221 protein-coding genes, 6 tRNA genes and 1 riboswitch (2 of these 228 running past the window's edge) are annotated in these 224399 nt (G+C 68.3%); of the genes, 76 read left to right on the plus strand and 151 right to left on the minus strand.

The features are described 5' to 3' along the window. Positions 1-116, plus strand: the end of a protein-coding gene (locus AC1ECW_RS00255) for an ATPase with chaperone activity (RefSeq protein WP_409703538.1). The gene continues 220 nt to the left of window position 1, outside the view; the window shows 116 of its 336 coding nt (coding positions 221-336); its start codon lies beyond the left edge, outside the window; its stop codon occupies positions 114-116. A 175-nt stretch (positions 117-291) separates the two neighbouring features. Here the strand turns inward: AC1ECW_RS00255 and AC1ECW_RS00260 are convergent, their stop codons facing one another. The 3 genes from AC1ECW_RS00260 to glmS form a co-directional block, all read right to left on the minus strand. Then, complete coding sequence (locus tag AC1ECW_RS00260) at positions 292-600, minus strand: c-type cytochrome (protein WP_481200902.1); 309 nt, start codon at positions 598-600, stop codon at positions 292-294. Positions 601-680: 80 nt separating this feature from the next. Next, positions 681-1955: a PQQ-dependent sugar dehydrogenase gene (locus AC1ECW_RS00265; protein WP_481200903.1), complete on the minus strand. Its 1275-nt coding sequence runs from the start codon at positions 1953-1955 to the stop codon at positions 681-683. Between the two features lie 217 nt (positions 1956-2172). Continuing rightward, positions 2173-4053 (minus strand): glutamine--fructose-6-phosphate transaminase (isomerizing), encoded by a 1881-nt coding sequence (glmS, locus tag AC1ECW_RS00270; RefSeq protein WP_481200904.1) that lies wholly within the window; start codon positions 4051-4053, stop codon positions 2173-2175. A 137-nt stretch (positions 4054-4190) separates the two neighbouring features. On the opposite strand from glmS, the gene AC1ECW_RS00275 reads away from it, so the two are divergent. The 6 genes from AC1ECW_RS00275 to AC1ECW_RS00300 all read left to right on the plus strand — a co-directional run bounded on the left by AC1ECW_RS00275 (position 4191) and on the right by AC1ECW_RS00300 (position 9382). After that, a complete protein-coding gene (locus AC1ECW_RS00275) occupies positions 4191-4685 on the plus strand; it encodes an Lrp/AsnC family transcriptional regulator (protein WP_481200905.1) in 495 nt (164 codons plus the stop codon). A gap of 89 nt (positions 4686-4774) precedes the next feature. Continuing rightward, positions 4775-6058 (plus strand): hypothetical protein, encoded by a 1284-nt coding sequence (locus AC1ECW_RS00280; RefSeq protein ID WP_481200906.1) that lies wholly within the window; start codon positions 4775-4777, stop codon positions 6056-6058. Continuing rightward, positions 6042-7193, plus strand: a complete 1152-nt coding sequence (locus AC1ECW_RS00285; RefSeq protein WP_481200907.1) for a hypothetical protein — start codon at positions 6042-6044, stop codon at positions 7191-7193. The genes AC1ECW_RS00280 and AC1ECW_RS00285 overlap by 17 nt, the downstream gene beginning before the upstream one ends. Beyond that, complete coding sequence (locus AC1ECW_RS00290) at positions 7177-8115, plus strand: metal ABC transporter substrate-binding protein (protein ID WP_481200908.1); 939 nt, start codon at positions 7177-7179, stop codon at positions 8113-8115. Before AC1ECW_RS00285 ends, AC1ECW_RS00290 begins: the two co-directional genes overlap by 17 nt. Continuing rightward, on the plus strand, positions 8112-8882 hold the full coding sequence (locus AC1ECW_RS00295; protein WP_409703558.1) for a metal ABC transporter permease: 771 nt from the start codon (positions 8112-8114) through the stop codon (positions 8880-8882). Before AC1ECW_RS00290 ends, AC1ECW_RS00295 begins: the two co-directional genes overlap by 4 nt. Further along, positions 8879-9382: a transcriptional repressor gene (locus AC1ECW_RS00300; protein WP_481200909.1), complete on the plus strand. Its 504-nt coding sequence runs from the start codon at positions 8879-8881 to the stop codon at positions 9380-9382. Before AC1ECW_RS00295 ends, AC1ECW_RS00300 begins: the two co-directional genes overlap by 4 nt. Here AC1ECW_RS00300 and AC1ECW_RS00305 read toward each other — a convergent pair. After that, entirely contained in the window at positions 9358-9576 is a 219-nt protein-coding gene (locus AC1ECW_RS00305; protein WP_409703564.1) for a cysteine-rich CWC family protein, read from the minus strand. The genes AC1ECW_RS00300 and AC1ECW_RS00305 overlap by 25 nt on opposite strands. Continuing rightward, entirely contained in the window at positions 9573-10952 is a 1380-nt protein-coding gene (gene glmU / locus AC1ECW_RS00310; RefSeq protein ID WP_481200910.1) for a bifunctional UDP-N-acetylglucosamine diphosphorylase/glucosamine-1-phosphate N-acetyltransferase GlmU, read from the minus strand. The genes AC1ECW_RS00305 and glmU overlap by 4 nt, the downstream gene beginning before the upstream one ends. Between glmU and AC1ECW_RS00315 the strand changes: the two genes are divergently transcribed. After that, on the plus strand, positions 10951-11889 hold the full coding sequence (locus tag AC1ECW_RS00315; protein WP_481200911.1) for a DUF6279 family lipoprotein: 939 nt from the start codon (positions 10951-10953) through the stop codon (positions 11887-11889). The two genes, glmU and AC1ECW_RS00315, sit on opposite strands and share 2 nt — an antisense overlap. Here AC1ECW_RS00315 and AC1ECW_RS00320 read toward each other — a convergent pair. After that, positions 11856-12890, minus strand: a complete 1035-nt coding sequence (locus tag AC1ECW_RS00320) for an AraC family transcriptional regulator (RefSeq protein WP_481200912.1) — start codon at positions 12888-12890, stop codon at positions 11856-11858. The genes AC1ECW_RS00315 and AC1ECW_RS00320 overlap by 34 nt on opposite strands. A 119-nt stretch (positions 12891-13009) precedes the next feature. Continuing rightward, positions 13010-13906, minus strand: coding sequence for a Crp/Fnr family transcriptional regulator (locus tag AC1ECW_RS00325; RefSeq protein ID WP_409703578.1), 897 nt, complete (start codon positions 13904-13906; stop codon positions 13010-13012). Between the two features lie 213 nt (positions 13907-14119). Here AC1ECW_RS00325 and AC1ECW_RS00330 point away from each other — a divergent pair, with 213 nt between their 5' ends. Next, a complete protein-coding gene (locus tag AC1ECW_RS00330) occupies positions 14120-15280 on the plus strand; it encodes a sensor domain-containing diguanylate cyclase (RefSeq protein ID WP_481200913.1) in 1161 nt (386 codons plus the stop codon). Positions 15281-15351: 71 nt separating this feature from the next. Here AC1ECW_RS00330 and AC1ECW_RS00335 read toward each other — a convergent pair. From AC1ECW_RS00335 to rpsL, 39 genes are all read right to left on the minus strand, one after another. Then, positions 15352-15428 (minus strand) — tRNA-Met (locus tag AC1ECW_RS00335). 48 nt (positions 15429-15476) lie between these two features. Beyond that, a complete protein-coding gene (dsbD, locus tag AC1ECW_RS00340) occupies positions 15477-17375 on the minus strand; it encodes a protein-disulfide reductase DsbD (RefSeq protein ID WP_481201206.1) in 1899 nt (632 codons plus the stop codon). A gap of 5 nt (positions 17376-17380) precedes the next feature. After that, positions 17381-17725 (minus strand): divalent-cation tolerance protein CutA, encoded by a 345-nt coding sequence (cutA, locus tag AC1ECW_RS00345; RefSeq protein ID WP_409703586.1) that lies wholly within the window; start codon positions 17723-17725, stop codon positions 17381-17383. A gap of 10 nt (positions 17726-17735) precedes the next feature. Then, positions 17736-18521 (minus strand): ABC transporter permease, encoded by a 786-nt coding sequence (locus AC1ECW_RS00350; RefSeq protein WP_481200914.1) that lies wholly within the window; start codon positions 18519-18521, stop codon positions 17736-17738. 22 nt (positions 18522-18543) lie between these two features. Then, positions 18544-19476, minus strand: coding sequence for an ATP-binding cassette domain-containing protein (locus AC1ECW_RS00355; RefSeq protein ID WP_481200915.1), 933 nt, complete (start codon positions 19474-19476; stop codon positions 18544-18546). Positions 19477-19618: 142 nt separating this feature from the next. Continuing rightward, a complete protein-coding gene (gene rplQ, locus AC1ECW_RS00360) occupies positions 19619-20020 on the minus strand; it encodes a 50S ribosomal protein L17 (protein WP_481200916.1) in 402 nt (133 codons plus the stop codon). A gap of 67 nt (positions 20021-20087) precedes the next feature. Continuing rightward, entirely contained in the window at positions 20088-21074 is a 987-nt protein-coding gene (locus AC1ECW_RS00365) for a DNA-directed RNA polymerase subunit alpha (protein WP_481200917.1), read from the minus strand. 133 nt (positions 21075-21207) lie between these two features. Continuing rightward, entirely contained in the window at positions 21208-21831 is a 624-nt protein-coding gene (rpsD, locus tag AC1ECW_RS00370; protein ID WP_409703601.1) for a 30S ribosomal protein S4, read from the minus strand. A gap of 162 nt (positions 21832-21993) precedes the next feature. Beyond that, entirely contained in the window at positions 21994-22398 is a 405-nt protein-coding gene (gene rpsK, locus AC1ECW_RS00375; RefSeq protein WP_409703604.1) for a 30S ribosomal protein S11, read from the minus strand. 34 nt (positions 22399-22432) lie between these two features. Beyond that, positions 22433-22798: a 30S ribosomal protein S13 gene (rpsM, locus tag AC1ECW_RS00380; RefSeq protein ID WP_409703607.1), complete on the minus strand. Its 366-nt coding sequence runs from the start codon at positions 22796-22798 to the stop codon at positions 22433-22435. 43 nt (positions 22799-22841) lie between these two features. Continuing rightward, entirely contained in the window at positions 22842-22955 is a 114-nt protein-coding gene (gene rpmJ / locus AC1ECW_RS00385; RefSeq protein WP_047196694.1) for a 50S ribosomal protein L36, read from the minus strand. Between the two features lie 26 nt (positions 22956-22981). Further along, positions 22982-23200, minus strand: a complete 219-nt coding sequence (gene infA / locus AC1ECW_RS00390; protein ID WP_003264140.1) for a translation initiation factor IF-1 — start codon at positions 23198-23200, stop codon at positions 22982-22984. 31 nt (positions 23201-23231) lie between these two features. Then, positions 23232-24542 (minus strand): preprotein translocase subunit SecY, encoded by a 1311-nt coding sequence (gene secY, locus AC1ECW_RS00395; protein ID WP_481200918.1) that lies wholly within the window; start codon positions 24540-24542, stop codon positions 23232-23234. 44 nt (positions 24543-24586) lie between these two features. After that, entirely contained in the window at positions 24587-25021 is a 435-nt protein-coding gene (gene rplO, locus AC1ECW_RS00400) for a 50S ribosomal protein L15 (protein WP_481200919.1), read from the minus strand. An 8-nt stretch (positions 25022-25029) separates the two neighbouring features. After that, positions 25030-25221: a 50S ribosomal protein L30 gene (rpmD, locus tag AC1ECW_RS00405; protein WP_019561683.1), complete on the minus strand. Its 192-nt coding sequence runs from the start codon at positions 25219-25221 to the stop codon at positions 25030-25032. Between the two features lie 16 nt (positions 25222-25237). Further along, entirely contained in the window at positions 25238-25756 is a 519-nt protein-coding gene (gene rpsE, locus AC1ECW_RS00410) for a 30S ribosomal protein S5 (RefSeq protein ID WP_409703623.1), read from the minus strand. A 24-nt stretch (positions 25757-25780) separates the two neighbouring features. Next, complete coding sequence (gene rplR, locus AC1ECW_RS00415; RefSeq protein ID WP_409703625.1) at positions 25781-26146, minus strand: 50S ribosomal protein L18; 366 nt, start codon at positions 26144-26146, stop codon at positions 25781-25783. Positions 26147-26157: 11 nt separating this feature from the next. Further along, positions 26158-26691, minus strand: a complete 534-nt coding sequence (gene rplF / locus AC1ECW_RS00420) for a 50S ribosomal protein L6 (protein WP_409703627.1) — start codon at positions 26689-26691, stop codon at positions 26158-26160. A 17-nt stretch (positions 26692-26708) separates the two neighbouring features. After that, positions 26709-27104 carry a 30S ribosomal protein S8 gene (gene rpsH, locus AC1ECW_RS00425; protein WP_409703630.1) on the minus strand — a complete coding sequence of 132 codons (396 nt, stop codon included), beginning with the start codon at positions 27102-27104 and terminating at the stop codon, positions 26709-26711. A 24-nt stretch (positions 27105-27128) separates the two neighbouring features. Continuing rightward, positions 27129-27434 (minus strand): 30S ribosomal protein S14, encoded by a 306-nt coding sequence (rpsN, locus tag AC1ECW_RS00430; RefSeq protein ID WP_409703633.1) that lies wholly within the window; start codon positions 27432-27434, stop codon positions 27129-27131. Between the two features lie 8 nt (positions 27435-27442). Continuing rightward, positions 27443-27982 carry a 50S ribosomal protein L5 gene (rplE, locus tag AC1ECW_RS00435; RefSeq protein ID WP_409703636.1) on the minus strand — a complete coding sequence of 180 codons (540 nt, stop codon included), beginning with the start codon at positions 27980-27982 and terminating at the stop codon, positions 27443-27445. Positions 27983-27992: 10 nt separating this feature from the next. Then, the gene (rplX, locus tag AC1ECW_RS00440) at positions 27993-28310 is read right to left on the minus strand and encodes a 50S ribosomal protein L24 (protein WP_409703639.1); all 318 of its coding nucleotides are present in this window, start codon (positions 28308-28310) and stop codon (positions 27993-27995) included. A gap of 21 nt (positions 28311-28331) precedes the next feature. After that, a complete protein-coding gene (rplN, locus tag AC1ECW_RS00445) occupies positions 28332-28700 on the minus strand; it encodes a 50S ribosomal protein L14 (protein WP_047196705.1) in 369 nt (122 codons plus the stop codon). 348 nt (positions 28701-29048) lie between these two features. Then, positions 29049-29564: a peroxiredoxin gene (locus AC1ECW_RS00450; RefSeq protein ID WP_409708641.1), complete on the minus strand. Its 516-nt coding sequence runs from the start codon at positions 29562-29564 to the stop codon at positions 29049-29051. Positions 29565-29708: 144 nt separating this feature from the next. Beyond that, a complete protein-coding gene (gene rpsQ / locus AC1ECW_RS00455) occupies positions 29709-29984 on the minus strand; it encodes a 30S ribosomal protein S17 (RefSeq protein ID WP_409708644.1) in 276 nt (91 codons plus the stop codon). Then, positions 29981-30184, minus strand: a complete 204-nt coding sequence (gene rpmC, locus AC1ECW_RS00460) for a 50S ribosomal protein L29 (RefSeq protein WP_019561672.1) — start codon at positions 30182-30184, stop codon at positions 29981-29983. The genes rpsQ and rpmC overlap by 4 nt, the downstream gene beginning before the upstream one ends. A 20-nt stretch (positions 30185-30204) precedes the next feature. Further along, positions 30205-30621, minus strand: coding sequence for a 50S ribosomal protein L16 (gene rplP, locus AC1ECW_RS00465; protein WP_409708648.1), 417 nt, complete (start codon positions 30619-30621; stop codon positions 30205-30207). A gap of 3 nt (positions 30622-30624) precedes the next feature. Continuing rightward, the gene (gene rpsC, locus AC1ECW_RS00470; RefSeq protein ID WP_409708651.1) at positions 30625-31503 is read right to left on the minus strand and encodes a 30S ribosomal protein S3; all 879 of its coding nucleotides are present in this window, start codon (positions 31501-31503) and stop codon (positions 30625-30627) included. Positions 31504-31520: 17 nt separating this feature from the next. Further along, positions 31521-31850 (minus strand): 50S ribosomal protein L22, encoded by a 330-nt coding sequence (gene rplV / locus AC1ECW_RS00475; protein WP_409708654.1) that lies wholly within the window; start codon positions 31848-31850, stop codon positions 31521-31523. 9 nt (positions 31851-31859) lie between these two features. Then, positions 31860-32135 carry a 30S ribosomal protein S19 gene (rpsS, locus tag AC1ECW_RS00480; RefSeq protein WP_409708657.1) on the minus strand — a complete coding sequence of 92 codons (276 nt, stop codon included), beginning with the start codon at positions 32133-32135 and terminating at the stop codon, positions 31860-31862. A gap of 9 nt (positions 32136-32144) precedes the next feature. Continuing rightward, positions 32145-32969, minus strand: coding sequence for a 50S ribosomal protein L2 (gene rplB / locus AC1ECW_RS00485; RefSeq protein ID WP_409708660.1), 825 nt, complete (start codon positions 32967-32969; stop codon positions 32145-32147). Beyond that, a complete protein-coding gene (gene rplW / locus AC1ECW_RS00490; RefSeq protein ID WP_409708663.1) occupies positions 32970-33284 on the minus strand; it encodes a 50S ribosomal protein L23 in 315 nt (104 codons plus the stop codon). After that, positions 33281-33901 carry a 50S ribosomal protein L4 gene (rplD, locus tag AC1ECW_RS00495; RefSeq protein ID WP_409708666.1) on the minus strand — a complete coding sequence of 207 codons (621 nt, stop codon included), beginning with the start codon at positions 33899-33901 and terminating at the stop codon, positions 33281-33283. The genes rplW and rplD overlap by 4 nt, the downstream gene beginning before the upstream one ends. Then, on the minus strand, positions 33901-34575 hold the full coding sequence (gene rplC / locus AC1ECW_RS00500; RefSeq protein ID WP_409708669.1) for a 50S ribosomal protein L3: 675 nt from the start codon (positions 34573-34575) through the stop codon (positions 33901-33903). The genes rplD and rplC overlap by 1 nt, the downstream gene beginning before the upstream one ends. Before the next feature lie 177 nt (positions 34576-34752). Further along, on the minus strand, positions 34753-35064 hold the full coding sequence (gene rpsJ, locus AC1ECW_RS00505) for a 30S ribosomal protein S10 (protein WP_019561663.1): 312 nt from the start codon (positions 35062-35064) through the stop codon (positions 34753-34755). Between the two features lie 161 nt (positions 35065-35225). Then, the gene (gene tuf / locus AC1ECW_RS00510; RefSeq protein ID WP_481200920.1) at positions 35226-36416 is read right to left on the minus strand and encodes an elongation factor Tu; all 1191 of its coding nucleotides are present in this window, start codon (positions 36414-36416) and stop codon (positions 35226-35228) included. 112 nt (positions 36417-36528) lie between these two features. Further along, positions 36529-38631 (minus strand): elongation factor G, encoded by a 2103-nt coding sequence (fusA, locus tag AC1ECW_RS00515; RefSeq protein WP_409708230.1) that lies wholly within the window; start codon positions 38629-38631, stop codon positions 36529-36531. 78 nt (positions 38632-38709) lie between these two features. Beyond that, the gene (gene rpsG, locus AC1ECW_RS00520) at positions 38710-39180 is read right to left on the minus strand and encodes a 30S ribosomal protein S7 (RefSeq protein ID WP_409708233.1); all 471 of its coding nucleotides are present in this window, start codon (positions 39178-39180) and stop codon (positions 38710-38712) included. A gap of 146 nt (positions 39181-39326) precedes the next feature. Then, positions 39327-39704 carry a 30S ribosomal protein S12 gene (gene rpsL, locus AC1ECW_RS00525; RefSeq protein ID WP_104359040.1) on the minus strand — a complete coding sequence of 126 codons (378 nt, stop codon included), beginning with the start codon at positions 39702-39704 and terminating at the stop codon, positions 39327-39329. A 285-nt stretch (positions 39705-39989) separates the two neighbouring features. On the opposite strand from rpsL, the gene AC1ECW_RS00530 reads away from it, so the two are divergent. Continuing rightward, a complete protein-coding gene (locus AC1ECW_RS00530; protein WP_409708236.1) occupies positions 39990-40463 on the plus strand; it encodes a putative toxin-antitoxin system toxin component, PIN family in 474 nt (157 codons plus the stop codon). On the opposite strand, the gene AC1ECW_RS00535 is transcribed toward AC1ECW_RS00530, so the two are convergent. The 19 genes from AC1ECW_RS00535 to trpE all read right to left on the minus strand — a co-directional run bounded on the left by AC1ECW_RS00535 (position 40439) and on the right by trpE (position 59643). Continuing rightward, positions 40439-40822 (minus strand): methylglyoxal synthase, encoded by a 384-nt coding sequence (locus tag AC1ECW_RS00535; protein WP_409708239.1) that lies wholly within the window; start codon positions 40820-40822, stop codon positions 40439-40441. The two genes, AC1ECW_RS00530 and AC1ECW_RS00535, sit on opposite strands and share 25 nt — an antisense overlap. 117 nt (positions 40823-40939) lie before the next feature. Then, positions 40940-45166: a DNA-directed RNA polymerase subunit beta' gene (rpoC, locus tag AC1ECW_RS00540; RefSeq protein WP_481200921.1), complete on the minus strand. Its 4227-nt coding sequence runs from the start codon at positions 45164-45166 to the stop codon at positions 40940-40942. Between the two features lie 20 nt (positions 45167-45186). Beyond that, positions 45187-49308 (minus strand): DNA-directed RNA polymerase subunit beta, encoded by a 4122-nt coding sequence (gene rpoB / locus AC1ECW_RS00545; RefSeq protein ID WP_409702392.1) that lies wholly within the window; start codon positions 49306-49308, stop codon positions 45187-45189. 300 nt (positions 49309-49608) lie between these two features. Further along, the gene (gene rplL, locus AC1ECW_RS00550; RefSeq protein ID WP_409702393.1) at positions 49609-49986 is read right to left on the minus strand and encodes a 50S ribosomal protein L7/L12; all 378 of its coding nucleotides are present in this window, start codon (positions 49984-49986) and stop codon (positions 49609-49611) included. 41 nt (positions 49987-50027) lie between these two features. Beyond that, complete coding sequence (rplJ, locus tag AC1ECW_RS00555) at positions 50028-50528, minus strand: 50S ribosomal protein L10 (RefSeq protein WP_409702395.1); 501 nt, start codon at positions 50526-50528, stop codon at positions 50028-50030. 282 nt (positions 50529-50810) lie between these two features. Next, positions 50811-51518, minus strand: coding sequence for a 50S ribosomal protein L1 (gene rplA / locus AC1ECW_RS00560; RefSeq protein WP_409702397.1), 708 nt, complete (start codon positions 51516-51518; stop codon positions 50811-50813). Positions 51519-51520: 2 nt separating this feature from the next. After that, complete coding sequence (gene rplK, locus AC1ECW_RS00565; RefSeq protein WP_409702399.1) at positions 51521-51952, minus strand: 50S ribosomal protein L11; 432 nt, start codon at positions 51950-51952, stop codon at positions 51521-51523. A gap of 162 nt (positions 51953-52114) precedes the next feature. Continuing rightward, complete coding sequence (gene nusG / locus AC1ECW_RS00570) at positions 52115-52672, minus strand: transcription termination/antitermination protein NusG (RefSeq protein ID WP_481200922.1); 558 nt, start codon at positions 52670-52672, stop codon at positions 52115-52117. 10 nt (positions 52673-52682) lie between these two features. Then, the gene (gene secE / locus AC1ECW_RS00575) at positions 52683-53066 is read right to left on the minus strand and encodes a preprotein translocase subunit SecE (RefSeq protein WP_409702403.1); all 384 of its coding nucleotides are present in this window, start codon (positions 53064-53066) and stop codon (positions 52683-52685) included. A 154-nt stretch (positions 53067-53220) separates the two neighbouring features. Further along, positions 53221-53296 (minus strand) — tRNA-Trp (locus tag AC1ECW_RS00580). Between the two features lie 13 nt (positions 53297-53309). After that, positions 53310-54500, minus strand: a complete 1191-nt coding sequence (gene tuf, locus AC1ECW_RS00585; protein ID WP_409702405.1) for an elongation factor Tu — start codon at positions 54498-54500, stop codon at positions 53310-53312. Between the two features lie 48 nt (positions 54501-54548). After that, positions 54549-54623, minus strand: a tRNA-Thr gene (locus AC1ECW_RS00590). 57 nt (positions 54624-54680) lie between these two features. After that, positions 54681-54754: transfer RNA gene (locus AC1ECW_RS00595), tRNA-Gly, on the minus strand. 78 nt (positions 54755-54832) lie between these two features. Beyond that, positions 54833-54918: transfer RNA gene (locus AC1ECW_RS00600), tRNA-Tyr, on the minus strand. Between the two features lie 66 nt (positions 54919-54984). Beyond that, positions 54985-55674, minus strand: a complete 690-nt coding sequence (locus tag AC1ECW_RS00605) for a uracil-DNA glycosylase (RefSeq protein ID WP_409702466.1) — start codon at positions 55672-55674, stop codon at positions 54985-54987. A 47-nt stretch (positions 55675-55721) separates the two neighbouring features. Then, positions 55722-56510 carry an indole-3-glycerol phosphate synthase TrpC gene (gene trpC / locus AC1ECW_RS00610; protein ID WP_481200923.1) on the minus strand — a complete coding sequence of 263 codons (789 nt, stop codon included), beginning with the start codon at positions 56508-56510 and terminating at the stop codon, positions 55722-55724. Between the two features lies 1 nt (position 56511). After that, positions 56512-57549 carry an anthranilate phosphoribosyltransferase gene (trpD, locus tag AC1ECW_RS00615; protein WP_409702409.1) on the minus strand — a complete coding sequence of 346 codons (1038 nt, stop codon included), beginning with the start codon at positions 57547-57549 and terminating at the stop codon, positions 56512-56514. Positions 57550-57559: 10 nt separating this feature from the next. After that, on the minus strand, positions 57560-58141 hold the full coding sequence (locus AC1ECW_RS00620; RefSeq protein WP_409702411.1) for an anthranilate synthase component II: 582 nt from the start codon (positions 58139-58141) through the stop codon (positions 57560-57562). Positions 58142-58158: 17 nt separating this feature from the next. After that, a complete protein-coding gene (trpE, locus tag AC1ECW_RS00625; protein WP_409702413.1) occupies positions 58159-59643 on the minus strand; it encodes an anthranilate synthase component I in 1485 nt (494 codons plus the stop codon). Between the two features lie 393 nt (positions 59644-60036). Between trpE and AC1ECW_RS00630 the strand changes: the two genes are divergently transcribed. Further along, entirely contained in the window at positions 60037-60741 is a 705-nt protein-coding gene (locus AC1ECW_RS00630; RefSeq protein WP_409702415.1) for a chalcone isomerase family protein, read from the plus strand. On the opposite strand, the gene gph is transcribed toward AC1ECW_RS00630, so the two are convergent. Beyond that, a complete protein-coding gene (gph, locus tag AC1ECW_RS00635; protein WP_409702416.1) occupies positions 60738-61421 on the minus strand; it encodes a phosphoglycolate phosphatase in 684 nt (227 codons plus the stop codon). The genes AC1ECW_RS00630 and gph overlap by 4 nt on opposite strands. A gap of 89 nt (positions 61422-61510) precedes the next feature. On the opposite strand from gph, the gene AC1ECW_RS00640 reads away from it, so the two are divergent. Then, positions 61511-62491, plus strand: a complete 981-nt coding sequence (locus AC1ECW_RS00640; protein WP_409702418.1) for a hypothetical protein — start codon at positions 61511-61513, stop codon at positions 62489-62491. Here the strand turns inward: AC1ECW_RS00640 and rpe are convergent. Then, positions 62446-63123 carry a ribulose-phosphate 3-epimerase gene (gene rpe / locus AC1ECW_RS00645; protein ID WP_409702420.1) on the minus strand — a complete coding sequence of 226 codons (678 nt, stop codon included), beginning with the start codon at positions 63121-63123 and terminating at the stop codon, positions 62446-62448. The genes AC1ECW_RS00640 and rpe overlap by 46 nt on opposite strands. A gap of 76 nt (positions 63124-63199) precedes the next feature. Here rpe and apaG point away from each other — a divergent pair, with 76 nt between their 5' ends. Next, a complete protein-coding gene (apaG, locus tag AC1ECW_RS00650; protein ID WP_409702422.1) occupies positions 63200-63577 on the plus strand; it encodes a Co2+/Mg2+ efflux protein ApaG in 378 nt (125 codons plus the stop codon). An 8-nt stretch (positions 63578-63585) separates the two neighbouring features. Next, positions 63586-65670: a site-specific recombinase gene (locus AC1ECW_RS00655; protein ID WP_409702424.1), complete on the plus strand. Its 2085-nt coding sequence runs from the start codon at positions 63586-63588 to the stop codon at positions 65668-65670. A gap of 9 nt (positions 65671-65679) precedes the next feature. Here AC1ECW_RS00655 and AC1ECW_RS00660 read toward each other — a convergent pair whose 3' ends face one another. Further along, entirely contained in the window at positions 65680-65805 is a 126-nt protein-coding gene (locus tag AC1ECW_RS00660) for a hypothetical protein (RefSeq protein ID WP_409702426.1), read from the minus strand. A gap of 124 nt (positions 65806-65929) precedes the next feature. Here AC1ECW_RS00660 and mltA point away from each other — a divergent pair, with 124 nt between their 5' ends. The 3 genes from mltA (at position 65930) to AC1ECW_RS00675 (ending at position 68778) form a co-directional block, all read left to right on the plus strand. Further along, complete coding sequence (mltA, locus tag AC1ECW_RS00665; protein ID WP_409702428.1) at positions 65930-67027, plus strand: murein transglycosylase A; 1098 nt, start codon at positions 65930-65932, stop codon at positions 67025-67027. A 139-nt stretch (positions 67028-67166) separates the two neighbouring features. Then, the gene (locus AC1ECW_RS00670) at positions 67167-67745 is read left to right on the plus strand and encodes a hypothetical protein (RefSeq protein WP_409702430.1); all 579 of its coding nucleotides are present in this window, start codon (positions 67167-67169) and stop codon (positions 67743-67745) included. A 22-nt stretch (positions 67746-67767) separates the two neighbouring features. Beyond that, positions 67768-68778, plus strand: coding sequence for a DUF6515 family protein (locus AC1ECW_RS00675; RefSeq protein ID WP_409702432.1), 1011 nt, complete (start codon positions 67768-67770; stop codon positions 68776-68778). Between the two features lie 16 nt (positions 68779-68794). Here the strand turns inward: AC1ECW_RS00675 and AC1ECW_RS00680 are convergent, their stop codons facing one another. Continuing rightward, positions 68795-69355, minus strand: coding sequence for an Lrp/AsnC family transcriptional regulator (locus tag AC1ECW_RS00680; protein ID WP_409702434.1), 561 nt, complete (start codon positions 69353-69355; stop codon positions 68795-68797). Positions 69356-69536: 181 nt separating this feature from the next. Between AC1ECW_RS00680 and AC1ECW_RS00685 the strand changes: the two genes are divergently transcribed. The 3 genes from AC1ECW_RS00685 (at position 69537) to AC1ECW_RS00695 (ending at position 74967) form a co-directional block, all read left to right on the plus strand. Beyond that, positions 69537-73118, plus strand: coding sequence for an indolepyruvate ferredoxin oxidoreductase family protein (locus AC1ECW_RS00685; RefSeq protein WP_409702436.1), 3582 nt, complete (start codon positions 69537-69539; stop codon positions 73116-73118). A 165-nt stretch (positions 73119-73283) separates the two neighbouring features. Continuing rightward, complete coding sequence (locus AC1ECW_RS00690) at positions 73284-74012, plus strand: DUF4397 domain-containing protein (RefSeq protein ID WP_409702438.1); 729 nt, start codon at positions 73284-73286, stop codon at positions 74010-74012. A 70-nt stretch (positions 74013-74082) separates the two neighbouring features. Then, entirely contained in the window at positions 74083-74967 is an 885-nt protein-coding gene (locus tag AC1ECW_RS00695; RefSeq protein ID WP_409702440.1) for an NUDIX hydrolase, read from the plus strand. Positions 74968-74987: 20 nt separating this feature from the next. Here the strand turns inward: AC1ECW_RS00695 and AC1ECW_RS00700 are convergent, their stop codons facing one another. After that, on the minus strand, positions 74988-76103 hold the full coding sequence (locus AC1ECW_RS00700) for a phospholipase A (RefSeq protein WP_481200924.1): 1116 nt from the start codon (positions 76101-76103) through the stop codon (positions 74988-74990). A gap of 175 nt (positions 76104-76278) precedes the next feature. Between AC1ECW_RS00700 and AC1ECW_RS00705 the strand changes: the two genes are divergently transcribed. From AC1ECW_RS00705 to AC1ECW_RS00715, 3 genes are read left to right on the plus strand one after another with little or no spacing between them, the layout of a single operon-like run. After that, positions 76279-76830 (plus strand): cytochrome b, encoded by a 552-nt coding sequence (locus tag AC1ECW_RS00705; RefSeq protein ID WP_481200925.1) that lies wholly within the window; start codon positions 76279-76281, stop codon positions 76828-76830. Positions 76831-76852: 22 nt separating this feature from the next. Beyond that, on the plus strand, positions 76853-77419 hold the full coding sequence (locus AC1ECW_RS00710) for a YceI family protein (protein ID WP_481200926.1): 567 nt from the start codon (positions 76853-76855) through the stop codon (positions 77417-77419). Between the two features lie 48 nt (positions 77420-77467). Beyond that, the gene (locus tag AC1ECW_RS00715; protein WP_409702448.1) at positions 77468-78043 is read left to right on the plus strand and encodes a YceI family protein; all 576 of its coding nucleotides are present in this window, start codon (positions 77468-77470) and stop codon (positions 78041-78043) included. Between the two features lie 67 nt (positions 78044-78110). On the opposite strand, the gene AC1ECW_RS00720 is transcribed toward AC1ECW_RS00715, so the two are convergent. Further along, on the minus strand, positions 78111-78320 hold the full coding sequence (locus AC1ECW_RS00720) for a hypothetical protein (RefSeq protein WP_409702450.1): 210 nt from the start codon (positions 78318-78320) through the stop codon (positions 78111-78113). 122 nt (positions 78321-78442) lie between these two features. Here AC1ECW_RS00720 and AC1ECW_RS00725 point away from each other — a divergent pair, with 122 nt between their 5' ends. From AC1ECW_RS00725 to AC1ECW_RS00740, 4 genes are read left to right on the plus strand one after another with little or no spacing between them, the layout of a single operon-like run. Beyond that, on the plus strand, positions 78443-79351 hold the full coding sequence (locus AC1ECW_RS00725) for a LysR family transcriptional regulator (RefSeq protein WP_481200927.1): 909 nt from the start codon (positions 78443-78445) through the stop codon (positions 79349-79351). A 38-nt stretch (positions 79352-79389) separates the two neighbouring features. Beyond that, on the plus strand, positions 79390-80172 hold the full coding sequence (gene modA / locus AC1ECW_RS00730; protein WP_481200928.1) for a molybdate ABC transporter substrate-binding protein: 783 nt from the start codon (positions 79390-79392) through the stop codon (positions 80170-80172). Further along, positions 80172-80837: a molybdate ABC transporter permease subunit gene (modB, locus tag AC1ECW_RS00735; RefSeq protein WP_481201207.1), complete on the plus strand. Its 666-nt coding sequence runs from the start codon at positions 80172-80174 to the stop codon at positions 80835-80837. Before modA (AC1ECW_RS00730) ends, modB (AC1ECW_RS00735) begins: the two co-directional genes overlap by 1 nt. Then, positions 80834-81955 (plus strand): ABC transporter ATP-binding protein, encoded by a 1122-nt coding sequence (locus AC1ECW_RS00740; protein WP_481200929.1) that lies wholly within the window; start codon positions 80834-80836, stop codon positions 81953-81955. The genes modB (AC1ECW_RS00735) and AC1ECW_RS00740 overlap by 4 nt, the downstream gene beginning before the upstream one ends. Here AC1ECW_RS00740 and AC1ECW_RS00745 read toward each other — a convergent pair. Together AC1ECW_RS00745 and AC1ECW_RS00750 are read right to left on the minus strand one after the other, a co-directional pair. Next, a complete protein-coding gene (locus AC1ECW_RS00745) occupies positions 81849-82586 on the minus strand; it encodes a phosphatase PAP2 family protein (protein WP_481201208.1) in 738 nt (245 codons plus the stop codon). The two genes, AC1ECW_RS00740 and AC1ECW_RS00745, sit on opposite strands and share 107 nt — an antisense overlap. Beyond that, positions 82583-84181, minus strand: a complete 1599-nt coding sequence (locus tag AC1ECW_RS00750) for a phosphoethanolamine transferase (RefSeq protein ID WP_409702462.1) — start codon at positions 84179-84181, stop codon at positions 82583-82585. The genes AC1ECW_RS00745 and AC1ECW_RS00750 overlap by 4 nt, the downstream gene beginning before the upstream one ends. A gap of 179 nt (positions 84182-84360) precedes the next feature. On the opposite strand from AC1ECW_RS00750, the gene AC1ECW_RS00755 reads away from it, so the two are divergent. From AC1ECW_RS00755 to AC1ECW_RS00790, 8 genes are all read left to right on the plus strand, one after another. After that, positions 84361-85017 carry a response regulator transcription factor gene (locus AC1ECW_RS00755; protein WP_481200930.1) on the plus strand — a complete coding sequence of 219 codons (657 nt, stop codon included), beginning with the start codon at positions 84361-84363 and terminating at the stop codon, positions 85015-85017. A 16-nt stretch (positions 85018-85033) separates the two neighbouring features. Then, positions 85034-86350, plus strand: coding sequence for a sensor histidine kinase (locus AC1ECW_RS00760; protein ID WP_409703792.1), 1317 nt, complete (start codon positions 85034-85036; stop codon positions 86348-86350). 22 nt (positions 86351-86372) lie between these two features. Further along, entirely contained in the window at positions 86373-87398 is a 1026-nt protein-coding gene (locus AC1ECW_RS00765) for an ExeA family protein (RefSeq protein ID WP_409703789.1), read from the plus strand. Positions 87399-87416: 18 nt separating this feature from the next. Beyond that, positions 87417-88181: a general secretion pathway protein GspB gene (locus AC1ECW_RS00770; RefSeq protein ID WP_409703786.1), complete on the plus strand. Its 765-nt coding sequence runs from the start codon at positions 87417-87419 to the stop codon at positions 88179-88181. Positions 88182-88198: 17 nt separating this feature from the next. Beyond that, entirely contained in the window at positions 88199-88675 is a 477-nt protein-coding gene (locus tag AC1ECW_RS00775) for a CreA family protein (protein ID WP_409703783.1), read from the plus strand. A 143-nt stretch (positions 88676-88818) separates the two neighbouring features. Beyond that, a complete protein-coding gene (locus tag AC1ECW_RS00780; RefSeq protein ID WP_409703780.1) occupies positions 88819-89148 on the plus strand; it encodes a LysM peptidoglycan-binding domain-containing protein in 330 nt (109 codons plus the stop codon). Between the two features lie 5 nt (positions 89149-89153). After that, positions 89154-89759 carry a hypothetical protein gene (locus AC1ECW_RS00785; RefSeq protein WP_409703777.1) on the plus strand — a complete coding sequence of 202 codons (606 nt, stop codon included), beginning with the start codon at positions 89154-89156 and terminating at the stop codon, positions 89757-89759. Continuing rightward, positions 89756-90160, plus strand: a complete 405-nt coding sequence (locus tag AC1ECW_RS00790; protein WP_409703774.1) for a hypothetical protein — start codon at positions 89756-89758, stop codon at positions 90158-90160. Before AC1ECW_RS00785 ends, AC1ECW_RS00790 begins: the two co-directional genes overlap by 4 nt. Before the next feature lie 107 nt (positions 90161-90267). On the opposite strand, the gene AC1ECW_RS00795 is transcribed toward AC1ECW_RS00790, so the two are convergent. Next, the gene (locus tag AC1ECW_RS00795) at positions 90268-90762 is read right to left on the minus strand and encodes a pilin (RefSeq protein ID WP_409703771.1); all 495 of its coding nucleotides are present in this window, start codon (positions 90760-90762) and stop codon (positions 90268-90270) included. An 87-nt stretch (positions 90763-90849) separates the two neighbouring features. Between AC1ECW_RS00795 and AC1ECW_RS00800 the strand changes: the two genes are divergently transcribed. Further along, positions 90850-91014: a hypothetical protein gene (locus AC1ECW_RS00800; RefSeq protein WP_409703768.1), complete on the plus strand. Its 165-nt coding sequence runs from the start codon at positions 90850-90852 to the stop codon at positions 91012-91014. Between the two features lie 16 nt (positions 91015-91030). On the opposite strand, the gene AC1ECW_RS00805 is transcribed toward AC1ECW_RS00800, so the two are convergent. Next, positions 91031-92095 carry a substrate-binding domain-containing protein gene (locus AC1ECW_RS00805; protein WP_409703765.1) on the minus strand — a complete coding sequence of 355 codons (1065 nt, stop codon included), beginning with the start codon at positions 92093-92095 and terminating at the stop codon, positions 91031-91033. A gap of 96 nt (positions 92096-92191) precedes the next feature. On the opposite strand from AC1ECW_RS00805, the gene AC1ECW_RS00810 reads away from it, so the two are divergent. From AC1ECW_RS00810 to AC1ECW_RS00825, 4 genes are all read left to right on the plus strand, one after another. Further along, positions 92192-93901 (plus strand): NADH-ubiquinone oxidoreductase-F iron-sulfur binding region domain-containing protein, encoded by a 1710-nt coding sequence (locus AC1ECW_RS00810; protein WP_481200931.1) that lies wholly within the window; start codon positions 92192-92194, stop codon positions 93899-93901. Next, complete coding sequence (fdhF, locus tag AC1ECW_RS00815) at positions 93898-96663, plus strand: formate dehydrogenase subunit alpha (RefSeq protein ID WP_481200932.1); 2766 nt, start codon at positions 93898-93900, stop codon at positions 96661-96663. The genes AC1ECW_RS00810 and fdhF overlap by 4 nt, the downstream gene beginning before the upstream one ends. A 212-nt stretch (positions 96664-96875) precedes the next feature. Next, on the plus strand, positions 96876-98582 hold the full coding sequence (locus tag AC1ECW_RS00820) for a DUF1800 domain-containing protein (RefSeq protein ID WP_481200933.1): 1707 nt from the start codon (positions 96876-96878) through the stop codon (positions 98580-98582). 8 nt (positions 98583-98590) lie between these two features. Then, complete coding sequence (locus AC1ECW_RS00825; RefSeq protein WP_481200934.1) at positions 98591-100027, plus strand: DUF1501 domain-containing protein; 1437 nt, start codon at positions 98591-98593, stop codon at positions 100025-100027. Positions 100028-100251: 224 nt separating this feature from the next. On the opposite strand, the gene AC1ECW_RS00830 is transcribed toward AC1ECW_RS00825, so the two are convergent. From AC1ECW_RS00830 to AC1ECW_RS00840, 3 genes are all read right to left on the minus strand, one after another. Continuing rightward, complete coding sequence (locus AC1ECW_RS00830) at positions 100252-100950, minus strand: lysoplasmalogenase (RefSeq protein WP_481200935.1); 699 nt, start codon at positions 100948-100950, stop codon at positions 100252-100254. 29 nt (positions 100951-100979) lie between these two features. Further along, positions 100980-101105 carry a hypothetical protein gene (locus AC1ECW_RS00835; protein ID WP_481200936.1) on the minus strand — a complete coding sequence of 42 codons (126 nt, stop codon included), beginning with the start codon at positions 101103-101105 and terminating at the stop codon, positions 100980-100982. 226 nt (positions 101106-101331) lie between these two features. Then, positions 101332-103383 (minus strand): ATP-dependent helicase, encoded by a 2052-nt coding sequence (locus AC1ECW_RS00840; protein WP_481200937.1) that lies wholly within the window; start codon positions 103381-103383, stop codon positions 101332-101334. A 79-nt stretch (positions 103384-103462) separates the two neighbouring features. On the opposite strand from AC1ECW_RS00840, the gene AC1ECW_RS00845 reads away from it, so the two are divergent. The 16 genes from AC1ECW_RS00845 (at position 103463) to AC1ECW_RS00920 (ending at position 124562) form a co-directional block, all read left to right on the plus strand. Continuing rightward, positions 103463-104425, plus strand: a complete 963-nt coding sequence (locus AC1ECW_RS00845) for an AEC family transporter (protein ID WP_481200938.1) — start codon at positions 103463-103465, stop codon at positions 104423-104425. A 246-nt stretch (positions 104426-104671) separates the two neighbouring features. Beyond that, on the plus strand, positions 104672-106810 hold the full coding sequence (katG, locus tag AC1ECW_RS00850) for a catalase/peroxidase HPI (protein ID WP_481200939.1): 2139 nt from the start codon (positions 104672-104674) through the stop codon (positions 106808-106810). Between the two features lie 289 nt (positions 106811-107099). Further along, positions 107100-108809, plus strand: a complete 1710-nt coding sequence (gene leuA / locus AC1ECW_RS00855; RefSeq protein WP_481200940.1) for a 2-isopropylmalate synthase — start codon at positions 107100-107102, stop codon at positions 108807-108809. A gap of 139 nt (positions 108810-108948) precedes the next feature. Next, complete coding sequence (locus AC1ECW_RS00860) at positions 108949-110691, plus strand: methyl-accepting chemotaxis protein (RefSeq protein ID WP_481200941.1); 1743 nt, start codon at positions 108949-108951, stop codon at positions 110689-110691. A gap of 108 nt (positions 110692-110799) precedes the next feature. Beyond that, complete coding sequence (locus tag AC1ECW_RS00865) at positions 110800-111261, plus strand: MarR family winged helix-turn-helix transcriptional regulator (RefSeq protein WP_481200942.1); 462 nt, start codon at positions 110800-110802, stop codon at positions 111259-111261. Positions 111262-111362: 101 nt separating this feature from the next. Beyond that, positions 111363-112409, plus strand: coding sequence for an aromatic ring-hydroxylating dioxygenase subunit alpha (locus tag AC1ECW_RS00870; RefSeq protein ID WP_481200943.1), 1047 nt, complete (start codon positions 111363-111365; stop codon positions 112407-112409). A gap of 7 nt (positions 112410-112416) precedes the next feature. Continuing rightward, a complete protein-coding gene (locus AC1ECW_RS00875; RefSeq protein ID WP_481200944.1) occupies positions 112417-113388 on the plus strand; it encodes a PDR/VanB family oxidoreductase in 972 nt (323 codons plus the stop codon). Positions 113389-113653: 265 nt separating this feature from the next. Next, positions 113654-115009 (plus strand): hypothetical protein, encoded by a 1356-nt coding sequence (locus AC1ECW_RS00880; protein WP_481200945.1) that lies wholly within the window; start codon positions 113654-113656, stop codon positions 115007-115009. Then, positions 115006-117162 carry a TonB-dependent receptor plug domain-containing protein gene (locus AC1ECW_RS00885; protein WP_481200946.1) on the plus strand — a complete coding sequence of 719 codons (2157 nt, stop codon included), beginning with the start codon at positions 115006-115008 and terminating at the stop codon, positions 117160-117162. Before AC1ECW_RS00880 ends, AC1ECW_RS00885 begins: the two co-directional genes overlap by 4 nt. A 20-nt stretch (positions 117163-117182) precedes the next feature. Next, the gene (locus tag AC1ECW_RS00890) at positions 117183-117983 is read left to right on the plus strand and encodes a PepSY domain-containing protein (protein WP_409704774.1); all 801 of its coding nucleotides are present in this window, start codon (positions 117183-117185) and stop codon (positions 117981-117983) included. Positions 117984-117993: 10 nt separating this feature from the next. After that, entirely contained in the window at positions 117994-119169 is a 1176-nt protein-coding gene (locus tag AC1ECW_RS00895) for a 2Fe-2S iron-sulfur cluster-binding protein (RefSeq protein WP_409704772.1), read from the plus strand. A gap of 51 nt (positions 119170-119220) precedes the next feature. Then, entirely contained in the window at positions 119221-120966 is a 1746-nt protein-coding gene (locus AC1ECW_RS00900) for a PAS domain-containing protein (RefSeq protein WP_481200947.1), read from the plus strand. A 333-nt stretch (positions 120967-121299) separates the two neighbouring features. After that, entirely contained in the window at positions 121300-122778 is a 1479-nt protein-coding gene (locus tag AC1ECW_RS00905; RefSeq protein ID WP_481200948.1) for a SulP family inorganic anion transporter, read from the plus strand. Positions 122779-122792: 14 nt separating this feature from the next. Continuing rightward, positions 122793-123656: a universal stress protein gene (locus AC1ECW_RS00910; protein ID WP_481200949.1), complete on the plus strand. Its 864-nt coding sequence runs from the start codon at positions 122793-122795 to the stop codon at positions 123654-123656. A 57-nt stretch (positions 123657-123713) separates the two neighbouring features. Continuing rightward, positions 123714-123779: riboswitch (Fluoride riboswitch) on the plus strand. A gap of 67 nt (positions 123780-123846) precedes the next feature. After that, the gene (crcB, locus tag AC1ECW_RS00915; RefSeq protein WP_481200950.1) at positions 123847-124230 is read left to right on the plus strand and encodes a fluoride efflux transporter CrcB; all 384 of its coding nucleotides are present in this window, start codon (positions 123847-123849) and stop codon (positions 124228-124230) included. A gap of 14 nt (positions 124231-124244) precedes the next feature. Beyond that, positions 124245-124562, plus strand: a complete 318-nt coding sequence (locus tag AC1ECW_RS00920) for a DUF190 domain-containing protein (RefSeq protein ID WP_481200951.1) — start codon at positions 124245-124247, stop codon at positions 124560-124562. Between the two features lie 8 nt (positions 124563-124570). Here the strand turns inward: AC1ECW_RS00920 and AC1ECW_RS00925 are convergent, their stop codons facing one another. The 11 genes from AC1ECW_RS00925 to AC1ECW_RS00975 all read right to left on the minus strand — a co-directional run bounded on the left by AC1ECW_RS00925 (position 124571) and on the right by AC1ECW_RS00975 (position 134354). Next, positions 124571-124993 (minus strand): EamA family transporter, encoded by a 423-nt coding sequence (locus tag AC1ECW_RS00925; protein WP_114649188.1) that lies wholly within the window; start codon positions 124991-124993, stop codon positions 124571-124573. A gap of 8 nt (positions 124994-125001) precedes the next feature. Then, positions 125002-125958 (minus strand): arsenic resistance protein, encoded by a 957-nt coding sequence (locus AC1ECW_RS00930; RefSeq protein ID WP_481200952.1) that lies wholly within the window; start codon positions 125956-125958, stop codon positions 125002-125004. A gap of 22 nt (positions 125959-125980) precedes the next feature. Further along, positions 125981-127048, minus strand: coding sequence for a molybdenum ABC transporter ATP-binding protein (gene modC / locus AC1ECW_RS00935; protein ID WP_481200953.1), 1068 nt, complete (start codon positions 127046-127048; stop codon positions 125981-125983). 1 nt (position 127049) lies between these two features. Then, complete coding sequence (modB, locus tag AC1ECW_RS00940; protein ID WP_481200954.1) at positions 127050-127727, minus strand: molybdate ABC transporter permease subunit; 678 nt, start codon at positions 127725-127727, stop codon at positions 127050-127052. 12 nt (positions 127728-127739) lie between these two features. After that, positions 127740-128543 carry a sulfite exporter TauE/SafE family protein gene (locus tag AC1ECW_RS00945; RefSeq protein ID WP_481200955.1) on the minus strand — a complete coding sequence of 268 codons (804 nt, stop codon included), beginning with the start codon at positions 128541-128543 and terminating at the stop codon, positions 127740-127742. Between the two features lie 9 nt (positions 128544-128552). Next, positions 128553-129323: a molybdate ABC transporter substrate-binding protein gene (modA, locus tag AC1ECW_RS00950; RefSeq protein WP_481200956.1), complete on the minus strand. Its 771-nt coding sequence runs from the start codon at positions 129321-129323 to the stop codon at positions 128553-128555. Positions 129324-129467: 144 nt separating this feature from the next. Further along, positions 129468-129830: a winged helix-turn-helix domain-containing protein gene (locus AC1ECW_RS00955; RefSeq protein ID WP_481200957.1), complete on the minus strand. Its 363-nt coding sequence runs from the start codon at positions 129828-129830 to the stop codon at positions 129468-129470. Between the two features lie 14 nt (positions 129831-129844). Next, positions 129845-130459 carry a recombinase family protein gene (locus tag AC1ECW_RS00960; protein ID WP_481200958.1) on the minus strand — a complete coding sequence of 205 codons (615 nt, stop codon included), beginning with the start codon at positions 130457-130459 and terminating at the stop codon, positions 129845-129847. 60 nt (positions 130460-130519) lie between these two features. Further along, complete coding sequence (locus tag AC1ECW_RS00965; protein WP_481200959.1) at positions 130520-131731, minus strand: TniQ family protein; 1212 nt, start codon at positions 131729-131731, stop codon at positions 130520-130522. Further along, positions 131728-132636 (minus strand): TniB family NTP-binding protein, encoded by a 909-nt coding sequence (locus AC1ECW_RS00970; RefSeq protein WP_481200960.1) that lies wholly within the window; start codon positions 132634-132636, stop codon positions 131728-131730. Before AC1ECW_RS00970 ends, AC1ECW_RS00965 begins: the two co-directional genes overlap by 4 nt. 2 nt (positions 132637-132638) lie before the next feature. Continuing rightward, a complete protein-coding gene (locus tag AC1ECW_RS00975; RefSeq protein WP_481200961.1) occupies positions 132639-134354 on the minus strand; it encodes a Mu transposase C-terminal domain-containing protein in 1716 nt (571 codons plus the stop codon). Positions 134355-134434: 80 nt separating this feature from the next. On the opposite strand from AC1ECW_RS00975, the gene AC1ECW_RS00980 reads away from it, so the two are divergent. Next, positions 134435-135163, plus strand: a complete 729-nt coding sequence (locus AC1ECW_RS00980; RefSeq protein ID WP_481200962.1) for a diguanylate cyclase domain-containing protein — start codon at positions 134435-134437, stop codon at positions 135161-135163. A gap of 1 nt (position 135164) precedes the next feature. On the opposite strand, the gene AC1ECW_RS00985 is transcribed toward AC1ECW_RS00980, so the two are convergent. The 5 genes from AC1ECW_RS00985 to hemE all read right to left on the minus strand — a co-directional run bounded on the left by AC1ECW_RS00985 (position 135165) and on the right by hemE (position 143618). Beyond that, entirely contained in the window at positions 135165-136574 is a 1410-nt protein-coding gene (locus AC1ECW_RS00985; protein ID WP_481200963.1) for an efflux transporter outer membrane subunit, read from the minus strand. Position 136575: 1 nt separating this feature from the next. After that, positions 136576-138573 (minus strand): MacB family efflux pump subunit, encoded by a 1998-nt coding sequence (locus tag AC1ECW_RS00990; RefSeq protein ID WP_481200964.1) that lies wholly within the window; start codon positions 138571-138573, stop codon positions 136576-136578. Then, complete coding sequence (locus tag AC1ECW_RS00995) at positions 138570-139985, minus strand: efflux RND transporter periplasmic adaptor subunit (RefSeq protein WP_481200965.1); 1416 nt, start codon at positions 139983-139985, stop codon at positions 138570-138572. The genes AC1ECW_RS00990 and AC1ECW_RS00995 overlap by 4 nt, the downstream gene beginning before the upstream one ends. A gap of 157 nt (positions 139986-140142) precedes the next feature. After that, positions 140143-142176: a primosomal protein N' gene (locus AC1ECW_RS01000; RefSeq protein ID WP_481200966.1), complete on the minus strand. Its 2034-nt coding sequence runs from the start codon at positions 142174-142176 to the stop codon at positions 140143-140145. A gap of 350 nt (positions 142177-142526) precedes the next feature. Further along, positions 142527-143618, minus strand: coding sequence for a uroporphyrinogen decarboxylase (hemE, locus tag AC1ECW_RS01005; protein ID WP_481200967.1), 1092 nt, complete (start codon positions 143616-143618; stop codon positions 142527-142529). 91 nt (positions 143619-143709) lie between these two features. Between hemE and AC1ECW_RS01010 the strand changes: the two genes are divergently transcribed. Genes AC1ECW_RS01010 through AC1ECW_RS01020 form a run of 3 tightly spaced genes read left to right on the plus strand, consistent with a single transcriptional unit; the run spans position 143710 to position 145749 of the window. Next, the gene (locus AC1ECW_RS01010) at positions 143710-144324 is read left to right on the plus strand and encodes a LemA family protein (RefSeq protein ID WP_481200968.1); all 615 of its coding nucleotides are present in this window, start codon (positions 143710-143712) and stop codon (positions 144322-144324) included. A gap of 5 nt (positions 144325-144329) precedes the next feature. Then, a complete protein-coding gene (locus AC1ECW_RS01015) occupies positions 144330-145235 on the plus strand; it encodes a TPM domain-containing protein (RefSeq protein WP_481200969.1) in 906 nt (301 codons plus the stop codon). Position 145236: 1 nt separating this feature from the next. Next, entirely contained in the window at positions 145237-145749 is a 513-nt protein-coding gene (locus AC1ECW_RS01020) for a TPM domain-containing protein (RefSeq protein WP_481200970.1), read from the plus strand. A gap of 52 nt (positions 145750-145801) precedes the next feature. Here AC1ECW_RS01020 and AC1ECW_RS01025 read toward each other — a convergent pair whose 3' ends face one another. The 20 genes from AC1ECW_RS01025 to AC1ECW_RS01120 all read right to left on the minus strand — a co-directional run bounded on the left by AC1ECW_RS01025 (position 145802) and on the right by AC1ECW_RS01120 (position 164208). Continuing rightward, positions 145802-146218: a F0F1 ATP synthase subunit epsilon gene (locus AC1ECW_RS01025; protein ID WP_019562008.1), complete on the minus strand. Its 417-nt coding sequence runs from the start codon at positions 146216-146218 to the stop codon at positions 145802-145804. 128 nt (positions 146219-146346) lie between these two features. Continuing rightward, entirely contained in the window at positions 146347-147747 is a 1401-nt protein-coding gene (gene atpD / locus AC1ECW_RS01030) for a F0F1 ATP synthase subunit beta (RefSeq protein ID WP_409710344.1), read from the minus strand. Positions 147748-147797: 50 nt separating this feature from the next. Further along, entirely contained in the window at positions 147798-148667 is an 870-nt protein-coding gene (atpG, locus tag AC1ECW_RS01035) for a F0F1 ATP synthase subunit gamma (RefSeq protein ID WP_481200971.1), read from the minus strand. 23 nt (positions 148668-148690) lie between these two features. After that, positions 148691-150244, minus strand: coding sequence for a F0F1 ATP synthase subunit alpha (gene atpA, locus AC1ECW_RS01040; RefSeq protein WP_409708677.1), 1554 nt, complete (start codon positions 150242-150244; stop codon positions 148691-148693). An 87-nt stretch (positions 150245-150331) separates the two neighbouring features. Continuing rightward, on the minus strand, positions 150332-150865 hold the full coding sequence (locus AC1ECW_RS01045; protein WP_409708680.1) for a F0F1 ATP synthase subunit delta: 534 nt from the start codon (positions 150863-150865) through the stop codon (positions 150332-150334). Positions 150866-150867: 2 nt separating this feature from the next. Beyond that, positions 150868-151338 carry a F0F1 ATP synthase subunit B gene (locus tag AC1ECW_RS01050; protein ID WP_409708683.1) on the minus strand — a complete coding sequence of 157 codons (471 nt, stop codon included), beginning with the start codon at positions 151336-151338 and terminating at the stop codon, positions 150868-150870. 70 nt (positions 151339-151408) lie between these two features. Next, entirely contained in the window at positions 151409-151657 is a 249-nt protein-coding gene (gene atpE, locus AC1ECW_RS01055) for a F0F1 ATP synthase subunit C (protein WP_481200972.1), read from the minus strand. Positions 151658-151743: 86 nt separating this feature from the next. After that, on the minus strand, positions 151744-152607 hold the full coding sequence (gene atpB / locus AC1ECW_RS01060) for a F0F1 ATP synthase subunit A (protein WP_481200973.1): 864 nt from the start codon (positions 152605-152607) through the stop codon (positions 151744-151746). A 12-nt stretch (positions 152608-152619) separates the two neighbouring features. After that, on the minus strand, positions 152620-153171 hold the full coding sequence (locus tag AC1ECW_RS01065; protein WP_409708692.1) for an ATP synthase subunit I: 552 nt from the start codon (positions 153169-153171) through the stop codon (positions 152620-152622). A 162-nt stretch (positions 153172-153333) separates the two neighbouring features. Further along, positions 153334-154245, minus strand: a complete 912-nt coding sequence (locus tag AC1ECW_RS01070; protein WP_409708698.1) for an SMP-30/gluconolactonase/LRE family protein — start codon at positions 154243-154245, stop codon at positions 153334-153336. 2 nt (positions 154246-154247) lie between these two features. Then, positions 154248-155114: an aldose 1-epimerase gene (locus AC1ECW_RS01075; protein ID WP_481200974.1), complete on the minus strand. Its 867-nt coding sequence runs from the start codon at positions 155112-155114 to the stop codon at positions 154248-154250. 67 nt (positions 155115-155181) lie between these two features. Continuing rightward, positions 155182-155988, minus strand: a complete 807-nt coding sequence (locus tag AC1ECW_RS01080; protein WP_409708905.1) for an HpcH/HpaI aldolase family protein — start codon at positions 155986-155988, stop codon at positions 155182-155184. Between the two features lie 25 nt (positions 155989-156013). Beyond that, entirely contained in the window at positions 156014-156523 is a 510-nt protein-coding gene (locus AC1ECW_RS01085) for a GNAT family N-acetyltransferase (RefSeq protein ID WP_409708902.1), read from the minus strand. A gap of 96 nt (positions 156524-156619) precedes the next feature. Further along, the gene (locus AC1ECW_RS01090) at positions 156620-157552 is read right to left on the minus strand and encodes a bile acid:sodium symporter (RefSeq protein ID WP_409708899.1); all 933 of its coding nucleotides are present in this window, start codon (positions 157550-157552) and stop codon (positions 156620-156622) included. Positions 157553-157557: 5 nt separating this feature from the next. Next, positions 157558-159312, minus strand: a complete 1755-nt coding sequence (locus tag AC1ECW_RS01095; RefSeq protein WP_409708896.1) for an AMP-binding protein — start codon at positions 159310-159312, stop codon at positions 157558-157560. Positions 159313-159429: 117 nt separating this feature from the next. After that, the gene (locus AC1ECW_RS01100; RefSeq protein WP_409708893.1) at positions 159430-160566 is read right to left on the minus strand and encodes an acyltransferase family protein; all 1137 of its coding nucleotides are present in this window, start codon (positions 160564-160566) and stop codon (positions 159430-159432) included. A gap of 95 nt (positions 160567-160661) precedes the next feature. Next, the gene (locus tag AC1ECW_RS01105; protein ID WP_409708889.1) at positions 160662-161393 is read right to left on the minus strand and encodes an alanyl-tRNA editing protein; all 732 of its coding nucleotides are present in this window, start codon (positions 161391-161393) and stop codon (positions 160662-160664) included. A 111-nt stretch (positions 161394-161504) separates the two neighbouring features. Continuing rightward, positions 161505-162341: a PhzF family phenazine biosynthesis protein gene (locus AC1ECW_RS01110; RefSeq protein ID WP_409703853.1), complete on the minus strand. Its 837-nt coding sequence runs from the start codon at positions 162339-162341 to the stop codon at positions 161505-161507. Between the two features lie 10 nt (positions 162342-162351). Then, entirely contained in the window at positions 162352-163557 is a 1206-nt protein-coding gene (locus AC1ECW_RS01115; RefSeq protein WP_409703851.1) for an aminotransferase-like domain-containing protein, read from the minus strand. A gap of 36 nt (positions 163558-163593) precedes the next feature. Continuing rightward, positions 163594-164208, minus strand: coding sequence for a LysE family translocator (locus tag AC1ECW_RS01120; RefSeq protein ID WP_409703849.1), 615 nt, complete (start codon positions 164206-164208; stop codon positions 163594-163596). A 108-nt stretch (positions 164209-164316) separates the two neighbouring features. On the opposite strand from AC1ECW_RS01120, the gene AC1ECW_RS01125 reads away from it, so the two are divergent. Together AC1ECW_RS01125 and AC1ECW_RS01130 are read left to right on the plus strand one after the other, a co-directional pair. Continuing rightward, on the plus strand, positions 164317-165744 hold the full coding sequence (locus AC1ECW_RS01125; RefSeq protein ID WP_409703847.1) for an aminotransferase-like domain-containing protein: 1428 nt from the start codon (positions 164317-164319) through the stop codon (positions 165742-165744). Between the two features lie 163 nt (positions 165745-165907). Continuing rightward, on the plus strand, positions 165908-166672 hold the full coding sequence (locus AC1ECW_RS01130; protein WP_409703845.1) for a hypothetical protein: 765 nt from the start codon (positions 165908-165910) through the stop codon (positions 166670-166672). A gap of 4 nt (positions 166673-166676) precedes the next feature. Here the strand turns inward: AC1ECW_RS01130 and AC1ECW_RS01135 are convergent, their stop codons facing one another. Beyond that, the gene (locus AC1ECW_RS01135; protein WP_409703843.1) at positions 166677-168557 is read right to left on the minus strand and encodes an ATP-binding cassette domain-containing protein; all 1881 of its coding nucleotides are present in this window, start codon (positions 168555-168557) and stop codon (positions 166677-166679) included. A gap of 118 nt (positions 168558-168675) precedes the next feature. On the opposite strand from AC1ECW_RS01135, the gene AC1ECW_RS01140 reads away from it, so the two are divergent. Then, a complete protein-coding gene (locus AC1ECW_RS01140) occupies positions 168676-169800 on the plus strand; it encodes a S1C family serine protease (RefSeq protein ID WP_409703841.1) in 1125 nt (374 codons plus the stop codon). Here the strand turns inward: AC1ECW_RS01140 and gshB are convergent. The 7 genes from gshB to AC1ECW_RS01175 all read right to left on the minus strand — a co-directional run bounded on the left by gshB (position 169797) and on the right by AC1ECW_RS01175 (position 177938). Next, the gene (gene gshB, locus AC1ECW_RS01145) at positions 169797-170750 is read right to left on the minus strand and encodes a glutathione synthase (RefSeq protein ID WP_481200975.1); all 954 of its coding nucleotides are present in this window, start codon (positions 170748-170750) and stop codon (positions 169797-169799) included. The genes AC1ECW_RS01140 and gshB overlap by 4 nt on opposite strands. 8 nt (positions 170751-170758) lie before the next feature. Continuing rightward, positions 170759-171943 carry a benzoate/H(+) symporter BenE family transporter gene (locus AC1ECW_RS01150; protein WP_481200976.1) on the minus strand — a complete coding sequence of 395 codons (1185 nt, stop codon included), beginning with the start codon at positions 171941-171943 and terminating at the stop codon, positions 170759-170761. A gap of 58 nt (positions 171944-172001) precedes the next feature. Continuing rightward, complete coding sequence (locus tag AC1ECW_RS01155; protein WP_481200977.1) at positions 172002-173885, minus strand: potassium transporter Kup; 1884 nt, start codon at positions 173883-173885, stop codon at positions 172002-172004. 107 nt (positions 173886-173992) lie between these two features. Further along, a complete protein-coding gene (gshA, locus tag AC1ECW_RS01160; protein ID WP_481200978.1) occupies positions 173993-175288 on the minus strand; it encodes a glutamate--cysteine ligase in 1296 nt (431 codons plus the stop codon). A gap of 154 nt (positions 175289-175442) precedes the next feature. Beyond that, on the minus strand, positions 175443-176843 hold the full coding sequence (locus tag AC1ECW_RS01165; RefSeq protein ID WP_481200979.1) for an ammonium transporter: 1401 nt from the start codon (positions 176841-176843) through the stop codon (positions 175443-175445). A 25-nt stretch (positions 176844-176868) separates the two neighbouring features. After that, positions 176869-177207 carry a P-II family nitrogen regulator gene (locus tag AC1ECW_RS01170; protein ID WP_104302146.1) on the minus strand — a complete coding sequence of 113 codons (339 nt, stop codon included), beginning with the start codon at positions 177205-177207 and terminating at the stop codon, positions 176869-176871. A 59-nt stretch (positions 177208-177266) separates the two neighbouring features. Beyond that, positions 177267-177938 carry a TorF family putative porin gene (locus AC1ECW_RS01175; protein ID WP_409703824.1) on the minus strand — a complete coding sequence of 224 codons (672 nt, stop codon included), beginning with the start codon at positions 177936-177938 and terminating at the stop codon, positions 177267-177269. A gap of 287 nt (positions 177939-178225) precedes the next feature. On the opposite strand from AC1ECW_RS01175, the gene AC1ECW_RS01180 reads away from it, so the two are divergent. Then, complete coding sequence (locus AC1ECW_RS01180; RefSeq protein ID WP_481200980.1) at positions 178226-179752, plus strand: YifB family Mg chelatase-like AAA ATPase; 1527 nt, start codon at positions 178226-178228, stop codon at positions 179750-179752. A gap of 19 nt (positions 179753-179771) precedes the next feature. Here the strand turns inward: AC1ECW_RS01180 and AC1ECW_RS01185 are convergent, their stop codons facing one another. The 5 genes from AC1ECW_RS01185 to AC1ECW_RS01205 form a co-directional block, all read right to left on the minus strand. Beyond that, the gene (locus tag AC1ECW_RS01185) at positions 179772-180152 is read right to left on the minus strand and encodes an MJ0042-type zinc finger domain-containing protein (protein ID WP_409703818.1); all 381 of its coding nucleotides are present in this window, start codon (positions 180150-180152) and stop codon (positions 179772-179774) included. Positions 180153-180274: 122 nt separating this feature from the next. After that, positions 180275-181495: a multifunctional CCA addition/repair protein gene (locus tag AC1ECW_RS01190; RefSeq protein ID WP_409703815.1), complete on the minus strand. Its 1221-nt coding sequence runs from the start codon at positions 181493-181495 to the stop codon at positions 180275-180277. 25 nt (positions 181496-181520) lie between these two features. Beyond that, positions 181521-182210, minus strand: a complete 690-nt coding sequence (locus AC1ECW_RS01195; protein WP_481200981.1) for a glutathione S-transferase family protein — start codon at positions 182208-182210, stop codon at positions 181521-181523. Between the two features lie 92 nt (positions 182211-182302). After that, on the minus strand, positions 182303-183262 hold the full coding sequence (locus tag AC1ECW_RS01200) for a complex I NDUFA9 subunit family protein (RefSeq protein WP_409703855.1): 960 nt from the start codon (positions 183260-183262) through the stop codon (positions 182303-182305). 23 nt (positions 183263-183285) lie between these two features. Next, the gene (locus tag AC1ECW_RS01205; RefSeq protein ID WP_481200982.1) at positions 183286-185310 is read right to left on the minus strand and encodes a lytic transglycosylase domain-containing protein; all 2025 of its coding nucleotides are present in this window, start codon (positions 185308-185310) and stop codon (positions 183286-183288) included. Positions 185311-185317: 7 nt separating this feature from the next. Here AC1ECW_RS01205 and AC1ECW_RS01210 point away from each other — a divergent pair, with 7 nt between their 5' ends. Further along, positions 185318-185896, plus strand: a complete 579-nt coding sequence (locus AC1ECW_RS01210; RefSeq protein WP_481200983.1) for a 5-formyltetrahydrofolate cyclo-ligase — start codon at positions 185318-185320, stop codon at positions 185894-185896. 20 nt (positions 185897-185916) lie between these two features. Here the strand turns inward: AC1ECW_RS01210 and AC1ECW_RS01215 are convergent, their stop codons facing one another. After that, positions 185917-186909: a LysR family transcriptional regulator gene (locus tag AC1ECW_RS01215; RefSeq protein WP_481200984.1), complete on the minus strand. Its 993-nt coding sequence runs from the start codon at positions 186907-186909 to the stop codon at positions 185917-185919. A 97-nt stretch (positions 186910-187006) separates the two neighbouring features. On the opposite strand from AC1ECW_RS01215, the gene AC1ECW_RS01220 reads away from it, so the two are divergent. Next, the gene (locus tag AC1ECW_RS01220; protein ID WP_409662835.1) at positions 187007-187453 is read left to right on the plus strand and encodes a DUF2917 domain-containing protein; all 447 of its coding nucleotides are present in this window, start codon (positions 187007-187009) and stop codon (positions 187451-187453) included. Here the strand turns inward: AC1ECW_RS01220 and AC1ECW_RS01225 are convergent, their stop codons facing one another. The 4 genes from AC1ECW_RS01225 to def all read right to left on the minus strand — a co-directional run bounded on the left by AC1ECW_RS01225 (position 187454) and on the right by def (position 190279). After that, positions 187454-187783 carry a hypothetical protein gene (locus AC1ECW_RS01225; protein ID WP_481200985.1) on the minus strand — a complete coding sequence of 110 codons (330 nt, stop codon included), beginning with the start codon at positions 187781-187783 and terminating at the stop codon, positions 187454-187456. It abuts the gene before it with no gap. A 94-nt stretch (positions 187784-187877) separates the two neighbouring features. Continuing rightward, positions 187878-188723 carry a zinc metalloprotease HtpX gene (htpX, locus tag AC1ECW_RS01230; RefSeq protein ID WP_409662830.1) on the minus strand — a complete coding sequence of 282 codons (846 nt, stop codon included), beginning with the start codon at positions 188721-188723 and terminating at the stop codon, positions 187878-187880. 77 nt (positions 188724-188800) lie between these two features. Next, entirely contained in the window at positions 188801-189760 is a 960-nt protein-coding gene (fmt, locus tag AC1ECW_RS01235) for a methionyl-tRNA formyltransferase (protein WP_481200986.1), read from the minus strand. 9 nt (positions 189761-189769) lie between these two features. Continuing rightward, positions 189770-190279 (minus strand): peptide deformylase, encoded by a 510-nt coding sequence (gene def, locus AC1ECW_RS01240; RefSeq protein WP_409662824.1) that lies wholly within the window; start codon positions 190277-190279, stop codon positions 189770-189772. A gap of 251 nt (positions 190280-190530) precedes the next feature. Between def and AC1ECW_RS01245 the strand changes: the two genes are divergently transcribed. The 3 genes from AC1ECW_RS01245 (at position 190531) to AC1ECW_RS01255 (ending at position 193491) form a co-directional block, all read left to right on the plus strand. Next, positions 190531-191703 carry a LysM peptidoglycan-binding domain-containing protein gene (locus AC1ECW_RS01245; protein ID WP_481200987.1) on the plus strand — a complete coding sequence of 391 codons (1173 nt, stop codon included), beginning with the start codon at positions 190531-190533 and terminating at the stop codon, positions 191701-191703. A gap of 89 nt (positions 191704-191792) precedes the next feature. Continuing rightward, complete coding sequence (dprA, locus tag AC1ECW_RS01250; RefSeq protein ID WP_481200988.1) at positions 191793-192911, plus strand: DNA-processing protein DprA; 1119 nt, start codon at positions 191793-191795, stop codon at positions 192909-192911. Positions 192912-193038: 127 nt separating this feature from the next. After that, complete coding sequence (locus AC1ECW_RS01255; protein ID WP_409662815.1) at positions 193039-193491, plus strand: Smg family protein; 453 nt, start codon at positions 193039-193041, stop codon at positions 193489-193491. 138 nt (positions 193492-193629) lie between these two features. Here the strand turns inward: AC1ECW_RS01255 and AC1ECW_RS01260 are convergent, their stop codons facing one another. From AC1ECW_RS01260 to AC1ECW_RS01340, 17 genes are all read right to left on the minus strand, one after another. Further along, positions 193630-195933 (minus strand): DUF1631 family protein, encoded by a 2304-nt coding sequence (locus tag AC1ECW_RS01260; RefSeq protein ID WP_409662812.1) that lies wholly within the window; start codon positions 195931-195933, stop codon positions 193630-193632. 45 nt (positions 195934-195978) lie between these two features. Then, positions 195979-197010, minus strand: coding sequence for a protein translocase subunit SecF (gene secF / locus AC1ECW_RS01265; protein ID WP_409662809.1), 1032 nt, complete (start codon positions 197008-197010; stop codon positions 195979-195981). Between the two features lie 28 nt (positions 197011-197038). Then, a complete protein-coding gene (secD, locus tag AC1ECW_RS01270; RefSeq protein ID WP_481200989.1) occupies positions 197039-198913 on the minus strand; it encodes a protein translocase subunit SecD in 1875 nt (624 codons plus the stop codon). A 137-nt stretch (positions 198914-199050) separates the two neighbouring features. Continuing rightward, positions 199051-199377: a preprotein translocase subunit YajC gene (gene yajC / locus AC1ECW_RS01275; protein WP_409708568.1), complete on the minus strand. Its 327-nt coding sequence runs from the start codon at positions 199375-199377 to the stop codon at positions 199051-199053. Between the two features lie 509 nt (positions 199378-199886). Further along, positions 199887-199962, minus strand: a tRNA-Phe gene (locus AC1ECW_RS01280). A gap of 48 nt (positions 199963-200010) precedes the next feature. Then, entirely contained in the window at positions 200011-200712 is a 702-nt protein-coding gene (locus AC1ECW_RS01285) for a response regulator (RefSeq protein WP_481200990.1), read from the minus strand. An 8-nt stretch (positions 200713-200720) separates the two neighbouring features. Beyond that, entirely contained in the window at positions 200721-203015 is a 2295-nt protein-coding gene (locus AC1ECW_RS01290; RefSeq protein WP_481200991.1) for a sensor histidine kinase, read from the minus strand. A gap of 22 nt (positions 203016-203037) precedes the next feature. Then, positions 203038-203670: a DUF4390 domain-containing protein gene (locus AC1ECW_RS01295; protein ID WP_481200992.1), complete on the minus strand. Its 633-nt coding sequence runs from the start codon at positions 203668-203670 to the stop codon at positions 203038-203040. Positions 203671-203688: 18 nt separating this feature from the next. Next, on the minus strand, positions 203689-204981 hold the full coding sequence (rsmB, locus tag AC1ECW_RS01300) for a 16S rRNA (cytosine(967)-C(5))-methyltransferase RsmB (RefSeq protein ID WP_409709059.1): 1293 nt from the start codon (positions 204979-204981) through the stop codon (positions 203689-203691). A 78-nt stretch (positions 204982-205059) separates the two neighbouring features. Further along, positions 205060-206334, minus strand: a complete 1275-nt coding sequence (locus AC1ECW_RS01305; RefSeq protein ID WP_409709062.1) for an FCSD flavin-binding domain-containing protein — start codon at positions 206332-206334, stop codon at positions 205060-205062. An 11-nt stretch (positions 206335-206345) separates the two neighbouring features. Next, the gene (locus AC1ECW_RS01310; RefSeq protein ID WP_481200993.1) at positions 206346-206660 is read right to left on the minus strand and encodes a c-type cytochrome; all 315 of its coding nucleotides are present in this window, start codon (positions 206658-206660) and stop codon (positions 206346-206348) included. A 27-nt stretch (positions 206661-206687) separates the two neighbouring features. After that, positions 206688-208631, minus strand: a complete 1944-nt coding sequence (locus tag AC1ECW_RS01315; protein ID WP_481200994.1) for a M48 family metalloprotease — start codon at positions 208629-208631, stop codon at positions 206688-206690. Between the two features lie 26 nt (positions 208632-208657). After that, positions 208658-209251 carry a LemA family protein gene (locus AC1ECW_RS01320; RefSeq protein ID WP_409708623.1) on the minus strand — a complete coding sequence of 198 codons (594 nt, stop codon included), beginning with the start codon at positions 209249-209251 and terminating at the stop codon, positions 208658-208660. An 86-nt stretch (positions 209252-209337) separates the two neighbouring features. Continuing rightward, positions 209338-210060: a 7-cyano-7-deazaguanine synthase QueC gene (queC, locus tag AC1ECW_RS01325; RefSeq protein WP_409708626.1), complete on the minus strand. Its 723-nt coding sequence runs from the start codon at positions 210058-210060 to the stop codon at positions 209338-209340. Then, positions 210053-211333, minus strand: coding sequence for a glutamate-5-semialdehyde dehydrogenase (locus AC1ECW_RS01330; protein WP_409708629.1), 1281 nt, complete (start codon positions 211331-211333; stop codon positions 210053-210055). Before AC1ECW_RS01330 ends, queC begins: the two co-directional genes overlap by 8 nt. A gap of 39 nt (positions 211334-211372) precedes the next feature. Next, the gene (locus AC1ECW_RS01335; RefSeq protein ID WP_409708632.1) at positions 211373-212344 is read right to left on the minus strand and encodes an AEC family transporter; all 972 of its coding nucleotides are present in this window, start codon (positions 212342-212344) and stop codon (positions 211373-211375) included. Beyond that, positions 212341-214935, minus strand: coding sequence for a DNA topoisomerase III (locus AC1ECW_RS01340; RefSeq protein WP_409708635.1), 2595 nt, complete (start codon positions 214933-214935; stop codon positions 212341-212343). Before AC1ECW_RS01340 ends, AC1ECW_RS01335 begins: the two co-directional genes overlap by 4 nt. 139 nt (positions 214936-215074) lie before the next feature. On the opposite strand from AC1ECW_RS01340, the gene AC1ECW_RS01345 reads away from it, so the two are divergent. Genes AC1ECW_RS01345 through AC1ECW_RS01355 form a run of 3 tightly spaced genes read left to right on the plus strand, consistent with a single transcriptional unit; the run spans position 215075 to position 217097 of the window. Next, positions 215075-215581 carry an SET domain-containing protein gene (locus AC1ECW_RS01345; protein WP_481200995.1) on the plus strand — a complete coding sequence of 169 codons (507 nt, stop codon included), beginning with the start codon at positions 215075-215077 and terminating at the stop codon, positions 215579-215581. Then, on the plus strand, positions 215527-216363 hold the full coding sequence (locus tag AC1ECW_RS01350; protein ID WP_409705267.1) for a biotin--[acetyl-CoA-carboxylase] ligase: 837 nt from the start codon (positions 215527-215529) through the stop codon (positions 216361-216363). The genes AC1ECW_RS01345 and AC1ECW_RS01350 overlap by 55 nt, the downstream gene beginning before the upstream one ends. Further along, a complete protein-coding gene (locus AC1ECW_RS01355; RefSeq protein ID WP_409705269.1) occupies positions 216357-217097 on the plus strand; it encodes a hypothetical protein in 741 nt (246 codons plus the stop codon). Before AC1ECW_RS01350 ends, AC1ECW_RS01355 begins: the two co-directional genes overlap by 7 nt. A gap of 55 nt (positions 217098-217152) precedes the next feature. Here AC1ECW_RS01355 and gap read toward each other — a convergent pair whose 3' ends face one another. After that, the gene (gene gap, locus AC1ECW_RS01360) at positions 217153-218154 is read right to left on the minus strand and encodes a type I glyceraldehyde-3-phosphate dehydrogenase (RefSeq protein ID WP_409705272.1); all 1002 of its coding nucleotides are present in this window, start codon (positions 218152-218154) and stop codon (positions 217153-217155) included. Between the two features lie 78 nt (positions 218155-218232). Beyond that, a complete protein-coding gene (tkt, locus tag AC1ECW_RS01365) occupies positions 218233-220278 on the minus strand; it encodes a transketolase (RefSeq protein WP_409705275.1) in 2046 nt (681 codons plus the stop codon). A 160-nt stretch (positions 220279-220438) separates the two neighbouring features. Between tkt and murU the strand changes: the two genes are divergently transcribed. From murU to AC1ECW_RS01385, 4 genes are all read left to right on the plus strand, one after another. Further along, positions 220439-221176: an N-acetylmuramate alpha-1-phosphate uridylyltransferase MurU gene (gene murU / locus AC1ECW_RS01370; RefSeq protein ID WP_409705278.1), complete on the plus strand. Its 738-nt coding sequence runs from the start codon at positions 220439-220441 to the stop codon at positions 221174-221176. Next, complete coding sequence (locus tag AC1ECW_RS01375) at positions 221173-221874, plus strand: hypothetical protein (protein WP_409705281.1); 702 nt, start codon at positions 221173-221175, stop codon at positions 221872-221874. Before murU ends, AC1ECW_RS01375 begins: the two co-directional genes overlap by 4 nt. A gap of 70 nt (positions 221875-221944) precedes the next feature. Then, a complete protein-coding gene (locus tag AC1ECW_RS01380; RefSeq protein WP_409705284.1) occupies positions 221945-223366 on the plus strand; it encodes an aminopeptidase P N-terminal domain-containing protein in 1422 nt (473 codons plus the stop codon). Then, a protein-coding gene (locus AC1ECW_RS01385; RefSeq protein WP_481200996.1) for a sensor domain-containing diguanylate cyclase crosses the window boundary here: on the plus strand, positions 223363-224399 show its 5' portion. Its footprint extends 430 nt past the window's final position; the window shows 1037 of its 1467 coding nt (coding positions 1-1037); the start codon lies at positions 223363-223365; its stop codon lies off the right edge, out of view. Before AC1ECW_RS01380 ends, AC1ECW_RS01385 begins: the two co-directional genes overlap by 4 nt.

Genomic DNA, 224399 nt, shown 5'->3' on the forward strand with positions numbered 1-224399 from the left:
CAGGGCCGCTGGACCTCACGCCGGACGAGACGCAATGGGTGCTGCACCGGTTGGCAGAGTTGCTGGGATGGGCGGGGGTGGGCCCGCCCACCGGTCCATCCGCCGCAAAACAATAAAAGCGCCCGGCCCCGCCCGTGCGCACCAGCGCCTCCCGGCGGCCTCCCACCGTCTGGTGCGAGAAGGTCCACGAGCGAGCCCATCCCTCAGGCCACGGGCCCACGCGGTCATGGTGGCTCACCACGGCCGAGCCGTCGGCGCTGCGGCCCGGCCGCGAACGGCGGGCCGCTCGGCTCACTGGATTCCAAGAATCCAGCGCGCCAGCGTCTTTGCTTCTTCGGCCGACACCTGGGGTTGCGCCGGCATCGGCACCTGACCCCAGACACCCACGCCGCCTTCGCGGATCTTGGCCGCCAGCCGCTCCTCGGCCCCTTGGTCGCCGGCATACTTGGCCGCGATGCTCTTGAACGATGGACCCAGGGAACTGCGGTCCACCCGGTGACAGGCCATGCAGTTCTTGGTCTTGTACAACTCGTCGTCGGCCCACGCCGCACCACTGATCAGCCACAAGCCCAGCAGCCAAGGGACGGGTACGCGCTTCATCGGTTGACTCACAGAAAACTCGTGGGGGACGCTGCGCGCCCGCCGCGAATGCAGCACACCACGGTCACTGGCCAGCGCCCTCAGTTGGGCGTCAGACGGGAGATCGTGCCCTCGTCGGTTGCCACATACAGGTTGCCGTCCGGGCCCTGCACCAGCGAACGGAAGCGTGCGGCCGGCATCGGCAGGTTCACCGTGGTGCGCGTGGCCGACAGCCCGTTGGGCGCGATGTCGAGCACGTCGATCCGGTTGCCCACCGGCGTTCCGTGGATGCCGATGCCGCCGAAGCCGACGAGCATCCGGCCGTTCCACGCTTTCCACTGCGCTCCGCTCACGAAGGTCGCACCGAACATGCCCTGCGACAAACCGTCATTGTTCCAGGCCGGCCTCATCGCATTGGGGTAGGTCCTGGTATCGGTCATCGGCATGAAGGCGGCCCGCTGCTTCGGGTCCATCGGGCCCATCTGGTTGGGGCTGTAGCCGCAGTAGTCGTCCGGGCAGGGGCCACGGCCCGCCATGTTCGGGCGCGGATCCCAGCCGGCATTGCCCCCGGGCACCAGGGCCGTCACCTCGTCGCTGTGCCAGGGGCCGTTCTCGGCCGTGAACGGCTGGTGGGTGCCGGGACGGAAGGTGATGCCTTGCGGATTGCGATGGCCGTAGGTGTAGATCCGCGGGTCGAAGCCTGCCGGCGCGCCATTGCCCGGCGCGGCCTTGCCATCGCGGTCGATGCGCAGAACCTTGCCGCCCAGCAGGGTCGGGCTCTGCGGCACTTGCCCGTTGTGCGTGTCGCCCGTGGTCACGTAGAGGTAACCGTCACCGGGGCTGAAGCGGATGCGCCCGCCGTTGTGCGCGCCCGGGCCGCCGAAGGGGTGGTTGCTGGCCCGCGGCTTGTACGGGATGTCGGTGACGATGTCCGTGCGGTCGGACACGGCAGTCAGCGCATCGTTGACCCGCAGCCGGATCACGCGGTTGGTGCCGGGTGGGGTCAGGCTCGAGGACGCGTAGACATAGACGAAGCGGTTGCTGGCGAAGTTCGGATCGACGGCCACCCCGGCCATGCCCGCCTGGCCTTCGCAAAACAGGTCATTGGCGATGGACGCGTAGCCCTTGGCATCCTTCATCCCCAAGAGCTTCACCACGGTGCCGTTGGTGTGTCGCACCGAGAGTCCTTGGCACTTCTCGGTGAAGAACATGGTGCCGTCCGGAAGGAAAGCCATGTCCCAGGGGCTGTCGAGTTTGGTCAGCACGACCGTGTGCGAAAGCGAGGGCACGGCAGGCTGCATGCCCGTCGTGACACCGGTGGGTGTGGCGCAAGCGGCCAGGGCGCAAGCCAGCGCCCCCATCATGGGTCGATACATCGCGGGTCTCCTCGTCGTTGTCGCCAGGGCGCTTCACACGAGCGCCACGGACTCAATCTAGGCCGCAGCCCGACGCCGTTCAAGGCTGCCGTGCGATCCGCGGTATGACGATGTGCGGCGGTGCAGCATCGACGCCGCCCCCCTCCTCCCCGCCGCGCCCACGGCCGCGCTGCGGCTGCGGGCTGCGGGCCCATCGGCAAGAAGCCGCGTGTGCGGCTCACTCCACCGTCACACTCTTCGCGAGGTTCCTCGGCTTGTCCACATCCGTTCCTCGCGCGCAGGCCGTGTGATAGGCCAGCAACTGCAGCGGCACCACGTGCAAGATGGGGGAGAGCTTGCCGTAGTGTTCGGGCATGCGGATGACATGCACGCCGGGTTCGCTTTCGATGCGGGTGTCGGCATCAGCGAAGACGTAGAGCTCGCCGCCGCGCGCGCGCACTTCCTGCATGTTGCTCTTGAGCTTTTCCAGCAGGGTGTCATTGGGGGCCACGGTCACCACGGGCATCTGGTCGGTCACCAGCGCCAGCGGGCCATGCTTGAGCTCACCGGCCGGGTAGGCCTCGGCGTGGATGTAGCTGATCTCCTTGAGCTTCAAAGCACCTTCCAGTGCAATGGGGTAGTGCAGGCCGCGGCCCAGGAACAATGCATGGTCCTTGCGGGCAAAGTCCTCGGCCCAGGCGATCACCTGGGGCTCCAGCGCCAGCACGGCCTGCAGGGCCACGGGCAGGTGGCGCAGGGCCTTCAGGTGGGCCGCCTCTTCTTCGTCGGTGAGGCGGTCACGCACCTGGGCCAGCGCCAGCGTCAGCAGGAACAGGCCCACGAGCTGCGTCGTAAAGGCCTTGGTCGAGGCCACACCGATCTCCACACCCGCACGCGTGATGTAGGCCAGCTTGCACTCGCGCACCATCGCACTGGTGGCCACGTTGCACACCGTGAGCGTGTGGGGCATGCCCAGGCTGCGCGCATGCTTGAGCGCGGCCAGCGTGTCGGCGGTTTCACCGGACTGCGTGATCGTGACGACCAGCGTCCTGGGGTGCGGCACGCTGTCGCGATAGCGGTATTCGCTGGCGATCTCCACGCTGGTGGGAATCTTGGCGATCGATTCGAGCCAGTACTTGGCGGTGCAGCCCGCGTAGTAGCTGGTGCCGCAAGCCAGGATGAGCACCTGTTCAACCTCCTTGAACACCGAGTAGGCCCCGTCACCAAAGAGTTCGGGCGTGATGGCCTGCACGGCGTCGAGCGTGTCGGCGATGGCGCGCGGCTGCTCGAAGATTTCCTTTTGCATGTAGTGCCGGTAGGGGCCCAGCTCGGCCGCACCGGTGTGGGCCAGCACGGTGCGCACCGGCCGCTCGACACGCTCGTAACGGTCGTGCGGCGCATGGGCGGTGCGCGACTCGATCCAGTAGCGGCCGAGTTGCAGGTCCACCACGTCACCTTCTTCCAGGTAGACGATCTGGTCGGTCACGCCCGCCAGGGCCATCGCGTCGGAGGCGAGGAAGTTCTCGCCCGCATCGGCCGCGCCCACGCCCAGCACCAGCGGCGAGCCCTCGCGGGCGCCCACCACGCGGTGGGGTTCGTCGCGGCAGAACACGGCAATGGCGTAAGCGCCGCGCAGGCGCAGCGTGGCGCGCTTGACGGCATCGAAAAGATCGCCATCGTAGAGATGGTCCACCAGGTGGGCGATGACTTCGGTGTCGGTCTGGCTGGCAAAGGTGTAGCCCTTGCCCTGCAGCTCGGCGCGCAGTTCGTCGTGGTTCTCGATGATGCCGTTGTGCACGAGGGCGATGCGTGCGGGGCGTGCGGTGTAGGCATCGGCCCCGGTGCCGTGCGAGAAGTGCGGGTGAGCGTTGTGCACCGCCGGCGCGCCGTGCGTGGCCCAGCGGGTGTGGGCGATGCCGGTGTAGCCGGCCACGCTGTCTTGCGCCACCTGGGCTTCCAGTTCGGCCACGCGCGAGGTGCTGCGCGCGCGGCGCGGGCCGCCGTCCTGGTGCACGGCCACGCCGCAGGAGTCATAGCCGCGGTACTCCAGGCGCTTCAGGCCTTCGATCAGAACGGGGACGATATTGCGCTGGCTGGTGGCGCCGACGATGCCGCACATGAACAAGCTCCGTGAGGGAAACGATGCCGGGATGCTAGGCAAGGCAGCATGAAATGTTCTTGCGAAATCATGGCCAATCGATAGGAATCCACCACGAAACAACCAGTATGGAATAATCATTCATAACGTATCTGATAATGAATTATTCTTCCGACACCGCCTTGCCCCTGGATGGCATCGACCTGCGGCTGCTGGAGCAGTTGCAGCGCGATGCCTCCTTGAGCAACCAGGCCCTGGCCGAACGCTGCCATGTGTCGCCGGCCACCTGCCTGCGCCGGGTGCGGCGGCTGGTGGAGGCCGGCGTGATCGAGCGCCGTGTGGCCTTGCTGTCGCCGCAGCGGCTGGGCGCCGGGCTCACGGCCATCGTCGAGATCACGCTCGACCAGCAAGCCGCCGAACGCCTGGCGGCCTTCGAAGCCCGCGCGGTGGCCGAGCCGCGGGTCCAGCAGTGCTACCGGACCAGCAGCGGCCCCGACTTCGTGCTCGTGGTGCAGGTGCCCGACATGCAGGCCTACCACGCCCTCGTGCAGCGGCTCTTCACCACCGACGCCAATGTCCGGAATGTGAAAACCTACTTCTCTGTGAAGCGCGCAAAGTTCGAACCCGCGCTGAGCCTACCATCCTCCTCCTGAACCCGGGCAACGCCTTGGGTCATTGGCGGCCCTTGACTGCAATGTTATAACGTTGCAGTTGTTCATCTTCCGGGCGAGGAGGCCCTGCCATGACCCCATCCCCTTTCCTGCGGGGCCGCCGGCGACTGCTGGCGGCAGCCCTGTCGACCACCTTGCTGTTGGCGGCCTGCGGAGGCGGCGGCAGCAGCGACGAGCATGACGACCACTACCACATCGACACCCTGGGCCGGCTGGTGATCGCCGACGGCAGCACGACCGTGCGCGTGCTCGACCTCGACGGCGGCACCGTGGTGCAGAACTTCACGCTCGACCATGCGCCCTCGGCGCTGTACGCCAGCCCCGGTTTGCGCTATGCCCTGGCCGTGCAGCGCACGCAGGACCAGGTGCAGGTGATCGACGGCGGCATCTATCAGGAAGACCACGGCGACCACCTGCACGACTACAAGCGCAACCCGGCATTGGTGGACTGGCGCCTCGGTGGCGTGCGGCCCACCCACTACGAGGTGCACGAGGGCCTGGGCGCCTTCTTCATGGACGGCCTGGACGCCAGCGGTGCGCCGGCCCAGGCCGTGGTGCTCACCGATACCCGCATTGCCGCTCGTCAGGTGCTGGCCTCGTTGACCCTGGCGCGCGCGATGCACGGCACGGCCGAGCCGCGCGGCAGCTTCCTGCTCACCACCTATCGCGAAGCGGACAGCGGCAGCACCCTGCCCACCCAGGTGGAGCTCTACCAGCGCAATGGCAGCGGCTACACCTTCTTGCAGCGTTTCGACCCCCTCTGCCCGGGCCTGCACGGCAGCTACTCCAACGCAGGCCACAGCGCCTTCGGCTGCACCGACGGTGTGCTCGTCGTCACCCAGGACGGCAGCAGCTTCAACGCCCGCAAACTGCCCAACCCTGACGACATGCCAGTGGGCGCGCGCATCGGCACGATCACCGGCCATCCCGAGCGCGGCAGCTTCATCGGCATCGCCTCGCCCGGCCACTTCTTCGAGATCGACCCGGTCGCCGGCACGATCACCCGCATCCCCTGGGCCGAGGGCCGCACCCGCCGCGCGCACGCCATCGACGCCGAGGGCCGCCACCTGCTGATCCTGGACGACCAGGGCACGCTGCACGTGCTCGACGGCGACGCCGGCTGGGCCGTGCGCGCCAGGCTGCCTGCCATCGCCAACATGCCCACGGCGGCGCCCTTCCCCACCATCGCGGTGAACCGCGCCGCCGAACGCGCCTACCTGAGCGACCCCGCCGGCTCGCGCATCGTGGTCGTGAACCTCGAGACCGCGACCCTGGCCGAGCCCATCGCCCTGAACTTCAACCCCACGCTGCTCACCTGGGTGGGCATCGAACGACATGATGACCCTGCGCATTGACCGCCTGCTGCCCCTGGCCCTCGGGGCCGGCCTGATCGCCACCCCCGCCTGGGCCCAGACCCCGCCCGAGGCCCCCAAGGCCCCCACACCGTCACTGATCGAGGTCGGTCTGGTGCTCGATGGCGGCTTCAGCTCGCGCGAAGGCGCCCTGGCCCAGCGCGAACGCGGTTTGGCCCTCGGCCACAACGAGCTGAGCCTCTCGGGCGCCGTGGACAACCTCTTCCAGGCCCGTGCCACCGCCGTGCTGCACAGTCACGAGGGCGAGACCGAGCTGGAACTCGAGGAAGCCTTCGTCGAGACCACCACGCTGCCGGCCGGCCTGCAGGTGCGCGCCGGGCGCTTCCTGGCCGGTCTGGGCTACCTGAACGAGCAGCACCTGCACGCCGACGACTTCGTCGAGCGGCCCTTGCTGTATCGCGCCTTCCTGGGCAGCCACTACTTCGACGACGGCCTGCGCCTGAGCTGGACGGCCCCCACACGCCTGTACTGGCGTTCCACCGTCGAGGTGCTGAGCGGGCGCCAGCTCGTGCCGCAATCGCGCAACGATCCACGTGCCGGGGCCTTGACCGCCAGCACCAAGATCGGCGGCGACTGGGATGCCTCGAACAGCTGGCAGCTCGGTCTGTCCTACCTGCACAACCGGCGCCAGGCCGTGGTGGAAGAGGAAGACTCCGATCACGGCCATGAGCACGACCATGCCCACGGCAGCCGCTTCGGCGGACGCCATCTCGTCATCGCCGACGCGGTGTGGAAATGGGCCCCGGGCGGCAACAACCGCCAGCGGCAATTGCGGGTGTCGGCCGAATATGCGCGCGTGAGCGACCTCAACGAGTTCGCCCGCTCGAGCGACGTGCACGAGGCCGGCTATCTCTCGGTGGTGTACCGGTTTGCCCCGCAGTGGGAAGCCGGCGTGCGCGTGGACGAGCTGCGCGTGCGCGAGCCGCATGGCGACCATTTCCACAGCGGCCGCCTGCGCGAGGCCAGTGCCATGCTGGCCTGGAAGCCCACGCACTTCTCGGCCCTGCGCCTGCAGCTCACCGGCCAGCGCGACCGCGGCGGCTTCGACGACGCCGGCCACCGCGTGCAGCTTCAATACGTGATGAGCCTGGGAGCCCACGGTGCGCACGGTTTCTGAACACTGGCGCCGCTGGGTGGCGGTGCTGTGCTGTGCGCTGGCCGCCCCGGCCGCTCAGGCACTGGAGGTCTTCACCTGCGAGCCGGAATGGGCGGCGCTCGTGAAGGTGCTGGCCCCGCAGGCGCGCGTGACCAGCGCCACGCATGCGCTGCAGGACCCGCATCACATCGAGGCCCGGCCCGCGCTCATCGGTGCACTGCGCCGGGCCGACCTCGCGGTGTGCACCGGCGCCTCGCTCGAAGCCGGCTGGCTGCCCATGCTGCAACAGCGCGCGGGCAACGCACGCGTGTTCAACGGGCGCGAGGGCATGTTCTTCGCGGCCGACCACGTGACGCTGATGCACGACCACGGCCACACCCACCTGGACCGCCGCCTGGGCGACGTGCATGCCGAAGGCAACCCGCATTTCCACCTCGACCCCCGCAAGCTCAGGCAGGTCGCCCAGGCCCTGGCCGAGCGCCTCGCCCGCATCGACCCCGCCGGCGCTGCGCTCGTGCGCGAGCGCCACGCGGCGTGGCTGCGCGACTGGGACCGACGCATCGCCGGGTGGGAGAAAAAGGCCGAGCCGCTGATGGGCCACACCCTGGTGGCCCAGCACACCACCTTCGCCTACCTGTGGGAATGGCTGGGCCTCACGCAAGTGGCCGACCTGGAGCCCCGGCCCGGCCTGCCGCCCACGCTGGCGCACCTGCAGCGCGTGCTCAAGGACGTGGCCGAGGACCCGCCGCGTTTCATCGTGCAGGCCAGCCACCAGGACCCTCAAGCCGGCCAGTGGCTGGCCGGGCGCACCGGCTTGCCGCTCAAGGTGCTGCCGGCCACCGTCACCGAGCAGGGGCGCGCCCGCACGCTGGAAGGCCTGTTCGACGAGTTGATCGACCACTTGCTGGCCGCGCTGCAGGCCTCGGAGCCCCAGCGTCGATGAACGAGCTGTCCGTGCTGGGCTGGCCGCTGGCCGCCGGTGTGCTGGTCCTGCTCAGCCATGTGCCGCTGGGCCTGCAGGTGCTGCGTCGCGGCATCGTCTTCATCGACCTGGCCGTGGCCCAGGTGGCGGCCCTGGGCGTGCTGATCGCCGACAGCCTCACCGGCGGGGACTGCACCGTGTCAGCCCTGGCCGGTGTGCTGGCCGCACTGGCCGGGGCCGCGCTGGTGGCCGCCCTCAGCCGGACCTGGCCCGAGCGGCGCGAGGCCCTGATCGGCCTGGTCTATGTGGCCGCAGCCGTCGCCGCGCTGCTGTGGGTCAGCGCCGACCCCCATGGCGGACAAAAGCTCGCTGCCGTGCTCGCCGGCGACGTGCTGTGGGTGCTGCCGGAGCAGTTGGCCGTGCTGGCCGCAGCCACCGCCGTGTTCCTGGTGCTGCACCGCGTGGGAGGCGCCACACTGTGGGACGGCCCGGCCTTCTACCCGGCCTTTGCCGTGCTCGTCAGCTTGTCGGTGCCCCTGCTGGGGCTCTACCTCGTGTTCGCCACGCTCATCGTGCCCGCCCTGGCCGTGGCCGCCCGCCTGGGCCGGGCCTGGGCCGGCGTGCTGCTCGGGGCCCTGGCCCAGGCCGCCGGCTTGCTGGCCTCGCTGACCTGGGACCTGCCCAGCGGCCCTTGCGTCGTGCTGGCACTGATGGCCGCCGGGCTGCTGGTGGCCCTGACCGGGCTGTGGCGCCCGCCTCGCAGAGCCGGCGCTACACTGGATGCGTGAGCCCCACGAACGCCTCTCCCCCACGCCCGAGCCCGGCCGAGGTGGCGCGCAGGCTGGACCGCGCCCAGGCCCTGTGCGCCGCACGCGGGGCCCAGCTCACCGCACTGCGCCGCGAGGTGCTGGAGCTGCTGCTGTTGCGCCAGGGCAGTGCCAAGGCCTATGACCTGCACGACGACATGCGCGAGCGCCATGGCCGGGTGGCACCCACCACGGTCTACCGCGCGCTCGAATTCCTGATGGAGCAGCAACTCGTCCACCGTGTCGATGCGCTCAACTGCTTCGTCGTGTGCAACCTCGATCACAGCCCGCACACCCACCCTCACGACCACACGATGATGCTCGTGTGCTCGCGCTGCGGCCAAGTCACCGAGATGCACGACGATCCGGCCACCGAGGCCATTCGCCGTGCCCTGCAGGACGACGCCCCGGGCTTCCACGCCACGGGCATCGAGATCAAGGGCGTGTGCGGGGCCTGTCAGTCACCCCCCGCATCGTCCTGAGACCCGGCGCAGCGGCGGCAGATGCAGGCCCGGCCCCGCATCGGCGCCGGCACGCGCGCCAGCGTCTCGCGCCGCAAGCTCACCGTGGTGCACCAGCAGGGCCGGGAGGCATCGCCCTGCGGGGCCATCGCGCAGCCGTTGGGCCCGTCACACAAAGGACAGCGGGCGGTGTCGATCGGCGGCGTCGTGCTCACGTCTTCTTCCGCGGGCGTTGCCAGCCCGGGATCGTCACCTGCTTGGCACGCGCCACGGTGAGCTGCCCGGCCGGCGCGTCCTTCGACAGCGTGCTGCCCCCGCCGATGGTGGCCCCTGCGCCCAAGGTGATGGGCGCCACCAGCACGCAGTTCGAGCCCACATGCACGTCATCGCCGATCACCGTGCGGTGCTTGTTCGCCCCGTCGTAGTTGGCCGTGATGCTGCCCGCGCCGTAGTTCACGCGCTCGCCCACGGTCGCGTCGCCCAGGTAGGCCAGGTGGTTGGCCTTGGCACCGCGCGCCAGCGTCGAGTTCTTCACTTCCACGAAGTTGCCGATGTGCACCTCGGGGCCCAGGTCGGCGCCCGGGCGCAGGCGGGCGAAGGGTCCGACCAGCGCGCCCTCGCCCACCTTCACGCCCAGGGTGTCGCCGTCGATATGGGTGTAGGCATGGATCACCGCACCGTCAGCGATCTCCGCATTACGGATGACGCAGTTCGGCCCGATGCGCACATGATCGCCCAGCACCACGCGACCTTCGAACACGCAGTTGATGTCGATCTCCACGTCGCGCCCGCAGGCCAGCGTGCCGCGCAGGTCGAAGCGCGCCGGGTCGGCCAGGCGCACCCCCTCGGCCATCAGGCGCTCGGCCTGGCGGCGCTGCAGGCGGCGCTCCAGCTCGGCCAGTTGCGCCGGGCTGTTCACCCCCAGCACCTCGATCTCGTCGGCCGGGTGGGCCGCCACCACCTCCACCCCCTCGGCCACCGCCAGGGCCACCACGTCGGTCAGGTAGTACTCGCCCTGGGCGTTGTCGTTCTTCAACCGCGCCAGCCAGCGTTTCAGATGGGCGGTGGGCGCGGCCATCATGCCGGTGTAGACCTCGCGGATCTCGCGCTGCTCGGGGCTGGCATCCTTGTGCTCGATGATGGCGCGCACGCCGGCCCCCTCACGCACGATGCGGCCATAGCCCGTCGGGTCGGCCAGGTGCACGGTCAGCAGGGCCAGGCGCCGGCCGTCGCAGGCGGCCACCAAGGCGCGGGCGGTCTCGGGATCGATCAGCGGCACGTCGCCGTTGAGGATCAGCGTGGTCCCCTCACCGGCCAGCTCGGGCACGGCCTGCAGCACCGCATGGCCCGTGCCCAGTTGCGGCTGCTGCAGCACGAAGCGCAACTGCGGCGTCGCCGGCGCCATGGCCGCACGCACCTGGTCGGCTCCATGCCCCACGACGGCAATCAGGCGATCGGCCTGCAGACGTGCAGCCGCGTCGATCACATGCTGCAATAGGGCTCGCCCGGCCAGCCGGTGCAGGACCTTGGGCAGCGAGGATTTCATGCGGGTGCCCTGGCCCGCGGCCATGATGACGACGTTCAGTGCCATGGAAATGTTCGCTCGTATCCAGTCGATGGGCCGCATTATCGGCTGCCGGTCCGCCGCGCTGGCCGTCACGCTGGCGGTGATGCTGAGCGGTTGCAGCCTGCTGCGCGTAGGCTACGAGCAGGCCCCCAGCCTGGTGTACTGGCGGCTCGACCGCCTGGCCGGCTTCACGCCGGCACAGGCCCCCAGGGTGCGTGACGCGATCGCACAGTGGTTCGCCTGGCACCGACGCGAGGAACTGCCCCGCTATGCCGAGGCCCTCGCCCGGCTCCAACAGGAACTGCTGCGGGACACCACCCCGCCGCAGACCTGCCGCTGGCTGGACGAGCTGTCGGCCTGGCGCGATACCGCCTGGGATCGGGCGCTTCCACTGCTGGCGCCGCTGGCCCGCGACCTCGACGCCGCTCAGCTCGCGCGCCTGGCACGGCAGTGGCAACGCGACGACGAAGCCCTGCGCCGCGAGATGCTGCCCGAGGACCCGGCCGAGCGCCTGCAGGCCCAGGTGCAGCGAACCGTGCAGCGTGCCCAGCGCCTGTACGGCCGGCTCGATGCCGACCAGCGCACCTGGCTCGCCCAGGCCCTGGCCGAGGCCCGGCTCGATCCGCAAGCCTGGTTCGCCGAACGCCAGCGCCGTCAGGCCGACCTGCTGAACACCCTGGCACGCCTGCGTGAGCGCGAGGCCGGCCTGCTCCAGACGCAAGCCGCGCTGCAGGCGGTGTACCGCCGCGCCGTGGGCGTCCCGTCGTCTGGCCCCGCCGGGGAGGCCGCCGTCTGCGAGCTGCTGGCCGGCCTGCACAACCGCACCACCGCGGCGCAGCGACACACCGCCGCGCAGCGCCTGCGCGGCTGGGAGGCGGACCTGCGGGCCCTGGCCGCCGACAGCCCCGCCCCCGGGGAACACCAGGCTCAGTCCCGGGCCGAACCGCCCCTGCCACGGTAGGCGCCCGGCGTCTGCCCCGTCCACAGCCGGAAGGCCCGGTGGAAGGAGGCCGCGCTGTCAAAGCCCAGTTCGATCCCGATCGCGGCGATGGGCTCGCGCGTGCGCGTGAGCTTGAGCACCGCCAGATCGCGTCGCAACTCGTCCTTGATGCGCTGGAAGCTCGTGCCTTCGTCGGCCAGCCGCCGGTGCAGCGTGCGCAGGGACAAATTCAGCGCACGCGCCGTCGCCTGCGCCGTCATCCCCTGCGGCAGATGCGTGGACAAGTGAGCGCGCACCTGCTGGGCCAGGCGCTCATGGCGGAATTCGGCAAACATCCAGCCCTCGGGCGCACGGCGCAGGAACTCCGGCAGTTCCTGGGCACTGCGCCGCAGCGGCCACTCCAGCCAGGCCGCATCCAGGTACAGAGCCGACACCGGCTGACCGAACCGCACCGGCCCGGGGTAGAGGTTCTGGTACTCCTCAGCGAACGCCGGCGCCTCGAAGGCGAAGTCCACCCGCTCCAGCGGCAGCTTGCGTCCCACCAGCCAGGAGCACACGCCATGCACGAGCTTGAGCATCAGATCGTCGGCAATCGCCGCCGGAGGCCGGGCGCCCTCATGGCGCTGCAGCGCGATGCGGCACCACCCCTGCACCACGCCCACCTCCAGCCGGAAGTCATCCTGCAGCATGCGCAGGAACAGCGTCCAACGGTGCAGGGCCACCTGCAGATTGCGGGCGTCCAACAAACTCAGGCAGGTGAACTTCAGCGCACCGGGCCGCAGGGGTCGCGAGTAGAAGTGCAGCATCTCGTCGTCCAGACGACGCACCAGGGCGCGGTAGAGCGCGGCGAACTGCGCCTCCGTCACGCGAGCACCCGTGTGCTGCATCAGCACCGGGGACACACCGGCCTCGACCAGCGCCGCCTGCACATCGGCCTGACTGGCGCCGCTGGCCTCGAAGAGGGCCCGCACATAGCCCATCGACAAGGTGGGCGTCATCATCGAGGGGGCACGGACAGACAAGGCTCAAGGCTCCCGGCGCGGCATCCGGCAACGGCCGCGCGAGCCCGAACCCTAGCATGCTTCGACCCGTCAGCGCACCCGGCCGCGCCGGCCGTCCCCTGACCGCCCACCCGGGCGGCTCAGCCGGGCCGCGACCAGGCCCGGGCCAAGTCCTGCAGCCCGTCGACCGCCGCGGCCGCGGACCGCGACGTGCGCGGCGTGCCGCGCCGCCCCAACTGCATCCACCACTGCGCATCGGCATCGGCCAGTTCCTGGAGCCGGGAAGCGTCCAACATCGACAGGCGCGCCTCGCCCAGCCGCACCAGGCCCAAAGCCTGGAGCTGACGCAGGGCCGCATTGACGCGCTGGCGACTGCCGCCCACCATCGCCGCCAGATCGCTTTGCGAGATGCGCAGCTCGATGCGGACCTCCTCGGCACACTGGCGTCCGAAATGACGCCCGAGCCGCAACACCTGCCGCGCCAGGCGTTGCGCCAAAGGCAGCGTGTGCAGTTCCTCGAAGCGGCGGAACATGTGCCGCAGGCGCTGGCAGTTCAGCATCATCAGCGCATCGCGCAGCTCGGGGTGGTCGGCGGTGAGCCGACGCAAATCCGTCTGCGAGACCCTCAGCACCGTGGACGGCACCTGGGCCACGACATCGAGGTCGTTGGGCTTGCCATCGATCAGCGCGATGTCGCCGAACCACTGTCCGGGCCCCACCAGGTCGAGCGTGAAGGGCCGCCCGTCGCGCAGCACGGTGCCCAGGCGCACGGCGCCACGGAGCACGCCGATCCAGTCGGTCGCCGCACTGCCGCGCCGGGCCAGGACGGCGCCCGAGGCCACGCGATGCACCCGCGCACGGGCCAGCACCGCACAGCGCAGCGCTTCCGACAGCGTGCCAAACCAGGCCCCGGCCTGCAGGCTGACCAGCTCGTCCATGCCCAGGTCGGTGGCGGCCACACCGCCGCGCCAGACGGGGGAAGACAGGCCCGACGACATGCGCAAAGCGGCGGGAAGGGAGCTCAGGAGGGCGGACATGGGCACTTCCAGGACATCAGGCCACACCGCGGCGCCCGCAGAGGGCACACACCGCGGCCTCGGATCGGGCTCAATGTACGAAGCGCCGTGAAATACGTCATTCGCGATTCGGGCCGAATTCTTGCCTTCTTGTGCCAGGCCCCTGAACATGGGACTCGCTGGTGCCGAAATTTATGCACAGCCGGTCAACAACGACGAACCTCCCGATGACCGATGGAGACAATCGCCCCGCTGTTCATCTCGACGGGCCTCACCCAGGCCCTCTACGCCATGGGATGGATGATGGTGGCGGCCTTGATCCGCGAGCACCGCCACACCGCCTGGCACTTCGTGGGCTTCTGCGGCTTTCATGCGGCGGCCCTGCTGCTGATGGCCGGCCGCGGTGGCCCGCTGTCTGCCTGGTGGAGCGTCACCGCCTCCAATCTGTGCGTGATCGCGTCCTATCTCATGGTCTGGCGCGGGGTCACGGCCTTCTTCGGACTCGAAGAACAGACCCGCGAGCGCCGGTGGGTGGGGGCGCTGGCGATGCTGGCCTCGCTGGCGGTCGGCCCGGCCCCGGACCAAGCATCGGCACGCGTGGTGGTGGTCGCCAGCGTGATCGTGTGGGTGATCGTGCGCGCCGTGATGGCGGTGCACCGACCCATGGCACAGGAATTCGGCGCACGCCTGTCCTGGCTGATCAACGGCACCGCCTCGCTGATGGCCCTGCTGCTGAGCCTGCGCATCGCCGAGGTCCTGCTGCAACCCCGCCTGCCCTCCGACATCGTCTCCACCACGGCGGCCAATCCCGGCTTCGCCTACGCGGCGCAGATCATCTCGGCCTTCATCAACTTCGCCTATGGCGGCATGCTGATGGCGCGCGTGATGCGCCGCCTCGACGCGCTGTCACGCACCGATGTGCTGACCGGCCTGCTCAACCGGCGCGCGATGGGTGAGGTGCTGCACGACGAATGGCTCAGGTTCACACGCCACCGCACCCCGCTGTCCGTGGGCCTGCTCGACATCGACCACTTCAAGGCCGTCAACGACACCCATGGCCACGACGTGGGCGACCAGGTGCTGCGTCATGTGGCCACCACCTTGCAGGCCCAGGTCCGCCCCATCGACCGGCTTTCGCGCCACGGCGGTGAGGAATTCCTGCTGCTGATGCCCTCGACCGACGCCGCCGGCGCCCGACAGGCCTGCGAACGCCTGTGCCGCGTGATCGCCACCACCCCGGCCCCCACCACGGCCGGCCCCTTGCCGGTCACGGCGAGCATCGGAGTGGCCAGCGCCGCCCCATCCGACGGCCGCATCGACGATGTCCTGGTGCGCGCCGACCAGGCGCTCTACGAGAGCAAGCGCCACGGCCGCAACCGGGTGACGCTGGTGTGATGGACTGTGCAGCACCAACGCAAAACGCCAGCGCGATCGGCTGGCGTTTTTGCTGGCGTATTGGATTTGTTTGGTTGCGGGGGCAGGATTTGAACCTGCGACCTTTGGGTTATGAGCCCAACGAGCTACCAGACTGCTCCACCCCGCGTCAGAAGCTGACATTCTAGCACGATCTCTTGTTGCGCTGCAAGACGAGTCAGGGCCGCAGTCCGGCGGCCGCCAGGCTGTGCAGAAAGCGCTCGGCCGACTGGAAGCCGATCACGCGCACGCCCTCGACCTCGCGCCCCTGGGCGTCGAAGAAGACGATGCCCGGGGGGCCGAACAGGCGGAAACGCCGCAGCAAGGCCCGGTCCTGCGGGCTGTTGCGCGTCACGTCGGCCTGCAGCAACAGAGCCCCGGACAGCGCCGCCTGCACACGCGGGTCGCTGAAGGTGAAGGTCTCCATCTCCTTGCACGACACGCACCAGTCCGCATAGAAGTCCAGCATCACGGGCCGCCCAGCAGCCGCCACCACCCGTTCCAGCTCCTCCACGCTGGCCACACGCTGGAACCGCACACCGGCGGCAGAGGGCGTCTCACCGCGGGCCGCCAAGTGACGCAGGGGCTGCCAGGGGTCGCTGCCCCCCGAGGCCGCGCCGACCAGTTGCAGCACCCCCAGCACGGCCAGCACCACACCCACGCCCTTGAAAAACCGGGCCCAGCCGCGAGCGCCCGCATGCAGGCTGTCGAACACACGCAGGTAGACGGCCGACACCAGCAGCAGGCCGCCCCACAGCAGCATGCTCACTGCCCCGGGCAGCACCGACTGCAGCATCCACAGCGCCACGGCCAGCAACAGCACACCGAAGAAATGCTTGACCTGCTCCATCCAGGCCCCCGACCGCGGCAGCCAATGGCCCGCCGAGGCGCCCAGCAGCAACAGCGGCACGCTCATGCCCGCGGCCAGCGAGAACAGCGCTGCACCCCCCAGGCCCATGTCGCGTGTCTGGCTGATGTAGACCAGCGCCCCGGCCAGCGGCGCGGCCACGCAGGGGCTCACGATCAAGGCGGACAGGCCGCCCATCACGAACACCCCCCACAGCCGCCCACCGCGCGTGCGCTCGCTGGCCGAGACCAGGCGCTCACGCCAAGCCCTGGGCAATTGCAACTCATAAAAGCCGAACATCGACAGCGCCAGGGCCCCGAGCAACGCGGCAAACAGCGTGAGCACCCAGGGCTGCTGCAGCATCCCAGCCAGACCTTCGCCAGCCCATCCCGCCGCCAGGCCCAGGGCGGTGTAGACCAGGGCCATCCCGAGCGAATAGCTGGCCGCCAGCGCCAGAGCGCGACCACGGGTCACCGTCTGCGCCTGCGCGTCGGCCTGCCCGACGATCAACGACGACAGGATGGGCAGCATCGGCAGCACGCACGGGGTCAGCGACAGCAGCACCCCCGCGGCAAAGAACACCGCCACCACCGGCAGCCAGCGACCCGAGGCCAGCACGGCCTCGATGCGCGAGGCGTCCACCGGCGAGGGCGTGTTCACCAGCGCCTCGCTGCGTGCCCCCTCCGCCACGGCCTGGGCTTGCGCCGTCGTCCCCCACAGCGCCGACAGCCCCTGCGAGAGCGCGCCCGCAGCGCCGCCCACGCTGCGGTCATCGATGCGCAGCAGCCGCACACGGTCCTGCGCCGCGCCAAAGGCCCGCAGGCTCACCTCGTGCTCGTGCTCCATCGGGGGATAGCACAGTCCCAGGTCGGCACACCCCTGGCTGCGCACCACCAGCCGAAAGCCCTCCGGCGGCGCGGCCTGCACCGGCAGATGGATCCGCAGTTCGCCGCGATGGCTCTCGACGTCCTTCTCGAAGGTGGTGTCGTACTTGATCTGCCCTGGCGGGATCCGTGGCGGGCCCAGGGTGGCCGAGGGCGCGGTGAAGGCGAACTGCTCCCGGTACATGTAATAGCCGTCCGCGATCTCGAAACGCAGCTCCAGCGTGCGCTCATCGAGCACGCGGGCGCTGTGGCGGAAGGCCTGCTCCGGCTCGAGGAAGTCCTGGCCGGCCCCCGCGCCGAGCACCCAGCCCAGCCCGAGGAGCACGGCCCCCAACCATCGGATCATGGGCCTCACCGATCGCTCTCCTTCACGTTGTCGAACACCCAGGCCAGGTAGGGCGCATGTCCATCCGCCACCTCCAGCGCGAGCAGCTCCGGCACCTCATAGGGGTGCAATTGCGGCAACCGCTCCTTCAGGCGGGGCCAGGCAGCCCGGGTGGTCTTGATCAGCATCACGCACTCCCCGGCCTCCTCCACCCGGCCCTGCCAACGGTAGATGGACTGCGCCGCGCCCAGCAGGTTCACACAGGCCACCAGCGACTCCTCCACGAGCTGGCGGGCCAGACGGCGGGCCGTGGCCTCATCGGGGGCGGTGCTCAGTGCGACGAGCACCTCGTGCACAGCGGGGTCGTTCATGATCGGGCCCTCAACGGAAAAAACGCCGGCGCGTCAAGGCCAGCGCCACATAGTAGCCCCCGGCGGCATACAGGCCCAGCACGGCCAGCGCGCGTCCCCAGTCGGCCGGCCACTGGCCCACCACCAGCGGCCGCACGAGCTCCACCGCCGCCGTCAGCGGCAGCGCCATCGCCACCGCCTGCAGCGCCTGCGGCAGTTGCTCCAGCGGGAAATAGATGCCCGACAAGAAGGTCATCGGCGTGAGCACCAGGGTGAAGTAGTACGTGAAGAAGTCGTAGTTGCGTGCCAGCGCGTTGAACACCAGGGCGACCGAAGCGAAGGTGATGCCCACCAGGAACAGCAACGGCACGGCCAGCAGCAGGGTCGGTTCTCGGCTGATGTCCAGCACGATCAGCACCCCGGCGATCGCCACCGCGCAGAACAGCGCCTTGAGCGCCGCCCACAGCATTTCGGCGAAGACGATGTCGTCCAGTGCCACCGGTGCATTCATGATGCCGTCCCAGGTCTTTTGCACATGCATGCGGGAGAAGGCCGAGTACAGCGCCTCGAAGGAGGCGGCGTACATCGTGCTCATGCAGATGCTGCCCGAGGCGAGGAAGACAATGTAGGGCAGCCCCTGCACCTCGCCCACCAGGGCGCCCAGGCCGTAGCCGAAGGCCACCAGCACGATCAACGGCTCGGCGATGTTGCCCAGCAAGCTGGGCACAGCCAGCTTGCGCCACACCAGCAAGTTGCGCTGTACCACCGGCCACACACGGCGGCTCAGGCGGGGAAGCGCGTAGAAGGATTCGGGCATGGAATGGGCTCAGTGCTATGACTCAGGCATCGTCGCGGATCTGCCGCCCGGTGAGCTTGAGAAACAGATCCTCCAGGTTGGCCGGGCGGTGCAGATACCGCACCCCGCCGTGCGCGGCCAGGCGCTCCAGCACCGGCTGCGGGCGGTCGAGGTACAGAAAGGTGGTCTCGCCGCTGCGCTCCACCCGCTCGCACCAAGCCTGCAGGCTGCGCGCGGCGTCCCGGGCGCCATGGCCATAGACCTCGATCACATCGGACTCCAGGTGCTCGGCGATCAGTCCCCGCGGGGTGCCTTCGGCGATCTTGCGCCCGTGGTCCAGCACGATGAGCCGGTCGCACAGGCGCTCAGCCTCGTCCATGAAGTGGGTCGTCAGCAGGATGGACTTGCCCTGCTGCAGCAGCTCCTTGAGCCGCTCCCACATCAGGTGGCGCGCCTGCGGGTCCAAGCCCGTCGTCGGCTCGTCCAGCAACAGCAGGTCCGGGTCGTTCACCAAGGCCCGTGCCAGGCTCAGGCGCCGGCGCATACCGCCCGAGAGCTCGGCCGGCTTGGCCCGGGCCTTGGACTGCAGGGCCGCAAACTCCAGCAGTCTCGGCACACGTTGCGCCACCACCGCGCGAGGCACCCCGAAGTAGCGGGCGTACACGACCAGATTCTCGGTACAGGAGAAGTCCGGATCCAGGCTGTCGAACTGGCTGACCACGCCCAGGCGCTGCTTGATCTCGCGCAGCCGCTCAGGCATCTCCATCCCGAAGGCGGTGATGCGTCCGGACTGCGGCGCCGTCAGGCCCAGGCACAACCGGATCGTCGTCGTCTTGCCGGCCCCGTTCGGTCCGATCACGCCCAGGCACTCCCCGGCGCGGATCTCGAAACTGAGGTCATCGACGACCGTGTGGCCGTTGTAGCGCTTGACCAGGTGCTCGACGGCAAAAAGCACGGACGGGGACGGGGCGGACATAGACGTGTCAGTGTGCCAAAGAGCCGGATCCCTCGCCCGCCGGCGGCCATTGCCGCCGCCCACCGGACGCCCCAAAAACAAGGGCCGGCACAAGGCCGGCCCAGGGGTGTCGCGAGCGCCGGCCTCGGCCAGCGCGGCGGGCTTACTCGGCCGCCTCGGCCTTGGCCGGTTCGGTCTCGGTCGGCTCCGGGCGATCCACCAGCTCGACGAAGGCCATCGGGGCGTTGTCACCCACACGGAAGCCCATCTTCAGGATGCGGGTGTAGCCGCCCGGGCGGGTCTTGTAGCGCTCGCCCAGCACATTGAAGAGCTTGACCACATTGTCGCGGTTGCGCAGGCGGGCAAACGCCAGGCGCTTGTTCGCCACCGTAGGCTCTTTGCCCAGGGTGATCAGCGGCTCGACGATGCGGCGCAGTTCCTTGGCCTTGGGCACGGTGGTCTTGATGGCCTCGTGCTCGATCAGCGAGTTGGCCATGTTGCGCAACATCGCAAGGCGGTGCTCGGAGGTGCGGTTGAGTTTGCGAAGTCCGTGACGATGACGCATGGTGCTTTCCTTTCCTTATCAAACTCCTGGCCGTATCAGGTACCAGGAGGTGCACTTGCAAGAGTGATCAGCGCTTGTCCAAGCCCGAAGGCGGCCAGTTCTCGAGACGAACGCCCAGCGTGAGGCCGCGCGAGGCCAGCACTTCCTTGATCTCGTTGAGCGACTTGCGGCCCAGGTTCGGCGTCTTGAGCAGCTCGGTTTCCGTGCGCTGGATCAGGTCGCCGATGTAGTAAATGTTCTCGGCCTTCAGGCAGTTGGCCGAACGCACGGTCAGCTCGAGCTCGTCCACCGGACGCAGCAGGATCGGGTCGAAGCTCTGGCTGCGCGGCATGGCCGGCTCGAAGCCCGGCAGATCGCTACCCTCCAGCTGGGCGAAGACGGCCAACTGCTCGACCAGGATCTTGGCCGAGGCGCGGATGGCCTCCTCCGGCGCGATCGCGCCGTTGGTCTCGATCTCCATCACCAGCTTGTCCAGGTCGGTGCGCTGCTCCACACGAGCGCTCTCGACCGTATAGCTCACGCGCTTGACCGGCGAGAACGAGGCATCGAGCACGATGCGTCCGATGGCCTTGGTGGGCTCGTCGCCGAAGCGGCGCAGCGTGCCGGGCACATAGCCGCGGCCCTTCTCCACCTTGATCTGCATGTCGAGCTTGCCCCCCTGGGCCAGGTGGGCGATCACGTGGTCGGGGTTGATGATCTCGACGTCATGCGGCGTCTGGATGTCGCCGGCCGTGACCGGGCCCTCGCCTTCCTTGCGCAGCACCAGCGTGACCTCGTCACGGTTGTGCAGACGGAACACCACACCCTTGAGGTTGAGCATGATGTGCACGACGTCTTCCTGCACCCCGTCGATGGTCGAGTACTCGTGCAGCACGCCGGCGATCGTGACTTCGGTCGGCGCGTAACCCACCATCGACGACAGCAGCACACGGCGCAGGGCGTTGCCCAGCGTGTGGCCGTAGCCGCGCTCGAAGGGCTCCAGGGTCACCTTGGCACGGTGACCGCCCAGCGGCTCGACATTGATGGCCTTGGGTTTCAGCAGATTGGTTTGCATGAGGTCTTCCTGTCAATACCCTCGGCTCGTTACACCGATAAGGCTGATGGACCGCCTGGCGCCAAGCACCAGGTCCTTGAAAACGCGCATGGCGCCTCGTGCCGCACCGGGCCGCGCGAGGTCGCCTTTGGCATCAACGCGAGTACAGTTCAACGATCAGCGACTCGTTGATCTCGGCACCGAATTCGTCGCGGTCCGGCGTCTTCTTGAACACGCCTTCGAGCTTGCTGCCATCCACCTGCACCCAGCCCGGCAGGCCCACCTGCTCGGCCAGCTTGAAGGCATCTTGCACGCGCAGCTGCTTCTTGGCCTTCTCGGCCACAGCCACCACGTCGCCAGGCTTGACCAGGTAGGACGGGATGTTCACGCACCGGCCATTGACCGTGATGCCCTTGTGCGACACCAACTGACGGGCTTCCGCACGCGTCGAGCCGAAGCCCATGCGGTAGACGACATTGTCCAGGCGCGACTCCAGCAGTTGCAGCAGGTTCGAGCCGGTGTTGCCCTTGCGGCGCTCGGCCTCGGCGAAATAGCGGCGGAACTGACGCTCCAGCACCCCGTACATGCGCTTGACCTTCTGCTTCTCGCGCAACTGCAGGCCGTAGTCGGAGGTGCGGGAGCCCGAGGTGCGGCCATGCTGACCAGGCTTGCTGTCGAACTTGGCCTTGTCCCCGATGGCGCGGCGGGCGCTCTTCAGGTACAGGTCGGTGCCTTCACGGCGGGAGAGTTTGGCCTTGGGGCCGAGATAACGTGCCACTTGAGTGCTTCCTCAAAAATCTGACGCGGCTCCTTGCGGGGCTGCGCGAGTCCGGGGCGGGGTTCGATGCTCTGTCGAGCGCGTCCGGACGGTGGGCTTCAACGAAACCGCCGGCCAAGGTGTCTTCCAACACCGGCCGGCGAACCAAAGCTAGATATTCTATTAGATGCGACGACGCTTCTGCGGGCGGCAGCCGTTGTGCGGGATCGGCGTCACATCGGAGATCGACGTGATGCGAATGCCCAGCGCTGCCAGCGCACGCACCGACGATTCACGCCCGGGGCCGGGGCCCTTGATCTCAACGTCCAGGTTTTTGATGCCCTGTTCCTGCGCAGCGCGTCCGGCCATCTCGGCGGCCACTTGGGCAGCAAACGGGGTGGACTTGCGCGAGCCCTTGAAACCTTGGCCACCACTGGAGGCCCAGGACAGCGCATTGCCCTGACGATCCGTGATCGTGATGATGGTGTTGTTGAACGAGGCGTGGACGTGCGCGATGCCGTCCGCAATGTTCTTGCGGACCTTCTTGCTCACGCGGCGGGCGGCGGTGTTCGCAGGTGACTTGGCCATGAATACCTTCTTTCAATCAGCGTGATGCGGCAGCTTACTTCTTCAGCGCCACGCCCGACTTACGCGGCCCCTTGCGGGTGCGGGCGTTCGTGCGGGTGCGCTGGCCCCGCAGCGGCAGGCCGCGACGATGGCGGAAACCGCGGTAGCAACCCAGATCCATCAGGCGCTTGATGTTGATCGACATCTCGCGGCGCAGGTCGCCCTCGATGGTCAGCTTGCCCACTTCCTCCCGGATCTTCTCCAGGTCGGCATCGGTCAGATCCTTGATCTTCTTGTCATACGGGATCGCGCAGGCGTCGCAGATCTTCTGCGCCGTCGAGCGGCCGATGCCGTAGATCGAGGTCAGGCCGATCTCGGTGTGCTTGTGGGGCGGGATGTTGATACCAGCAATACGTGCCATGTGCGTCCTCTAACTCGCGTTCATCCGGGGGCGGCGGTGCCGCTCAGCCCTGGCGCTGCTTGTGGCGCGGGTCGGTGCAAATCACGCGAACCACGCCATTGCGGCGGATGATCTTGCAATTGCGGCAGATCTTTTTGACGGATGCCGAAACTTTCATGGTCTTCTCCTTGACCTTTTAGTTGCTCACTTCGCTCGAAACACGATGCGAGCGCGACTCAAATCGTAGGGCGTCAGCTCGACGGTCACCTTGTCGCCCGGCAGGATGCGGATGTAGTGCATGCGCATCTTGCCCGAGATGTGACCGAGCACCACGTGCCCGTTCTCCAACTTCACGCGAAACGTGGCATTGGGCAAGTTCTCCAGCACCTCGCCCTGCATCTGGATGACGTCGTCTTTCGCCATGCGTTTTCGTTCGTTTCGCTCGCAGCCTGTCTCAACTGGCCTTGAAATTCGCCTTCTTCAGCAGCGACTCGTACTGCTGAGACATCACATAGGACTGCACCTGAGCCCAGAAATCCATCGTCACGACCACAATGATCAGCAACGAAGTGCCGCCGAAGTAGAACGGCACGTTGTACTTCAGGATCAGGAACTCCGGCAGCAGACACACCGCGGTGATATACAGAGCCCCCACCAGCGTCAGGCGCGACAGGATCTTGTCGATGTAGCGTGCGGTCTGATCGCCCGGACGGATCCCCGGAATGAATGCGCCACTCTTCTTCAGGTTGTCTGCCGTCTCGCGGCTGTTGAACACCAAGGCCGTGTAGAAGAAGCAGAAGAAGATGATCGCCGCCGCATACAGCATCACGTAGACCGGCTGGCCCGGGTGCAGCGCATCGGCAATGTTCTTCAGCCAACGCAGGCTGTCGCCCGTGCTGAACCAGCTCACGACAGTGGCCGGCAGCAGGATGATCGACGAGGCGAAGATCGGCGGGATCACGCCGGCCATGTTCAGCTTCAGGGGCAGGTGCGAGGACTGACCGCCGTAGACCTTGTTGCCGACCTGGCGCTTGGCGTAGTTCACCAGGATCTTGCGTTGGCCGCGCTCGACGAACACCACGAAGTAGGTCACCAGACCCACGACCACGATGATGGCCAGCGAGACGATGATGCTCATCGCGCCGGTGCGCACTAGCTCGAACAGGCCGCCAATCGCGCTCGGCAGGCCGGCCACGATGCCCGCGAAGATCAGGATCGAGATGCCGTTGCCCAGGCCACGCTCGGTGATCTGCTCGCCCAGCCACATCAGGAACATAGTCCCCGCCGTCAGGCTGATCATGGCTGTCATGCGAAAGCCGAAGCCGGGGTTGAGCACCAGGCCCGGAGAGCTTTCCAGTGCGATCGCGATCGACACCGACTGAAAGATCGCCAGACCCAGCGTGCCGTAACGCGTGTACTGCGTGATCTTGCGCCGGCCGGCTTCGCCTTCCTTCTTCAGTTGCTCGAGCGTGGGCACGACGTAGGTCATCAACTGCATGATGATCGACGCCGAGATGTAAGGCATGATGCCCAGCGCGAACACGGTGAAGCGCGACAGCGCGCCGCCCGAGAACATGTTGAACAGGCTCAGGATGCCGCCTTGCTGGCTGCGGAAAAGCTCCTGCAGCTGGTTGGGGTCGATGCCCGGCACCGGGATGTGCGCCCCGATGCGGTAGACGACCAGCGCCATCACCAGAAAGAACAGTCGGCGACGCAGATCGCCGAACTTCCCGGTCTTGGCCAACTGACTTGCGTTGCTTGCCACGGCTAAGGTGTCCTCGTGAGCCTCGTCTTGCTGCCTGCTGGGGCTTACTCGGCGACGGAGCCGCCGGCCGCCTCGATCGCCTTCTTGGCACCGGCGGTCGCCGCCACGCCCTTGAGCACGATCTTGCGGGTAAGTTCGCCCGCGGCGATCACCTTGGCGTTGCGCACCAGTTCACCGACCAGGCCGGCCTGCTTCAACGTGAGCAGATCGATCTCGGCCGACTCCAGGCGCTGCAGGTCTCCCAGACGCACCTCAGCATTGAACTTCAGGCTTTGCGACTTGAAGCCGCGCTTGGGCAGACGACGCTGCAGCGGCATCTGACCGCCCTCGAAGCCCACCTTGTGGAAGCCACCGGCACGCGACTTCTGGCCCTTGTGACCGCGACCGGCCGTCTTGCCCAGGCCGGAACCGATACCACGGCCCACGCGGCGCTTGGCGTGCTTAGAGCCCGCTGCCGGCTTGATGGTGTTGAGTTGCATGATCGTCCTCAGCCTGCCTGAACCACCTGCACCAGGTAGCTCACCTTGTTGATCATCCCGCGCACGGCGGGGGTGTCTTCCAGCACCGATTCGCTGTTGAGCTTGCGCAGGCCCAGGCCGCGCACGGTGGCGCGGTGATCGGCGCGCGTGCCGATCACGCTGCGAACCAGCTTGACTTTCAGGGTCTTCTTCTCAGCCATGATGTACTCCAGCGGCTCAGTTGAAGAGCTCTTCAACCGACTTGCCGCGCTTGGCCGCGATCTCCGCCGGCGTGGTGCAATTCTTCAGCGCGGCCAGCGTGGCACGCACCATGTTGTAGGGGTTGGTGGACCCGTGGCTCTTGGCCACGATGTCGGTCACACCCATCACCTCGAAGATCGCGCGCATCGGGCCGCCGGCGATGATGCCGTCACCGGGCTTGGCCGGCGCCATCAGCACCTTGGCCGCACCATGCTGGCCGGTCACGTTGTGGTGCAGCGTGCCGTTCTTCAGGCTGACCTTGAACATATTGCGGCGAGCCTGCTCCATGGCCTTTTGCACAGCCACCGGCACCTCGCGGGCCTTGCCTTTGCCCATACCGATGCGGCCGTCGCCGTCACCCACGACGGTCAGGGCCGCAAAGCCGAGGATGCGGCCACCCTTGACCACCTTGGTGACGCGGTTGACCGCGATCATCTTCTCGCGCAGACCGTCGTCGCGACCTTCGTCCGCCACTTTCGGTTGAAACTTTGCCATTTCGGATTCCTTGAGGTCGTGCGCTTAGAACTTCAGACCGCCTTCGCGGGCGGCCTCGGCCAGGGCCTTGACCCGGCCGTGGTAGGCAAAGCCGGAACGGTCGAACGCGACCTTCTCGATGCCGGCCGCCTTGGCCTTTTCGGCAATGCGCTTGCCCACGATCTGGGCTGCCGCCACGTTGCCGCCCTTGCCCGGGCCACCAAGCTGCTCGCGCACGGCCTTCTCGGCGGTGGAGGCGGTGACCAGAACCCGGGAGCCGTCCTCGGAGATGACGCTCGCGTAGATGTGCAGGTTGGAACGGAACACAGTCAGGCGCGCCACACGCTGTTCGGCAATGCGCAGGCGCGTCTGACGGGAGCGACGCAGGCGCTGTTCTTTCTTGTTCAACATCTGGCGGCTCCTTACTTCTTCTTGGTCTCTTTGATGACGACCTTCTCATCCGCATAGCGGATGCCCTTGCCCTTGTAGGGCTCGGGCGGACGGAAGGCCCGCACCTCGGCAGCGATCTGGCCCACCACCTGGCGGTCAGCGCCCTTGATCACGATCTCCGTCTGCGAGGGGGTCTCGACCTTGATGCCGGCCGGCATGTCTTTGACCACCGGATGCGAGAACCCGATTTGCAGGTTGAGCTTCTGGCCCTGGGCCTGCGCACGATAACCCACGCCCACCAGGGTCAGCTTGCGCTCGAAGCCCTTGCTGACGCCTTGCACCATGTTGGCCACCAGGGCGCGCATGGTGCCGGACATGGCATTGGCCTCGGCAGAGTCATTCACAGGAGCAAACAAGAGCTTGCCACCTTCGTTCTTGACCGTGACCAGCTTGTTCGCCGGGCGCGACAACGTGCCCAGCGAGCCCTTGACGCTGATCTGGTCGGCAGTGATCGACACATCCACACCCTGGGGGATGGCGATCGGCATTTTTCCAACGCGGGACATTTGCGACCTCTCCTCGATCAGGCGACGTAGCAGAGCACTTCGCCGCCGATGCCGGCCTGGCGTGCCTTGCGGTCGGTCATCACTCCCTTGGGCGTGGTGACGATGGCCACGCCCAAACCGTTCATGACCTGGGGAATGCTGTGACGACCCTTGTAGATGCGCAGGCCGGGACGGCTCACGCGCTCCAGGCGCTCGATCACCGGACGGCCGGCGTAGTACTTGAGCGCGATCTCGAGCTCGGGCTTGGAGGCCTCGCCACGCACGGCGAAGTCGTCGATGTAGCCTTCATCCTTCAGGACCTGCGCGATCGCCACCTTCAGCTTCGACGAGGGCATGCGAACGCTGGCCTTCTCGACGATCTGGGCATTGCGGATGCGGGTCAGCATGTCGGCGATAGGATCACTCATGCTCATGGGTTCTTCTCCTGATCGTGCCGATTACCAGCTGGCCTTGATGACGCCCGGAATCTCGCCCCGGAACGCCAGGTCACGGATCTTGCTGCGACCCAGACCGAACAGACGGAAGGTGCCGCGAGGACGGCCCGTCAGGCCGCAGCGTGCACGCTGGCGGGTGGGATTGGCATTGCGAGGCAGCTTCTGCAGCTCCAGACGGGCGAGGTAGCGCTCTTCGTCACTCTTCTTGGCATCGTTGGCGATGGCCTTGAGCTCGGCGTACTTCTTCGCGTACTTGGCGGCCAGCTTGCTGCGCTTGGCTTCGCGCTGAATCATGGAAACCTTGGCCATGAGCCACCTCAGTTCTTGAACGGGAAACGGAACTCGGACAGCAGCGCCTTGCACTCCTCGTCCGACTTGGCCGTCGTGGTGATGCTGATGTTGAGGCCACGCAGGGCGTCAACCTTGTCGTACTCGATCTCGGGGAAGATGATCTGTTCCTTGACGCCGACGTTGTAGTTGCCGCGGCCATCGAAGGAACGACCCGAGATGCCCCGGAAGTCGCGCACACGAGGCAGCGCGATCGTCACGAAGCGGTCGAGGAATTCGTACATGCGCACGCCACGCAGGGTGACCATGCAGCCGATGGGCACCCCCTCGCGGATCTTGAAACCGGCAATGGCCTTGCGCGACTTGGTGATCACGGGCTTCTGGCCGGCGATCTTGGCCAGGTCGCCCACGGCGTGCTCCATGACCTTCTTGTCCGACACCGCCTCGCTCACGCCCATGTTCAGCGTGATCTTGGTGATGCGCGGCACCTCCATGACCGACTTGTAGCCGAACTTCTTGACGAGGTTCGGGACGACTTTCTCGCGGTAGTACTGTTGCAGACGAGCCATCTCGAACCCCTTACGCCTTGATCTCTTCGCCGCTGGACTTGTAGACGCGCACCTTCTTGCCGTCCGCCAGCAACTTGAACCCGACGCGGTCGGCCTTGCCCGTGGCGGCGTTGTAGATCGCCACGTTGGACTGGTGGATGGGCATGGTCTTGTCGACGATGCCGCCGGTCGTACCCTTCATCGGGTTGGGGCGCACGTGCTTCTTGACCACGTTCACCCCCTCGACGGTGATGTACTGTTCATCCACGCGCGCCGTCACCGTCCCGCGCTTGCCTTTGTCGCGCCCGGTCAACACGATGACCTGGTCGCCCTTACGAATCTTGTTCATGGCCTGTCCTCGGCTTGAAGCTCAAAGCACCTCGGGGGCGAGCGACACGATCTTCATGAAGCGCTCGGTCCGCAGCTCGCGAGTCACCGGGCCGAAGATGCGGGTGCCGATCGGCTCCAGCTTGTTGTTCAGGAGCACCGCGGCATTGCCGTCGAACTTGATCAGCGAGCCGTCCTGACGGCGCACACCCTTGGCGGTGCGCACCACCACCGCGCTGTAGACCTCGCCCTTTTTGACGCGGCCGCGCGGCGCAGCTTCCTTGATGCTGACCTTGATGATGTCGCCAATCCCGGCATAACGGCGCTTGGACCCGCCCAGCACCTTGATGCACATGACGGACTTGGCGCCAGTGTTGTCGGCGACGTCGAGTCGCGATTGCATTTGAATCATGAAAGTCCCCAACTTCTCCCGCCGAATCTCCCGTGCCCATCACGGAAAGGCAAAGCGGTCAGTCTTGGGCCCGTCGAATACCCACCCCAGGGCAGGCACCCGCTTGGGCGAAGCCGGCGCGCTCTGGCTCTGGCCTCACACCCCACCCGTTCGGAAAGCGAACCAGGCAGAGAGCACATGCAAAACCAGCCGATTTCCGGCGAAGCTGCGCATTATCGCGTGAGATTATCTCGGCGTCAACTATGTCAAGGCACCAGCCCTCCGGTTGCGCCCGGGAGGGTGGCCGCCGGGGGCCGACCGACAGCGCCGCGGAGCGCGCCGCACCGGCCCCAACACAGCCGTCGGGCCTCAACCGCGCAGGGCTTGGGCCTGCTTGAGCAGGGTCGCCGCGTCGCTGACCTCGAACTTGCCGGGCGCTTCGATGTTCAGCGCCTTGACCACACCATCGACGACCAGCATGGAGTAGCGCTGGGACCGCAGCCCCATGCCTCGGGCGGTCAGATCCAGCGTCAGCCCGGTGGCCCGGGCGAACTGCGCGCTACCGTCGGCCATCATGCGCACCTTCCCGGCCGTCTTCTGCTCGCGCGCCCAGGCCCCCATCACGAAGGCATCGTTGACCGAAATGCACCAGATCTCGTCGACCCCGGCCGCCTTGAAGGCATCGGCCAGCTCGACGTAGCCGGGCACGTGCTTGGCCGAGCAGGTCGGGGTGAAGGCCCCAGGCAGACCGAAGATCGCCACCGTCTTGCCAGCCGTGGCCTCATGGATGTCGAAGCTGTTCGGGCCGATCGAGCAGCCCTGACCCTCGACCTCGATGAATTCCTGCAGGGTGCCGGCTGGCAGCTTGTCGCCGACTTTGAGCATCGTCGTCTCCTGTATTGCGTTGGATGATGAAACCGGCCGAACGTGAAAACGGCCGGCCGCCAGTATGAGGCGAACCGGCCGTTGCCGGAGGCTAGCGCCCCGGAAACCCGAGCCGCCAGCGGGCCGATCAGCAGGCCCAGGAGATCAGACCTCGCGGGCCTTCTCGATCAGGCGTGTCACCACCCAAGACTTGGTCTTGGAGATGGGGCGGCCCTCGGCGATCTCCACCAGGTCCCCCATCTTGTACTCGCCCTTCTCGTCATGGGCGTGGTACTTGCGGGAACGGGCCACGATCTTGCCGTACAGCTCGTGCTTGGTGCGACGCTCAACCAGGACGGTGACCGTCTTGGCGCGCTTGTCGCTCACCACGCGCCCGATCAGGGTGCGGGTGTTCTTCTCAGCGGCTTGAGCTTGCGTCATTTCGCGGCTCCTTCCCTTTTCTTCTGCGCCAGGATGGTCTTGACGCGGGCGATGTCACGGCGGGTCTTGCCCAGCGCAGCCGTGTTGCTCAGCTGCTGGGTGCCCTTTTGCATGCGCAGGCCGAAGTGGGCCTTGAGCAGGTCTGCCAGTTCCTTCTCCAGGCCGGCGACGTCCTTGCTGCGCAGTTCAGATGCTTTCATGTCGATACTCCGAATGCGGTTCAGGCGCCGATCTGGCGGCTCACGAAGATGGTCTTCAGCGGCAGCTTGGCCGAGGCGAGCTGAAAGGCTTCACGGGCAAGTTGCTCGGGCACGCCGTTGATCTCGTACAGCACCTTGCCCGGCTGGATCTCGGCCACCCAGTACTCGGGGTTGCCCTTGCCGTTGCCCATGCGCACTTCGGCGGGCTTCTGGGAGATCGGCTTGTCCGGGAAGATGCGGATCCAGATGCGCCCGCCACGTTTGACGTGACGGGAAATTGCACGACGGGCCGCCTCGATCTGGCGGGCCGTGATGCGGCCGCGCTCGGTGGCCTTCAGGCCGAAATCACCGAACGCCACGGTCGCGCCGCGCGTGGCCACGCCGGTATTGCGGCCCTTCTGCTCCTTGCGGTATTTGCGACGAGCGGGTTGCAGCATGTCTTATTCTCCTTTGGCCTCGCCACCCGGCGAAGCCGCTTTGCGCACGCGCTTGACGGCCGTCTTGGGCGCGTCGGCGGCCTCGGCAGGCTTGTCACTGCCATCGGCCGGCGCTTCGTTGCGGCCGGCACCGGCACGCACACCACCCCGCGGGGGACGGCGGTCGCCGGCGGGGCGGTCGCTACGTGGGCCGCGGCGGCCACGGCGGTCGTCTTCGGGACGCTCCTCGGTCTTGGCAGCAGGCTGTTCGCCGCGGCCGAGACGTTCGCCCTTGTAGACCCACACCTTGACGCCGATGACGCCGTAGGTGGTCTTGGCTTCGGAGAAGCCGTAGTCGATGTCGGCACGCAGGGTGTGCAGGGGCACACGGCCTTCGCGGTACCACTCGGTGCGGGCAATCTCGATGCCGTTCAGACGACCGGCGGACATGATCTTGATGCCCTGGGCGCCCAGACGCATGGCGTTTTGCATCGCGCGCTTCATCGCGCGACGGAACATGATGCGCTTTTCGAGCTGCTGGGTGATCGAGTCGGCGATGAGCTGGGCATCGATCTCGGGCTTGCGCACCTCCTCGATGTTCACCGCCACGGGCACGCCCAGGCGCTTGGCCAGCTCGGCCTTCAGATTCTCGATGTCCTCGCCCTTCTTGCCGATCACCACGCCCGGACGGGCCGAGAAGATGGTGATGCGGGCGTTCTTGGCGGGGCGCTCGATCAGGATGCGCGACACGGCGGCGTTCTTCAGCCGCTCCTTCAGGTACTCGCGCACCTGCAGGTCATCGGCGAGCATCTGGCCGAAGTTGCGGTTCGACGCATACCAGCGCGACGCCCAGGCACGCGTGACGGGCAGCCGGAAACCGGTCGGATGGATTTTCTGTCCCATGGTTCTCTTTCTGCCCCTTAGTTGCCGACGGTCACGAAGATGTGGCAAGTGGGCTTGCTGATGCGGTTGCCGCGGCCCTTGGCGCGCGCGGTGAAGCGCTTCAGCGTGGTGCCCTGCTCCACGTGGATCGTCTTGACTTTCAGTTCGTCGATGTCGGCACCATCGTTGTGCTCGGCGTTCGCAATCGCGGACTCGAGCGCCTTCTTGATGATGCCGGCGGCCTTCTTGGGCGTGAACGTCAGGATGTCGAGGGCCTGGCCGACCTTCTTGCCGCGGATCATGTCGGCCACCAGCCGGCCCTTGTCAACCGACAGGCGCACACCGCGAACGATTGCTCTGGTTTCCATCGCCGCTCCTTACTTCTTCGCTTTCTTGTCCGCGGGGTGACCCTTGAACGTGCGGGTCAACGCGAACTCGCCGAGCTTGTGACCGACCATCTGGTCGGTCACGTACACCGGCACGTGTTGCTTGCCGTTGTGCACCGCGATCGTCAGACCGATGAACTCAGGCAGGATCGTCGAGCGACGCGACCAGGTTTTGATCGGCTTCTTGTCCTTGGTCTCGACGGCCTTCTCGACCTTGACCATCAGGTGGTGGTCGACGAACGGGCCTTTCTTGAGTGAACGAGCCATAGCGTCCTCTTATTTCTTGCGGCGCGAGACGATCATCGTCTGGGTGCGCTTGTTGCGACGGGTGCGGTAGCCCTTGGTCAAGGTGTTCCACGGCGACACGGGCGCCCGGGCCTCGCCGGTGCGACCCTCACCACCACCGTGCGGGTGGTCGATCGGGTTCATCGCGACACCGCGCACGGTCGGGCGGATACCCTTCCAGCGGATCGCGCCGGCCTTGCCGTACTGGCGCAGGCTGTGTTCTTCGTTGCTCACCTCGCCGATCGTGGCGCGGCACTCGATGTGGATCTTGCGGACCTCACCCGAACGCAGGCGGACCTGCGCGTAGGTGCCCTCACGGGCCATCAGCACGGCCGAGGTACCGGCCGAGCGGGCGATCTGGGCGCCCTTGCCCGGCAGCATCTCGATGCAGTGGATGGTCGAACCCACCGGAATGTTGCGGATGGGCAGCGCATTGCCGGCCTTGATCGGAGCCTCCGAGCCGCTTTGCACCGTGGCCCCCACCTCCAGGCCGCGCGGCGCGATGATGTAGCGACGCTCTCCGTCGGCATAGCACAGCAGCGCGATGTGCGCGGTGCGGTTCGGGTCGTACTCGATGCGCTCGACCTTCGCGGGGATGCCGTCCTTGTTGCGACGGAAATCGATCACGCGATAGTGGTGCTTGTGACCACCGCCTTTGTGACGGGTGGTGATGTGGCCGTTGTTGTTGCGGCCGGCTTTCTGCTTCTGGGGCTCGAGCAGCGACTTCTCGGGGGCGCCCTTGTGCAGGTGCTTGTGCACCACCTTCACCATGGCACGGCGGCCAGGCGACGTGGGCTTGAGTTTGATGACGGCCATTTACGCAGCCTCCCCGGAGAAGTTGAGCTCCTGGCCTTCCTTCAGCGACACATAGGCCTTCTTGACGTGATCACGCCGACCCATGGACCGACCGAAGCGCTTGACCTTGCCCTTCTGGTTCACCACCTGCACGCCTTCGACCTCGACCTTGAACAGCAGCTCGACAGCCGCTTTGATCTCAGGCTTGGTGGCGTCCCGCAGGACCTTGAACATCACCTGGTTGTGCTTCTCGGCCACCGACGTGGCCTTCTCGGACACGATGGGCGAGACCAGCACCTGCATCAGGCGGCCTTCGTTGAATTTCGGGGCGCTCATGCCAGCATCTCCTTGAGCTGATCGATCGCGGCCTTGGTCACGAGCACCTTCTTGTAGTGCACCAGCGACAGCGGATCGGCGTAGCGCGGCTCGACGACGAGCACGTTGGCCAGGTTGCGCGAGGCCAGGTACAGGTTCTCGTCGATCTCATCGGCGATCACCAGCACGGACTCCAGACCCATGGCCTTGAACTTGGCGGCCAGCAGCTTGGTCTTGGGGGCCTCGACCTTGAGGGAGTCGACCACGGCCAGACGACCCTCACGGGCGAGCTGCGAGAAGATGGCGGCCATGCCGGCGCGGTACATCTTCTTGTTGACCTTGTGGGTGAAGTTCTCGTTGGGGCTGTTCGGGAAGATCCGACCGCCGCCGCGCCACAGCGGCGACGAGGTCATGCCGGCGCGCGCGCGCCCGGTGCCTTTTTGGCGCCAGGGCTTCTTCGTGGAGTGCTTGACGGTGGCACGATCCTTCTGGGCGCGGGTACCCTGGCGGGCATTGGCCTGGTAGGCCACGACCACCTGGTGCACCAGGGCTTCGTTGTACTCGCGACCGAAGACGGTGTCAGGCGCGTCGATCTTGGCCGACGACTGGCCCTGTTCGTTCAGGAGCTCGAGCTGCATCAGTTGGCCCCTTCCTTCTTGGCCTTGGCCTTGACAGCCGGGCGCACGACCACGTGACCCCCCTTGGCGCCGGGCACGGCACCCTTGACCAGCAGCAGCTGGCGGGCTTCGTCGACGCGCACGATGTCCAGGTTCTGGGTGGTGACGGTCACATCGCCCATGTGGCCGGACATCTTCTTGCCGGGAAACACGCGGCCCGGATCCTGGGCCATCGAGATCGAGCCCGGGACATTGTGCGAGCGGCTGTTACCGTGGGAAGCGCGCTGCGAACCGAAGTTGTGACGCTTGATGGTGCCAGCAAAACCCTTGCCGATGGACGTGCCCTGCACGTCGACGGCCTGGCCCGCAGAGAACATCGTCACGGGCAAGGTGGCGCCGGGCTTGTACTCGGCAGCCACCTCGGCGGAGACACGGAACTCCTTGAGGATTTCGCCCGCCTCAACGCCAGCCTTGGCAAAATGGCCGGCCTCGGGCTTGGTCACGCGGGAAGCCTTGCGGGTGCCGAACGCCACCTGGATGGCGCTGTAGCCGTCGGTCTCCACGGTTTTGACCTGAGCCACTCGGTTGTTCGACACGTCGAGCACCGTCACCGGCACGGCATCGCCGTCGCCCGTGAAGATGCGCATCATGCCCACCTTGCGGCCCAGCAATCCGAGACGATTGCTAAGACTCATTGTTTTCTCCAATGCCCGACAGCGATTGGCCGGGCTGACTCGATGCGCGAAGTCCGGACGACACCGGCCCCGCAACCACAAACCACAAAGGCCCACGAAAGTGGGCAGCCTTGCGGAAAAGCTATTGATTGTAGCAGACGCGGCCTGCCCTGCAAGCCAGTCCGCGCCTTGTGCTGCTTACTGCAGCTTGATCTCGACGTCCACGCCGGCCGGCAAGTCCAGCTTCATCAGAGCATCGACGGTTTTGTCGGTGGGATCGACGATGTCCATCAGGCGCTGGTGCGTGCGGATCTCGAACTGGTCGCGCGAGGTCTTGTTGACGTGCGGCGAGCGCAGGATGTCGAAACGCTGCATACGGGTCGGCAGGGGCACAGGACCCTTGACGATCGCGCCGGTGCGCTTGGCGGTGTCCACGATCTCGAGCGCCGACTGGTCGATCAGCTTGTAGTCGAACGCCTTGAGGCGGATACGGATCTTTTGCTTTTGCATGGTGACTCCTAAAGAGCAGTGTTGCAGCCCCCCAGGACTGCAACGAAGAGGCGGTTGAGCGAGGGAGCCGTCTTGGCGCCGGGCTGTCCCCAGCCAGAACGGGCAGCCCCCTCGGGGCGGGTGTCAAGCGCGTCGTGCACAAGACACCCGGGGGCACCATGTCATTCGATGATCTTGGCCACGACGCCGGCGCCGACGGTGCGGCCGCCTTCGCGGATGGCAAAGCGCAGACCCTCTTCCATGGCGATCGGTGCGATCAGCTTGACCGTGATCGACACGTTGTCGCCCGGCATCACCATCTCCTTGTCCTTGGGCAGCTCAATGGCGCCCGTCACATCGGTGGTGCGGAAGTAAAACTGCGGACGGTAGTTGTTGAAGAACGGCGTGTGGCGCCCGCCCTCTTCCTTGCTCAGCACGTACACCTCGGCCGTGAAGTGCGTGTGCGGCGTGATCGAGCCCGGCTTGGCCAGCACCTGGCCGCGCTCGACTTCCTCCCGCTTGGTGCCGCGCAGCAAAATCCCCACGTTGTCGCCCGCCTGGCCCTGGTCGAGCAGCTTGCGGAACATCTCCACGCCCGTGCAGGTCGTCTTGGCCGTCGGACGGATGCCCACGATCTCGATTTCGTCACCCACCTTGATGACGCCGCGCTCCACACGACCGGTCACCACCGTGCCCCGCCCAGAGATCGAGAACACGTCTTCCACCGGCATCAGGAACGTGCCGTCCACCGCACGCTCGGGCGTGGGAATGTAGGTGTCCAGCGCCTCGGCCAGCTTCATGATGGCCTGCTCGCCCAGCTCGCCCTTGTCGCCTTCGAGCGCCAGCTTGGCCGAACCCTTCACGCTGGGCGTGTCGTCCCCAGGAAACTCGTACTTGGACAGCAGCTCGCGAACCTCCATCTCGACGAGCTCCAGCAGCTCGGCGTCGTCGACCATGTCGCACTTGTTCAGGAACACGATGATGTACGGCACCCCCACCTGACGGGCCAGCAAAATGTGCTCGCGCGTCTGCGGCATCGGGCCGTCAGCGGCCGACACCACCAAAATCGCACCGTCCATCTGCGCCGCACCCGTGATCATGTTCTTCACGTAGTCCGCATGCCCCGGGCAGTCCACGTGCGCATAGTGACGGTTGGCCGTCTCGTACTCCACGTGCGCCGTGTTGATCGTGATCCCGCGCGCCTTCTCCTCCGGCGCCGCATCAATCTGATCGTACGCCTTGGCCTCGCCGCCATACTTCGACGCCAGAATCGTCGTGATCGCCGCCGTCAGCGTCGTCTTGCCATGGTCCACGTGACCAATCGTCCCCACGTTCACGTGCGGCTTGGTCCGCTCAAACTTGCCTTTTGCCATGTCGGTCTCCAGGGAAAGAACAGGGCCCGTGTCGGTTTAAGGTCTCCGGCGCTGGCCTGCCACGGGCAGCAGGCCAACCCTGTCGTGCAGGGCGCCGAAGACCGTCTCGGGTTTACTTCGCGCGGGCGCTGATGATCGCGTCGGCCACGTTCTTCGGAGCCTCGGCGTAGTGCTTGAACTCCATCGTGTAGGTCGCGCGGCCCTGCGACATCGAGCGCAGCGTGGTCGAGTAGCCGAACATCTCGGACAGCGGCACCTCGGCCTTGATCACCTTGCCGCCGCCAGGCATGTCGTCCATGCCCTGCACCATGCCGCGGCGAGACGATAGATCGCCCATCACGTTGCCGGCATACTCCTCGGGCGTCTCCACCTCCACGGCCATCATCGGCTCGAGGATCACCGGGTTGGCCCTGCGGCAGGCCTCCTTGAAGCCGATCGAGGCGGCCATCTTGAAGGCGTTTTCGCTCGAGTCCACCTCGTGGTAGGAACCGAAGGTCAGGGTGACCTTGACGTCCACCACGGGGTAGCCGGCCAGCACACCGGTGGTGAGAGATTCTTCCACCCCCTTCTGCACCGCCGGGATGTACTCGCGCGGCACCACACCGCCCTTGATGGCATCGATGAACTCGAAACCCTTGCCCGGCTCGTTGGGCTCGACCGTGAAGACGACGTGGCCATACTGGCCCTTGCCACCCGACTGGCGCACGAACTTGCCTTCGACGTCGGAGACCGACTTGCGGATCGTTTCGCGGTAAGCCACCTGCGGCTTGCCAACGTTGGCCTCCACGCCGAACTCGCGCTTCATGCGGTCGACGATGATCTCCAGGTGCAGCTCGCCCATGCCCGCGATGATGGTCTGCCCGGACTCTTCGTCGGTCGAGACGCGGAAGGACGGATCCTCGGAGGCCAGGCGCTGCAACGCAATGCCCATCTTCTCCTGGTCGGCCTTGGACTTGGGCTCGACGGCCTGACGGATCACCGGCTCGGGGAAGACCATCTTCTCGAGCGTGATGATGGAATCGGGGTCGCACAGGGTCTCGCCCGTGGTCACTTCCTTCAGGCCCACGCAGGCGGCAATGTCACCGGCCAGGATCTCCTTGATCTCCTCGCGCTGGTTGGCATGCATCTGCAGGATCCGGCCGATGCGCTCCTTCTTGCCCTTGACGGGGTTGTAAACGGTGTCACCCGACTTGAGCACGCCCGAGTACACGCGCACGAAGGTGAGCTGGCCGACGTAGGGGTCCGTCATCAGCTTGAACGCGAGCGCGGCGAACTTCTCGTTGTCGTCGGCCTTGCGCGTGACTTCACGGTCGTTCTCGTCGGTGCCGGCCACCGGAGGAATGTCCACCGGGGAGGGCAGGAATTCGATCACCGCATCGAGCATGCGCTGCACGCCCTTGTTCTTGAAGGCGGTGCCGCACAGCATGGGCTGGATCTCGGTGGCGATGGTGCGCTGGCGCAGGCCCTGCTTGATCTCGGCCTCGGTCAGCTCGCCGGTCTCGAGGTACTTGTTCATCAGTTCCTCGCTGGCCTCGGCCGCCGCCTCGATCATGTTCTCGCGCCACTTCTGGCAGGTTTCCACCAGGTCGGCCGGGATGTCCTCGTAAGTGAACTTCATGCCCTGGGACGCCTCGTCCCAGATGATGGCTTTCATCTTGAACAGATCCACGACACCCTTGAAATTCTCCTCGGCGCCGATGGGCACGACGATGGGCACGGGATTGGCCTTCAGGCGCGTCTTCATCTGGTCATAGACCTTGAAGAAGTTCGCGCCGGTGCGGTCCATCTTGTTGACGAACGCGAGACGGGGCACCTTGTATTTGTTGGCCTGACGCCAGACGGTTTCCGACTGCGGCTGCACGCCGCCCACGGCGCAGTACACCATGCAGGCGCCATCGAGCACGCGCATGGAACGCTCCACTTCAATGGTGAAGTCCACGTGGCCCGGGGTGTCGATGATGTTGAAGCGGTGCTCGGGGAACGACAGATCCATACCACGCCAGAAGCACGTCGTGGCCGCGGAGGTGATGGTGATGCCCCGCTCCTGCTCCTGCTCCATCCAGTCCATGGTGGCGGCGCCATCGTGCACCTCGCCGATCTTGTGGTTCACACCCGTGTAATACAGGATGCGCTCGGTCGTGGTGGTCTTGCCGGCGTCGATGTGCGCTGAGATACCGATGTTCCGGTAGCGCTCGATCGGGGTCTTGCGGGACATGATGTCACTCCAAATACAAAGGCCGCCCCGCGTGTCTCGTGGACAGCCGGGGCAGCCGCTGGGCGGATTGGCGGTTTCTTAAAAACGGAAGTGCGAGAAGGCCTTGTTGGCTTCGGCCATGCGGTGGACCTCGTCGCGCTTCTTCATGGCGCCGCCACGGCCTTCGGCCGCCTCGAGCAGCTCGTTGGCCAGACGCTGGGCCATGGACTTTTCGCTGCGCTTGCGGGCCGATTCCTTCAGCCAGCGCATGGCCAGGGCCATCCGGCGCACGGGGCGAACTTCCACGGGAACCTGGTAGTTCGCACCGCCCACACGGCGGGACTTCACTTCGACCATGGGCTTGACGTTGTTCAGCGCGGTCAGGAACACCTCCAGCGGATCCTTGCCGGACTTCTTCTCGACCTGCTCGAGGGCGCCGTAGATGATGCGCTCGGCCACGGCCTTCTTGCCCGACTCCATGATGACGTTCATGAACTTGGACAGATCGACGTTGCCGAACTTCGGATCGGGCAGGATCTCGCGCTTGGGGACTTCGCGACGACGAGGCATGATGACTTCCTTTTCTGCTTCAGTTGGCGCAGGGCTCACCCCGCACCTCGGACACCCACTCCGGGCGCCCACTTACTCGGCAAACCGCAGCTTGCCGCAACACGTCCGGCCCGACCTGACGGCCCGGCCATGACAACTGACGGGAATCAGGCTTTCTTGGGACGCTTGGCGCCGTACTTCGAACGCGCCTGCTTGCGGTCCTTGACGCCCTGCAGGTCCAGCGAGCCGCGCACGATGTGATAGCGCACGCCCGGCAGATCCTTCACGCGGCCGCCACGCACGAGCACCACGCTGTGCTCCTGCAGGTTGTGGCCTTCGCCACCGATGTAGGAGATGACCTCGAAGCCGTTCGTCAGACGCACCTTGGCGACCTTGCGCAGCGCGGAGTTCGGCTTCTTCGGGGTGGTGGTGTACACACGGGTGCACACGCCGCGTCGCTGCGGGCAGTTTTCCATCGCAGGCGACTTGGACTTCGTGACCTCGGCCTTGCGGCCATGGCGCACGAGCTGGTTGATGGTGGGCATGGTAACTTGTTCCCGTTTGAAGTTACGTTTCGGACGGATTCCGACAGGAACGCCGAACCCCCTGAACAAGCATGGCCGGTCGTCGCCCCCTTGCTGCCGCCCCGCGCACCCACCCCGGAAAGCCTCCAGAGGCGAAGGGCTGCAGCGCAAAAGGGTTCCGCCAAAGCCGCCCAGCAAAGAGCGCAGCAGAATCTGCCGAAAAGCCCGCTATTGTAGGGGCAAGCGCGCAGACTGTGCAAGCCGGGGCGCGCCAGCCTTTGGGGTGAGCGGGTATGCTGCCGTCCCATGTCCGATCTGTGTGCGCTGCCGCCCCCAGTTTCGCCTTTGCGCATCGTGCTCGACACCAATGTGGTGCTCGACTGGCTGGTGTTCGACGACCCGCTCGCCCGTGGCTGGAGCCAGGCCATCGTGACCGGCATGGTGGAGTGGGTGGTCACTGACAGTATTTACGCGGAGTGGCAGCGCGTGCTCGAGTACGACGCGGTGCGTCGCCGCAGTCCGGGACCGTCCGCGCTGGAGGCCTGGCATCGACATGCCCGGCGCTGCCACGAACCGCCGCGCTGTGTGCTGCGATGCGCCGATCCGGACGACCAGGTCTTCATCGACCTGGCGGTGGCCGAGGGGGCGCGCTGGCTGCTCACCAAGGACCGCGCCTTGCTGGCCCTGGCCCGGCCGGCGGCCCGCTTGGCGGTGCAAGTGGGCCCGCCGGCGGCCTGGAGCATGGGCGCGGGGCTTCAGCCGGCCTGGGCCGCGAGCTGACGCAGCATCAGGCGTGCGCTGGCCAGGTTGGTGGCGCAGGGCACGTCGTGCACGTCGCAGGCGCGCACCAGGGCGTTGATGTCGGGTTCGTGGGGCTGGGGGGTCATCGGGTCGCGCAGGAAGATGACGGCATCGACCTCCTCGACCGCCAGCCGGGCGCCGATCTGCAAGTCGCCGCCCAGCGGACCGCTGAGCAGGCACTCCACCTTGAGGCCCACCTGGGCCTGCAGCCGCGAGCCGGTGGTGCCGGTGGCGATCAGGTGGCAGCGGCCCAGGAAGTCGCGGAACTCCTGGGCCAGGTGGATCATGTCGTTCTTTTTGCCGTCGTGGGCGATGAGGGCGAGGCAGGGCGGTCGCATGGCGGTCTCCTTGGGGCGATGATAGTCAGCCGGGGTGACGACGCGGGTACATGCAGCGGGCCCATGAAAAAAGGCGGCCGAAGCCGCCTGGGTAAGGGGAAGACCCCGGCAACGGGGTCACTCCTCGTGGGAACCGTCCTCGCTGGCCGCATCGACCTGCGCCAGTTGCAGGGCGGCCATTTCCTGGGCTTCCTGCATGGCGATGGCGCGGCGCTCCTGCTCGTCCATCTCTTCCTTGGCCTTGCGGGCCTGATGGAAGGCCAGGCCGGTGCCGGCCGGGATCAGGCGGCCGACGATGACGTTCTCCTTCAGGCCGCGCAGCTCGTCGCGCTTGCCCATGATGGCCGCCTCGGTGAGCACGCGGGTGGTTTCCTGGAAGGACGCCGCCGAGATGAACGAGTCGGTCGACAGCGAAGCCTTGGTAATGCCCAGCAGCACATCGCTGTACGTGGCAGGCATCTTGCCCTCGGCCAGCAGCCTGTCGTTGGTGTCGAGCAGTTCGGAGCGCTCGACCTGTTCACCGGCGATGTAGTGGCTGTCGCCCGGGTTGACGATTTGCACGCGCCGCAGCATCTGGCGAACGATCACCTCGATGTGCTTGTCGTTGATCTTCACACCCTGCAGGCGGTAGACGTCCTGCACTTCGTCGACGATGTAGCGGGCCAGCTCCTCGATGCCCAGCAGGCGCAGGATGTCCTGCGGGTCGGCCGCACCGTCGACGATGAGTTCGCCGCGGTTGACCACCTGGCCTTCGTGCACGAGGATGTTCTTCTCCTTCGGCACGAGTTCTTCCCAGACCTTGCCGTCCGGGTCGGTGATCTGCAGGCGCACCTTGCCCTTGGTCTCCTTGCCGAAGGACACCGTGCCGGTGACTTCGGCCAGCGTGCCCTTGTCCTTGGGCGAGCGGGCTTCGAAGAGCTCGGCCACGCGCGGCAGACCGCCGGTGATGTCGCGGGTCTTCTGACCCTCGACAGGGATGCGCGCCAGCACCTCGCCGGGGGCGAGTTCCTGGCCGTCGCGCACCTGGATCAGGGCGCCCACCGGGAAGCCGATGGTCACGGAGTGGTCGGTGCCGGGGATCTTGACCTCGTTGCCCGCTGCATCGACCAGCTTGACCTGCGGACGCACGACCTTGGTGGCGCCGCGGCGCTTCGGGTCGATCACGACGAGCGTGGACAGGCCCGTGACCTCGTCGACCTGCTTGGCCACGGTCACGCCTTCTTCGACGTTCTCGAACTTCGCACGACCGGCGAACTCAGTGATGATCGGGCGGGTCAGCGGATCCCAGTTGGCCAGCACGGTGCCGGCCTTGATGGTCTGATCGGCCTTCACGTGCAGGGTGGCACCGTAGGGCACCTTGTGGCGCTCGCGCTCGCGGCCATGCGGGTCGGAGATGACGATCTCGCCGGAGCGGGCGATCACGACCAGCTCACCCTTGCCGTTGGTCACATAGCGCATCGTCGCGTTGAAGCCGACGATGCCGTCGGACTTGGCCTCGACGCTGGAGGCCACAGCCGCCCGGGTGGCCGCACCGCCGATGTGGAAGGTCCGCATCGTGAGCTGCGTGCCGGGCTCGCCGATCGACTGCGCGGCGATCACGCCCACGGCCTCGCCGACGTTGACCAAGCCGCCACGGCCAAGATCGCGGCCATAGCACTTGGCGCACAGGCCGAAGCGCGTGTTGCAGGTCAGCGGAGTACGCACCTTGACCTCGTCGACGCCGGCCGCCTCGAGCACGTCCATCGCATCTTCGTCGAGCATCTCGCCGGCCTTGACCAGGACCTCCTGGGTCTCGGGATGCACCACGTCGTGGGCCGGAATGCGGCCCAGGATGCGGTCGCGCAGCGATTCGATCACCTCGCCACCCTCGACCAGGGCGCGCATCGCGATGCCGTTGGTGGTGCCGCAATCGTCTTCGGTCACGACCAGGTCCTGCGTCACGTCGACCAGGCGGCGCGTCAGGTAGCCCGAGTTCGCGGTCTTCAGCGCCGTGTCGGCCAGGCCCTTGCGGGCGCCGTGCGTGGAGTTGAAGTACTGCAGCACGTTCAGACCTTCACGGAAGTTGGCCGTGATGGGCGTTTCGATGATGGAGCCGTCGGGCTTGGCCATCAGGCCGCGCATGCCGGCCAGCTGGCGGATCTGCGCCGCCGAGCCGCGGGCGCCGGAGTCGGCCATCATGTAGATGGAGTTGAACGACTCCTGTTCCACGGTGTTGCCGTGGCGGTCGACGACCTTCTCCTTGGAAAGCTGGGCCATCATGACCTTGCCCACCTCGTCGCCGGTCTTGCCCCAGATGTCCACGACCTTGTTGTAGCGCTCGCCGGCGGTCACCAGGCCCGAGACGTACTGCTGCTCGATCTCCTTGACCTCCTTCTCGGCGCGCTCGATCAGGGCATGCTTTTCCTTGGGGACCAGCATGTCGTCGATGGCGATCGAGATGCCCGCGCGCGTGGCCAGGCGGAAGCCCGACTGCAGCAGCTTGTCGGCAAAGACCACCGTCTCCTTCAGGCCGCAGCGGCGGAAGGAGGCGTTGATCAGCTTGGAGATCTCCTTCTTCTTCAGAGCCTTGTTGATGTTGGCGAACGGCAGGCCCTTGGGCAGGATCTCCGACAGCAGCGCGCGGCCGACCGTCGTCTCGACCAGCTTGGTCTCGGGCACGAGCGCGCCGGTGGTGGCGTCCTTGACGTAATCGGTCAGGCGCACGCTGATGCGGGCGGTCAGTTCGACCACACCGTTGTCCAGCGCGCGCTGGACCTCGGCCACGTCGCTGAACACCATGCCTTCGCCCTTGCCGTTGATGCGCTCACGGGTGGCGTAGTACAGGCCCAGCACCACGTCCTGCGAGGGCACGATGGAGGGCTCGCCACTGGCAGGAAAGAGCACGTTGTTGGAGGCCAGCATCAGCACGCGGGCCTCCATCTGCGCCTCGATGGACAGCGGCACATGCACGGCCATCTGGTCGCCGTCGAAGTCGGCGTTGAAGGCAGCACACACCAGCGGGTGGAGCTGGATCGCCTTGCCCTCGATCAGCACCGGCTCGAAGGCCTGGATACCCAGGCGGTGCAGCGTCGGGGCGCGGTTGAGCAGGACGGGGTGTTCCTTGATCACCTCTTCCAAGATGTCCCACACCACCGGCGTGCCGGCTTCGACTTCCTTCTTGGCGGCCTTGATCGTGGTGGCGATGCCCATCGCCTCCAGCTTGGAGAAGATGAAGGGCTTGAACAGTTCCAGAGCCATCAGCTTGGGCAGGCCGCACTGGTGCAGCTTGAGCGTCGGGCCCACGGTGATGACCGAACGGCCGGAGTAGTCGACGCGCTTGCCCAGCAGGTTCTGGCGGAAGCGCCCCCCCTTGCCCTTGATCATGTCGGCCAGCGACTTCAGTGCACGCTTGTTCGCGCCGGTCATCGCCTTGCCGCGGCGGCCGTTGTCCAGCAACGAATCCACGGCCTCTTGCAGCATGCGCTTTTCGTTGCGCACGATGATCTCGGGCGCCTTGAGCTCGAGCAGCCGCGCCAGGCGGTTGTTGCGGTTGATGACGCGACGGTACAGATCGTTGAGGTCGGAGGTCGCAAAGCGGCCGCCGTCCAGCGGGACCAGAGGGCGCAGATCCGGCGGCAGCACCGGCAGCACATCCATGATCATCCACTGCGGCTTGATGCCCGACTTCTTGAACGCCTCGAGCACCTTCAAGCGCTTGGAGTTCTTCTTGATCTTGAGCTCGGAGCCCGTCATGTCGTTGCGGATCTTCTCGATCTCGACATCCAGGTCCATGTCCTCGAGCAGCTTCTTGATGCCCTCGGCGCCCATCATCGCGACGAACTCGTCGCCGTACTCCTTGCGTTTGGCGTCATAGTCGTCCTCGGACATGATGCTGTACTTCTTCAGCGGAGTCATGCCGGGGTCGACGACCACGTAGGCCTCGAAGTACAGCACACGCTCGATGTCGCGCAGCGTCATGTCCAGCACCAGGCCCAGACGCGACGGCAGGCTCTTGAGGAACCAGATGTGCGCACAGGGCGCGGCCAGGTCGATGTGGCCCATGCGCTCGCGGCGCACCTTGGTCTGGGTCACCTCAACGCCGCACTTCTCGCAGATCACGCCGCGGTGCTTCAGGCGCTTGTACTTTCCGCACAGGCACTCGTAGTCCTTGATCGGGCCGAAGATCTTCGCGCAGAACAGGCCGTCACGCTCGGGCTTGAAGGTGCGGTAGTTGATGGTCTCGGGCTTCTTCACCTCGCCGAAGGACCACGAACGGATCTTCTCGGGCGAGGCCAGCCCGATGCGGATCGCGTCGAAGTGTTCGTCGGGCGTGAACTGCTTGAACAGGTCCAGCAAACCTTTCATGAGGTTCTCCTATTCCTTCTTTAGTTGCGCTCGAGCTCGATGTCGATACCCAGCGAACGAATTTCCTTGACGAGCACGTTGAAGGACTCGGGCATGCCGGCGTCGATCGCGTGTTCACCCTTGACGATGTTCTCGTAGACCTTGGTGCGGCCGTTCACGTCGTCGGACTTGACGGTCAGCATCTCCTGCAGCACGTAGGACGCGCCATAGGCCTCCAGCGCCCAGACTTCCATCTCGCCAAAGCGCTGGCCGCCGAACTGCGCCTTGCCGCCCAGCGGCTGCTGGGTGACCAGGCTGTACGGGCCGGTCGAGCGGGCGTGCATCTTGTCGTCCACCAGGTGGTGCAGCTTGAGCACGTGCATGTAGCCCACGGTGACCGGACGCTCGAAGGCATCGCCCGTGCGGCCGTCGTAGAGCGTGGCCTGGGTGCGCGTGGACGTCAGCCCCTTCTTGGCCGCGATGTCGTCCGGGTAGGCGAGCTGCAGCATCGCGCGGATCTCCTCCTCGGTCGCGCCGTCGAAAACCGGCGTCGCGAAGGGCACGCCCTGCGACAGGTTGTGCGCCATCTCGAGGATCTCGTCGTCGCTGAGTTGGCTGAGATCCTCGGTGCGGCCACCGGACTTGTTGTAGAGCTCGTCGAGGAACTTGCGCAGTTCGGCCACGCGGGCTTCGCGTTGCAACATGTCGCCGATACGCTGACCGATGCCTTTGGCGGCCCAGCCCAGGTGCACTTCCAGCACCTGCCCCACGTTCATGCGCGAAGGCACGCCCAGAGGGTTGAGCACGATGTCGGCGGGCGTGCCGTCGGCCATGTAGGGCATGTCCTCGACCGGCACGATCTTGGAGACCACCCCCTTGTTGCCGTGGCGGCCGGCCATCTTGTCGCCGGGCTGCAGGCGGCGCTTGACGGCCAGGTACACCTTCACCATCTTGAGCACACCCGCGGGCAACTCGTCGCCCTGCGTGAGTTTCTTGCGCTTCTCTTCGAAGGCCAGGTCGAAGCTGTGGCGGGTCTGTTCGAGCGAGTTCTTGATCGACTCGAGCTGGTTGGCCACGTCTTCGTCGGCCGGCCGGATGTCGAACCAGTGGTACTTCTCGACCTCGGCGAGATAGTCCTTGGTGATCGTCGTGCCCTTGGCCAGCTTCTTCGGACCGCCGTTGGCAGTTTTGCCCACCAGCAGCTTCTCGATCCGGTCGAAGGCGTCGGCCTCGACGATGCGCAACTGGTCGTTGAGGTCCAGGCGGAAGCGCTTGAGTTCGTCGTCGATGATCTGCTGGGCACGCTTGTCACGCTGGATGCCTTCGCGGGTGAAGACCTGCACGTCGATGACGGTGCCAGCCGTGCCCTGATCCACGCGCAGCGAGGTGTCCTTCACGTCGGAGGCCTTCTCGCCGAAGATGGCACGCAGCAGCTTTTCCTCCGGCGTCAGCGTGGTTTCGCCCTTGGGGGTGACCTTGCCGACCAGCACGTCGCCGGCCTGCACCTCGGCGCCGATGTAGACGATGCCAGATTCGTCCAGGCGCGAGAGCTGGTGCTCGGACAGGTTCGGGATGTCGCGGGTGATCTCCTCCGGGCCCAGCTTGGTGTCGCGGGCCATCACCACCAGTTCCTCGATGTGGATCGAGGTGTAGCGGTCGTCGGCGACGACACGCTCGCTGATGAGGATGGAGTCCTCGAAGTTGTAGCCGTTCCAGGGCATGAAGGCCACCAGCATGTTCTGGCCCAGGGCCAGTTCGCCGATGTCGGTGGAGGCGCCATCGGCAATGATGTCGCCAGCTTGCACCTGATCCCCGCGCCGCACGATGGGGCGCTGGTGGATGTTGGTGTTCTGGTTGGAGCGCTGGTACTTGATGAGGTTGTAGATGTCCACGCCGACTTCGCCGACCACCGTCTCCTCGTCGTTGACGCGGATCACGATGCGGTTGGTATCGACATAGTCCACCACGCCGCCACGGCGGGCGGCCACGACGGTGCCCGAGTCCTTGGCGGCCACACGCTCGACACCCGTGCCCACGAAGGCCTTCTCGGGACGCAGCACCGGCACGGCTTGGCGCTGCATGTTCGCACCCATCAGCGCCCGGTTCGCGTCATCGTGCTCCAGGAAGGGCACGAGCGAGGCCGCCACGGACACGATCTGGGTCGGCGCCACGTCCATGTACTGAATACGCTCAGGCGAGGTCAGCACCGACTCGCCGTGCTCGCGCGCGGACACCAGCTCGTCGATGAGGCGGCCGTCCTTGTCCAGCGTCGCGTTGGCCTGGGCGATGACGTACTTGCCTTCCTGGATGGCCGACAGGTACTCGATCTCGTTGGTGACCTTGCCATCGACCACCCGGCGATACGGCGTCTCGAGGAAGCCGTACTCGTTCAGGCGCGCGTACAGGGCCAGCGAGTTGATCAGGCCGATGTTCGGGCCTTCCGGTGTCTCGATCGGGCACACGCGGCCGTAGTGCGTCGGGTGCACGTCGCGCACCTCGAAGCCGGCACGCTCGCGGGTCAGACCGCCCGGGCCAAGGGCCGAGACGCGGCGCTTGTGCGTGATCTCCGACAGCGGATTGGTCTGGTCCATGAACTGCGAGAGCTGGCTCGCCCCGAAGAACTCCTTCAGTGCCGCGGAGATCGGCTTGGAGTTGATCAGGTCGTGCGGCATCAGGGACTCGGTCTCGGCCTGGCCCAGGCGCTCCTTGACGGCCTTCTCGATGCGGGCCAGGCCCGAACGGTACTGGTTCTCGGCCAGCTCGCCCACGCAGCGCACGCGGCGGTTGCCCAGGTGGTCGATGTCGTCGACTTCGCCGCGTCCGTTGCGCAGATCCACCAGGATCTTCACGACGTCGAGGATGTCCTCGTTGGACAGCGTCATCGCGCCTTCGGCCGTGTCGCGGCCCACCCGGGCGTTGAACTTCATGCGGCCCACGCGCGACAGGTCGTAGGTGTCGGGGTTGTAGAACAGCCGGTTGAACAGGGCCTGGACGGCATCCTCCGTCGGGGGCTCGCCGGGGCGCATCATGCGGTAGATCGCCACACGGGCGGCCAGCTCGTCGGCGGTCTCGTCGATGGCCAGGGTCTGGCTGATGTAGCCCCCCTGGTCGAGCTCATTGGTGTACAGGCACTGGATGTCCTTGATGCCCGCGGCACGCAGCTTCTTCAGCAGCGATTCGGTCAGCTCGTCATTGGCCTTGGCGATGATCTCGCCGGTCTCGGGGTCGATCTGGTTCTTCGCCAGCACACGGCCGACGAGGAAATCCTCGGGCACGGTGATGAACTGCGTGCCCGACTGCTCCAGCACACGGGTGTGGCGCGCGGTGATGCGCTTGTCCTTCTCGACGACGACATTGCCCGACTTGTCGGTGATGTCGAAACGGGCCACCTCGCCCTTCAGGCGCTCGGCCACGAACTCCATCTGGGCGCCCGAGTCCATCAGGCGGAAGTTGTCGAACACGAAGAAGTGGGCGAGGATCTGCTCGGGCGTCAGGCCGATGGCCTTGAGCAGGATCGTGACCGGCATCTTGCGGCGGCGGTCGACGCGGAAGTACAGAATGTCCTTCGGGTCGAATTCGAAATCGAGCCAGGAGCCGCGGTAGGGGATGATGCGCGCGGAAAACAGCAGCTTGCCGCTGGAGTGGGTCTTGCCCTTGTCGTGCTCGAAGAACACGCCGGGCGAGCGGTGGAGCTGGGAGACGATCACGCGCTCGGTGCCGTTGACGATGAAGGAGCCGTAGTCCGTCATGAGCGGCACTTCGCCCATGTAGACCTCCTGCTCCTTGATCTCCTTGACCGTCTTGGCCTGCGGGCTCTCGCGGTCATAGATGATCATCTGCAGCTTCGCGCGCACGGCCGCCGCGTACGTCAGGCCCCGCTGTTGGCATTCGCGCACGTCGAACGGAGGCTTGGCGATGTTGTACTCGATGAACTTCATCTCCACGAACCCGTTGTGCGACACGATCGGGAACGCGGAGAGGAAGGCAGCCTGCAGCCCCTCGGGCTTGCGCTGGGCGGGCGGTACGTCCTTTTGCAGGAAGGCGACGTAGGAGTCCTTCTGCATCGTCAGGAGGTAGGGAACATCGAGCACGCTTTCGCGTTTGCCGAAGCTTTTGCGAATGCGCTTGCGCTCGGTGTAGCTGTAGGTTTTTGCTTGCGCCATAAACACTCCGTGTCGAAGACCACCGTCTGGCCGTTGACGGCGTTTCGTTCGGCGACTGGCTATCCAGACCTTGCGTCTGAAGCTTGGTGGCTGGCCACTACCAGCCGCTGGCGGACAACCCCGGCATTGCACCGCGGCCCGACCAAAGCCGTGCTCCTGCAGTCGGATCAGAGAACACTTGGAAAGAGGCTTGGCATCGTGCCTTCAAACCCCTTTCCAGGTGCTCTCCAGGGGCATCCCCCGGAAAGCGCAAAAGGCTGGGGGCCCCAACAGGCTCCCAGCCCCCGCGGTCGCGCCCGATTACTTGAGCTCGACCTTGGCGCCGGCTTCTTCCAGCTTCTTCTTGGCGGCCTCGGCGTCGGCCTTGGCGATGCCTTCCTTGACGGGCTTCGGAGCGCCGTCCACCAGGTCTTTGGCTTCCTTCAGGCCCAGGCCGGTGATCTCGCGCACGGCCTTGATGACCGACACCTTGTTGGCGCCGGCATCGGCCAGCACCACGGTGAACTCGGTCTTCTCTTCGGCCGCAGCAGCAGCGGCGCCGCCGCCGGCAGCCGCCGGAGCCGCCATCGCGGCGGCGGACACGCCGAACTTCTCCTCGATGGCCTTCACCAGGTCATTGAGTTCCATGACGGACATGGTGTCCAGGGCGGCCAGGAAAGCGTCTTTGTCGAATGCCATGATAGGTTTCCTAAATCTTGAAAAAGGTTGAAGAGGGGACGTCAGGCGGCTGCGGCCTCACCGCGCTTCTCGGCCAGCGCGGCCAGGACGCGCGCGGTACGGGCCACCGGCGACATGAGCAGGCCCGCCAGCTGCGACAGCAGGACTTCCTTGCTCGGGATGGACGCCAGGGCCTTGATGCCCTCGCTGTCCAGCGCCTTGCCGTTGTACGCACCGGCCTTCAGGACCAGCTTGTCGTTGCCCTTGGCAAAATCGGCCAGGATCTTGGCCGCCGCCACGGCGTCTTCCGAAAAACCGTAGATCAGCGGACCGACCATGTGGTCACCGACCACCTCGAAGGACGTGCCGGCCACGGCACGGCGCGCAAGGGTGTTCTTCAGCACGTGAAGGTACACCCCTTTTTCGCGCGCCTGCCTGCGCAGCGCGTCCATCTGGGCGACGGTGAGTCCACGGTACTCGGCCAGCGCCAGCGTCTGTGACTTGGCCGCCTGGGCCGCCACTTCCGCCACGACGGTTGCTTTCTCGTTGCGATTGAGACTCAAGGTCTGCTCCTCACATCACGCATCCGTGTCGCCACGGATGCACCCGGGTTCAGCGACCTGCGTTCAGGAAACCGGACGGTTCTTGCGAATCCGTCCCACATCCGTTCAGCGGGACCGCCATCTGCGTTGGCTTCGGCTGCGGCCTTCGCGGCCCTCGCCTCGATTAAGCAGCCCTTGCGGGCTGCGCCAACGGTCTTTGATAGCCCACCTGCGTCCGGGGACACAGGTGGCCCACCAATGCTTCGGTGCCGCGCTTCGACCGGGCGCGGCACCACGTTCACATCAGGCGTTCGGCGCCGTGGTGATCGAGGCGGCGTCCACACGCACGCCCACACCCATCGTCGACGACACGGCCACCTTGCGCAGGTAGACGCCCTTGCTGGAGGCCGGCTTGGCCTTGTTCAGGGCCTCGAGCAGCGCGGCCAGGTTGCCCTTGAGCTTGTCGGTATCGAACGAACGGCGACCGATCGTGCCGTGCACGATGCCGGCCTTGTCGACGCGGAACTGCACCTGACCGGCCTTGGCGTTCTTCACCGCAGTGGCCACATCGGGCGTCACGGTGCCGACCTTGGGGTTGGGCATCAGACCGCGCGGACCCAGGATCTGGCCGAGGGTACCGACCACACGCATCGTGTCCGGCGAGGCGATCACGACGTCGAAATTGATGTTGCCGGCCTTGATCTGTTCGGCCAGGTCTTCCATGCCGACCACATCGGCGCCGGCGGCCTTGGCCTCTTCAGCCTTGGCACCCTGCGCGAACACGGCCACGCGCTTGGTCTTGCCAGTGCCATTGGGCAGCACGACGGCGCCACGCACCACCTGGTCAGACTTCTTGGCATCCACGCCCAGTTGCACGGCCACATCGATGGACTCATCGAACTTGGCGGTGGCGCACGCCTTGACGATCTGGAGGGCCTCGTCGATCGGGTACAGCTTGGTGCTGTCCACCTTGCCCTGCAGGGCCTTTTGACGCTTCGTGAGCTTGGCCATGTTCAGACTCCTTCCACCGACACGCCCATGGAGCGGGCCGAACCTGCAATCGTCTTGACCGCGGCGTCGAGGTCGGCGGCCGTCAGGTCCTTGAGCTTGGTCTTAGCAATCTCCTCGAGCTGGGCGCGGGTGATCTTGCCCACCTTCTCGACGTGCGGGCGGCTGGAGCCCTTGTCGAGCTTGAGCGCCTTCTTGATCAGCACCGTCGCCGGCGGGGTCTTGATGACGAAGGTGAAGGACTTGTCTGCAAATGCGGTGATCACCACCGGCAGCATCAGACCGGGCTCCATGCCCTGGGTCTGGGCGTTGAACGCCTTGCAGAACTCCATGATGTTCAGGCCGCGCTGACCCAGCGCCGGACCCACCGGAGGCGAAGGATTGGCCTTGCCTGCCGGGATTTGCAGCTTGATGAAGCCGACAATCTTCTTGGCCATGATTTCTCCAGTCACACCCCCTGCGGCCACGCGGGAGGTGTTGAGTGCAAACGCCAGGGACTGCGGCTTGCGCCTCGCCCTGGCTCCTCGTCACGGTGTCACGTCACCGTCAGCAACGGGCCGGGTTCGCTGCACGACAGTGCGGCGGGCCCCGGCCAGGCCTCAAACCTTTTCCACTTGATGGAAATCGAGCTCCACCGGCGTGGCGCGGCCGAAGATGGTGACCGACACACGCACTTTGGACTTGTCGTAGTTGACTTCCTCGATCGCGCCATTGAAGTCGGTGAAGGGGCCTTCCTTGACGCGCACGATCTCACCCACCTCCCACTCGACCTTGGGTCGGGGCTTCTCGAAGCCCTCCTGCATCTGGTTGACGATCTTCATGACTTCGTCTTCCGAGATGGGCACCGGGCGGTTCTTGGCGCCGCCGACGAAGCCAGTCACCTTCGAGGTGTGCTTCACCAGATGCCAGGTGTCGTCGTCCATCACCATCTCCACCAGCACGTAGCCGGGGAAGAAGCGGCGCTCGCTCACGGCCTTCTTGCCGTTCTTGACCTCGACCACTTCCTCGGTGGGCACCAGGATGCGGCCGAACTTGTCTTGCATGCCGGCGCGGTCGATGCGCTCGCGCAGATTGCGCTCCACGGCCTTCTCCATGCCCGAGTAGGCATGGACCACGTACCAGCGTTTGACCGGGCCTTCGTTTGCGGTTGTCGTCACGTCAGTCACCTCAACCCCTCCAGCCCAGGATCAGGTCGTACAGGACCCACTCCAGCGTCTTGTCGGTCAGCCACAGGAACAGCGCCATCACCACCACGAAGGCGAAGACGTAGCCGGTCATCTGCAGCGCCTCCTTGCGGCTGGGCCAGACGACCTTGCGCACCTCGCGGGCGGCCTCGCGGCCGAAGCCGATGAGCTGCCTGCCCGGCTCGGAGGTGAAGAACACCACGACGGCCACCAGCAGCAGCCCCAGCAGCGCGAGCACACGCACCCAGGCGTCCTGCTGGCCCAGCAGGTAGTAGGCCGCCACGGCACCCAGCACCAGCAGGGCAGCCACGGCCAGTTTGGCCTTGTCAGCCCCGGTGGAGACGGTTTCGACTTGAGCTTGGGTCATTTGTCTTGTCTACAACGCGGCAGGCACTCTCAGGAGGCCCACCACCTATCAGCAGCAAAGCCCGCCGGGCTCATCGGGCCCTTTCGGGCCCCGCCTGCGGGCTGCTGGGCGACCAGACCGGTCTTGGCAATCGCGTGGATTCACCTCGAGGATCTGGCAGGGGCAGAGGGAATCGAACCCCCAACCTTCGGTTTTGGAGACCGACGCTCTGCCAATTGAGCTATGCCCCTAGAACACCTTTCCTTACTCGATGATCTTGGCCACGACGCCGGCGCCGACGGTGCGGCCGCCTTCGCGGATGGCAAAGCGCAGACCCTCTTCCATGGCGATCGGTGCGATCAGCTTGACCGTGATCGACACGTTGTCGCCCGGCATCACCATCTCCTTGTCCTTGGGCAGCTCAATGGCGCCCGTCACATCGGTGGTGCGGAAGTAAAACTGCGGACGGTAGTTGTTGAAGAACGGCGTGTGGCGCCCGCCCTCTTCCTTGCTCAGCACGTACACCTCGGCCGTGAAGTGCGTGTGCGGCGTGATCGAGCCCGGCTTGGCCAGCACCTGGCCGCGCTCGACTTCCTCCCGCTTGGTGCCGCGCAGCAAAATCCCCACGTTGTCGCCCGCCTGGCCCTGGTCGAGCAGCTTGCGGAACATCTCCACGCCCGTGCAGGTCGTCTTGGCCGTCGGACGGATGCCCACGATCTCGATTTCGTCACCCACCTTGATGACGCCGCGCTCCACACGACCGGTCACCACCGTGCCCCGCCCAGAGATCGAGAACACGTCTTCCACCGGCATCAGGAACGTGCCGTCCACCGCACGCTCGGGCGTGGGAATGTAGGTGTCCAGCGCCTCGGCCAGCTTCATGATGGCCTGCTCGCCCAGCTCGCCCTTGTCGCCTTCGAGCGCCAGCTTGGCCGAACCCTTCACGATGGGCGTGTCGTCCCCAGGAAACTCGTACTTGGACAGCAGCTCGCGAACCTCCATCTCGACGAGCTCCAGCAGCTCGGCGTCGTCGACCATGTCGCACTTGTTCAGGAACACGATGATGTACGGCACCCCCACCTGACGGGCCAGCAAAATGTGCTCGCGCGTCTGCGGCATCGGGCCGTCAGCGGCCGACACCACCAAAATCGCACCGTCCATCTGCGCCGCACCCGTGATCATGTTCTTCACGTAGTCCGCATGCCCCGGGCAGTCCACGTGCGCATAGTGACGGTTGGCCGTCTCGTACTCCACGTGCGCCGTGTTGATCGTGATCCCGCGCGCCTTCTCCTCCGGCGCCGCATCAATCTGATCGTACGCCTTGGCCTCGCCGCCATACTTCGACGCCAGAATCGTCGTGATCGCCGCCGTCAGCGTCGTCTTGCCATGGTCCACGTGACCAATCGTCCCCACGTTCACGTGCGGCTTGGTCCGCTCAAACTTGCCTTTTGCCATTTTTCGGATCTCCTGACGGCGCAATGCCGGGTTGGACGATGAGAGGGGTGGTGCCCATGACGCGGATCGAACGCGTGACCTCTCCCTTACCAAGGGAGTGCTCTACCACTGAGCCACATGGGCATCGACACGGGTTTGGGCGCTCGGGCGCGTCACCCAAACCCGTGCCGACGGTCCTGCTGGAGCGGGAGACGGGAATCGAACCCGCGTCATTAGCTTGGAAGGCTAAGGTTCTACCATTGAACTACTCCCGCAAAGGAGTCGCTTCCCATCACCGACTCGTCACGCCCGCGCGCCAGCAAGCCCGCACGGACGCCTTCCATCGTTTCGCCTGGTGGAGGGGGCTGGATTCGAACCAGCGTAGGCGTAAGCCAACAGATTTACAGTCTGCCCCCTTTAGCCACTCGGGCACCCCTCCGCGGCGAACCACAGATTATATGTTGAGTTTTCGTCGCTGCCAATGCCCCCCGGGATCCCATGCCGCTCACCAGGCGATCTCGCCGTGCCCGCGCGCGGCCAGCCAGGCGTTGGCCCGGCTGAAGTGGCGGCAGCCCAGGAACGGCTCGGGCGGGCGACGCGCCGACAGCGGCGACGGGTGGTTGCAGGCCAAGACGGCATGACGGTGCGCATCGATCAGGACCCGCTTGGCCTGCGCGCTGCCCCCCCAGAGCAGGAACACGCAACCCGGCGAGCGCTCCGAGACGATGCGGATCAAGGCATCGGTGAGAACCTCCCAGCCGCGGCCAGCGTGGCTGCCCGGACGGCCCTCTTCGACGGTGAGGACGGTGTTGAGCAGCAGCACCCCCTGCGCCGCCCAGCGGCCCAGGTCACCGCTGGCAGGCGATGGTCGCCCCGTATCGTCGTTGACCTCCTGATAGATGTTGCGCAGGCTCGGGGGCAGGCGCTGCCCTTCGGGCACCGAGAAGGCCAGGCCCTGGGCCTGTCCGGGCCGGTGGTAGGGGTCCTGGCCGAGGATGAGCACGCGCACCGCCTGCGGCCCCCCATCCTCCAGGGCGCGGAAGACGCGGGCGGGATAGACCCGCGAGCCGGCGCGCACGCGCTCGTCGACGAAGTCGATGAGCGCGCGCCCGGTCTCACTGGCGCGGAAGGTCTCGGTCACGGCCCGCCAGCCTGCCCCGACGCGGTCGAAGCAGGCGTCCAGTGGCTCGCGCAGACGGTTGTCGGCCTCGCCCGCCGGGGCGAAGAGCTCGGCCTGGGCGCTCACGCGAACAGGGCCGCCAGGGCCTGGCCGGGATCGTCGGCACGCATGAAGGCTTCGCCAACGAGGAAGGCATGCACGCCCGCCTCGCGCATGCGCCGCACGTCGGCGCGCGTGAGGATGCCCGATTCGGTGACCAGCAGGCGGTCGGACGGCACCGCGGGCAGCAGGCCCAGCGTGGTGTCCAGGCGGACCTCGAAGCTGCGCAGGTCGCGGTTGTTGATGCCCACCAGCGGGGTCTTCAGGCGCAAGGCCCGCTCGAGTTCGGCACCGTCGTGCACCTCCACCAGCACCGCCATGCCCAGACCGAGCGCCACGGCCTCGAGGTCGGCCATCTGCGCATCGTCCAGGCAGGCGGCGATCAGCAGGATGCAATCGGCTCCCCAGGCACGGGCCTCGACGACCTGGTATTCGTCGATCATGAAGTCCTTGCGCAGCACCGGCAGCGTGCAGGCGGCCCGGGCCTCGTGCAGGTATTGCGGCGCCCCCTGGAAGAAGCGCTCATCGGTGAGCACCGACAGGCAGGCCGCGCCGTGGCGGGCGTAGCTGGCGGCGATCTCGGCGGGCACGAAGTGCTCGCGCAGCACGCCCTTGCTGGGGCTGGCCTTCTTGACCTCGGCAATCACGCCGGCGCCGCCGGCGGCAATGCGTTGACGCAGGGCGCCGACGAAGTCGCGCTGGCCGCCGAGTGCCTCGGCCTGGCGGCGCAGGCTGGGCAGGTCGCGCGCGCGACGGGCGGCAGCCACCTCCTCGCGCTTGACCTCGACGATGCGGTGCAGGATGTCGCTCATCTCAACCCTTCCCGCCCAGTTTCTGGGTGACGGCGACGAACTGGCTGAGCTTGGCCAGGGCCTTGCCCGAGGCCACGGCCTCGCGGGCCAGGCGCACGCCCTCGGTGATGGACGGGGCGACGTTGGCGCAGTACAGCGCCCCCGCAGCATTGAGCAGCACGATGTCACGCACCGGGCCGTCCTCGTTGGCCAGCGCACGCTGGATGCATTGCACCGACTCCTCCTTGCTGGCCACACGCAGCACGCGGGCGTCGTAGACCGGCAGGCCGAAGTCGGCCGGGTGGACGGTGTACTCGCGCACTTCGCCATCCTTGAGCTCACCGACCATCGTCTCGCCCGACAGCGAGATCTCGTCCATGCCGTTCATGCCGTAGACGATCATCACGTGCTCGGCGCCCAGGCGCTGCAGCACGCGCACCTGGATGCCCACCAGGTCGGGGTGGAAAACGCCCATGAGCTGGTGGGGGGCGCCGGCCGGGTTGGTGAGCGGCCCCAGGATGTTGAAGAGGGTGCGCACGCCCAGCTCCTTGCGCACCGGCGCGGCGTGCTTCATCGAGCCGTGGTGGTTGGGGGCGAACATGAAGCCGATGCCGGTCTCGGCCAGGCAGGTGGCCACCTGCTCGGGCGTCAGCATGATGTTGGCCCCCAGGGCCTCGAGCACGTCGGCACTGCCGGTGCTGGACGAGACCGCCCGCCCGCCGTGTTTGGCCACGCGCGCACCGGCGGCTGCGGCCACGATCATCGCGGCGGTGGAGATGTTGAAGGTGTGGGCCGCATCGCCGCCGGTGCCGCACAGGTCGACGAGATGGGTCTTGTCAGGCACCGGCACCGGCGTGGCGAACTCGCGCATGACCTGGGCGGCGGCGGCGATCTCGCCGATGGTTTCTTTCTTGACGCGCAGGCCGATGGCCAAGGCGGCAATCATCACCGGCGACATCTCGCCGCTCATGATGCGCCGCATCAGCGCGAGCATCTCGTCGTGGAAGATCTCGCGATGCTCGATGACACGGGTCAGGGCCTCGGTGTTGGTGATGGGCATCGGTGCCTCCTCAGTGCAAGTTCAGGAAGTTCTTCAGCATCGCGTGGCCGTGCTCGCTGAGGATGGACTCCGGGTGGAACTGCACCCCCTCCAGCGGCGTGCGGGTGCCGGCCAGGGCGGTGTGGCGCACGCCCATGATCTCGCCATCGTCGGTGGTGGCGGTGATCTCCAGCTCGGCCGGCAAGGTCTCGCGCTCGATGGCCAGCGAGTGGTAGCGCACCACGCTGAACTGGCGGGGCAGGCCGGTGTAGACGCCCCGTCCGTCGGTGGTGATGGTGCTGAGCTTGCCATGCATCTGCACCTGGGCGCGCACGATGCGCCCGCCCAGGGCCGCGCCGATGCTCTGGTGACCCAGGCACACGCCCAGGATGGGCAGCTGCCCCATGAAATGGCGGATGGCCTCGATGCAGATGCCGGCCTCGGCCGGCGAGCACGGGCCGGGCGAGAGCACGAGGTGGTCGGGCTTGAGGCCTGCGATGCCTTCGAGCGTGATCTCGTCGTTGCGGAAGACGCGCACCTCCTCGCCCAGTTCGCCGAAGTACTGCACAAGGTTGTAGGTGAAGGAGTCGTAGTTGTCGATCATCAGCAGCATGGTCGTCTCCTTCGCGCTCAGAAGCCTTCTTCCACCAGCTCGGCCGCGCGGATCAGGGCACGGGCCTTCACCTCGGTCTCGCGCCATTCCATCTCGGGCACCGAATCGGCCACCACGCCGGCCGCGGCCTGCACGTACAGGGTGTTGTCTTTGACAATGCCGGTGCGGATGGCGATGGCCACGTCCATGTCCCCCGCGAAGCTGAGGTAGCCGCAGGCGCCACCGTAGATGCCGCGCTGGACCGGCTCGAGTTCGTCGATGATCTCCATCGCGCGGATCTTGGGCGCCCCGGTGAGGGTGCCGGCGGGGAAGCTGGCGCGCAGGACGTCGAGGTTGGTCATGCCCGGCTTGAGCAGGCCTTCGACGTTGCTGACGATGTGCATCACATGGGAGTAGCGCTCGACGACGAAGGCCTCGGTCACCTTGACGCTGCCGGTCTGGGCGATGCGGCCGATGTCGTTGCGCGCCAGGTCGATGAGCATGAGATGCTCGGCGCGCTCCTTGGGGTCGGCCAGCAGCTCCTCTTCCAGCGCCTTGTCCTGCTCGGGCGTGGCGCCGCGCGGGCGGGTGCCGGCGATCGGCCGGATGGTGATCTTCTCGCCCTCGGGCGCATGCTCGTGGCGCACGAGGATCTCGGGCGAGGCGCCCACGATCTGGAAGTCGCCCATGTCGTAGAAATACATGTAGGGCGAGGGGTTGAGCGAGCGCAGCGCGCGGTACAGCGACAGTGGCGACTCGGTGTAGCGCTTCTTCAGCCGCTGGCCGATCTGCACCTGCATCATGTCGCCGGCGGCGATGTATTCCTTGGCCTTGAGCACCGCGGCCAGGTAGTCGTCCTTGGCGAATTCGCGTTCCACCGGGTGCGAGACGCCGCGGCGCACCGGCGGCGCGGTGACGCTGTACTTGAGCTTGTCGGTGAGTTCGGCCAGGCGGCGCTTGGCCCGGAAATAGGCCTCGGGCTCACGCGGGTCGGCATAGACGATGAGGTAGAGCCGGCCCGAGAGGTTGTCGATGACGGCCAGTTCCTCGGTCTGCAGCAGAAAGATGTCGGGCGTGCCGATCCCGCCGTCCTTGCGCCCCCTGGCGAGCCGAGGCTCGATGTAGCGCACGGTGTCATAGCCGAAGTAGCCCGCCAGCCCGCCGCAAAAGCGCGGCAGCCCGGGGCGCAGCGCCACCTTGAAGCGCGACTGGTACTGCGCAATGAAATCCAGCGGGTTGCCCTCGTGGCGCTCGACGATCTGGCCGTCGGTGTAGACCTCGGTGACCGGGCCGGTGCTGCGCAGCCAGGTGCGCGCGGGCAGGCCGATGAAGGAGTAGCGCCCGAAGCGCTCGCCGCCGACGACGGACTCCAGCAGGAAACTGTGGCGGCCCTGGCCGCTGCCGTAGGCGAGCTTCAGGTACAACGAGAGTGGGGTTTCGAGGTCGGCAAACGCCTCGGCGATGAGCGGAATGCGGTTGTAGCCTTGCTGGGACAGGCTCTTGAATTCGAGTTCGGTGATCACGGGGCCCTCCTGGGCACGGGGGCACCTTGAAAAGGCACCACGGGCCGTGCGGGTGGTCTCTGGGCGGAATCCCCGATCAGAGGATTCCTCGGGCGCCGGGCCCGCACGGGCGGTGACACGGGCGCCAGGCCCGGCCGCGGTGCGGGGATGCGGCAAACTAAACCGGCAAACGCGGGCGACGCCAGGGCCAGGCTCCCCGGTCGTTCTGACCCCTGGTTAGTTTGCGAGAAAGAAACATGCGTTGCAGTGTAGCAGGCCGCTCCCGCCGGGCCAACCGACCCCACCAATAACGAACGTTCGTGCGTTTTTCCCGATGCATTCGTCTCGGGGATCGTGCACCATCGCAGGCCACGGCCAGTGGTGTGGCCGGTTCGTCGAGGAGAGCAGTTCACCATGCGCTTGCACACCCGTCCGGCCGGCGCCCGCCGCCCGGCCCTTCCCCCCGTGTCCCGTCGGCTTGCGTGGGCCCTGGCCTTGGTGGCGTGCCCGGCCTGGGTCCAGGCCCAGGGCGCCCCCGGCGTGCCCCCAGCGGCCGCCACCGCAGCCGCCCCTCGGTCGACGGTGGACGTGCTGGGCACGAAGTTCGACAGCGAGATCACGCTGGCCGGCCAGCGCCTGCAACTCAACGGCGCGGGCGTGCGGTTCCGGGCGGTGTTTCGCGTCTACGCGGCGGGGCTGTACCTCACCCAGAAGGCACAAACGCCCCAGGCCGTGCTGACGGCGCCCGGCCCGAAGCGGCTGAACATCGTGATGCTGCGTGACATCGACGCCAACGAACTGGGCAAGCTCTTCACGCGAGGGATGGAAAAGAACGCCTCGCGCGAGGATTTCGTCAAATCCATCCCGGGCACGATCAAGATGGGCGAGATCTTCGCCATGAAGAAACGACTGGCCAGCGGTGAATCCTTCCAGGTGGACTGGATTCCGGGCCAGGGCACGACCATCCTGATCAATGGCAAGCCCGCAGCCGAGCCGATCAAGGAGCCGGAGTTCTACAGCTCGTTGATGAAGATCTGGCTGGGGCAGGAGCCGGCCGACGCCAACCTGAAGGACGCCCTGCTCGGCAAGATGCCGCCCGGCAACGAGACCGGCACCTAGGGCCAGCGGGCCAGCCAGCTCTCGAGCTGGTCGAGCCGGTCGAGGTGCGCCAGTGCCGGCACGGCGCGGACGTCCTCGCCGTGGTTGTAGCCATAGGTGACCAGCACCACCGGGCAACCTGCAGCGTGAGCCGCCTGGGCGTCGTTGCTCGAGTCCCCGATCATCAGCGTGCGCGACGGTTCGCTGCGCAGGGCCTCGCAGGTGCGCAGCAGGGGCAGCGGATCGGGCTTCTTGCGCTCGAAGGCGTCGCCGCCGAAAACCTGCTCGAAGTATCCGGCCAGGCCCTTGCGCACCAGCAGGGGCTGGGCGAAGGCCGTGGGCTTGTTCGTGAGACAGGCCAGCCGTAGGCCGCGCGCGCGCAACCAGGCCAGCCCCTGCATCACCCCCGGGAAGACCTGCGCCTGTTCGCCGTTGACGGCCAGGTAGTGCGCCTGGTAGCGGGCCCAGGCCGCCTCGTAGAGGGCGGGATCGGCTCCGACATGCGCCAGCGTGCTGCGCAGCAGATGCTCCGAGCCCTTGCCGACCGTGCGTTCGACGAAGCCACGGCCGACGCGGGGCAGGCCCAGGTCGTCCAGGCAACGGTTGAGGGCGACGACGAAGTCGCCCAGGGTGTCGACCATCGTGCCGTCGAGGTCGACGATGGCGGCGTGCAGTGGCAGCGAGGGAAACATCGGATCCATGGACTGCGGCAGTGGGTGCGCAGTATCGCCCGCAACGCTCAGGCTCTCTCCCATTAAGCTTGCGCCATTTTTGCTGAGAGTCGGAAAACATGGCCAACGCATCCACAGGCTGGCAGCGTCACGTCGCCCGTTGGCGGCGATCCCTGAGCAAGCCCTGGCGCCACAAGCTGGCGTCGGTGGCCCATGGCTTACGACGGCTGGCGGCCCCCGCCCTGATGCACTGGCGCTGGCAGAGCGGGCGCCGCCACCCGCCCCGCCCGCATGGCCTGAAGGGAGAGCTGGTTCTCAGCCTGACCTCGTTTCCCGGGCGCTTTGCGTTGCTGCACCTCACCCTGATGAGCCTGCTGCGTCAGACGGTGAGACCGGACCGCGTGGTGCTGTGGGTGGATGAGAAGTACGCCGACCTCGTGCCGGCCAAGGTGCGCTCACTCGAGGCGCACGGCCTGAGCATCCGGACCTGGCCGGACGACATCAAGAGCTACATGAAGATCGTCCCCACCCTGGCCTGCTGGCCCGAGGCCACCGTGGTGACGGCCGATGACGACATCCACTACTGGCCAACCTGGCTGGAGGAGCTGCTTGCCGCATCCGCGCATGCTCCGGACAGCGTGGTGTGCCACCGCGCTCACCGGGTCACGCACGATGAGACGGGGCGCATGCGTCCGTACCGGGAGTGGCGCTGGGGCGTGGACGGGCCGGCCCGGGGCAACGACCTGTTCTTCACGGGGGTGGGCGGCGTGCTCTATCCTGCCGGAGCGTTGACACGCTGCGCGGTGGAGGGCGACCGCTACAAGCAGCTCGCACCCCACGGCGACGACATCTGGCTGAACTGGATGACCCGCCTGCAGGGTTGGGGCGTGGCCACGACCGGACGGGGCCGCCGTCTGGTGGCCTGGTTGGGCGGCCAGCGCTCGGGGCTGTACCGCCACAACGTGCGTGGCCAAGGCAATGACGAGGCGCTGCAGCGCATGGCCGACGTCTATGGCGACGCGCTGTTCCGGCCATCGGCCGCATCGGCGCCCGATCAGGCCGACAGCCGCGCGCGCATCGCGTCGATGACCGCCTTGTAGTCGGGCTGGCCGAAGATCGCACTGCCGGCCACGAAGGTGTCGGCCCCGGCATCGGCCACCTGGCGGATGTTGTCGACCTTGATGCCGCCATCCACTTCCAAGCGGATGTCGCGCCCGCTGGCATCGATCAGCTTGCGCACCTGCTCGATCTTGCGCAGCGCCGACGGGATGAAGCTCTGCCCGCCAAAGCCGGGGTTGACGCTCATGATGAGCACGAGATCGACCTTGTCGAGCACCCATTCCAGCACGTCGATCGGTGAGGCCGGGTTGAACACCAGGCCGGCCCGGCAGCCTTCAGCCTTGATGAGCTGCAAGGTGCGGTCGACGTGGGCGCTGGCTTCGGGGTGGAAGCTGATCAGGTCGGCGCCGGCCCGGGCGAAGGCCTGGGCCAGCGCATCGACCGGCTGGACCATCAGGTGCACGTCGATCGGCACGGGCCGGCCGTCGGGTGTCTTCGCATGCGGCTTGAGCGCCTGGCAGACCATGGGGCCGACGGTCAGGTTGGGGACATAGTGGTTGTCCATCACGTCGAAGTGGATCCAGTCGGCGCCAGCGGCGATGACATGGCGCACTTCCTCGCCCAAGCGGGCAAAGTCGGCGGACAGGATGGATGGGGCGATGCGGTAGGTCATGGGGCACTCCAAGGCAGCCGGATTGTAGAAGTCCGGTCCGTGTCGGGGTGGGCGCGGGGTTGCTACCATCGGGCGCATGAGCGCCTATGAATTCAGCGTGGAGGTCCAGCCGCGCTACCTGCCGGATCAGTCCGACCCCGAGCAGGGGGTGTATGCCTTCGCGTACACGGTCACCATCCGCAACACGGGCCGCGTGGCGGCGCAACTGATCTCACGGCACTGGATCATCACCGACGCCAACGGCCGCGTCGAGGAGGTCAAGGGGCTGGGCGTGGTGGGCCACCAGCCCCTGCTCAAGCCGGGCGAGGGTTTCGAGTACACGAGCTGGACCCGCCTGGCCACGCCCCGCGGCACCATGGGCGGCAGCTATTTCTGCGTGGCCGAGGACGGCGAACGCTTCGAGGCGCCGATCCCGGCCTTCTCACTGGCCGCCCAGCGCCACAACCTGCACTGACCGCGCGCATGCCCGGCCTGTTCGATGCCCGGCCCGTCGCCGCGTGGGACCTGAATTCCCTGCTCGCCGCCCTGGACCCGCGCTCGCAGCGGGCCGAGCGCAACCTCTGGCTGGTGCGCCTGGCCGAGTGGTTGCGCCATGCCCGCGTGGCACCGAAGCCGTCCGACGACGGCGCCCAGCCGGGCCCGGTGGATGCTCCCCGGGCCACGCCCCGTCCGGTGCTCAAGCTGCGCCATCTGCTCAACCTGCTGGACCGCGAACCCGAATACCGGGCCAGGTTGGTGGAGCTGCTGGCTCGCACGCTCATGGACATGGACGCCACCTTGCTGCTGGCCGACTTCGGTTTTGCCTCACAGATGGCCTTCTTCAGCGAGCTGCTGGAGCGCATCCAGCGCAAGCTGCTGCCGGGCACGCCGGACACGGACGATCTGTCAGAGCTGTTCCAGTTGATGTTCTGCGACGCCGACGACGCCCGGTGGCTGCAGGCCATCGACGATGACACGCTGGAGCGGCTGGCCGCGCTGCTGCGCGAGGCCGTGGCCGCCAGCCGTCATCCCAGGGCCGCCGAGAGCTGGCGCACGGCGCTGCTGGATGCGACGGTCTTCTGCCTGACGCAGGCGCGCGCGCTGGCCTTCTCGGCCGACATCCGCAGCCGCCTGGGCGGGCCGGCCCGTGCTCTGGCGCCCTTCCATCAACTGCTGCGCGCCTTCCAGGCCGTGCGCCACGAACTGGAGGCTGCGCAGCGGCGCGAGGAGGCCTTGGGGCCGGCGCTGCGCTACTTCCACACCTTGCTCGACGCCTGCCGGCACGACGCCGCCACGGTGTACGACGCGCTGGAGGACACCGGCATCTCGGTGAACATCGTCTTTGCCGTGCAGCAGCTTCAAGCCCGGCTGGACCGCGCCGGTCAGTTGCTGGACTGCCTGCTCAGCGACACCCCGGCGCGCGCCGTGCGTGACCTCGTGGTGCAACTGGCCGAGACCGCCCGACGCCGGCGCAGCGTGCGTGCGCTGATGGCACGCAACTACTCGCTGCTGGCGCGCAAGATGGCCGAGCGCAACGCGGAAACGGGCGAGCACTACATCACCCGCGACCGCCGCGAGTACCTGCGGATGTTCTGGCGCGCGGCCGGCGGCGGCGCGGTCACAACGATCACCGTCTTCCTGAAGTTCCTGATCGGCCTGCTGGGCTTCTCGGGCTTCTTTGCGGGCTTTGCCGCCGGCCTGAACTACGCGGCCAGCTTCGTGGTCATCCAGCTCGCGCATTTCACGCTGGCCACCAAACAGCCGGCGATGACGGCGCCGGCGATGGCCCACAAGCTGGGCGACCTGGGCAACGATGCGGCGGTGGAGGACTTCGTCGACGAGGTGAGCCACCTCATCCGCACCCAGGTGGCCGGCATCCTTGGCAATGTGAGCGTGGTGCTGCCCTGCGCGCTGGTGGTGCAGTGGCTGTGGGGCCTGGTTTTCGGCGCGCCGCTGATCGGTGCGGACAAGGCGCAGTACGCGGTCGATTCGCTCAGCGCCCTGGGTTGGACCCCGGTCTATGCGGCCGGCACGGGGGTGCTGCTGTTCGCCTCCAGCCTGATCGCCGGCTGGGCCGAGAACTGGTTCGTACTGCACCGGCTGGGCAGTGCGCTGCGCTGGAACCCGGGCATCGTGGCCCGGCTGGGGGCGAACCGCGCGGCGCGCTGGTCGACCTGGCTGCAGGCCAACATCTCGGGCCTGGCGGGCAATGTCTCGCTGGGCATGATGCTGGGACTGGTGCCGGCAGTGGCCGGCTTCTTCGGCATCGGCTTCGATGTGCGCCACGTGACCCTGGCCAGCGGCCAGCTCGGCGTGGCGCTGGGCGCGATCGGCTGGGACCTGCTGTCCACCCCGGGGTTCTGGCTGGCGGTGGTGGGCATCGTGTTGACCGGCCTGCTCAACGTCACGGTCAGCTTCGTGCTGGCCTTCCGCCTGGCGCTGCGCGCGCGCAACATCCGCCTGAAGGACCGGGGCCGCATCCATGCCGCGGTGCGAGCGCGGCTGCGCCGGCGCCCCCTGAGCTTCCTGTGGCCTCCCCGTGAACCGGCCGCCGCCGCCACGGTCTGACCGCTAAGGTCAGCGGGGCGGGACCTCAGTGTCATCGGTGCGCTCGCCCTTGCGGCGGCCCGAGAACATCGTCCACCACACGATGAGGATCAACAACACCAGGGCGCCCAGCGCCTCCAGCACAATCAACCACATGTCCTTGTCCTGTCCTGTCAGGCCCGACGCTCGGGCGCACGGAGCCCGGCCGCTGCCCCCTCGGGGGGCGGGGCTTGCCCCCACGGCGTCGTGGCGCCTGGCCGCGGCCGCTGCCATTCTAGGGATGCTGGCGGCGTGCGGCACCGCGCCGCCCCGAAGCGTTCCCTCCGAGCCGCCGGCACCGGCCGCCCCCATCATCGAGCAGCCCAAGTCCCGCTGGGTTCCCGTGGGCTGGGACGCCCTGCCCGGCTGGGCCGATGACCAGATCGTGCTGGCCTGGCCCGCCCTGCTGCGCAGTTGCACCCGCCCCGCCACGGGCTGGGAGGCAGCCTGTGCCCGCGCCCAGGCCCTGAGTGACCCCAACGAGGCGGCCGTGCGGGCCTGGCTGCAGCGGCATCTGCAGCCCTACCGCGTGGAGCCGCTGGACGGCTCTTCCGCCGACGGGCTGCTGACGGCCTACTACGAACCCCTGATCGAGGCCCGCCGCCTGCCCGATGCCCGTTTCCGGGTGCCGCTGTACCGTGCACCGGCCGACCTGGCCCAGCGCCGCCCCTACTGGACGCGCGCGCAGCTCGAAACCCTGCCGGCGGCGAAGTCCGCGCTCAAGGGCCTGGAGATCGCCTACGTGGCCGACCCGCTGGATGCCCTGATCCTGCACATCCAGGGCTCGGGGCGGCTGCAGCTCACCGAGGCCGACGGCCGGCAGCGCCTGGTGCGCGTGGCCTTTGCCGGCCACAACGATCACCCGTACCGCTCGGTGGGGCGCTGGCTGGTGGAACAGGGCGTGTTCACGCTGGAGCAGGCGTCGTGGCCGGCCATCAAGGAGTGGGCGCGCACCAACCCGCGACGCGTGATGGAGATGCTGCACGCCAATCCGCGCTACGTCTTCTTCCGCGAAGAGCCCCTGCCCGATCCCAGCATCGGCCCGGTGGGCGCCCAGGGGGTACCGCTCACGCCGGGCCGCTCGATCGCGGTGGACCGCGGCTCCATTCCCTACGGCACGCCGGTGTGGATTGCCAGCACCGAGCCGCCGCCGCAGCCCGGCGGCGAGCCGCGCCCGCTGCAGCGGCTCATGGTGGCGCAGGACACGGGCGGCGCCATCGTGGGCGCTGTGCGGGGTGATTTCTTCTGGGGCTGGGGCGACGGCGCCGAGGGGCTGGCCGGACGGATGAAGCAGCCGCTCAAGATGTGGGTGCTGTGGCCACGCCGGGCGGCACCCTAGCCCCCGGGGCCGGCCCTGTCGGCGCGAGCGACCGCCCGGGCGTTGAAGGGGCAGGTGGGCCCGCGCCAGCAGCGGGGGCTTTACAAACGTTCACTCACACGATGCACGGCAGACGCACGACACTTGCACGATGCTGTCCATGATGGCCACTCCTGACTCCTGCCCGCGGACCTTGCTGCGGCGCGCCGGCCCGGTGTGGGCGGCCGTGCTGGCGGCGGCCCTGGCCGCCTGCGCCACGCCTCAGGCCGTGCCCGTGCATCGCCCGGCGCCGGTGGCAGTGAACCAGCCGCTTTACTTCTATCCCACCCGAGGTCAGGACGAACGCAGCCAGCACCGCGACCGCTACGAGTGTTACCGCTGGGCGTCCGAACAGACCCGCAGCGACCCGGGCATGACCCCGCTGCGCCACGTCGGCGCGCCGCCGCCCGCCGTGTACTACGACCCCCAGCCCGGACGTGACACCGCGCTGGGCGCGGCCGCGGGCGCCCTCGTCGGCGGGATGACGGCCTCGTCCCCGCGCCATGCCGGCGAGGCGGCCGCCGTGGGCCTGGTGCTGGGGGCGATCATCGGCGCCGTGTCCGACCAGGCGCGTGCCGAGGAAGCCCAGCGGCTCAACGCGCAGGCCGCCGCCATGCTTGCGCCGCCGGCCCCGGCCCCCCATGACGTCCGCCGCGCGATGGCCGCCTGCATGAGCGGCCGGGGCTATGCGGTGCGCTGACCCCTTCCACCCGGAGGCCACCATGCCGACCCTGCCCGCCCCCCTGCGCCGCCCCCTGCCCTGGCTGCTGGCCGCCTTGATGGCATCAGCCCCCGACGCCTGGGCCCAGGACGGCTGGCGGCCCAAGGACGGCCGCAGCCCCGAGCGCGAGCGGCAGCACCCCCTGGCCCGGGCGGTCGAGCAGCACCAGCCCCCCCACGCTCAGCGCGGCCGTGACGAACCGCCTCCGGGCCACTGGCGCCAGGCCGGCGGCGGCTGGCAGGGCGGCCCCCGGGTGGGCGAGCGTTACGGCGAAGGGCAACGCCCGCCCCGCGTGGGCGAGTCGCGCTTGTCGGGCGACGGGCCCGCGCAGGACCGCGGCGGCGAACGCCCGGCCCGTTTGCGCGACGGTGGGCGCGACGACGGCTGGCAGCCCCGGCCCGACCGGCACCGCGACGGGGATCGGGACCGGGACGACGGGCGCCGCTGGCACAGCGAGCACTCCTATCACTCGGGTGGCGCCGGCTGGCAGCCGCTGCCGCAAGGACGCCCGCCGCGCCCGGGCCACGTCGTCCACCACCTGCCCGCGGCGAGCCACCACACCGTCTACCTCGGCACGCCCTACTGGTTCTACCAGGGCGCCTGGTACAGCCGCAGCGGCAGCGCCTACGTGGTGGTGCGCCCGCCGGTGGGCCTGTACCTGAGCACCCTGCCGTACTACCACCGCGTGGTCTATTGGGGCCCCACGGTGTATTACGTGCTCGATGGCGTGTACTACGCCCCGGTGGCCTCGGGGGGGTACCAGGTGGTGGAGCCGCCGCAGGCCGCCGGCGAGCGCTTCGACCATCCCATCGCCTATCCTGCCCGCAACCAAAGCGCCCAGCAGCAGGCCGACGACCAGTTCCAGTGTCATGAGTGGGCGGTGTCGCTGAGCCACTTCGACCCCAGTCTGCTGGGCACCGGTCAGCCGATGAACGACAGCCCGACGCTGCGCGACAACTACCGACGCGCCTGGTCGGCCTGCATGGAAGGTCGCGGCTACACGGTGCGCTGAAGGCCCAGGCCCCGGCTCAGCGTCGGCCGCGCACCAGGTGGTTCAGCGGCAGCGCCCGGCTGGACTTCACCTCGCCCAGCGAGAAGCTGGTGTGCAGGTCCTTCACGTTGGGCAGGCGAAACAGCGTGTCCATCGCCCAGCGCGAGTAGGCCTCCAGGTCGGTGGCCATGACCTGCAGCTCGAAGGTGCCCGTGCCCGAGATGTAGTGGCACGAGATCACCTCGGGCAGGGCGCGGATCGCATCCTCCAGCGCCTGCGTGGCGCCTGCGTTGTTGCGCTCGGCATCCACACGCACGAAGGCCAGCACGCCCAGGCCGATCTTGTGCCGGTCGATTTCGGCCCGGTAGCCCTTGATGTAGCCCTGCTCCTCCAGCCACTTCACGCGCCGCCAGCACGGCGTGGGCGACAGGCCGATGCGCGCGGCCAGCTCGGCATTGCTCAGGCGCGCGTCTTGCTGCAGCTCGGCCAGGATGGCCACGTCGTAACGGTCCAGACCCTCGTGGGTCTCGGCCCGGCTTGGCGGCTCGGCAGCCGGAGACCCTCGGGTTTTCCCTGATTCTGGGTGTTTTGAGGGCACTTGTTTCTCGAAATTGACATCGAAGAGTCAATTATTCCTTGAAAGCCGGCTGAGCGGGCAAAGAAAGGAAAGACTTGTCGGCCGAGGCTTTCTACACTGTGAGGCATTCCCTGGGCCTGCGGGCGGGCCACAAGCGCGCTGGCGGGCCGGCCACCCCAGGACCACCACGAGGAGTCCCGCGATGAACGCCCCCCTGCCCGACGCCATCCGCAAGGCGCTCGAATCCGTCACCCTGGACGACAAATACACGCTCGAGCACGGCCGCGCCTTCATGAGCGGCATCCAGGCCCTGGTGCGCCTGCCGATGCTGCAACGCGAACGCGATGCCCGAGCCGGCCTGAACACCGCCGGCTTCATCAGCGGCTACCGCGGCTCGCCGCTGGGCGGCTACGACCAGGCCCTGTGGGCCGCCAAGAAGCACCTGGCCGCTCACCACATCGTCTTCCAGCCCGGCGTGAACGAGGAACTGGCGGCCACCGCGGTGTGGGGCACCCAGCAGCTCGACCTCTACCCCGAGCACAAGAGGTACGACGGCGTCTTCGGCATCTGGTACGGCAAGGGCCCGGGCGTGGACCGCTGCCTGGACGTGTTCAAGCACGCCAACATGGCCGGCACGGCCCGCCACGGCGGCGTGATCGCGATCGCCGGCGACGACCACATTGCCAAGAGCTCGACCGCCGCCCACCAGAGCGACCATGTGTTCAAGGCCGTGGGCTTCCCGGTGTTCTTCCCCACCAGCGTGCAGGAGATCCTCGATCTGGGGCTGCATGCCTTTGCGATGAGCCGCTTCGCCGGCGTGTGGTCCGGCATGAAGACGATCCAGGAGATCGTGGAGTCGGCCGCCAGCGTGGACATCGACCCCGATCGCGTGCGCATTGCACTGCCCGAGGACTTCGTCATGCCCGAGGGCGGTGTGCACATCCGCTGGCCCGATGCGCCGCTGGAGCAGGAGGCCCGGCTGATGAACTACAAGTGGTATGCCGCGCTGGCCTATGTCCGTGCCAACCGGCTCAACCACACCGTGATCGACTCCCCCCATGCCCGGCTGGGCCTGATCGCCTCGGGCAAGGCCTATAACGACACCCGTCAGGCGTTGCATGACCTGGGCCTGAGCGACGAGCTGTGCCGTGCCATCGGCATCCGGCTGCACAAGGTCACCGTGGTGTGGCCGCTGGAAGCCACCATCACGCGCGAGTTCGCCACGGGCCTGGACGAAATCCTCGTCATCGAGGAAAAGCGCCAGGTCATCGAGTACCAGCTCAAGGAAGAGCTCTACAACTGGCGCGAGGACGTGCGCCCCAACGTGCTGGGCAAGTTCAACGAGCCCGAGGGCGATCACTCCGGCGGCGAATGGTCGATGCCCAACCCGGCTTCGAACTGGCTGCTGCGCGCCCAGGCCGACCTGAACCCCGCACTGATCGCCAAGGCCATCGCGCAGCGCCTGGACAAGACTGGCCTGATGCAGCGTCTGAGTGCCGACCAGCAGGCCCATGTGCGCGCGCGCATCGCGCTCATCGAAGCCAAGGAACGCAGCGAGCAGACCCTGGTGGCCGCCACCGACCGGCTGCCGTGGTTCTGCAGCGGCTGCCCGCACAACACCAGCACGCGCGTGCCCGAGGGCTCGCGCGCGGTGGCCGGCATCGGCTGCCACTACATGACGGTGTGGATGGACCGCAGCACCTCCACCTTCACGCAAATGGGCGGTGAGGGCGTGCCCTGGGTGGGGCAGGCCCCCTTCACGAAGGAGCGGCACATCTTCGCCAACCTGGGCGACGGGACCTACTTCCACAGCGGCCTGCTGGCGATCCGCCAGAGCATCGCCGCCGGCGTGAACATCACCTACAAGATCCTCTACAACGACGCGGTGGCCATGACCGGCGGCCAGCGCGTGGGTGAACGCCCCGAGGGTCACTCGGTGATGCAGATCATGCAAAGCCTCGTGGCCGAAGGCGTGGCCAAGCTCGTGATCGTCACCGACGAGCCCGAGAAGTACCGCGGCGCACCACTGCTGCCGGGCGTGACGGTGCACCACCGCGATGAGCTCGACCGCCTCCAGCGCGAGTTCCGCGAGATCCCGGGCTGCACGGCCATCATCTACGACCAGACCTGCGCCACCGAAAAGCGCCGCCGCCGCAAGCGCGGCACGATGGCCGAGCCGGCCCGGCGCGTGGTGATCAACGAGCTGGTGTGCGAAGGCTGCGGTGACTGCTCCGAGCAGAGCAACTGCCTGAGCGTGGAGCCGGTGGACACCGAGTTCGGCCGCAAGCGCCGCATCAACCAGAGCACCTGCAACAAGGACTTCTCCTGCGTGAAAGGCTTTTGCCCGAGCTTCGTGACCGTCGAGGGCGGTCAGCTGCGATCGGCCCGCAAGGACTCGATGCGGCCCGATCCGTCGCGCCTGAGCGCCCTGCCCGAGCCGACGCTGCCGCCGGCCGAGACGGCCTACGGGATCATCGTGGCCGGCGTGGGCGGCACCGGCGTCATCACGATCGGCCAGTTGCTGGGCATGGCCGCCCATCTGGAGGGCAAGGGCGTGGTCACGCAAGACGCCGCGGGCCTGGCCCAGAAGGGTGGCAGCACCTGGAGCCACATCCAGATCGCCAACCGGCCCGAGGCCATCCTGACCACCAAGGTGGGCACGGCCGAGGCCGACCTCGTCATCGGCTGCGACCCCATCGTGACGGCCACCAAGACCACGCTGGCGGCCATGCGCGAGGGCCGCACCCGCGTGGCGCTGAACGTGCACGGCACACCCACTGCGGCCTTCGTGCACGACCCGAACTGGCAATTCCCCGCCGGCACCTGCGACACCGCCATCGCCCAGGCCGTGGGCGAGGCCCACGTGGGCCGGCTGGACGCCGAACAGCTCGCCGTGCGGCTGCTGGGCGACTCGATCTACACCAACCCGATGATGCTGGGCTATGCCTGGCAGAAGGGCTGGATCCCGCTGACGCATGCCGCGCTGATGCGCGCCATCGAGCTCAACGGCGTGCAGATCGAGAACAACAAGGCCGCCTTCGAATGGGGCCGCCATGCCGCGCACGACCTGGCTGCGGTGATGGCCCTGGCCCAGCCCGCCGGCCAGGTGGTGCAGTTCATCCGCAAAAGCGCCACCAGCCTGGATGAGATCGTGCAGCGGCGGGTGGACTTCCTCACCGGCTACCAGAACACAGCCTATGCCAAGCAGTACCAGGCCTTCGTCGAGCGGGTGCGCACGGCCGAAGCCCGGCTGGGCAGCACCAAGCTGACCGAGGCCGTGGCCCGCTACCTCTTCAAGCTGATGGCCTACAAGGACGAGTACGAGGTCGCCCGCCTGCACAGCGACAAGACCTTCCTCGCGCGGATCGCCCAGCAGTTCGAGGGCGAGTACCGCCTGCGCTACCACCTCGCCCCGCCCTTGCTGGCCAAGCGCAACGAGCGCGGCGAACTGGTCAAGCAGCCGTTTGGCCCCTGGATGCTCAAGGCCTTCGGCCTGCTGGCGCGCCTCAAGGGCCTGCGCGGCACGCCCTTCGACCCCTTCGGCCGCACCGAAGAGCGCAAGATGGAGCGCGCGCTGATCGGCCGCTACAAGGACACGGTCGAAGAGCTGCTGGCCGGACTGAACGCGGGCAACCTGGCGCTGGCCGTCGAGATCGCGCGCCTGCCCGAGCAGATCCGCGGCTACGGCCATGTGAAAGAACGCCACCTGCAGACGGTGCTGCCCCGGTGGGATGCGCTGATGACCCAGTGGCGTGGCGGCGGCGCCGTCTCCAAGGCCGCCTGAAGCCTCGGCCCGGCGGGGCGGACAGCCCCCGCCGGCCGCTCGCCAGCCTCGTCACGATTCGTTGCAGTTGTCCGACGAGCGGCCTCCCGGACGCCTGCCCCAGCGATGTCGGAGGCAGGCCCTTGCGGCATCATTCACATCTTCAATTTCAAGGACGATGTGACGATGAACGCAGGACGGATCTCGCGGCGTCAGGCCTTGCGGCTGGGCACGGCGGCGTTGGTGGTGGGTGCAGGCAGCGGCTTGGCGGGCTGCGGCGGTGGTCAGGAGGGCCAGGACGCTCCTCAACTGCGCTTCGTGAACGCCACGGTGGACTACTCGCCCGCCGACTTCTGGGTCGATGGCTTGCGGGGCCCGACGAATGTCTCGTCCGGCGGTGGCTTCACGGGCTATGGCTTCGTTCGGGAAGGGTCCCGCCCGGTCGGGGTGGGGCCGTCCGGGGGCGCGGCGACGGTCACCGTCCAACGCAGCTTTGCGACAGGCAGCTTCACCACGGCTTTGGCCTTGATGGGCTCGGGCGGCAACGAGGAGCTGCGCTTCCTGGACGAAAATCACAGCGCCGCCCCTGCCGGCAGCGTGCGGCTGCGCGTGCTCAATGCCACCAGCGCCAGCGGCTATGACGTGTATGTACAGTCCGGCGCGCCTTCTTCCAGCGACACGCCCCTCGTGGCGCAAGGCTACAACAGCCTGAGCGACTTCACCGATCTGCCTTCCGGGTGGCGGCGCGTATACATCACCAATCGCAACAGCCTGTCGGTGATCTTCCGCTCCCAGGAGTTCAATTTCCCCGGCCGCACCGTGGGCAGTCTGGTGATCGTCCCTGTCGGCGCAAGCTTGGCCGTGGTGGCGCTGCAAGAGCAAGGGGTGGCTGCCCGACTCATCCACCACGCCTGAGCGCGCGCTGTGGCGCCCCCCCGGCCCCAGGGGTCGTCTGTGCCGCCGGCCCGCCCTACACTGGCCGGGCATGTCCACCGACACCCTGGGTTGTCCCTCCATTGCGGCGGCGCGGGCTCTGGCGCCACAGCAGCGTGTGCCGTTTTTCATCTACCGTGAGCCGGTGGGCTCGGTGGCTCGCTCGCTGCTGCCGGTGCTGGCCACTTGCGCGCCCTGGCTGAAGGTGGGGGAAGGGGCCGTGCAGATGGACGAGCGGCTCTACAGCGTGGAGCAACGCTCACTGGCCCTGGCGCGCACCAATGCCGTGTTGCGCGCGCATGGCTTGGTGCCGGGCTGGCGCGACGAGTCCTACGGTGTGAGCGTGTCGGCCGACGAGCCGCCGCTGGCGCGCATCGAGCGCGCCGCGGCGCGCGTGTGGGGCACCCTCACCTTTGCAGCCCATCTCAACGGTTACGTGCGCGCTCCCGGGGGCGCGATCACCCATTTGTGGATCGCCCGTCGAGCCTGGAACAAGCCCACCGATCCGGGCAAGCTCGACAATCTCGTCGCCGGCGGCGTGTCCTATGGACAGACTCCCTTCCGGGCGCTGCTGCGCGAGTGCTGGGAGGAATCGGGCCTGCCCGAAGCCACCGCGCGGCGCGCCACGCCCGGGCGCATCGTGCACCTGCTGCGCGATGTGCCCGAGGGGGTGCAAAACGAACAGATCTACGTCTACGACCTGGAACTGCCCCGGGGCCTGAGGCCGCACAACATGGACGGCGAGGTGGCCGAGCACCGCCTGCTGCCGGTGGACGAGGTGGTGGACCTGCTCGGCACCGAGGCAATGAGCACGGACGCGGCCCTGGTCACGCTCGAATTCCTTTTGCGTCGCCGCCTGCTGCCCCGCGCCTTGCATGAGGCGTGGAATGCCGCGGCCCGCCCCTTGTGGCAGACCCCACCCTACGCGTGGGCGTGAGACCCGCAGGCACGCGCGGATCAGAATTCGAACAGCGTCAGCCCCACACCGAGGCTGGTCTGACGCACGTTGTAGTCCAGCAGCGTCTCGCCATAGCCGTGGAACAGCTGCACATACCAGCGCAGGCCCCGTGGGTTCGAAGGGTCCACCGGATAGGTCCAGTCCAGTTGCAGCGCGCCGCGGTCGATCTCGCGCAGGTTGCTGCGGTACAGCAGCGAGGCCGTGGCCCGGCCGGGCACCCAGGCCAGGACCAGGTCGGCGCGGCCACGGTAGCGCGTGAGATCGGGGTTGTCGTCGTCGTCCGACGATTCGGGCAGGCGGCGCAGCACGCGCGCCAGTACGCTGACCTCGCCCCGCTCGAACCCGGCACCGAGATAGACGCGGTTCCACGAGCGCGACAGCGGTTCGGCCTGCCCGTTGGACTGGTGCGACAAGCCGAGCTGCGCCATGCGCCACTGCCAGCCCACGGGCAGGCGGCGCAGCGGCCCGGGCACCGGCGCCACGTAGATCAGCTCGGGCTCGTAATCGGTGCTGCGGAAGGGGGCCGACTCGCGCGGGTTCCACACCTGCCACAGCGACTGCTGCGTGTAGCCGAACCACAGGTCGCCCTCGGGCAGCAGCAGGCCTTCGAACAGCTTGGTGCGGATCGACAGTTGCAGCTTTGCGCCCAGGTGCTTGTAGTCCGGCAGGTTGCCGGGGCTGTCGCGCGTGGGGCTGGAGGGGTTCTGGTTGACGCGGCTGGTGTGGTGCACCGGCAGCAGGAAGTTGGGACGATAGGTCTGGAAGCGGAAGGTGCCGCGTTTGTCGGCGCGCTCGAGCTCCCAGTAGCGCGACCACAGGCCGGCGTCCATCGCGGCGGACCGGGGCTCACCGTCCGCCGCCGCCCCGGGGGCAGGCAAGCCTGGGGATGACGCAGCCACCGGCGCCACCGCAGGCCCGGCCGGCCCCGGGGGCGCCAGGCGTCCGGCCAGGCGGTCATAGCAGGCCAGGCGATCCCGGTCGTCGGCCAGCGCGGCACAGGCCGCCAAGCCTGAGGGTGAGGTCTCGGGCGAGACCAATGGGGTGTCGGCGGCCGCGCCCGCAGCTCCCAGCAGGGCTGCCGCAGCCAGGCCGCTGCGCCACGTCGCAGACTTCATGCGTTCCATGGGCGGTGATTGTCGCCCTGCGCGAGGGCCGTGCCCGCCCAGCGGACACGATTCGTTTCAAAGCCTTCGAACGTTGCCGTGAAGCGAGGTGAACCTCCGGCCCGCGGCGCTCTCTATGCTTCACGGCTGTTGCCCGCCGCCTTGCACCACCCCCACCCGATCACTCATGCCTGCCGCCCCGGACCGCTATACCGCCACCGCCATCACCTTGCACTGGCTGCTGGCCCTGGGCCTGCTGGGCATGCTGGCCCTGGGCCTGTACATGACCGGCCTGCCGATGTCGCCGTCGCGGCTCAAGCTGTACAACTGGCACAAGTGGGCCGGCATCGTCATCCTGGCCCTGTCGGCGCTGCGGCTGCTGTGGCGCCTGACGCACCGGCCGCCGGCCCTGCCGCAGCAGGTGCTGCGCCACATGCCGGCCTGGCAGCGCGTGGCGCACCACGGCACACACCTGGCGCTGTACCTGCTGTTCTTCGCGGTGCCGCTGATGGGCTGGGCTTACAGCTCGGCAGCGGGCTTCCCCGTCGTGCTCTTCGGCGTGCTGCCCCTGCCCGATTTCGTGCCGGCCGACCGCGCCCTGGCCGAGACGCTCAAGCCCTGGCACGGCGCCCTGGCCTACACACTGGCCGGCCTGATCGTGCTGCACGTGCTGGGTGCGCTGAAGCACCAGCTCATCGATCGCGACGGCTTGCTGTCGCGCATGTGGTTCGGCCGTTGACCCCCTCTCCCCAAGGACCTCCATGCTCAAGACCCTGATCTGGCCGCTGATGGCCGCCACGCTGCTGATGGCCTCCCCCGCCTGGGCCCAGCAGAAGCTCGTGCCGGCGCAAAGCGAGATCGTCTTCACCAGCCGCCAGCTCGGCGTGCCGGTCGAAGGCCGCTTCAAGCGCTTCGAGGCCCAGGTGGCCTTCGACCCGAAAAAGCCCGAGGCCGGGCGCATCGACTTCACCGTCGATCTCGCCAGCGCCAGCCTGGGGGTGGCCGAGGTCGAGGCCGAACTGGTCAAACCGGACTGGTTCCACACCGCCCGCTTCCCGCAGGCCCGCTTCGTCTCGCGCAGCATCAAGGCACTGGGCGGCGGGCGCTTCGAGGTGACCGGCCAGCTCAACCTCAAGGGGACGGCCCGCGACCTCGTGGTGCCCGTCGCCCTGAACCAGGCCGGCGGCACGACCACGGCCACCGGCCAGTTCACGCTGCAGCGCCTGGCCTTCAAGATCGGTGACGGCGAATGGGTCGACACCTCGATGGTGGCCAACGACGTGCAGGTGCGCTTCAAGCTCGCGCTGACCGGCGTGCCACCGCTGTGACCCACCGCGCCCCCGGCCATTTCACCACATCAACCCCAAGGAGAACCCATGCACAAGACCCTGCTGGCCAGCACCCTCGCCTCGGCCCTCCTGGCTTCGGCCTTCGCCGCCCAGGCCGCCACCTACGCCATCGACCCGAACCACACCTTCGTGACTTTCGAGATCGACCACCTGGGCGTGAGCACGAACCGCGGCCGCTTCGACAAGAAGGAAGGCACCGTGCAGTTTGACCGCGCCGCCAAGACCGGCAAGGTGGAGCTGACCATCGACATGAGCTCGATCAACACCGGCACGGCGCAGTTCAACCGCCACCTGCAGAGCAAGGATTTCTTCAACACCGCCGAGTTCCCCACCGCGAAGTTCGTCGCCGACAAGTTCAGCTTCGACGGTGACAAGGTCTCCGAGGTGGCAGGCACGCTCACGATGTTGGGCAAGACCCAGCCGGTGGTGCTCAAGGCCAAGCGCTTCAACTGCACGCAGCACCCGATGCTCAAGCGCGAAGTGTGCGGCGGCGACTTTGAGACCACCGTCCAGCGCAGCCAGTGGGGCATGGACTGGGGCCTGAACATGGGCTTTCAGGACCAAGTCCGCCTGGTGATCCAGGTCGAAGCCATCCAGCAGTGAACCCGGCGTCTGCGTCAGCCGCAGGCCCCGCACGCCCCGCCCGTGTGCGGGCAAGGGGTGGCCGTCGTCAGGGCTGCCCGCGCCATTGCTGATGGCGCATCAGGCGATGACGCAGCCGCTCGGCCGCGCGCTGCGCCTGGCGGCCCGGCTCGGCCAGCAAGGCGTCGGTCGTGCGCCAGAAGTCGGCCAGCGCCTCCAGGCGCAGCCGTTGCGCCTCGGCATGGGCTCGATCGTGGGCGAACGCCAGGCGCTCGGGGGTCCAGAGGGGGTCGTTCATCACAGGCTCCAGGAACGGAAGGCTCACCGTGAAACAACTCTAGGTGGGTAAGCGGCGGCGCGAAACGCCACATCCGGCGATTCGGTATTGCGAAACCTGCAAAACCAGCGCAGCATCCGGCCATGGACCTGCATCTGGACGACGTGGCGCTGTTCGTGCGCATCGCCACGTTGGGCACGCTGTCAGCCGCTGCGCGCGAGCGCAACGTGTCCGTCAGCCAAGTCACGCGCGCACTGGCGCGGCTGGAAGCCGCCTGCGCCGCGCGGCTGATGCACCGTAACACCCACGGCCTGAGCCTCACCGACGAAGGCGACGCCTTCCTCGCCCAGGCGCGGCGCCTGCTCGACATCCATGCCGAACTGCAGGCCGAGCTCGGCGGCAAGCTCGGCCGCCCCAGCGGCTGGGTGCGTGTGAGCGTGAGCGCCGTGCTGGCCCAGGACGTCATCGCTCCCTCCTTGCCCAGCCTGTACGACCGCCACCCCGAGCTGCGCGTGGACATCGCCGCCGACGACCGCATCATCGACATGGCCCGCGAAGGCATCGACGTGGCCATCCGCACCGGCACGCCGCACAGCGAGGCCGTGGTGGCGCGGCAGATCGGCCAGCTCACCCGCAGCCTGTATGCCGCGCCGGCCTACCTGGCCCGCTTCGGCATGCCCAGCCACCCTGACGAGCTGAGACAACACCGTCTGGTCACCTACAGCACGCCGGCGGCCCTGAACGAATGGGTCTGGCGCGAGGGCCGCAGCGAACGCCATTTCATGGCTCGAGGCCACACCCGCGTGGACAACACCGCAGCCATGGTGGCCATGGTGGAAGCCGGGGCCGGCATTTCCCGTCTCACCGACTTGGTGGCCGCGGCCCGGGTGGCGCAGGGACGGCTGGTGCCGGTGCTGCCCGGCGTGTTCTCCAGCGAACCCGTGCCGATGTACGCGGTGATGCTGCGCGAACGCCACCGCCTGCCCAAGGTGCGCGCCTGCATCGACCACTGGGCCGACTGGATGACCCGGCAGGCCGCCACCGCCCCCTGAGGTAGGCTTACGGGTCCGCCAGACCCTGACGCATTGCCATGCACCCTGTCTGCCTTCCGCGCCGCCGCCTGCTGGGCCTGGTCGGCCTGGGCCTGCTGCCGTCCGTGCGGGCCCAGACGCCGCCCACCCTGGCCGCCGCCTCGGACCTGAAGTTCGCCCTCGAGGCGGTGGCCGCCCGCTTCGAGCGCGACACCGGCCACAAGTTGCGCCTGGTGTTCGGCTCCTCGGGCAACCTCCATGCCCAGATCCTGCAGGGGGCGCCCTTCCAGATGTTCATGTCGGCCGACGAGGACTTCGTCTTCAAGCTGGCCGAGGCCGGCAAAACACGTGATCGCGGGCGGCTGTATGCCCTGGGCCGCATCGGCATCCTGGTGCCGCACGGCTCGCCGCTGAAGGCCGACGGCCAGTTGCAGGACCTGGCCGCCGCGCTGAGGGACGGGCGTCTGAAGCGCTTGGCCATCGCCAACCCCGAGCATGCCCCCTACGGCGCCCGCGCGAAGGAGGCGCTGGAGCACGCCGGGCTGTGGACGGCCCTGCAGCCGCATCTGGTCTACGGCGAGAACGTCTCGCAGGCCGCGCAGTTCGCCACCTCGGGCTCGGCCCAGGGGGGCATCGTCGCGCAGTCGCTCGCGCTGGCCCCGCCGGTGACCCGGCTCGGACGGTTCGACCTCATTGTGCAGGACTGGCACCAGCCACTGCGCCAGCGCATGGTGCTGATGAAGGACGCCCCACCGGCCCTGCAGGCCTTCTACGACGCCCTGGCCGAACCGGCGGCGCAGGCGATCATGACGCGCTACGGCTTCCAGATGCCTCGCGAATGATGGACTGGCAGGCCCTCGTCCTCTCGCTGGAGCTGGCGGCCGCCACGCTGGCCGTGCTGCTGCCGCTGGGGCTGTGGCTGGGCCGCTGGCTGGCCCGCACCCGGGTGGCCGGCAAGGCCTGGATCGAAGCGGCGGTGGTGCTGCCCCTGGTGCTGCCGCCCACGGTGCTGGGCTACTACCTGCTGGTGTCACTGGGCGGCGCCTCGCCGCTGGGGCGCCTCCTGTCCGAACACTTCGACATCCGCCTGACCTTCAACTTCGCCGGCCTGCTGGTCGCCTCGGTGGTCTTCAACATCCCCTTCATGGTCCAGCCGGTGCAGCGCGCCTTCGAGGCCATCCCGCGCAACCTGGCCGAAGCCGCTGCGGTGAGCGGGCTGTCGGGCTGGCAGACCTTCTGGCGCGTCGAGCTGCCGCTGGCCTGGCCGGGCGTGCTCTCGGCGATGGTGCTGACCTTCGTGCACACCCTGGGCGAGTTCGGCGTGGTGCTGATGGTGGGCGGCAGCATCCCCGGCGAGACCAAGACCATCGCCATCTCCATCTACGACCGCGTGCAGGCCTTCGACCTGCACAGCGCCGACCAGATGGCCCTGGTGCTGCTGCTCTTCTCGCTGGGGGCGGTGGCCGCCTCCTTCTTCGCGTCGGCGCGGCTGGTGGTGAAGCGGTGAGCCAGGACCTCTTCGTCGATGTCGCGCAGGTGCATCCCATGCCGCTGCAGGGCCGCTTCGGCTGCGCCGCCGGCGAACTCACCGCGCTGGTGGGTCCCTCGGGCGCCGGCAAGACCTCGATGCTGCGAGTACTGGCGGGCCTGATGCGCCCGACCCATGGGCTCGTGCAGGTGGGCGAGGAAGTCTGGTGCGACACCACGGCTGGCGTGTTCCGCCCCGCCCAGGCCCGCCACGTGGGCCTGGTGTTCCAGCACTACGCACTCATGCCGCACCTGGATGCCGTGGACAACGTGGCCCTGTCGCTGCTGCACCTGCCGCGCGCGCAGCGGCGTGCATCGGCGCAGCAATGGCTGGCCCACGTACGGCTCGAAGCCGAGCACCATCACCGCCGCCCGGCCGCCCTGTCAGGCGGCCAGCAACAGCGCGTGGCCATCGCCCGCGCCCTGGCGCGCGAGCCGAAACTGCTGTTGCTGGACGAACCCTTCTCAGCGGTGGACCAGATGAACCGCCAGGGCCTGTACACCCTGCTGGCCGACCTGCGGCGTGAGCTGTCCATCCCCATCGTGCTGGTCACCCACGACCTGCAGGAAGCCCGGCTGCTGGCCGACCAGCTGGTGGTGCTGGACGCCGGCCGGGTGCTGCAGCAAGGCAGCCCGGCGGCCATCCATCGCGCCCCGCGCAACGCGCGCGTGGCCGATTTGGTGGGCATTCAGAACCGTTTTCTGGGCCAATGGATGGGCCCGGCCGATGAGCCCGGCTGGGGTTGGCTGTGCTGGCAGGCCCCGGGGGCCGCCCCCGGCGAAGGCCCGCGCCTGCGCGTGCGCGACAAGGGCAAGATCGCCACCGGCCAGGCCGTGCACTGGGTGATCAGCAGCGAGGGCCTGCATCTGCTGGACCCGCAGGTCACCGCTGCCGAAGCCTGGCACGGCACGGTACGCGAAGCCCGCCATCTCGGCGAGATCAGCCTGGTGGTGTGCGAACTGACCGCCCTGCCCGGCGTGGCTCTCAGGCTCAGCGTCGCCGGCCCCCGCCGCGTAAGCTTGCAGCCAGGCGCAGCCCTGGCCGTGCGGCTGGATCCCGACTTGGTGCATGTGATGCCTTATCGGGTTGCTCACTGAACCGTGAACCCCTCCACGCGCTGAGGCATCCGCACAGCCAGGCAGTCCACAGGCTGTGACTCACGAAATGCGCCCCCCTCAGGGTTTGCGTCACGCCGGCCAGCAGCACGGCCGCCGCCCACGCCAGCGCCTTGCGACGATCATAAGGCCACCACATCCAGGCACCCGGCAAAAAAGCGAAAGCAGAGGTGGCGTGCCCGAAGGGAAAACAATGTCCGGGCCCACCATCGCCGGCACCAGGCCACCACAAGGTCCAGTGCGACAAGTAGTTCGCACGCCCCCCGAACAGTGCCAAATCCCATGGACAGCTTGCCAAGCTCAAACGCTTGATCGCCGGCACCGCCAGCATCAGCATCACCGCCAAGGCCCAAGCCCGCCAACGCTCGCGGCGAGGCAGAGTGCGCTCATCGAGCGCAGAACGAAACGCCCACACCGCCCACAGCACGAGGCCCAAGGCCGCCAACCAACGCCCTGCATCGTGCAGCCCGCGCAGCAGGGGATGCTCGCGCCAGACGAGACCTTGCGCGCTGGCAAGCTGTCGGGCCACCCAAAGATCGCCGCCGAGCCCCTCCCAGACCAGAATCAAGCTGGCCGTTGCGGCGCACACGGCCCCGTCCCTGCGCATCCTCATGAGGCTTGGAGCAGCCCTGGCGGACCACTGGGTCGACGGCAAGTCGAGGTCAGATCCCAAGCCGGGTCATACAACGCCGTGTGCACTTGGGTCAGTGCCAACACGGTGTGGAAGACATGGTCATGCTGGGCCGGTTGATGCGCCCGCTTGGACATGCAGTCCTTGTCCAAGCCGAGCGAGCGGCCATACCCTTCGGACCACCACAGCACCATGGGCACCTGGGTTTGCTGCGTGGGGGCAATCGCATACGGCAGGCCGTGCAGGTACAGGCCCGCCTCGCCCAAGGACTCGCCGTGATCGGAGACGTACAGCATCGCAGTATCGACGCGCGCGGCCCCAGCGGCCAAGGTATCGATCAAACGGCTGAGCACATGGTCGGTGTACAGCACGGCATTGTCGTAGGCGTTGACGATGGCTTGCTTCGAACAACGGTGCAACTCATCGTCCAGGCATTCAGGCTGGAACTGCGCAAATGCGCGGGGATAGCGCCGAAAGTACGAGGGCCCGTGATTGCCCAGCATGTGCAACACCAGCACCTGCTGCCCTTGTACCCGCTGCAAACGTTCGGTCAGATCGGCAATCAAACCCTCGTCCCAGCAACGCGGGCCCTCGCACGTGCCTGGCGCGTTCAGCTCGGCCACTGTCACGCTTGGCAGCCCCTCGCACACCCCTTTGCAGCCGCTTTGGTTATCGATCCACTGCACCGCCACGCCGGCACGGGCCAGCACGTGCAGCAGCGACTCGCTGCGCCGGATGCGATCCTCGTCATAATCGCGCCGGCCCACCGGCGCGAACAGGCATGGCACCGAGACCTCGGTGTTGGTGCCGCAACTGGTGACTTGCGCGAAGTTGACCACCGCCCGCTGCGACAAGCCGGGGGTGGTGTCTCGGCCATAGCCGCTCAAGCCCCAATTGGCCGATCGCACGGTTTCGCCCACCACGATCACGAGCAGTCGGGGTCGTTCGAAGGGCAAGGCCACGGCGTCCAACCCCAGAGGCTGCCGCCGACCGGCCACTTGGCGCGTATCACCGGACCACACGCGGGCGCTCGACCACAGCGCTGCGGCCGGCGTCACGAGGTAGCGCAGCTCCTTGTGATTGCGCATCAAGGACGCCAGGGGCTGAAAGCTCAGCATCACGGCCAACGCCAACGCCAGCGCCGCCGCCAGCATGCTGAGCAAATGCCCGCGCAAGGTCCGCCCCCAGCTTTGCGCAGGCAGCGGCCACGACACCACCGCCAGCAGGGGCACACCCGCATGGCTCAACACATGCCAAACCAAATCCGGGCCGATCAACTCCACCGCTTCGGCCGTGTCCGTGTGCAGCACATTGCGCATCATCGAGGGGTCCAGATACACCCCGTAGCGATCGCTGAAATAGCTCGACAGTGCGGCCACCACCGTCAATACGGCCGCCGCCGGCTTGAGCCAAGGTCCCACGGCCAGAGCACCGAGCAACAGCACATGCACACAAACGATGCCCACGGCAAGCGACACCTGCCACCCCCAGGCAGAGGCATCGCTCCATTGCTGCGCCAACACAAACAAGCGGCGATGGTCCATGACCAACCACCACGCGCTCAAACACCAGATCAAGGCCTCGGGTCCATGACAGGCTCGTGGCCAACGGGCCTGCAGCCATGTTTGCCAACGTTTCCAGACCAGCATGCCCTGAGTGCAACACCCCTATCTGAAGCCAAACTGAAGACCCTGGATCCACCCGTGCGCTGGTGTGTTAGCGTGTGCACCGCAGTCATCATTCGATGGTGCCGTCCATGCGCGTACTCTTGATCGAAGACGACCCCCTCGTGGGTGGCGGCTTGCACGACTTTCTATGTGCCCTGGGCCATGACGTCAGCTGGGTGACCCGTATCGACCAGGCCGAGTTGAACGCCTCGGAACCGTACGACGCCTGGCTGATCGACTGGAACCTGCCCGATGGTTCCGGGCTGGACTGGCTGCGGCGCCGTCGCCGACAAGGCCACACCACCCCGGCCCTGGTGCTCACCGCGCGTGACCGACTGCACGAACGCATCGAGGGCTTGGACAGCGGCGCCGACGACTACCTGGTCAAGCCCTTCGACCCCGAAGAGCTGATGGCGCGCTTGCGCGCCGTCAGCCGACGCGCCCAAGGTCTGACCAGCGCACAAGTGCCCTGCGGTGACGTGCTCATCGATCTGGAAGCACGTCAAGTTCTGCGCCATGGTGTCCTCGTGCCGTTGACCGCCCGACAATGGGCCGTGCTGGAAGCGCTGGCGCGCCGTGCGGGCCACCTGGTGGCCAAGTCCGAGTTGGAAGCCCGGGTGTTCGCGCAGGAGGCCGACCTCCACAGCAACGCGCTGGAAGTGCACATTTCGCAACTTCGGCGCAAGCTCGGGCACTCCCTCATCGAGACCGTGCGGGGGCTGGGCTACCGCCTGCGCCCCCAATGACTGTGCGCCATCGTCGATGAAGTCCGCGACCCACGCCCTGCCTTCGATCCGTGCCCGCCTGGCCGGAGCCTTGCTGATCTTGTCTGCGGGCTGGGCCATTTTGGCTTCGGCCGCCGTGTGGTTGGCGGTACGCCACGAGGTCGACGAGCTGTTGGACGACACCCTCATCGCCTCGGCCGAGGTACTGGCCGGCTTGCTGACACAGCCGGCCTCCCACCTCAAGGCCGGTGCGGACACCGCGGCGTCCACACCGGCCAGCGGCAACCACCCCCGCTACGCATGGCAATGGCTGGCCGCCGATGGCTCCGTGCTCGCCCGCTCCGCTTTGGCCCCGAGCACCGCCTGGACCTTTCCCCCACGGCCGGGCTTCGGGCATTCAAAACCTGATGCAGCCGCCTGGCGGCTGTATGGCCACCGCCTGCCCGACGGTTCGGTGCTCTTCGTGGGCCAAACACGCATGGAACGGCGCGAAGCCCGCGCCGACGTCGTGCTCAGCGTGACAGCCAGCGCCTTGCTGGTCGGGGCGGGGCTCGCGCTGTGGCTGCGCCGGCGCATACGCCACGAATTGCAGCCGTTGACCGATCTGTCCGCGGCCATGTCAGGCCACGACCCTTTGGCCGAAGCCACGCTGCCCGACCCGCAGCGCCAAGAATTGCAGCCCCTGAGCGACGCCATCAATGCCTTGGGGCACGGCCTGCGCCGCAGGCTCGCCCAAGAGCGTGCCGTGGCCGCTCAGGTGGCTCACGCGCTGCGCACCCCGCTGGCCGGGCTGGACGCCCAACTGGCCGCAGCGCAAGTCGCCCCGGCCGACCGCCGGCAGGCCGCTTTGCAACGCGCGCGGGACGCCTCGCGGCAACTGCGCCGCGTGGTCCACGCCGTCATTTCGCTGTACCGCAGTGCCGCCACGCCGCAACGCCAGCACGTCAACCTCAGCGCGCTGTTGGAGGAGTTGCCCCTCGAGGGCCTGCACGTGCGGTGCCCCCCAGACGCCACCGTGTGGGCCGACCCCGATCTGTTGGCCGCAGCCTTGTCCAACCTGCTGGACAACGCCCACCGGCATGGAGCCCACCGCATCGAGCTGAGCCTGCACATCGAGCCCCACACCCAAGCGCTGATCCTGCAAGACGACGGCCCCGGCCTGCCCGCAGACCAACGCGAGCGCTTGCAAAAGGCTTTGGACGATCAAAACCCGCAAGCCCACGGTGGCTTGGGCTTGATGCTGGCCGACGCCGTGGCGCGCGCCCATGGCGGGCGGCTGCACCTGCTGCCCTCGCCCTCGGGCTTTGCCCTGCGCATGAGCCTGGGCCCGCCTGCGGCGCATGACCCGCCCTGAGCCCCCCGCTATGCTTGGCCCCATGTACGCGCAATTCTTCGGCCTGGCGCACGCGCCCTTCTCGATCGCGCCCGACCCGCGCTACCTCTACATGAGCGAACGCCACCGCGAAGCGCTGGCCCATCTGCTCTACGGGGTGCGCGGCGGTGGCGGCTTCGTGCTGCTCACCGGCGAGATCGGCGCGGGCAAGACCACCGTGTGCCGCTGCTTCCTCGAGCGCATCCCCAAGCGCTGCAACGTCGCCTACATCTTCAACCCCAAACTCACCGTCGAGGAGCTGCTGCGCACCGTGTGCGAGGAGTTCCAGGTGCCCATCGAGCACCTGGGCCCGGGGCAGGCGACGGTGAAGGACTACGTCGATGCGCTCAACGCCTTCTTGCTGCGCATGCACTCGGTGGGACGCAACAACGTCCTCATCATCGACGAGGCCCAAAACCTCTCGCCCGACGTGCTCGAGCAGTTGCGCCTGCTCACCAACCTGGAAACCCACGAGCGCAAGCTGCTGCAAATCATCCTGATCGGCCAGCCCGAGCTGCGCCGCATGCTGCGCCGGCCCGACCTCGAACAGCTCGCCCAGCGCGTGATCGCCCGCTACCACCTGCAGGCGCTGGACGAGAAGGAAACCGCCGCCTACGTGCGCCATCGCATGGGCGTGGCCGGCCTGAGCACGCCGCTGCCCTTCGATCGCGGCGCGCTCAAGCGCATCCACCGGCTCTCGCGCGGCGTGCCGCGGCGCATCAACCTGCTGTGCGACCGGGCCCTGCTGGGCGCCTATGCCACCGGCCAGGCGCGCGTGGACGAGCGCATCGTCGTGCGCGCGGCCCGCGAAGTCTTCGACGAGGAGGAGCCTTTCGACCTGCGCCCACGCGGCTGGCTCGCCCGCTGGCGCCGCACCGGGCCGCTGCTGCCGGCCGCCGCCGCGCTGGCCGCCGGCCTGGGCCTGGCCGGCCTGGGCTATGCCGCCTGGACGCTGGCGCGCCAGGAGGCGGCGCCCGTGGCCGCCGCCCGGCCCACTGCGCCGGCGCCCGCCGCCTCCACCGCGCCCTGATCGACGAGACCCTCGACCATGTCCTACATCCTCGATGCCCTGCGACGCGCCGATGCCCAGCGCGGGCGCGGCGCCGTGCCCGGGCTGGACAGCCAGCACGTCGGCGACGAAGCGTTCGACCGTGAACGCCCCCGCTCAGCCGCGGGCCTGTGGCTGGCCGTGGGCCTGGTGCTGGGCCTGGCCGTGCCAGGCGTGGCCTGGTGGCTCGGCCGCAGCACCTCGGCACCGATGTCGCCGACCCCCTCACCCGTGGCCGCGGCACCGACGCCTGGCCTCCCGCCCGCCCCGGCCCCGGTGGAAGCCCCACCGCCTGCACCGCCTGCACCGCCTGCACCGCCTGCACCGCCCCCCGCCCCGCCAGCGCCCGCGGCCGTGCAGGCCGCAACGCCCCCGCCCCGGCCGGTGTCGCCACCGGCCCCCGCTCCGGCCCCGGTGGCCACGCCGGCTCCGGCGCCCACCCGCCCTGCCCCGGTGCCCGCTCCTGCCGCCCCGGTGACGGCTGCCTCCGCCCCGGCGCCCCGCCCCGCCGCCGCACCGGCCCCGCCGCCGACGGCCGCCGCCCCGCGCCTGCAGGACCTGCCCGAGCCCATCCGCAGCCAACTGCCCTCGCTGTCGCTGGGTGGCCTGATCTACTCGTCCACCCCGGCCGAGCGCATCGTCATCGTCAACGGCCAACCCTACCGGGAAGGCGACTCGGTGGGACGTGACCTCGTGGTCGAAGAGATCCTGCCGCGGGCCGCCGTGATGCGCTGGCGCGATCAGCGTTACCAGCTCAGCTATTGATTCCGTCCGGAGGCTCCATGCGTTGTCTTCTTTTGTCCGTTGCCCTGGCATGGGCCCCGCTGGGCGCTCATGCCCAGAAGATCGGGGAAGTCGATACCGTTTTCCAATGGCTCGGCCCCGACCACAAGATCGTCGTCGAAGCCTACGACGACCCCAAGGTCCCCGGCGTCACCTGCTACGTGTCGCGCGCCCGCACCGGCGGCATCAAGGGCGCGCTCGGCCTGGCCGAAGACCGCGCCGAAGCCTCCATCGCCTGCCGCCAGGTGGGGCCCCTCGGCTTCAAGGAGCCGCTGCCACAACAAGAGGACGTGTTCACCGAACGCATGTCCCTCCTTTTCAAGCGCCTGCACGTGGTGCGCATGGTGGACGTGCAGCGAAACACCCTCGTCTACCTCACCTACTCCGACCGCGTGATCGAAGGCTCGCCGCAGAACAGCGTGACGGCGGTGACGGTGGAGAGGGGGGTGAAGATTCCGGTGAAGCAGGAGCGATAGTGCCACCCTGTAGGAACGAAACGTCCGGACACAACTCAACACGTCTGGATACGGTGTGCTCAGCACCGAGCGCATCTGCCCCGCCTACGATGTGCGCAGCCTCATGAAAGGCCATCTCACACACACAACGGCAGGGAGAGAACATGACGCAGCCGCTGTACTACGAGTACGCCGTGCAACCTGGCGAGACGATCGCGACCATCATTCATAAACTCTACGGCTGGTCGCCCCCCACGCGCCGCTATGGCGAGATTCTCGACGCGATCAAGGCCCTCAATCCCGAGGTGCCCAACCTGCAGAACCTGTGGCCGGGGACGGTGCTGCGCGTGTCCGACCGCGCGCCTGCCATGGTGGCACCCCCGGGGCCCTTGTTCCTGAGCGCCTCGCCCGACCCGGCCGAGCGGCGGCAGATGTGGGCCATGGCCTGGGCTGAACGCAGCGGCTTGCTGCCGGCCCCGGCGCAGTGGCGATAGGCACGGTGGCCAACCTCTTGAGTGAAGGCAACCTGGCCCTGCTGCGACAGGTGGGCGACGAATACGCGGCCTACAAGGCCAGCGGCGGGCGCATCACCAAGGGGCAGTACGACCACCGGCGCCGGGTGCTGGTGCGGCAGTTCGCCAACCACGTCGGGCCGATGGAAAAGCTGCTTTTCAATGGAGCCAGCACGCAGGAAGAGATCCGCATCGCCCGCGCCGGGGGTGTGCCCTACGATGTGAACATTCAGCGGCAAGTGGGGCGGCTGCGGCAGCTCGGCAAGGCGGCTGGTGCCGGTGGGATCCTGCTGGGTGGAGTGGGCTTGACGGCCGCGTGCTATCAGATCGCCCACACGTTGAGTCAGAAGGAGAAGAATGAGATTTTTGTGGATACGGTCATGAGCACAGTGATCGGCTCCGGTTTGGGCTATGCCGTCGGCGTCTTCGTGCTCTCCAACCCCGTTGGTTGGGGCGTTGCACTACTTCTCGCCATGGGCAGCACGGTGGGAAGTCTTGTAGCAGGCAAACTGGCCTCGAAAGCCTACTCCGCGTCGAGCGGCGAGGTCGATTTCGTCACCGGATTGGGCGTTGACAAGGTCTGCTCGCGATGAGCGTCGGAACCTTCTTCTGGGTCTACTTCGGGGCGGGGCTGGCCGCCGGTCTGGCAATACCACTGGTTCTGATCATGCACATCCTGATGCCTCGGCGTGTGCTAGAAACTTTCTGGAAGGAGCCGCATTTCCGCCCAGGTGAACTGGCGCTGTTCACCGGCACCATCTATGCGCCGATGCGGACGGTCATGCTGATCACGGCCATCGCCTTTCCGAAGCTGGGCAAGAAGCGAAAGATCACCAGCGCCGACACGCTCGTTCCTCGCTGGTACAAGCTGGCTGCTCAGTGCATCTCCTTCTGGGTACTTGGCTGGACTGCCGCCGTGATGTTCATGACCGTCGTGGGATACATCCACTTCTATGCCATCGGCGACCCGGTTTCGTTGTTTCGGCGGGGATGAGAGCGCTCTGCCGAGTTCTGTGGGAAAGATCTTTCGTAAGCTCCCCCGTCAAGTGGACATTCCAGAACTGGAGTCTGCGGTGGTGACGCTGCCCGGGGCTTGATGCCTCAGGGCGTCGCAGGCCCCTGGCAGTTCACCGGCAGGAAGCGGCGCTCGATGTCGGTGCGGTCGACACCGCGCGCCACCATCGGCTCAGGTGGGGCGGCGCGGCCACACACCCAGGCCACCGGCACCACAGGCGCATCTTCCACCACGCCCGGGCGCAGCGTGAGCGTCTTGCCGCGCAGTGCGCCGTGGGCCTGGTTCCCGAAGACGATGTGCAAGGCGCCGTCTTCCACGGTGAGGCTCGCCACGTGGTGGCTGACGATGCGGTTCGGCTCAGGCAGGCCGGCGGCGGCATTGTCGGCCGGCAGGCTGGCGGTGGTGCGCCAGGCCAGGGCGATGGGCTGCTTGGCGAAGTCGGCAAACCGCGCGGCCTCGACGATCTGCTCGCGCACCAAGCGGCCCTGCATCGAGGGCACGGCCATCAGTGCAAGGATGGCGATCACGGCCAGCACGACCATCATTTCGATGAGCGTGAAGCCGCGGCGGTGAGGTCTCATGCGCAAAGGCGTGGCAGGGTCCAAGCCGCCATCTTAGGGCCTCGCCTCGGGCCCCGGAGCTGGCGGCTTGCCCAGCGCGACGGGGGCTTGGCCACCCATGTGGTGGCCGATACCCGCTACGTGTCCGATCTGGAGGACCTGCCGCTGGACGACGTACACGCCGTGCGCCAGGTGCCGCTACGAGTGCAGATGCAGGTCTACCCGCAGGCGCAAGCCAGCGAGGTGCTGGGCGCCGCCGTGCTGCAGCCCTGAAAGCGCCGGGCACCGCTCAGCCAAAGGCCTCGTCCACGCGCAGCACCCGGCCGGTCTGGCCGGCGTCATAGCCTGGCAGAGCGGCCACGCGGCTGCGGTAGGCGGCCGAACCCAGCACGTCCAGCAGGGGCCGCAAGCGCTGGTCTTCCAGGGCCTGCGCCGACAGCGCCAAGAAGTAGCGCTCCTTCAGCAGCGGGATGAAATGCAGCCCGAAACGCCGCGCCGCCGTCTCCACCCCCAGCCCCACATCGGCCATGCCGCTGGCCACATAGGCGGCCACCGCGGCATGGGTGAGTTCGGTGTCGCCATGCCCGCTCAGTTGTGCAGGCGTGATGCCCTCGCGCTGCAACAGCAGGTCGGTCAGCACGCGCGTGCCCGAGCCTTCCGGGCGGTTCACGAAGCGCAGGCCGCGGCGGGCCACGTCGGCCAGCCCCCGGATGCGGTGCGGGTTGCCGCTGGCCACGAAAAGCCCCTGGGTGCGCACCGCCAGATGCACCAGCCGGTGACGCTGCGGCTGCAGCCAGGGCCGATAGCGCTGCGCCGCCGCGGCCTGGAACTCACCGATGGGCACGTGAAAGCCCGCCAGGTCGCAATCGCCCTGGGCCAGCGCGGCCACCGCCTCCAGGCTGCTGCGGTAGCGCCACTCCAGCTCGAAGCGGCGCGCCAGCAGCAGCTCGCGCAGGGCCGCCACCGCAAAGCCGTGGCTGGCGTGCAGGCGTGGCCCGGCCGGCATGCGTCGGCCGGCGCGGCCCAGGTCCGCCTCGATTTCGCTGGCCAAAGACTCCAGTAGCGGCTGCAGGCGCGCGTTCACACGCGCCTGGGCCCACACCAGGCGGCGGGCCATGTCGGTGAGCCGCGAGCCACGGCCCCGCCCCCGTTCGAGCAGCGGCCGACCCAGCAAGGCCTCGCCCTGGCGCAGCAGGCCCCAGGCGTGACGGTAGGACCAGCCCAGCGCGCGCGCCGCCTGGGCGATGCCGCCGCCGTCCTGCACGGCCTCGAGCAGCGCCAGTAGGGCGTCGGCGGCCAGGCCGCCTGCGTCGGGGCCGATCTGCCATTGAGGACACAGGCGCACCGCCGTCATGAACGCTCCCCCGCTCGACAAATATGCAAACATTTGCATATTACGCCGGCCGGGACGCGGTAGGCTGCATCTCATCCCACGATCGAAGACCGGGCCATGTCCGCCAAGCTCATCCCCCTGCATCCCGAGGGTGTCCCCAGTCGCGAGCGCAAACGCCAGGCCCCGCGCGGGCGCCAGGTGCGCCCCGAGGCCCTGCGCGAAGTGCAGGCCGCGCTGCACGGGGTGCTGCCACGGCGCGACCAGCTCATCGAGGCCCTGCATGCCCTGCAGGACCGCTTCCACCAACTGCGCACCGACCACCTCGCCGCGCTGGCGCAGTGGATGCGCCTGTCGCAGGCCGAGGTGTATGAAGTGGCCAGCTTCTATCACCACTTCGACGTGGTGCGCGAGAACGCCGACGGCGGCTTCGACGCCCCGCCGCGGCTGACGGTGCGGGTGTGCGACAGCCTGTCGTGCGAGCTGGCCGGTGCACGCGAGCTGCTGGAGCGGCTGCCGGCGCTGCTGGGGCCTGAGGTGCGGGTGATCCCGGCGCCCTGCGTGGGCCGCTGCCATGAAGCGCCGGTGGCCGTGGTGCATCAACGGCAGATCGGCCAGGCCACGCCGCCGGCGGTGCAGACGGCTGTTGCGCAAGGTCAGATTCACGATGACCTCCCGCAAACCACTGGCCTGAACACCTACCGCGCCCAGGGTGGCTATGCGCTGTTGCAGGCCTGTGTGAATGGCGATCGTCCGGTGGAAGACGTGCTCAGGGCGATGGAAGACTCCGGCCTGCGCGGCCTGGGTGGCGCGGGCTTTCCGGCCGGGCGCAAGTGGCGCATCGTGCGCGAGCAGCCCGCCCCGCGGCTGATGGCAGTGAACATCGACGAAGGCGAGCCCGGCACCTTCAAGGACCGTCACTATCTGGAGCGTGACCCGCACCGCTTCCTGGAAGGCATGCTGATCGCCGCCTGGGCTGTGGGCGTGGAGGCGGTCTACCTCTACCTGCGCGACGAATACCACGGCTGCCGCGCGATGCTCACGCGCGAGTTGGCCGCGCTGCAGGCAAACCCGCCGGTGCCTTTGCCGCGCATCGAACTGCGCCGCGGCGCAGGCGCCTACATCTGCGGAGAAGAGTCGGCGATGATCGAATCCATCGAAGGCAAGCGCGGCCTGCCCCGGCTGCGCCCGCCCTACGTGGCCCAGGTGGGCTTGTTCGGGCGGCCTACGCTGGAACACAACTTCGAGACGCTTTACTGGGTGCGCGACATCGTCGAGCGTGGCCCGCAATGGTTCACCTCGCACGGTCGCCACGGCCGAAAGGGCCTGCGCTCGTTTTCCGTGTCAGGCCGCGTGAAGCACCCTGGCGTGAAACTCGCCCCGGCCGGCATCACGCTGCGTGAACTCATCGACGAACACTGCGGCGGCATGCTCGACGGCCACAGGCTCTACGCCTACCTGCCCGGCGGCGCCTCGGGCGGCATCCTGCCCGCGCACCTGGCCGATGTGCCGCTGGACTTCGACACCCTGCAACCCCACGGGGCCTTCATCGGCTCGGCCGCCATCATCGTGCTCTCGCAACACGACCGTGCGGTGGACGCGGCGCGCAACCTGATGCGCTTCTTCGAATCGGAATCCTGCGGCCAGTGCACCCCCTGCCGAGTGGGCACGAGCAAGGTCCGCGCGCTGATCGAGCAGCCCCGCTGGGACACCGCCTTGCTGGCCGAGCTCTCGCAGGTGATGCGCGATGCGTCGATCTGCGGCCTGGGCCAAGCGGCGCCCAATCCGGTCGATTGCGTGATCCAGTACTTCCCTGAGGAACTCACATGAGCGCCGTGATGCAGCCCGAGGCCGCCATCGACTTCACCCTCAACGGCCAGCCCGTTCAAGCCCGCGCCGGTGAGACCGTCTGGTCCGTTGCGCAACGCCACGGCATCGAGATCCCCCACCTGTGCCACAAGGAAGGGCTCACACCGGCCGGCAACTGCCGAGCCTGCATGGTCGAGGTGGCAGGCGAGCGGGTGCTGGCGCCCTCATGCTGCCGCACCCCCACGCCGGGCATGGTGGTGCGCAGCGACAGCGCGCGCGCGGTGGCTGCGCAGAAAATGGTGCTCGAGCTGCTGCAGTCCGACCTGCCTGAGACGACCTACACCCGCCACAACGAGGTGGACGAGTGGGCGGTCAAGCTCGGCGTGGGCCGGCCGCGCTTGCCTTCGCGCGAGCAACCAGCGCCCGATGCCTCGCACCCGGCCATCGCCGTGAACCTGGACGCCTGCATCCAGTGCACGCGCTGCCTGCGCGCCTGCCGCGACGAGCAGGTGAACGACGTGATCGGCCTGGCCGGACGTGGCGCGCACGCGAGGATCGTTTTCGACATGGATGACGCGATGGGAGCCTCCACCTGCGTGGGCTGCGGCGAGTGTGTGCAGGCCTGTCCCACCGGCGCGCTCAGTCCGGCGCAGGGCGTGGCCTTGCAGGAGGCCGACCGCCGCGTGGACTCCATCTGCCCCTATTGCGGCGTGGGCTGTCAGCTCACCTACCACGTCAAGGACAACCGCATCTTGCGCGTCGAAGGCCGCGACGGCCCGGCCAACCAGGGCCGGCTGTGCGTGAAGGGACGCTATGGTTTCGACTACGTGCACCACCCGCACCGCCTGACGGTGCCCCTGGTGCGCCGCGACGATGCGCCCAAGCAGCCGCACGCCACGCTCGACCCGGCACGCTGGCACGAGGTGTTCCGTGAAGCGAGCTGGGACGAGGCCCTGGCACTGGCCAGCGGCGGCCTGCGCATGATCCGCGACACCCACGGCCCGCGCGCGCTGGCTGGCTTCGGCTCGGCCAAAGGCAGCAATGAGGAGGCCTACCTCTTCCAGAAGCTGGTACGCACCGGCTTTGGCAGCCACAACGTCGATCACTGCACGCGGCTGTGCCATGCCTCGTCGGTGGCCGCGCTGCTCGAAGGCATCGGCTCGGGCGCCGTGTCCAACCCCGTGCGGGATGTGGCCCAGGCCGAGTTCGTGCTCCTGATCGGCGCCAACCCCACGGTCAACCACCCGGTGGCGGCCTCATGGATCAAGAACGCGGTGCGCCGGGGCACGAAACTCGTGGTGGCCGACCCGCGGCGCACGGACCTGTCGCGCCACGCCTGGCGCACGCTGCAGTTCCGGCCCGACACCGACGTGGCCCTGCTCAATGCGATGATGCATGTGATCGTCCAGGAGGGACTGATCGACCGCGCCTTCATCGAGGCACGCACCACCGGCTTCGACGCCGTTCGCAGCCATGTGGCGGCCTACAGCCCCGAAGCCATGGCCCCGGTGTGCGGCATCGACGCCGGCACGATCCGCGAGGTGGCCAGGGCCTATGCCACATCCCGGGCCTCGATGATCCTGTGGGGCATGGGCATCAGCCAGCATGTGCACGGCACCGACAACGCCCGCTGCCTGATCGCGTTGGCCCTGATGACCGGCCAGATCGGCCGGCCCGGCACCGGGCTGCACCCCTTGCGCGGCCAGAACAACGTGCAAGGCGCCTCAGACGCCGGCCTGATCCCGATGATGTTGCCCGACTACCAGCGCGTGACCGACGCCCAGGCGCGCGCGAAGTTTGAGCAACTCTGGGGTGTGCCGCTCGACGACCAGCCCGGCCTCACCGTGGTGGAAGTGATGGACGCGGCCCTGCGCGGCCAGGTGCGCGGCATGTACATCCTCGGCGAGAACCCCGCGATGAGCGACCCCGACGCCAACCACGCACGCGAAGCCCTGGCCTCGCTCGACCACCTCGTGGTGCAGGACATCTTCCTCACCGAGACCGCAGCGCTGGCCGACGTGGTGCTGCCGGCCTCCGCCTTCCCTGAAAAAACCGGCAGCTTCACCAACACCGACCGCCTGGTGCAGCTCGGCCGTCAGGCGCTGGCGCCCCCCGGCCAGGCACGCCAGGACTGGCACATCCTGCAGGCCATGGCCCGGGGCCTGGGGCTGGACTGGCACTACGCCGACATCGGCGAGGTGTATGAAGAGATGCGTCAGTGCATGCCCAGCCTCGCGGGCCTGAGCTGGGCCCGGTTGCAACGCGAAGGCGCCGTCGTGCACCCTTGTCCCGACGAGGACGCGCCCGGCGAGGCCGTGGTTTTCACCGACCACTTCCCCACCCCCACCGGCCGCGGCCGCTTCGTGCCCGCCGACCTCGTGCCGGCCGACGAACGGCCCGATGCCGACCATCCCTTCGTGCTCATCACCGGCCGCCAGCTCGAACACTGGCACACGGGCAGCATGACGCGGCGCAGCCGGGTGCTCGATGCCCTGGAGCCCGACCCGGTGGCCTCGCTGCACCCGCTCGACCTCGAACATCTGGGGGTGGCGCCGGGCGGCGTGCTCACGCTGCGCTCGCGCCGCGGTGAAGTCGCCCTCTATGCCCGTGCCGACGAGGGCACCCCGCCTGGCACCGTCTTCGTGCCCTTCTGCTATGCCGAGGCGGCCATCAACAAGCTCACCAACCCCGCACTCGACCCCTTCGGCAAGATCCCGGAGTTCAAGTACTGTGCGGTCAGCGTGCACGCCGGCGGCAGCATGGCCCGTTCCCCTGGGCCGTGAACGACACGAATGTGTGAACACGCGTAACACAGCGCCATGACAGGCGCTGAACTTGCTGCCTCGAAGGCATAGGCATTTCGCCTCTGGAGGTTACGGGGCTTTGACGTCGCGCTGTGACGACTTCTGACACAGCGTGTCGCCCCCAAGTGACATTTCCGTGCCGCTCGCAGGAGAGCTTGCACGTGGACATCCGCAACGCAGACACCCATCCCATGCGCACACATCATCTTGTGCTGTATGCAGCGCTGTCGGCTGCCGTGGTGGGCCTGGCCGCCTGTGGCGGCGGCTCCGGCGCGAGCCCCGCGCCGGCCGAGCCGGCCCCGCCTGCTGCCAGCCTGCCCGACGTGCCCACCACCCAGCGCGATGCCGTGCGCCTGGCCGACCAGGCCAGCTTCGGACCCACCGAGTCCCTGGTGGCCACCATCCGCGCCCAAGGCCCGGCCAAGTGGATCGCCGAACAGATGAACCAGCCCGTATCACGCTACACCAGTGGCGGCACCGGGGCCGTGCACCAACACACCGGCACAGGCAACTTCTGCGATGGCCGCGGCACGACCTGCTGGCGCGACTGGTGGTCCTCCACCCCCTTGCTGTGGGATTTCTACCGCAACGCGGTGAACAACCCCGACCAACTGCGCCAGCGCGTGGCCTTGGCGCTGCAGCAAATCCTCGTGGTGTCCAACCTGGAGGTGGAGGGCACCTACGGCCTTCGCAACTACCACAACATGTTGCTGGAGCAGTCCTTCGGCAACTACCGCGAGGTGCTGCGCAAAGTGAGCCTGTCGCCGGTGATGGGCGACTACCTGAACAATGCCAACAACGACCGCGCCGCCCCGAACGAGAACTTCGCACGCGAGCTGCTGCAACTCTTTTCCATCGGCACCTGCGAGCTCAACCCGAACGGCACGCTCAAAGGCGGCCGCTGCCTCCCCACCTACGACAACGACACCGTGCGCGCTTACGCCTATGCGCTCACCGGCTGGACCTATCCACCCGGCGGCGCCGCGGCCGGGGGCTGTTGGCCACAGGGCTTGAACTGCCGCTATTACGGCGGCGACATGGTGCCAGTGGCGGCATACCACGACAGCAGCGCGCGGACCCTGCTGTCTGGAGTGAGCCTGCCAGCCGGCCATACTGCGCCACAGGCCCTGGAGGCCGTACTCGACAGCCTGATGAATCATCCCAACATCGGGCCTTTCATCGGCAAGCAACTCATCCAGCACCTGGTCACCAGCAACCCTTCGCCCGCCTACGTGCAGCGCGTGGCCACCGCCTTCAACACCGGCCGCTTCGACAGCTTCGGCACCGGCCAGCGCGGCGATATGCGCGCCACGGTGGCTGCCATCTTGCTCGACCCCGAAGCCCGCACCCCACAACCCGGCACGACCTTCGGCCGCCTGCGCGAGCCGGTACAACTGTTCACCGGCATGCTGCGCGCACTGAACGGCCGCACCGACGGCGAGGCCCTGGGCTGGTGGTGGGGTGAACAGTTGCGCCAGCACCTGTTTCGCCCGCCGTCGGTGTTCAATTTCTACCCTCCGGACTACCCCGTGGCCGGCACCGCCCTGGTCGGTCCGGCCTTCGGCATCCACAACGCCAACACCGCCTTGCAGCGCATCAACTTCGTGAACTACCTGCTGTTCTGGGGCGGCTCCCCCCCGTCTGCCGACGTGCCCAATGCCGTGGGCACGAGCGTGGACCTGCGGGGTTTCATGGCCGATGCCGACGTTGCGGCCAACCTCGTCGATCGTCTGTCGATGTTGGTGCTGGGCGAGACCCTGCCAGCAACTGCCCGCACCCAGGTGATCGATGCCGTGGAAGCCTTTGCACCGGTGAACAACGACACCGTGCGGCTCAACCGCGTGCGCCAAGCCGCCTATCTCATCTTTGCCTCGCCGCAATATCAGGTCATCCGTTGAGCTCACCCATGAAGACACACCCGCCTGCCGACGCCTGGGTCCTCAAGCGCCGCCAGTGGCTCCGGTTCACCGGGGGTACCCTGGCCAGCGCCCTGGGCCTGGGCGGCCTGACGACCTTGCTGCACACCCCCGCGCAAGCCCAATCCGGCTACAAAGCGCTGGTCTGCGTCTTCCTCTACGGTGGTAACGATGGGATGAACACCATCGTGCCCACCGACACCCGCTACAACCAATACGCCAGCGTGCGCGGCCGGCTCGCGCTGCCGCGCAACGCGCTGGTCGACCTGGGCAACAGCGGCTACGGCCTGCACCCGGCCATGGCCGCGCTGGAGCCCGTGTGGAACCAAGGGCATCTGGCGCCCGTATTCAACGTCGGCCCACTGTATGCTCCTCTGACCAAAGCCGAGTACCGCAGCGCCCCCCCCAACTCTGCGCTCATCCCCGAAGCGCTGTTCTCACATTCCGACCAACAGCTGCTGTGGGAGGCTGCCAGCACCAACGCGCTGACCCGAACGGGCTGGGGTGGGCGCGCCGCCGAAACCCTGGCCACGGCCAACCCGGTGATCTCGGTGGGTGGCAACGGTCGCTTTGGCTTGTCCACGCTGTCGGCCCCGCTGGTGCTGCCCGGCCCCGGATCCACCTTTGGGCTGGAAGGGCTGAGCAACACCAGTTGGGCGCCCGTGGGCGCACGCAAAGCCGCCATCGAGGCCTTGTACGCCGGCAACCACCCCAACGCCTTGCTCGACGCCTACATGCGTCAACAGCGCGAGGCCTTGGCCGTGTCCGATCGGTTGGGGGCGTTGGTGAAAACCGCACCGGCCGACGCCAACGCGTCGGCGGCCATCAACCAAGCCTTCGCGCCCCTCATCAGCAACGGCCGCATCAGCTCCAGCCTCGGCCAGCAGCTCTACCAAGTGGCCAAGCTCATCGAAGGACGCGCCACCGTGCAAGGCGAGCGCCAAATCTTCTTCGCATCGCTGGGCGGCTTCGACACCCATGGCAACCAGATCGCCGGCGACAGCACCACGGGCGAGCATGCCCGCTTGCTCGGGCTTGTCGCTCAGGCCATGGCCTGCTTTCACCAAGCGATGATCAACCTGGGCGTGGCCCAAAACGTCACCCTCTTCACGCAAAGCGACTTCGGGCGCACCTTCAAGCCCAACAACAGTGCCGGCACCGACCACGCCTGGGGTAACCACCAACTGGTGATGGGCGGCGCAGTCGTCGGCCGCACCACCTATGGCAGCTACCCCGAACTGGTGCTGGGCGGTCCGGACGACGTGGGCGTGCACAGCTGGGAACAGCACGGCCGCTGGATCCCGAAAATCTCCGTGGACCAATACGCCGCCACCTTGCTGCGCTGGTTTGGCGCCAGCGACAGCCAGCTCGACACCATCTTGCCCAACTTGCGCAACTTCAGCCAGCGCCAGATCGGCTTTCTTTGAAGCGTCGTCGAGGTCAGACGAAGCTCGCCGCCAGGGCTTGGAACGTGCGCAACGCCATCCACCGGGTCAGCGACGGGCGCAGCCATGCCATCGCTGGCCCCCATGCCGACGGCATGTGTCCCATGCAGGGCAAGAGCCTGGTGACACGGCACTGTGCCCGAGCCCTGAGCCCCCGGGCAGCGCGGCACCGTCGGGCGCCGAAGCGCTGAAAAGCGCCGCCTCGCTCAGCCCCGCTGGGGCCCGCGCTTCAGTGAGGTCGCGATGCACCACTGCGCCGCCCAGTAGGTGGACAGCACCCACAACGAGGCCTCGGGCAGCGGGTCGAGGAACTGGTTGATGGCCAGCAGGGCGTCCGAGCTGACGAACAGCAGGCCCCCCAGCGCCGCAAAACCCGCCTCGCGCGACAACGGGGCCGTGCCTTCGCGCAGCCACCAGGTGGCCGCCTGCGCCGCCATCGCGGCCAGGCAGACCACATAAGCCACCACCGGGATCTGCAGCGCCCCGGGCACGCCCGGCCACAACTGAGCGAGCACGGCCGCGCTCACCGCCGCATAGAACACCCAGGGCTGCCACATCGAGGCCAGGCGCGTGGTGGACGTGAAGGCCACCAGATAGGCCAGGTGCGCCAGCAGGAAGGCCACCAGCCCGGCCACGAAGCCGCCGTGCCACATCAGCGCGATATCGCCGGCCAGCGAAAACACCAGCCCTACCAGCACCCAGGTGCGCCGCCGCGGCACGTCGCCCCTGCGCGACCAGGCATACGCAATGATCAGGACGGTGGTGAGCGGCTTGAACACGAAGCGCAGGATCTCAGCATCGAGCGCATTCGGCCCGCTGAAGATCGCCAGCAAGGCACTGGCCACCAGCACCCACGGCAGGGTGTAGCGCCAGGCGGTGGCCCAGGCAAGGGTGGTGTGTGTCATGAGGGCCGATTGTGGGTGGACTCAAGGGGTCACGCCACTGGGAATCGCCCGATGGAGAGGGTGCCTGCGTCAAATGCGGTGTGCCTCGGTGATTCGGTGATGCGGCGTGACCAGAGGCCGGCCAAGGCGTGTTTCCAGGACTCGGGCTTGCCCATACCGTCGAAAGATTCGAAGCAGAGAAGCCGTCTCGCCGAGCGACTGCCAGTCTTCGAGCGACGGCATCACGACCGACTGTTGCGCCCACTGCGGGTGATGATCACGGGCTCTTGGTGGTTGCACACCCGGTTCATCGTGCTGGCCAGAAGGGCGCGGGCGGCTGAATCGGTGATGGCATCCATTCGGGTTTCTTGCATGGATGCGGACGTTTTGCTGCGCGCAAGCTCAGGCCTGCTGCCCCTGCCGCTGCGCCGCCCGCTTGGCAAACTCCGCGCGCAGCGCCTTGAGCTTCTCGCGCGGGTCTTCCTTCATGGTCTTCTCGTCCAGCTTCATCTCGCCGATGAAGCGGCTGGGGATGCCGGCCACGAATTCACGGCCCTTCTTGCGGCGCTTGAGGGTGCTCACCACCAGCGTGGTGCGCGCGCGCGTGATGCCCACATACATCAGCCGGCGCTCTTCCTCCAGGCGCTGCGGCGTCATGTCCTCATCTTCGCTCTTGAAGGGCAGCAGGCCCTCGTTCACGCCGGCCAGGAAGACATGCGGCCACTCCAGCCCTTTGGAGGCGTGCAGCGTGGACAGTGTCACCACGTTGGTGTCGCCGCCGCGCTCGGCCAGGCTGAGGATGACCGAGATCGTCTGCGCCACATCGAGCACGCTGCAGCGTTCGGTCTCAGTGGTGGCGCCGCCTTCGGTCTGCAGTTCGCCGCCGCAGCGCCGCGCGATCCAATCGATGAAGTCGAGCACGTTCTGCCAGCGGCTGGCGGCGAGCTTGTCGTTGTCTTCGCCGTCGTAGAGGTGCTGCTCATAACCGATGTCCTTGAGCCACTCCATCAGCGCGGGCTTGGCAGCCTCGGCGCCCACGGTGTGGCGAAAGCGATGCTCCAGGTCGTTCACGTAGCGGCCGAACTCGTGCAGCGCCCCGATGGCCCGTGAACTCACGGCGGTGGACAGCGAATCGGCAAACAGCGCCTCGAACAGGCTCACGCGCCACTTGCCCGCAAACTCACCGAGCTGCGCGAGCGTCTGGTGACCGATGCCGCGCTTGGGCGTGGTCACCGCCCGCAGGAAGGCGGGGTCGTCGTCGTTGTTCACCAGCAGGCGCAGCCAAGCGCACAGATCCTTGATCTCCGCGCGGTCGAAGAAGCTTTGCCCACCCGAGACTTTGTAGGGAATGTTCGCGCGGCGCAAGGCCTGCTCGAACACGCGCGCCTGGTGGTTGGCGCGGTAGAGGATGGCAAAGTCGCTCCACTGGACCTCGCCACCCTGCGCGCGCAGGCCCTGGATGCGCGCCACCGCGCGCTCGGCCTCGTGCTCCTCGTTGTCGCACTCCAGCACGCGCACCGGCTCGCCTTCGCCGAACTCACTCCAGAGCTTCTTCTCGAAGATCTTGGGGTTGGCCGCGATCACGTGGTTGGCCGCGCGCAGGATGGCGCCGGTGGAGCGATAGTTCTGCTCCAGCGGGATCACCTTGAGCTGCGGATAGTCCTGCGGCAGGCGCTTGAGGTTCTCGATGGTGGCGCCGCGCCAGCCGTAGATCGACTGGTCGTCGTCGCCCACCGCGGTGAACATGCCGCGCTCGCCCACCAGGGCCTTGAGCAGTTCGTACTGCACGGCGTTGGTGTCCTGGTATTCGTCCACGAGCACGTAGCGCAAGGTGTCCTGCCACTTGGCGCGGGCCTCGGCGTCGCGCTGCAGCAGCTTCAGCGGCAGGCTGATCAGGTCGTCGAAGTCCACGGCCTGGTAGGCCACCAGACGCTCTTCATAGAGCTTCATCACGCGGGCGGCGACGCGTTCGTCCTCGTCTTTGGCCACCTGCGCGGCCTGGTCGCTGTCGAGCCCCTGGTTCTTCCACAGGCTGATGGTCCACTGCCAGCGCCGCGCTGTGGCCGCATCGGTGGTGCCGCCGGCGTCGCGCAAGATGGACAGCACGTCGTCGCTGTCGAGGATGGAGAACTTCTCTTTCAGCCCCAGGCGCGGCCCGTCGGTGCGCAGGATGCGCACGCCCAGGCTGTGGAAGGTGCTGATCACCAGGTGCTGCGCCGCCTTGGCGCCCACCAGGCCGCGGGCGCGTTCGCGCATTTCCTCGGCCGCCTTGTTGGTGAAGGTGATGGCCGCGATCTGGCCCGGTGCGTAACCGGCCTGCAGCAGCCGCGCGATCTTGTGGGTGATCACGCGCGTCTTGCCCGAGCCCGCCCCCGCCAGCACGAGGCAAGGCCCCTGCAGGTGGTGGACGGCTTCGAGTTGGGCGGGATTGAGGGACAGGGGAGCGGACGACACGGGGCGCCATGATACCGGCCGGACTTTTTCAGGCGGGCGTCAGGCAGACCGCGCGCGGGCTTGCGATACTGCGCGCCGCATGCAAGCGATCTTCGAAGTCACCTTCCCGTTCTTCGCCCTGGTGCTGTGCGGCTACCTCGCCGCGCGCAGGGGCGTGCTGCCCGAGGCGGCGATTCCCGGGCTGAACATCTTCGTGCTCTTCTTTGCGCTGCCGTGCATGCTGTTTCGCTTCGGCGCCAGCACCCCGTTTGCCGAGCTGGTCAACCCGGTGTGGCTGGGCCTGTACATTGCCTGCGCGCTGCTCATCGTCTTCGTCACCATGGCCCAGTCGCTGGCCAGCGGGGTGAACCTGAAGGACGCGGCTTTCGGCGCGCTGGTGGCGGCCTTCCCCAACACCGGCTTCATGGGCGTGCCGCTCATCGTGGCGCTGATGGGCGAGCGGGCGGCCGGGCCGGTGATCGTCACCATCCTGGCCGATTTGTTCGTCACCAGCTCTTTGTGCCTGGCCTTGGCCCAAAGCGGCGGCGGCCACTGGCGCACAAGTCTGGGCAAGGCCTTGCGCGGGGCGCTGAGCAATCCGTTGCCATGGTCGATCGCGGCTGGGGCGGCCGTCTCGCTCGGCGAGCTCAGCCTGCCCGGCCCGGTGGACCGCATGATCGGCATGCTGGGCAATGCGGCGTCGCCGGTGGCGCTGTTCACCATCGGTGCGGTGCTGTGGCGCTCGCAAAAGGCCCTGAACCGCCCCACGCCGCTGTCCGACTACGCCCCCATCGTCTTCATCAAGCTGGTGGTGCACCCGGTGCTGGTGCTGGCCGCCGGGCTGGTGGCCTTGCGCCTGGGCCTGCCGCTGGACCATTTTGCGCTCACCGCCTTGGTGCTGGCCGCGGCCCTGCCTTCAGCCAGCAACGTGTCCCTGCTGGCCGAGCGGTTTGCCGCCGACAACGGGCGCATCGCCCGCATCATCCTGTGGTCCACGGCCCTGGCCTTCCTCAGCTTTTCATCGGTGGTGCGCCTCTTCGCCACATCCGCGACCTCGGGTTAACCCGCCCACTGATAGATAGCATTTATCTTCAGATTCGCGATTATCGAATTTACCTAATCGTTCTGGGCGCCTAAGCTTGGTGTGCGGGGTATGTCGCTTGGACACCCCCTTGATGAAAAGGAGCCCGACGATGTTCGAACCCCTCCTGGACGCCCTGGCCGCGCTTGCGCTGGCCGCCTGAGGCTGGCGCCGTCTTTCCGGGCGACTGCCAGCACCCTTTTCGGACCCCACCCTAGGAGCACGACGATGAGCACACAGAGCCAATGCCCCTTCCACGGCGCTGCCGGCACCGGCACCCGCAACACCGACTGGTGGCCCAACCAGCTGCGCCTGGATTTGCTCAGCCAGCATTCGGAAAAGTCCAACCCGCTGGGCAAGCAATTCAACTACCGTGAAGAGTTCAAAAAGCTCGACTACGCCGCGCTCAAGGCCGACCTGAAGAAGCTGATGACCGAGTCGCAGGACTGGTGGCCCGCGGACTTCGGCAGCTATGCCGGCCTGATGATCCGCATGGCCTGGCACAGCGCCGGCACCTACCGCATGGGCGACGGCCGCGGCGGCGGCGGGCGCGGGCAGCAGCGCTTTGCGCCGTTGAATGCCTGGCCCGACAACGTCAACCTGGACAAGGCGCGCCGGCTGTTGTGGCCCATCAAACAGAAGTATGGTCAGAAGATCTCCTGGGCCGACCTGATGATCCTGGCCGGCAATGTGGCGCTGGAGTCGACGGGTTTCCGCACCTTCGGCTTCGGCGCAGGCCGTGAAGACACCTGGGAGCCCGACAATGACGTGTACTGGGGCCGGGAGACGAGCTGGCTGTCCGACGACAAGCGCTACAGCGGCCAGCGCGAGCTGGAGAACCCCCTGGCGGCCGTGCAGATGGGCTTGATCTATGTGAACCCTGAAGGCCCGAATGCCAACGGTGACCCGGTCTCGGCGGCCAAGGACATCCGCGAGACCTTCGCCCGCATGGGCATGAACGACGAGGAGACCGTCGCTCTGATCGCCGGCGGCCACACCCTCGGCAAGACGCACGGTGCCGGGCCGGCCACGCACGTCGGCCCCGACCCCGAGGCCGCGCCGCTGGAGGAACAAGGCCTGGGTTGGCGCAGCACCCACGGCAGCGGCAAGGGCAAAGACGCCATCACCTCCGGCCTGGAAGTGACCTGGACGACCACGCCGGCGCGCTGGAACAACGACTTCTTCGAGATCCTGTTCAAGTACGAGTGGGAGCAGACCCGTTCGCCGGCCGGCGCCATCCAGTGGGTGGCCAAGGGCGCAGACGACATCATCCCCGGCCCCACGCCGGATGCGCCCAAGCGCAAGCCGACCATGCTCACGACCGACCTGTCGCTGCGCTTCGACCCGGCCTACGAGAAGATCTCGCGCAAGTTCCTGAACGACCCGCAGGCCTTTGCCGACGCTTATGCGCGCGCCTGGTTCAAGCTGACCCACCGCGACATGGGGCCCAAGGCCCGCTACCTGGGCCCCGAAGTGCCGAAGGAAGACCTGCTGTGGCAGGACCCGCTGCCCGCACCGATCCACAAGCCCACCGCCGCCGACATCGCCGACATGAAGGCGAAGATCGCAGCCTCCGGCATTTCCGTGTCGGAACTGGTGACCACCGCCTGGGCCTCGGCCTCGACCTTCCGCGGCGGCGACAAGCGCGGCGGCGCCAATGGGGCACGCATCCGCCTGGCCCCGCAGAACGACTGGGTGGTGAACCAGATTGCGGTAAAAGTGCTGCCCAAGCTGGAGGCCCTCCAGAAGGCCTCGGGCAAGCTGTCGCTGGCTGACGTGATCGTGCTGGCCGGCGGCGTGGGCATCGAGATGGCGGCCCGCGCGGCCGGTGTGTCGGTGGAGGTGCCCTTCACGCCCGGCCGCGTGGATGCCGGCCCCGAGCACACCGACGTCGAGTCCTTCAAGTATCTGGAGCCCTTTGCCGACGGCTTCCGCAACTACCTGAAGGCCAAGTCGCAGGTGCCGGCCGAGCACCTGCTCGTGGACAAGGCGCAGCTGCTCACGCTGACCGCGCCCGAGATGACGGTCCTGGTGGGGGGCTTGCGGGTGCTGGGCGCCAATTACGACGGCAGCCGGCATGGCGTGTTCACCACCCGACCTGGCCAGCTCACGAACGACTTCTTCGTGAACCTGCTCGACATGGGCGTGGAGTGGAAGCCCGCCGGCGACCTCTTCGAGGGCCGCGACCGCAAGACCGGCGCTTTGAAGTGGACCGGCACCCGGGTGGACCTGGTGTTCGGCTCCAACTCGGTGCTGCGCGCGCTGGCCGAGGTCTACGCCCAGGCGGACGGCCAGGAGAAGTTCGTGCGCGACTTCGTGGCCGCCTGGACCAAGGTGATGAACCTCGACCGCTTCGACCTGGCGTGAGGTTTTGCCCACTGAAGCGCGGGGCCTTTGCGGCCCTGCGTTGACAGCGCCCCCCGAATCGCCAACACTGATTTGATATGTTCACCGCCACGACCTCCCTGCTGCTTCTAGCGCTACTGGCCGCCACCGTGCTGGCTGGTATGGGTCGTGCCCGGTCCCTCAAGCCGCGTCGAGTCCGCATCCAGGACACCCCGCGTCGCTGAACATCCCGGTTCCTCCCACACAAAGGCCAGCTTCCCCGCTGGCCTTTTTTGTTTTCCGTCGATCTTTCTGCCATCCGAGGCCCACCATGCTCCAGCACCCTGAACGCAAGTACCGCCCCTTCCCTGCGGTGAACCTGCCCGACCGCACCTGGCCCAACCGGGTCATCACCAAGCCGCCCATCTGGATGAGCACCGACCTGCGCGATGGCAACCAGGCCCTGTTCGAGCCCATGAACGGCCCCACCAAGCTGCGGCTGTTCCAGTTGCTGGTGCGCATCGGCTTCAAGGAGATCGAGGTGGGCTTCCCCTCGGCCTCGCAGACCGACTTCGACTTCGTGCGCCGGCTCATCGAGGACGACCTGATCCCCGAGGATGTGACCATCGAGGTGCTGACCCAGGCCCGCGAGGACTTGATCGCACGCACCTTCGAATCGCTGAAGGGGGCGCCGCGCGCCATCGTGCACCTGTACAACGCCACGGCGCCCACGTTCCGCCGCATCGTCTTCCAAATGAGCCCGGCGCAAGTGCGTGAGCTGGCCGTGCACCACGCCAGGCTCATCCAGCAATACGCTGCGCGCCAGCCCGAGACCCAATGGACCTTCCAGTACAGCCCGGAGGTGTTCAGCGGCACCGAGCTGGCCGTGGCCAAGGACGTGGTCGACGCGGTGATGGATGTGTGGCAGCCCACGCCGCAACACAAGGCCATCGTCAACCTGCCGGCCACGGTGGAGATGAGCACGCCCAATGTGTACGCCGACCAGATCGAGTGGATGCACCGGCACCTGAAGCGGCGCGACAGCCTCGTGCTGAGCGTGCACCCGCACAATGACCGCGGCACGGCCGTGGCCGCGGCTGAGTTGGCGGTGATGGCCGGCGCCGACCGCGTCGAGGGCTGCCTCTTCGGCAATGGCGAGCGCACCGGCAACGTCGATCTCGTCACGCTCGCGCTCAACCTCTACACCCAGGGCGTGCACCCGGGGCTGGACTTTTCTCAGATCAACGAGGTGGCCCGCACCGTGGAGGACTGCACCCAACTGCCCATCCACCCGCGCCACCCCTATGTGGGCGACCTGGTCTTCACCGCCTTCTCGGGCTCGCACCAGGACGCCATCAAGAAAGGCTTTGCCGCGCAGCAGCCTGACGCGATCTGGGAAGTGCCCTACCTGCCCATCGACCCGGCCGACCTGGGCCGCAGCTATGACTCGGTCGTGCGTGTGAACAGCCAGTCGGGCAAGGGCGGCATCGCCTTTCTGCTGGAAACCGCCCACGGCCTGGTGATGCCGCGCCGTGCCCAGGTGGAGTTCAGCGGGGTCGTGCAAAAGGTCGCCGACGAGACGGGCGGTGAGCTCACCGCCGCGCAGCTTTGGGATCTGTTCCAGCAGGAATACCTGCGGCGCGACGCCCCGGTGAAGCTCGTGACCCACCACAGCGTGGAGGACGGCGCGCGCGTGCGCGTGCAGCTCGAGCTCGACGTGAACGGCCACCGCGTGAAGCGCGAAGGCCTGGGCAACGGCCCGCTGGACGCCGCCGTGCACGCCCTGGGCCTGCCGCTGCGCCTGGACAGCTACGAGGAACGCGCCCTCGGATCGGGCTCCGACGCCCGGGCCATTGCCTTTGTGGAACTGGCCCACCCCGACATCGCCGGCACCCGCTTCGGCGTGGGGCAGGACACGAACATCGTCACCGCCAGCCTGCAGGCCCTGATCAGCGCGCTCAACCGCTTGCCGCTGCCCGCGCACGAGTTACAGCAAACCTGGTGCGCGCCGGTGTCGAACGCCGCGCCGGCCCACGCCTGAAACATTCCGACACGGGGTGGCGCCCCGGGGCCGCTCAAGTGTCTCGTCCCTGCGCCGATAAGCGCGAGCAAGGGCGGCCGTCAGTGGGGCTGGCCCGACGGTGACACGCGATCGAGCATCGGAAGAAAGGGGGGCCACCATGCGCCTTTGGACTTTCAAGCGCCAGATCCTGGCGGTGTTTTGGCTGCTGGTCGCCTTGGGCGCGGCCGGCGCCGGCTTGGGGCTGTATGCGGAAATCGAGAGCCTCGCGCAGTTCCGGCTGGTGTCCGAGCGGGTCTCTCAGCGCAGCCAGGCGGCTGCTCAGCTGTCGGTGGCCGTCTCTGAGCGCGCCGTGGCGGTGCGCAACATGCTCATCCAGCACGACGACGCCAGCCTATTGGCCAGCGAATGGCAACGCGCCCGCAGCGCCCATGCGCGCACGCAAGCCTTGATCCAAGACATCGAAGCCTCTTTGCGCAGCGATCAGCTGAGCGAGCAAGGCCGGTCCCTGCTGCAAGGCATCGTGCAAATCGAAAGCCGCTATGCGCCGGTGGCGCTGCGGGTGGCCGAACTCGCACACAGCGGGGACCGCGCCCAAGCCGCCGAGCTGATGCGGCGCCAATGCCAGCCCCTGCTGGACGAGCTGATCAGCGCCGTAGAACGCTACACGACCCATGCCAGCCAGAGCACCATGGCCGCCGTCGAAGCCGAGCAGCAGCGCTCCCAAGCCTTGAGCCTGGTGATCGGCGGCTTGCTGCTGGCCTCAGTGGGCGCCGCGGTGGGCGGCACGGTCTGGGTGCGCCGGCGCATCCATCGCGCGCTGGGCTGCGAGCCCGAAGATCTGGTGCACGCGGCGCACACCATTGCCCAAGGCGATTTGCGCGTGCTTCCAGGCGCCGAGCGCGCCCCGACGGGCAGTGTGCTGGCCGCCATGGCAGGCATGCGCGAGCAGTTGCTGAACATCGTCGAGCGGGTGCGCGCCAGCAGCGACCACATCGCCACGGCCAGCAGCCAGATCGCTCAGGGCCATCAAGATTTGTCGGCGCGCACCGAAACCCAAGCCAGCAGCCTGCAAGAAACGGCCGCGGCCACCGACCAGCTCAGCGCCACGGTGCGCCAAAACGCCGACAACGCCCGGCAGGCCAACCAGTTGGCCGCCAACGCCAGCGAAGTGGCGCAAAAAGGCGGGCAAGTCGTCGATGAGGTGGTGCGCACCATGAGCGGCATTCAAGCCAGCGCGCAAAAAATTGCCGACATCACCGGCGTGATCGACAGCATCGCCTTCCAAACCAACATTTTGGCCTTGAATGCGGCCGTGGAGGCCGCCCGCGCCGGCGAACAGGGACGCGGCTTTGCCGTCGTGGCTGGCGAGGTGCGCGCGCTGGCGCAGCGCAGCGCCCAGGCGGCCAAGGAAATCAAAGCCCTGATTGGCGACAGCACCGAACGCGTCGGGCATGGCGCCGCCTTGGTGGAACAAGCCGGCCGCACCATGCACGACGTGGTGCAAGCCATCCAGCGCGTCAGCGACTTGATGGGCGAAATCAGCGCGGCCACCACCGAGCAAAGCCAAGGCGTGGCGCAAATGGCGCAAGCCATCGGTCAACTGGATCAAACCACCCAGCAAAACGCCGCCTTGGTCGAGCAAGCCACGGCCGCCGCCGAAAGCCTGCGCCAGCAAGCCCAAGCGCTCTTGCAAGCCGTGGGGGCATTCAAATCCCCCGCGGCCGCGCCCACCGCAGCGCCGGCCGTCGGCCAGCCGGCAGCGCCCAGCCCGGCGGCGCTGGCCGACACCGTCGTCAGCCGTGCCCGCCAGCGTGCACGCGAATCGGTGCCGCCGGCCGCACGGCCAAGCGTGGCGGCCGCCGCCGCGGGCACCGACGAGTCCGACTGGACGCACTTTTGAGGCCGGGCGCCCGCCCGCGTTCAGCGGCGGCACCAGGCCCTACACTGCGCGCTGCAAGCACGCGGGCCCGCTCAGGCCAGTGCGCCTGCGCGTGCCCGGATTCGCGCCATGTCGAGACATCCTTCCGACCCCCTGTCCATCCAGCTCTACGACCAGCCCGGCCACCTGATCCGCCGGGCCCACCAGATCGCCGTGGCGCATTTCCACGAGGCCCTGGGCCGCGACGTGACGCCGGTGCAGTACGCCGTGCTGCGCATGCTGCACGAGCACCCCGGCATCGACCAGGTCACCGCCGCGCAGATGGTGGCCCTGGACACCTCCACCACCGCCGACATCGCCGCGCGCCTGGAAGCCAAGGGCTGGATCGTGCGCGAACTGCTGCCGCGCCGCCAGCGCCGGCTGCTGCTCACCCCGGCCGGGCAGGCTCTGCTGGCCGAGCTCACGCCCAAGATGCACCGGATGCAGCAGCGCCTGATGGGCCGCCTCGACCCGGCCGAGCAACGCGAATTCATGCGCCTGTTGCGCAAATTCGTCCACCTCGACGAGCCCTCGACCCCGGGTCAACCCTAGTCCCGCACGGCCCCCGGGAGGCGTCAGATCGCAGTAAACTGGACTCACATTCAGCATACTGAATGACTGACAGCCCCACCCCACTCCTGCGAGGTCGCCCCATGTATCTCAAGAACACCTGGTACGTCGCCTGCACCCCAGACGAGATCGCCGACCGCCCCCTGGGCCGCATCATCGCGGGCGAGCCGCTGGTGATCTACCGCGCCGCCGAAGGCGTGGCCGCACTCGAGGATTTCTGCCCCCACCGGGGCGCGCCGCTGTCGCAGGGCCGGGTCTGTGAAGGCAAGCTGGTGTGCGGCTACCACGGCCTGGAGATGGGCTGCGACGGCAAGACGCTGGCCATGCCCAATCAGCGCGTGCGCGGCTTCCCGGCCATCCGCGCCTACCCGGCGGTGGAGCGCCATGGCTTCATCTGGGTGTGGCCGGGCGATGCCGCCCAGGCCGATGCGGCGCTCATCCCCGACCTGCCCTGGGCGCACAACCCCGAGTGGGCCTATGGCGGCGGCCTGTACCACATCCGCTGCGACTACCGGCTCATGATCGACAACCTGATGGACCTCACGCACGAGACCTACGTGCACGCCAACAGCATCGGCCAGAAGGAGATCGACGAGGCCACGCCCATCACCAAGGTAGAGGGCGAGCACGTCATCACCAGCCGCCACATGCAAGGCATCATGGCCCCGCCCTTCTGGCAGATGGCCCTGCGCGGCCACGGCCTGCCCGACGACCAGCCGGTGGACCGCTGGCAGATCTGCCACTTCACACCCCCCAGCCACGTGATGATCGAGGTGGGCGTAGCCTTGGCCGGCCGCGGCGGGGTCCACGCCGACCCGAAGGACAAGGTCTATGCCCTCGTGGTGGACTTTCTCACGCCCGAGACCGACACCACGATGTGGTACTTCTGGGGCATGGCACGGCACTTCCAGCCGCACGACGCGGCGCTGACGGCCAAGATCCGCGAAGGCCAGGGCAAGATCTTCTCGGAAGACCTCGCCATGCTCGAAGGCCAGCAGGCCAATCTGTCGCGTCACCCCGGGCGCAAGCTGCTCAGCCTGAACACCGATGCCGGCGGCGTGCAGGCCCGGCGCATCCTCGATCGCCTGATCGCCGCGGAACGCGGCGAGCCGGTGGCAGCCGCCGCGTGAGCGTGCGATGAGCACCGCGCCTGCTTCGTTGCGCGTCAAGGTCGCGCGCAAGGCCGTCGAGGCCGAAGGCATCTGCAGCTTCGAGCTGGTGTCGGCCGATGGCCGGCCGCTGCCGGCGTTTTCGGCCGGCTCGCACATCGACGTGCACCTGCCCGGTGGCCTGGTGCGCCAGTACTCGTTGTGCAACGACGCGGCCGAGACCCACCGCTACCTCATCGCCGTGCTGAAAGACCCGGCCACCCGCGGCGGCTCGCGTGCGATGCACGAGCAGGTGCACGAAGGCGACGAGCTCACCATCAGCCCGCCGCGCAACCACTTCGCGCTGGCGCATGAGGCCGCTCACCACCTGCTGCTGGCCGGCGGCATCGGCATCACGCCACTGCTGTGCATGGCCGAGCGCCTGGCCGCCACGGGCGCCGCATTCACGATGCACTATTGCACCCGCTCGCGCGAGCGCACGGCCTTCGCCTCGCGCATCGAGGCCTCGGCCTTCGCCGCGCAGGTGCATTTCCACCACGACGACGGCCCGGCCGAGCAGCAGTTCCGGCTCGACGCCGTGCTGGCGGCGGCCGACGCGCACACCCACCTCTACGTCTGCGGCCCCAAGGGTTTCATGGACGCGGTGCTGGGCGCGGCGCGTGGACGCGGATGGGTGCAGGCACGGCTGCATTACGAGTTCTTCTCGGCCGAGCCGGTGTCCACCGAGGGCGACCGCGCCTTCGAGGTGGTGCTGGCCAGTTCCGGCCGCGTGGTGCCGGTGGCCGCCGGGCAGACGGTCGTGCAGGCCCTGGCCGCGTGCGGCGTGGACGTGATGGTCTCGTGCGAGCAGGGCGTGTGCGGCACCTGCCTCACCCGCGTGCTCGACGGCGAGATCGATCACCGCGATGTCTACCTCACCCCCGAGGAACAGGCCGCGGGCGACCGGTTCACGCCCTGCGTGTCGCGCGCCAAGTCGCCACGACTGGTGCTCGATCTCTGACATCGACGTCGCCTGAAACCACCTGGCCGGCCGCTTCGTCGGCGCGTCGGCGCTCGCCCGCGACAGCCGTGCTGGCTGAGGGCTGGCAAGTAATATTAATTCTCATTTACAATTCAGCAAAATATCAGCCAACGCCCAGCCGAGTGAGCCCCTTGGGGCCCCGTTGCCACGCGTCAGCCAGTTGCGTTCGACAACTCCGGGGCCGCGGCCGGCTGCGTGTGCCGCCGCAAGCCTCCGAGTGGGTTTTTTCGGAGGGAATGACTCGATGGGTGCACGAGGGCTGGGCGCGGCCACGCGAGCCGCATGGCTGGCCGTTGGCTTGGGGATGACCGCCTGCGGCGGTGGCAGCGAGGATTTGAGTCTGCTCAGCAGCGATCCGGCTCGCGCCGCGGCGGTGCAGGGGGTGGCCGCCGTGGGCTTGCCGGTGGCTGGGGCCGAGGTCGAGGTGCGTTGCGTCTCGGGCGCCGCACTCACCACGACCACCGACGCCCAAGGCGTCTTTCGCGTCACGGTCAGCAGCCAGCGCGCGCCTTGCGTGCTGCGCGTGCGCGGCGGCACCGTGGGCGGGCACGCGCAGACCGAAGCGCTGTATTCGCCTCTGACCAGCTTTGGGCGGGTCAACGTCACCCCCTTGACCGACTTGCTGTTGGCCCGCGTGGCCGAGGCCGATCCGGCCGCCTTCTTCGAGTCGTTCGGCGCGGGACCGACCGCCCAGCGCTTGAGCGCATCGACCTTGGCTGCCGGCCAGACCGCCTTGCTGCCCTACCTGCGGGCCCTGGGCGTGGACACCACGCCGCTGGCCGACTTCCCGCTCGTCACCGGCACCTTTACCGCCACCGCCGGCGATCCGCACGACGCGGTGCTGGAGCAATTGCAGCAACGCCTGGCCGTCAATGCGCTGAGCCTGGCCCAGGCGCGCGCCGACGTGGCCGCCCTGGTGCTGCCCGGCCCCTGTGCCGACGCCACCGGCTTTTGCTGGCCCGTGGCCGACTACAAGCTGCTCACCGAGAACCGCCGCAACGACAAAGGCGAGCCCGAGGTGAAGTTCCACGAACACGATGTGGACATCCATATCGATCCCCAGGGCCAGTGGATCAAGACCGTGGTGCTCAAGGCCGACAAGGTGGGCAAGGTGTTCGACTTCGATCTCACCCGCCCGCTGTCTTTCTCGCGGGGCTATCGCGCCGGCGACGGGTCTGATTGCAGCGCGGCGCTGCCGCCTGGCGAAGGCTGCTACCAGGCCGTGCACGCCGCCGTCATGATGGTGTGTGGTCAGGGTGCGGGCGACGACTTCGTGATGCTGCCTGCGGCCACCGTGCAGAAAGACAGCCCGCAAGAGGTGAAGAAGGCCGACCCGTCCGCACTGTACGGCCTGAGCTTCCAACGCGTCGTGGCCTGTGCGCCGACCTCGTCGAGACTGGTCATCGACGCCGCCGGCCAAGCCTCGGACGAAGCCGGCACCGCCTTGGGCGCAGTGAGCACCCTCATCGGCAAGTCAGCCGACAAGCAGCTGGAGCGCAAGTTCTGGCAGGTCAGCCACGCCGGGCAGACGCACTACATCGGCATCGAATCGGGCCGCGTGGCCGGCCAAGCCCATTTTGCCGTGCTGGTGTCGCAATGAAGCGCCGCTCGTTGTTGCGCGGCCCGGTGGCCGCAGCCGCTTGTGTCGCCCTGTGCGGCCCGTCCCAGGCGCAGGAACTGCAGGAGATCGTCGTCCTGGGCGCCCGCGAAGAAATCCAGGCCCGCATCGCCGCGCCCAATCCGGTCGTGGTGATCGGCCGCGAGGAAATCGACAAAACCAACGACCTGACCTTGGGCGATTTTCTGCGCCGCCTGCCCGGCATGAGCTTCTCGGGGCCGGCCGGCAACATCAAAGACATCCGCTTGCGCGGCATGGACAAGGGCTACACCCAGATCCTCATCGATGGCGAGCCCTGGTTGGGCACGACCAAGGAGCGCCAGGTGCAGGTCGACCAGCTGCCCTTGAGCATGGTCGATCGCGTGGAGATCCATCGCAGCCCCTTGCCCGACTTGCCCGCCGACGGCATCGCCGGCACGATCAACGTGATCCTGCGCCGCGTCGAAGGCTCGGAGGTCAACCTGAAGGTCGGCACCGGCGCCACCATGGGCCGCCAAGACCAGGAGCCCCTAGGTTTGGTGCAGCTGAACGTGGCGCGCAGCTGGGACCACGGGGTGGCCCTGGTGCTGCCGTTGAACGTCCAACGGCGTCACGAGCTCAAGACCAAGCCCAAGATCGTCGAAACCTTCGACGCCAGCGCCGGCACCCGCACCGGCTTGAGCGAGACCATGGAGCGCGAGAACAACCGCGTGCATGAGCTCAGCCTCGGCCCGCGGCTGGTGGTGCGGCCTGACCATGACAACACCATCACCGTGTCGGCCTTCTACAACCGCAACGATGGTGACAAGCACAAAACGGCCGACAGCTACCGCTTCAGCGACCCGGCCGCGGGCACCGGATTCTTGCGCGACAGCAGCGCCGACGAGGACGAGGACAAGACGCGCACCTCCAAGCGCCTGTCCGGCCAGTGGCAGCACCAGGTGAGCGAGGTCTGGACCACCCAGCTCGGCGCGGTGTGGCAAGCCGCCGAAGAAGAAAAGTACAAGCTCAAGGACAGCTTCGATGGCAGCGGCGCGCCCACCGGCACCGAGACCGAAGACACCCGCGTGCGCGCGCGCAACCACAAGCTGCACCTGGGCAGCCGCTACACCGGTTGGAACGGCCATGCGCTGAGCCTGGGACTGGAGTGGCAGCGCGACACGCGCGTGGACGACAAACGCAAGAACGGCGCAGCCCAGCGCAGCGAGAGCTGGGATATCGAGGAAACCCGCCAGGTGCTCGTCGTGCGCGATGACTGGGCTTTGGCGAAGGGCCATGTGCTGGCCGGAGGATTGCGTGCCGAGCGCCGCCAAGCCGCCTCGGTGGACCAAGACGGCGCGCGCCGCAAAGGCGACAGCTTCGCACTGAACCCCAGCCTCGCCTGGCGGTGGAGCTTCCTGCCCCACTGGCGCCTGCGGGCGGGCGCGGCCCAGACCCTGAAGCCGCCGAAGTTCGACCAGCTGAGTTCGGTCATCACCTCGGGCGACGGTTCGCTCAGCAGCCCCTACGTGGTGGGCAACCCCGACCTGAAGCCCGAACGCTCGCGCGGCTGGGACCTGGGGCTGGAGACCGACTTCCAGGGCCGCAACGGCTTTGCAGCGCTGAACCTGGGCGAGCGCCACATCCGCGACATGATCGCCAAGGAAACGCGGCCGGAAAGCGACGGCTTCTACTACAACCGCGCCTACAACGTCGCGGGCACGAGCATCGTGCGCACCATCGAGCTCGACGGGCGCTTGGACTTGCGCGCGCTGGGCCTGCGGCACGTGGCGCTGATGGGCAACTACACGCGCTTTTTCTCGCGCAAAGCGGGCAGCTCGGCCCCGCTGTCCGATCAGCCGCATTACGTGGTCAACACCGGCATGGACTGGCGCATCCCCGCATGGAAAACGCTGCTGGGCTGGCGCTACAACTACCAGGGTCGTATCGCCAAGACCAGTGGTGACACCGAATCCGCGTTGCGCCTGCTCGACGTCTTCGCCTACTGGGACATCGACCGCACCTGGTCGCTGCGTGTGTCCGGCGCCAATTTGTTGGATGCACGCAAGACCAAACAGAAGGAAACCTACGACAGTGCCGGCCGTCTGACGGCGCGCACCCGTGAGCAAGAAGCCGGCGGCCGCAGCCTGCTCGTCACCCTCGAGGCCCGCCTCTGACCCCTACGAAAGGACCCGCCATGACCACACGTTTCGGATCGTTCCGCGGCTGGCACATCTGGCTGAGCATCGCCCTGTCCCTGCCCATCCTCATCGTGGGCTTGACGGCCGTGTTCATCGCCCACGACAAAGCGCTCGGCCTGAAATCCCTGCACGTGCCAGCGTCATGGTCGCCGATGTCACAGCCCATGTCATGGCATCGCAACGACACCGAAGTGCGGGCCCTATGGAGCGATGCACAGGGCACGCAGTGGCTGGGCAGCAAGATGGGTCTGTACCGCATCGGCCCCGAGGGTGCGCCCACGCCCATCGTCGGGCCGTCGGAGGTGCGAGCGGTGCACGGCGTGGGCTCGGCCCTGCTGGTGGCGGCCAAGAACGGGTTGTGGCGCGTCGAGCCCGGCGAGATCACAGCGCGGCGGCTTGTGGAGGGCGAATTCTGGTCGGTGACGGCCACGCCTGAGGGCCTGCTGGCCGTGCCCAAGGAGGCCGATGTCCTGGTCAGCCAGGACGAAGGCCGCCATTGGCAGACCTGGGAGCCCGCTGTCCAGGCCACCGAGCAGCTCGCCGCGATCCTGGCGATGCAGGCCGACAGCGGGCAGCGCACGATCACCGTGTCCAAGCTCGTGATGGATCTGCACACCGGCAAGGCCTTCTTCGGCAAGCAGTACGAATGGATCTGGATCGACCTCGTCGGTGCGGCCATGGTGTTGCTCACCGTCACGGGCCTGGTGATGTGGTGGCGCGGCCAGCGTCGCAAGGTGGCGCAACTGGCGCAATTGCAGGCGAGCCCTCGCCCCGCGGCGCAGCCGCACATCGTTTGAATCCGCTCCGATGGGGCTCGCCTATGGCCTGCTGGGCCTGTCGGCCCTGGCGCTGTTGTGGGCGGCCCTCGTCGTCGCCCATGGTCTGGTGCAAGCCCTGCGCGGCCGCTGGCTCGACGCGCGCCGGCGCAGCACCGCGCAACCACGCCCTTGGCGCGTGGTCGCACGCGCCGACCATGGCCCGTTCTTCCAACTCTGGCTGCACGCTCGCAGCGGCCGATGGCGCTGGTGGCCTGGTGGCGCACGTGCAGGCCAGTACCTCACCCTGCACCTCGCGCAGCCGCAGGGCATGCAAAGCCGTCGCTATTCGCTCGCAGCCCTGCCGCGCTGGCGCTGGCGCCACCTGGCCTGGGTGTATGAGCTGGCGATCAAGCGCGAACCGCTCGGTCGGGTGTCGTCATGCTTGCACGAGCAGGCCCATCCCGGCACCGTCTTGTGGGCCCTGCCGCCGGCCGGGCATTTCACCTGGCCGGCCCGGCTGCAAGGCGAACAAGTGCTCGTGGCCGGGGGCATCGGCATCACCCCGATGCGGGCCTTGACCCAGGACTGGCTGCGCCGCGGCGGCCCCGTGCCTTTGACGCTGATCTGGTCGGTACGGGACATGAGGGAGTGGATGGACTACCGGGCGCAGTTCGAAGCCTGGGCGGCCCACCACGAACGTTTGCGCTTCGTGCCCTTGTTCACCGGCCGCCACGAGGACTGGCGTGGCGAGCGCGGCCGTCTGACGGGTGCGCGGCTGCTGGCCTGGAGTCAAAGCGGCCGCCCCGGCGCCGTATGGATGTGCGCATCGGCCCCGATGATGGACAGCCTGCGCACCCAGCTGCTCGATGCAGGCCTGCCCGAGGCGGACATTCACGTCGAGGCCTTCGCCGCGCCAACCAACCCGGACCGCGCGAGCTACACCATGCGCTGGGTCGGCCATTCGCAAGCCTTGCATTTCAGCGGCCAGCCCAGCCTGCTGGCCGCCTTGCTGGAGCAAGGCGTCACCGTGGACCACGACTGCCGCAACGGCAGTTGCGCTCGTTGCGCGGTGCGGGTGCTCGAAGGAACGGTGCGGCAGGTGCTGGCGCCCGAGGCGGCGCTGCCCGAAGGCTGTGTGCTGTCGTGTTGCGTCGTGCCCAGCGGCCCGCTGCGGCTGGCCGGCATCGCCCCGGGACCGCTCGGACGCAGATTTGGGGCCGAATGACCCCGCATTGTCCAGCAGCGGCCCGCACCGTCCGGCGGCACAATGCCAGCCGTGAAACTGTCTCTCAAACTCAAGGTCTCGTTGATTGCCGCGGCAGCCATCATGGTCTTGGCTGCCGTGGTGGCCTGGACGCAGGATTCGCGGCTGGCGCGCGATTTCCGTGAGGTGCTCGACGAGCAGCAAGACGCTTTGGCCGAGTCCATGGCCGACCACCTGGGCGACAAACTGCACACCTACATGACTGTGCTGGAGGCGCAGGCCGCCCAACTGGACGCGGCCACCTTGCGCGATGCCGCCGCCCGGCAAGCCTTTTTGTCGCGACCCTCGCCGCTGAAGGCGCTGTTCGACGGCCTGGCCCTCGTGGATTTGGACGGCAACCTGGTGGCCAACGAGCCCCCGCTGCCGCCGGGCCGGCACATCAACGTGGCCGATCGGGAGTATTTCCAGCGCATGCGCTCGCAAGCGCGCAGCCTGGTGTCCGAGCCGATCGAGGCGCGCACCGGGGCGGGTCCGGCGATCCTGCTGGCCGTGCCGGTGACCGATGCGCAAGGCCGTCTGCAAGCCGTGCTGGTGGGAGGCTTGCGCCTGCTGCGCCCCAACCTGCTGGGGCTGATGTCGCAGGCCCCCGTGGGGCGCACCGGCCACTTCGAAATCGTCACCCGTGGACCCGAGCCGGTCTACGTGATCCACCCGGACCCTTCGCGCATCCTGCGACCCGCTCAAACACCTGCACCGGGCGACGCGCACGCCGTGGTCACCCGCAAGATCGTGGCCCTGGCCGATTGGGAGTTGCGCGTGGTGCTGCCCGGCTGGGAAGTGCGCGCGCCGGTGATCCAGGCCCAGCGCGCCCTGGCGTCGGATTTGGCGCTGTATGCCCTGGCCGCGGCGGCGTTCGTGTGGGCCGTGATGCGCTGGATGCTGCAACCCCTGGCCGGCCTGCACCGCGCCATCCACATCTTGCGGCGCGACCCGCAGGCCAACGTGGCGATCGATACGCGCAGTCGCGACGAACGCGGCGATCTGGCCCGCGACTTTCAAGCGCTGTTGAACGAGCTGCGCAGCCGTGAGCGCGAGCGGGCCACGCTGTTCGAAGCCTCGACGGACTACATCATCCAAACCGACGTACGCGGGCGTCTGCTCTATTTGAACCCGGCCGCCCGCCGCGTGTTGGGTCTGGCGCCCGATCAGCCGGTGCACAACCATGTGTACAGCGACTTCAACACTGCGCAGACCAACGAGCAGTTCCGGCAGGAGATCGTGCCGGCGGTGCTCGAACAGGGCCACTGGGTGGGGGAAACCGGCTTTTACGATGCCCAGGGGCATGAGCGGCGCGTCAGCCATCTCGTGATCGCCCATCGCGACGACGCCGGCCGCATCACCCACTTCTCGGGGGTGATGCGCGACATCACGGATCAAGCCGCCATGCAACGGCAAGCGCAGCGGCAAGCCGCCATGCTGCGCTCGGTGGCCGATCGCTTGCCCACCTTGGTGGCCGTGGTTGGCGCCGATGAGCGGGTGCGCTACGTCAACCGGGCCTATGCGCTGTGGCTGCAACGCAGCGAAAGCGAGCTGCTCGGACAGTCCTTGGATGAGGTGCTTGGCCTACAGTGTCATTTTCAGAAGGTGGCTGCACGAAAAGTCAGGAGTCGGCTGCACTACTTCTTAGGGGCGCGTTCATTGTGCAGAACAGCCTCAAGCAGCACCATTGAATCGCAGACGTCGGAAGCGCAGACTAGGCGTGTCTTTGGTCGTAGGGGTGATCGCAGTCGCGTTGCCATGGCGCGTGCTGGCTGGTAACAGGCAATCCAGTCACGATGTCTTGTCGAGACTCGGACGGGAGGCAATGATGAAACTTTCGGCAATTGCTGCACTGCCGCAGAACAGATAAAATTACGTCTCCCCAAAGAACCAGCAAGCAACTATCGGAGTTCCTACCCGTGTAAGCCTCTTTCTCGCTGCGAGCCAGCTTCCAACCACACACCACGCTCGCACGAGGCTGCACGTCCGATTCACTGCGTCTTGCTGGCCCCGGATCACTCGGGGTTCGTTCTCTATTCCGCTGGCCGGGAAGACGCGCTTGCGTTCGCCCCAACTGCCACCACTGGCTGGCAACCACAACGGAATAGAAGAATGATGAAATCCTTACGCCAGGACTGGCTATCCAATGTCCGAAACGATCTACTAGCGGGCCTCGTCGTCGCGCTAGCACTGATCCCCGAGGCCATCGCCTTCTCGATCATCGCGGGCGTCGATCCCAAGGTCGGCCTCTACGCCTCGTTCAGCATCGCCGCGATCATCGCCTTCGCAGGTGGTCGCCCCGGAATGATTTCTGCTGCGACGGGAGCGATGGCGCTGGTCATGGTCACGCTCGTCAAAGAGCACGGCCTGCAATACCTGCTAGCAGCCACGGTACTGACCGGCGTACTGCAAATTCTCGCGGGATGGCTCAAGCTCGGCGCATTGATGCGCTTTGTCTCTCGCTCGGTCATCACCGGCTTCGTCAACGCGCTGGCCATCCTGATCTTCATGGCGCAGTTACCAGAGCTGACCAACGTGACGTGGCATGTCTATGCCATGACGGCAGCAGGTCTGGGCATCATCTACGGCTTCCCCTACATCACCAAGGCCGTGCCCTCGCCACTGGTCGCCATCGTCGTGTTGACCGGCGTGGCGATCCTCCTCGGACTCGACATCCGTACCGTGGGCGACATGGGCAAGCTGCCAGACAGCCTGCCGGTGTTCCTGCTGCCGGATGTGCCTCTGAACCTGGAGACGCTCAAAATCATCTTCCCGGTCTCGGCCACCTTGGCGGTTGTCGGCCTGCTGGAATCCATGATGACGGCCTCCATTGTCGATGACCTGACCGACTCTAATAGCAACAAGAACCGGGAATGCGTGGGTCAGGGTGTGGCGAACATCGCCACCGGCTTCCTTGGCGGCATGGCAGGTTGCGCCATGATCGGCCAGTCGGTCATCAACGTGAAGTCAGGCGGTCGCGGCCGTCTCTCCACACTGGCCGCAGGCGTGTTCCTGCTGTTGATGGTGGTGTTCATCGGTGACTGGGTGGCTCGCATCCCGATGGCGGCGCTGGTCGCCGTGATGATCATGGTATCCATCGGCACCTTCAACTGGGCCTCCATCCGTAACCTGCGCGAGCACCCCAAAAGCTCCAGCGTGGTGATGCTGGCCACTGTGGTGGTGACGGTCGGCACCCACGACTTGGCCAAGGGCGTGCTGGTCGGCGTGCTGCTGTCAGGCTTCTTCTTCGCTCACAAGGTGGGGCAGATTCTGCGCGTCACCTCTCGCACCGAGGACGAAGGCCGCGTGCGTAGCTACACCATCACTGGCCAAGTGTTCTTCGCTTCGGCGGATCGCTTCATCAATGCCTTCGACTACAAGGAAGTCATCGAGAAAGTACGCATCGACGTGAGCCGCGCCCATTTCTGGGACATCACCGCCGTCAGCGCCTTGGACAAGGTAGTCATCAAGTTCCGCCGTGAAGCCACCGAGGTAGAGGTCATCGGACTGAACGAAGCCAGCGCCACGATGGTGGACAAGTTCGCCGTGCATGACAAAGACGGTGCCGACGACATGCTGATGGGCCATTGAGAGGAAACAGGATCATGAAGAACGAAAACAAAGTGCTGGCCTGCGTGGATCAATCCCACTTCGCCGATTACGTGGCCGACTACGCTGCATGGGCCGCTCGGCGCATGGACGCACCGCTGGAGTTTCTGCACGTCATCGACCGCCACCCCGAGTTGGGATCGGGCGAGGATCACAGTGGGGCCATCGGCATCGACGCCCAGGAAAATCTGCTGATCAAGCTCTCCGTCGAGGATGAGACGCGAACTAAGAATACCCGCGAGCAAGGCCGCATCTTTCTCAACAGACTGCGTGAGCGGGCTACCGCTTCCGGGGCCGCGCCGGTCGATGTTCGCCAGCGGCACGGCGAACTGGAGGAAACGCTTACAGAACAAGCTGAGGGGGTACGGCTGCTGGTCTTGGGTCGCCGTGGAGAAGCCACCGAGACCACCCAACGCGACCTTGGTCGGAATGTCGAGCGCGTCGTGCGCGCCCTGCACAAGCCGATCCTGACCGTGACTGAAGGTTTCAAGGAGCCGCAGCGCGTGCTGATTGCCTTCGATGGCGGTAACGTGACCCGGCGTGGCGTCGAGATGGTTGCCGCCAGCCCACTGTTCCGTGGCCTGCCGATCTATTTGCTGATGTCGGGCAAGGAAAGCACGGATGCCCCCAAGCAGCTTGAGTGGGCCAAGAGCACTTTGGAAGCGGCTGGGTTCGATGTGACCGCATCGCTGATTCCCGGCGATGCGGAAAGCATCATTGCCAAAACGGTGAAAGCGCAGTCTATCGACATGCTCATCATGGGGGCGTTCGGTCACTCACCGCTGCGCAGCCTGCTGTTCGGCAGCAAGACGACTGAGCTATTGCGTTCCTCGACCATCCCTACCCTGCTGTTGCGATGACAATTGGCCTCTGGATGCCATCGCTGGTGCCATCGCACCAGCCAGGATAAAATATCAGGACTTCACGGAGATGGCATTCCTCCGCCAACCGCCGCGCCTGCGGCTGATGATGCCTACGCAGACCCCGGACTGGGGGGCGTAGGTGCCTGCCTGCCAGTCCGGTTTCAATCAGAAACCATGAGGACAGGGCATGCTCAATTCCATACTGGCTATCAGCATCGGCGCTTCGCTAGGAGCCGTATCACGGTGGCTGCTCGGCCTCTCGCTCAACACACTGTTTCCCGCGATCCCACCGGGTACCGTGGCCGCCAACCTGATCGGGGGCTACCTCATCGGCGTCGCGCTGGCTGTCTTTGCCGCTGCGCCGAACCTGGAGCCTGAGTGGCGCCTGCTGATCATCACTGGCTTTCTCGGTGGGCTGACGACGTTCTCGACCTTTTCCGCCGAAGTCACGACGCTGATCCAGCAGGGGCGATTCTCTATGGCGGCGACAGCCATCGCGGTTCATGTCGGCGGTTCGCTGCTGATGACCCTGATCGGCCTTGGAACGGTCGCGGCTTTCAAACGATTCTGATTCAGGAGACGGACATGCAAGGCTACCAACTGACGTTTTTCACACAGCAGGATCGTCGGCATGGATGCACTCCGCTTGGCGAGTGGCTGCTCGAAGAAGCCCGGCGGCTGGGGCTACGCGGGGCGACCCTTACGACGGCCGCCGAGGGCTATGGACACGCGGGCCGCATCCATTCCTCACATTTCTTCGAGCTGGCCGACCAGCCGCTGGAGGTCACCATGGCGGTGACCGCCGATGAAGCGGATCGGCTGTTCGCGCGCCTGAGGGAGGAGAACGTACGGTTTTTTTACGTCAAGACGCCCATCGAGTTCGGCATGACTGGCGAAGCCTGAAGCCGGTGCTATCTGCGGGCGATGACCAGCAACCCCGCCACGATCAGCGCAGCGCCGACCACCATGCGCCAGGTGATGACTTCGCGTAGCAGCAGCCAGGCCAGCAGCATCGCAACGACCACGCTGCCCTTGTCGATCAGCGCCACCGTGGCCACGTCGCCGACCTTGAGTGCCTTGTAGTAAAAAATCCAGGACAGGGCGGTGGTCACGCCGGACAGCCCCAGCCACAGCAGATTGCGCTGACCGACCAAGGCCAACTCCTGAAACGGCACTGCCAGCCAGGCAAAGATCAGCACGAACCCACACACGAAGAGCGTGCGGATGGTCAGACCCAGTTCGCCCGAAATACCTGCCAGGCCCATCTTGGCGATTACCGACGTGAAGCCCGCGAAGAACATCGACACAAAGGCGTAGAAAACCCATTTTTCCATGATGATCCTTACTTGAAGAGGCTGCGGGGCACCCACCACAAGTAGGCCACCATGCCGAAGAGTTCGACCAGCGACTGCACCACGATTACCACCGCCGCCACTTCCCATCCGGCGGGCAGCGACAGGGCAAAGGGCAGCACCACGAAGGAATTGCGCGTGCCCAGGCTGAACGCCAGGGTGCGGCCCTGATCGACGGGCAGCTTCAGCCACCAGGCCAGGACTTTGGCGAGCATGGCAGCGAGCACCAGAAACACCACGAACAGCGGCACGATCACCGGCAGCAAGCCCAGAGCCTGCCGCACAGTGCCTACCTGCGCGGCAGCGATCAGGAACACCACCGCAGCCAGCAAGGGAACGGGCCACCTGGAGAGATGTTCACGCACCTCGGACCGATGGCTGCGTGCTTCGATCCAGCGCTCTGCAAATACCGCAGCAAGGAGCGGCAGCAGGACGACCAGCAAGGCCGGCCACACCTGTTCAGGACGCACTACCGCCGAGAAATCATCGCCCATCATCCCCCACAGGTACAGCGGCAACAGGAGTAACTGCAACAGCAGGTTGATGGGGGTCACCGCGATGGCGCGCGGTACGTTGCCGCCCGCCAGCTGGCTGAACGTGATGAACCAGTCCGTGCAGGGCACCAGCAGGACCAGCAGCACGCCCAGCCGCAGCACCGGCTCGTTTGGCAGGAACTGCACCATGCCCCAGACCAGCAACGGCAGGATGACGAAGTTCCCGGCCAGCACGGCCGTCACGAAACGACGATCCGCGAAGGCCTCGCGCACATGCAGCAGCGGCACCTGCATAAAGGTGGCGAACAGCAGGAGTGCCAGAGTGGGCCACAGCAATGTTTCGAGCACCGCGTGCGTGCTCGGCCACAGGCTGCCCGCAAACAGACCGGCCAGGATGGCGCTCAGGTAAATCCAGACCTGCTGCCGTTCGAGTATCAGGCGATCCACTTTCACCTTTCCGAATCAAGACCTGCGTTCATTCCATCAGCGCCACCGATTTGACCTGCACCCAGATCGGCATGCCAACGCCCACGCCCAGCGTGCTCATGGCCCGCTTGGTCAGGCGTGCCAGCAGCACCGCCTCACCCACCCTGACCCGCACCAACGCGAGACCAGGATGGTCATCACCGCCCATCGCGTCCACCACGCCGCGCAACACATTCTGAATGCTGCCCTGTCCAGGCTCTATGGCCAGGCTGACATCGCGAGCCAGCACGCGGACTCGAACGCGGCGGCCAACCGTCAGACCATGGTCACGCGCCCACAGACTGCCGCCGTCGAAATCGACACGCGCCAAATGCCAGTCGCTATCGACCTCACCCACGGTGCCGTCGAGGATCGCGCCCGCATCCTCCCCAAGCCGGATCGGCAAGTCGAGGCGGGCCAGCGTCTCGGCCAACGGCCCGCTGGCCAGCACCCGGCCGCCTTCCATCGCCACCAGGTAGTCGGCCAGCCGCGCAACCTCGTCCGGCGAGTGGCTGACGTAGAGCACCGGAATATCCAGCTCGTCGTGCAGCCGCTCCAGGTAGGGCAGGATTTCCTGTTTGCGCTTCAAGTCGAGCGCGGCCAGCGGCTCATCCATCAGCAACAGGCGCGGGCTGACCGCCAAAGCGCGGGCGATACCCACTCGCTGACGTTCGCCACCGGAGAGGCGATCCGGCTTGCGGTCGAGCAGATGCCCGATGCCCAACAGCTCGATGGCGTGGTCGAGGCTGACGCGCTGTGCCTCGCCGTTGCGCTTCATGCCGTAGCGCAGATTGCCCATCACCGTCAGATGGGCGAACAAGCTGGCCTCCTGGAACACGTAGCCGATAGGCCGCTTATGGGGCGGCACCCAGCGTCCGGCGTCCTGCCACAACTCTCTATCGACAGCGAGCCGCCCGTGCGGTGCGCGTTCCAGACCGGCAATGCAGCGCAGCAGTGTGGTCTTGCCGGAACCGGAATGGCCGAACAGGGCGGTGACGCCCCGGCCGGGCAGCTTGAGATCCACGTCGAGGGAGAAACCCGGCCAGTCGAGCCGGAAGCAAGCATCGATGCCCGCCATCTCAGCCTCCCTTCTTCGGGTTGGGCCGCCAGGCATACAGGGCCAGCAGCACGAGGAAGGAGAAGACCAGCATCACCGCCGCCAGACGGTGTGCCTGCATGTATTCCAGCGCTTCCACATGGTCGTAAATCTGTACCGAGGCAACCCGTGTGATGCCCGGCAGGTTGCCACCGATCATCAGCACGACACCGAACTCGCCGACCGTGTGGGCGAAGGTCAGGATCGAGGCCGTCAGGAAACCCGGCGCGGCCAGCGGCACCGCCACGGTGAAGAAAGCATCCAGTGGCGAAGCACGCAGCGTGGCGGCCACTTCCAGCGGTCGGTCGCCCACGGCCTCGAAGGCCGTTTGCAGCGGTTGAACCATGAAGGGCATCGAGTAGAAGACGGAGGCGATGACCAGACCCCAGAAGGTGAAAGGCAACGGTTCCAGACCCAGCGCCTGCGTGAGCTGGCCGACCGGGCCGTTCGGCCCCATCGCCAGCAGCAGGTAAAAGCCCAGCACCGAGGGCGGCAACACGAGCGGCAGCGCGACCACCGCGCCAATTGGCCCCTTCCACCACGCCTTGGTGCGAGCTAGCCACCAGGCGATGGGGGTTCCGACCAGCAGCAGGATCAGGGTGACGATTCCTGCCAAACGCACGGTCAGCCAGAGGGCTTGCAGATCGCTATCGGTCAGCATGTTCCCTCCCGTTCAATGTGCGTGCTGGAAGGTCTTGATGGCCGAGACCATCAGGACAACACCGAGCAACCCCATCAGCCAGCCGGTCGGCACCAGCCCGAGCAGCAGCCCGCCGATGGCCGCGCCGAGGATCGAACCGCCCACCATCCAGCCCATCAGCGGTCTTTCCTCGCGCAGCACATGGAAAGCGTCGGCGCGGGTGTAACGGGCGAAACCGACGATCATGGTCGGCAGGCTGACCATCAGCGACAGGCTGCCGGCGAGCTTGATGTCCAGACCGTAGAGCAGCACGATGGCCGGAATCAGCAGTTCGCCACCGGCCACGCCCAGCAGGGCAGCAACCGTGCCAATGCCTAGGCCAGCAACCAGACCGGCCACAAAGCGCAGCGGCCCGGCTTCGATGAGCGGCGTACTGCCCTCGTGCACACCGGCCCAAGCTTCCGAGAGCATGACCAGGGACAAGCCAATCAGCAGCACCAGAATGATGCGGTTGAGCCACTGACGCGACAGGGTGATGGCATGGCCTGCCGCCCACCAGGCCCCGACGAGACTGCCCGCGAGCAGGTTCAGCACCACGTCGAGGTGATCGGCCAGCGAGCCCGGCGCAATCGTGCCGCCACGGAACAGCAGCGCGGCGGCGACCACGACCAGGCTCATGGCCTCGTTGAGGATGACGGCTTCCAGCGTGCCGAGGCGGAACACACCAACGAGCACCGGCAGGCGGAATTCGGCCCCTCCGAGGCCGATCAGGCCGCCGAGCGTGCCGATCAACGAACCGGCGACGAAGCCTTGGCCATTGCGGGCGGGGGCGCTCATGGCCGTGTCCTACTTGCTCACGGCTTCGCCCGGCAGGACGAAGCCGTATTTGGTCATCACGGCACGGGCCGGTTTGCTGCCCATGTAATCAGCGAACCGTTTGGCCAAGGCACTGCCTTCGGCACGCTTGGTGATGATGAAACCCTGTTCCAGCGGCTCATGCAGGTTGTCGGGGATGAGCCAGTAGCCGCCGCGCTTGGCCAGCTCGGGATTGACCGCCAGGGCCAGGGCGATGATGCCAACCTGAGCATTGCCGGTCTGTACGAATTGCGCGGTGTGGGCGATGTTCTCGCCATAGACCAACTTCGGCTCGACCTTTTCCCACAGGCCGGAGGCGCGCAAGGCTTCCTCAGCACGCTTGCCGTAAGGCGCGTGCTTGGGGTTGGCGATAGCGATGCGGGCGATCTTGGGATCGGTCAGGCTCGCCAGAGTCATCTTGCTGGCGTCCATGCCCGTACTCCACAGCACGATGCGACCGAAAGCATAGGGTTTGACATCCGAGGCAGCAAAGCCCGCCTTGGCCAGCTCGCGCGGGAAACCGATGTCGGCCGAGAAATACAGGTCATAAGGCGCACCCTGCTGAATCTGCGTGTGGAACTTGCCAGACGAGCCGTAAATGACTTCCACCTCGTCGGCGGGGTTGGCCTTCTTGAAGGTGGCGACGATCTCATCCATCGCGAACTTCAAATCGGCCGCCGCCGCGACGGTGACTTTTTCGGCGTGGGCTGCCGCCGCGAACAGCAGTGAGCAAGCGAGCAATAAGGGGCGCAGGAGTTTCATGGGCAGGTTCCTTTTCATCGAGTCATGGCACAAGAACCCGCTCAACGGCATTTGTCGGGTCCGCTACATCGTTAGGTCAAAAAAGACATAACGATAAGCATACAGCAGCATCCGTGCCAAGCCATAACCGAAATCAAGAATGGATCAGTTCGCCAACTCGCGCAGGGCTTGCAGTTCCTTGCCTGCGCTGGCGTTGAGACTGGTTTCCAGGGCGTCGTAACGCTCGATGAGCTGTTGCCCGAGTGGTGTCAGGGATGCGCCACCACCGCCTTTGCCGCCAGTCGCGGTTTCGACAACCGGGCGGCCAAACCCTTCATTGAGGGAGTCGATCAGCAACCAGGCGCGCTTGTAGGGGACACCGAGCGAGCGGGCCGCCGCCGCAATGGAGCGTGTCTCGCCGACTGCCCGCAGCAGGTCGATCTTGCCGGGACCGATGGCGATCCCGTCGCCGATGTAGATGCGTGGTCGCACGAGGACAGCGCACGGCTTGTTTTTCTTGGAAGTCATATATCAGAGGCGATTCAAATTTTGGCCAGCAGTCTCTGCCCATCTGGGCGCAACTCGCCCTTTGGAGAGATATGTCGGTACAGCGTCTGCCGGGTGATGCCGAGTTCCTGGCACAGGTCGCCGACTTTGGTTTCCGGCTGCCCCATCGCTGCCATCGCCAGCCGCAGCTTCGCGGCCGTCATCTTGAAGGGGCGTCCGCCCTTGCGGCCCCGTGCCCGCGCCGAGGCCAGGCCCGCCACGGTGCGCTCGGCGATCAGCTCGCGCTCGAACTCGGCCAGCGCCGCGAAGATGCCAAAGACCAGTTTTCCGGCGGCCGTCGTCGTGTCGATGGCTGCGCCGTGGCCAGTCAGCACCTTGAGGCCGACGCCGCGCCCGGTCAGGTCATGCACGGTGTTGATGAGATGCCGCAGGTCGCGCCCGAGCCGGTCGAGCTTCCACACCACCAGCGTATCCCCTAGGCGCAGCGCCTTCAGGCAGCTCGTCAAACCGGGACGATCCTCGCGCTTGCCCGACGCTTGGTCCTCGTAGAGGTGGGCCGGATCGACGCCGGCCGCGATCAGCGCGTCGCGCTGCAAGTCGGTCGCCTGGGAGCCGTCCGCCTTTGATACCCGCATGTAGCCGATCAACATCTCGCACCTGTCACATATACGTTCGATTATGTGACAGTGTGAGCCAGAACGTGCCTGGCGTCAAAATTTGTCACTTAACCCGTCATTCTGACTAAGACATGTAAAGGGTGTGCATGGATCGTAATGTGACAGAAATTCCAGAGGAATCCCCTCGTTGGCGAAGGTGAGCCGCAGACGTTCCAGCGATTCGAGATCGTGCCGCCCGTAGGACGCCAGCGCGAACAGTGAGCGGGCCGTCTCCGGGTTGTGCCGTGCCTTAATGATGGCCTCATTGATGGCCTGGGCCGCCCGCTGCCAATGGTTGACGGGTTCGGATTTCGGTTTCTTCTTGGGCAGGCCGTTGGTGAAGTCCGTCTGCGGCTCGGCCAGGAACAGCAGGGCGTGTTCCCCGCGCGGGAGCAGCGCCCTCGACTCGATCAGTGCGATGGCGGTGGCTGCCGCTTCCAGCATTTGCACCTGCACGGCCGGGGCCAGCACCTCGAAGGGCCGCCACAGGCTTTGCCCCGCGCGCAGCGAATGGCCGCAATGCTCCCAGACTTGGCGGATGCAGCCCGCGCTGCCGCCACAGTGCGACAGCGGGGTGTTCAGCTCATCGAGCAGGGTGCGTAGCAGCCGGAACCACAGACCGGCATGGATGCGCCGACGCGGTAGTTCCACGAAACCGGTCGTCAGGGCCTGCCAGGTGCGCCGGTCCATGCTGGCAATCGCCTCGTTGGCGGGACGCGGAGCCGCCTCGGCGTTGTCCCACTGGAGATACCGACCGGGCAGCCCCCAATAGGACGCCAGCCAGCAGCCATGCTGCGGGCAACTCAGCATGAGCGGGAGTTGCCAGACGAGCAGCACGGCCTGGTTGGCCGGGTCGTTCAGGCACAGCGGGCAGGCCCGGCGCATCGGCTGGCTTGGCAGCCAGGCACGCCAGCGCGTGATGGATCGCGCCTTGCGCTTGGGCAGCAGTACCGAGCATTGGAGCGCATAGGTTTCCAGGGCCGCAGGAAGCGAATCGTCAAGGCTGTCCAAGAGCCACGGCACCCAGCCGGCCAGGCTCATCTCACGCAAGCGCTCCAGTTCAACCCCGCTGCGCTGGGCAATCATCGTCAACAAGGACGAAGGCGGCGCAATGTCCAGGTCATCGAGCTGGCCATGACCGAGATCGTGTGCCAGCAGCTCATGCACGTCCATCCGGTAGCAGGCGGCGACCCGGTTGAGCCAGGAGGACAGGGCTTCGCCTTCCCTGGGGGCCGGATGCAACGGCCAGCGCGGCGTAGGCTTCACATCAGTTCCCGCTCGAATTGCCGCCGCCGTTCGCTGGGGCCGGTGTAGTCGGCCATGCTGAGCGTGCGGTGGTTGATCGCTTCTTCGCCGCTCTCCACGGCGGCAATGGCCGCCGCCATCAGCAGATGCGCCAGTTCACCGATGGTGCCCTCGCTGCGGGTAAGCAGGTAGCGGGCCATGTCCAGCGTGGCAATCGGCGAGGGCCGCCGCAGTGGGAGCGAGGCCGCGAAGCTGGCCAGCAGCGAGCAGCAGTCCTCATTGGCTTCCCACGGCGGTAGCAGCATCGGCTCGAAGCGGTTCTCCAGTTGATCGTCCGAGCGGATGGCGAGATACGCTTCGCGCGTGCCGACGCCGACCAGCGGGATGCGCAGCTCGTTGCCGAGAAAACGCAGCAGGTTGAGGAATTCCCGCCGGTTGACGCTGTTGCCGGCCAGCACGTTGTGCAGCTCGTCAATCACCAGCATGCGCACGCCAACCTTGCGCAGCAGGGCCAGCGCCAATTGCTCCATTTCCGGCAGCCGGGGACGTGGGCGCAGCGGTGCGCCCATCGCAGCGAGCAGCGCGACGTAGAAGCGGATCACCGACGGTTCGGACGGCATCTGCACCACCAGAACCGGTATGTGCTCTTGGTCGGCATCGGCGCTGGCCGGGTGCGAACGCCGGAACTTCTCGACGATCATCGACTTGCCGTTGTTGGTGGGGCCGATCAGCAGCAGGTTGGGCATGCGTTGCTTGTTCGGCCAGGCGAACAGGGTTTCCAGCCGGTTCAATGCCTCGACCGCGCGCGGGTAGCCGATCCAGCGGTCGGCGCGGATACGCTGGATGCGCTCGTCTGCGGGCAGCCGGGCCAATCCCTGCGCCGCCGGCAGCAAGTGGGACAGGTCAACGATGGGGTATTCGTCCACGGCTACCACTCCTCGATCTGGTCGAACGGTTTGGCCGGTGGCAGGTTGGCCGCCTGCGAGTCCGCCATGCCCGTATCCGGCGGTGTGGGTTTGACGGGCGGAACTGACGGCTTGAGGTGCTGGCGGCGATCCGCATCACGCCGCGCCTTGCGCGTGGCTTTCTGGGCGGTGCTCACGATCTCGCGCATCTGCCCGATCATGCGAAACAGCGCCGACTCATCCACCTGCTCACGCCCGAGCTGACGCAGTTTCGCCAGCGCCTGGCGCTGCTCCCAGAGGGTGACAGCCGGGTGCGACAAGGTGCGGTAGGGGACTTCCAGGTAGTGCTGCCCCTCCGGTTCCAGCACCCAGATGCGGCTGATGTCGCGCGGATCGCGCCGGATCAGGAAGGCCGGCAAGCGGTCACGCCGGGCGATCCACGGCTTGAGCACATCGGCGTAGTAATGGATGTGATCAATGACGAAGCCGGTGCGGGTCAGCGTGCGGCGGATGACCGGCAGAAAATCGACCAGAAACGCGGTAGGCCGTGTGACCACCGGCGGCACACCGATCCGCGCCACGGCCTCGGCCCAGCGCGCGGCCGGCGGCTGGAGAAGACCGTTGTGCACCGAGGCGTGATAGGTGCCCACGGCCAGCGTGAGCCAGCGCTCCAGTTCGCGTAGGGTCAGGGCGGCCATCTTGTCGGCGTCGTACTCGCCGCGCTGGCCGGGATTGGAGAAGGTCGTGCCCGGCAGCTCGTCATGAATCATCTGCATGGCGGTGCCGATGATCCTTTCCACGATGCCGCCGTAGTGCGGCTGGCCGGGCGGCCGGTAGTCCAGGCGGATGCCATGCTGCTCGCAGCCCCGGCGCAGCGCCTCGCTCTTGAACTCGGCCGCGTTGTCCAGGTAGAGCAGTCTGGGCTTGCCGCTCATCGGCCAGTCCATCTCAACATCCAGCCCTTCCAGCCAGGGACGCTTGTCGCAGGCGACATGCGCCAGGCACAAGCCGACCGAGACGGCGGACGGCGCTTCGAGCGTGACCACCATACCGAGCACGCAGCGGGTGAAAACGTCGATGGCCAGCGTGAGATACGGGCGGCCAATCGGCTGCCGGTCATGTGCATCCACCACGATCAGGTCGATGACCGTGTGATCGATCTGCGCCTGCTCCAGCGGCTCGGAGACAGCCGGCGGAACGCCGCCCACGCCTTGCAGTTCGCGGGAGGCATCTTGACCTTCCCGGCGGCGCACCGTTTTGAACGGATCGAGGCTGTCGATACGCAAGGCGACGGTGTTGCGCGTCGGCACCCGCAGCTTCTGAGCCTTGCAGGCTTGTGCGACCTCCCGATGGAAGGCTGCGAGGCTGCGCTTCTGCTTGGTCAGGAAACGCTTTTGCAGCAGCTCGCGGATGATGCGCTCGATCGGCTCCGGCAAGCGGCCCTTGCCTTTACCACCGCTTGACTGCCCAGGAGCGAAGTCAGTGACCAGCCCCGCGCCTTGCCGGGCGCGGCGGATCAGAGCATAGACCTGCCGCCGGGACAGGCCCAGCGCCTGAGCTGCCGCGTCGGCCGCTGCATGCCCGACCATCTCCGCCTGTGCCAACGGCCCGATGATCTCGGCGCGGCGGCGCGCACGCTCCCATACCTGATCTGGCAGGGTAGCCACGCCTTGCTCGGCAATCGGTGGGGTATCGGACGCCATGCTCACCTCGCTTTGGTGCACACGAGTATTGAGCATAGACGAGTTTCGTGCAGGGGAGTCCTGAAATTTGGCTGTCAGGAGCCGACGGCACAACAGCCTTCAAACCGCGTCTTTTGGTGCAGTCGCCTTCTGAAAATGACATACAGCACGCCAATGCCAGCCGTGCGTGGTGGCAGCAGGCCCTGGCCGGCGAGGAAGTGCAGTTCGAGCGTGAGCATCTCGTGCAACGCGAGCGGCGGTGCCTGCGGGTCAGTTGTGTGCCCTTGCGGCTGGACGACGGCAGTGTGGACGGCTTCGTCGAGTTCGCCCATGACGTGACCACCCACAAAGCCGAGGCCGAGCACTGGAAGAGCCTGGCCGAAATCGACCCCTTGACCGGCTTGCTCAACCGCGCCGGCTTCGAGGCCCGTTTGCGCGCCTTGACCGCGCAGGACAGCGCCGCCCCCGGATTCGCCCTCGTCTATCTGGACCTGGATCACTTCAAGCCGGTGAACGACACCCACGGCCACCCGGTGGGCGATGAGGTGTTGCGCCTGTTCGCCCAGCGCCTGCAACGCCGCCTGCGTGCACACGACAGCGTCGCACGCATCGGTGGCGACGAGTTCGCCGTGCTGCTGCCCGGGGTGCAGACGGCGCACGACTCGCGCGTCGTGGCCGACAAACTCTTGGAGGCCGCGCACCAGCCTTTCCGCGTGGGCGAGCGGGTGCTGCACATCGGCGCCAGCGCCGGCCTGGCCCTGTGGCCCACGCAAGCCCAGACGCTCGAGCAGCTCGTCGCGCGGGCCGATGCGCAGCTGTACCGGGCCAAACAGGCCGGGCGCGGGCGGGTGTCCGTGGCCGAATGAGTCAGCCCGGCGTGGCTGCCGTGTCGGCCTGCCAGCCCCCGCCCAGGGCCTTGTACAAAGCCACGGCGGTCGTCAAACGCGCCAGACGGGTCTGGACGAGGTTGTCTTGCGCGGCAAACAAGGTGCGCTGGGCATCCAGCAAAGTGGCCAGATCGTCCACGCCCTCCCGATACCGGCGTTCGGCCAATTGCAGCGTCCGCTGGGCCTCCTCCAGAATGCGTTGCTGGGTGGCTTCCTGGTCGTGATAGCGCGCCGCCTGGGTGAGCGCCAACTCCACCTCCTGCAACGCCGCCAGCACCGCCGCGCGGTAGCTCTCCACCAGCGCGCGGCGTTGCGATTCGCTCAGCGCCACCTGCGCTTGGCGGCGCCCGCCGTCGAACAGACTTTGGGCGAGCGAGGCCGCCAGCGTCGCCGTGCCCACCGGGTTGCTCAGGGACAGCAAGGCCATCGAGGCCAGGCCCGCCGATCCCGAAAGCTCGAACGAGGGCAGCAAGGCGGCCCGTGCGGCTTGCACATCGGCCGCCGCTGCTGCCAGCCGGGCCTCGGCGGCAGCCAGGTCGGGCCGGCGCCGCAGCAGCTCGGAGGGCAGCCCCGGCGCCACCTCGGGAATGGGCAAGGCCGCGAAGCTCGCCGGCGGCGCCTCGAAGCCCTGCGGCGCGCGCCCCAGCAGCAAGGCCAGCGCTCCTTCGGTTTGGCGCAACTGCTCCTGCAAGGGCAACAGCGCGGCGCGCTGACTCAGCACCGTGGTGCGCTGGCGACTGAGATCCAGCGCCGAGGCCGCACCGTTGCGGTAGCGCACCTCGACGATGGACAACAAGCGTTCGGCCAACGCGAGGTTGTCACGGGCGATGTCCACGCGCACGCGCAGGGCCAAGGACTGGAACCAGGTCTGCGCCACGGCGGCGGCCAGGCTCAGGCGAGCGCCGTCCAGATCGAAGCGGCTGGCCTGAAGGGCGGCCTGCGCGCTGCGCTGCTGCGCAGCCAGCCGGCCCCACAGATCCACTTCGTAACTCACCGTCAGCGCAGCGCTGGTGGACTCGCTGCGCGCCGAGGGCCCCGAGCCCCCGTCGCTGTGCCGCGCCGAGCTGCCCGCCGTGACGCCCAGCGTCGGCCACAGCGAGGCGCCGACGCTGCGCAACTGGAGTTCGGCTTGCACCACCCGCTCGGCCGTCTGGGCAAGGTCGGGATTGGCCGCCAGGGCTTGCTCGATCAGCTCGGGCAGAGACGGGGCGCCGAAGTGGCGCCACCAGGTGCCATCGGCAGCCACCGAGGTCTGCACGGGCAGGCCCCAGGCCGCAGGCATGGCCAGCTCGGCGCGCGGCGCAGGCGCAGGGCCCGCACAACCGGCCAGCCCCAGGACGCCACCGAGTGCCGCCGCCACGATACGCAAAGAAAACGAACGAACACGCATGTCATTGGGCCGCCAAGGCCACCACCGGGTCCAGGCGCGCGGCCTTGCGCGCCGGCAGAAATCCAAACACCAGCCCGGTGGCAAAAGCGCAACCGAAGGCCAGCAGCACCGGCAGGGCCGCCACCTGCACCGCCACGCCCAGGGCCCCCAACAAGGCCGCCACCCCCAGGCCCAGGGCCACCCCCACCGCGCCGCCCAGGGCCGTGACCACCAGCGCCTCGATGAGGAACTGCTGCATGATGTTGCGCTCACGCGCGCCGGTGGCCATGCGGATGCCGATCTCGCGCGTGCGCTCGGTCACCGACACCAGCATGATGTTCATCACGCCGATGCCGCCCACCAACAGCGAGATGGCTGCGATCGAGCCCAGCAGCAAGGTCATGGTGTTGGCCGTCTGCTCGGTGGTCTCGATGACCGAGGCCATGTTGCGGATCTGATAGTCCACCACGCCGTGGCGCTCCAGCAGCAGCAGCTCCACGTCCTGCTGCGTCTGATCGATGCGGCTGACGTCTTGCACCGCCACCGTCACGTTGCGCAAATGGCGCTGCCCCGACACGCGCAGGCTGCTGGTCTCGAAGGGGATGAAGATGACGTCGTCGAGGTCCCAGCCCGAGGGCGAGGCTCCGCGCTCGGCCATCACGCCGATCACCTGAAAGACGAGGTTGTTGACCAGCACGTGCTGGCCCAGCGGGTCCTCGCCCTCGGGAAACAGCGCACGCACCACCGTCTGCCCGAGCACGGCCACGGCGGCGTAGTCGCGCGCATCGGCCTCGCTGAAGAAGACGCCACGCTCCACCGGCCACTGGCGCGCCAGCGGGAACAGGTGCGAGGTGCCATTGGCATAGGTCTGGAAGTCCTGGTGGCCAAAGCGCACCGTCACCGAGGTGTTCTGCTCGGGGATGGCCGCCAGCACATTGGGCACCTCGTCGTTGATGGCCCTCACGTCGTCGTTCACCAAGGTGGTGATGCCCCCCGATCCGCGCTGATTGGGCGCGCCGGGACGCACCAGCAGCAGGTTCGAGCCCATCGCGCTGACCCGCTCGAGCACCTGCTGCTTGGCACCGTCGCCGATGGCCATCATCGCGATCACCGAGGCCACGCCGATCACGATGCCCAGCAGCGTGAGCACCGAGCGGAAGACGTTGCTGCGCAGCGAGCGCCACGCCATCTTCGCGGCCTCGACGATCTCAGCTGCGAGCGTGCCCTCATGGCCGGGCGGCGTCGGCGGGGCCGGGACGGCGACGCCGGCGTGCCCCGCCGGCCCAGGTTGTGCCCGGTCGGCAACGATGCGCCCGTCCTTGATCTCGATGATGCGCCGGGCATGGTCGGCCACCTCCCGTTCGTGGGTGATCACGATGACCGTGTGCCCGCGCCGCCACAAATCGGTCAGCAGCCGCATCACCTCCTCGCCGGTCTTGCTATCCAGCGCGCCGGTGGGTTCGTCGGCCAGCAGGATGCGCCCGCCGTTCATCAGCGCGCGGGCGATCGACACGCGCTGCTGCTGCCCGCCCGAGAGCTGGCTGGGCCGGTGATGCGCCCGCTCGGCCAGGCCCAAGCTGTCCAGCAGCGCCTGCGCGCGCGCATGGCGCTGCGCCGGCGGGATGCCGGCATAAATCGCCGGCACCTCCACATTCTCGGCCGCGGTGGCGCCCGGGATGAGGTGATAGCTCTGAAAGACGAAGCCGAAGGCCTCGCGGCGCAATTGCGCCAGCTCGTCGCCGTCGAGCGCACCCACCTCGCGCCCCTGGAAACGGTAGCTGCCGGCAGTGGGACGGTCCAGGCAGCCCAGGATGTTCATCAGCGTGGACTTGCCCGAGCCCGAAGCCCCCATGATCGCGACGAACTCGCCCTCGCGGATCTCGAGATCGATACCGTGCAGCACCTGCACCGCCGCCTCGCCGGCGTTGTAGACGCGCGTGACGCCGGACAGCGCGATCAGCGGCTCGGCCCCGGCCGCACGCGCGGCGCTCGACAGCGACGCCTCGGGCTCGCGCTTCATCGCCGCGGGACCCCCAGGCCGAGCGGGCCGGGCGTCGGCCCCGAGGCGCGCTCACGCCCCGGCGTTCGGGCCTGGCGTTCGCCGGCGACGACCTCCTCGCCCACGCTCAGGCCGGACAGCACCTGCACCTGCACCCGGTTGCTCACCCCCAGCTCGACGCTGCGCTCCTCGATACGCCCCTGCGCATCGATCACCCGCACCAGGCCCAGGCGCGGCGAGCCGCCATCGCCGGCCATCGCCCGGTGGCGCTCGCGCAAGGCCTGGCGCTGGTCGGGGCTGAGCCGCTCCAGTGCCTGGCGACGCTCGTCGGGCGTCATCGCCGCCAGGGCCTCGCGGCTGGGCAGGCCATCGGCCACCGGGACCGCCGCCGGGCCGTTGAACGCTCCCGTGGCCGCTGGCGCGGCAGCGCCCGCCGCGCGCCGGGCGGGGGCCGCCACGGCCGCGGCCGGCACCCACACCGCGTCACGGGCCGCCGCCGCCACGAAAAACACCTGCGCCGTCATCTGCGTCATCAGCGTCTGGTTGGGGTTGGGCACGTCGAAAAGTGCGTTGTAGAGCACCACGTTGTTCGTCACCGTCGGGGTGGGCTCGATCTTGCGCAGCTCGCCATACCAGCGCCGGCCCTGCCCGCCCAGGATGGTGAAATAGGCCGGCATGCCCAGGCGCAGCTTGCTCACGTCGGCCTCCGACACCTGCGTCTGCACCGTCATCGTCGACAGGTCGGCGATGCGCATCAGGATGGGCGCCGACTGGTTGGTGTTGAGCGTCTGGCCCCGGCGCGCGGTGATGGACACCACCGTGCCGTCCATGGGCGCATAGATCTTCGAGAAGCGCAGATTGGCCTCGTCGGCGCGCAGCGTGGACTCGGACTGCTCGATCTGCGCCTTCAGCGCCTCGATCTGCGCGCGCGCGGCCGCCAGCGCGGTCTCGGCCTGCTGCAAGGCCTCCTGGGTCGTGGCGTCGGCCGCCATCAGGTTCTTCTGGCGCTCATACTGGATCTGCGCCAGCCGCAGCTGGGCTTCGCGCTCGACCATGGTCGCGCGCTGGTTGCGCAGCAGCGCACGGCGGGCGTCCACGTTGGCGGCGTAGACGGTCGCATCGATCTCGGCCAGCAAGTCCCCCTTGGCCACGATGCTGCCCACCTCGACATGGATCTTCTGCAACTGGCCCGACACCTGCGCGCCCACATCCACGTAGTCGCGCGGCTGCAGCGTGCCCGTGGCGGTGACGAGGTCCTCGATGTCGCCTTGCTGCACCTTCACGATCTGGTACACCTCGCGCGGATCCGGCGCGCGAGCGAAGCGTTGCCAGCCCCACCAGGCCGCAGCCGCCAGCACGGCCAACACGGCCCCGGCGAGGGCCCAGCGGCCCAGACGGCGGCGAAGGGGAACGGACGGGGAGACAGGGGGCATGGTCAACCAAGGGCAAGATCTGTCGAGTTGGCCAGCGGGCGCGAGGCATCGCCGCCGCGTGCACAGCCTCCAGTGTGGCAGCCCTGCGTGAAGCCTGGCGGCTGCTTGTGGGAAGTTTTGTAAAGCAGGGGGTCAAAGCGCCGCGACCCGCCGGCGATCAGATCGCCAGCGGATCGACGTCGACCGCCCAGCGCAGCAGGCCCTTGTGCTCGCCGCGCAGCGCATGCAGCCCTGGGCACCATTGCGCCAGGAAGCGCTGCAGCAGCGGCCGCGAGGCCGACTCCACCAGCATCTGGGCCCGCTCCACATTGGCCACGCGCGGCACGCCCATGGGCACGGGCGGATAGATCGTCACGCCCTCGGGCGGCTCAGCCCGGCTGGCGGCGGCGCTCAGCCAGGCCTGGGCCACCTCCTGGCTGCGGGCCTCGGCCCGCACCAGGGCCAGGTGCGCATGCGGCGGCAGCCCGGCCATCGCCCGCTCGGCCAACTGGCTGGCCGCAAAGGCCTCGTAGTCGTGCCTGCGCAGCGCCTGGTACAACGGATGGGCGGGATGCCAGGTCTGCACCAGCAGCTCGGCGCGCGCGGCCTGCGCAGCATCGCGCCCGGCCCGGCCGGCCGCCTGCATCAGCAGCGCGAACAGCCGCTCGCCGGCGCGGAAGTCGCTGGAGAACAGCGCCGCATCGGGATTGACCACGGCCACCAGCGTCACACCGCGGAAGTCGTGGCCCTTGGCCACCATCTGCGTGCCCACGAGGATGTCCACCTCGCCGGCATGCACGCTCGCCAACCGGGCCTGTAGCGCCCCCTTGGCGCGGGTCGTGTCGGCGTCGATGCGGGCCAGGCGCGCACCGGGCAGCGCTGCGGCCAGTTGCTCCTCGAGCCGTTCGGTGCCGCGGCCCACCGGCCGGATGTCGGGGTTGCCGCAGTCCGGGCAGGCCTTGGGCACCCGTTCGGTGAACCCGCAGTGGTGGCAGCGCAGGCTGCGGTCGGCGCGGTGGAAGACCCGCCAGGCGCTGCAGTGCGGGCAGCCGCTCTTCCAGCCGCATTCCAGGCAGTGCAGCACCGGCGCATAGCCGCGCCGGTTGAGCAGCACCAGGCTTTGCTCGCCGCGCGCCAGCCGCTGGCCCAGCGCTTCCAGCAGCGGCGGGCTCAGGGCCTCGTGATGGGCGGCCGCACGAGGCACGTGGTTCAGGTCGATGAAGCGCACCGCCGGCAACGCACCGCCGCCGATGCGGCTGGGCATCGTCAGTCGCACATAGCGGCCCCGCTGCGCCTGATGCCAGCTCTCCAGCGACGGGGTGGCCGAGGCCAGCAGCACCGGGCAGTCCTCCAGCCGGCCGCGGTACACCGCCAGGTCGCGCGCCGAATAGCGCGCGCCTTCCTGGCTCTTGTACGACGGATCGTGCTCCTCGTCGACGACGATCAGGCCCGGCCGCGGCAGCGGGGTGAAAACCGCCATGCGCGTGCCCAGCACGATGTCGGCCCGGCCCAGATGGGCGGCCAACCAGTGGCGCAGCCGCTGAGCAGGCGTCAGGCCACTGTGCAGCGAGACGATCAGCCGCTCGGGAAAGCGCTCGGCGAAGCGCTGCTCGAGCTGGGGCGTCAGGTTGATCTCGGGCACCAGCACCAGGGCCTGGCGCCCAGCCGCCAGCGCCTCGGCCACCGCTCGCAGATAGACCTCGGTCTTGCCGCTGCCGGTGCTGCCAAACAGCAGCGCCGCTCGCGGCCCCGCCTCGCGCCAGGCCTGCAGGGCCGCGGCCTGCTCCGGAGTGAGCTCGGGGGCGGCCGGCGCCGCCCCGCCGCTCGGGCGCAGCCGCTCCAGCCGCTTCAGCCGCAGCGCGAGCTGCCGGTCCTCGAGGCGGCGCAGCTCCGGCGGCAAGGCCGCCAGCGCCACCTCGCCGAGGCTGCGCTGGTAGTAGCCCGCCGCAAAAGCCACCAGTTCGCACCAGGCCGCCGGCAGCGGCGGCAGCGTCTCCAGCGCCGACATCACCGGCCGCAGCTCCACGCCGGGGTCGGGCCGCTCCTGCGTCGCCTGCGGCCAGACCAGGCCGCACACCGCACGCCGCCCCAGCGGCACCCGCACCAGCGTGCCCGGCGGCCAAGCCTTCGGGCTGCGATAGCTCAACGCCCCGCGCAGCGCGCTGTGCTGCGGCGCATCGACGACGACAGCCAAGGTCAGCTCTTGAGACATCGACTTGGCGGCAAATCCTGTGTATCCGTCGAGAAAGATCGTCTAAACAGTTGAGTACAAAGCACTTTTCCAGGCATCCACAGAATCTGTGGACAACTTTGTGGGCAAGCTGAGAAAACGCGCGCTAAGTGCTTGTGCCACCGTCGCCGCCCCGGTTTGATGCACCGATGGGCAGCCCAGAACATCCCTTATGAATCAAGCACTTAGCATACATTTGCGAGATCGCGATGCTTCACTGCAACAACGGTCGTGCACGCATCCGGCCTGCGCCAATTTGGGGATAAGTCAAGATGCAAGTGACAAATTTGGGGGTTGATCCGGGTTGATCCGTGCGATGTGCGCAAAGCCTGTCAGGCCGCGGCCCGCTGGCGGCGCGAGTGGCGGTGCACGGTCTCGACCAGCACCTGCACATGCTCGGGCGGGGTGAAGGGGCTGATGCCATGGCCCAGGTTGAACACATGCCCGGCCCAGCGGCCGTCGGCCGCCTGCGGCGGCCCGAAGCTGTCCAGCGTGCGGATGACCTCGGCCTCGATCTGGGCCGGCTGCGCAAACAGCACGTTCGGGTCGAGGTTGCCTTGCAAGGCCACCCGGTCGCCCACACGGCGGCGGGCCTGGCCGAGGTTCACCGTCCAGTCCAGGCCCACGGCCTCGGTGGGCAGCGCGGCGATCTCCTCCAGCCACAAGCCCCCGCCCTTGGTGAAGACGATGCGCGGTACCACCCGGCCCTCGTGCTCGCGCACGAGCTGGTCGAGCACACGTCGCGTGTAGGCCAGGCTGAAGGTCTGGAACGCCCCGTCGGCCAGCACCCCGCCCCAGGAGTCGAAGACCATCACGGCCTGGGCCCCCGCCTCGATCTGGGCATTGAGATAGGCCGCCACGGCGTCGGCGTTCACCGCGAGAAGGCGGTGCATCAGGTCCGGGCGCCGGTACATCAGGCTCTTGACCAGGCGGTAGTCGTCCGATCCCCCACCTTCGACCATGTAGCAGGCCAGTGTCCAGGGGCTGCCGGAAAAGCCGATCAGCGGCACCCGTCCGGCCAGGGCCTGGCGGATCGAGCGCACCGCATCGAACACGTACTGCAGCCGCGCCATGTCGGGCACGACCAGCTTGGCCACGGCCGCCTCGTCGCGCACCGGATGCGCAAAGCGCGGCCCCTCGCCCTGTGCAAAGCTCAAGCCCAGGCCCATCGCATCGGGCACGGTGAGGATGTCCGAGAACAGGATGGCGGCATCCAGGTCGTAGCGTTCCAGCGGCTGCAGCGTCACCTCGGTGGCCAGCGCCGGCGACATGGCCAGGCCCATGAAGCTGCCGGCACGCTCGCGCGTGGCCCGGTATTCGGGCAGATAGCGGCCCGCCTGGCGCATCAGCCAGACAGGCGTGTGCTCGGTGGGCTGGCGCAGCAGGGCGCGCAGGAACTGGTCGTTGTGCAAGGGTGCGGTCATCGGGGGATTGTAAAAGTCGGGGGCTGCCCCCATCGTGCGGCACGTGGCAAGATCACTCACCCTACCCACCCACCGGGGAGAAAGGCACCTCATGAAGCACACCTTGCACCGCCTGGGCCTTGCGGCCCTTCTGCTGCTGGGCCTGGCCCTGAGCGGCTGCGGCTACAACGACTTCCAGCGCCTGGACGAACAGGTCAAGGCCTCCTGGTCCGAGGTGCTCAACCAGTACCAGCGGCGTGCCGATCTCATCCCCAACATCGTCAACACCGTCAAGGGCGAGGCCAACTTCGAACAGGAAACCCTCACCCGCGTGATCGAGGCCCGCTCGCGCGCCACCGCAATCCAGGTCACGCCCGAGACGCTGGCCAACCCCGAGGCCTTCAACCGCTTCCAGCAGGCCCAGGGTGAGCTGTCCAGCGCGCTGTCGCGCCTGATGGCCGTCAGCGAGAACTACCCCAGCTTGCGCGCCAACCAGGCCTTCCAGGACCTGCGCGTGCAGCTCGAAGGCACCGAAAACCGCATCACCGTGGCGCGCAACGCCTACATCAAGGCGGTGCAGGAATACAACGTGCTGGCACGCAGCTTCCCCACCAACCTCACGGCCATGGTCTTTGGCTACCAGGCCAAGCCCAGCTTCACCGTGGCCAACGAGGCCGAGATCTCGCGCCCGCCGACGGTGGACTTCGGCGGCGGGGCCTCGCGCTGAACACGATGCGCCCCACCGTCCGATCGCGGGCCGTCTGGCCGGCCCTGCTCGGCACCTTGCTGGCCTGGCTGGCCCTGCTGGCCGCCAGCGCGCACGCCCAGGATCTGCAGCCCGTGCCCGCGCTCAGCGCCCGCGTGATCGACCAGACCGGCACCCTGCGCCCCGAGCAGCAACAGGCGCTGGAGGCCCGGCTGGCCGCCTTCGAGCAGTCCCACGGCAGCCAGATCGTGGTGCTGATCGTGCCCACCACCCAGCCCGAGGACATCGCCGCCTATGCCTGGCGCGTGGCCGACACCTGGAAGATCGGCCGGCGAGGGGTGGGCGATGGCGTGCTGCTGGTCGTGGCCAAGAACGACCGCCGTGTGCGCATCGAGGTGGCCCGTGCGCTCGAAGGCGCCATCCCCGACCTGGCCGCCTTTCGCATCATCGACGAGTTCATCACCCCCGCGTTCCGCCGGGGCGATTTCGCCGGCGGCATCGACGCCGGCCTGGAGCGCCTGATGGGGCTGATCCGCGGCGAGGGCCTGCCCCCGCCCGCACGCGACGCCCGCCGCGGTGACACCCCGAGCGGCCTGGGCGAGTGGCTGAGCTTCGTACTGGTGGGCACACCCATCGTGGGCGGCGTGCTGTCGGGTGTGCTGGGCCGGCGCCTGGGCTCGATCGCCACCGGCGGCCTGATCGGTGCCGTGGGCTGGGTCGTGACCTCCTCGCTGTGGCTGGGCCTGCTGATCGGCGGCGTCGCGCTGGTGCTGGCCCTGGCCCTGGGAGCCGGCGGTTCACGGCGCAGCGGCGGCCCCATCATCTGGGGCGGCGGCCCCGGGGGATTCGGGGGTGGGGGCTTTGGCGGCGGAGGCTTCAGCTCGGGCGGCGGGGGCAGCTTCGGAGGCGGCGGCGCCTCAGGACGGTGGTGACATGGTCGGCCTGCTGCGTTTTTTGAAGCACCGCTGGTGGGACGAGCGCGACGCCCGGCGCGTGCTCGACGAGGCCGCGCTGCAACGCCTGCAGCAGCGGGTGGCCGACAGCGAACGACGCCACACCGGGCAGATCCGCGTGTGCGTCGAAGCCAGCCTGCCGCTGTCTTACCTCTGGCGCGACGGCAACATCCGCGAGCGCGCGCTCAGCCTGTTCGGCAAGCTGCGGGCGTGGGACACCGAGCACAACAACGGCGTGCTGATCTACGTGCTGCTGGTCGAGCACGACATCGAGATCATCGCCGACCGGGGGCTGGCCCGCCACATCGCACCCGACCAATGGCAGCCGCTCGTCGCCCACATGGCCCAGGCCTTTGCACAGGGCCGCTTCGAGGAGGGCCTGGCCCGGGCCATCGACGAGGTGGGCGCGCTGCTCGAACGCCATTTCCCGGCGCCGGCCGGCCGATCCGGCGTGAACGAACTGCCCGACCCGGTCGTCGACTTGCGGCGCTGAAAGCACAACGCCCGCGCAAGGCGGGCGTTGTCCTGGCAGGCGGGCAGCCTGCTTACTTCTTGCGGTACTTGCGCAGCGCGGCGATTTGCGCGGCCATCGCCGCGAACTCGCTTTGGGCCTTGGCGAAGTCGATGTCGCTCTTGGCGTTCTTCATCGCCTCCTCGGCCAGGCGCTTGGCCTCCAGCGCCTTGGCTTCGTCGAGGTCCTTGCCGCGGATGGCCGTGTCGGCCAGCACGGTCACGTGGTCGGGCTGCACCTCCAGGATGCCGCCGGCGACGAACACGAACTCCTCCTCGCCGTTGTCGGCCCGCTCGATGCGCACCGCCCCCGGCTTGATGCGCGTGATCAGCGGTGTGTGCTTGGGCAGGATGCCCAGCTCGCCCGCCTCGCCCGGCAGGGCGACGAACTTCGCCTCGCCCGAGAAGATCGACTCCTCGGCCGAAACGACATCCACTTGAATGGTGGCCATGCTCAGGGTCCTTTAACGTCTAGGAAGCTGCTGAAAGCAAGCGGACGGTGGGCTGGCGAGGCGCCGCACACAGCCGGGGCCGGTCCCCGGCAAGCACGGCAACGACGCCAGCGCGCCGTATGCGCCGCTCACTGCAGCTTCTTGGCCTTTTCGAAGGCTTCGTCGATGGTGCCGACCATGTAGAAGGCCTGTTCGGGCAGGTGGTCGCACTCGCCGTTCACGATCATCTTGAAGCCGCGGATGGTCTCCGACAACGGCACGTACTTGCCCGGGGCGCCGGTGAACACCTCGGCCACGTGGAAGGGCTGCGACAGGAAGCGCTGGATCTTGCGCGCGCGGGCGACGGCCAGCTTGTCTTCCGGCGACAGCTCGTCCATGCCCAGGATCGCGATGATGTCGCGCAGTTCCTTGTAGCGCTGCAGCACCGCCTGCACCGAGCGGGTGGTGTTGTAGTGCTCCTCCCCCACGACATTGGGGTCGACCTGGCGGCTGGTGGAGTCCAGTGGGTCCACGGCGGGGTAGATGCCCAGCGCGGCGATGTCGCGCGACAGCACCACGGTGGCGTCCAGGTGGGCGAAGGTCGTGGCCGGCGACGGGTCGGTCAGGTCGTCCGCGGGCACGTAGACGGCCTGGATCGAGGTGATCGAGCCCACCTTGGTGGAGGTGATGCGCTCCTGCAGCTTGCCCATCTCCTCGGCCAGCGTGGGCTGGTAGCCCACGGCCGAAGGCATACGGCCCAGCAGGGCGGACACTTCGGTCCCGGCCAGGGTGTAGCGGTAGATGTTGTCCACGAAGAACAGCACGTCGCGGCCTTCGTCGCGGAAGGACTCGGCGATCGTCAGGCCGGTCAGGGCCACGCGCAGACGGTTGCCCGGGGGCTCGTTCATCTGGCCGTAGACCATGGCCACTTTGGACTTGGACAGGTCCTCGTCCACCACCACGCCCGACTCCATCATCTCGTGATAGAAGTCATTGCCCTCACGGGTGCGCTCACCCACGCCGGCGAACACGGACAGGCCCGAGTGCGCCTTGGCGATGTTGTTGATGAGCTCCATCATGTTGACGGTCTTGCCCACGCCGGCACCGCCGAACAGACCCACCTTGCCGCCCTTGGCGAACGGACAGATCAGGTCGATCACCTTGATGCCGGTCTCCAGCAGTTCGGTCGAGGGCGACAGCTCGTCGTAGCTGGGCGCCTTGCGGTGGATGGAGGCGGTGAGTTCCTGGCTCACCGGGCCGCGCTCGTCGATGGGGCGGCCCAGCACGTCCATGATGCGACCCAGCGTGGCCTTGCCCACGGGCACGGTGATCGGCCCGCCGGTGTTGGTCACGACCATGCCGCGGCGCAGGCCGTCGGACGAGCCCAGCGCGATGGTGCGCACGATGCCGTCGCCGAGCTGCTGCTGCACTTCCAGCGTCAGCTCGCTGCCTTCCATCTTCAGGGCGTCGTACACCTTGGGCATCTGGTCGCGCGGGAACTCCACGTCCACCACGGCGCCGATGCACTGAACGATCTTGCCTTCAGCCATTTTTCGTTCCTTCAATCAGTATTCGTTATGCCTTCGGTTGCGGCACCGCTTCAGACCGCCGCCGCACCGCCGACGATCTCGGCCAGTTCCTTCGTGATCGCCGCCTGGCGGGTCTTGTTGTATTCGAGCTTGAGCTCGTTGATCAGGTTGCCCGCGTTGTCGGTCGCCGCCTTCATCGCCACCATGCGCGCCGATTGCTCGGACGCCATGTTCTCGGCCACGGCCTGGTAGACGATGGCTTCGATGTAGCGCGTGAGCAGCTCGTCGATGACGGTGGGCGCATCCGGCTCGTAAAGGTAGTCCCAGGCGTGGGCGTCCTTGTCGGCCTGCAGCTTGTCGGCCGCCAGGGGCAGGAGCTGTTCGATCACCGGCTCCTGCTTCATCGTGTTGATGAAGCGGGTGTAGCAGAGATAGACCGCGTCGAGCTTGCCTTCGGCGTACTGGTCGAGCAGCACCTTGACCGGGCCGATCAGCCGGTCCAGGTGTGGCTTGTCGCCGAGCTGGGTGACCTGGGTAACCACGTTGGCGCCGATGCGGTTCAGGAAACCGAGGCCCTTGTTGCCGATCGCCACGGCCTGTGCCTTCAGGCCCTGCGCCTCCAGCTCTTTGAGCTTGGCGGTGGTGGCCCGCAGGATGTTGGTGTTCAGGCCGCCGCACAGCCCCTTGTCGGTGGTCACCACGATCACGCCCACCTGGCCGGTCCCGCTGTTCTTCTGCAAGAACGGGGGCTTGTACTCGGGGTTGGCCTGGGCGAGGTTGGCCGCGATGTTGCGCACCTTGTCGGCATAGGGCCGGGCCGCACGCATGCGGTCCTGCGCCTTGCGCATCTTGGACGCGGCGACCATCTCCATGGCCTTGGTGATCTTCTTGGTGTTCTCCACCGACTTGATCTTGCCGCGTATTTCCTTGCCTGCCGCCATGACGGAACTCCTTCTGTGAGGGGTTAGGCGAAGGACTTCTTGAACGCGGCGATCGCGGCGGTCAGTTCGGCCTCGGCGTCCTTGTCCATGGCCTTGTCGGTCTCGAGCTTGTTCAGCAGCGCCGCATGGCTGGTCTTGAGGTACTGATGCAGGCCGGACTCGAAGGCCAAGACCTTCTTGACGTCCACGTCGTCCAGGAAGCCCTTGTTCACCGCGAACAGCGAGGCGGCCATCAGGCTGATGGGCAGCGGGCTGTACTGGGGCTGCTTGAGCAGTTCGGTCACGCGGGCGCCGCGGTCGAGCTGCTTGCGGGTGGCTTCGTCCAGATCGGAGGCGAACTGCGCGAAGGCCGCCAGTTCACGGTACTGCGCCAGGTCGGTACGGATGCCGCCCGACAGACCCTTGATCAGCTTGGTCTGGGCCGCACCGCCCACCCGCGACACCGAGATGCCCGCGTTGATGGCGGGGCGGATGCCGGCGTTGAAGAGGTTGGTCTCCAGGAAGATCTGGCCGTCGGTGATCGAGATCACGTTGGTCGGCACGAAGGCGGACACGTCGCCGGCCTGGGTCTCGATGATGGGCAGCGCGGTCAGCGAGCCGGTCTTGCCCTTGACCTCACCCTTGGTGAAGGCTTCGACGTAGTCGGCGTTCACACGCGCAGCGCGCTCCAACAGGCGGCTGTGCAGGTAGAACACGTCGCCGGGGAAGGCTTCACGGCCCGGCGGACGGCGCAGCAGCAGCGAGACCTGGCGGTAGGCCACGGCCTGCTTGGACAGGTCGTCGTAGACGATCAGGGCATCCTGGCCGCGGTCGCGGAAGTACTCGCCCATCGTGCAGCCCGAGTAGGCCGCGACGTACTGCATGGCGGCGGACTCGGAGGCCGAGGCGGCCACGACGATGGTGTAGTCCATCGCACCATGCTGTTCCAGTGCACGCACCACGTTCTTGATCGACGAGGCCTTCTGGCCGATCGCGACGTAGATGCAGGTGACGCCCTGACCCTTCTGGTTGATGATGGTGTCGATCGCCACCGCGGTCTTGCCGGTCTGGCGGTCGCCGATGATCAGCTCACGCTGGCCGCGGCCGATGGGCACCATCGCGTCGATGGACTTCAGGCCGGTCTGCAGCGGCTGCGACACCGACTGGCGCGCGATCACGCCAGGGGCGACCTTCTCGATCACGTCGGTGAGCTTGGTGTTGATCGGGCCCTTGCCGTCGATCGGGCGACCCAGGGCGTCGACCACACGGCCGATGAGCTCGGGGCCCACGGGCACTTCCAGGATGCGGCCGGTGCACTTGACCGTATCGCCCTCGGACACGTGCTCATAGTCGCCCAGGATCACGGCGCCAACGGAGTCGCGCTCGAGGTTGAGCGCCAGGCCGTAGGTGGGCTGACCGTTCTTGTCGGCCGGGAACTCCAGCATCTCGCCTTGCATCGCGTCGGACAGGCCATGGATACGGCAGATGCCGTCCGTCACCGATACCACGGTGCCCTGGTTGCGGATGTCGGCCGAGACGCCGAGACCCTCGATGCGGCTCTTGATGAGTTCGGAAATTTCTGCGGGATTCAGTTGCATTGCGTACTCCCAGTCTGGTTGTCGGCCCGGGGCCTGAACCGAGTTCGGGCCCGGGACCTTCCCGGGCGATCAAGCGTTGGTCTGGCCTCAGGCCGTCAGCGCCACCTTCATGCGTTCGAGTCGTGCCTTGACCGAGGTGTCGAGCACTTCGTCGCCCACCACCACGCGCACGCCGCCAATCAGCGAGGGATCGACCTCCACCCGCGCCTGCAGCTTGCAGCCAAAGCGCTTCTCCAGCGTGGGCAGCAGCTCCTTGAGCTGTTCGTCGCTCAGGGGGAAGGCGCTGAGGATGTGGGCCTCGGCCGAGCCCGCCGCCGCATTCTTGAGCGCGCGGAACTGGGCCGCGATCTCAGGCAGCGCCGCCAGGCGGTCGTTGTCGATCACGGTGCGCAGGAAGTTGCCCACCTGCGGGATCAGCGGGGCCTTGAGCACCGAGGCGAACAGGTCGTAGACCTGCTCGGGCGTCACCTTGGGGTTGGCGGCGAACAGGCGCACCTGCGGCTCGGCGGCCACGCGCGCCAGCGCATCGACCTGGTCGGCGATGGCATCGGCGTCGGCGCTTGCCGCCACCCGGTACAGGGCCTCGGCGTAAGGACGTGCGATGGTTGCAAGCTCGGCCATGGTCACAGCTCGGTTTTCAGGCGGTTGAGCAGGTCGGCATGCACCGAGGCGTTGACCTCGCGACGCAGGATCTGCTCGGCCCCTTTGACAGCCAGCATGGCCACCTGCTCGCGCAGGGCCTCGCGGGCCTGGACGACCTGTTGCTGCGCCTCGGCACGGGCAGCCGCAACGATCTTCTCGCCTTCCTCGCTGGCCTTCTTCTTGGCTTCTTCGATGATGGCCTGGGCCCGCCGCTCGGCATCGGCCAGCAGCTTCGAGGTTTCATCGCGCGAGGCGGCCAGTTGCTGCTGGACCTGCTGGTTGGCTTGGGCCAGTTCGGCCTTGGCCTTGTCGGCGGCTGCCAGGCCTTCGGCGATTTTCTGTGCGCGTTCGTCCAGGGCCTTCGTGATGGGCGGCCACACGTATTTCAGCGTGAACCACATCAGGATGCCGAAGACCACGAACTGCGCAACGAGTGTCGCGTTGATGTTCATGGATCAGGCCTTTCGTTTCTCTGGAGTCGAGGACGGATCGGAATCCGCAAAGAGAGAGAAAGGAAGCCGATCAGCCGAGCACGAACGGGTTGGCGAAGGCGAACAGCAGGGCGATGGCCACACCGATCAGGAAGGCCGCGTCGATCAGACCGGCCAGAATGAACATCTTGGTCTGCAGCTCGTTCATCAGCTCGGGCTGACGGGCCGACGACTCGAGGAACTTGCCACCCATCAGCGCGATGCCGATGGAAGCGCCGATGGCGCCCAGGCCGACGATCAGACCGCAAGCCAGCGCGACAAGACCCAGAATGTTTTCCATGATTGCTCCTATTGGAAGGTTGTTGACGGACGGAAGAAAAAACCGAAAAAAAGCCGGCGGGCTCGCCACCTGCCGGCGGTTGAAACTCAATGGCTTTCGTGGGCCTGGCCGACGTAGATCAGCGTCAGCATCATGAAGATGAAGGCCTGCAGTGTGATGATCAGGATGTGGAAGATGGCCCAGATCGTGCCGGCGATCACGTGACCGATGAACATCAGCGAGCCGCCCAGCGACAGCGCGGCGCTCGCGCCCATCAGGGCGATCAGCATGAACACCAGCTCGCCAGCGTACATGTTGCCGAACAGCCGCATGCCGTGGGAGATCGTCTTGGCCGCGTACTCGATCAGGTTGAGCAGGAAGTTGAACGGGGCCAGCAGCACGGCACCGAGGCCGTGGCCGTGGAACGGGGCGGAGAAGAGGTCCTTCACGAAGCCGCCGAGGCCCTTGACCTTGATGCCGTAGTACAGGCACATCGCGAACACGAAGCTGGACATGCCCAGGGTGATGGACAGGTCGGCGGTGGCCACGACGCGCATGTAATCAGGCAGCCCCAGGGCCGGACCGGCCCAGTGCCACAGTTGCGGAATGGCATCGACCGGCACCAAGTCCATCGCGTTCATCAGGAAGATCCAGACGAAGGCGGTCAGCGCAGCGGCCGAGACGGCGCGGCGCGAGGTCTCGTTGTGGACGATGCCCTTGGCCTGGGTGTCGACCAGCTCGACGAGCATTTCCACCAACCCCTGCAAACGGCCCGGCACGCCGGAGTGCACGCGGCGTGCGGCATAGGCCATGAAGAGGACAGCCGTCAGGCCCAGCGAGATGGACCAGAACAGCGAGTCGAGATTGAAGACGGAGAAGTCGATGATCCCGGTCTGCTGCTTGTTCTGCAGATGGACCAGATGGTGGGTGATGTAATCACCCGCGGTGAGCGCTTGTCCTTCGGCTGCCATCGTTCGTTCTCGTCAACGGTCGCGCGAGGCGACGATTTGTGTCTGTTGCACCCGACCCCGCCACAGCAGGGCCGCCCCATTCACTTTCAAGCACACCACCATCGCCGCCAGCACGGCCAGCCAGCTCAGGTTGGGCACGAATCTTGCAGCCGCCACCAACATGGCCACGGCCACGACGATCTTTACCAACTCCCAGACCATGAACCTCAGCACCAGGGTGCCGGGGTTCGCGCCGGAAGCGCCGGTCATCCCGCGGGCCAGCAAGGCCCCCGGCACCACCACGGCCGCCGCGCCGATCAGCGCCGAGACGACCGTCTCGCCCCTGCCGGTGACCAGCCACGCCAGCGCGGCCACCACCAGTCCGGCCACGGCCTGGGCCGTGACCACCCGCCAGGGCGAGAGCGGCGGGTGCTTCGCGCGCCAAGCCTGCGCCTGCTCGGGCGTCAGGGGCTTGAACGGCGCGGCTTCGTCCGCATCTTCCTGCTTCCAGTCATCGTGTCCATGACCTTGGGGGTCGTGGGCCCGTGGCGCTTGCGCCTGGCCGGGATCGTTCCGGTCGGTCATGGCGGGCACGGAAGTTACAGTTGGTTGCGGCAAAGCCTCGGGATTATACGTGGAAACCCCCACGTACTTTCCATCCCCCTGAGTGCCGCGACGTTGTCGCGTCCGTCCGACAGGGGCTTGCCGGGGGCCGCGCTTGCCGCTAAAGCCGGCCTTGACCCAGGATCAAACGGCGCAGACGGCTGCCGGCAGCCCCGGCACGTCCACCCTCACTTGCAGCACGCGGCCAGCCCAGGGCTGGACGGACAGTTCCTCGGCCGGGCGCTTCTCGCGCGAGGTGGTGATGTACAGCGTGCGCAGGTCGGCCCCGCCAAAGCAGGGCATCGTGGGGCAGCGCACCGGCAGGCGCAGCTCGTGCAGCAGCTCGCCTTGGGGGGACAGCCTCAGCACGCGCGCGCCTTCGAACATCGCCACCCAGTAGCAGCCTTCGGCGTCCATCGCCGCGCCGTCGGGCCGGCCGCCATAGGCATCGAGCGGCTGGCCTTCGCCCCGGGGCTCGAAGCGGGCAAAGACGCGCCGCGGCCCCAGTGCGCCGCGGGCCAGGTCGTAGTCGAAGGCGTAGACGGTATGGGCCTTGGTGTCGGACCAGTACATCGTGCGGGCATCGGGGCTCCAGGCCAGGCCGTTGGACACCGTGATGCCGTCGGCGCGCCGGCTCAGGCGGCCGGTCTCGTCCAGGCAGTACAGCGCGGCCAGCGCCGGGTCGCGCGGTTCGTAGATCGTGCCGACCCACAGCCGGCCGGCAGGGTCGCACTTGGCGTCGTTGAAGCGCTCACGCCGCGGGTCATAGGGGGGCTGGGCCAACAGGGTGCGTGCGCCGGTGACCGGGTCGAAGTGCACGATGCCGGTGCGCAGCGTGAGAACCAGCCCGCCGCGACGGGCGGGCACGCAGGCCGACACGTCGGTATCGAAAGCCCAGGTGTCGAGCCGTCCGGTGTCCGGCTGCAAACGGTGCAGTCGGTGGCCGGGAATGTCGCAGAAGTACAGGCATTGCTCGACCGGGTGCCACAGGGGCGACTCGCCCAGCAGGGCCGCGGTGTCGGTTGCAGGCCGCAGGGTCTCGGGATGGTGGGTCATGGTCATGGGCGGGCGTCCAGGAGGTCGATCTGCATCCAGGCCGAAGCGGTGTGGCCGTCGGCCAGGGCCACCAGGCCGTGGGCCAGCGGGTCGTCCCGATGGAAGGCATTGTTGGCGTGGCTGACCGGCTCGACCGCATAGTCGGGCCGCGACGGCGGGGTGAAGACCACGAGATGGCGGGTCGAGGCGCTCAGTCGCAGGTCGAAGCTCTGGTCGTGCAGGAAGGCTTCGCCGCGCCAACCGGTGTGGCAGTGGTCCAGGTCGAGCGCCTCGACGGCGGCGTCCAGGGCCGCGCAGGGACGATGCTGCGTGGGCAGCTTGCGCTCGTCCATCTCCCAGCGGCCGTCGACCACGGCGCGCAGGCGGCTGCCGGGCCGCTTGAGGAAGAAAGGGTGCCAGCCCAGCCCCATGGGCGCGGTGTCCGGGCCGCGGTGGGTGGCCGAAAGCTCGAAACGCACCCCGCGGGGTGAGAGCACGATGCGCTGGCGGGCCTCGAAGGCAAAGGGCCAGTCTTCGTCGGGCCGGTGGGACAGCACCAGTTCCACCGTGTCGGCCGTGTAATGCGCCACCGTCCAGGCCCGCTGGAAGCCCACGCCATGCATCGGGTGCGGGCTGCCGGCCACGTTGAGCCGCAGCCGGTGCACCCGGCCCTGCCAGGGCAGCCGGCCTTCGGCGATGCGGTTGGAATACGGCACCAGCGGATAGGACGCGGCCCGGCGGGCCTCGGTCAGCGCCTCAGGCTCGGTGCTGCGCAGCACCGGGCGCCCGTGCCACCACAACCCGGCCACGCAGCCCCCGAGATCGGGGCGCAAGGCCAGGCGCCAGGCGTGAAGGCGCAGTTCCGGGAAGGCGGGTTCGCTCAGGGGCATGCTCGGGCCGCAGAAAGGCGGGAGCGCCATCCTAAGCGCGTACCTCGCTGTAACCGCGACACGGCGTTCAGCGCGTCAGGGTGCCGGCCGTCACCGAATGGACGATGGTGGTGTCCTGGGTGCGCAGCGCCGACAGCGCCGCCTGGGCCCCGCGCATCATCAGGCCGAGGTCGCTGCCGACGCCCACGAAGTCGAAGCCCATCGCACGGTACTGGGCCACCAGGTCGGGCGTGGCCCCCATGGTGCCCACGGGTCGCCCCAGGGCCTTGCAGCGGTCGACCGCGCGGGCCAGGCAGGCCATCACCTCCGGGTGGGCCGGGTCGCCGAGGTGGCCCATGCTGGCCGAGAGGTCGGCCGGCCCCAGGAAGATCGCATCGACTCCGGGCACCTGGGCGATGGGTTCGAGCGCATCCAGGGCCTCGCGGGTTTCGAGCTGGACGATGACGCCCAGGGTCTGGTTCGCGTGGCGCAGGGCCTGAGGGGCGGTGCCGTAGCGGGTGGCACGGCTCAGGCCCATCACGCCACGCACGCCCTCGGGCGGGTAGCGGGTGGCCGCCACCGCGCGGCGGGCCTCGTCGGCATCTTGCACGAAGGGAAACATCACCGTGGTGGCGCCGGCGTCGAGCACGCGCTTGACCATCACCGGCTCGTTCCAGGGCACGCGCACCACGCTCACCATGCGGGTGTTGCCCACGGCCTGCAGCAGGTGGACCAGGTCGCCCAGGTCGGTGGTGGTGTGCTCGAGATCGAGCACGGCCCAGTCGAAGCCGGCGTGGCCGAGCGCCTCGGCCGCCAGGGCATTGGAGGAGACGACCCAGGTGCCCACCGGCGGATGGGCGCCCGCAGCCTTGAGCAGATGGCGGAAGGGGTTCATGCAGGCCTCCTGCGCGGCCGGCGCCTCAGTACCGGGTGATGCGGTCGTCCAGATCGACCTTCAGGTAATGGGCCCCGGGGATGGGGTTGTAATAGTAGGGCGGGATCTCCTCGAAGCCCAGTGTGGCGTACAGCCCCCGGGCGGCCTCCATGTCGTCCAGGGTGTCGAGCAGCATCACCGAGTAGCCGGCGCGACGGGCCTCGTCCATCAGGGCCTGGGCCAGGGCACGTCCCAGGCCGAAGCGCCGGAAGGCGCGTCGCACATAGAGCCGCTTCATCTCGCAGGCATTGGGATAGTCGGTCTCGGGTGCGGGCCGGAAGGCGCCGCAGCCGGCGGGTTCGCCATCGAGCAGGGCCAGCAGCAGTTTGCCCGCAGGCTCGGCATAGTCCCCGGGCAATGCCGCCAGCTCATCGTCGAAGCCCTGGAAGGCCAGGTCGATACCGAGGGAGTCGGCGTACTCACGGAAGAGGCCCCGGGTGGCCTCGAGCCACTCGGGGGTGTCCGGCGTGAGGAGCTGGATCTCGGGGGATGTCATCGTCGGCAGCGGCGGGGCACCCCGGCAGTCTACCCCCAGGGACGTGCCGCGCGCAGCGGCATGCTGGCCGCGAGTTGGGGCGGCCGGGCGCCAGGCTCAGGCCTTGACCGCATCGGGCGCCGAGCGGACGGTGGTGGGCGCCTTAGCCTGGTCGCGGGCCAGCTCCTCGCGTGTGGTGATGCGGCGGAACCAGACCGTGACCGCGCTGGAGGTGAGCACGATGAACAGCGAATACAGCACCGGGATCAGGAGTACCTGCTGCTGCAGTTCGTCGCGGAAGGTCAGCAGCACGATCAGCACGGCCAGCGGGCCATTCTGGACGCCGGTCTCCAGCGCAATGGTGCGGCTGCGACGCGCATCCTGGCGCAGCAGCCGCGACAGGCCGTAGCCCAGGGCCATGCCGATCAGGCCCAGGCCGATGGCCGCGAAGTAGACGTCGCCGGGCGTGGTGAAGAGCAGTTGGTGATTGCGCGGCACCCAGGTGACGATGAGGAAGAGGATCACGACGATGCCCAGCAGGCCACCGATGAGCTCGATGGTGGCGCCGACGTTGGGGTTCCACTTGCGCAGGGCGATGCCGATCAGCGTGGGCACGATCAGCACCACGAGCACCTGGGCGACGTTGCCGGCCGGCACGGTGTATTCAGAGGGCAGGCCCGCCAGGCTGGAGTAGATCTGCAGCAGCAGCGGCACCATCACGACGGCCACCAGCGTGGAGCAGATGGTCATCATGATGGACAGTGCCAGCACCCCCTTGCTGAAGTAGGCAAAGATGTTGGAGGTGGTGCCCCCGGGCATACAACCCATCAGGATGAGGCCGATGGCCAGCGCCGGCGGCAGCCCCAGGGCCAGGCTCATCGCATAGCCCAGGAAGGGCATGATGGCGTACTGGCACAGCAGGCCGATCAGGAGGCCCTGAGGCTTGCGGAAGGCGATGCGGAAATCCTTGAAGGTGAGCGAGGCGCCCATGCCGAGCATGATCACCATCATCATCAGGCCCAGCAGGCGGGTTTCGAGGTCGGTCAGCATGGAAGTCAGCTCGTCGGGCGGGTACGGTGGTATTCGTCGCGCAAGTCCTTGCGCAGGATCTTGCCGATGGGGGATTTGGGCAGTTCGGTGCGGAACTCCACGGCCTTGGGCCGCTTGTAGTCGGTGAGCAGGCGCTTGCAGTGCGCCCTCACCTGCTCCTCGGTCAGGCCCTCGGCCTGGGGCACGATGTAGGCGCGCACGGCCTCGCCGGTCCGGGCGTCGGGCACGCCGATCACGGCCACCTCGAGCACCTCGTCCATCTGTGCGATGGCGTCTTCCACCTCGTTAGGGTAGACGTTGAAGCCGCTGACCAGGATCATGTCCTTCTTGCGATCGACGATGCGGAAGTAGCCCTGCTCGTCCATCACCGCGATGTCGCCGGTGTGCAGCCAGCCGTCCTTGAGCACCTGGGCGGTCTCCTCAGGGCGCTGCCAGTAGCCCTGCATGACCTGCGGGCCGCGCACGAGCAGCTCGCCCGGTGCACCGGGTGGCACGTCGCGGCCCTGGTCATCGACCAGGCGCACGTCGGTGGCCGGCACCGGAATGCCGATGGAGTCTGGCTTTTGCTGGCCGGTGAGCGGGTTGAAAGCGACCACCGGCGAGGTCTCGGTCAGGCCATAGCCCTCGGCGATGACGGTGCCGGTGACACGGCGCCAGCGCTCGGCCACCGCATGTTGCAAGGCCGCTCCGCCGGCCACCCCTGCACGCAGATGCTTCGGCGGAAAGGCGGTGAACCATTCCTCGTTGAGCAAGGCGTTGTAGAGCGTGTTGACGCCGCTCATCCAGGTGATAGGGTAGTTGTCGAAGGCGCGCTGCAGGTTGCCGATGGGCCGGGGGTTGGGCGACAGCACGTTGCGGGCCCCGGCCGAAAAGAAGCACAGCAGGTTGAAGGTGAAGGCGAAGATGTGGTAAAGCGGCAGGGCCGTGAGCACGACCTCCTTGCCTTCATGGATGAGCGCTCGGCCCATGGCATAGGCCTGGTCGTGGTTGGCCAGCAGGTTGCCATGGGTGAGCATCGCGCCTTTGGCCACGCCGGTGGTGCCGCCGGTGTATTGCAGCGCCGCCAGGGTCTCGGGGCCCTGTTCGCGGGTGTAGTCGGCCACGCGCAGGCCCTTGGATTGCAGCGCGGCGCGTCCCTCGGCCAGGGCCTGGGGCAGCCGGATGTGGTCCACCGTGATCGGCGGCAGCGTGCGGTTCCACCACTTTTGCACCAGGCGGATCACGCCGCGCGGGACCGCCGCGAAGAACTGCGAGACCTCGGCGACGATGACGCGCCGGATCTTCGTCTGCGCGAGGATGGCGTCGAGCTTGTCGGCGAACATGTCCACGATGACCAGCGCCTCGGCTCCCGAGTCCTTGAACTGGTGGGCCATCTCCTTGGATGTGTACAGTGGGTTGGTGTTTACCAGCACGCAGCCAGCCTTGAACACACCGAAGGCCACCACCGGATAGGCCAGGCAGTTGGGGGTCTGCAGGGCCACGCGCGCGCCCGCAGCCAGCCCCAGCACCTCGCGCAGATAGACCGCGAACTGGTCGGACAGGGCCTCGACCTGGGCGTAGGTGAGCGAGGCATGCATGCCGTTGGGCATGCAGGTGGTGAAGGCCAGCTGGTCGCGGTAGCGCCGGCAGGCCGCGTCGATCAGGGACGCGAGGTGCCGATGCGCGGGGGGCGGCAGGGTGCGGGGGATGTGGTCACCATACTGGGCCAACCAGGGGCGAGCCGCGGTGGTCGAAACGGAATTCATGTCGTTGAAATTCATGCACAGGCGTCCAATTCCGCGAACCGTTCTCGCGGACGACGTAGTCTGGCGCGATTGACGCACCGAGCGCGCGCAGGTTTTCCCTAGACGCAGATCAAGCGCAGCGCGGGGTCGGGATCAGGGCTGCGTGCGGGTTCGCCAGGAAGGAGGGGCGCTTGCGTGGGGCGAAGGCAACAGCAGGCGCGACAGCATGGGCTGGCGGCGGACGAGTTCCCACAGCGCGATGCTGGTCCCCACGGCCACCACGAAGGCCAGCACCATGGACAGGGCCCCAGGCAAGTGCCAGCGCAGCAGCCAGCCCAGGACCTTGGACTGCACAGGGGAGTGGAACATCAGGATGAACAGGCTGCTGCGACCGGCGTGGGCGAGCAGCCGGCGCAGCGGCTCCCAGCGGGCCAGCCCCTGGCACAGCGCCAGCACGAGGTAGATCGCCGCCAGCGCCTGCACCGGGGTGATCAGCCCATGCCCGTAGCTGCGGAAGTTGAAATTGAGGGTCTGGTGGAAGCCGAACCACAAGGTAGTGAACACCCCGGCGGCCGCGCCGAGCCGCCAGGGTGTGAGCTTCAGCCGCCACACCCCTTGCCTGAGGTGGTGGCCGGTCAGGAAAAAGAAGCCCGACAGCAGCAGCACATCGGCACTGAAGGGCAGGCCGCAAGCCAGCAGATCCGCACTGAAGTGGACATGGTGCATGCAGGCGACATCGTCCACCGGGTTGTGGAAGCGGTGGATCACGGCCGCACCGGCCGCCGCCATCGCCACCAGGACGGCCACCCGCGTCCCGGCCGACCGCAGCCATGGGTCCAGCCACCGCAGGTAGGCGGCCGCCCCCACGCTGACCAGCCACAGATGGGGAAGGAACCACAGGGGCACCCACACGAGGGTGAAGCCGGTGGCATAGACCAAGGCCAGCAGCGTGGACTCGACCGTGATGTCCGGCCGCGCGGCATGGGTGAGTGCGTAAGCGATCACCACGACGGCATAAGGCTTGAGCAGGGCATCCGCCCGCCGCCAGGCCGTCTCGGCCACACCGCGGCCGGCGGGGAACGTCACGCCCGCCAGGAAAAAGAACAGCGGCAGGCGGAAGGTGCCGATGAGTTCGTCCAGCCATGGCAGATGGTCGCCAAACCAGGGGTTGTGGCCCAGCACCACCAGCAAGATGCCCAGGCCCTTGCCCACATCGATCAGAGCCGAGCGCGGTCGCGTCGCGCCCGCGATCCGATGCGGTCCGTCGGCCGTCTGCCTTGCGTTGTCCACTGCCCCTCCGAGCGCCGGCGCGGTGCGCCTCTGTCCGTGAACGGCTCAACGCCCATGCCGGCCGCCGGTTGACCCTCGATCAGGGGGTTGCGCGCTCAGCCTGCGGCTGGCTCGGCCAAGCCGAGCACGACCCTGCGGGTCTTGGCGCTCTTCTTCTCGATCTTGGTGACGACGACCGCGCCGATCTCGGCGGTGCGCGCCACATGGGTGCCACCGCAGGGCTGGAGGTCCACGCCATCGATTCTCAGCACGCGCACCCGGCCGGTGCCTCGCGGGGGCTGCACGCTCATGCTGCGCACGAGCTGGGGGTTGGCATCGAGTTCCTCGTCGGTGATCCAGTGGTGGCTGACCGCATGGTCTTCGGCCACCAGGCGGGCCAGGCCGGCGTTGATCTCGTCCTTGTCCAGCGGCTCGGTCATGTGGAAGTCGAGCCGTGCGTAGTCGGCGGTGATGGAGCAGCCGTCCACCGGGTGCGGGATGAGGGCACACAGCAGGTGGGTGGCTGTGTGCAAGCGCATGTGGCGGTGGCGGCGCTCCCAGTCGATGACGGCGCTCACCGCTTGCCCGGGCGCCAGCCGCGCCAGCACGGCCTCCTGGCCGGGCGCGGGCACATGCACGATCTCGCCGGGCTCAAGGCCCTTGCGGGTGTCGGCGATGCGCAGCACCAGGCCATCCCCCCATCGCAGTTCGCCGCGGTCGCCCGCCTGGCCGCCGCCCAGCGGGTAGAAGACGGTGCGGTCGAGCAGCACGCCCTGTTCGGTGAGAGCGCGCACGGTGGCGCTGCATTCGCGCAGATGGCTGTCTTCGCGGAAGAGGTCTTCGGTCATGCCCGTCTCCTCATGCATCCCCAGTCCAGGCCGACAGGGTCACCGGGCCGAGCGGGATGCTCGGCTCGGCCCCCGGGTCCACCGCCACGACGAGATGGTCGATGCAGCCGTTCACAGGCGCAGCTCTCCCCGGATGCAGGTGACGGTGTCGCCGCCGACCCAGACATGCTCGTCGTCGGCCTCGATGTAGACGCGACCGGCGCGCCCCAAGCGGGTGCCTTGCGCGGCCACGTAGCGGCGCGGCGCACGGCCGTCGGCGATGAGCCATTGCGCCAGCGCCGCGTTGAGGCTGCCGGTGACCGGGTCCTCGGGCACGCCGGCGTGGCTGGCGAAGCCGCGCACCTCGAACTGGACCTCGCCGCCGGCGGGGTGCGCGCCAATGACGCCGACCTTGGCCAGCGTGGCCAAGGCGCGGTGGTCGGGCTCCAGCGACAGCACGGTCTGGGCGCTGTCGAGCAGCAGGCTCAGCCAGTGCGGGCCGTTGACGAGCATCTTGACCGCCAGCACCTGCTCGGGTTGCAGGCCCAGGGCCGAGAGGATCTCACGCTGCATCGACGGGCTGACCTCGCTGGAGCGCATCGGCGGGGCCGCGAACGCGGGTCGCGCCTCACGGCGGCGGATGCGCACGAGGCCCACGCCGCATTGCTGCACCACCACGCCGTCATGCTGCGGCCGCCCGCCGGCCTCCAGCCAGGCATGGCAGGTGCCCAGCGTGGGATGGCCGGCAAAGGGCAGCTCACCGCCCGGCGTGAAGATGCGCACGCGGTAGTCGGCTTCCGGTTCGGTGGGCGGCAGCAGGAAGGTCGTTTCCGACAGGTTGATCCAGCGCGCGATGTCGTGCATCTGCGCATCGCTCAGGCCGTCGGCGTCGAAGACCACGGCCAGCGGGTTGCCGCGCAGGGGCTCGGCGGTGAAGACGTCGACGGTGCGGTAAGGATGGACGCTCATGGGCTTGGGTTCAAGGCGTGAGGACCGGGGTGCGCGCGAGCACGTCCTTCAGCACGCCGCCCAGCAAGGCGACACCCCGCTCGATCTGCTCGGGTGCGAGTGTGACGAAGGACAGGCGCAGCGTGTTCGCTTGCGGTGAGCGCGCATAGAAGGCCGCGCCCGGCACGAAGGCCACGCCCGCCTGCACCGCCAGCGGCAGCAAGGCCATGGCGTCGATCTCGCCGGGCAGTGTGATCCAGAAGAACATGCCACCCTGGGGCGTGATCCAGCGGCAGCCCGCGGGCAGGTGGCGGCGCAGCGCGGCCTCCATCGCATCGCGCTGCGCGGCATAGCGCGCGCGGATGCTGGGCACATGCGTGTCGAGAAAGCCGTCGCGGATCACCTCGTACACCAGGCGCTGGTTGAACACCGGCGTGTGCAGATCGGCCGCCTGCTTGGCCTGCAGCAGCTTGGGGTAGAGCGCACTCGGCGCCGCCACATAGCCCAGGCGCAGGCCTGGCGCGAGCACCTTCGAAAAGCTGCCCAGGTAGATCGTGCCCTCGGCCCAGCGCGAGGCCAGCGTGGGCGCCGGCGGGGTGTCGAACCACAGATCGCCGTAGGGGTTGTCTTCCAGCAGCGGCACTCCCGCAGCCTGGGCGGCGCCCACCAGCGCGGCGCGGCGGGCCTCACTCATGCAGCGGCCGCTGGGGTTCTGGAAATTGGGCAGCACGTAGAGGAAGCGCGCCCGGTCGCCGCCTCGCGTGACCGCCTCGGCCAGGGCTTCGGGCACGGGGCCGTCCTCGTCGCTGGCCACCTCGTCGATTTGCGGCTCGTTGGGGGCAAAGGCCTGCAAGGCACCCAGGTAGGTGGGCGTCTCGACGAGCACGCGGCTGCCGGCATCGAGCAGCAGGCGGGCGCACAGATCCAGCCCCTGCTGCGAGCCGGTGGTGATCAAGACCTGGCCCGGTGAGACGGCCATGCCCTGGCGGCCCAGGTGCTCGGCCACCCACTCCCGCAAGGGCGCGTAGCCTTCGCTGGCGGCGTACTGTAGGGCCTCACGCGGGGCCTCGCGCAGCACCTTGTCGGCCGCCGCGCGCATCGCTTCGGCCGGGAAGGTGTCGGGCGAAGGCAGGCCGCCGGCCAGCGAGAGGATGCCCGGCCGCTCGGTGACCTTCAGAATCTCGCGGATGATGGACGGGTTCATGCGGTCGGCGCGTCGCGCCAGTTGCCAGGTCATGCGGCACTCCTCAGGGGCAAAAAACAGAAAACAAGCTCACAGTCGCAGCATCCACAAGGCGGTGGCCACCAGCACGGCCGCCATCGTGCGGTTGAACCACAGCAGACGCCGGCCCTGCGCCAGCCAAGCGCGCAGGCTGGCACCCACCAGGGCATAGGTGAGGTTGCTGACGAAGGCATAGACGGCCATCACCGCCAGCACGATCGCCAGGCGCTCGCCCGGGTTGGCCGCGGGGGCGCCGCCGCTGCTCGTGACCCAGCCGGCCGTGAGCGCCAGGGCCAGCATCCAGGCCTTGATGTTGATGAACTGCAAGGCCACGCCCTGCAGGAAGCTCACGTCCAGGCGCGAGCGGTCGGCCTGCCCGAGCTGGCGCACGCGGGCAATCTGCCAGGCCAGCCACAGCATGTAGCCCACGCCCACGGCCGTGACAGCCCAGCGCAAGGCCGGCACGGCCACCACCATCGCGCCCAGGCCCAGGCCGCAGGCCAGCATCAGCAGGGTCCAGCCCGCCGGCACGGCCAGGCAGAAATGCAAGGCCCCGCGTAGCCCGCGGTTGGCCGCCAGCGCCGTGGACAGCGTGGTATTGGGCCCGGGCGTGAAGCTCATGGCCGTGGCCAGCACCAGCAGGGCGAGGAACTCTTGCATCGACATGCCGGCCAGTCTATGCTGAGCACCAATACACTACCAATACAGTTTGCCTGCGCGCGACGCGCACTGTATTGGTCTCGGGGCCAGCACAGTCCGCCCTGCCCTTGCGCCATGCTCAGCCGCTCCTCCGACCAGACCCTCACCGACCAGCTTGCCAGCCGCTTTGCCGAGCGCATCCGCAGTCGCCTGCTGCCCCCCGGCAGCCGGCTGCCCTCGGTGCGCGAATGTGCACGCCGGCATGCGGTGAGCCCCTACACCGTGGTGGCGGCCTACGACCAGCTCCAGGCCCAGGGCCTGATCGAGGCGCGGCGCCACCGCGGCTATTTCGTGCGCGAACCGCGGCCCGAGCCGGTGCGCGCGCGCCAGGCCGCAGCCCCGTCGCCCGGCCCCAGCCGCATCAGCGCCCCCATCGATGCGGCCACGCTGATCCGCGGCATGCTGCAGCGCATGCCGCACCGCGACGGTCCTGCGCGCAACGACCCCGGCCTGGGCGTGCTGCCGCAGTCCTGGTTGGAAACGCCCTTCCTGGGGGCCGCCTTGCGTCGGGTCACTTCCACGGCCAGCCTGCATGCCCTGTCGTTGCAGTACGGCGAGCCGGCGGGGGACGCCTTGCTGCGCCGCGCGCTGTCGCACAAGCTGGCCGACCTGGACATCCGCGCCGACGCCAGCCAGATCGTCACCACCGTGGGCGCCACGCATGCGCTGGACGTGGTGTGCCGCACCCTGCTGCGCCCCGGCGACGCGGTGATGGTCGACGAGCCCGGCTGGGCCGTGGAATTCGGCCGGCTCTCACAGATGGGCATGCGCATCCTGCCGGTGCCGCGCCGCCCCGAGGGGCCGGACCTCGCCGTGATGGAGGCCTACTGCCGCGAGCATGCGCCCAAGCTCTTCATCACCGTGAGCGTGCTGCACAACCCCACGGGCGGCAACCTCTCGCCGCATGGTGCGCACCGCCTGCTGGGCCTGGCCGAACGCTTCGGCTTCCATGTGGTAGAGGACGACACCTACGGCGACCTGGCCCCGGCGCATGCCATACGCCTGACGTCGCTGGACGGCCTGCGACGCACGCTCTACGTGAGCGGCTTCGCGAAGATCCTCGCGCCCAACTGGCGGGTGGGGTACTTGGTGGCCGCGCCCGAGCTGGTGGAGCGGCTCATCGACACCAAGCTGCTCACCACGCTGACCACCCCGTCGATCCTGGAACAAGCGCTGGCGCACTGCCTGGAGCAGGGCCAGATCCGCCGCCACGCCGAGCGTGTGCGCGAACGTCTGGACACGGCCCGTTCGCGCAGCGTGCAGCTCGCGCTGGCCGCCGGTTGCCGATTTGTCGCCGAACCCCAGGGCCTGTTCGGCTGGGTGGACACCGGCGTGGACACCGACCGCCTGGCCCAGCGCATGATGGACGAAGGCTACCTGCTCGCACCGGGCTCGCTCTTCCATGCCGTGCGCCGACCCAGCACGCTCATGCGCATCAACTTCGCCACCACCCAGGACGCCGCCGTGTGGGACGACTTCACACGCGCCCGCGACAGCCTGTGACCGCGGGCCGGCGCGAGCGCGTCTCCCCCCCCCTCGGGAGGGTGGAAAACGGACACGGGCCTGCAGTACATTGCAAGGGCAGTCCTGCCGGTGTGCCGACCACGCCGGCAGGGCCTGCCAATACACCAGCCGCCCGGCATCGCACCGGACGGCCCCGCTGCTGATGGACGAATCGACCCTACCGCTCGGCGAGCCGGAGCTGATGCGCGCCAGCGCCTTTCAGCGCTACCTCGACGAGCTGGACAAGCTGCCCCCGCTGGCCGGCACCGACCGCTCGCGGCTGGCCTCGCTCAGCCCCTCGCTGCTGGCCGACCTGGAGCGCTTCGAACACCGCGCCAACGGCACCGAGGCGCTGGAGGTGCTGGCGGCCTGCCTGCGCCACGCCCAACAGGTCGTCGTGCACCTGCAGGCCGGCGGCGTGGTGGTGCCGGTGACCGTGTTTCCGCACCAGCGCCTGTACCACTGCCCGGCCGACCCGCAGGTCTACCTGATGCAGCGTCTGGCCCTGCTGCGCGTGATGCGCGTGGAACCGGCCATCCTCCAGCCCCCGGGCCACGATGAGCCGCGGCTCATCGGCGCCTACGACCACTACCATCCCATCGGCCCGCTGCTGTGGATGCTGGCGCTGCACGGCAGCCGCACCGAACTGCTGCCCGAGATCGCCGGCAGTGCCTGCTACCGCACCACCCCGGGGCTGGACCTGCGCAGCCTGCCGGTCGACGGAGTGCACCGGGCAGTGATCCGCCGCATGCGCGACCAGCCCATGTCCGTGCGCGACATCGTCGACATCAGTGGTCTGCGCCCCGAGGCGGTGGCCCGCCTGCTCAATGCGCTGTACCTGCAGTCCGGGCTCATCGTGAGCCGCACCTCGCCGCGCATCAGCGACTCCTGGCTGGCCGGGCTGGGGCTGCGGCGACGCGACTGGTAACGCGCTAGCGCGAGCTCAGCGCCTCCCAACGTTCGAGGGCTTCCATCAGCAGGCCCTCGATCTGATCGTAGCGCGCCTGCACCTGCGCCACGCGCTGCGGCGCCTCGGTGTACAGGGTCGAACTCGCCAGCAGTTCACCCAGCTCTTTCTGCTCGGCCTCCAAGGCCTCGATGCGCGCAGGCAGTTCGTCGAGTTCGCGCTGCTCCTTGTACGAGAGCTTGCGCGCAGGCCTGAGCGCCTGCACGGGGGCCGGCGCGGGCGCGGGCTTCGGGGCGGCCGCCGGCGGCGCGGCCGGCAGCACGGCGCGCCGGCGCGCACGCTGTTGCACCCAGTCCTCGTAGCCGCCTTCGTACTCGCGCCACTGGCCGGGCGACTCGTCGCCCTCCCAGGCGATGGTGCTGGTCACCACGTGGTCGAGGAAGCGCCGGTCGTGGCTCACCAGGAAGACGGTGCCGTCGTAGTCCTGCAGCAGCTCTTCCAGCAGTTCCAGCGTGTCGATGTCGAGGTCGTTGGTGGGCTCGTCCAGCACCAGCACATTGGCCGGCCGCGCGAACAGGCGCGCCAGCAACAGCCGGTTGCGCTCGCCGCCCGAGAGCGACTTCACCGGCGAGTTCGCCCGTTCGGGCGCGAAGAGGAAATCGCCCAGGTAGCTCATCACGTGCTTGCGCGCGTTGCCGATCTCGATCCACTCGCTGCCCGGGCTGATGGTGTCGGCCAGGCTGCGTTCGAGATCGAGCGCCTCGCGCATCTGGTCGAAGTAGGCCACCTGCAGCCGGGTGCCCAGGCGCACCGTGCCGGCATCGGGCGCGACCTCGCCCAGGATGAGCTTGAGCAGCGTGGTCTTGCCCGCGCCGTTGGGGCCGATCAGGCCGATCTTGTCGCCACGCAGGATGGTGGCGGAGAAGTCGCGCACGATGGGCCGCCCGCCATAGGCCTTGCTCACATGCTGCAGCTCGGCCACCAGCTTGCCGCTGCGCTGGCCGGCGTCCACGTCCAGACGCACGCGGCCCACGGCGTCGCGGCGCAGCGCGCGCTGCTCACGCAGGCGCTCCAGTCGCGCGATGCGGGCCACGCTACGGGTGCGGCGGGCTTCCACGCCTTTGCGGATCCACACCTCCTCCTGGGCCAGCAGCTTGTCGGCACGGGCGTTGGCCAGGGCTTCATCGGCCAGTTGCCGGGCTTTGAGCTGCTCGTAGGCGGTGTAGTGGCCGGGATAGCTGCGCAGCACGCCGCGGTCGAGCTCGACGATGCGCGTGGCCACGCCATCGAGGAAAGCGCGGTCGTGGGTGACCAGCACCACCGCGCCGCGAAAGGTGCGCAGCAGTTCTTCCAGCCAGGCGATGGCGTCGAGGTCGAGGTGGTTGGTGGGTTCGTCCAGCAGCAGCACGTCGGGCTGGGCCACCAGGGCGCGCGCCAGCGCCACGCGCTTGCGGTTGCCGCCGGACAGGCTGTCGATCAGGGCATCGGGGTCCAGCCGCAGGCGGTGCAGCGTCTCATCGACACGCTGCTCCCAGGTCCAGCCGTCCAGGGCCTCGATGCGCGTCTGCAGGGCATCCAGATCCTCGCCCGGCGCATGGGCCTCGTAGCGCTCGCGCAGCGCGCGCACCTCGGCAAGGCCTTCGCCCACCGCCTCGAAGACGGAGATCCCGGGCGCAAAGACCGGCTCCTGGGCCACATAGGCGATGCGCAACCCCTGCTGCACCTGCAGCGTGCCATCGTCGGGCTTGTCCAGCCCGGCCAGTATCTTGAGCAGCGAGGACTTGCCAGTGCCGTTGCGGCCGATCAGGCCGATGCGTTCGTTCGATTCGACGGACAGTGCCGCACCGTCGAGCAGGGCCACATGGCCGAAGGCCAGGTGGGCATTGGTGAGTGTGAGTAGAGACATGGTGTGCAGCGCATTATCCGTTCGGCCGCGGCCACCCGAGGCCGCGGGTGGCGATGCCGGCGCCTGCAGCGGCTTTCGCGCAGAATCGGCCCTGCGTCCTCCTTCCGATCGCATCGACATGAAACGACATCGCCCCGTGCGCGGCGCCACCGCCACCGTATTCCTGATCCTGCTGCTGGCCCTGGGCCTGGCCTGGTGGTGGTCCTGGCGACCGGGCCAGTCGAGCGCCGCGGCGCCGGCCGAGCCCCGCGCCGTCACGGCCCGCGGCGATCTGGCCGCCGACGAGCGCAACAACATCGAGGTCTTCCAGGCCGTCTCGCCCTCGGTGGTGCACATCACCACGCTGCAGACGGCCACCAGCCTGTTCTCGCTGGACGCCCTGCAGGTGCCGCGCGGCACCGGCACGGGCTTCATCTGGGACGAACGCGGCCATGTGGTGACGAACTTTCACGTGATCCAAGGCGGCAATGCAGCCCGCGTGACCCTGGCCGACCAAAGCAGCTACCCGGCCGCCCTGGTGGGGGCCTTTCCGGACCGCGACCTGGCCGTGCTGCGCATCGACGCCCCACGCGAGAAGCTGCGGCCCATCCCGGTCGGTGACAGTGCGGGCCTGCAGGTGGGCCAAAAGGTCTATGCCATCGGCAACCCTTTCGGGTTGGACCAGACCCTGACCACCGGCATCGTCAGCGCGCTCAACCGCGAGATCGAGTCGGTCACGCGCCGGCCCATCCGAGGCGTGATCCAGACCGATGCGGCGATCAATCCGGGCAACTCAGGCGGCCCGCTGCTGGACTCGGCCGGGCGGCTGATCGGCGTGAACACCGCGATCTACAGCCCCTCGGGGGCCAGCGCGGGCATCGGTTTTGCCATTCCCGTGGACGAGGTCAACCGCGTGGTGCCGCGCCTGATCCGCGACGGGCGTTTCATCCGGCCCTCACTGGGCATCTCCGCCGCGCCCGAGCGTTTCGGACAGGCCCTGGGGCTGCCAGCCGGCGTGGTGGTGGTCGATGTGGCATCCGACGGACCGGCCGCACAGGCCGGGGTGCAGCCCTTCTCGCGCGCCCCCGACGGCAGCCTGGTGGCCGGTGACGTGATCCTGGCCCTGGACGGGAAGGCCACGCCGACACTGGACCGCCTGCTCGAAGCCCTGGAACGCCACCAGGTGGGCGACACCGTGACGCTGCGGCTGTGGCGCGCCGGGCGCGAGCGCGAGGCGCAGGTGCGGCTGGGCCTGTCCCCCTAGCCTACCCGCTCCAGCGCATCGACGAACACCTTGGCCACGTTGAAGCCCGTCTGCTGTTCGATCTCCTGGAAGCAGGTGGGGCTGGTCACGTTGATCTCGGTGACGCGCTCGCCGATGATGTCCAGGCCGATCAGCAACAGGCCGCGGGGGGCGAGCACCCGACCGATCTCGCGCGCGATCTCGCGGTCGCGTTCGCTCAGCGGCTGGGCAACGCCCTTGCCGCCGGCGGCGAGGTTGCCGCGGATCTCGCTGCCCTGGGGGATGCGGGCCAGCACATAGGGCACGGGCTCGCCATCGATGATCAGCACCCGCTTATCGCCAGCCGCGATCTCGGGGATGAAACGCTGGACCATCACCGTACGCTGGCCATGGGCGTTCAGCGTCTCGGTGATGCTGCCCAGGTTCAGGCCGTCGGGGCCGACGCGGAAGATGCCCATGCCGCCCATGCCGTCCAGGGGCTTGAGGATGATCTCGCGGTGCTCGGCATGGAAGCGGCGGATGTCCTCGGCGTCTCGCGTCACCAGCGTGGGCGTGACGAACTGCGCAAACTCCATCACCGCCAGCTTCTCGGGGTGGTCGCGCAGCGCGCGGGGGCGGTTGACGACCCGGGCCCCTTCGCGCTCGGCCTGCTCGAGCAGGTGGGTCGCGTAGAAGTACTCGCCATCGAAGGGCGGATCCTTGCGCATCAGCACGGCATCGAACTCGGCCAGGGCCCTGGGGACGGCCGGGGCGGCCTCGTACCAAGGTGTGCCGGCATCGCCCACCTGGCCCGTCAGGCGCAGGTCGCGCACCAGCGCGGTCACGCGGCCGCCGCTGCGCCAGGACAGGTGGCGCGGCTCGCAGGCCGCCAGCCGGTGTCCGCGCGAGGCCGCCTCGCGCATCATCGCGTAGGTGCTGTCCTTGTAGGTCTTGAACTGGTCGAGCGGGTCGGCAACGAAGAGCAGGTTCATCGAAGGCTTCAGGATCGGGTGGTGCCAGCCCGGTAGTGTTGCACCATCAGCGCCAGCGTGCCTGCCACCACGCCCCAGAAGGCCGAACCCACGCCCCACAGCGTCAGGCCCGACAGGGTGACCAGGAAGGTGATCAGCGCGGCCTCGCGGTGGCGTTCGTCCTTCAGGGCCGCGGCCAGTCCCGTGCCGATGGTGCCCAGCAGGGCCAGGCCGGCGACGGCCAGCACGAGCTCCTTCGGAAAGGCCGCCAGCAGCCCGACCACCGCGCCGCCGACCAGGCCCACCAGGAGGTAGAACACCCCGGCCGCCACCGCGGCCATGTAGCGGCGACGCGGATCGGCATGGGCCTCGGGGCTCATGCAGATCGCCGCGGTGATGGCCGCCAGGTTCAACGCATAGGCCCCGAAGGGCGCGAGCACCAGCGTGGCCAGACCCGTCCAAGTGATCAGCGGCGACACCGGCGTGTCATAGCCCGCCGCGCGCAGGGCCGCCACCCCGGGCAGGTTCTGCGAGGCCATGGTCACCACGAACAGCGGCAGGGCCACGCCGATGAAGCCGGCGAGCGTGAACTGCGGCGTGGTCCACACCGGCCAGGCCAGCGACCACTGCACCGCCGACCAGCGCAGCTCGCCCAGCGCCGACGCTCCCACGATACCCACGACCAGCACGCCGGGCACCGCATAGCGCGGCCACCCGCGCCGTCCGAGCAGGTAGGCCACGAGCATGGCCAGCACCAGGCCGAACTGCGACTGCAGCGCCAGGAAGGCCTCCATGCCAAAGCGCGCCAGCACCCCGGCCAGCAGGGCCGAGGCCAGCGCCCCGGGGATGCGGTTCATCACCCGCGCAAACAGGCCCGTGGCACCCGACAGCGTGATCAGCAGCGCGCAGGCGATAAAGGCCCCGGTGGCCTCGGCCATGCCCACGCCGTTGGCGGTGGCCGCGGTGGCCAGCACGGCGGCTCCCGGCGTGGACCAGGCCGTGAGCACCGGCTGGCGAAAGCGCAAAGACAGCACGATGCTGGTGGCGCCCATGCCCAGACCCAGGGCCCAGATCCAGGAGGTGGTCTGCGCCGGTGTGGCGCCCAGCGCCGAAGCGGCCTGGAACACCAGGGCCACCGAACTGGTGAACCCCACCAGCACTGCGACGAAACCAGCCACCGTGGCCGACAGGGACAGATCTTGCAGGACTCGCATGGGACACTGGGTTGGAGACGACGAACGCCGCAAGCCTACCTGCCCGCGCCGCGGGGCGTCAGAGCGCGACCTTGGCGCCCAGCTCGACGACACGGTTGGCCGGCAGATGCAGGAAGTCGGCCGCGGCCGAGGCGTTGCGGTGCAGGCTGGCAAAAAGCTTGTCGCGCCAGCCGGCCATGCCCGACCTCAGCGAAGGCACCACGATCTCGCGCGACAGGAAGTAGCTGGTGTTCATCTCGTCGATCTGCACGCCCATCGGCTTGAGCAGCGCCAGCGCCTCGGGCACGTCCGGCTCGTTCTTGAAGCCGAAGTGCAGTACCACCTGCCAGCAGTTGTGCCCCAGCGGCTGCACGTCCACGCGCCGGTCGAAGCCGATCCAGGGCACCTCATGATGGCGCACCGTCACGAACAGGTTGGTCTCGTGCAGCACCTTGTTGTGCTTGAGGTTGTGCAGCAAGGCATTGGGCGTGACCCCCGTCTCGGCGCTGAGGAACACGGCCGTGCCCTCCACGCGCGTGGGCGGGCTGGCAAAGACGGCCTCCAGGAAGGCCGGCAGCTCGATGGCCTCGCTGCGCAGCCGCTGCCCCAGCAGCGAGCGGCCCCGCTGCCAGGTGGTCATCAGCGTGAACATCACGAGGCCGATCACCACCGGGAACCAGCCGCCGTCGAACAGCTTGGCCACGGTGGCCGCGAAGAACAGGGTGTCGACCGCAAAGAACAACGCCGTGGCCCCCACGCACAGCCACCAGGGATAGCGCCAGGCGTAGCGGATCACGAAGAAGGTCATCACCGTGGTGATGAGCATGTCGATCGTCACCGCGATGCCATAGGCCGCCGCCAGCTCGCTGCTGGAACCAAAGCCGATGACGGCTGCCACGATGAACAGGTACAGGCCCCAATTGACCGCGGGCACGTAGATCTGGCCGGCCGCACGCGCTGAGGTGTGCAAGATGCGCAGCCGTGGCAGATAGCCCAGCTGCACCACCTGCTTGGTGACCGAGAAGGCCGCCGAGATCAAAGCCTGCGAGGCGATGACCGTGGCACAGGTGGCCAGCACGATCAGCGGCGGCAGGGCCCAGCGCGGCGCCATGCCATAGAAGGGGTTGCTCACATGCTCGGGCTGGGTGAGCAGCAGCGCCCCCTGCCCGAAGTAGTTGATCACGAGCGAGGGCATCACCAGGCCGAACCAGGCCAGCCGGATGGGCCGCCGGCCGAAATGGCCCATGTCGGCATACAACGCCTCAGCGCCGGTCACGCACAACACGATGGCCCCCAGCGCCATGAAGGCGACCCCCGGGTGGTGCAGCACGAAGGCCAGCGCATGATGCGGACTGAGGGCCTGGAGTACTCCCGGTTGCGCCGCCACGTGCATCACGCCCATCCCCGCCAGCACCAGGAACCACAGCACGGTGACGGGCCCGAACCAGCGGCCCACGGCGGCGGTGCCATGCCGCTGCACCGCAAACAGCGCGGTGAGCACCCCCACGGTCACCGGCACGACATAGGGATGCAGCCCGGGGGCGAGCACCTCCAGGCCTTCGACGGCCGACAGCACCGAGATCGCCGGCGTGATGACCCCGTCGCCGAAGAAGACGGCCGTGCCGAAGATGCCCAGCAGCAGCAATCGACGGCGCAGTACGGGCCGGTCCTTCACCGCCTGCGAGGCCAGCGCCAGCAAGGCCACCAGGCCGCCCTCGCCATGGTTGTCCGCGCGCAGGATCAGCGTCACATACTTGAGCGAGACGATTACCGTGATCGTCCAGAACATCAGCGAGAGGATGCCCAGCACGTTGCCGGGCGTGACGGCCAGCTGCCCGTGGGAGAAGGCCTCCTTGAGGGCGTACAGCGGGCTGGTGCCGATGTCGCCATAGACCACACCGATGGCGCCCAGGGTCAACGCCGCCAGCGCAGCAGACGCGGAAGGGGTGGGAGGGGACGACACAGACGCTCGCCGGACGGAAGGACAGGACGCGGATTGTGTGCCGTCAACCTGCCCCCCGTCACCGGGATTTGTTGCGATGCAGCAACGATCCGCCCCGACGGGCGCGTTCAGTCGTAGGTCTCGGCGTTCGGATCGGTCGCTTCCAGCTCGTAGCTCGCCGCCAGCATCGCCAGGCGGGCGATCACGCCATACATGTAGAAGCGGTTGGGCGCGCTGGCCCCGGGCTTTTCCCCCGGGCGCGGCAGGTGGGACGATTCGGCGAAGGCCAGGGGCACGAAGCTGGCTCCGGGCGAGTTGAGGTTTTCGTCGATGCCGCGTTCGGCATGCACGCGGTAGAAGCCGCCCACCACGTAGCGGTCGATCATGTAGACCACCGGCTCGGCCACGGCCTCGTTGATGCGCTCGTAGGTGGGCACGCCTTCCTGGATGAGCACTTCGGTGACCGACTGGCCGTCCTTGATGACGCTCATCTTGTTGCGCGTCTTGCGGTTGAGCTCGGTCAGGTCCTTCGCGTCGCGCACCGTCATGATGCCCATGCCATAGGTGCCGGCATCGGCCTTCACGATCAGGAAGGGCTTTTCCTGGATGCCGTATTCCTTGTACTTGCGACGGATCTTGCCCAGCAGCGCATCGGCATGGCTTTGCAGGCAGTCCAGGCCCTCACCCTCGTGGAAGTTGACCTTGCCGCACTGGGCATACATCGGGTTGATCAGCCAGGGGTCCATGCCCAGCAGCTTGGCGAACTTCTTGGCCACTTCCTCGTAGGCGTTGAAGTGGTTGGACTTGCGCCGCACCGCCCAGCCCGCGTGCAGCGGCGGCAGCAGGTACTGCTCGTGCAGGCCTTCGAGCACCGGCGGCAGCCCGGCCGACAGGTCGTTGTTGAGCAAGATGGTGCAGGGGTCGAAGTCCTTCAGGCCCAGGCGACGCTTGGTGCGCAGCAGCGGCTCCAGCGTGAGGGTGCTGCCGTCGGGCAGATTCAGCGTCGTGGGCTCGCGGATCTCCTCGTCCAGCGTGCCCAGGCGCACGTTCAGGCCGGCCTGGGTGAAGATCTGCATCAGCCGCTTCACGGCCATCAGGTAGAAGGTATTGCGGGTGTGCTTCTCGGGCAGCAGCAGCAGGTTCTTGGCCTCCGGACAGATCTTCTCGATCGCCGCCATCGCCGCCTGCACGGCCAGCGGCAGCATCTCCTCGGTGAGGTTGTTCCAGCCGGCCGGGAAAAGATTGGTGTCCACCGGCGCCAGCTTGAAGCCGGCGTTGCGCACGTCCACCGAGGTGTAGAACGGGGGCGTGTGCTCCATCCACTCCAGACGGAACCAGCGCTCGATGGCCGGCATGGACTCCAGGATGCGTTGCTCGAGCTCGTTGATCGGGCCGGTGAGGGCCGTGATGAGATGAGGGACCATGCGCGCGGTGCCTGTGCGTGAAATGCCCGAGGGCCGGACTGGGGATTCTAGGGAATTGGGGACGGACCTGCTGCGCTGCAAGAGGCCGGACGCAAGAAAAAGGGCCTCCCGCAGGAGGCCCTGGATGGCTGGCGCCCTGGGCGCGAGCAGTCGCTTACTTGCTGTAGGCCGTCTCGCCGTGCGAGGCGATGTCCAGGCCCTCGCGCTCCTCCTCTTCGGGCACGCGCAGGCCGATGACAAGATCGACGATCTTGTAGGCAATGATCGCCACCACGCCCGACCAGACGATGGTCAGCAGCACGCCTTTGGCCTGGATCCACACCTGCGAGGCGATCGAGAAGTCCTCGGCGCCGGTGCCGCCCAGGCCGGGGGCGGTAAACACGCCGGTCAGCAAGGCCCCCACGATGCCGCCCACGCCATGCACGCCGAACACGTCCAGCGCGTCGTCGGCGCCCAGCATGCGCTTGAGGCCGTTCACGCCCCACAGGCACACGAAGCCGGAGATCAGGCCCAGGACGATGGCGCCCATCGGGCCCACCAGACCGGCGGCCGGGGTGATGGCCACCAGCCCCGACACCGCGCCCGAGGCGGCGCCCAGCATCGACGCCTTGCCCTTGGCCAAGCCTTCACCGATGCACCAGGCCAGGGTGGCCGCACCGGTGGCCACGATGGTGTTGATGAAGGCCAGCGAGGCGTTGGCATTGGCTTCCAGCGCGGAACCGGCGTTGAAGCCGAACCAGCCCACCCACAGCAGCGAGGCGCCCACCATGGTCAGCGTCAGCGAATGCGGGGGCATGGCCTCCTTGCCAAAGCCGATGCGCTTGCCCACCATGTAAGCGCCCACCAGCGCGGCCACACCGGCGTTGATGTGCACCACGGTGCCGCCGGCGAAGTCCAGCGCGCCGTCCTTGAACAGCAGACCCTCCGAGTACCACACCATGTGGGCGATGGGCAGGTAGCTGAAGGTGAACCACAGCACCGTGAACAGCAGCACCGCCGAGAACTTGATGCGCTCGGCAAAGGCCCCGACGATCAGCGCGCAGGTGATGGCGGCAAACGTGCTCTGGAAGGCAATGAACACGTACTCGGGCAGCTTGGCATCGGGAGAGAAGGTGTCGGCCAAGGACTCCTGCGTCACTCCCATCAGGAAGACCTTGTCCAGCGTGCCGATGAACGCGCCGCCACCGCCGAAGGCCAGGCTGTAGCCGTAGATCACCCACAGCACCGTGACCAGCGAAAAGATCGCGAAGACCTGCATCAGCACCGACAGCATGTTCTTGGCGCGCACCAGGCCGCCGTAGAACAGCGCCAGGCCGGGGATGGTCATCAGGATGACCAGCATGGTCGCCGTCAGCATCCAGGCCACGTCGCCCTTGTTCACGGTGGGCGTCGGGGCGGCTTCGGCGGGGGCCGGCGCCGGTGCGGCGGGGGCGGCGGCCGGCGCGGCCGCTTCGGTGACCGCAGGCGCCGAGGCGGCGGCGTCCTGCGCGAGGGCGACGTCCACGACCCCGAGGGCCGACAGACCGAACGCCAGGATGGCAAGCAGTTTCTTCATGGGTTGTCTCTCTGGGTCGGAAGGGTCACAGGGCGTCCTTGCCCGTCTCGCCGGTGCGGATGCGCACCACCTGCTCGAGGGCGGACACGAAGATCTTCCCGTCACCGATCTTGCCGGTGCGGGCCGCGCCTTCGATGGCCTCGATGACGCGGTCGACGATGGCATCGTCCACCGCCGCCTCGATCTTCACCTTGGGCAGGAAGTCGACGACGTACTCCGCCCCGCGGTACAGCTCGGTGTGACCCTTCTGGCGGCCGAAGCCTTTGACCTCGGTCACCGTGATGCCTTGCACCCCGATGGCGCTGAGGGCTTCACGCACTTCGTCCAGCTTGAAGGGCTTGACGATGGCAGTCACCATCTTCATGGCTTGCTCCTTTTGAAAGTGGAATGGACGGTGCCCGCTCCCGACCGGGCACCCGCGGTTCACATGGCCTTGGTCAACGTGAGGATGAAACGGGCCTTGTTGATGTCGCCGTAGAAGTTCTTCTTGTTGGCGCCCACCACGTGGCCGCCCAGCGAGAAGCCCGAGCCCAGGTCGTAGGTGGCGCCCAGCTTGTAGTCGTAGTAGTCGGGCGGCGCGGCATCGCTGGCCCACAGCGTGTAGCCCAGCGCGGCGTTGAGCGTGAGCTTGTCGATCACCGGCACATTGGCCGACAGCGCGAAGTAGCCGGTGTTGCGGCTGTCGGGCACGGCGAAGTACTCGTCGGAGACGGTGTGCGAGTACTTGAACGCGAACGCGCCGTAGCTCAGGCCGCCGTAGATCTCGGTGGTGTTGGCATCGGACAGGCCGGGGTAGACGTACTGCAGCACCCCCACGTCATAGCCCAGGCCGGCCACCTCCCCCTTGTAGCCGCCGTAGACATCCATCTCGATGCCGTTGGCAAAGCTGATGCTCGAGTTCCAGTTGCCGACATAAAAGCCGCCCAGGCTGTAATCGAAGCCGCCCTGGACGGCCGGCTTGTTGTCGGTCTGGTCCTGGCCGCGGAACTTGTAGTTGGTGGTCAGGCTGAAGTTGGTGGCCACGCCCTCGGCCATCGCCGGAGCGGCGAGCACGGAGGAGGCCAGGGCGAGCGCGAGCAGGGTTTTGCGGGACATGGACGTGACTCCTGGTGGGATGAAGAACGGGTTCCGAGCGCAGGTCAGCAGGAAGCGTGCCACCGCAAGGCCGGGCCGGGCCGCCCCATGACAGCGCATCGCGCTCCCCTATCGCCCGGACGGCGCACGCCTGCGGTGCAACCCAGGTCGATGCACCAGACCTGTGCGCATCCCCATGCCCATGGGGGCCCGGGCCGGGAGCCGTCGCGGGCGCGAACGGCACAATGCGGGCTGGAGCGCCCCGGGCGCGTCCTTCAGAAGAATGATGTTCAGGAGGATCTCCTTCCATGTCACTGGCCGTGATCCACAGCCGGGCGCTGGCTGCCTTGCAGGCGCCGCCCGTCACCGTCGAGGTGCACCTGGCCAACGGCCTGCCCAGCTTCACGCTGGTGGGTCTGGCCGACACCGAAGTCAAGGAAGCCCGTGAGCGCGTGCGCGCCGCGCTGCTCAACAGCGGGCTGGATTTCCCCCACAACAAGCGCATCACCGTCAACTTGGCGCCGGCCGACCTGCCCAAGGAATCCGGCCGCTTCGATCTGCCCATTGCGCTGGGCATCCTGGCCGCGCAGGGCCAGATCCCCGCCGCGGCCCTGGACGGCTATGAATTCGCCGGTGAGCTGTCGCTGGCCGGCGATCTGCGGGCCGTGCGCGGCGCCCTGGCGATGAGCCTGGCGCTGCGCCGCCAGGGGAGCGCGCGCGCGATGGTGCTGCCGCTGGACAGCGCCCGCGAGGCCTCGCTGGTCGAAGGCACCACCGTCTACGGTGCACGGCACCTGCTGGACGTGGTGCAGTCGCTGCAGCCGCCCACCGCGGACGGTCCGGCCCCACCCGGCTGGGTGCGGGTGTGCGAACGGCCACAGGCCGAGGCCGCCGCCGGCCCCGACCTGCGCGAGGTCAAGGGTCAGGCCGGTCCGAAACGGGCGCTGGAAATCGCTGCGGCCGGTGGCCACAGCGTGCTGATGGTGGGCCCGCCGGGCACCGGCAAGTCCATGCTCGCCCAGCGCTTGCCCGGCCTGCTGCCGCCGCTGGACACCGAGGCGGCGCTGGAATCGGCCGCGGTGCTCAGCCTGGTGGGCGCCTTCGATCCCTCGCGCTGGCGCCAGCGCGTGCTGCGCACACCTCATCACAGCGCCTCGCCAGTGGCCCTGGCCGGCGGCGGCTCGCCACCGCGGCCGGGGGAGATTTCACTGGCCCATCAGGGCGTGCTCTTCCTCGACGAGTTGCCCGAGTTCCCGCGCGCGGCGCTGGAAGTCCTGCGCGAACCGCTGGAGACCGGCCAGATCACCATCTCGCGCGCGGCCCGGCAGGCCGAGTTCCCGGCACGCTTCCAGCTCGTCGCCGCGATGAACCCCTGCCCCTGCGGCTACCTGGGCTCGCGCCTGCGGCCCTGCCGCTGCAGCCCCGAGGCCGTGGCGCGTTACCAGGGCCGGCTCAGCGGGCCGCTGCTGGATCGCATCGACATCCAGGTGGAAGTGGCCAGCGTGCCGCACGAGGAGCTGCTGCGCCTGCCCGAGGGCGAGCCCAGCGCCGCGGTGGCCGAGCGCGTGGCCCGGGCCCGGCAACGCCAGATGGCCCGCCAGGGCTGCGCGAACGCCCAGCTCCAGGGGGCGCAGATCGATGCGCACTGCCGGCTCGACGACGGCGCCCAGCACTTCCTGCAAGCCGCCGCCGCCCGGCTGGGCTGGTCGGCCCGCAGCCTGCACCGGGTGCTCAAGCTCGCCCGCAGCATCGCCGACCTGGCCGGCGCCGACACCCTCGCTGTGGCCCACCTGGCCGAGGCGATCCAGCTTCGGCGCGTGCTGGCCTCCTCGTGAGCCCGGTCGGGCGGGGCACTCAGCAGTCGATGTGCCAGCGGTGGCTGCACTGGCGGCATTGCACCTGCAGGCGCTGGCGGCCCTCGTCCTCGTCGACCAGGGTCCAGCGGGCATAGGTCTGGCAGGCCGGGCACTGGGCCTGGTGGGCCACCTGCTCGGCATGCATCAGCAAATAGAGGTAACGCCTCAGGGCCCACAGCCCGATCACCGCACTGGCGGCGGCGCACAGCCCGATCCACACCTGCTCCAGCGCAGGCGCGCCGCGCTCGTAGGCCTCGGCGCTGCCCAGCAGGCCCAGCGTGGCCAGCAGCAGCAACACGAGGTGGAGGTGGCTCTGGATGAGTTCGCGCTCATACCACTTGCGAAAGCCGTGCCGCCGGATCACCTGCGCCATCCTCATCGCACACCCCCTGCATCGGGCCCACCGCGCGGCCAAAGCCATCATGATCGTACCGCAGCGCCAGCCCCGGCGGCGACTCGGGTATCGCCCCCCCCCCTGCCGGCGGCACTCACGCCCGGGCCTCAGAGGGCCTGGGCCACCGCACGCACCCGGGAGTCGTGGATGAGCCCGGCGATGCGCGACCCGCTCAGGCCGCGGGCCTGGGCCTGCCGGGCGATCTCGCCGGTGTCCACCCCCTGGGCGGCGCGCAGCGCGTGGCGCAACAGGTCGCCCTGGGGGTAGTCCTGCTCACCCAGGCCCAGCCGGCCGCGGGCATCGCATTCGCAGGCCAGCACGATCCCGTCGAAGCGCTCGGGCTTGCGGAAAGCGTCGCAGCGCTCGAGCAGGCGCACCAGGGCGGCCGCGCCCAGCTCGCCGGCGCGGTGGACGTGCCCGTGCTCGCGTGCCACCACTTCGGCCATCTCCCGGCATTCAGTGGGCACGCGCAAGCGCTGGCAGACCTCACGCAGCAGGCCCACGCTGCGCTGCTCGTGCCCGATGTGGCGCGGCAGCAGCTCCGGCGGCGTGGTGCCCTTGCCCAGGTCGTGCATCAGGCAGGCAAAGCGCACCGGCAGCGGGGCCTTCAGCCGTGCGGCCATGTCCAGCACCAGCATCAGGTGCATGCCGGTGTCCACCTCGGGGTGGTATTCGGCGCGCTGGGGCACGCCCCACAGACGGTCCACCTCGGGCAAGATGCGCGCCAGCGCCCCGCACTGGCGCAGCACCTCGAACATGCGCGAGGGCTTGTTCTCCATCAGCCCGCGCGAGAGCTCCTGCCACACCCGCTCGGGCACCAGATGGTCGGCCTCGCCGTGCTCGACCATCCGGCGCATCAGCACCAAGGTCTCGGCGGCCACACTGAACCCGGTGAAGCGGGCCGCAAAGCGCGCCACGCGCAGGATGCGCACCGGGTCCTCGGCGAAAGCGGGCGAGACATGGCGCAGCACCTGGTCTTGCAGATCGCGCACGCCGCCGAAGGGGTCGATCAGGCGGCCGTCCTCGTCCTCGGCGATGGCATTGATCGTCAGGTCGCGGCGCTGGAGATCCTGCTCCAGCGTCACATCCGGGGCGGTGTGGAACGAAAAGCCGTGGTAGCCGCGGCCGGTCTTGCGCTCGGTGCGCGCCAGCGCGTATTCCTCGTGCGTCTGGGGATGCAGGAAGACCGGGAAATCGCGCCCCACGGGCGTGAAGCCCGCGGCGATCATGGCCTCGGGGGTGGCGCCCACCACCACCCAGTCGCGGTCGCTGACCGGCAGGCCGAGCAGCCGGTCCCGCACGGCGCCTCCGACCATGTAGACCTTCATGGCCGGCAAGTGTAGCGGGCCGGGTTCAGCCGGCGCGGCTCTTGCGGTACGGCTCGTCGAAGTCGAGGAAATCCTGCTCGGCCAAGGCCTCGGCCACCCAGGCCTGCATGGCCGGCAGGGCATTGATGCGTTCGATGTAGGCCGACACCGCCGGCGGCACGGGCAGGCCGTAGGTGCGGATGCGGGTGCACACCGGGGCGAAGTAGAGATCGGGGATCGTCACCTCGGCGCCGAAGAGGTACGGGCCGCCATGGGCCTGGAACTGGCCGGTCCACATCTGCACGATGCGCTGCAGGTCGCGCACGACCTCGGCTCGGGTGCGCATCAGCTCGGCGCCCACGGCCGACAGCTCGGCCTCGAGGTTCATCGGGCAGTGGCTGCGCAGGGCCGAAAAGCCCGCATGCATCTCGGCGCACAGGCTGCGGGCCCGGGCCCGCTGACGGCGCTCGGCAGGCCACATGCGCCGCTCGGGATGGGTCTCGGCCAGATACTCGGCAATGGCCAGGGTGTCCCAGACCGCCAGATCGCCATCGACCAGCACCGGCACCTGCCCGGTGGGGGTGAGCGCGGCCAGGCGCTGCTTGAACTCGGAACCCTCGGCCAAGCTCAGCCGCAGCTTGACTTCCTCGAAAGGAATGCCGAAGTGCGCAAGCATCAGCCAGCCGCGCAGAGACCAGGACGAGTAGTTCTTGTTGCCGATGACGAGTTGCAGCATGAGGGCCTCCACGATCAGCCCTGCATGCTAGGGCCGCCTGACCCGCGGCGCCAATGCAATCCTTGCATCGGATGGATGCCGCACGCCGAGGGTCAGCCGCGGCGCGCGAAGGCGCGGAACTGCTGGTAGCGGCTGCGCGGCTCACGTCCGCCCAGATAGCCGGCCGCCACCGAAGGCAGGTCCACCGGGGTGATGCCCAGGGCCTGCAGGCCCGGCAGGCGGCCGCTGGCCACGTTGGGCACGCGCATCGACGCGATGTTGTCGCGGCTCATCAGGGGTTCGCCCGGCAGGCACTCCAGCGCCAGGGCCTGCAGCCGGCCCAGCACCTCGGGCAGCGGCACGATGGGCCGGGGGTGGCCCGACAGCTCGCCGGCCAGGCGCACCAGCTCGGCCAGGGTGTAGACCTGAGGCCCGGCGCATTCGTAGGTCTGACCGATCGTGTCGGGGCGGTCCAGCGCGTTGACCAAGGCCTGGGCCACATCGCCCACCCACACCGGCTGGAACCGGGCCTGAGCCCCCGCCAGCGGCAGCACGGGGAAGCAGCGCTGCAGCGCGGCAAAGAGGTTGAGGAAACGGTCTTCGGCCCCGAAGATCACCGAAGGCCGCAGCACCGTGAGCTCCAGCCCGGGCTGCGCACGCAGCACCGCCTCGCCCTCGGTCTTGCTGCGCAGGTAGTGCGAGGACGAACCCTCGCCCACCCCCAGGGCGCTGACATGCAGCAGCCGGCGCACACCCTGCTCGGCGCACACCTGCGCCAACTGGCGCGGCAGTGCCACATGCACCTGGTCGAACTCGGCCGCCCGGCCATGCAGGATGGCCACGAGGTTGATGACCGCATCACAACCGGCCACCAGACGGCGCAATTGGACCGGGTCGTGCACATTGGCCTGGACCAGCTCCACGGTGGGCAGCATCTGGATGTGCTTGGCACGTGCCGGCCGGCGGCTGGGCACACGCAGGAGCCCGCCGCCACCGCCGTTGCGGTCGACCAGGCGTTCGCACAGGTGGCGGCCGACGAAGCCGGTGCCGCCGAGGATGAGGATCTTGTTCATGGTGCGTCGAACCCACATGGCAGTCAGGGCAGATCGGCCCGGGCGGCCGGCGCATCGGGGGCCCGAGGCCCGATGCTGCGCTCCAGGCGGTCGCGCAGCCGGGGTGCTCGCCCGTGCAGCAGCGCGTCATAGTAGGTGGCATTGGCCAAGACCTTCTTGACGTAGTCCCGGGTTTCGTTGAAGGGGATGTTCTCGATCCAGATGGCGGCCTCGAGCACCGGCCCCTCGCGCCAGCGTCGCGGGCGGCCCGGTCCGGCGTTGTAGGCCGCCGCCCCCAGCGCCAGCGAGCCCTGGTCCTCGATCACGAGCTTGAGGTAGCTCATCCCGAGCAGGAGGTTGATCTCGCGGTCGTTGATCATCGAGGGCTGGTAGTTCAGGCCGATCTGGCGGGCCGTCCAGCGCGCGGTGGCCGGCATGAGCTGCATCAGCCCCGAGGCGCCGACGTGCGAGCGCGCATCCAGGATAAAGCGAGACTCCTGGCGGATCAGCCCATAGACCACGGCCGGATCCACGCCCACCTCGCGCGCCTTGAGCACCACCTCGCGGCGAAAGGGCATCGGGAAACGCTGCTCGAAGCTGACCTCGGCCTGGGTGCGCTCGCTGGTGTTGATGCAGCGGTCCCAGACCTCGCGGTCGCAGGCCAGTTGGGCGGCTGCCAGCAGGTCGCGGTCGCCCATGCGCCCGGGGCCGCCGAAGCTCAAGGTCCAGTTCCACTCGCGCACGCCCTCGCTGCGCAAGCCCAGCTCGATGAGCCGCAGCGCCCGCTGCAACCCGGGGTGGGCCTGCGCCCGTGCACGTTCCTCGGCCGTCAACGGGGCCGGCGGGGACGGCAGCGGATGCGGCCGGTCCAGCGCCTCGGCCGCCAGTTGGCCGTAGAAGTGATACTGGCCGGCCAGCGTCTCCAGCAGCGCGTGGGACTGGGCGCGCAAGGTCTCGGCCTGGGCCGATTCGCGGGCCAGCTCGCGCAGGGCACGGGCCTTCCAGTACATCCAGGCCGGATCGCGCTGCTCAGACGCCGACAGGGCCTCGATGGCCTGCAGCACCTGCGGCCAGCGGCCGGCGCGCAGCGCGGCGCGGGCCTTCCATACCAGCATCTCGTCCGACCAGGAGCGCTCGTCGGCCTTGCGCGCCGCGCGCTGGTAGTGATCGGCCGCCTCGGGCTGCAGGCGGATGGCGGCCTGGCGGCCGATGCTGGCCCACACCCAGGACGCCAGGTCGTCGGGCAGCCAGGCCGCCCAGCGGTCGCGCATCTGGGTGACGGCCAGGTCCGGGTCGTTGGCCCCCAGGCGGATCAGCGCCAGCGCGGTCAGCTCGGCCGCCTCGCGCCGGTCGGTGCGGCCGGCGCGCACCACGTAGCGGGCCGGGTTCTCGAGGAGCTCGTTGAAGTTGATGACGGCCGAGGCGCCGATCAGCTCCAGCGCCTGGCGCGCGGCCCGCGGGCGGTTCTGGTCGGTGGCCAGACGGGCCTTGCGCCAGACATCGTCGGCCGTGAGCACTCCGGCCGCATGGAGTTGCGAAGCCATCGTGGCGCAGCCCACGTCGGCCTCGCGCTGGGCATACCAGGCCGCGCGGGCCGCTTCGCGCAGCGCTTCGCGCGGATGGCCCTCGCGGTGGCGCAGGATCTGTTCGTAGCAGTGGAGCTCGCGGTCGTCGCGCATGCGCAAATGCGGCAGCTCGGCGGCCATCTGCGCCCAGTCGCCGCGGCGGCCCAGCTCGAGCAGCCAGTCGTTGCGCAGCCGGTCCTCGACGTAGGTGCCGCTCCAGCGGGCATAGAACTCGGCCAGCTCGCCGGCGCTGGCCTCGCCCAGACGCAGGTTGAGCGCCCAGTAGTCGATCCAGGGGGTCAGGGGGTGGTTCTGGGCACGGGCCGAGCGCAGCAGGCCCTGCAGGCGGGCGGAGTCCTTGCGCGCATGGGCCTCACGCGCCTGCACCGCCAGGTCGGCCGCCCCCTGTGCGTTCGAGGGCGTCCAGGCGCAGCCCGTGAGCACGGCGGCGGCCAGCACGCACAGGGCGCGCCGATAATCGAAGTCCTTTGGAAGAAATCTCATCAAGCAGATGCCTTGGATCACGGAGTCGGGGTCCCTCGACCGGGCCACGTTGCGCCAGCAACTGCTCGAAGCGCGCGAGCGCTTCGTGGCCTCCCCTGCAGGTCCGGCGGCCCATCAGGCCCTGGGACGGCGCCTGCGCGAAGTGCTCGCCGCGCTGGAGCCGCAGGTGCTGGGGCTGTATTGGCCGGTACGGTCCGAATTTAACGCACCGGCCGCATGGGGCGACGACATGCCCGTGCTCGCCCCGGGGCTGGCCTTGCCTTTTGCGCGCCGCAGCCCCCCCGCGATGGTCTACCGCCGCTGGGACGGACGCAGCCCCCCGGCCCTCGCCGACGAATGCGGCATTCCCAGCACCGCTGGCGCCGAGGTCGTGCCCGACGTGGTGCTGGTGCCCTGCGTGGGCTACAGTCGCGAGGGCTACCGGCTGGGCTATGGCGGCGGCTACTTCGACCGCTGGCTGGCCGCGCACCCGGGCGTGACCGCCGTGGGCGTGGCCTTTGCCGGTAGCGAGGTCGCCCTGGCGCCTCAGGCCCATGACCACCCGCTGACGATCGTGGTCACCGAGAACGAGGTGCTCGCCCCATAGCGTGGGGGGGACGGGGTCGGTCAGTCGGCCTCGCCCAGCCCGTCGTCACCGCCAGGGGCCTCGCCGACCGCCTGGCGCGTGCGGGCGGCCTCGGCCTCGATCCAGCGGCAAAACTGCGCCACCTCGGGACGCTGCCGGGCCGAAGCCGGCGCGATGAGCCAGTAGGCATGGGCACTGTCGAGCCGTTCGGCGCAGTCGGCAAAAGGCTCGACCAGCTCGCCCGTGCGCAGCGCCTCGGCCACCAGCGGCAGCCGCGCCAGCGCCACCCCCTGGCCCGTGAGCGCCGCCTGCACCTGCTGGAAGGTGTAGTTGAAATAGAGCCAGCGCTTGGGCTCCAATTCGCCCAGGCCATGGCGGGCGAGCCAGTGCCGCCAGCTCATGTGCTCGACGTTGAGGCGGTTGTCGAACTCCTCCAGCAGCGTGTGCCGGGACAGGTCGGTCGGCCGCTCCAGGCCCGGCCCCTGTCCGCTGCGAGCCCGTTCGAGCAGCCAGGGGCTGACCACCGGGGTCATTACCTCGCCGAACAGCCGCACCCAACCCTCGGTGCCACGCTGTGGTGGGCAGTAGCGCAGAGCCACGTCGATCTCGTCGCCGTCGGGCTCGACCATGCTGTCGCTGGCGCTGACCCGGATATCGATGTCCGGGTGCTCGCGTTGGAAGGCCTCCAGCCGGGGGATCAGCCACAACGAGGCGAAGGAAGCGAAGGTGGTCACCCCCACGACCCGCCGACCCCGCGACTGGCGGATCTGGCGCACCGTCGCATCCAGCCGGTCCAGCAGCGGCACGACCGAGCGCAGCAAGGCCGCGCCCGCGCTGGTCAGCTCGACATGGCGGGTGCCACGCACGAACAGCGGCGCCCCGATCTCGTCCTCCAGGCCCTGGATCTGCCGGCTGATGGCCGGCTGGGTGAGGAACAGCTCTTCGGCCGCGGCGCGGAAGTTGAGATGGCGGGCGACGGCCTCGAAGGCCCGCAAGGCCCCCACGGCGAGCGGCCGGTGGCGCAGCTTATTCATGATGATCCTGCATCAATCTGCGATCTGCTTCTCATTGGACCGGCGGCACCGATCCTCCTAATCTTGCAGCACAGACACGTCACAGCCGGAGTTCATCATGGTTCACGCACTCATGCAAGCCACGCACCAATCAACGCCCCTGGGCCACACCGGTGTGGCCGCTGGCCAGGCCGTGCGCTGGCGTGCCCCGGGCGCCGGGCACTTGCAGGTGCAAGGCGCCACGGTGTGGATCACCCGCACCGGAGGCGGGCCCGACTGGGTGCTCTGCCCGGGCGAGCGGCTGTGGCTGGAGGCCGGGCAGGAACTCGTCGTCGAGACTTGGCACCCCCAGGGGCGCGCCGAGTTGCACTGGCTGCCGCTGGCTCAGCCGCGGCAGGCACGCAACGTTTGGGTGGGCCTGGCCGGTGGCGCCGACGCGGCAGCCCGCGCCCTGATGCGCTTGGCCGCCTGGGCCCGCGAGCACAGCGCCGCCTCCAGCGCCCGCCGCGCCCAGGGCGCCATCTGCGCCGGGCCGTCCGTGGCCTCGAGCGAGGCGCTCCAGTAGTCACCGTTCGGTCGTCTCGGCTGGGGCCGGATTCAACAGCTTGGCATGACGCGGGTTGACCACCTGCGGCGGCACCTCGGAGAGCTTGTTCTCGGCCATGTAGTCGTTCATCTCGCGCCAGCCGGCGAAGATGGCCGCCTTGTCGGCCTTGGGGTTCAGGGTATAGCAGTCCTCGATGGCCCGTCCGGCGTGCCGGCAGGCCCCGCCCAGAGCGCGCCCCTCGGCCTCACGGCGCTCGGCCACGGCCTGCGCCGACTCGATGCCCAGCTGGTCGCAGCCGCTCAGGGCGGCGGAGGTCAGCAAGGCGAGGATGAGGGGAAAAGCACGCATGGCGAGATCTTCGGCCATTCGGGCGGGAAGTTGAGCCCCGGGTCGCAGCGACGGCCAGTGCCCCCCCGGCAGCCCCCCGCCCCATGAGCGCACCTTACCGGCGCGCCATCTCGAGCAGGCGGGCGACCCGCTCCTCGGTGGACGGGTGCGTGGAGAACAATCCACGCAGGCCGCCGCCCGACAACGGGTTCATGATCATCATCTGCGCCGTCTCGGGGTGGCGCTCGGCCGCCTCCAGCGGGATGCCCTGGGCGTAGCGCTGGATCTTCTGCAACGCGCTGGCCAGAGCCTGCGGGTCGCCGCAGATCTCGGCCCCGCCACGGTCGGCCTCGAACTCGCGCGCTCGGCTGATGGCCATCTGGATCAGGCTGGCCGCCAGCGGCGCCAGGATCATCACGAGGAGGCCCACGACGGGATTGGCCGGCCGGCCCTCGCTGTCGCGCCCGCCGAAAAACATGGCGAAGTTGGCCAGCATCGAGATCGCGCCGGCCATCGTCGCGCTGATCGTGGAGATCAGGATGTCGCGGTGCTTCACGTGGGCCAGTTCGTGGGCCATCACGCCGCGCAGCTCGCGCCCATTGAGAATGCGCATGAGGCCGGTGGTGGCCGCCACCGCCGCGTGGTGCGGGTTGCGGCCGGTGGCAAAGGCATTGGGGGCGTCTTCGTGGATCAGGTAGACCCGGGGCATGGGCAGCCCGGCCTTGCCGGCCAGCTCGCGCACCATGCCGTAGAACTGCGGCGCCGTCGTCTCGTCGACCTCCTGGGCGTTGTACATCTTCAGCACCAGCTTGTCGGAGAACCAGTAGCTGAAGAAATTCATGCCCAGCGCCACGATGAGCGCCAGCACCATGCCCTGCTGGCCGCCCAGCAGGGAGCCAATGGCCATGAACAGCCCGGTGATGGCCGCCATCAGGATGGCGGTCTTCATCATGTTGAACATGGGTTGCGTTCCTTTCTTCGCCGTCGAAACCCAGTCCCTCAACTGGGGTCGGCGCGTTTGTATCTCAAGCCCGTCGTTCAGGCGGCCGGTGTGCCAAAAACCATGCCCGGCACCACCGTATGGCCGGCCAGGAATTCCCGGGCGGCCAGGCGGCGTCCGCCGGGTTTTTGCAGCTCGGTCAGGCACAGCGCGCCCTCGCCGCAAGCCACGACGGGGCCGCAGGCATCGATGCGCAGCACCTCGCCGGGCCGCCCCTGACCGGCCGCCGGCCGGGCCGCCCAGACTTTCAAGAGGGTGTCACCCAGCCGGGCGGCGCCGCCGGGAAACGGGTCGAAGGCCCGCAGCCGGCGCTCGATCACCGCGGCCGGCAGCGTCCAGTCGATCGCCGCTTCGGCCTTGTCGATCTTGTGGGCATAGGTCACGCCCGCCTCGGGCTGCTTCACCGGGCGCAGACCACCGCAGGCCGCCAGCTCCAGTGCCTCGACGATCAGCCGGGCGCCCAGCGCGGCCAGCCGATCGTGCAGCGTCGCGGTGGTGTCGTCGGGGCGGATCGGCACGCGCTCGGCCAGCAGCATGTCGCCGGTGTCGAGCCCCTCGTCCATCTGCATGATCGTGACGCCCGTCTCGGCATCGCCGGCCTCGATGGCCCGGTGGATCGGGGCGGCCCCCCGCCAGCGCGGCAGCAGCGAGGCATGGATGTTCAGGCAGCCCAGGCGGGGCGACTCCAGCACCCAGCGCGGCAGGATCAGCCCGTAAGCCGCCACCACCATCCCATCGGGCCGCAGCGCCTGCAGGCGCTCTTGCACGGCCCGGGCGTCCTCCGGGTGGCGGCCGTCCAGGCGCAGGCTGCGCGGCTGGGCCACGTCCAGGCCCCGGGCCTGGGCCCATTGCTTGACCGGGCTAGGCGCCAGCCGCATCCCCCGGCCGGCGGGCCGGTCGGGCTGGGTCAGCACCAGCGGGATCTCGAAGCCAGCGGCGTGCAGCGCGGCCAGCGCCGTCTGAGCAAACTCGGGGGTGCCGGCGAAAACGAGCCTCATGTCGCCGCCTCAGCGCGCCGCTTCTTTGGCACGCTTCTGGAGCTTGGCCTTGATGCGGTTGCGCTTGAGCGGCGAGAGGTACTCGACGAAGACCTTGCCCATCAGGTGGTCCATCTCGTGTTGCACGCACACGGCCAGCAGGCCCTCGGCGTCGAACTCGTAGGGCTGGCCGTTGCGGTCGAGCGCGCGCACGCGCACGCGGGCGTGGCGGTCGACCTTGTCGTAGATGGCCGGCACCGACAAGCAGCCCTCCTCCCAGACGATCATCTCCTCACTCTTGGCGACCAGCTCCGGATTGATCAGGACGCGCGGGTCGTCGCGTTCGTCGGAAACGTCGATCACGATCACGCGCTCGTGCACGTCCACCTGCGTGGCCGCCAGTCCGATGCCGTGGGCCTCGTACATGGTCTCGAGCATGTCGTCCACCAGGCGCCGGATGCGCTCGTCCACCTGGGCCACGGGCTGGGCCACCTTGTGCAAGCGGGGGTCGGGATAACGCAGGATGTTCAGCAGGGCCATGGGTGCCGGGCCGCCCTGTCAGGAGCGGCAGGTGTGGATGCCCCGCAACGCCGCTTTTCGTGAACCAGTGCCGACGCACCAGTAACGTCCAGCAAAATTCGTTGCGGCATCAAGGGTTTATGGGCAGAATCTGTGAAACTATGTGAGGATTTTCGCCGATCTGTCGTCCCCGGGCGGAACAACAACTCATTAACCATATGGCGTCATGGCCCCCAACACCAGGGGCCGTGCCGGTACGCGGAGACCCCTGCATGACTCGTAAGCTCACGCCGCAAGCCCGTCCGACGCAAGCTCCCGTGCGTGCACGCCGCGGGGTCCGCGCCCTGGCCGTCCTGGCCCTGGCCGCTGCTGGCGCCGCTGCCTGGGCGGTCAATTATCCGGTCACGCCGCAGCAGCGTGCCACCGCCCAGCAGGTCGCCCAGGCCGGCGTGCCGCTGTCCGAGCTGGCTCCCAACGCGCCCGACACCTACACCGTCAAGCGCGGCGACACGCTGTGGGACATCTCCAGCCTGTTCCTGCGCAGCCCCTGGCGCTGGCCCGAGCTGTGGGGCATGAACCTCGACCAGATCCGCAACCCGCATCTGATCTTCCCTGGCCAGATCCTCGTGCTGGAGAAGCTCGACGGACGCGCCCGCCTGCGCGTGGGCCAGGCGGTGGGCAACGGCACGGTGCGCCTGTCGCCGAAAGTGCGCAGCAGCGAGCTCATCGACGGCATCGCCTCGGTACCGCTGCACCTGATCGAACCCTTCCTCAACGAGGCCGTCATCTTCAACAGCGACGAACTCGAGGCCGCTCCGCGCGTGGTCGCTGCCCAGGAAGGCCGCGTGCTGATGTCCCGGGGTGACCGCGCCTACGTGCGCGGCGAGCTGGGCACCCAGCGCGACTGGCGCGTCTTCCGCAACGCCCGAGCGCTGGTCGATCCCGACACCCGGGAGGTGCTGGGCTACGAAGCGGCCTATGTCGGAGCGGCCACCTACGTGCGCCCGGGGCGCACCACCGCCCAGGGCGAGATCGTGCCGGCCACGGTGGAAGTGCAGGCGGTGCGCCTGGAGATGGGCGTGGGCGACCGCCTCGCTCCGCAGCCGCCGCGCGAGTTCATCAACTACGTGCCCCATGCGCCGCAACAGCCCATCGAGGGCCGCATCGTCTCGATCTATGGCGACGGCGCCACCGCCGGGCAGAACCAGGTCGTCGCGCTCAACAAGGGGGCGCGCGACGGCATGGAGCGCGGCCATGTGCTGGCCCTGTGGTCGGCCGGCCGCGTGGTCCAAGACACCACCTCGCCGGACAAGGCCACGCTGCGCCTGCCCGACGAGCGCCACGGTCTGCTTTTCGTCTTCCGCGTGTTCGACCGCATGTCCTACGCCCTGATCCTGAACGTCAAGGATCCGGTGGTCGTGGGCGACCGCTTCACCCAGCCCTGAGCCCCCGGCCCCGATCCGGCCGGGGTTCCTGTCGCTCGCGCGGCCGCCCGGGGCCGCCGCAGGCCAACGGCCGCGCCCCTGCGTCCCGGATGTCCGCTTTCGCCCTGCCCCCTGATGAACTGGCCGCCTGGCTGCGGCTGCTCGAAACCCCCGGCCTGGGCCGCCAGGCGGTGCGCCGCCTGCTGGCCGCCTTCGGGTCGCCCCAGGCGGCCTGCGCCGCACCGCCCGAGGCCCGGCGCCGCCTGCTGACGCCACAGGCCGCCCAGGCCCTGGAGCAACTCCCGCCGCAGCTGCCGGCCCTGGTGGAGCGCACCCTGGCCTGGCTGCGCGCCGATGCCCGCCACCATGTCGTGACCCTGGGCGACCCGGCCTATCCCCCGTGGCTGCTGGCCACGGCCGACCCGCCCGTGCTGCTCTATGCGATGGGCGACCTGGCCTGGCTGCAGGCGCCGGCGCTGGCCGTCGTGGGCACGCGCCACCCCAGCCGGCAGGGACAGGAGAACGCGCGGGCCTTCGCCAGCCATCTCAGCGAGGTGGGCCTGACGATCGTCTCCGGTCTGGCTCTGGGCATCGACGCCGCCGCCCACGAGGGCGGTCTGACCGGGCCGGGGCGCACCATCGCCGTGGTCGGGACCGGGCTGGACCAGGTCTACCCCCGCCGCCACCGCGCCCTGGCCGAGCGCATCGCCGCCGAGGGTCTGATCGTCAGTGAGTACCCGCTTGGCACCCCACCCCTGCCACCGAACTTCCCGCAACGCAACCGACTGATCGCCGGCTTGAGCCGCGGCACGCTGGTCGTAGAAGCGGCGGTGCAGTCCGGCTCGCTGATCACGGCGCGGCTGGCCGCCGAGCAAGGTCGCGAGGTGTTCGCGATCCCGGGATCCATCCACGCCCCGCAGTCGCGGGGCTGCCATGCCCTGATCAAGCAGGGGGCCAAGCTGGTGGAATCGGCCCAGGACATCCTGGAGGAGCTGCATTGGGCCGATGTTCGCCTGTCGCCCCAAGCGCCACCGGCCCCTTGCGGCCGCGGCGAGCCGGACGATCCCGTGTTGGACGCCCTGGGCCACGACCCGGTCTCGCTGGACGCGCTGCAGGCCCGCTGCGGCTGGCCGACCGACCGGCTCAGCGCTCGGCTGCTGGAGCTGGAGCTCGAAGGCCGCATCGAGCGCCTGCCCGGCGGCCTGTACCAGCGCTGCCACCGGGCTTGAGGTTCGGGCGCCCACCAGCCGCCCTGTCGGGGCCGACGCCGCACCCGCGGCCGGCGAGGCCATGTCGGGGGCCGGGGCAGCGGTATTCCGCCCTTGTCGGTCAGGTCGCCTCGGGTATAGTCGGATCATGTTCGACGTGCTCGTCTACCTCTACGAAAACTACTGGCGGCCCGACGCCTGTCCGGACCACGATCAGTTGACGCGCAAGCTCTCGGCCGTGGGGTTCGAGAATGAGGAAATCCAGGAAGCCCTGACCTGGCTGGACGGGCTGACCCTGTCGGCCCAGGCCCATGCGCACGCCCAGAGCGCCACCGGGGTGCGGGTGTACACGGCGGCCGAACACGAACATTTCGGCCCGGACTGCCTGGGCTTCATCAGCTTCCTGGAATCGGCCGGCGTCCTGCCCGCGCCGATGCGTGAAATGGTGATCGACCGTGCGATGGCCATCCCCGGCGGCCCCGTCTCGCTGGAGGATCTGAAGATCATCGTGCTGATGGTCTTCTGGAGCCTGGGCGAAGAGCCCGACGCACTGATCCTTGACGAGCTCTTCGTGGACGCCCAGGACCGGCTGATCCACTGAGCACCCCGGGGCCGGACGGTCCGCCTGCGCTTCGGGCAGCACGCGCTTTCACCCCTGGGGGGAGCGGAACCTGCCCCCACGTTCTTGGGGTCGGGAGCGGTGGCTTGCGGCCTCACGCGGCCAACGGCCGGCAATAGCTCAGTTCAGCAGGCGGCTGGGGTCGGCATCCAGCTTGGCCAGGGCATCGCGGGTGGCACGCACGGTGAGCGCCTCCTCCTCGGCCGGCACGAGCAGGCCGGCTTGCAGGAATGAGGCCAGGCGGTGCTGTTGGAACAGGACGCAGCGCCCCGACGGCGCGACGAACAGGCTGAGCTGCTTGCGCAAGCCCTGCCAGGCCAGTTGCACCGGTTCGTTGCGTCCTCGGTAGTCCAGCTTGAACCAGGCTCCGACCTGCAGACCACGCGCCCAGGCGACCATGGCCGGACTAGGCATCGAGCCGCCCTCGGCCACCACTTCCAGGCCCGCCGTCTCGTGGCCGGACAGGTCGAGCACCATCGACTCGTCGATCTCGACCTCGGCGTCGGGCAACATTTCCTCCAACGTCTCCAACCGCAGCATCAGCTCATCCAGGTGCTCGGCCGGGATGGCCGCCGTCTTGGCGGTGAAGGCCGCCGCCAGGGAGTTGTTGAGCGTTTGGATATGTTCGTCCTGCTTGTCGGGGCTCACGCCGGCGCTGGCCATGCCATCGCGCAGGGTCTTGAGCAACGGGGGCAGGCGGCGGATCACCTCGGCACGCTCCTCGCGGGAGACCTTGGCGCTGGCCGACCAGATCAGGTCGGCGGCCGCCCGCTTCATCGCCTTGGTCTGCTCCCCCTGGGGACCATGCTTGACGGCGGTCATCGCCAGCACGTCGGCCCAGATCTGGAAAAGGAAGTCGCGCACCCCCTCCTGCACCGGCACCTCGTTGAGCATCTTGCGCAGCTCGATCGTGTACTGGATGGCCAGGATCTCGCGTTGCTCGACCTGCTGGGCCAGCGACACGCCCCGCCGCGAGGGCTCGTGCTCGTTGCGGAAATAGTGGTCGAGGAATTTCTCGAACTCCACGAGCACGGTCTGGAACACGCGCCGGCCGGTGTCCGGATAGGCTTCGACCACCTGGACCACCCGCTTGATCTCCTTCTCCAGCGCCTCGCTGGCACCGGCGGTGGCGTCGTCGAAGCCCATCACGCAAGCGCCCATGCGGTCGATGAGCTTGCGCGCCGGGTGGTCGATGGTGGCAAAGAAATCGGGTTCGCTGATGGCCACGCGCAGCACCGGCATCTGCAGTCGCGCAAACCACACGCGCACCGAGGCAGGCAGGCGCTCTTCCATCAGCAGGCTCTGGAACAGCAGGGCCACGATCTCGATGGTGGCCCGCTCGATGGGCGACTCGGCCGCTTGCTTGAGCACCTGCTTGCGCTCTTGCAGGCCCTGCACCAGCGCCGCGGGCTGCACCTCCTGACCGGCTTGGGCGCTGACCTGGAACTGCCGCGCCAGCTCGCGCTCGGCGTGGACCATGGCCTCGGACAGCCGAGGCGATGCCGGATGCACCTGGGCCGTGGCCTCGAATTCGGGCACCTGCCGGCCCACCAGCCGGTTCAGCCGCCCCAGCACCGCCTGGGCCTGCTCGGACGCCCGCAGCAGGTTGGCCGCGCGCGTCATCAGCCGAGTCTCGTCACTCACACCGTGCAGGCTCCCGGCGCCCGACCCGCTGGAGGCCGCACCGCCGGCCAGGGCCGTGGCGGCGCGCCCCGGGCCGCCCGCCTCGGCCGGGCGCCCCGTGGAGGCGGCCACGCCTGTGTCCCGCGCACGCCGGATCAGCGGACGCAGGTCGATCTCGGGCAGCACCCCGTGGGCGATCAGCCACTTGTTGGTCTCGTGGTAGGCCAGCACGAGCAAATGGCCCAACTCCTCGTGCAACACCGGCTGCAGGCAACGCCAGGCTTCCAACCCCAGCCCGGCGCCGCGCCAGGTGCGCAAGATGAGCGCCGCGATCGCCTGGGGGCGCAGCAGGTCGGACGGGGGCAGCTCGTCCCGGCGCTCCAGCGCCAGGATGCGCGAGCGCAGGTCGGTGAACTCCGAGCTGGCTTGGTCCATCGCCGCAAGCGCCAGCCGCGAACTCAGGATCTCGTGCTCGATGGTGGCATCGTCGACCAGCGAGAGCTCGGCCCCGCGCGACAGGCTCGCCATCACCGTGGGACTGGCCCCGGTGGACGACAGGGTTCCCTGCCAGGACTGGATCTGCTCGGCGAGCTGCTGATGCCAAGCCTCGCGCAGGCGCTGCAGGTCGGCCCAGGCCTCACGGCGGCGCAGCAGCAGCTCCGGCGGGGCCGGCTGGGAGGCCAGCTGCTTGGCCCCCTCCTCCACCGCGACCATCGCGTTGGAGGCGCCATAGAGCACCACGTTCAGGAAGGTCCTGCGGGCCTGGGCAGCGAGCGCCTTGGGGTCGGCAGGGAAGGTCATGGTCAGGGGACAGGGCCTGCGTTCGCAATGTGGTTGCGTCGAACTCTACACCACGGCACCCGCGTTCGGGTCGTCCGGATCGGTCTCCTTGCGGGTGGGCGAGATCAGATCCTCACGCTTGACCCCCAGCCACATCGCAGTGGCCGCGGCGACGAACACCGAGGAGTAAATGCCGAAGCAAATGCCGATCGTCAAGGCCAGGGCGAAGTAGTGCAGCGTGGGGCCGCCGAAGATCAGCATCGACAGCACCATGATCTGCGTGGAGCCATGGGTGATGACGGTGCGGCTCATGGTGCGCGTGATCGCGTTGTCCATGATCTGCGCCGTCGTCATCTTGCGGTACTTGCGGAAGGACTCGCGGATGCGGTCGAAGATCACCACCGACTCGTTGACCGAATAGCCCAGCACGGCCAGCACCGCCGCGAGCACCGACAGCGAGAACTCCCACTGGAAGAAAGCGAAGAAGCCCAGGATGATGATCACGTCGTGCAGGTTGGCGACGATGGCAGCCACCGAGAACTTCCACTCGAACCGCAGAGCCAGGTAGATCATGATGCCGGCGATCGTCATCGCCAGCGCGATGGCTCCGTCGCGGGCCAGTTCGGCGCCCACCTGCGGGCCGACGAACTCGCTGCGCTGCAGCCGCAGCGGCTCGCTCCCCCCGGCCTCGCAGACCTGGCGGCTGACCGATTCGCCCTTGTCGGTGACTTCCTGGCGCTGCGCCAGGCGGCCGTCCTCGGCACTGCACAACGCCTCCATCACCCGGGAGACCACCTCCGACTGCGGCACGTCGCCACGCAGCGGCACACGGATCAGCACGTCGCGCGAGGTGCCGAAGTTCTGCACCTGCACCTCGCCGAAGCCCAGCGATTCGATCTGGCTGCGCACCTTGCCCACGTCGGCCGCCTGGGCGTACTGCACCTCCAGGACCGTGCCGCCGGTGAACTCGATCGACAGGTGCAGCCCGCGGGTGACGAGGAAGAAGACGGCGGCGACGAACAGGGCCACCGAGATGGCGTTGAGCAGCAGCGCGTGCCGCATGAACGGGATGTCGCGCTTGATCCGGAAGAGTTCCATGTGCGTGCTTCCTGTGCGTTCGCAGCCTTCAGGCCTTGGGAGCGGTCTCGCCGCCGGGGATCCACACCTGGCCGATGGAGACGGACTTGAGCTTCTTGCGCCGCCCGTACCACAGGTTCACCAGGCCCCGCGAGAACAGCACGGCCGAGAACATCGATGTCAGGATGCCCAGGCAGTGCACCACGGCAAAGCCGCGCACCGGCCCCGAGCCGAAGGCGAGCAAGGCCACGCCGGCGATCAGCGTGGTGACATTGGAGTCGAGGATGGTGGCCCAGGCACGCTCATAGCCGGCGTGGATGGCCGCCTGCGGCGAGGCGCCGTTGCGCAGCTCCTCGCGCACACGCTCGTTGATGAGCACGTTGGCGTCGATCGCCATGCCCAGTGTCAGCGCGATCGCCGCGATGCCCGGCAGCGTCAGCGTGGCCTGCAGCATCGACAGCAGGGCAATGAGCAGCAGCAGGTTGACGGCCAGCGCCAGGCTCGAGAACACGCCAAAGAGCATGTAGTACACGACCATGAACACCATGATGGCCACGAAGCCCCAGACCACGCTGTTGAAGCCCTTGACGATGTTCTCGGCGCCCAGGGCCGGGCCGATGGTGCGCTCCTCGATGATCTCCATGGGCGCCGCCAGCGAACCGGCGCGCAGCAGCAGTGCCACGTCGTTGGCCTCCTGCGTGGTCATGCGCCCGGAGATCTGCACGCGCCCGCCGCCGATCTCGGTGCGGATGACCGGCGCAGTGACGACCTCGCCCTTGCCCTTCTCGAACAGCAAGATGGCCATGCGGCGGCCGACGTTCTCGCGCGTGACGTCACGAAAGATGCGCGCTCCCTTGGCATCGAGCGTGAGGTGCACCGCCGGCTGCTGCTGCTCGTCGAAGCCGGCCTGGGCGTCGATGAGGTTCTCGCCGGTGAGAATGACCTGACGCTTGACGATGAGGGGCGCACCGCCGCGTTCGACGTAGCGCTCGGTGCCGAAGGGCACCGGGCCGCTGCCGGCCAGGGCGGCCATGGCTTCGGCGCTGTCGTCGACCAGCCGCACCTCCAGTGTGGCGGTGCGGCCGATGATGTCCTTGGCACGCGCGGTGTCTTGCACGCCGGGCAGTTGCACCACCACCCGGTCCAGCCCCTGCTGCTGGATCACCGGCTCGCTCGTGCCCAGCTCGTTGACGCGGTTGTGCAGCGTCGTGATGTTCTGCTTGAGGGCCTGGTCCTGGATGCGACGCGCCGCCTCGGGCTTGAGCGTGCCGGTGAGTCGCAGCTCGGCCCCGTCGGCCGATTCCGTCCAGTCCATGTCGGCCAGTTGCTCGGCCAGCACCTGGCGGGCCTGCTGCAAGGTGGCGGCATCGCGGAAGCGCAGTTCGATCTGTTGGCCCTGCCGGTTGATGCCGGCGTGGCGGATGTTGCGGTCGCGCAGCAAGGTGCGGGCGTCGCCGGCATAGACCTCGGCGCGGCGCGTCAGCGCGGCTTCCATGTCCACCTGCATCAGGAAGTGCACCCCGCCGCGCAGGTCCAGGCCGAGATACATCGGCAGCGCATGGATCGAGGTCAGCCACTGGGGCGAGCGCGACACCAGGTTCAGCGCCACCACGTAGGACGGATCCGCGGGGTCGGGATTGAGGGCGCGGTCGATCACGTCGCGCGCCCGGATCTGGGTGTCGGTGTCGGCAAAGCGGGCCCGCACCGAATGGCCGTCGAGCTGCACAAAGTCCACCGGCACGCCCGCCTGGGCCAGCGCCTGTCGGACCCGTTCGGCCACGCCCTCGTCCACACGCACCGTGGCCTTGCCGCTGGACACCTGCACCGCCGGCGCCTCGCCGAAGAAATTGGGCAGGGTGTAGACGAAGCCCACGATCACGGCGACCACGAGGATCGCGTACTTCCACAGGGGATAGCGGTTCATGACAGCTCTTTCATGCCCATGATGTCGGCCCCGACCCGGGGCCTGGCCGTGGGGGCCGCAGCCCGGGCCTGACGGAACGAAGGGCGCCCCGTCGGCGCCCTTCCCGGTCCCGGCCCGAGCCGGGTCTGAGGCGGAAATTACTTGATCGTTCCCTTGGGCAGCACCTGCACCACGGCCGAGCGCTGGATCTGGATCTCCACGCCATTGGCCACCTCGACATGCAGGTAGGTGTCGCCGAGCTTGGCGATCTTGCCCAACAGCCCTCCGGCGGTGACCACCTCGTCCCCCTTGGCCAGGGCCTCGACCATGGCCTTGTGCTCCTTCTGGCGCTTCATCTGGGGACGGATCATGATGAAGTAGAGCACCACGAACATCAGCACCAGCGGCAGCAGGCTGAGCAGGGTCGATTCGGTGCCGCCTTGCGCGGCAGGGGCCGCCTGGGCGAATGCGTCAGCAATGAACACGGGACGTCTCCGGGAAAGGTCGATACAAGCGGTGGATTGTATGCCTGAGCGCCGGAAACGCCCGTGCTGCGCAGTCGGGCGGACGGCGTCCGCGTCACCGCGCCGGCATGGGTTGTCCGTGCAGTGGCGAACGCGGTCCGGGCAGCACGCCGTTGACGCGGGGCACCCCCAGCAGGCGCGCCTGCGCCGTTCCCGCATCGTTGTAGGCTGCGTCAGTGCTTGAGCTGGCGTCGTGTGTTGCGCAGTAGGTCTGCTCGCGCAGGCCGGCTAGCAAACCGTTCCCGGCGACGCACGCACAAGCGGTTGATGTCCAGGCCGCCTGCGTGTGCTCCAGCGAAGAACTTGGTGCCGGTTTTGAGAGAACGGAGAGCAAAAGAGAGTCGAACCGGGCGACTTCAGGACACCGGGCGGCCACGGCGTGGCACAGGCAGATCGGCGCCGAATCCCGCGTGGTGTCGGGCAAGCCGGAAATGAAAACGCCCAACCGATGGAGGTTGGGCGTGGAAGTTTGGTGGCCAAGGGCGGAATCGAACCACCGACACGCGGATTTTCAGTCCGCTGCTCTACCAACTGAGCTACTTGGCCGGAAAGACTAAAAGTATAGCAGGAATCCTCGCGGGTCCAGCGTGAAGTTCAGTTGCCGGCGGCGCGCTTGTTGCGTGACAGGTCCACGCCGAGCTGCTTGAGCTTGCGGTACAGATGAGTGCGCTCCAGGCCGGTCTTCTCGGCCACGCGGGTCATGCTGCCATGTTCCTTGGCGAGGTGGAACTCGAAGTAGGCCTTCTCGAAAGCGTCACGCGCTTCGCGCAGAGGACGGTCGAGCACGAAGACCTGCTCGGCCTGGGGGCCCGCCGGCAGGCCACCGGCCACCGGGGCGGTGTGGTTCACGCCGTCAGCCGCGCGCTCGCGCACGATCGACGCCGACGCCGACGCCGACGCCGACGCCAGCGGCGGCGCTGTGGGGCGCGGGGCCTGGCGCGCCAGGCCCTGCTCCACGGCGCGCAGCAGCTTTTGCAAGGTGATGGGCTTTTCCAGGAAGGCCATGGCACCGTGCTTGGTGGCTTCCACGGCGGTGTCGATGGTGCCGTGCCCGGACATCATGATCACCGGCATCGTGAGTTGGCCACTGGCCCCCCATTCCTTGAGCAAGGTGATGCCGTCAACATCGGGCATCCAGATGTCGAGCAGCACGAGATCGGGCTGCATCCGCTCACGCAAGGCGCGCGCCTGGGCTGCGTTCTCGGCCAGCTCCACGGTGTGCCCCTCGTCAGCCAGGATCTCCGACAGCAATGCGCGGATGCCGAGCTCGTCGTCTACTACAAGTATGGTGGCCATGCGGGTGGTCAGGCCCCTGGGCGGGCACCTGGGGTTGCGGTGTCGTCGCGGCCGTCTTCCTGGACGGGCGCAAACCTGGAAAATGATATCGAAACTTGGGCCCCCCTCACGTCGGGGTTCTTCCCTCGCTGCGCGCCACCCAGCCCTTCAGAGTTGGTGAGGTTGGTCAGGCGGATGCGCGCAGCATGTTCGTCGCAGATCTTCTTCACCACGGCCAGGCCCAGGCCGGTGCCCTTGCTCTTGGTGGTGACGTAGGGCTCGAAGGCGCGTTTGAGCACCTTGTCGAGAAAGCCCGGGCCGTTGTCGGCCACGACCAAGCGCACCGCGCGCAGCTCGCCGGTGTCGGTGCGTGCAGCCTCGGTGTGCACCCGCACCTGGCCCTGGGGCCGGTCGGCCACGGCGTCCAGGGCATTTTGCAGCAGGTTGTGGATGACTTGGCGCAACTGGGTGGCATCGCCCAGGATCGGCGGCAGGCCAGGCTCGAGGTCGACCTTCAGCCGGCCCTCTTCCTGCACCGAGCCATACAGCACGAGCACTTCGCCGACCAGAGCGTTGAGGTCGATCGGGTGCAATTGGGCCGAGGGCAGGCGGGCATAGTCGCGGAATTCGTTGACAAGCTGCTTCATGCTGCCCACCTGGCTGACGATGGTGCCCACGGCCTTGGACAGGAGCTGGCGGTCGGCGTCGTCGAGCTTGGCTTCGAGCTTGTGCTGCAGCCGCTCGGCCGAGAGCTGGATGGGGGTGAGCGGGTTCTTGATCTCATGGGCCAGACGGCGGGCCACCTCGGCCCAGGCGATGGAACGCTGGGCCGACATGACTTCGGTGATGTCGTCAAAGACGATCAGCCGCGCCTGCTGCGGCAGCCAGGCACCCCGCACGAGCAGGGTCATGGGCTCGCGCTCGACGCCAGCGTCGGCGCCTGCCAGCTCGAAGGACTGCTGCCAGTGGTCGCGCTCGCCACCTTCGTTGCCGGCGGCATGTTGCTCGAATTGCTGATCGATCGCGGCGGCAAAGTCCTGCAGGCCAGGCACCTCGGTCAGCGTGCGGCCCTGGTAGGCCCCCAGCGGCAGGCGCAGGATGCGCGTGGCGCTGGGGTTGACGGTGTCGATGTGGCCGTGGGCATCGAAGACGATCACGCCGGCGGTGAGGTTGTCCAGGATGGTCTGCAGATTGGTCTTGGCGCCCTCGAGTTCGCTCAGGCTGCGCTGGACGAGCGAGCGCGCATCGGACAATTGCTGGGTCATGTCGGCGAACGAGCGCGTGAGGCCGCCGAGTTCGTCGCGCGAGGTGAAGACAGGTTTGGGTGTGAGGTCGCCGCGGGCCACTTGACGCACGCCTTCGGCCAGCAGCAGCAGCGGTCGGGCGAGCTGGTTGCCCAGGGCGACGGCGAGCAGCACCGCGCCGAAGACGGCCAGGATGAGCGCCAGCGTGAGCGTGCCCAGATACATGCGCTTGAGGCCTTCGCGCGCCAGCGCGCGCTGCTGGTACTCGCGGTAGGCGTTTTGTACGGCCAGGGCGTTGGCCGCCAAGGTGGCAGGCAGCCGCTGGGTGGCCTGCAGGTAGCGGTCTTCGGGGGTGAGGCGAAAGCCCACCGTGGCCACGTAAGCCACGGCACGGATGCGTGGGGTGCCGGCGTCTTCGTCCAGGCCCTCGAGCTGGGTGGCAATGCGCTGGATGCGCGCCTGGCGCAGCAAGGTCGCCGGCGGCCGCTCGGGCGCCAAGGCTTCGCGCGACAGGCCGGCGCTGACCAAGATCTGCCCACTGCCGTCGAGCAAGGCGGTGTCCTCGGCGGCCAGTTGATCGCGGATGCGCTCCAGGCCCAAGGCGCTGGCCCCGCCGCCCGCATCGGCCAGGCGGTCGGCCGCCGCGCGGGTCTTGGCTGCAAAGTCGTTGACCAGGGTGTCGAGGGTGACGCGGCCAAGGTTCAGGCCCGCATCCAGGGCCCCTTCGACCTCGACGTCGAACCACGAGTCGATGCTGTTGGCCACGAACTGGTAGCTCACGGTGTAGAGCAGCACGCCGGGGATCACGCCCACCAGGGCAAAGATGCCGGCCAGCTTGGCCAGCAGCCGTGAGCCGAACTTGCCGCGGCGCACGCGCACGGCCAGGCGCACCGCGGCGATCGCGATGGCCAGGATGAGCACCGAGGCGATGATCGCGTTCAGGCCGAGCAGCCAGCCATAGTGCTGTTCATAGAGCCGGCGGTTGTCGCTGGCCAGCGCGAGCAGGAACATCAGCACCAGCGCCGCGCCGGAGACGGCCACGATGGACAGGATCCAGGCCCAGCGGGTGGCTTTGGTCACGGCCGTTCTCCTGGGACGGGGCTCAGGGGCGGTCGGGAATCACCAGCACGCTCTGGGCGGCGAGGTCCCATTGCGACTGGCCGCCGATGCCGATCTGGAAGGGCCGCGGCAAGGGGCTTGTGTCCAGGCGGAAGACCAGCTCGGCGTAATGGCGCTCGCCCGCAGCCAGGCGCGAGCGGTCGGCGATCTTCCAGCCGGCCGTGCGGTGCATGGTCCCCAGGGCCTCGTGCAGCGACTCGAACTGCTGGCTGAAGGCCCCGGACTGCACGCGGTAGCGGCGCGTGAGCGGCTGGTAGGTGATGCGCCAGGACAGGCTGGCCGAGGCCACGCGCAGGTCGCGCCAGTACCAGCGGCTGCGGTAGGTGGTCACCTCGGCCTCGAAGTGCAGCGGCACGCCTTTGAGCAGGGCGTCCTCCACGGCGCGGGGCAGCTCGATGCGGGTGCTGAAGCTCAGCTCCAGCCCCTCGTCGTTGCGATCGATCTCGACCTCCGACAGCGTGATGCTGCCGTTCTGGGCCTGGGCCGGACGGTGCACGAGGCCGCCCCCCAAAACCAGGGCCAGCACCAGGGCGATCAGCGCGCGCAGCACGGCCGCCAGCCGCCGGCCGGCCGCGGGGCCGGGGGCATCGGTCGAACGCGGCGCGGCGGTCAGCACGGGAGGACGGTCCGGGGGTCAGGCGGGTTTTTCGATCAGGGCGTAGTAGAAGCCGTCGTGGTCGACGACGGCCAGGGATCCATTGTCGGTCACGGGCAGCGCATGGCCGGGCGCCGGACAGGCCCGGGCCCCAGGATGGCGTTGCAAAAATGCGTCGATCTGGGCACCGCCCTCGGCCCGGAAGACCGAACAGGTGCAGTACAGCAGGTGGCCCCCAGGCCGCAGCAGCGGCCACAGCGCGTCGAGCAGTTCACGCTGGACCGCGGCCAGCGCTTCGATGTCGCCCGGGCGGCGCAGCCAGCGGATGTCGGGATGACGGCGCACGATGCCCGAGGCGCTGCACGGGGCGTCGAGCACGATGGCGTCGAAGGGACGGCCGTCCCACCAGGCCGCCGTGTGGCGGGCGTCGGCCGCCTTCAGCGTGGCCTGCAGGCCCAGACGGTCCAGGGTCTGGCCCACGCGCTGCAGGCGGTCGGGGTCGCTGTCCAGGGCCAGCAGGTCCAGGTCGGCCGACTCCAGCAGATGGGCCGTCTTGCCGCCCGGGGCAGCACAAGCGTCGAGCACGCGCGCGCCTGGGGGCAGGCCCGCCCCCAGCAGCAGCGGCGCCGCCCACTGCGCGGCCAGGTCCTGCACCGAGCACAGGCCTTGCGCAAAACCAGGGATCTGCTCCACCGGCCGGGGGCGGTCGAGCACCAGCCCCACCTCGCCCACCAGGCGGCTGGGCAGGCCGGCGTCGGCCAGTTGCCGGGCATAGGTGTCGCGGTCGATGCGGCGGCGGTTCACCCGCAAGGTCATCGGCGGGTGCTGTTGGGCGCAAGCCAGGAGGGCTTCCCACTGAGCCGGCCAGTCCTGGCGCAGCCGCTCGACCCACCAGGCGGGATGGTTCCACCGGGCTTCGGGGTCGGCCTCGATCGCCGCCAGGCAGGCGACCCGCTCGCGCAGGAAGCGGCGCAGCACGGCATTGACCAGGCCGGACGCGGCGCGGGCCTGTCGCTTGGCCGCCTCGACGGCCTGATCGACCAGGGTGTGCTCGTCGTAACCCGAGGCAGGGCCTTGCACGAGCAGGGCCAGGGCCGTGCACAGCAGCGCCTCCAGCGGCGGCGCCGGCGTGCGGGGCACGAGATGGCGGCGCAGCGCGCGGGCGCGGCCGAGCTCGCGCATCACGGCAAAGCTCAGGGCCTGGGTGCCGGCGCGGGCAGGGGTCGGAACGCGCGCCAGCGCGTCGGAGAGGGAGCGGCCCCGTCCGACGGCGAGCACGGCCTCGGCGGCGTGGCCGAGCAGGCGGGACAGCGGCAGGGAGGTCGGGTTCACGGGGTGAAGTCTAGGCGCAGGTGACAAAACAAAGGGCCGCTGCACGGCAGCGGCCCTCGGGGCGGCGGGGACGACGGGTCAGGCCAGGGTGTCGGCCCAGATGTTTTGCGCCCAGTTCCAGGCATAGATGCCTTCGAGCTCCGTGGGGCCGGGCGACACGCCGCCCGAGCCGGCCACGGTCTTGAAGGTCTTCTCAGCGGCGACATACTCGTGCACGCTGGCCACGTGGATGACGTTCTTGCCGTCCACGAAGCTGTAGCAGGTGTTGGTGAGCATCGGGGCCGGGTTGATGGCCCAGCCGCGCAGCTCGGCCACGATGGCCGCCGCGGCCACCTTGGCATGCGAGTTGGCCATGTGGCCGCTCTTGGGCATCAGCGGGGCGGTCTGGATGGCGTCGCCCAGCACATGGATGTCCTTGGCCGCGGTGGACTCGAAGTTCAGGAAATTCACATGGCACCAGCGCGCATTCGCGTTGGCCAGGCCGGTGTCCACCGCGATCTTGCCAGCGCGCATGGTAGGCAGCACGTTGAGCACGTCGGCCTTCACATCGTCGGCGATCTCGAACTTGATGGTCTTGGTCCGGGCGTCCACCGCGACCGCCTTGTGCTGCGGGCGGTATTCGATGATGCCCTTGTACTGCTCGGCCCAGACCTTCTTGAACAGCGGCCCCTTGGAGGTGACGTCCGGGTTGGCGTCGAGCAGCAGCACCTTGGAGCGCGGCTTGGCGCGCTTGAAGTAGTCGGCCACCTGGCACACCCGCTCGTAGGGCCCGGGCGGGCAGCGGTAGGGGGCCTCGGGCACGGTCATCGCGAAGACGCCGCCATCGGGCATGGCCTCGAGCTGGCGGCGCAGCGCCACGGTCTCGGGGCCGGCCTTCCAGGCCTGCAGGATCTGGCCGGCCTCATGGGCGGCTTTCAGGCCCTGGATGCTGTCGAAGACCAGGTCGATGCCCGGCGAAAGGATGAGCTTGTCATAGGCGATGGTGGGGCCGGAGGCCAGCACCGCGACCTTCTTGGCCGGATCGATGCGGGCCACCGTGTCGCGCACCAGGCGCACACCGTGGCGGCGCACGAGGTTGTCATAGGGCGTGGTGATCTCGGCCAGGGTGCGGTGGCCGCCCAGCACCAGGTTGGAGATGGGGCAGGACACGAAGGCGCTCTGGGGCTCGACCAGCACGACCTCGATCTGGTAGTCCGACAGCAGGCGCACATACTTGGCCGCCGTGGCGCCGCCATAGCCACCGCCCACCACCAGCACACGGGCCTTGGACGGCACGCCGGTGGTCGCGCAGGCGCTCAGGCCCAGCACGCCGGCGGCGGCGGCCCCTTGCAGGAAGGAACGTCGTTGCAGCATCGCGGGCCTCCTCACTTCTTCTGCGCGGCGAAATAGGCCGCGATCTGGTGGATCTGCTCGTCGCTGTAGCCCTTGGCGAGCTGGTGCATCACCGTGGCCGTGCGCGTGCCGGTCTTGAAGGCCTTCATCTGTTCGACGATGTAGACCTGCGGCATGCCCGCCAGCGCCGGCACCTGCGAGCCTTGCACCGCACGGCCGTCGGTGCCGTGGCAGTTGGCGCAGGTGGCCGCGAGACTGCGGATGTACAGGGCCTGCGCATCCTGCGCGGCCGCACCGCCGGTGGCGGCGCAGGCCAGGGCGGCTGCGATCAAGGGTTTCGGACTCATCGTGCTGGCTCCTTCTCGTTGTTCGAATCAAGTCACTTCAATGTACTGGTCGGCCAGTGCCTGCGGCAACGGCACGCCCAGCAGCACCGCGGCCAGCCGCAAGGCGTCGGCCGCTTCGTCCACCAGGCGAGGGGCCCCGGCCTGACGCACCGCCGCATCGACCCAGGCGCGCACCAGCACCGGCCGCTGCATGGCTGAGAGCTGCGCGAGCCGCGCCCAGGCATGAGCCACCGCATCGGCGTCGGGCGCCACCCATGCGGGCACGGGCTGAGGGGACCACAAGCCGCCCATCACCTCGAGGTACCACGCCGGTGGCCGGCCGTTCGCACACGCGGACGCATCGACCATTCTCGCCAGAAAGGCCGTGGCCGTGGTCACGTCCTTAGCCAAATGAGCAATATCGTTATCACCCGCGGGCGGGGGCGGTCGTTGCGCGGCCCCGCTGAGCAGGTGGCGCATCACCAACCAGCGCAGGCGGTCCATGGGGCTGACCTGGCCGTCGGCCTTCATGATGCGGCGCGCTGCCTCCACCAGACCCCGGCGCTCGGCCAGCGGGGCCTTGGCACTGCGACGCAGCATCATTTCCCACACTGGCAGCCGCGTGGCGTGGGTGAGCTGGGCGAGCTCGGCACGCACGGCCGCAGCCACGGCCAGCCCGGCGGTCTCCTCGGCCCAGGCCTGCCATTCGCGCTCCTGACCGGGTGTGACCAGCAGGCCCAGCACCGCCGCGCGGCGCTCGCCCGGGCCCTGCCAGCGCGCGATGCGCGCCAAGGCCTCGCGTTCGCGCTGCGCGGGGCTGTCCAGGGCCGGGGCCTGCGTGGCATCGTGGCGCCAGGCGTCTCGCCCCTGGCCCGCGGCCGGGGCTTCGGCCGGCAGCACGAGGTCCACGGCGGCGTCCCCGCCGGCCGCGGCCTCGTCCCCCGCGGTGGGCACCAGACCGGCCATCGGCTGGGTGAGCGGGGCGTCGTCGTCCTCGGGCGGCAGCACGCGCGCGGCCAGGGGCACCACCTCGAAGCCATAGATGCGGCGGATGCGCTCGGCCAGCGGAGGGTGGGTGGCGAACAAGTCCCAGCGCAGACGCGAGACGAAGAACAGGTGGGAGAGGCTTTCGGCCTGGGCATGGTGGATGCGGTCGCTGCCACGCCAGGCCTGATCGGCGATCTTGCGCAAGGCCCCGCCGATGCCCTCGATGTTGCGCGTGTACTTCACCGCCGAGGCATCGGCCAGGAACTCGCGCTGGCGCGACACGGCGGCCTTGAGCAGGCGTCCGGCGATCCAGCCCAGCGAGCCCACGGCCATCAGGGCCAGGCCGAACAGGACACCCGCCCCGCGTCGGCCGTGGGTGTCGGGCTCCACCAGCGAGCGGCCGAAGTTGTAGACCATCTGCAGGCCCCAGACCAGGCCGATCAGGCGCATGTTGAGGCGGGTGTCCCCATGGAAGAGGTGGCTGAACTCATGGGCCACGACCCCCTGCAGCTCATCACGCGTGAGCCGTTCCAGCGCCCCGCGGGTGACGGCGATGACCGCGTCGTCGCGGTCCCAGCCCGCAGCGAAGGCATTGATGGCCTGCTCGCGCTGCAGCACGTACACCGGCGGCGGTGTCATGCCTGCGGCCAGGGCCACCTCGTCGACCACGTTGCGCAGGCGCTTTTCGTACAGGTCGCCCACCCGTCCCTCGGGCGGATCGATGGGCGTGCCGCCGGCCAGACGGGCCACGTGAGCGCCGCCCTCCCGCAGGCGAAGCATCTCGAACCAGCAGCCCCCCAGCACGAACAGCAGGGTCAGCGCGGTGTTGGTCTCGAAGAACAACGGCGGAAAGCCCTGAGTCCAGGGAAAGCTCAGCCGGTAGATCAGCGCCAGGGCGCCGTTGACCGCCAGCACCAGCAGCACCAGCACGAGGGCGAACAGCCACAGCAGGCGCCGCGAGGCGGCCTGCGCCGCCGCCTGGTGTTCGCGAAAGCGCATCGCCATGGGGTCAGCGCCTCACTGCCAGAACCTCAGAACTGGACACGCAGGGTCTTGCGTTCCTCGTCGCTGGTGGTGGACTGCAGCATGCCCGCCTCCTTGAAGCCGAAGAGCCGGGCGATGAGGTTGGTGGGGAACTGCTGCGCGGCATTGTTGTAGTCGAGCGCCGCATCGTTGAAAGCCTGGCGCGCAAACGCAACCTTGTTCTCGGTGCTGGTGAGCTCCTCGGACAGCTCGCGCAGGGTCTGGTCGGCCTTGAGCTCGGGATAGTTTTCGACCACCGCCATCAGGCGCGCGAGCGTGCCCTCCAGGGCCTGTTCGGCGATGGCCAGCGCGCCCACCGATCCGGCGCTGGTGGGGCGCACGCGCACATGCTCGGCCGCGGTGCGGGCCTGGTTGCGCGCGGCGATCACGGCCTCGAGGGTCTCACGTTCATGGGCGATGTACTTGCGGGCGGTCTCGACCAGGTTGGGAATGAGGTCGTAGCGCCGTTTGAGTTGCACATCGATCTGGGCAAAGGCGTTGCCGATGGCGTTGCGCAGCCGCACCAGCCGGTTGTAGGCCCCCACGGCCCAGAACACCAGCACGGCGACGACCACCCAGCTCAGGATTTGTGTCGTGCTCATCCGCAATCCCCCATGGCCTGTCTTGTCCCCGCGACTCTACTACGACCACGCTGCACGGGGCTGCGGCGGCCCCATCACGGGCGCCGTCAGGCCAGCACGGCAGCGGGCGAGCCGGCGACGTACTGCGCGTGCCCGCGCGCGCGCAGCTCGCAGGCCGGGCAATGCCCGCAGCCCCGGCCCCACCGATGGCGCAGCGAGCGCTCGCCGAGGTAGCAGGTGTGGGTGTGCTCGACGATCAGATCCACCAGCGCCGCACCGCCAAGCCGCTCGGCCAGGGTCCAGGTCTGGGCCTTGTTCAGCCACATCAGCGGTGTCTCGACCGTCAACGGGGTGTCCATGCCGAGGCTGAGCGCCACCTGCAGCGCCTTGAGCGTGTTGTCGCGGCAGTCGGGGTAGCCGGAGTAGTCGGTCTCGCACATGCCGCCCACCAGCACGCTGGCGCCACGGCGGTAGGCCAGGGTCGCGGCGAAGGTCAGGAACAGCAGGTTGCGCCCGGGCACGAAGGTGTTGGGCAGGCCATTGGCCTGCATCTCGATGGCCCGCGCCTCGGTGAGCGCGGTGTCGCTGAGCTGGCCCAGCAGCGCCAGGTCGAGCACATGGTCGTCGCCCAGGCGGCCAGCCCAGTTCGGGAAGGCCAGACGCAGGGCCTCCCGCACGGTGGGCCGGCAGTCCAGCTCGACGCGGTGGCGCTGGCCGTAGTCGAAACCGATCGTCTCGACACGCGCAAAGCGCGACAGTGCCCAGGCCAGGCAGACGGTGGAGTCCTGCCCGCCGCTGAAAAGGACGAGGGCGGTACGGGGATCAGCCACGGACCTCGCCCTGGCCCAGCACGATGTACTTCAACGAGGTCAGCCCCTCCAGCCCCACCGGCCCGCGGGCGTGGAACTTGTCGGTGGAGATGCCGATCTCGGCGCCCAGGCCGTACTCGAAGCCGTCGGCAAAGCGCGTGCTGGCATTGACCATCACACTGGCCGAATCGACCTCGCGCAAGAAACGCATCGCGTTGGGATGGTGCTCGGTGAGGATGGCGTCGGTGTGGTGCGAACCGTAGCGGTTGATGTGGGCGATGGCCTCGTCCACGTCCTTCACCAGCTTGATGCTGATGATGGGCGCCAGGTATTCCTCGGCCCAGTCCTGCTCGGTGGCGTCTGCGAGCTTCGCGCCCGGCACGGCCGCTAGCAGCGCCTTCGCGCCGGCGTCGCAGCGCATCTCCACACCCTTGGCGGCAAAGATCGCGCCGATGCGGGGCAGGAAGGCCGGGGCGATGGCCTCGTGCACCAGCAGTGATTCGGCCGCGTTGCAAGGGCTGTACTTCTGCGTCTTGGCGTTGTCGGTCACGGTGACGGCCAGGTCGAGGTCGGCCGAGGCATCGACGTACACGTGGCAATTGCCATCCAGGTGCTTGATCACCGGCACCGTGGCCTCGCGGCTAATGCGCTCGATCAGCGACTTGCCGCCGCGCGGGATGATGAGGTCCACATACTCAGGCATCGCGATCAGCCGGCCCACGGCCTCGCGGTCGGTGGTCTCGATGAGCTGCACGCCCTCAGGCGGCAGGCCGGCGGCCTGCAAGGCCTGCTGCACCAGCTTCCACAGCGCCAGGTTGGAGTGCAGGGCCTCGGAGCCGCCGCGCAGCACGCAGGCGTTGCCACTCTTGATGCCCAGCGAGGCCGCCTCGATGGTGACATTGGGGCGGCTCTCATAGATCATGCCGAACACGCCAAGGGGCACGCGCATCTGGCCCACCGTGATGCCGGAGGGGCGGCGGCGCAGGTTGACCATCTCGCCCACCGGGTCGGGCAATGCGGCCACCTGCTCGCAGTTCTCGGCCATCTGGGCCACGACCTTGTCGGTGATGCGCAGGCGATCGACCATCGGCGCGGCCAGGCCGCGGGCCTCGGCAGCCGCCAGGTCCTTGGCGTTCTCGGCCTGCAGGCACGGGCCTTCGGCGCGGATCAGCGCGGCCAGACGGCGCAGCGCGTCGTTCTTGGCGGCCGTGGAAGCCGCAGCCATGCGCGTGGCGGCCGCGCGGGCGGCGGCGCCCACGTGGTCCATGTAGGCCTGGAGATCGGTGGCAGTCATGCCCCGGATTGTCTCAAATCCGGGCATCGGCCGCTGCGTTCAGAACCGTGACACCAGCGCCAGCCACAGCGGCGCCGTGAGCACGAAGACCAGCGTGGACAGCACCAGGGTGGCCGTGGTTTCGGCCTCCTGGCTGCGGTAGCGCTGCGAGAACATCAGCGCATTCGTGCCCGCAGGCAGCGCCGCGCATATCACGATCACCGTGAGCGGCAGGCCCGACAGGCCGAACACGAAGCGCCCCACGACCAGCACCAGCGCCGGCTGGGCCACGAGCTTGGCCGCCGTGAGCCAGCCGGCTGCGCGCAGCGAGCCCTGCAACCCGTAGTGGGCCAGCGACATGCCGATGGCCACCAAGCACACCGGCACCACGGCCTGGCCCAGCATGGACAGGATCTCGTCGGCGGCCTGGGGGATCGGCAGGCCGGCCACGTTCCAGCCCATGCCGACCAGCACCGGCAGCACGACCGGGTGGATCAGGGTGTTGCGCACCGTGAGCTTCAGGGTGGCCGCCAGGCGGGGCCGGCCGGCTTCGGTGCGCGAGGCGGCGCGTGCCATGTCGAGCTCCACCAGCACCGTGAGCAGGCTCAGCAGGATCAGCGCATGCAGGCTGACGATGGCCAGGTGGATGGACAGACCCGCCTCGCCAAACAGCGCCAGCGCGATCGGGATGCCAAGTTGCACGGTGTTGCTGAAGGTGGCCGTGATGGCCCTCACGCTGGGTTCGGCCGGTGAGCCCTCGCTCGACAGTCGCCGCCGGCGCCACACATAGATGCCCAGCAGCAGCCCCACCACCGGCACGAAATAGGCCACGATCACTGCCCAGGGCAGGGTGGCGAAGTCGATGCGCGCGGTGGTGCGGAACAGCAGCGCCGGCGCGAACAGGTAGAAGGCCGCGTTCGACAGCGCCCGGGCCGTCTCGCCCCCGCCAAAGAACTTCGCCCGCCCGGCCAGCCAGCCGATCGTGACGACGGTGAAGATGGCCAGGAGCTTGAGGAAGACGGCGGGGGTCATTCCTTGGCCGCCGCCTTCTTCGCCGGCGCCTTCTTGGCCGCCGCCCGGGGCGCGCGTGGCTCGAACTCGAAGCCGACCTTGCCTTCCTTGTGGTCCCAGACCAGGAAGGCCTTGAACTTGCGGCGCGTCTTGTTGGAGACGAAGTTCTCCAGCAGGTCGGTCTTGCCGGTGGCCAGCAGCTTGCTCATCTGCTCGCGCGCCACGGGCTGCTGCAGGATGATCTTGCCGCTCTTGAAGTCGCAGGTGATGCGCGAGCCCACCGCGTGTTCACAGACGTAGCTCGTGCCGTGCTCGAAGACACGGCCCTTGCACTTGGGGCAGACGCCCAGCGACTCCTGGCCGCTGAAGTCCACCGGCTCGCCGTCCTGCGTCTTCTGTGTGTCGTCGCCGAAGTCGAACTCGAGCTTGTAGTTGCCGATGTCCTCGTCGTAGGCCAGCTTGAGCTCGGCCGAAAAAGGCCAGCCTGCCTTGGAGCGGAAGCCCTCCAGCGGGCCGATCTTCTTGTGGGTGAGGAACTGCTCGACCTCGTGCAGTTCGAAGCTGCGCCCGCCGGGAATCTTGCTGATCGAAAAGCCACAGCCCTCCTCTTCCCCGGTTTTGCCGGTGCAGGTGAAGCGGCGGTAGTTCTCCTTGACCACGCCGCCGCAGTTGGGGCATGGGGTCTGCAGCGTGGCGTAGTCGCCGGGAATGGTGTCGCGGTCGTATTCCTTGGCCTTTTGCACGATGCGCTGGGTCATCGCAGCAATCTCGGCCATGAAGGCCTCGCGCGAGAGCTTGCCCTTTTCCATCTGGGCGAGCTGGAACTCCCAGTTGCCGGTGAGCTCGGGCTTGGTGAGGTCTTCCACGTCCAGGCCGCGCAGCAGCGTCATGAGCTGGAAGGCCTTGGCGGTGGGGACGAGCTCGCGCCCCTCACGCACGAGGTACTTCTCCAGGATCAGGCCTTCGATGATGGCCGCACGGGTGGCCGGGGTGCCCAGGCCCTTTTCCTGCATCGCGGCCTTGAGCTCCTCGTCATCCACCAGCTTGCCCGCGCCTTCCATGGCCGACAGCAGCGTGGCTTCGGTGTAGCGTGCCGGCGGGCGGGTCTTGGCGGCATTCACGGCCACGTCCTCGGTGCGCACGCGCTCGCCCGGCGTGACGGCCACGAGGTCGGCATCGTCTTCCTGGGCTTCCTTGCCATAGACGGCCAGCCAGCCGGGCTTGACCAGCACCTTGCCGTTGGTCTGGAAGCTGTGCACCTTGCCCTGGGCCTGAACAGTGGTGATGCGGGTGGTGACCAGGTACTCGGCCGGCGGGTAAAAGACCGCCAGAAAGCGCTTGACCACCATGTCATAGAGCTTGGCCTCGGCCTCGGTCAGGCTCTTGGGCGGCTGCAGCGTGGGAATGATGGCAAAGTGGTCCGAGACCTTGGCATTGTCGAAGACCCGCTTGTTGGGCTTGACGAACCCCTCCTTGATCGCGTGGGCCGCGTGCGGGGCCAGTGCGCGCAAGGGACCGGGCAGGTCCTCGCCGGCGATCATCTCCATCGTCTTCTTGACCACGCCGAGGTAGTCCTCGGGCAGGGCGCGCGAGTCGGTTCGCGGATAGGTCAGGACCTTGTGCTTTTCGTACAGGGCCTGGGCGAGCGCGAGTGTGGTCTTGGCCGAGAAGCCGAAGCGCGAGTTGGCCTCGCGCTGCAGCGTGGTCAGGTCATAGAGCAGCGGGCTGCTCTGGGTGCTGGGCTTGGCCTCCTCGGTGACGGTGCCGGTCTGGCCGCGCACTGCCTCGGCAATCGCCTGGGCTTCGGCAGCCGTCCACAGGCGGTCGGCCCGCAGCTCGGGGTCGGCCTCGTTCTTTTTCCAGGCCGGGTCGAACCACTTGCCTTCATAAGCGCCGGCCTGGGCACCGAAGGTGGCGCGCACCTCCCAGAAGTCGCGCGGCACGAACTTGCGGATCTTCTCCTCGCGCTCGACCACGATGGACAGCGTGGGCGTCTGCACCCGCCCCACGGTGGTGAGGAAAAAGCCGCCGTCGCGCGAGTTGAAGGCCGTCATCGCCCGCGTGCCGTTGATGCCCACCAGCCAGTCGGCCTCGCTGCGGCTGCGCGCGGCTTCCGACAGGCCGCGCATCTCCTCGTCGCTGCGCAGCCGCTCGAAGCCCTCGCGGATGGCCTGGGGCGTCATGCTCTGCAGCCACAGGCGCCGGATGGGCTTGTTCAGCCCGCCCTTGGCCGGCGTGGCGTACTGCACGATGAGGCGGAAGATCAGCTCGCCTTCACGTCCCGCATCGCAGGCATTGATGAGCTCGGTGACGTCCTTGCGGCGGATGAGCTTGACCAGGGCATTGAGCCGGCCCTTGCTTTTGTCGATGGGATGGAGCTCGAAGTGCGGAGGGATCACCGGCAGGTGGGTGAAGCTCCACTTGCCGCGCTTGACGTCGTATTCCTCGGGCGCCTTGATCTCGACCAGGTGACCCACGGCGGAACTGACGATGTAGCGCTCGTTCTCGAAGTACTCGTCGTGCTTTTCGAACTTGCCGCTCGAGGGCGTGAGCGCGCGCACGATGTCCTGTGCGACGGACGGCTTCTCGGCGATGACCAGGGCTTTGCTCATGGATCTCGGGTTGGGTCAGGAAAGAGGGGGCACCAGGACATGCCGCGCGCGCGCTCCCGCGCGGCCCCTACAATGCCGCTGCCTCGCGCGTGCGCGCACGCACGCGCGCGCTCCCATTTCAATGTACCCAAAGTCGACCATGACGCAAGCTCGACCCGTCCGTTCCCCCCGCGCCACCGCGGGGTCTGCCGTTCCGTCCCGGGGGCGGCGCATCCAGGTGCGCCGCTCGGGCGTGCACGGCAAGGGCGTGTTCGCGGTGGCGCCGATCCGGGCCGGCGAGCGCATCATCGAGTACAAGGGCGAGGTCATCACCTGGGCCGAGGCCCTGCGTCGCCACCCGCACGACCCGAGCGACCCGCACCACACCTTCTACTTCCACATCGACGATGGCCATGTGATCGATGCGAAGTACGGCGGCAACGCGGCGCGCTGGATCAACCATGCCTGCAACCCCAACTGCGAGGCCGACGAGGTGGACGGCCGGGTGTTCATCAAGGCCCTGCGCGACATCGCCCCGGGCGAGGAGTTGTTCTACGACTATGGCCTGGTGATCGACGAACGCTACACGCCCAAGCTGAAGAAGCAGTACGAATGCCGCTGCGGCGCCCCGAACTGCCGGCGCACCATGCTCGCCCCGAAGCGATGAGCGCCCTGCCCTGGCCTGCCGAAGACCTCTGGGAGCGGCTCGAACCCCAGTTGCCGGGCTTGAGCGTGGAGGTGCTGGCCGAGGTCGACTCCACCAACACCCGGCTGCTGGAGCGTGCGCGTCAAGGCGACACCGCCCCCTGCCTGCTGGTGGCCGAGCGCCAGAGCGCGGGGCGGGGCCGCCAGGGGCGTGCCTGGCAGTCGGCACCGGGAGCCTCGCTGACCTTCTCGCTGAGCCTGCCGATGTCGCCGCAGCGCTGGGGTGGCCTGTCGCTGGCGGTGGGCGTGGCCCTGGCCGAGGCGCTGCACCCCTCGCTTCGCATCAAGTGGCCCAACGACCTGTGGACGCTCGATGCCAACGGCGGGCCCGCCGGCAAGCTGGGCGGCATCCTGATCGAGACCCAGGGCCATGCCGGCCCCAGCCGTCACGTGGTGGTGGGCGTGGGTCTGAACATCGACGCGCCCCCGGCCCTGCCCGATGCGCGCCACCCGGTGGCCTGGCTGCGCCAGCTCGACCCGGCCGCCACGGCCGCCGGCACGCTCACGGCAGCGGCCACGGCCCTGGTGGGGGCGCTCAAGCTGTTCGAGCTGCGCGGCTTTGCGGCTTTTGCGCGGCGCTTCGAGGGTCGCGACCTGCTGCGTGAGCGGCTGGTGAGCACCACCAGGCCCGACCTGCCCGAGGGCCGGGCCCAGGGGGTCGACGAGGACGGCGCCCTGCTGCTGCGCGATGCGCGCGGCCTGCACCGCCTGGACAGCGGCGAGGTGAGCGTGCGCCCATGCTGAGACTCCTGGTGCTCGTGCTGCTGCTGGCCAATCTGGGCTACTACGCCTGGACCGCCGGCCATCTGCAAGGGCTGGTGTCCCGGGCCCCCGACCCGCGCGAGCCCGAACGCCTGCAGCGTCAGGTGCGGCCGGAGATCGTGCAAATCGAAACCGCTCCGGCATCGCCGCGCACCCCTGCACCGGCTGCCACACCCGCCCCGGCCCCACAGGAAGAGCCGGCCTCGCCTGCATCGGGCCTGCCGGCCAGCGCGGTCGCGGCCGCGGCATGCCTGGAGATCGGCCCCTACACCGAGGCCGAGTACGCCGGTGTGCAAGCCACCATCGCCCAGGCGCTGCAGGGGGTCGATTGGAGCGTGCAGCGCGAGGAGCGCGGCGGTGTCTTTCTGGTCTATCTGGGCAAGTACCCCAGCCGGCAGGCGCTGCTGCGCCGGCAGGAGGAACTGCGCGCGGCCGGCATCCGGGCCGAAGAGGTCCGCAGCTCACCGGATCTGGAGCCGGGGCTGTCGCTGGGCCGCTTCACCTCGCGCGACGGTGCCGAGCGCCGGGCGCTGGAGCTGGCCGACCGCGGCGTGCGGGCCGCCCGCGTCCTCACGATCACCCCGCCCGCCGTGCGCGTGCAGGTGCGCATCCCGGCGGCCGATGCCGCACTGCACGGCCGCCTCGATAGCCTGGCGCCGCGCCTGCAGGGGCGTCGGGCGTCGCCCTGTGGTGCCGACACCAACGCGCGCACCTGAGCCCTGCAACAAAAAGGGCTCCCGCGGGAGCCCTGGTGTGAGCGGCAGACGTCGATCACTTCGCGGCCACCACGCGAGCCATCTCCAGCACCTTGTTGGAGTAGCCCCATTCGTTGTCGTACCAGGCCACGAGCTTCACGAAGGTGGGGTCCAGCGCAATGCCGGCCTCGGCGTCGAAGATGGAGGTGCGGGGGTCGCCGCGGAAGTCGGTGGCCACGACCTTGTCTTCGGTGTAGCCCAGCACGCCCTTGAGTGCGCCTTCGCTCTGGGCCTTCATCTCGGCGCAGATCTCGGCATAGGTGGCGGGCTTTTCCAGTTCGCAGGTCAGGTCGACCACCGACACGTCGGAGGTGGGCACGCGGAAGGACATGCCGGTGAGCTTCTTGTTCAGCTCGGGGATCACCACGCCCACGGCTTTGGCCGCACCGGTGCTGGAGGGGATGATGTTCTCGAGGATGCCGCGGCCGCCGCGCCAGTCCTTGTTCGACGGGCCGTCCACGGTCTTTTGCGTGGCAGTGGCGGCGTGCACGGTGGTCATCAGGCCGCGCTTGATGCCCCATTTGTCATGGAGCACCTTGGCCAGCGGCGCCAGGCAGTTGGTGGTGCACGAGGCATTGGAGATGATGGCCTCGCCCTGGTAGGTGCCGTGGTTCACGCCATAGACGAACATCGGGGTGTCGTCCTTCGACGGGGCCGACATGATCACCTTCTTCGCGCCGGCGGCCAGATGCTTCTGAGCGGTCTCTTTGGTGAGGAACAGGCCCGTGGACTCGACCACGATGTCGGCGCCGACCTCACCCCACTTCAGCTCGGCCGGGTCCTTCACCGCGCTCAGGCGGATCTTCTTGCCGTTGACGATCAAGGTGCTGCCCTCGACAGCCACGTCCCCGTCGAAGCGGCCGTGCACCGAGTCGTACTGCAGCATGTAGGCCAGGTAGTCGGGCTCGAGCAGGTCGTTGATCGCCACGACCTCGATGTCCTTGAAGTTCTTCACCGCCGCGCGGAACACCATGCGCCCGATGCGCCCGAAGCCGTTGATGCCGATTCTGATGGTCATGATTGCGCTCTCCTAGGGAAAAGTCGGTAACGGAAATCCATGGACGAGCGGGAGTCCGGCTGGCTCCCGCAGGCGGGATCAAAGGCCCAGCACGGCACGCACGGTGGCGGCGACGTTCTCGGGCGTGAAGCCGAAGTGCTTGAACAGCACGCCGGCCGGGGCCGATTCGCCGTAGGTGTCGATGCCCACCACTGCGGCGCAGCCGTACTTCCACCAGAAGTCAGTGACGCCGGCCTCCACCGCGATGCGTGGCAGCCGCGCCGGCAGGACCCGGGTTTTGTAGGCCGCATCCTGGCGGTCGAAGACGGTCGTCGAAGGCATGGAGACCACACGCACGGCGATGCCCTGCACCGCGAGCATCTGCTGGGCATGCAGGGCGAGCTGCACCTCCGAGCCGGTGGCGATGATCACGGCCTGGGGCTTTTTCTTCAGGCCCACCTCGCTCGGCTCGGCCAGCACATAGGCCCCGCGCGCGATGTCCTCCAGCCCGGCCTTGGGCGCATAGGGCAGGTTCTGGCGGGACAGCAGCAGCGCGCTGGGGCGGGCCTGGCTCTGCAGCGCGCAGGCCCAGGCCACGGCGGTCTCGGCGGTGTCGGCCGGACGCCAGACGTCCAGGTTCGGGATCAGGCGCAGGCTGGCGGCATGCTCGATCGACTGGTGGGTGGGGCCGTCCTCGCCCAGGCCGATGGAGTCGTGCGTGAAAACATGGATCACGCGCTGCTTCATCAGCGCGGCCATGCGGATGGCGTTGCGCGAATAGTCGCTGAAGGTCAGGAAAGTGCCGCCGTAAGGGATGTAGCCGCCATGCAGCGCGATGCCGTTCATGATGGCGGCCATGCCGAACTCGCGCACCCCGTAGTTGATGTGCCGCCCGCCGTTGGGCTCGCCGGTGGCCGCGTCGAAGCGCAGCGCGGGCGTGCTCTTGGTCTGGGTGAGGTTGGAGCCGGTCAGGTCGGCCGAGCCGCCCAGCAGCTCGGGCAACGCGGCCGTGAAGGCTTCCAGCGCGATCTGGCTGGCCTTGCGGGTGGCCACGGTCTCGGCCTTGGCATGGGCGGCCACGGCCGCGTCCACCGCCACCTGGGCGAAGCCGGCGGGCAGCTCACCGCGGATGCGGCGCTCGAACTCGGCGGCCAGTTCGGGGTGCTCGGCCCGGTAGGCCTCGAAGCGGGCCTGCCAGTCGCGCTGCAGCGCGGCGCCGGCCTCGCGAGCGTCCCAGGCGGTGTAGGCCTCGGCCGGGATCACGAACGGGTCGTGCACCCAGCCCAGGGCATCACGGGTGGCGCGGATCTCGTCCACGCCCAGAGCCTCGCCATGGACCTTGGCGGTGCCGGCCCGGTTGGGCGAGCCCTTGCCGATCGTCGTCTTGCACACGATCAGCGTGGGCCGGTCGGTGCTGCGTTTGGCCTGGGCGATGGCCGCATCCACGGCCTGCACGTCGTGGCCGTCCACATCGTCGATGACGTGCCAGCCGTAGGCGGCAAAGCGCCGGGGGGTGTCGTCGATGAACCAGGGATCGACCTGGCCGTCGATGGAGATGCCGTTGTCGTCATACAGCGCGATGAGCTTGTTCAGCTTCCAGGCGCCGGCCAGGGCGCAGGCCTCGTGGCTGATGCCCTCCATCAGGCAGCCGTCGCCCAGGAACACATAGGTGTGGTGGTCGACGATGCGGTGCGCGCCGCGGTTGAATTCGTGTGCCAGCAGCTTCTCGGCCAAGGCCAGGCCCACCGCATTGGTGAGGCCCTGGCCCAGCGGACCGGTGGTGGTCTCCACCCCCGGGGTGATGCCCACTTCGGGATGCCCCGGGGTCTTGCTGTGCAACTGGCGGAAGCGCTTGATCTCGTCGAGCGGCAGGTCATACCCGCTCAGGTGCAGCAGCGCGTAAATCAGCATCGAACCGTGGCCGTTGGACAGCACGAAGCGGTCGCGGTCGGCCCAGTGCGGGTCGGCCGGGTTGTGGCGCAGGTGGCGGCCCCACAGGGCCACGGCGATCTCGGCCATGCCCATGGGGGCGCCGGGGTGGCCGGAATTGGCGGCCTGCACCGCATCCATCGCAAGCGCGCGGATGGCGTTGGCCATCAGGGTGGTGTTCTGGGGGGTGGAGAGGGTCGTGGCGCTCATGTCCATGAGGAAACCTGCCGCTGCGGCTGCATCCCGGCGCCGCAGACGGCGCACACAGACGGGATGGGGGGTTGGAATCGGGGAACCCCGGATTGTAAGTCGGCGCGGATAATCACCCGCCAGGGCCCGCCGGGCCCCGACGCCCCCAGTGCCTTCCCTCACACGCATGGACAACCTGAAAGCCCTGATCCTGGCGGCCGGCCGCGGCGAGCGCATGCGCCCGCTGACCGACCACACCCCCAAGCCGCTGCTGCCGGTGCGGGGGCGGCCGCTGATCGAATGGCACCTGGAGGCGCTGGCGCGCGACGGCGTGCGCGAGGTCGTCATCAACACCGCCTGGCTGGAGGAGCAGTTCCCGGCCACCCTGGGCGACGGCTCGCGCTTCGGGCTGCGCATCCGCTATTCGATGGAAGGCCGCGACCACGGCGGCGCGCTGGAGACCGCCGGCGGCATCGCCAAGGCCCTGCCCTGGCTGGGTGAGTGCTTCTGGGTGGTCTCCGGCGACATCTTCGCCCCGGGCTTCCGCTTCGACGCCGCACGGGCGCGAGCCTTTGCCGCAGGCAAGCGCCTGGCCCATCTGTGGCTGGTGCCCAACCCGCCCTACCACCCCCGGGGAGACTTCGGCATCGGCCCGGATGGCCTGGGGCTGAGCGATCCGCCCGAGACGGTGCCGCGCCACACCTACGCCAACCTGGCGCTGATGCGCGCCGAGTTGTGCCGCCACCTGCCGGTGGGCCAACGGGCCGCGCTGGGCCCGCTCTTGCATGACGCGATGCGCCGGCGCCAAATCGGTGTCGAGATGTATACGGGACCGTGGGAAAACGTCGGGACGCCCGCACAATGGGAGGCATTGTCGGCGGCCCCTCCGACCGGGAAGATGGCCGCCCAGGAGGACCGATCATGATGGAGCTGCTCGTCGGTGCGCTGGCGGCCGTGGTGGTGGGGGCCGTGCTGGAAGTGGGCGTGGTCAAGGCCCTGCGCGGGGTGCAGTTGGCCGCCTCGCCGCTGTCGGGCGATGCGCTGGACTCCTTCGTCTACGAGCGCTCGCTGCTCACCCCGGAACGCGACCTGGCGATCGTCTGGGCGGGCCTGACTGCAGCCGGGGTGCTGAGCGCCGCAGCGTGGTCGTTCCAGCGGCCCTGGCTGTGGGCGCCGGCGGCGCTCGCCTGGCTGGCCGCCCTGGGCTGGGACTGGTGGACCTGGGAGCGCGCCGCCGCCAGCGTCAAATACGTGAGCTGGCGGCGCGGCTGGCGACATTCCACCCGCCAGGTGCCGGTCTCCCATGTGGCCGAGGTGCACGTGGTGGAAAAAAACCTGTTGGGCCCGCTGGGCACGTGTTACATCGCCCTGACGCTGGCCGACGGCAAAGCCGTCAAGCTGCCGCGCACGGCCACGCTGGGCGGGCTGGGTCGCGTGGAAGACGTGGCCAATTTCATCCGCCTGCAAATGCAGCAGGTGCGTGAGCTGCGCGAGCGCCGCGCCAACGAGCGGCGCCGTGCCCGGGCGCAACGCGAGCCCAAGGACCCGGTCGAACGCGAACTGCGCCGCAAATTGATCGAATTGCGCCGCGCACGCCACCCCAAGGTGCCCACCGCGCACTGACATCCGCGCCGCCGCGATCGGGGCGCCGCCCGGCATGGCGCGCCGTCCCAAGCGCGGCTAGACTGTGCCGATGAGTCTGCTTCCCCCCTTGGCCGCCGACCCGCAGGCCCCCCGCCAGCGCCGCGCGCGGCTGGCGCAGGCGCTGCGTGAGGCCGGTGGCGGCGTGGCCGTGCTACCCACCGCCCCGCAGCGTGTGCGCAACCGCGACACCCACCACCCCTACCGGCCCGACAGCCATTTCCATTACCTCACCGGCTTCGACGAACCCGAGGCTTGGCTGGTGCTCGACAGCAACGGGCGCAGCACGCTGCTGTGCCAGCCCCGCCACCCCGAGCGCGAGGTCTGGGACGGCCATCGGCTCGGCCCTGAGGCGGCCCCGGCCGCCTTGGGGGTGGATGAGGCGTTCCCTGTCGAGGAGATCGACCGCCTGATGCCCGGGCTGATCGGCGGACACGCCATCCTGTGGTTTCCCTTTGGCGTGCACGAGGGCCTGTGGACCCGGGTGGAGCGTTGGCTGCAAGACGTGCGCTTGCGCGAGCGCCAAGGCGTGACCTGCCCCACACAGTGCCGCGACCTGTCGGCGCTGCTCGACGAGATGCGCCTGGTCAAGGACGCGCACGAGCTGCAATTGATGCGCCGGGCCGGCACGATTTCGGCGCTGGCACATGTGCGGGTGATGCAGCGCTGCGGCCAGTGGATGCGCGAAGGCCGCCTGGACGGACGCCGCGAATACCACCTCGAAGCCGAACTGCTGCACGAGTTCCGGCGCCAGGGTGCGGCCGGCCCCGCCTACCCGAGCATCGTGGCCGCCGGCGCCAACGCCTGCGTGCTTCACCATCCGGCCGGCGACGCGCCGCTGAAACCAGGCGAGCTGTGCCTCGTCGACGCCGGCTGCGAATACCTCGGCTACGCCGGCGACCTCACCCGCACCTTCCCCGTCGGCGGCCGCTTCAGCGCACCGCAGCGCGAGCTCTACGAGATCGTGCTGGCGGCCCAGGCCGCCGCGATCGACGCCTTGCGGCCAGGGGCCCGCCTGCGCGATGCCCATGACGCCGCCCTGCGTGTGCTGTGCCAGGGCATGCTCGACACCGGGCTGCTCGACCGCAGCCGCCACGGTGACGTCGATGAAGTGATCGGCACGGCCGCCTACCGCCCCTATTACATGCACGGCACCGGCCACTGGCTGGGCCGTGACGTGCACGACGTGGGCGGGTATCTGCAAGAAGACGAGCCCCCCGTCGAGCAGCCCGATGGGGCCGGCGGGCGGGTGGTGAGGAAGCCCTCGCGCCTGCTGCGCCCCGGGATGGTGACCACCGTCGAGCCCGGCCTGTACGTGCGCCCCGCCGAGGGCGTGCCCGAACGCTACTGGCACATCGGCATCCGCATCGAGGATGATGCCGTCATCACCCCGGCAGGCTGCGAGCTGCTCACCCGCGACGCCCCCGTGCACCCCGACGAGATCGAAGCCCTGATGAGAGGCCAGGCCCCATGACGGACACCGACGCCCTGGAAGCCCGGGCCTATGCCGACATGTTCGATCTGGCCCCCGTCTCGCTGTGGCTGGAGGATTACAGCGGCGTACGCGCCCTGTTCGAGCAATGGCGCAGCGAAGGCGTGCACGACCTGCGCGCTCACCTGCGCGCCGACCGCAGCCGCGTGGCCGAGTGCTCGAGCCGCATCCGCCTGCTGCGCGTGAACCGGCGCACGCTGGAGCTCTTTGAGGCCGACAGCCAGGAGCACCTCGCTGCCAACCTCGGCCATGTGTTCCGCGACGACATGTTCGACCAGCACGTCGAGGAGCTGCAGGCGCTGTGGGAAGGCCGCGGCGGCTTCGGCGGCCCCACGGTCAACTACAGCCTGACCGGCCGGCGGCTGGACATCTGGCTGCGCGCCACCGTGCTGCCCGGTCACGAGCAGACCTGGGAGCGCGTGCTCGTGGCCCTCGAGGACATGAGCGAACGCAGCCGCGCCGAGCGGGCCCTCAAGCGCAGCGAGCAATACGCTATGGGCCTGTTCGAGCACTCCCCGGTGTCGCTGTGGGTCGAAGACTTCAGCAACGTGAAGTTCCTGCTCGACGGCGCGCGCGCCCAGGGCATCCGCGACCTGCGCACCTTCCTCGACGTGCACCCCGAGTTCGTCGAGCGCTGCATGCAGGAGATCCGCGTCATCGACGTCAACCGTCAGACGCTCACGATGTTCGGCGCGTCTGACAAGTCCACGCTGATGCGCCGCCTGCACGAGATCTTCCGCGACGACATGCGTGAGCACTTCGCCGAGCAGCTCGTCGAGCTGTGGGACGGCAAGCTCTTCCAGCAGCGCGAGACCATCAACTACGCGCTCGACGGCGAGCCGGTGAACGTGTACATGCAGTTCTCGGTGCTGCCCGGACACGAGGCCGACTGGAGCCTGGTGCTGGTCTCGCTCACCGACATCACCGCGCGCAAGAAGGCCGAGGCCTATCTCGAATACCTGGGCAAGCACGACGTGCTGACCAAGCTGCGCAACCGCTCCTACTTCGTCGACGA

Source organism: Caldimonas hydrothermalis, from assembly GCF_056746695.1.

What these genes read in the sequence shown, in the direction of transcription:
- AC1ECW_RS01075 (WP_481200974.1), bottom strand. Translation starts at nt 155,114, where the DNA reads ATGCCCCTGAGCGAACCCGCCTTCCCGGAACTGCGCCTTCACGCCTGG.
- AC1ECW_RS01105 (WP_409708889.1), bottom strand. Translation starts at nt 161,393, where the DNA reads ATGACCGAAGACCTCTTCCGCGAAGACAGCCATCTGCGCGAATGCAGC.
- AC1ECW_RS01085 (WP_409708902.1), bottom strand. Translation starts at nt 156,523, where the DNA reads ATGACATCCCCCGAGATCCAGCTCCTCACGCCGGACACCCCCGAGTGG.
- AC1ECW_RS01000 (WP_481200966.1), bottom strand. Translation starts at nt 142,176, where the DNA reads ATGTCTCAAGAGCTGACCTTGGCTGTCGTCGTCGATGCGCCGCAGCAC.
- AC1ECW_RS01260 (WP_409662812.1), bottom strand. Translation starts at nt 195,933, where the DNA reads ATGACCTTCCCTGCCGACCCCAAGGCGCTCGCTGCCCAGGCCCGCAGG.
- leuA (WP_481200940.1), top strand. Translation starts at nt 107,100, where the DNA reads ATGCTCCAGCACCCTGAACGCAAGTACCGCCCCTTCCCTGCGGTGAAC.
- AC1ECW_RS01210 (WP_481200983.1), top strand. Translation starts at nt 185,318, where the DNA reads ATGCCTTGGATCACGGAGTCGGGGTCCCTCGACCGGGCCACGTTGCGC.
- rpsE (WP_409703623.1), bottom strand. Translation starts at nt 25,756, where the DNA reads ATGGCAAAGTTTCAACCGAAAGTGGCGGACGAAGGTCGCGACGACGGT.
- AC1ECW_RS01190 (WP_409703815.1), bottom strand. Translation starts at nt 181,495, where the DNA reads ATGAAGGTCTACATGGTCGGAGGCGCCGTGCGGGACCGGCTGCTCGGC.
- AC1ECW_RS00895 (WP_409704772.1), top strand. Translation starts at nt 117,994, where the DNA reads ATGGGGCTCGCCTATGGCCTGCTGGGCCTGTCGGCCCTGGCGCTGTTG.
- AC1ECW_RS00350 (WP_481200914.1), bottom strand. Translation starts at nt 18,521, where the DNA reads ATGCCCGAATCCTTCTACGCGCTTCCCCGCCTGAGCCGCCGTGTGTGG.
- gph (WP_409702416.1), bottom strand. Translation starts at nt 61,421, where the DNA reads ATGGATCCGATGTTTCCCTCGCTGCCACTGCACGCCGCCATCGTCGAC.
- AC1ECW_RS00285 (WP_481200907.1), top strand. Translation starts at nt 6,042, where the DNA reads ATGACCCTGCGCATTGACCGCCTGCTGCCCCTGGCCCTCGGGGCCGGC.
- AC1ECW_RS00725 (WP_481200927.1), top strand. Translation starts at nt 78,443, where the DNA reads ATGGACCTGCATCTGGACGACGTGGCGCTGTTCGTGCGCATCGCCACG.
- rpoC (WP_481200921.1), bottom strand. Translation starts at nt 45,166, where the DNA reads ATGAAAGGTTTGCTGGACCTGTTCAAGCAGTTCACGCCCGACGAACAC.
- AC1ECW_RS00880 (WP_481200945.1), top strand. Translation starts at nt 113,654, where the DNA reads ATGGGTGCACGAGGGCTGGGCGCGGCCACGCGAGCCGCATGGCTGGCC.
- AC1ECW_RS00330 (WP_481200913.1), top strand. Translation starts at nt 14,120, where the DNA reads ATGGAGACAATCGCCCCGCTGTTCATCTCGACGGGCCTCACCCAGGCC.
- AC1ECW_RS01020 (WP_481200970.1), top strand. Translation starts at nt 145,237, where the DNA reads ATGGTCGGCCTGCTGCGTTTTTTGAAGCACCGCTGGTGGGACGAGCGC.
- AC1ECW_RS00875 (WP_481200944.1), top strand. Translation starts at nt 112,417, where the DNA reads ATGAGCACCGCGCCTGCTTCGTTGCGCGTCAAGGTCGCGCGCAAGGCC.
- AC1ECW_RS00775 (WP_409703783.1), top strand. Translation starts at nt 88,199, where the DNA reads ATGCGTTGTCTTCTTTTGTCCGTTGCCCTGGCATGGGCCCCGCTGGGC.
- AC1ECW_RS00700 (WP_481200924.1), bottom strand. Translation starts at nt 76,103, where the DNA reads ATGAAGTCTGCGACGTGGCGCAGCGGCCTGGCTGCGGCAGCCCTGCTG.
- rpsQ (WP_409708644.1), bottom strand. Translation starts at nt 29,984, where the DNA reads ATGACGCAAGCTCAAGCCGCTGAGAAGAACACCCGCACCCTGATCGGG.
- rplW (WP_409708663.1), bottom strand. Translation starts at nt 33,284, where the DNA reads ATGAGCGCCCCGAAATTCAACGAAGGCCGCCTGATGCAGGTGCTGGTC.
- AC1ECW_RS00780 (WP_409703780.1), top strand. Translation starts at nt 88,819, where the DNA reads ATGACGCAGCCGCTGTACTACGAGTACGCCGTGCAACCTGGCGAGACG.
- apaG (WP_409702422.1), top strand. Translation starts at nt 63,200, where the DNA reads ATGAGCGCCTATGAATTCAGCGTGGAGGTCCAGCCGCGCTACCTGCCG.
- AC1ECW_RS01115 (WP_409703851.1), bottom strand. Translation starts at nt 163,557, where the DNA reads ATGACCTGGCAACTGGCGCGACGCGCCGACCGCATGAACCCGTCCATC.
- AC1ECW_RS00760 (WP_409703792.1), top strand. Translation starts at nt 85,034, where the DNA reads ATGAAGTCCGCGACCCACGCCCTGCCTTCGATCCGTGCCCGCCTGGCC.
- htpX (WP_409662830.1), bottom strand. Translation starts at nt 188,723, where the DNA reads ATGTTCAACATGATGAAGACCGCCATCCTGATGGCGGCCATCACCGGG.
- AC1ECW_RS00770 (WP_409703786.1), top strand. Translation starts at nt 87,417, where the DNA reads ATGTCCTACATCCTCGATGCCCTGCGACGCGCCGATGCCCAGCGCGGG.
- AC1ECW_RS01135 (WP_409703843.1), bottom strand. Translation starts at nt 168,557, where the DNA reads ATGTCTCTACTCACACTCACCAATGCCCACCTGGCCTTCGGCCATGTG.
- AC1ECW_RS00805 (WP_409703765.1), bottom strand. Translation starts at nt 92,095, where the DNA reads ATGACGGCGGTGCGCCTGTGTCCTCAATGGCAGATCGGCCCCGACGCA.
- AC1ECW_RS00715 (WP_409702448.1), top strand. Translation starts at nt 77,468, where the DNA reads ATGCACAAGACCCTGCTGGCCAGCACCCTCGCCTCGGCCCTCCTGGCT.
- AC1ECW_RS00655 (WP_409702424.1), top strand. Translation starts at nt 63,586, where the DNA reads ATGCCCGGCCTGTTCGATGCCCGGCCCGTCGCCGCGTGGGACCTGAAT.
- AC1ECW_RS01380 (WP_409705284.1), top strand. Translation starts at nt 221,945, where the DNA reads ATGAGTCTGCTTCCCCCCTTGGCCGCCGACCCGCAGGCCCCCCGCCAG.
- rpsN (WP_409703633.1), bottom strand. Translation starts at nt 27,434, where the DNA reads ATGGCCAAGGTTTCCATGATTCAGCGCGAAGCCAAGCGCAGCAAGCTG.
- AC1ECW_RS00920 (WP_481200951.1), top strand. Translation starts at nt 124,245, where the DNA reads ATGCAAGGCTACCAACTGACGTTTTTCACACAGCAGGATCGTCGGCAT.
- AC1ECW_RS00860 (WP_481200941.1), top strand. Translation starts at nt 108,949, where the DNA reads ATGCGCCTTTGGACTTTCAAGCGCCAGATCCTGGCGGTGTTTTGGCTG.
- AC1ECW_RS00670 (WP_409702430.1), top strand. Translation starts at nt 67,167, where the DNA reads ATGATGGCCACTCCTGACTCCTGCCCGCGGACCTTGCTGCGGCGCGCC.
- AC1ECW_RS01205 (WP_481200982.1), bottom strand. Translation starts at nt 185,310, where the DNA reads ATGAGATTTCTTCCAAAGGACTTCGATTATCGGCGCGCCCTGTGCGTG.
- fdhF (WP_481200932.1), top strand. Translation starts at nt 93,898, where the DNA reads ATGAGCGCCGTGATGCAGCCCGAGGCCGCCATCGACTTCACCCTCAAC.
- AC1ECW_RS01245 (WP_481200987.1), top strand. Translation starts at nt 190,531, where the DNA reads ATGACTCGTAAGCTCACGCCGCAAGCCCGTCCGACGCAAGCTCCCGTG.
- AC1ECW_RS00885 (WP_481200946.1), top strand. Translation starts at nt 115,006, where the DNA reads ATGAAGCGCCGCTCGTTGTTGCGCGGCCCGGTGGCCGCAGCCGCTTGT.
- modA (WP_481200928.1), top strand. Translation starts at nt 79,390, where the DNA reads ATGCACCCTGTCTGCCTTCCGCGCCGCCGCCTGCTGGGCCTGGTCGGC.
- rpsK (WP_409703604.1), bottom strand. Translation starts at nt 22,398, where the DNA reads ATGGCCAAGTCACCTGCGAACACCGCCGCCCGCCGCGTGAGCAAGAAG.
- infA (WP_003264140.1), bottom strand. Translation starts at nt 23,200, where the DNA reads ATGGCGAAAGACGACGTCATCCAGATGCAGGGCGAGGTGCTGGAGAAC.
- modB (WP_481201207.1), top strand. Translation starts at nt 80,172, where the DNA reads ATGGACTGGCAGGCCCTCGTCCTCTCGCTGGAGCTGGCGGCCGCCACG.
- AC1ECW_RS00825 (WP_481200934.1), top strand. Translation starts at nt 98,591, where the DNA reads ATGAAGACACACCCGCCTGCCGACGCCTGGGTCCTCAAGCGCCGCCAG.
- rplB (WP_409708660.1), bottom strand. Translation starts at nt 32,969, where the DNA reads ATGGCCGTCATCAAACTCAAGCCCACGTCGCCTGGCCGCCGTGCCATG.
- rplR (WP_409703625.1), bottom strand. Translation starts at nt 26,146, where the DNA reads ATGTTGAACAAGAAAGAACAGCGCCTGCGTCGCTCCCGTCAGACGCGC.
- modC (WP_481200953.1), bottom strand. Translation starts at nt 127,048, where the DNA reads ATGGCGGGCATCGATGCTTGCTTCCGGCTCGACTGGCCGGGTTTCTCC.
- AC1ECW_RS01255 (WP_409662815.1), top strand. Translation starts at nt 193,039, where the DNA reads ATGTTCGACGTGCTCGTCTACCTCTACGAAAACTACTGGCGGCCCGAC.
- tuf (WP_409702405.1), bottom strand. Translation starts at nt 54,500, where the DNA reads ATGGCAAAAGGCAAGTTTGAGCGGACCAAGCCGCACGTGAACGTGGGG.
- AC1ECW_RS00365 (WP_481200917.1), bottom strand. Translation starts at nt 21,074, where the DNA reads ATGCAAACCAATCTGCTGAAACCCAAGGCCATCAATGTCGAGCCGCTG.
- gshB (WP_481200975.1), bottom strand. Translation starts at nt 170,750, where the DNA reads ATGAACCTGCTCTTCGTTGCCGACCCGCTCGACCAGTTCAAGACCTAC.
- AC1ECW_RS01285 (WP_481200990.1), bottom strand. Translation starts at nt 200,712, where the DNA reads ATGGCCACCATACTTGTAGTAGACGACGAGCTCGGCATCCGCGCATTG.
- modA (WP_481200956.1), bottom strand. Translation starts at nt 129,323, where the DNA reads ATGAAACTCCTGCGCCCCTTATTGCTCGCTTGCTCACTGCTGTTCGCG.
- rpoB (WP_409702392.1), bottom strand. Translation starts at nt 49,308, where the DNA reads ATGGCGCAAGCAAAAACCTACAGCTACACCGAGCGCAAGCGCATTCGC.
- gshA (WP_481200978.1), bottom strand. Translation starts at nt 175,288, where the DNA reads ATGGTCCCTCATCTCATCACGGCCCTCACCGGCCCGATCAACGAGCTC.
- AC1ECW_RS01215 (WP_481200984.1), bottom strand. Translation starts at nt 186,909, where the DNA reads ATGAATAAGCTGCGCCACCGGCCGCTCGCCGTGGGGGCCTTGCGGGCC.
- AC1ECW_RS00845 (WP_481200938.1), top strand. Translation starts at nt 103,463, where the DNA reads ATGCAAGCGATCTTCGAAGTCACCTTCCCGTTCTTCGCCCTGGTGCTG.
- AC1ECW_RS01185 (WP_409703818.1), bottom strand. Translation starts at nt 180,152, where the DNA reads ATGAGGATGGCGCAGGTGATCCGGCGGCACGGCTTTCGCAAGTGGTAT.
- AC1ECW_RS00640 (WP_409702418.1), top strand. Translation starts at nt 61,511, where the DNA reads ATGGCCAACGCATCCACAGGCTGGCAGCGTCACGTCGCCCGTTGGCGG.
- katG (WP_481200939.1), top strand. Translation starts at nt 104,672, where the DNA reads ATGAGCACACAGAGCCAATGCCCCTTCCACGGCGCTGCCGGCACCGGC.
- AC1ECW_RS00905 (WP_481200948.1), top strand. Translation starts at nt 121,300, where the DNA reads ATGATGAAATCCTTACGCCAGGACTGGCTATCCAATGTCCGAAACGAT.
- AC1ECW_RS00810 (WP_481200931.1), top strand. Translation starts at nt 92,192, where the DNA reads ATGTCCGCCAAGCTCATCCCCCTGCATCCCGAGGGTGTCCCCAGTCGC.
- AC1ECW_RS01080 (WP_409708905.1), bottom strand. Translation starts at nt 155,988, where the DNA reads ATGAACCCCTTCCGCCATCTGCTCAAGGCTGCGGGCGCCCATCCGCCG.
- rpsS (WP_409708657.1), bottom strand. Translation starts at nt 32,135, where the DNA reads ATGGCTCGTTCACTCAAGAAAGGCCCGTTCGTCGACCACCACCTGATG.
- AC1ECW_RS01330 (WP_409708629.1), bottom strand. Translation starts at nt 211,333, where the DNA reads ATGACTGCCACCGATCTCCAGGCCTACATGGACCACGTGGGCGCCGCC.
- rpsL (WP_104359040.1), bottom strand. Translation starts at nt 39,704, where the DNA reads ATGCCCACCATCAACCAGCTCGTGCGCCATGGCCGCAAGGCCGAGGTC.
- AC1ECW_RS01195 (WP_481200981.1), bottom strand. Translation starts at nt 182,210, where the DNA reads ATGCTGCAACTCGTCATCGGCAACAAGAACTACTCGTCCTGGTCTCTG.
- AC1ECW_RS01050 (WP_409708683.1), bottom strand. Translation starts at nt 151,338, where the DNA reads ATGAACATCAACGCGACACTCGTTGCGCAGTTCGTGGTCTTCGGCATC.
- AC1ECW_RS01150 (WP_481200976.1), bottom strand. Translation starts at nt 171,943, where the DNA reads ATGCGAGTCCTGCAAGATCTGTCCCTGTCGGCCACGGTGGCTGGTTTC.
- AC1ECW_RS00765 (WP_409703789.1), top strand. Translation starts at nt 86,373, where the DNA reads ATGTACGCGCAATTCTTCGGCCTGGCGCACGCGCCCTTCTCGATCGCG.
- AC1ECW_RS01175 (WP_409703824.1), bottom strand. Translation starts at nt 177,938, where the DNA reads ATGTCCCGCAAAACCCTGCTCGCGCTCGCCCTGGCCTCCTCCGTGCTC.
- AC1ECW_RS00685 (WP_409702436.1), top strand. Translation starts at nt 69,537, where the DNA reads ATGAACGCCCCCCTGCCCGACGCCATCCGCAAGGCGCTCGAATCCGTC.
- AC1ECW_RS01165 (WP_481200979.1), bottom strand. Translation starts at nt 176,843, where the DNA reads ATGAAGAAACTGCTTGCCATCCTGGCGTTCGGTCTGTCGGCCCTCGGG.
- AC1ECW_RS00630 (WP_409702415.1), top strand. Translation starts at nt 60,037, where the DNA reads ATGCGCTTGCACACCCGTCCGGCCGGCGCCCGCCGCCCGGCCCTTCCC.
- AC1ECW_RS00260 (WP_481200902.1), bottom strand. Translation starts at nt 600, where the DNA reads ATGAAGCGCGTACCCGTCCCTTGGCTGCTGGGCTTGTGGCTGATCAGT.
- AC1ECW_RS01065 (WP_409708692.1), bottom strand. Translation starts at nt 153,171, where the DNA reads ATGACCGACCGGAACGATCCCGGCCAGGCGCAAGCGCCACGGGCCCAC.
- gap (WP_409705272.1), bottom strand. Translation starts at nt 218,154, where the DNA reads ATGACCATCAGAATCGGCATCAACGGCTTCGGGCGCATCGGGCGCATG.
- rpsH (WP_409703630.1), bottom strand. Translation starts at nt 27,104, where the DNA reads ATGAGCATGAGTGATCCTATCGCCGACATGCTGACCCGCATCCGCAAT.
- rplL (WP_409702393.1), bottom strand. Translation starts at nt 49,986, where the DNA reads ATGGCATTCGACAAAGACGCTTTCCTGGCCGCCCTGGACACCATGTCC.
- AC1ECW_RS01045 (WP_409708680.1), bottom strand. Translation starts at nt 150,865, where the DNA reads ATGGCCGAGCTTGCAACCATCGCACGTCCTTACGCCGAGGCCCTGTAC.
- AC1ECW_RS01170 (WP_104302146.1), bottom strand. Translation starts at nt 177,207, where the DNA reads ATGAAGATGGTGACTGCCATCGTCAAGCCCTTCAAGCTGGACGAAGTG.
- atpE (WP_481200972.1), bottom strand. Translation starts at nt 151,657, where the DNA reads ATGGAAAACATTCTGGGTCTTGTCGCGCTGGCTTGCGGTCTGATCGTC.
- AC1ECW_RS00660 (WP_409702426.1), bottom strand. Translation starts at nt 65,805, where the DNA reads ATGTGGTTGATTGTGCTGGAGGCGCTGGGCGCCCTGGTGTTGTTGATC.
- AC1ECW_RS00295 (WP_409703558.1), top strand. Translation starts at nt 8,112, where the DNA reads ATGAACGAGCTGTCCGTGCTGGGCTGGCCGCTGGCCGCCGGTGTGCTG.
- AC1ECW_RS00620 (WP_409702411.1), bottom strand. Translation starts at nt 58,141, where the DNA reads ATGCTGCTGATGATCGACAACTACGACTCCTTCACCTACAACCTTGTG.
- secD (WP_481200989.1), bottom strand. Translation starts at nt 198,913, where the DNA reads ATGAACCGCTATCCCCTGTGGAAGTACGCGATCCTCGTGGTCGCCGTG.
- rplC (WP_409708669.1), bottom strand. Translation starts at nt 34,575, where the DNA reads ATGAGTCTTAGCAATCGTCTCGGATTGCTGGGCCGCAAGGTGGGCATG.
- AC1ECW_RS01110 (WP_409703853.1), bottom strand. Translation starts at nt 162,341, where the DNA reads ATGAGCGTCCATCCTTACCGCACCGTCGACGTCTTCACCGCCGAGCCC.
- AC1ECW_RS01355 (WP_409705269.1), top strand. Translation starts at nt 216,357, where the DNA reads ATGCTGAGACTCCTGGTGCTCGTGCTGCTGCTGGCCAATCTGGGCTAC.
- AC1ECW_RS00790 (WP_409703774.1), top strand. Translation starts at nt 89,756, where the DNA reads ATGAGCGTCGGAACCTTCTTCTGGGTCTACTTCGGGGCGGGGCTGGCC.
- AC1ECW_RS00355 (WP_481200915.1), bottom strand. Translation starts at nt 19,476, where the DNA reads ATGTCCGCCCCGTCCCCGTCCGTGCTTTTTGCCGTCGAGCACCTGGTC.
- secF (WP_409662809.1), bottom strand. Translation starts at nt 197,010, where the DNA reads ATGGAACTCTTCCGGATCAAGCGCGACATCCCGTTCATGCGGCACGCG.
- rpsJ (WP_019561663.1), bottom strand. Translation starts at nt 35,064, where the DNA reads ATGCAAAAGCAAAAGATCCGTATCCGCCTCAAGGCGTTCGACTACAAG.
- rpmJ (WP_047196694.1), bottom strand. Translation starts at nt 22,955, where the DNA reads ATGAAAGTTTCGGCATCCGTCAAAAAGATCTGCCGCAATTGCAAGATC.
- AC1ECW_RS01090 (WP_409708899.1), bottom strand. Translation starts at nt 157,552, where the DNA reads ATGCTGACCGACCTCGAAACCCGCCTGCTGGGCCTGATGATGATGGTG.
- rpmD (WP_019561683.1), bottom strand. Translation starts at nt 25,221, where the DNA reads ATGGCTGAGAAGAAGACCCTGAAAGTCAAGCTGGTTCGCAGCGTGATC.
- AC1ECW_RS01015 (WP_481200969.1), top strand. Translation starts at nt 144,330, where the DNA reads ATGCGCCCCACCGTCCGATCGCGGGCCGTCTGGCCGGCCCTGCTCGGC.
- AC1ECW_RS00450 (WP_409708641.1), bottom strand. Translation starts at nt 29,564, where the DNA reads ATGCTCAAAGTCGGCGACAAGCTGCCAGCCGGCACCCTGCAGGAATTC.
- AC1ECW_RS00990 (WP_481200964.1), bottom strand. Translation starts at nt 138,573, where the DNA reads ATGAAGCGCGAGCCCGAGGCGTCGCTGTCGAGCGCCGCGCGTGCGGCC.
- AC1ECW_RS00795 (WP_409703771.1), bottom strand. Translation starts at nt 90,762, where the DNA reads ATGAGACCTCACCGCCGCGGCTTCACGCTCATCGAAATGATGGTCGTG.
- AC1ECW_RS00710 (WP_481200926.1), top strand. Translation starts at nt 76,853, where the DNA reads ATGCTCAAGACCCTGATCTGGCCGCTGATGGCCGCCACGCTGCTGATG.
- rpe (WP_409702420.1), bottom strand. Translation starts at nt 63,123, where the DNA reads ATGACCTACCGCATCGCCCCATCCATCCTGTCCGCCGACTTTGCCCGC.
- dprA (WP_481200988.1), top strand. Translation starts at nt 191,793, where the DNA reads ATGTCCGCTTTCGCCCTGCCCCCTGATGAACTGGCCGCCTGGCTGCGG.
- rpsM (WP_409703607.1), bottom strand. Translation starts at nt 22,798, where the DNA reads ATGGCACGTATTGCTGGTATCAACATCCCGCCCCACAAGCACACCGAG.
- AC1ECW_RS00960 (WP_481200958.1), bottom strand. Translation starts at nt 130,459, where the DNA reads ATGTTGATCGGCTACATGCGGGTATCAAAGGCGGACGGCTCCCAGGCG.
- rplV (WP_409708654.1), bottom strand. Translation starts at nt 31,850, where the DNA reads ATGGAAACCAGAGCAATCGTTCGCGGTGTGCGCCTGTCGGTTGACAAG.
- rplN (WP_047196705.1), bottom strand. Translation starts at nt 28,700, where the DNA reads ATGATTCAAATGCAATCGCGACTCGACGTCGCCGACAACACTGGCGCC.
- mltA (WP_409702428.1), top strand. Translation starts at nt 65,930, where the DNA reads ATGCTGGCGGCGTGCGGCACCGCGCCGCCCCGAAGCGTTCCCTCCGAG.
- cutA (WP_409703586.1), bottom strand. Translation starts at nt 17,725, where the DNA reads ATGAACGACCCCGCTGTGCACGAGGTGCTCGTCGCACTGAGCACCGCC.
- fmt (WP_481200986.1), bottom strand. Translation starts at nt 189,760, where the DNA reads ATGAGGCTCGTTTTCGCCGGCACCCCCGAGTTTGCTCAGACGGCGCTG.
- AC1ECW_RS01350 (WP_409705267.1), top strand. Translation starts at nt 215,527, where the DNA reads ATGCCGCTGCGGCGCCCCGAACTGCCGGCGCACCATGCTCGCCCCGAA.
- AC1ECW_RS00890 (WP_409704774.1), top strand. Translation starts at nt 117,183, where the DNA reads ATGACCACACGTTTCGGATCGTTCCGCGGCTGGCACATCTGGCTGAGC.
- AC1ECW_RS00925 (WP_114649188.1), bottom strand. Translation starts at nt 124,993, where the DNA reads ATGGAAAAATGGGTTTTCTACGCCTTTGTGTCGATGTTCTTCGCGGGC.
- glmS (WP_481200904.1), bottom strand. Translation starts at nt 4,053, where the DNA reads ATGTGCGGCATCGTCGGCGCCACCAGCCAGCGCAATATCGTCCCCGTT.
- rpsG (WP_409708233.1), bottom strand. Translation starts at nt 39,180, where the DNA reads ATGCCTCGTCGTCGCGAAGTCCCCAAGCGCGAGATCCTGCCCGATCCG.
- tuf (WP_481200920.1), bottom strand. Translation starts at nt 36,416, where the DNA reads ATGGCAAAAGGCAAGTTTGAGCGGACCAAGCCGCACGTGAACGTGGGG.
- AC1ECW_RS00975 (WP_481200961.1), bottom strand. Translation starts at nt 134,354, where the DNA reads ATGCTCAATACTCGTGTGCACCAAAGCGAGGTGAGCATGGCGTCCGAT.
- AC1ECW_RS01310 (WP_481200993.1), bottom strand. Translation starts at nt 206,660, where the DNA reads ATGAGTCCGAAACCCTTGATCGCAGCCGCCCTGGCCTGCGCCGCCACC.
- rplQ (WP_481200916.1), bottom strand. Translation starts at nt 20,020, where the DNA reads ATGCGTCATCGTCACGGACTTCGCAAACTCAACCGCACCTCCGAGCAC.
- rpsC (WP_409708651.1), bottom strand. Translation starts at nt 31,503, where the DNA reads ATGGGACAGAAAATCCATCCGACCGGTTTCCGGCTGCCCGTCACGCGT.
- crcB (WP_481200950.1), top strand. Translation starts at nt 123,847, where the DNA reads ATGCTCAATTCCATACTGGCTATCAGCATCGGCGCTTCGCTAGGAGCC.
- AC1ECW_RS01095 (WP_409708896.1), bottom strand. Translation starts at nt 159,312, where the DNA reads ATGAATTTCAACGACATGAATTCCGTTTCGACCACCGCGGCTCGCCCC.
- AC1ECW_RS00745 (WP_481201208.1), bottom strand. Translation starts at nt 82,586, where the DNA reads ATGAGGATGCGCAGGGACGGGGCCGTGTGCGCCGCAACGGCCAGCTTG.
- AC1ECW_RS00690 (WP_409702438.1), top strand. Translation starts at nt 73,284, where the DNA reads ATGAACGCAGGACGGATCTCGCGGCGTCAGGCCTTGCGGCTGGGCACG.
- AC1ECW_RS01070 (WP_409708698.1), bottom strand. Translation starts at nt 154,245, where the DNA reads ATGACCCACCATCCCGAGACCCTGCGGCCTGCAACCGACACCGCGGCC.
- trpD (WP_409702409.1), bottom strand. Translation starts at nt 57,549, where the DNA reads ATGCCCATCACCAACACCGAGGCCCTGACCCGTGTCATCGAGCATCGC.
- murU (WP_409705278.1), top strand. Translation starts at nt 220,439, where the DNA reads ATGGACAACCTGAAAGCCCTGATCCTGGCGGCCGGCCGCGGCGAGCGC.
- dsbD (WP_481201206.1), bottom strand. Translation starts at nt 17,375, where the DNA reads ATGATCCGATGGTTGGGGGCCGTGCTCCTCGGGCTGGGCTGGGTGCTC.
- AC1ECW_RS01315 (WP_481200994.1), bottom strand. Translation starts at nt 208,631, where the DNA reads ATGGCGATGCGCTTTCGCGAACACCAGGCGGCGGCGCAGGCCGCCTCG.
- atpB (WP_481200973.1), bottom strand. Translation starts at nt 152,607, where the DNA reads ATGGCAGCCGAAGGACAAGCGCTCACCGCGGGTGATTACATCACCCAC.
- AC1ECW_RS01130 (WP_409703845.1), top strand. Translation starts at nt 165,908, where the DNA reads ATGGACGAATCGACCCTACCGCTCGGCGAGCCGGAGCTGATGCGCGCC.
- glmU (WP_481200910.1), bottom strand. Translation starts at nt 10,952, where the DNA reads ATGGCACTGAACGTCGTCATCATGGCCGCGGGCCAGGGCACCCGCATG.
- rplK (WP_409702399.1), bottom strand. Translation starts at nt 51,952, where the DNA reads ATGGCCAAGAAGATTGTCGGCTTCATCAAGCTGCAAATCCCGGCAGGC.
- AC1ECW_RS00530 (WP_409708236.1), top strand. Translation starts at nt 39,990, where the DNA reads ATGTCCGATCTGTGTGCGCTGCCGCCCCCAGTTTCGCCTTTGCGCATC.
- AC1ECW_RS01375 (WP_409705281.1), top strand. Translation starts at nt 221,173, where the DNA reads ATGATGGAGCTGCTCGTCGGTGCGCTGGCGGCCGTGGTGGTGGGGGCC.
- rplO (WP_481200919.1), bottom strand. Translation starts at nt 25,021, where the DNA reads ATGCAACTCAACACCATCAAGCCGGCAGCGGGCTCTAAGCACGCCAAG.
- atpG (WP_481200971.1), bottom strand. Translation starts at nt 148,667, where the DNA reads ATGGCGGCAGGCAAGGAAATACGCGGCAAGATCAAGTCGGTGGAGAAC.
- AC1ECW_RS00865 (WP_481200942.1), top strand. Translation starts at nt 110,800, where the DNA reads ATGTCGAGACATCCTTCCGACCCCCTGTCCATCCAGCTCTACGACCAG.
- hemE (WP_481200967.1), bottom strand. Translation starts at nt 143,618, where the DNA reads ATGACCGCACCCTTGCACAACGACCAGTTCCTGCGCGCCCTGCTGCGC.
- AC1ECW_RS01305 (WP_409709062.1), bottom strand. Translation starts at nt 206,334, where the DNA reads ATGCTGCAACGACGTTCCTTCCTGCAAGGGGCCGCCGCCGCCGGCGTG.
- def (WP_409662824.1), bottom strand. Translation starts at nt 190,279, where the DNA reads ATGGCCCTGCTGAACATCCTGCGTTATCCCGACCCCCGCTTGCACAAG.
- AC1ECW_RS01340 (WP_409708635.1), bottom strand. Translation starts at nt 214,935, where the DNA reads ATGAGCAAAGCCCTGGTCATCGCCGAGAAGCCGTCCGTCGCACAGGAC.
- AC1ECW_RS01200 (WP_409703855.1), bottom strand. Translation starts at nt 183,262, where the DNA reads ATGAACAAGATCCTCATCCTCGGCGGCACCGGCTTCGTCGGCCGCCAC.
- AC1ECW_RS00720 (WP_409702450.1), bottom strand. Translation starts at nt 78,320, where the DNA reads ATGAACGACCCCCTCTGGACCCCCGAGCGCCTGGCGTTCGCCCACGAT.
- AC1ECW_RS00325 (WP_409703578.1), bottom strand. Translation starts at nt 13,906, where the DNA reads ATGTCCGCCCTCCTGAGCTCCCTTCCCGCCGCTTTGCGCATGTCGTCG.
- AC1ECW_RS00955 (WP_481200957.1), bottom strand. Translation starts at nt 129,830, where the DNA reads ATGACTTCCAAGAAAAACAAGCCGTGCGCTGTCCTCGTGCGACCACGC.
- secE (WP_409702403.1), bottom strand. Translation starts at nt 53,066, where the DNA reads ATGACCCAAGCTCAAGTCGAAACCGTCTCCACCGGGGCTGACAAGGCC.
- AC1ECW_RS01010 (WP_481200968.1), top strand. Translation starts at nt 143,710, where the DNA reads ATGAAGCACACCTTGCACCGCCTGGGCCTTGCGGCCCTTCTGCTGCTG.
- rplP (WP_409708648.1), bottom strand. Translation starts at nt 30,621, where the DNA reads ATGCTGCAACCCGCTCGTCGCAAATACCGCAAGGAGCAGAAGGGCCGC.
- atpD (WP_409710344.1), bottom strand. Translation starts at nt 147,747, where the DNA reads ATGGCTGAAGGCAAGATCGTTCAGTGCATCGGCGCCGTGGTGGACGTG.
- AC1ECW_RS00275 (WP_481200905.1), top strand. Translation starts at nt 4,191, where the DNA reads ATGAATTATTCTTCCGACACCGCCTTGCCCCTGGATGGCATCGACCTG.
- rplX (WP_409703639.1), bottom strand. Translation starts at nt 28,310, where the DNA reads ATGAACAAGATTCGTAAGGGCGACCAGGTCATCGTGTTGACCGGGCGC.
- AC1ECW_RS00675 (WP_409702432.1), top strand. Translation starts at nt 67,768, where the DNA reads ATGCCGACCCTGCCCGCCCCCCTGCGCCGCCCCCTGCCCTGGCTGCTG.
- AC1ECW_RS00870 (WP_481200943.1), top strand. Translation starts at nt 111,363, where the DNA reads ATGTATCTCAAGAACACCTGGTACGTCGCCTGCACCCCAGACGAGATC.
- AC1ECW_RS01335 (WP_409708632.1), bottom strand. Translation starts at nt 212,344, where the DNA reads ATGACCCCCGCCGTCTTCCTCAAGCTCCTGGCCATCTTCACCGTCGTC.
- AC1ECW_RS00535 (WP_409708239.1), bottom strand. Translation starts at nt 40,822, where the DNA reads ATGCGACCGCCCTGCCTCGCCCTCATCGCCCACGACGGCAAAAAGAAC.
- trpC (WP_481200923.1), bottom strand. Translation starts at nt 56,510, where the DNA reads ATGAGCGACATCCTGCACCGCATCGTCGAGGTCAAGCGCGAGGAGGTG.
- rplD (WP_409708666.1), bottom strand. Translation starts at nt 33,901, where the DNA reads ATGCAGCTCGAGCTCCTGAACGAACAGGGCCAGTCGTCGGCCAAGATC.
- AC1ECW_RS00945 (WP_481200955.1), bottom strand. Translation starts at nt 128,543, where the DNA reads ATGAGCGCCCCCGCCCGCAATGGCCAAGGCTTCGTCGCCGGTTCGTTG.
- AC1ECW_RS01125 (WP_409703847.1), top strand. Translation starts at nt 164,317, where the DNA reads ATGCTCAGCCGCTCCTCCGACCAGACCCTCACCGACCAGCTTGCCAGC.
- AC1ECW_RS00695 (WP_409702440.1), top strand. Translation starts at nt 74,083, where the DNA reads ATGTCCACCGACACCCTGGGTTGTCCCTCCATTGCGGCGGCGCGGGCT.
- AC1ECW_RS01120 (WP_409703849.1), bottom strand. Translation starts at nt 164,208, where the DNA reads ATGTCGATGCAAGAGTTCCTCGCCCTGCTGGTGCTGGCCACGGCCATG.
- rplA (WP_409702397.1), bottom strand. Translation starts at nt 51,518, where the DNA reads ATGGCCAAGCTCACGAAGCGTCAAAAGGCCCTGCAGGGCAAGGTGGAC.
- modB (WP_481200954.1), bottom strand. Translation starts at nt 127,727, where the DNA reads ATGCTGACCGATAGCGATCTGCAAGCCCTCTGGCTGACCGTGCGTTTG.
- AC1ECW_RS00265 (WP_481200903.1), bottom strand. Translation starts at nt 1,955, where the DNA reads ATGTATCGACCCATGATGGGGGCGCTGGCTTGCGCCCTGGCCGCTTGC.
- AC1ECW_RS00995 (WP_481200965.1), bottom strand. Translation starts at nt 139,985, where the DNA reads ATGCCCCCTGTCTCCCCGTCCGTTCCCCTTCGCCGCCGTCTGGGCCGC.
- tkt (WP_409705275.1), bottom strand. Translation starts at nt 220,278, where the DNA reads ATGGACATGAGCGCCACGACCCTCTCCACCCCCCAGAACACCACCCTG.
- AC1ECW_RS00830 (WP_481200935.1), bottom strand. Translation starts at nt 100,950, where the DNA reads ATGACACACACCACCCTTGCCTGGGCCACCGCCTGGCGCTACACCCTG.
- AC1ECW_RS00705 (WP_481200925.1), top strand. Translation starts at nt 76,279, where the DNA reads ATGCCTGCCGCCCCGGACCGCTATACCGCCACCGCCATCACCTTGCAC.
- AC1ECW_RS01025 (WP_019562008.1), bottom strand. Translation starts at nt 146,218, where the DNA reads ATGGCCACCATTCAAGTGGATGTCGTTTCGGCCGAGGAGTCGATCTTC.
- fusA (WP_409708230.1), bottom strand. Translation starts at nt 38,631, where the DNA reads ATGTCCCGCAAGACCCCGATCGAGCGCTACCGGAACATCGGTATCTCA.
- atpA (WP_409708677.1), bottom strand. Translation starts at nt 150,244, where the DNA reads ATGCAACTGAATCCCGCAGAAATTTCCGAACTCATCAAGAGCCGCATC.
- AC1ECW_RS00315 (WP_481200911.1), top strand. Translation starts at nt 10,951, where the DNA reads ATGGAAATGTTCGCTCGTATCCAGTCGATGGGCCGCATTATCGGCTGC.
- rplE (WP_409703636.1), bottom strand. Translation starts at nt 27,982, where the DNA reads ATGGCTCGTCTGCAACAGTACTACCGCGAGAAAGTCGTCCCGAACCTC.
- AC1ECW_RS01225 (WP_481200985.1), bottom strand. Translation starts at nt 187,783, where the DNA reads ATGCGTGCTTTTCCCCTCATCCTCGCCTTGCTGACCTCCGCCGCCCTG.
- rplF (WP_409703627.1), bottom strand. Translation starts at nt 26,691, where the DNA reads ATGTCCCGCGTTGGAAAAATGCCGATCGCCATCCCCCAGGGTGTGGAT.
- AC1ECW_RS00755 (WP_481200930.1), top strand. Translation starts at nt 84,361, where the DNA reads ATGCGCGTACTCTTGATCGAAGACGACCCCCTCGTGGGTGGCGGCTTG.
- AC1ECW_RS01180 (WP_481200980.1), top strand. Translation starts at nt 178,226, where the DNA reads ATGTCACTGGCCGTGATCCACAGCCGGGCGCTGGCTGCCTTGCAGGCG.
- AC1ECW_RS00910 (WP_481200949.1), top strand. Translation starts at nt 122,793, where the DNA reads ATGAAGAACGAAAACAAAGTGCTGGCCTGCGTGGATCAATCCCACTTC.
- AC1ECW_RS01320 (WP_409708623.1), bottom strand. Translation starts at nt 209,251, where the DNA reads ATGAGCACGACACAAATCCTGAGCTGGGTGGTCGTCGCCGTGCTGGTG.
- AC1ECW_RS00280 (WP_481200906.1), top strand. Translation starts at nt 4,775, where the DNA reads ATGACCCCATCCCCTTTCCTGCGGGGCCGCCGGCGACTGCTGGCGGCA.
- AC1ECW_RS00835 (WP_481200936.1), bottom strand. Translation starts at nt 101,105, where the DNA reads ATGGGCAAGCCCGAGTCCTGGAAACACGCCTTGGCCGGCCTCTGGTCA.
- AC1ECW_RS00820 (WP_481200933.1), top strand. Translation starts at nt 96,876, where the DNA reads ATGCGCACACATCATCTTGTGCTGTATGCAGCGCTGTCGGCTGCCGTG.
- AC1ECW_RS01345 (WP_481200995.1), top strand. Translation starts at nt 215,075, where the DNA reads ATGACGCAAGCTCGACCCGTCCGTTCCCCCCGCGCCACCGCGGGGTCT.
- AC1ECW_RS00985 (WP_481200963.1), bottom strand. Translation starts at nt 136,574, where the DNA reads ATGCGTGTTCGTTCGTTTTCTTTGCGTATCGTGGCGGCGGCACTCGGT.
- rpmC (WP_019561672.1), bottom strand. Translation starts at nt 30,184, where the DNA reads ATGAAAGCATCTGAACTGCGCAGCAAGGACGTCGCCGGCCTGGAGAAG.
- AC1ECW_RS01220 (WP_409662835.1), top strand. Translation starts at nt 187,007, where the DNA reads ATGGTTCACGCACTCATGCAAGCCACGCACCAATCAACGCCCCTGGGC.
- AC1ECW_RS01140 (WP_409703841.1), top strand. Translation starts at nt 168,676, where the DNA reads ATGAAACGACATCGCCCCGTGCGCGGCGCCACCGCCACCGTATTCCTG.